218 protein-coding genes, 4 tRNA genes, 1 pseudogene and 1 riboswitch (2 of these 224 only partly in view) are annotated in these 230,686 nt (G+C 52.1%); of the genes and pseudogenes, 69 read left to right on the top strand and 154 right to left on the bottom strand.

The features are described from left to right. The 4 genes from PGS25_RS03390 to PGS25_RS03375 all read right to left on the bottom strand — a co-directional run. Positions 1-101: the 5' portion of a hypothetical protein gene (locus PGS25_RS03390; RefSeq protein WP_270417714.1), read on the bottom strand. Its footprint begins 532 nt before the window's first position; only the first 101 of its 633 coding nucleotides appear in the window; the start codon lies at positions 99-101; the stop codon falls past the left edge of the window. Between the two features lie 23 nt (positions 102-124). Next, a complete protein-coding gene (locus PGS25_RS03385) occupies positions 125-739 on the bottom strand; it encodes a hypothetical protein (protein WP_270417713.1) in 615 nt (204 codons plus the stop codon). Between the two features lie 177 nt (positions 740-916). Continuing rightward, positions 917-1,888: a transketolase family protein gene (locus PGS25_RS03380; RefSeq protein WP_110436473.1), complete on the bottom strand. Its 972-nt coding sequence runs from the start codon at positions 1,886-1,888 to the stop codon at positions 917-919. 15 nt (positions 1,889-1,903) lie between these two features. Further along, positions 1,904-2,755: a transketolase gene (locus PGS25_RS03375; protein ID WP_117491065.1), complete on the bottom strand. Its 852-nt coding sequence runs from the start codon at positions 2,753-2,755 to the stop codon at positions 1,904-1,906. A 591-nt stretch (positions 2,756-3,346) separates the two neighbouring features. Between PGS25_RS03375 and PGS25_RS03370 the strand changes: the two genes are divergently transcribed. Further along, positions 3,347-4,102: a DeoR/GlpR family DNA-binding transcription regulator gene (locus PGS25_RS03370; protein WP_270417712.1), complete on the top strand. Its 756-nt coding sequence runs from the start codon at positions 3,347-3,349 to the stop codon at positions 4,100-4,102. 36 nt (positions 4,103-4,138) lie between these two features. On the opposite strand, the gene PGS25_RS03365 is transcribed toward PGS25_RS03370, so the two are convergent. From PGS25_RS03365 to PGS25_RS03320, 10 genes are all read right to left on the bottom strand, one after another. Beyond that, positions 4,139-4,588, bottom strand: a complete 450-nt coding sequence (locus tag PGS25_RS03365; RefSeq protein WP_270417711.1) for a TspO/MBR family protein — start codon at positions 4,586-4,588, stop codon at positions 4,139-4,141. A 51-nt stretch (positions 4,589-4,639) separates the two neighbouring features. Beyond that, positions 4,640-5,296 carry an ABC-2 transporter permease gene (locus tag PGS25_RS03360; protein ID WP_270417710.1) on the bottom strand — a complete coding sequence of 219 codons (657 nt, stop codon included), beginning with the start codon at positions 5,294-5,296 and terminating at the stop codon, positions 4,640-4,642. Further along, positions 5,293-6,141 carry an ABC transporter ATP-binding protein gene (locus PGS25_RS03355; protein ID WP_270417709.1) on the bottom strand — a complete coding sequence of 283 codons (849 nt, stop codon included), beginning with the start codon at positions 6,139-6,141 and terminating at the stop codon, positions 5,293-5,295. Before PGS25_RS03355 ends, PGS25_RS03360 begins: the two co-directional genes overlap by 4 nt. Next, positions 6,138-6,518 carry a GntR family transcriptional regulator gene (locus PGS25_RS03350; protein WP_118360428.1) on the bottom strand — a complete coding sequence of 127 codons (381 nt, stop codon included), beginning with the start codon at positions 6,516-6,518 and terminating at the stop codon, positions 6,138-6,140. Before PGS25_RS03350 ends, PGS25_RS03355 begins: the two co-directional genes overlap by 4 nt. A 652-nt stretch (positions 6,519-7,170) precedes the next feature. Further along, on the bottom strand, positions 7,171-8,898 hold the full coding sequence (locus PGS25_RS03345; RefSeq protein ID WP_033121835.1) for a recombinase family protein: 1,728 nt from the start codon (positions 8,896-8,898) through the stop codon (positions 7,171-7,173). Beyond that, positions 8,898-9,200: a hypothetical protein gene (locus PGS25_RS03340; RefSeq protein WP_033121834.1), complete on the bottom strand. Its 303-nt coding sequence runs from the start codon at positions 9,198-9,200 to the stop codon at positions 8,898-8,900. Before PGS25_RS03340 ends, PGS25_RS03345 begins: the two co-directional genes overlap by 1 nt. Positions 9,201-9,218: 18 nt before the next feature. Further along, positions 9,219-10,508, bottom strand: a complete 1,290-nt coding sequence (locus tag PGS25_RS03335; RefSeq protein WP_033121833.1) for a plasmid recombination protein — start codon at positions 10,506-10,508, stop codon at positions 9,219-9,221. A gap of 346 nt (positions 10,509-10,854) precedes the next feature. Continuing rightward, positions 10,855-11,076, bottom strand: a complete 222-nt coding sequence (locus PGS25_RS03330) for an LLM class flavin-dependent oxidoreductase (RefSeq protein ID WP_347003522.1) — start codon at positions 11,074-11,076, stop codon at positions 10,855-10,857. 394 nt (positions 11,077-11,470) lie between these two features. After that, positions 11,471-12,817 carry a DNA primase family protein gene (locus PGS25_RS03325; protein ID WP_117347204.1) on the bottom strand — a complete coding sequence of 449 codons (1,347 nt, stop codon included), beginning with the start codon at positions 12,815-12,817 and terminating at the stop codon, positions 11,471-11,473. A 1-nt stretch (position 12,818) separates the two neighbouring features. Continuing rightward, a complete protein-coding gene (locus tag PGS25_RS03320) occupies positions 12,819-13,439 on the bottom strand; it encodes a CHC2 zinc finger domain-containing protein (protein WP_033121509.1) in 621 nt (206 codons plus the stop codon). A 222-nt stretch (positions 13,440-13,661) separates the two neighbouring features. Here PGS25_RS03320 and PGS25_RS03315 point away from each other — a divergent pair, with 222 nt between their 5' ends. From PGS25_RS03315 to PGS25_RS03285, 7 genes are all read left to right on the top strand, one after another. Further along, positions 13,662-14,768, top strand: a complete 1,107-nt coding sequence (locus PGS25_RS03315; protein ID WP_270417708.1) for a DUF6076 domain-containing protein — start codon at positions 13,662-13,664, stop codon at positions 14,766-14,768. A 10-nt stretch (positions 14,769-14,778) separates the two neighbouring features. After that, the gene (locus PGS25_RS03310) at positions 14,779-15,486 is read left to right on the top strand and encodes a hypothetical protein (RefSeq protein ID WP_055228676.1); all 708 of its coding nucleotides are present in this window, start codon (positions 14,779-14,781) and stop codon (positions 15,484-15,486) included. A 35-nt stretch (positions 15,487-15,521) separates the two neighbouring features. After that, on the top strand, positions 15,522-16,709 hold the full coding sequence (locus PGS25_RS03305) for a hypothetical protein (protein WP_270417707.1): 1,188 nt from the start codon (positions 15,522-15,524) through the stop codon (positions 16,707-16,709). Between the two features lie 77 nt (positions 16,710-16,786). After that, a complete protein-coding gene (locus tag PGS25_RS03300; RefSeq protein WP_033121505.1) occupies positions 16,787-17,554 on the top strand; it encodes an ABC transporter ATP-binding protein in 768 nt (255 codons plus the stop codon). Further along, positions 17,544-19,616, top strand: coding sequence for an ABC transporter permease (locus tag PGS25_RS03295; protein WP_055228677.1), 2,073 nt, complete (start codon positions 17,544-17,546; stop codon positions 19,614-19,616). Before PGS25_RS03300 ends, PGS25_RS03295 begins: the two co-directional genes overlap by 11 nt. 19 nt (positions 19,617-19,635) lie before the next feature. After that, on the top strand, positions 19,636-20,313 hold the full coding sequence (locus PGS25_RS03290; RefSeq protein WP_055228678.1) for a response regulator transcription factor: 678 nt from the start codon (positions 19,636-19,638) through the stop codon (positions 20,311-20,313). Next, complete coding sequence (locus PGS25_RS03285; RefSeq protein WP_055228679.1) at positions 20,310-21,335, top strand: sensor histidine kinase; 1,026 nt, start codon at positions 20,310-20,312, stop codon at positions 21,333-21,335. The genes PGS25_RS03290 and PGS25_RS03285 overlap by 4 nt, the downstream gene beginning before the upstream one ends. 49 nt (positions 21,336-21,384) lie before the next feature. Here the strand turns inward: PGS25_RS03285 and PGS25_RS03280 are convergent, their stop codons facing one another. The 44 genes from PGS25_RS03280 to PGS25_RS03065 form a co-directional block, all read right to left on the bottom strand. After that, complete coding sequence (locus PGS25_RS03280; RefSeq protein ID WP_033121501.1) at positions 21,385-21,633, bottom strand: DUF6061 family protein; 249 nt, start codon at positions 21,631-21,633, stop codon at positions 21,385-21,387. 172 nt (positions 21,634-21,805) lie between these two features. After that, the gene (locus tag PGS25_RS03275; protein ID WP_270417706.1) at positions 21,806-22,153 is read right to left on the bottom strand and encodes a cupin domain-containing protein; all 348 of its coding nucleotides are present in this window, start codon (positions 22,151-22,153) and stop codon (positions 21,806-21,808) included. Between the two features lie 147 nt (positions 22,154-22,300). After that, complete coding sequence (locus PGS25_RS03270; protein ID WP_270417705.1) at positions 22,301-24,352, bottom strand: sensor histidine kinase; 2,052 nt, start codon at positions 24,350-24,352, stop codon at positions 22,301-22,303. A 2-nt stretch (positions 24,353-24,354) separates the two neighbouring features. Then, positions 24,355-25,041, bottom strand: coding sequence for a response regulator transcription factor (locus PGS25_RS03265; protein WP_442865228.1), 687 nt, complete (start codon positions 25,039-25,041; stop codon positions 24,355-24,357). A gap of 136 nt (positions 25,042-25,177) precedes the next feature. Next, entirely contained in the window at positions 25,178-25,762 is a 585-nt protein-coding gene (locus PGS25_RS03260) for an S-layer homology domain-containing protein (RefSeq protein ID WP_270417703.1), read from the bottom strand. A 153-nt stretch (positions 25,763-25,915) separates the two neighbouring features. Next, a tRNA-Cys gene (locus tag PGS25_RS03255) sits at positions 25,916-25,989 on the bottom strand. Between the two features lie 3 nt (positions 25,990-25,992). Continuing rightward, positions 25,993-26,068 (bottom strand) — tRNA-Gly (locus PGS25_RS03250). A gap of 266 nt (positions 26,069-26,334) precedes the next feature. After that, positions 26,335-26,410 (bottom strand) — tRNA-Phe (locus PGS25_RS03245). A 30-nt stretch (positions 26,411-26,440) separates the two neighbouring features. Further along, positions 26,441-26,517, bottom strand: a tRNA-Asp gene (locus PGS25_RS03240). A gap of 110 nt (positions 26,518-26,627) precedes the next feature. After that, entirely contained in the window at positions 26,628-27,509 is an 882-nt protein-coding gene (gene hslO, locus PGS25_RS03235; RefSeq protein ID WP_270383771.1) for an Hsp33 family molecular chaperone HslO, read from the bottom strand. Between the two features lie 3 nt (positions 27,510-27,512). Next, on the bottom strand, positions 27,513-28,250 hold the full coding sequence (locus tag PGS25_RS03230) for a class I SAM-dependent DNA methyltransferase (RefSeq protein ID WP_270417702.1): 738 nt from the start codon (positions 28,248-28,250) through the stop codon (positions 27,513-27,515). Beyond that, on the bottom strand, positions 28,243-28,557 hold the full coding sequence (locus PGS25_RS03225) for a YerC/YecD family TrpR-related protein (RefSeq protein ID WP_110436460.1): 315 nt from the start codon (positions 28,555-28,557) through the stop codon (positions 28,243-28,245). The genes PGS25_RS03230 and PGS25_RS03225 overlap by 8 nt, the downstream gene beginning before the upstream one ends. Positions 28,558-29,673: 1,116 nt before the next feature. Continuing rightward, positions 29,674-31,890: a DNA gyrase/topoisomerase IV subunit A gene (locus PGS25_RS03220; RefSeq protein WP_270417701.1), complete on the bottom strand. Its 2,217-nt coding sequence runs from the start codon at positions 31,888-31,890 to the stop codon at positions 29,674-29,676. A gap of 26 nt (positions 31,891-31,916) precedes the next feature. Continuing rightward, positions 31,917-33,059 carry a phospholipase D family protein gene (locus tag PGS25_RS03215; protein WP_270417700.1) on the bottom strand — a complete coding sequence of 381 codons (1,143 nt, stop codon included), beginning with the start codon at positions 33,057-33,059 and terminating at the stop codon, positions 31,917-31,919. Between the two features lie 19 nt (positions 33,060-33,078). Beyond that, positions 33,079-35,073 carry a DNA gyrase/topoisomerase IV subunit B gene (locus PGS25_RS03210; RefSeq protein WP_270417699.1) on the bottom strand — a complete coding sequence of 665 codons (1,995 nt, stop codon included), beginning with the start codon at positions 35,071-35,073 and terminating at the stop codon, positions 33,079-33,081. Between the two features lie 630 nt (positions 35,074-35,703). After that, positions 35,704-36,234 (bottom strand): TIGR00730 family Rossman fold protein, encoded by a 531-nt coding sequence (locus PGS25_RS03205; RefSeq protein WP_270417698.1) that lies wholly within the window; start codon positions 36,232-36,234, stop codon positions 35,704-35,706. A 188-nt stretch (positions 36,235-36,422) separates the two neighbouring features. Next, positions 36,423-36,605, bottom strand: coding sequence for a 30S ribosomal protein S21 (rpsU, locus tag PGS25_RS03200; protein WP_031472056.1), 183 nt, complete (start codon positions 36,603-36,605; stop codon positions 36,423-36,425). A gap of 170 nt (positions 36,606-36,775) precedes the next feature. Then, entirely contained in the window at positions 36,776-39,184 is a 2,409-nt protein-coding gene (gene leuS / locus PGS25_RS03195; protein WP_270417697.1) for a leucine--tRNA ligase, read from the bottom strand. Between the two features lie 84 nt (positions 39,185-39,268). Then, positions 39,269-39,634, bottom strand: a complete 366-nt coding sequence (gene rsfS, locus PGS25_RS03190) for a ribosome silencing factor (protein WP_110436454.1) — start codon at positions 39,632-39,634, stop codon at positions 39,269-39,271. A 67-nt stretch (positions 39,635-39,701) separates the two neighbouring features. Then, a complete protein-coding gene (locus PGS25_RS03185) occupies positions 39,702-41,192 on the bottom strand; it encodes an LCP family protein (protein WP_270417696.1) in 1,491 nt (496 codons plus the stop codon). An 18-nt stretch (positions 41,193-41,210) separates the two neighbouring features. Then, on the bottom strand, positions 41,211-41,792 hold the full coding sequence (yqeK, locus tag PGS25_RS03180; RefSeq protein ID WP_110436452.1) for a bis(5'-nucleosyl)-tetraphosphatase (symmetrical) YqeK: 582 nt from the start codon (positions 41,790-41,792) through the stop codon (positions 41,211-41,213). A gap of 140 nt (positions 41,793-41,932) precedes the next feature. Then, positions 41,933-42,526, bottom strand: coding sequence for a nicotinate (nicotinamide) nucleotide adenylyltransferase (gene nadD / locus PGS25_RS03175; protein ID WP_270383786.1), 594 nt, complete (start codon positions 42,524-42,526; stop codon positions 41,933-41,935). After that, positions 42,523-42,822, bottom strand: a complete 300-nt coding sequence (locus PGS25_RS03170; protein WP_110436450.1) for a YhbY family RNA-binding protein — start codon at positions 42,820-42,822, stop codon at positions 42,523-42,525. The genes nadD and PGS25_RS03170 overlap by 4 nt, the downstream gene beginning before the upstream one ends. A 63-nt stretch (positions 42,823-42,885) precedes the next feature. Next, positions 42,886-43,458, bottom strand: coding sequence for an RdgB/HAM1 family non-canonical purine NTP pyrophosphatase (rdgB, locus tag PGS25_RS03165; protein ID WP_270417695.1), 573 nt, complete (start codon positions 43,456-43,458; stop codon positions 42,886-42,888). Further along, positions 43,458-44,183: a ribonuclease PH gene (gene rph, locus PGS25_RS03160; protein ID WP_118480377.1), complete on the bottom strand. Its 726-nt coding sequence runs from the start codon at positions 44,181-44,183 to the stop codon at positions 43,458-43,460. The genes rdgB and rph overlap by 1 nt, the downstream gene beginning before the upstream one ends. Continuing rightward, on the bottom strand, positions 44,170-45,138 hold the full coding sequence (gene ftsY / locus PGS25_RS03155) for a signal recognition particle-docking protein FtsY (RefSeq protein ID WP_270417694.1): 969 nt from the start codon (positions 45,136-45,138) through the stop codon (positions 44,170-44,172). The genes rph and ftsY overlap by 14 nt, the downstream gene beginning before the upstream one ends. A gap of 42 nt (positions 45,139-45,180) precedes the next feature. Beyond that, a complete protein-coding gene (locus PGS25_RS03150) occupies positions 45,181-45,384 on the bottom strand; it encodes a hypothetical protein (RefSeq protein WP_110436446.1) in 204 nt (67 codons plus the stop codon). Between the two features lie 36 nt (positions 45,385-45,420). Next, positions 45,421-48,996 carry a chromosome segregation protein SMC gene (gene smc, locus PGS25_RS03145; protein WP_270417693.1) on the bottom strand — a complete coding sequence of 1,192 codons (3,576 nt, stop codon included), beginning with the start codon at positions 48,994-48,996 and terminating at the stop codon, positions 45,421-45,423. 437 nt (positions 48,997-49,433) lie between these two features. Continuing rightward, entirely contained in the window at positions 49,434-50,102 is a 669-nt protein-coding gene (gene rnc / locus PGS25_RS03140; RefSeq protein ID WP_119189992.1) for a ribonuclease III, read from the bottom strand. Positions 50,103-50,124: 22 nt separating this feature from the next. Then, positions 50,125-51,141, bottom strand: a complete 1,017-nt coding sequence (gene plsX / locus PGS25_RS03135; protein ID WP_117489291.1) for a phosphate acyltransferase PlsX — start codon at positions 51,139-51,141, stop codon at positions 50,125-50,127. Between the two features lies 1 nt (position 51,142). After that, positions 51,143-52,447, bottom strand: coding sequence for a methylenetetrahydrofolate--tRNA-(uracil(54)-C(5))-methyltransferase (FADH(2)-oxidizing) TrmFO (gene trmFO, locus PGS25_RS03130; protein ID WP_270417692.1), 1,305 nt, complete (start codon positions 52,445-52,447; stop codon positions 51,143-51,145). After that, positions 52,444-54,930 carry a type I DNA topoisomerase gene (gene topA, locus PGS25_RS03125; protein ID WP_270417691.1) on the bottom strand — a complete coding sequence of 829 codons (2,487 nt, stop codon included), beginning with the start codon at positions 54,928-54,930 and terminating at the stop codon, positions 52,444-52,446. The genes trmFO and topA overlap by 4 nt, the downstream gene beginning before the upstream one ends. Before the next feature lie 280 nt (positions 54,931-55,210). Further along, positions 55,211-56,458, bottom strand: a complete 1,248-nt coding sequence (dprA, locus tag PGS25_RS03120; protein ID WP_270417690.1) for a DNA-processing protein DprA — start codon at positions 56,456-56,458, stop codon at positions 55,211-55,213. Positions 56,459-56,471: 13 nt separating this feature from the next. Further along, positions 56,472-57,239 carry a TrmH family RNA methyltransferase gene (locus PGS25_RS03115; protein ID WP_118760375.1) on the bottom strand — a complete coding sequence of 256 codons (768 nt, stop codon included), beginning with the start codon at positions 57,237-57,239 and terminating at the stop codon, positions 56,472-56,474. Continuing rightward, positions 57,236-57,892 carry a potassium channel family protein gene (locus tag PGS25_RS03110; RefSeq protein WP_118760374.1) on the bottom strand — a complete coding sequence of 219 codons (657 nt, stop codon included), beginning with the start codon at positions 57,890-57,892 and terminating at the stop codon, positions 57,236-57,238. The genes PGS25_RS03115 and PGS25_RS03110 overlap by 4 nt, the downstream gene beginning before the upstream one ends. Before the next feature lie 91 nt (positions 57,893-57,983). After that, positions 57,984-59,354 (bottom strand): TrkH family potassium uptake protein, encoded by a 1,371-nt coding sequence (locus tag PGS25_RS03105; protein ID WP_270417689.1) that lies wholly within the window; start codon positions 59,352-59,354, stop codon positions 57,984-57,986. Positions 59,355-60,102: 748 nt separating this feature from the next. Then, the gene (locus PGS25_RS03100) at positions 60,103-61,476 is read right to left on the bottom strand and encodes a TRAP transporter large permease (RefSeq protein WP_270417688.1); all 1,374 of its coding nucleotides are present in this window, start codon (positions 61,474-61,476) and stop codon (positions 60,103-60,105) included. Beyond that, the gene (locus tag PGS25_RS03095) at positions 61,473-62,015 is read right to left on the bottom strand and encodes a TRAP transporter small permease subunit (protein ID WP_270383810.1); all 543 of its coding nucleotides are present in this window, start codon (positions 62,013-62,015) and stop codon (positions 61,473-61,475) included. Before PGS25_RS03095 ends, PGS25_RS03100 begins: the two co-directional genes overlap by 4 nt. A 62-nt stretch (positions 62,016-62,077) precedes the next feature. Then, complete coding sequence (locus PGS25_RS03090) at positions 62,078-63,229, bottom strand: TRAP transporter substrate-binding protein (protein ID WP_270383814.1); 1,152 nt, start codon at positions 63,227-63,229, stop codon at positions 62,078-62,080. 92 nt (positions 63,230-63,321) lie between these two features. Beyond that, the gene (dctP, locus tag PGS25_RS03085) at positions 63,322-64,323 is read right to left on the bottom strand and encodes a TRAP transporter substrate-binding protein DctP (RefSeq protein WP_270417687.1); all 1,002 of its coding nucleotides are present in this window, start codon (positions 64,321-64,323) and stop codon (positions 63,322-63,324) included. A gap of 182 nt (positions 64,324-64,505) precedes the next feature. Beyond that, positions 64,506-65,231 carry a response regulator transcription factor gene (locus PGS25_RS03080; protein ID WP_270417686.1) on the bottom strand — a complete coding sequence of 242 codons (726 nt, stop codon included), beginning with the start codon at positions 65,229-65,231 and terminating at the stop codon, positions 64,506-64,508. Then, positions 65,225-66,697 carry a sensor histidine kinase gene (locus PGS25_RS03075; RefSeq protein WP_270417685.1) on the bottom strand — a complete coding sequence of 491 codons (1,473 nt, stop codon included), beginning with the start codon at positions 66,695-66,697 and terminating at the stop codon, positions 65,225-65,227. The genes PGS25_RS03080 and PGS25_RS03075 overlap by 7 nt, the downstream gene beginning before the upstream one ends. Before the next feature lie 205 nt (positions 66,698-66,902). Beyond that, complete coding sequence (locus PGS25_RS03070; protein WP_270417684.1) at positions 66,903-69,473, bottom strand: hybrid sensor histidine kinase/response regulator; 2,571 nt, start codon at positions 69,471-69,473, stop codon at positions 66,903-66,905. Further along, positions 69,463-70,275, bottom strand: a complete 813-nt coding sequence (locus PGS25_RS03065) for a substrate-binding periplasmic protein (RefSeq protein WP_117489432.1) — start codon at positions 70,273-70,275, stop codon at positions 69,463-69,465. Before PGS25_RS03065 ends, PGS25_RS03070 begins: the two co-directional genes overlap by 11 nt. A 230-nt stretch (positions 70,276-70,505) precedes the next feature. Between PGS25_RS03065 and PGS25_RS03060 the strand changes: the two genes are divergently transcribed. Next, entirely contained in the window at positions 70,506-72,875 is a 2,370-nt protein-coding gene (locus PGS25_RS03060; RefSeq protein WP_270417683.1) for an HD domain-containing phosphohydrolase, read from the top strand. A gap of 117 nt (positions 72,876-72,992) precedes the next feature. On the opposite strand, the gene PGS25_RS03055 is transcribed toward PGS25_RS03060, so the two are convergent. From PGS25_RS03055 to PGS25_RS03025, 7 genes and pseudogenes are all read right to left on the bottom strand, one after another. Further along, positions 72,993-73,370: a hypothetical protein gene (locus PGS25_RS03055; protein WP_270417682.1), complete on the bottom strand. Its 378-nt coding sequence runs from the start codon at positions 73,368-73,370 to the stop codon at positions 72,993-72,995. Between the two features lie 127 nt (positions 73,371-73,497). After that, positions 73,498-75,411: a GGDEF domain-containing phosphodiesterase gene (locus tag PGS25_RS03050; RefSeq protein ID WP_270417681.1), complete on the bottom strand. Its 1,914-nt coding sequence runs from the start codon at positions 75,409-75,411 to the stop codon at positions 73,498-73,500. Further along, entirely contained in the window at positions 75,408-77,087 is a 1,680-nt protein-coding gene (locus tag PGS25_RS03045) for a sensor domain-containing diguanylate cyclase (protein ID WP_270417680.1), read from the bottom strand. Before PGS25_RS03045 ends, PGS25_RS03050 begins: the two co-directional genes overlap by 4 nt. Continuing rightward, positions 77,084-78,409 (bottom strand): annotated as a pseudogene (locus tag PGS25_RS15705) (diguanylate cyclase). The gene PGS25_RS03045 and the pseudogene PGS25_RS15705 overlap by 4 nt, the downstream one beginning before the upstream one ends. 740 nt (positions 78,410-79,149) lie before the next feature. Next, positions 79,150-82,113: a hybrid sensor histidine kinase/response regulator gene (locus PGS25_RS03035; protein ID WP_270417679.1), complete on the bottom strand. Its 2,964-nt coding sequence runs from the start codon at positions 82,111-82,113 to the stop codon at positions 79,150-79,152. 6 nt (positions 82,114-82,119) lie between these two features. Then, the gene (locus tag PGS25_RS03030; RefSeq protein ID WP_270417678.1) at positions 82,120-83,976 is read right to left on the bottom strand and encodes an ABC transporter substrate-binding protein; all 1,857 of its coding nucleotides are present in this window, start codon (positions 83,974-83,976) and stop codon (positions 82,120-82,122) included. Positions 83,977-84,059: 83 nt separating this feature from the next. Beyond that, the gene (locus tag PGS25_RS03025; protein ID WP_270417677.1) at positions 84,060-84,326 is read right to left on the bottom strand and encodes a hypothetical protein; all 267 of its coding nucleotides are present in this window, start codon (positions 84,324-84,326) and stop codon (positions 84,060-84,062) included. A 566-nt stretch (positions 84,327-84,892) separates the two neighbouring features. Here PGS25_RS03025 and PGS25_RS03020 point away from each other — a divergent pair. From PGS25_RS03020 to PGS25_RS02865, 32 genes are all read left to right on the top strand, one after another. After that, complete coding sequence (locus PGS25_RS03020) at positions 84,893-86,053, top strand: MarR family transcriptional regulator (RefSeq protein ID WP_270417676.1); 1,161 nt, start codon at positions 84,893-84,895, stop codon at positions 86,051-86,053. Beyond that, entirely contained in the window at positions 86,050-86,601 is a 552-nt protein-coding gene (locus tag PGS25_RS03015) for a hypothetical protein (protein ID WP_270417675.1), read from the top strand. Before PGS25_RS03020 ends, PGS25_RS03015 begins: the two co-directional genes overlap by 4 nt. 250 nt (positions 86,602-86,851) lie before the next feature. After that, positions 86,852-87,253 (top strand): fimbrial protein, encoded by a 402-nt coding sequence (locus tag PGS25_RS03010; RefSeq protein WP_270417674.1) that lies wholly within the window; start codon positions 86,852-86,854, stop codon positions 87,251-87,253. A gap of 40 nt (positions 87,254-87,293) precedes the next feature. Further along, entirely contained in the window at positions 87,294-88,004 is a 711-nt protein-coding gene (locus tag PGS25_RS03005) for a hypothetical protein (RefSeq protein WP_227589404.1), read from the top strand. A 13-nt stretch (positions 88,005-88,017) separates the two neighbouring features. Continuing rightward, entirely contained in the window at positions 88,018-89,013 is a 996-nt protein-coding gene (locus tag PGS25_RS03000) for a hypothetical protein (RefSeq protein ID WP_270417673.1), read from the top strand. Further along, complete coding sequence (locus tag PGS25_RS02995) at positions 89,014-90,390, top strand: C39 family peptidase (RefSeq protein WP_186872921.1); 1,377 nt, start codon at positions 89,014-89,016, stop codon at positions 90,388-90,390. It abuts the gene before it with no gap. Positions 90,391-90,423: 33 nt separating this feature from the next. Next, complete coding sequence (locus PGS25_RS02990; protein WP_270417672.1) at positions 90,424-93,480, top strand: VirB4 family type IV secretion system protein; 3,057 nt, start codon at positions 90,424-90,426, stop codon at positions 93,478-93,480. Positions 93,481-93,672: 192 nt separating this feature from the next. Further along, on the top strand, positions 93,673-94,200 hold the full coding sequence (locus PGS25_RS02985) for a DUF5697 family protein (RefSeq protein ID WP_270417671.1): 528 nt from the start codon (positions 93,673-93,675) through the stop codon (positions 94,198-94,200). Then, entirely contained in the window at positions 94,201-94,863 is a 663-nt protein-coding gene (locus PGS25_RS02980; protein WP_006873396.1) for a DUF6100 family protein, read from the top strand. It abuts the gene before it with no gap. A 172-nt stretch (positions 94,864-95,035) separates the two neighbouring features. Next, the gene (locus PGS25_RS02975; RefSeq protein WP_270417670.1) at positions 95,036-96,121 is read left to right on the top strand and encodes a hypothetical protein; all 1,086 of its coding nucleotides are present in this window, start codon (positions 95,036-95,038) and stop codon (positions 96,119-96,121) included. A 17-nt stretch (positions 96,122-96,138) separates the two neighbouring features. Next, on the top strand, positions 96,139-98,073 hold the full coding sequence (locus PGS25_RS02970) for a VirD4-like conjugal transfer protein, CD1115 family (protein WP_270417669.1): 1,935 nt from the start codon (positions 96,139-96,141) through the stop codon (positions 98,071-98,073). Positions 98,074-98,107: 34 nt separating this feature from the next. After that, positions 98,108-99,601 (top strand): S1 RNA-binding domain-containing protein, encoded by a 1,494-nt coding sequence (locus PGS25_RS02965; RefSeq protein ID WP_270417668.1) that lies wholly within the window; start codon positions 98,108-98,110, stop codon positions 99,599-99,601. Positions 99,602-99,795: 194 nt separating this feature from the next. Next, the gene (locus PGS25_RS02960; RefSeq protein ID WP_270417667.1) at positions 99,796-100,992 is read left to right on the top strand and encodes an AAA family ATPase; all 1,197 of its coding nucleotides are present in this window, start codon (positions 99,796-99,798) and stop codon (positions 100,990-100,992) included. A gap of 1 nt (position 100,993) precedes the next feature. Continuing rightward, on the top strand, positions 100,994-101,641 hold the full coding sequence (locus PGS25_RS02955; protein WP_050624200.1) for an RloB family protein: 648 nt from the start codon (positions 100,994-100,996) through the stop codon (positions 101,639-101,641). Between the two features lie 123 nt (positions 101,642-101,764). After that, positions 101,765-102,256 carry a DUF4320 family protein gene (locus tag PGS25_RS02950; RefSeq protein WP_349192191.1) on the top strand — a complete coding sequence of 164 codons (492 nt, stop codon included), beginning with the start codon at positions 101,765-101,767 and terminating at the stop codon, positions 102,254-102,256. A gap of 8 nt (positions 102,257-102,264) precedes the next feature. Then, complete coding sequence (locus PGS25_RS02945; RefSeq protein WP_154255935.1) at positions 102,265-102,765, top strand: hypothetical protein; 501 nt, start codon at positions 102,265-102,267, stop codon at positions 102,763-102,765. Positions 102,766-102,839: 74 nt separating this feature from the next. Beyond that, positions 102,840-103,409, top strand: a complete 570-nt coding sequence (locus PGS25_RS02940; protein WP_270417666.1) for a DUF6550 family protein — start codon at positions 102,840-102,842, stop codon at positions 103,407-103,409. An 80-nt stretch (positions 103,410-103,489) separates the two neighbouring features. Next, the gene (locus PGS25_RS02935) at positions 103,490-105,187 is read left to right on the top strand and encodes a hypothetical protein (RefSeq protein ID WP_270417665.1); all 1,698 of its coding nucleotides are present in this window, start codon (positions 103,490-103,492) and stop codon (positions 105,185-105,187) included. Then, positions 105,159-105,671, top strand: a complete 513-nt coding sequence (locus PGS25_RS02930; RefSeq protein ID WP_003499633.1) for a prepilin peptidase — start codon at positions 105,159-105,161, stop codon at positions 105,669-105,671. Before PGS25_RS02935 ends, PGS25_RS02930 begins: the two co-directional genes overlap by 29 nt. 12 nt (positions 105,672-105,683) lie before the next feature. Continuing rightward, positions 105,684-106,523 carry a Flp pilus assembly protein CpaB gene (gene cpaB / locus PGS25_RS02925; protein WP_118502046.1) on the top strand — a complete coding sequence of 280 codons (840 nt, stop codon included), beginning with the start codon at positions 105,684-105,686 and terminating at the stop codon, positions 106,521-106,523. Between the two features lie 27 nt (positions 106,524-106,550). Beyond that, positions 106,551-107,345 (top strand): hypothetical protein, encoded by a 795-nt coding sequence (locus PGS25_RS02920; RefSeq protein ID WP_118502044.1) that lies wholly within the window; start codon positions 106,551-106,553, stop codon positions 107,343-107,345. After that, positions 107,338-108,714, top strand: coding sequence for a CpaF/VirB11 family protein (locus PGS25_RS02915; RefSeq protein ID WP_029465907.1), 1,377 nt, complete (start codon positions 107,338-107,340; stop codon positions 108,712-108,714). The genes PGS25_RS02920 and PGS25_RS02915 overlap by 8 nt, the downstream gene beginning before the upstream one ends. Then, the gene (locus tag PGS25_RS02910) at positions 108,715-109,647 is read left to right on the top strand and encodes a type II secretion system F family protein (RefSeq protein ID WP_050624193.1); all 933 of its coding nucleotides are present in this window, start codon (positions 108,715-108,717) and stop codon (positions 109,645-109,647) included. Then, a complete protein-coding gene (locus tag PGS25_RS02905; protein WP_270417664.1) occupies positions 109,644-110,522 on the top strand; it encodes a hypothetical protein in 879 nt (292 codons plus the stop codon). Before PGS25_RS02910 ends, PGS25_RS02905 begins: the two co-directional genes overlap by 4 nt. A gap of 185 nt (positions 110,523-110,707) precedes the next feature. After that, positions 110,708-110,854 carry a hypothetical protein gene (locus PGS25_RS02900; protein ID WP_006873413.1) on the top strand — a complete coding sequence of 49 codons (147 nt, stop codon included), beginning with the start codon at positions 110,708-110,710 and terminating at the stop codon, positions 110,852-110,854. 65 nt (positions 110,855-110,919) lie between these two features. Continuing rightward, entirely contained in the window at positions 110,920-111,141 is a 222-nt protein-coding gene (locus PGS25_RS02895; RefSeq protein ID WP_270417663.1) for a DUF6133 family protein, read from the top strand. Between the two features lie 84 nt (positions 111,142-111,225). Then, positions 111,226-111,573, top strand: coding sequence for a hypothetical protein (locus PGS25_RS02890; RefSeq protein ID WP_270417662.1), 348 nt, complete (start codon positions 111,226-111,228; stop codon positions 111,571-111,573). Positions 111,574-111,620: 47 nt separating this feature from the next. Next, on the top strand, positions 111,621-112,037 hold the full coding sequence (locus tag PGS25_RS02885) for a zinc-finger-containing protein (protein WP_238117715.1): 417 nt from the start codon (positions 111,621-111,623) through the stop codon (positions 112,035-112,037). A 16-nt stretch (positions 112,038-112,053) separates the two neighbouring features. Further along, positions 112,054-112,635 carry a sigma-70 family RNA polymerase sigma factor gene (locus PGS25_RS02880; protein ID WP_270417661.1) on the top strand — a complete coding sequence of 194 codons (582 nt, stop codon included), beginning with the start codon at positions 112,054-112,056 and terminating at the stop codon, positions 112,633-112,635. Between the two features lie 60 nt (positions 112,636-112,695). Beyond that, positions 112,696-113,391: a hypothetical protein gene (locus tag PGS25_RS02875; protein WP_270417660.1), complete on the top strand. Its 696-nt coding sequence runs from the start codon at positions 112,696-112,698 to the stop codon at positions 113,389-113,391. 2 nt (positions 113,392-113,393) lie between these two features. After that, entirely contained in the window at positions 113,394-113,864 is a 471-nt protein-coding gene (locus tag PGS25_RS02870) for a hypothetical protein (RefSeq protein WP_347060270.1), read from the top strand. Between the two features lie 118 nt (positions 113,865-113,982). Beyond that, positions 113,983-114,444 (top strand): DUF4368 domain-containing protein, encoded by a 462-nt coding sequence (locus PGS25_RS02865; RefSeq protein WP_270417659.1) that lies wholly within the window; start codon positions 113,983-113,985, stop codon positions 114,442-114,444. Between the two features lie 76 nt (positions 114,445-114,520). Here the strand turns inward: PGS25_RS02865 and PGS25_RS02860 are convergent, their stop codons facing one another. From PGS25_RS02860 to PGS25_RS02840, 5 genes are read right to left on the bottom strand one after another with little or no spacing between them, the layout of a single operon-like run. Next, on the bottom strand, positions 114,521-116,719 hold the full coding sequence (locus PGS25_RS02860) for an ABC transporter permease (RefSeq protein ID WP_270417658.1): 2,199 nt from the start codon (positions 116,717-116,719) through the stop codon (positions 114,521-114,523). A 4-nt stretch (positions 116,720-116,723) separates the two neighbouring features. After that, complete coding sequence (locus tag PGS25_RS02855; protein ID WP_122644603.1) at positions 116,724-117,404, bottom strand: ABC transporter ATP-binding protein; 681 nt, start codon at positions 117,402-117,404, stop codon at positions 116,724-116,726. A gap of 60 nt (positions 117,405-117,464) precedes the next feature. Next, a complete protein-coding gene (locus PGS25_RS02850) occupies positions 117,465-118,652 on the bottom strand; it encodes a sensor histidine kinase (RefSeq protein WP_177716558.1) in 1,188 nt (395 codons plus the stop codon). Next, a complete protein-coding gene (locus PGS25_RS02845; RefSeq protein ID WP_177716557.1) occupies positions 118,649-119,320 on the bottom strand; it encodes a response regulator transcription factor in 672 nt (223 codons plus the stop codon). Before PGS25_RS02845 ends, PGS25_RS02850 begins: the two co-directional genes overlap by 4 nt. Continuing rightward, a complete protein-coding gene (locus PGS25_RS02840; RefSeq protein WP_015559857.1) occupies positions 119,313-119,510 on the bottom strand; it encodes a helix-turn-helix domain-containing protein in 198 nt (65 codons plus the stop codon). Before PGS25_RS02840 ends, PGS25_RS02845 begins: the two co-directional genes overlap by 8 nt. Positions 119,511-120,084: 574 nt before the next feature. Here PGS25_RS02840 and PGS25_RS02835 point away from each other — a divergent pair. The 17 genes from PGS25_RS02835 (at position 120,085) to PGS25_RS02755 (ending at position 132,308) form a co-directional block, all read left to right on the top strand. Continuing rightward, entirely contained in the window at positions 120,085-120,486 is a 402-nt protein-coding gene (locus PGS25_RS02835; RefSeq protein ID WP_270417657.1) for a single-stranded DNA-binding protein, read from the top strand. A gap of 112 nt (positions 120,487-120,598) precedes the next feature. Next, positions 120,599-121,414: a hypothetical protein gene (locus PGS25_RS02830; RefSeq protein WP_270417656.1), complete on the top strand. Its 816-nt coding sequence runs from the start codon at positions 120,599-120,601 to the stop codon at positions 121,412-121,414. Positions 121,415-121,531: 117 nt separating this feature from the next. Beyond that, positions 121,532-122,533: a DUF932 domain-containing protein gene (locus PGS25_RS02825; RefSeq protein ID WP_270417655.1), complete on the top strand. Its 1,002-nt coding sequence runs from the start codon at positions 121,532-121,534 to the stop codon at positions 122,531-122,533. Between the two features lie 38 nt (positions 122,534-122,571). Then, on the top strand, positions 122,572-123,405 hold the full coding sequence (locus tag PGS25_RS02820; protein ID WP_270417654.1) for a hypothetical protein: 834 nt from the start codon (positions 122,572-122,574) through the stop codon (positions 123,403-123,405). A gap of 102 nt (positions 123,406-123,507) precedes the next feature. Then, positions 123,508-124,047, top strand: coding sequence for a sigma-70 family RNA polymerase sigma factor (locus PGS25_RS02815; protein ID WP_270417653.1), 540 nt, complete (start codon positions 123,508-123,510; stop codon positions 124,045-124,047). A gap of 63 nt (positions 124,048-124,110) precedes the next feature. Next, positions 124,111-124,356 (top strand): hypothetical protein, encoded by a 246-nt coding sequence (locus PGS25_RS02810; RefSeq protein WP_270417652.1) that lies wholly within the window; start codon positions 124,111-124,113, stop codon positions 124,354-124,356. Positions 124,357-124,460: 104 nt separating this feature from the next. Further along, positions 124,461-125,144, top strand: coding sequence for a YkgJ family cysteine cluster protein (locus tag PGS25_RS02805; protein WP_270417651.1), 684 nt, complete (start codon positions 124,461-124,463; stop codon positions 125,142-125,144). A gap of 35 nt (positions 125,145-125,179) precedes the next feature. After that, positions 125,180-125,608: a DUF6809 family protein gene (locus PGS25_RS02800; RefSeq protein ID WP_270417650.1), complete on the top strand. Its 429-nt coding sequence runs from the start codon at positions 125,180-125,182 to the stop codon at positions 125,606-125,608. Further along, positions 125,601-126,086, top strand: coding sequence for a hypothetical protein (locus PGS25_RS02795; RefSeq protein WP_270417649.1), 486 nt, complete (start codon positions 125,601-125,603; stop codon positions 126,084-126,086). Before PGS25_RS02800 ends, PGS25_RS02795 begins: the two co-directional genes overlap by 8 nt. A 175-nt stretch (positions 126,087-126,261) precedes the next feature. Further along, on the top strand, positions 126,262-126,801 hold the full coding sequence (locus tag PGS25_RS02790; protein WP_270417648.1) for a decarboxylase: 540 nt from the start codon (positions 126,262-126,264) through the stop codon (positions 126,799-126,801). Continuing rightward, positions 126,798-127,343 carry an adenylosuccinate lyase gene (locus tag PGS25_RS02785; protein ID WP_270417647.1) on the top strand — a complete coding sequence of 182 codons (546 nt, stop codon included), beginning with the start codon at positions 126,798-126,800 and terminating at the stop codon, positions 127,341-127,343. The genes PGS25_RS02790 and PGS25_RS02785 overlap by 4 nt, the downstream gene beginning before the upstream one ends. After that, positions 127,340-128,434 carry a DUF4313 domain-containing protein gene (locus PGS25_RS02780; protein WP_270417646.1) on the top strand — a complete coding sequence of 365 codons (1,095 nt, stop codon included), beginning with the start codon at positions 127,340-127,342 and terminating at the stop codon, positions 128,432-128,434. Before PGS25_RS02785 ends, PGS25_RS02780 begins: the two co-directional genes overlap by 4 nt. A 448-nt stretch (positions 128,435-128,882) precedes the next feature. Continuing rightward, on the top strand, positions 128,883-129,599 hold the full coding sequence (locus tag PGS25_RS02775; RefSeq protein ID WP_270417645.1) for a DUF4313 domain-containing protein: 717 nt from the start codon (positions 128,883-128,885) through the stop codon (positions 129,597-129,599). Positions 129,600-129,616: 17 nt separating this feature from the next. Further along, positions 129,617-130,273 (top strand): hypothetical protein, encoded by a 657-nt coding sequence (locus PGS25_RS02770; RefSeq protein ID WP_270417644.1) that lies wholly within the window; start codon positions 129,617-129,619, stop codon positions 130,271-130,273. A 200-nt stretch (positions 130,274-130,473) separates the two neighbouring features. Further along, positions 130,474-131,094, top strand: a complete 621-nt coding sequence (locus PGS25_RS02765; protein WP_270417643.1) for a TetR/AcrR family transcriptional regulator — start codon at positions 130,474-130,476, stop codon at positions 131,092-131,094. After that, the gene (locus PGS25_RS02760) at positions 131,091-131,855 is read left to right on the top strand and encodes an EFR1 family ferrodoxin (RefSeq protein WP_270417642.1); all 765 of its coding nucleotides are present in this window, start codon (positions 131,091-131,093) and stop codon (positions 131,853-131,855) included. Before PGS25_RS02765 ends, PGS25_RS02760 begins: the two co-directional genes overlap by 4 nt. A gap of 30 nt (positions 131,856-131,885) precedes the next feature. Then, positions 131,886-132,308: a winged helix-turn-helix domain-containing protein gene (locus tag PGS25_RS02755; protein ID WP_270417641.1), complete on the top strand. Its 423-nt coding sequence runs from the start codon at positions 131,886-131,888 to the stop codon at positions 132,306-132,308. A 121-nt stretch (positions 132,309-132,429) separates the two neighbouring features. Here the strand turns inward: PGS25_RS02755 and PGS25_RS02750 are convergent, their stop codons facing one another. Next, on the bottom strand, positions 132,430-132,783 hold the full coding sequence (locus PGS25_RS02750; RefSeq protein WP_118024187.1) for a winged helix-turn-helix transcriptional regulator: 354 nt from the start codon (positions 132,781-132,783) through the stop codon (positions 132,430-132,432). Between the two features lie 152 nt (positions 132,784-132,935). Between PGS25_RS02750 and PGS25_RS02745 the strand changes: the two genes are divergently transcribed. The 4 genes from PGS25_RS02745 (at position 132,936) to PGS25_RS02730 (ending at position 135,732) form a co-directional block, all read left to right on the top strand. Beyond that, positions 132,936-133,454: a nitroreductase family protein gene (locus tag PGS25_RS02745; protein ID WP_270417753.1), complete on the top strand. Its 519-nt coding sequence runs from the start codon at positions 132,936-132,938 to the stop codon at positions 133,452-133,454. A gap of 98 nt (positions 133,455-133,552) precedes the next feature. Then, positions 133,553-133,668, top strand: a riboswitch (FMN riboswitch). 117 nt (positions 133,669-133,785) lie between these two features. Continuing rightward, entirely contained in the window at positions 133,786-134,430 is a 645-nt protein-coding gene (locus PGS25_RS02740; RefSeq protein ID WP_270417640.1) for an ECF transporter S component, read from the top strand. A gap of 8 nt (positions 134,431-134,438) precedes the next feature. After that, positions 134,439-135,131: a riboflavin kinase gene (locus tag PGS25_RS02735; RefSeq protein WP_270417639.1), complete on the top strand. Its 693-nt coding sequence runs from the start codon at positions 134,439-134,441 to the stop codon at positions 135,129-135,131. Between the two features lie 175 nt (positions 135,132-135,306). After that, positions 135,307-135,732, top strand: coding sequence for a winged helix-turn-helix domain-containing protein (locus tag PGS25_RS02730; RefSeq protein ID WP_270417752.1), 426 nt, complete (start codon positions 135,307-135,309; stop codon positions 135,730-135,732). Between the two features lie 53 nt (positions 135,733-135,785). On the opposite strand, the gene PGS25_RS02725 is transcribed toward PGS25_RS02730, so the two are convergent. The 3 genes from PGS25_RS02725 to PGS25_RS02715 form a co-directional block, all read right to left on the bottom strand. After that, entirely contained in the window at positions 135,786-135,968 is a 183-nt protein-coding gene (locus PGS25_RS02725) for a helix-turn-helix domain-containing protein (protein ID WP_173885417.1), read from the bottom strand. Then, on the bottom strand, positions 135,965-136,519 hold the full coding sequence (locus PGS25_RS02720) for a sigma-70 family RNA polymerase sigma factor (RefSeq protein ID WP_173885419.1): 555 nt from the start codon (positions 136,517-136,519) through the stop codon (positions 135,965-135,967). The genes PGS25_RS02725 and PGS25_RS02720 overlap by 4 nt, the downstream gene beginning before the upstream one ends. 615 nt (positions 136,520-137,134) lie before the next feature. Further along, a complete protein-coding gene (locus tag PGS25_RS02715; protein WP_270417637.1) occupies positions 137,135-137,686 on the bottom strand; it encodes an SLOG family protein in 552 nt (183 codons plus the stop codon). A gap of 126 nt (positions 137,687-137,812) precedes the next feature. On the opposite strand from PGS25_RS02715, the gene PGS25_RS02710 reads away from it, so the two are divergent. Next, positions 137,813-138,142: a helix-turn-helix domain-containing protein gene (locus PGS25_RS02710; protein ID WP_154255923.1), complete on the top strand. Its 330-nt coding sequence runs from the start codon at positions 137,813-137,815 to the stop codon at positions 138,140-138,142. A gap of 30 nt (positions 138,143-138,172) precedes the next feature. Here PGS25_RS02710 and PGS25_RS02705 read toward each other — a convergent pair whose 3' ends face one another. From PGS25_RS02705 to PGS25_RS02490, 44 genes are all read right to left on the bottom strand, one after another. Then, a complete protein-coding gene (locus tag PGS25_RS02705; protein WP_270417635.1) occupies positions 138,173-138,583 on the bottom strand; it encodes a hypothetical protein in 411 nt (136 codons plus the stop codon). A 4-nt stretch (positions 138,584-138,587) separates the two neighbouring features. Next, the gene (locus PGS25_RS02700; RefSeq protein ID WP_270417634.1) at positions 138,588-139,502 is read right to left on the bottom strand and encodes a ParM/StbA family protein; all 915 of its coding nucleotides are present in this window, start codon (positions 139,500-139,502) and stop codon (positions 138,588-138,590) included. A gap of 164 nt (positions 139,503-139,666) precedes the next feature. After that, positions 139,667-140,101, bottom strand: coding sequence for a winged helix-turn-helix domain-containing protein (locus PGS25_RS02695; RefSeq protein ID WP_270417633.1), 435 nt, complete (start codon positions 140,099-140,101; stop codon positions 139,667-139,669). Positions 140,102-140,156: 55 nt separating this feature from the next. Beyond that, entirely contained in the window at positions 140,157-140,321 is a 165-nt protein-coding gene (locus tag PGS25_RS02690) for a DUF6440 family protein (RefSeq protein WP_270417631.1), read from the bottom strand. A gap of 150 nt (positions 140,322-140,471) precedes the next feature. Continuing rightward, complete coding sequence (locus tag PGS25_RS02685) at positions 140,472-142,436, bottom strand: ABC transporter permease (RefSeq protein WP_270417629.1); 1,965 nt, start codon at positions 142,434-142,436, stop codon at positions 140,472-140,474. Between the two features lie 12 nt (positions 142,437-142,448). Then, positions 142,449-144,686 (bottom strand): FtsX-like permease family protein, encoded by a 2,238-nt coding sequence (locus PGS25_RS02680; protein WP_270417628.1) that lies wholly within the window; start codon positions 144,684-144,686, stop codon positions 142,449-142,451. Continuing rightward, on the bottom strand, positions 144,676-145,443 hold the full coding sequence (locus PGS25_RS02675; protein ID WP_270417626.1) for an ABC transporter ATP-binding protein: 768 nt from the start codon (positions 145,441-145,443) through the stop codon (positions 144,676-144,678). Before PGS25_RS02675 ends, PGS25_RS02680 begins: the two co-directional genes overlap by 11 nt. 101 nt (positions 145,444-145,544) lie before the next feature. Continuing rightward, a complete protein-coding gene (locus tag PGS25_RS02670; protein WP_109625008.1) occupies positions 145,545-146,558 on the bottom strand; it encodes a sensor histidine kinase in 1,014 nt (337 codons plus the stop codon). Next, positions 146,555-147,223, bottom strand: coding sequence for a response regulator transcription factor (locus tag PGS25_RS02665; RefSeq protein WP_109625009.1), 669 nt, complete (start codon positions 147,221-147,223; stop codon positions 146,555-146,557). The genes PGS25_RS02670 and PGS25_RS02665 overlap by 4 nt, the downstream gene beginning before the upstream one ends. A gap of 131 nt (positions 147,224-147,354) precedes the next feature. After that, positions 147,355-147,771: a DUF523 domain-containing protein gene (locus PGS25_RS02660; protein WP_109625010.1), complete on the bottom strand. Its 417-nt coding sequence runs from the start codon at positions 147,769-147,771 to the stop codon at positions 147,355-147,357. A gap of 25 nt (positions 147,772-147,796) precedes the next feature. Then, positions 147,797-148,216, bottom strand: a complete 420-nt coding sequence (locus PGS25_RS02655) for a nuclear transport factor 2 family protein (RefSeq protein ID WP_109625011.1) — start codon at positions 148,214-148,216, stop codon at positions 147,797-147,799. A gap of 12 nt (positions 148,217-148,228) precedes the next feature. Further along, positions 148,229-148,816, bottom strand: coding sequence for a DUF2812 domain-containing protein (locus PGS25_RS02650; RefSeq protein ID WP_109625012.1), 588 nt, complete (start codon positions 148,814-148,816; stop codon positions 148,229-148,231). Continuing rightward, a complete protein-coding gene (locus tag PGS25_RS02645; RefSeq protein WP_004841007.1) occupies positions 148,813-149,136 on the bottom strand; it encodes a PadR family transcriptional regulator in 324 nt (107 codons plus the stop codon). Before PGS25_RS02645 ends, PGS25_RS02650 begins: the two co-directional genes overlap by 4 nt. A gap of 133 nt (positions 149,137-149,269) precedes the next feature. Further along, entirely contained in the window at positions 149,270-151,651 is a 2,382-nt protein-coding gene (locus PGS25_RS02640; RefSeq protein ID WP_270417623.1) for an FtsX-like permease family protein, read from the bottom strand. Between the two features lie 79 nt (positions 151,652-151,730). Beyond that, a complete protein-coding gene (locus PGS25_RS02635) occupies positions 151,731-154,115 on the bottom strand; it encodes an ABC transporter permease (RefSeq protein WP_270417621.1) in 2,385 nt (794 codons plus the stop codon). A gap of 14 nt (positions 154,116-154,129) precedes the next feature. Continuing rightward, positions 154,130-154,795 carry an ABC transporter ATP-binding protein gene (locus tag PGS25_RS02630; protein WP_109625015.1) on the bottom strand — a complete coding sequence of 222 codons (666 nt, stop codon included), beginning with the start codon at positions 154,793-154,795 and terminating at the stop codon, positions 154,130-154,132. Positions 154,796-154,924: 129 nt separating this feature from the next. Beyond that, a complete protein-coding gene (locus PGS25_RS02625; RefSeq protein WP_109625016.1) occupies positions 154,925-157,582 on the bottom strand; it encodes an ABC transporter permease in 2,658 nt (885 codons plus the stop codon). A gap of 110 nt (positions 157,583-157,692) precedes the next feature. Next, complete coding sequence (locus PGS25_RS02620) at positions 157,693-160,113, bottom strand: ABC transporter permease (protein ID WP_270417618.1); 2,421 nt, start codon at positions 160,111-160,113, stop codon at positions 157,693-157,695. Positions 160,114-160,214: 101 nt separating this feature from the next. Further along, positions 160,215-160,475: a hypothetical protein gene (locus PGS25_RS02615; RefSeq protein WP_270417616.1), complete on the bottom strand. Its 261-nt coding sequence runs from the start codon at positions 160,473-160,475 to the stop codon at positions 160,215-160,217. A 128-nt stretch (positions 160,476-160,603) separates the two neighbouring features. Further along, positions 160,604-161,635: a sensor histidine kinase gene (locus PGS25_RS02610; RefSeq protein ID WP_270417615.1), complete on the bottom strand. Its 1,032-nt coding sequence runs from the start codon at positions 161,633-161,635 to the stop codon at positions 160,604-160,606. Then, positions 161,632-162,321 carry a response regulator transcription factor gene (locus PGS25_RS02605; RefSeq protein ID WP_270417614.1) on the bottom strand — a complete coding sequence of 230 codons (690 nt, stop codon included), beginning with the start codon at positions 162,319-162,321 and terminating at the stop codon, positions 161,632-161,634. Before PGS25_RS02605 ends, PGS25_RS02610 begins: the two co-directional genes overlap by 4 nt. A gap of 271 nt (positions 162,322-162,592) precedes the next feature. Then, positions 162,593-163,027: a winged helix-turn-helix domain-containing protein gene (locus PGS25_RS02600; RefSeq protein WP_270417613.1), complete on the bottom strand. Its 435-nt coding sequence runs from the start codon at positions 163,025-163,027 to the stop codon at positions 162,593-162,595. A 59-nt stretch (positions 163,028-163,086) separates the two neighbouring features. Beyond that, the gene (locus PGS25_RS02595; RefSeq protein WP_270417612.1) at positions 163,087-163,548 is read right to left on the bottom strand and encodes a hypothetical protein; all 462 of its coding nucleotides are present in this window, start codon (positions 163,546-163,548) and stop codon (positions 163,087-163,089) included. Positions 163,549-163,553: 5 nt separating this feature from the next. Continuing rightward, complete coding sequence (locus PGS25_RS02590; RefSeq protein ID WP_117492179.1) at positions 163,554-164,369, bottom strand: ABC transporter permease; 816 nt, start codon at positions 164,367-164,369, stop codon at positions 163,554-163,556. A 12-nt stretch (positions 164,370-164,381) separates the two neighbouring features. Next, positions 164,382-165,176, bottom strand: coding sequence for an ABC transporter permease (locus tag PGS25_RS02585; protein WP_117492181.1), 795 nt, complete (start codon positions 165,174-165,176; stop codon positions 164,382-164,384). Then, positions 165,169-166,095 carry an ABC transporter ATP-binding protein gene (locus tag PGS25_RS02580; protein WP_270417610.1) on the bottom strand — a complete coding sequence of 309 codons (927 nt, stop codon included), beginning with the start codon at positions 166,093-166,095 and terminating at the stop codon, positions 165,169-165,171. The genes PGS25_RS02585 and PGS25_RS02580 overlap by 8 nt, the downstream gene beginning before the upstream one ends. A 134-nt stretch (positions 166,096-166,229) precedes the next feature. Beyond that, positions 166,230-167,147, bottom strand: coding sequence for a sensor histidine kinase (locus PGS25_RS02575; protein ID WP_270417609.1), 918 nt, complete (start codon positions 167,145-167,147; stop codon positions 166,230-166,232). A gap of 5 nt (positions 167,148-167,152) precedes the next feature. Beyond that, positions 167,153-167,845, bottom strand: a complete 693-nt coding sequence (locus PGS25_RS02570) for a response regulator transcription factor (RefSeq protein WP_050624142.1) — start codon at positions 167,843-167,845, stop codon at positions 167,153-167,155. Next, on the bottom strand, positions 167,838-168,026 hold the full coding sequence (locus PGS25_RS02565; protein WP_080908646.1) for a helix-turn-helix domain-containing protein: 189 nt from the start codon (positions 168,024-168,026) through the stop codon (positions 167,838-167,840). The genes PGS25_RS02570 and PGS25_RS02565 overlap by 8 nt, the downstream gene beginning before the upstream one ends. Positions 168,027-168,150: 124 nt before the next feature. Next, a complete protein-coding gene (locus PGS25_RS02560) occupies positions 168,151-168,780 on the bottom strand; it encodes a hypothetical protein (protein ID WP_270417607.1) in 630 nt (209 codons plus the stop codon). Further along, positions 168,773-171,247, bottom strand: a complete 2,475-nt coding sequence (locus PGS25_RS02555; protein ID WP_270417606.1) for a hypothetical protein — start codon at positions 171,245-171,247, stop codon at positions 168,773-168,775. The genes PGS25_RS02560 and PGS25_RS02555 overlap by 8 nt, the downstream gene beginning before the upstream one ends. Further along, the gene (locus PGS25_RS02550; protein WP_270417605.1) at positions 171,244-173,361 is read right to left on the bottom strand and encodes a hypothetical protein; all 2,118 of its coding nucleotides are present in this window, start codon (positions 173,359-173,361) and stop codon (positions 171,244-171,246) included. Before PGS25_RS02550 ends, PGS25_RS02555 begins: the two co-directional genes overlap by 4 nt. Positions 173,362-173,470: 109 nt before the next feature. Continuing rightward, entirely contained in the window at positions 173,471-175,495 is a 2,025-nt protein-coding gene (gene ligA / locus PGS25_RS02545; RefSeq protein WP_270417604.1) for an NAD-dependent DNA ligase LigA, read from the bottom strand. Further along, entirely contained in the window at positions 175,495-175,818 is a 324-nt protein-coding gene (locus tag PGS25_RS02540; RefSeq protein WP_003501931.1) for a hypothetical protein, read from the bottom strand. Before PGS25_RS02540 ends, ligA begins: the two co-directional genes overlap by 1 nt. Continuing rightward, positions 175,815-176,072 (bottom strand): hypothetical protein, encoded by a 258-nt coding sequence (locus PGS25_RS02535; protein ID WP_173885150.1) that lies wholly within the window; start codon positions 176,070-176,072, stop codon positions 175,815-175,817. The genes PGS25_RS02540 and PGS25_RS02535 overlap by 4 nt, the downstream gene beginning before the upstream one ends. A 66-nt stretch (positions 176,073-176,138) precedes the next feature. After that, positions 176,139-178,325 (bottom strand): PcfJ domain-containing protein, encoded by a 2,187-nt coding sequence (locus PGS25_RS02530; protein ID WP_270417602.1) that lies wholly within the window; start codon positions 178,323-178,325, stop codon positions 176,139-176,141. A gap of 1 nt (position 178,326) precedes the next feature. After that, complete coding sequence (locus PGS25_RS02525; protein WP_270417601.1) at positions 178,327-178,869, bottom strand: DUF7666 domain-containing protein; 543 nt, start codon at positions 178,867-178,869, stop codon at positions 178,327-178,329. A gap of 24 nt (positions 178,870-178,893) precedes the next feature. Next, positions 178,894-179,814, bottom strand: coding sequence for a PcfK-like family protein (locus tag PGS25_RS02520; protein ID WP_270417600.1), 921 nt, complete (start codon positions 179,812-179,814; stop codon positions 178,894-178,896). A 71-nt stretch (positions 179,815-179,885) separates the two neighbouring features. Beyond that, positions 179,886-180,134, bottom strand: a complete 249-nt coding sequence (locus PGS25_RS02515; RefSeq protein WP_270417599.1) for a hypothetical protein — start codon at positions 180,132-180,134, stop codon at positions 179,886-179,888. Between the two features lie 15 nt (positions 180,135-180,149). Then, the gene (locus tag PGS25_RS02510; RefSeq protein WP_270417598.1) at positions 180,150-181,943 is read right to left on the bottom strand and encodes a YodL domain-containing protein; all 1,794 of its coding nucleotides are present in this window, start codon (positions 181,941-181,943) and stop codon (positions 180,150-180,152) included. 42 nt (positions 181,944-181,985) lie between these two features. Beyond that, positions 181,986-182,432, bottom strand: a complete 447-nt coding sequence (locus tag PGS25_RS02505; RefSeq protein ID WP_270417596.1) for a hypothetical protein — start codon at positions 182,430-182,432, stop codon at positions 181,986-181,988. Between the two features lie 131 nt (positions 182,433-182,563). After that, the gene (locus tag PGS25_RS02500) at positions 182,564-183,145 is read right to left on the bottom strand and encodes a hypothetical protein (protein ID WP_270417594.1); all 582 of its coding nucleotides are present in this window, start codon (positions 183,143-183,145) and stop codon (positions 182,564-182,566) included. 69 nt (positions 183,146-183,214) lie between these two features. Continuing rightward, positions 183,215-185,488, bottom strand: a complete 2,274-nt coding sequence (recD2, locus tag PGS25_RS02495) for an SF1B family DNA helicase RecD2 (protein WP_270417593.1) — start codon at positions 185,486-185,488, stop codon at positions 183,215-183,217. 15 nt (positions 185,489-185,503) lie between these two features. After that, entirely contained in the window at positions 185,504-186,571 is a 1,068-nt protein-coding gene (locus PGS25_RS02490; RefSeq protein WP_003501916.1) for a YqaJ viral recombinase family nuclease, read from the bottom strand. A gap of 915 nt (positions 186,572-187,486) precedes the next feature. On the opposite strand from PGS25_RS02490, the gene PGS25_RS02485 reads away from it, so the two are divergent. Both PGS25_RS02485 and PGS25_RS02480 read left to right on the top strand, forming a co-directional pair. Then, positions 187,487-187,687, top strand: a complete 201-nt coding sequence (locus PGS25_RS02485; protein ID WP_003501914.1) for a hypothetical protein — start codon at positions 187,487-187,489, stop codon at positions 187,685-187,687. A gap of 52 nt (positions 187,688-187,739) precedes the next feature. Continuing rightward, positions 187,740-188,972, top strand: a complete 1,233-nt coding sequence (locus PGS25_RS02480) for a site-specific integrase (RefSeq protein ID WP_006874387.1) — start codon at positions 187,740-187,742, stop codon at positions 188,970-188,972. 128 nt (positions 188,973-189,100) lie between these two features. Here PGS25_RS02480 and lysS read toward each other — a convergent pair whose 3' ends face one another. The 36 genes from lysS to PGS25_RS02300 form a co-directional block, all read right to left on the bottom strand. Beyond that, positions 189,101-191,065 (bottom strand): lysine--tRNA ligase, encoded by a 1,965-nt coding sequence (lysS, locus tag PGS25_RS02475; RefSeq protein WP_270417592.1) that lies wholly within the window; start codon positions 191,063-191,065, stop codon positions 189,101-189,103. A 55-nt stretch (positions 191,066-191,120) separates the two neighbouring features. Then, positions 191,121-191,594 (bottom strand): transcription elongation factor GreA, encoded by a 474-nt coding sequence (greA, locus tag PGS25_RS02470; protein ID WP_117489347.1) that lies wholly within the window; start codon positions 191,592-191,594, stop codon positions 191,121-191,123. Positions 191,595-191,724: 130 nt separating this feature from the next. Beyond that, positions 191,725-192,888, bottom strand: a complete 1,164-nt coding sequence (locus PGS25_RS02465) for a S41 family peptidase (protein ID WP_270417590.1) — start codon at positions 192,886-192,888, stop codon at positions 191,725-191,727. Positions 192,889-192,949: 61 nt separating this feature from the next. Then, positions 192,950-194,194, bottom strand: coding sequence for a murein hydrolase activator EnvC family protein (locus PGS25_RS02460; RefSeq protein ID WP_270417589.1), 1,245 nt, complete (start codon positions 194,192-194,194; stop codon positions 192,950-192,952). Between the two features lie 29 nt (positions 194,195-194,223). Then, complete coding sequence (gene ftsX, locus PGS25_RS02455; RefSeq protein WP_270417588.1) at positions 194,224-195,111, bottom strand: permease-like cell division protein FtsX; 888 nt, start codon at positions 195,109-195,111, stop codon at positions 194,224-194,226. After that, positions 195,108-195,788, bottom strand: a complete 681-nt coding sequence (gene ftsE, locus PGS25_RS02450) for a cell division ATP-binding protein FtsE (RefSeq protein WP_110436343.1) — start codon at positions 195,786-195,788, stop codon at positions 195,108-195,110. Before ftsE ends, ftsX begins: the two co-directional genes overlap by 4 nt. Before the next feature lie 208 nt (positions 195,789-195,996). Then, positions 195,997-197,088, bottom strand: a complete 1,092-nt coding sequence (locus PGS25_RS02445) for a PucR family transcriptional regulator (protein ID WP_270417587.1) — start codon at positions 197,086-197,088, stop codon at positions 195,997-195,999. A 224-nt stretch (positions 197,089-197,312) separates the two neighbouring features. Then, positions 197,313-198,032 carry a pseudouridine synthase gene (locus PGS25_RS02440; RefSeq protein ID WP_270417585.1) on the bottom strand — a complete coding sequence of 240 codons (720 nt, stop codon included), beginning with the start codon at positions 198,030-198,032 and terminating at the stop codon, positions 197,313-197,315. A 181-nt stretch (positions 198,033-198,213) separates the two neighbouring features. Then, complete coding sequence (locus PGS25_RS02435; RefSeq protein ID WP_118728977.1) at positions 198,214-198,702, bottom strand: DUF4830 domain-containing protein; 489 nt, start codon at positions 198,700-198,702, stop codon at positions 198,214-198,216. 89 nt (positions 198,703-198,791) lie between these two features. Further along, entirely contained in the window at positions 198,792-199,733 is a 942-nt protein-coding gene (locus PGS25_RS02430) for a magnesium transporter CorA family protein (protein ID WP_270384340.1), read from the bottom strand. 350 nt (positions 199,734-200,083) lie between these two features. Further along, the gene (gene ftsZ / locus PGS25_RS02425) at positions 200,084-201,238 is read right to left on the bottom strand and encodes a cell division protein FtsZ (protein WP_118360333.1); all 1,155 of its coding nucleotides are present in this window, start codon (positions 201,236-201,238) and stop codon (positions 200,084-200,086) included. 257 nt (positions 201,239-201,495) lie between these two features. Continuing rightward, entirely contained in the window at positions 201,496-202,560 is a 1,065-nt protein-coding gene (locus PGS25_RS02420; protein WP_270417751.1) for a cell division protein FtsQ/DivIB, read from the bottom strand. Between the two features lie 18 nt (positions 202,561-202,578). Next, the gene (murG, locus tag PGS25_RS02415) at positions 202,579-203,718 is read right to left on the bottom strand and encodes an undecaprenyldiphospho-muramoylpentapeptide beta-N-acetylglucosaminyltransferase (RefSeq protein WP_118360331.1); all 1,140 of its coding nucleotides are present in this window, start codon (positions 203,716-203,718) and stop codon (positions 202,579-202,581) included. Between the two features lie 249 nt (positions 203,719-203,967). Next, on the bottom strand, positions 203,968-205,236 hold the full coding sequence (locus PGS25_RS02410; RefSeq protein ID WP_270384344.1) for an FtsW/RodA/SpoVE family cell cycle protein: 1,269 nt from the start codon (positions 205,234-205,236) through the stop codon (positions 203,968-203,970). Between the two features lie 22 nt (positions 205,237-205,258). Further along, positions 205,259-206,242 (bottom strand): phospho-N-acetylmuramoyl-pentapeptide-transferase, encoded by a 984-nt coding sequence (gene mraY / locus PGS25_RS02405; RefSeq protein ID WP_118479186.1) that lies wholly within the window; start codon positions 206,240-206,242, stop codon positions 205,259-205,261. After that, the gene (locus tag PGS25_RS02400) at positions 206,239-207,621 is read right to left on the bottom strand and encodes a UDP-N-acetylmuramoyl-tripeptide--D-alanyl-D-alanine ligase (protein WP_270417584.1); all 1,383 of its coding nucleotides are present in this window, start codon (positions 207,619-207,621) and stop codon (positions 206,239-206,241) included. Before PGS25_RS02400 ends, mraY begins: the two co-directional genes overlap by 4 nt. 74 nt (positions 207,622-207,695) lie before the next feature. Further along, positions 207,696-209,132 (bottom strand): UDP-N-acetylmuramoyl-L-alanyl-D-glutamate--2,6-diaminopimelate ligase, encoded by a 1,437-nt coding sequence (locus PGS25_RS02395; RefSeq protein WP_270417583.1) that lies wholly within the window; start codon positions 209,130-209,132, stop codon positions 207,696-207,698. Between the two features lie 9 nt (positions 209,133-209,141). Beyond that, positions 209,142-211,541 carry a penicillin-binding transpeptidase domain-containing protein gene (locus PGS25_RS02390; protein WP_270417582.1) on the bottom strand — a complete coding sequence of 800 codons (2,400 nt, stop codon included), beginning with the start codon at positions 211,539-211,541 and terminating at the stop codon, positions 209,142-209,144. An 89-nt stretch (positions 211,542-211,630) separates the two neighbouring features. After that, positions 211,631-212,128 carry a hypothetical protein gene (locus PGS25_RS02385; RefSeq protein WP_270417581.1) on the bottom strand — a complete coding sequence of 166 codons (498 nt, stop codon included), beginning with the start codon at positions 212,126-212,128 and terminating at the stop codon, positions 211,631-211,633. 37 nt (positions 212,129-212,165) lie between these two features. Next, the gene (gene rsmH / locus PGS25_RS02380; RefSeq protein ID WP_110436331.1) at positions 212,166-213,101 is read right to left on the bottom strand and encodes a 16S rRNA (cytosine(1402)-N(4))-methyltransferase RsmH; all 936 of its coding nucleotides are present in this window, start codon (positions 213,099-213,101) and stop codon (positions 212,166-212,168) included. Positions 213,102-213,118: 17 nt separating this feature from the next. Continuing rightward, on the bottom strand, positions 213,119-213,538 hold the full coding sequence (mraZ, locus tag PGS25_RS02375) for a division/cell wall cluster transcriptional repressor MraZ (RefSeq protein WP_227600590.1): 420 nt from the start codon (positions 213,536-213,538) through the stop codon (positions 213,119-213,121). A 778-nt stretch (positions 213,539-214,316) separates the two neighbouring features. After that, positions 214,317-214,772 (bottom strand): hypothetical protein, encoded by a 456-nt coding sequence (locus tag PGS25_RS02370; protein WP_110436330.1) that lies wholly within the window; start codon positions 214,770-214,772, stop codon positions 214,317-214,319. 2 nt (positions 214,773-214,774) lie between these two features. Further along, positions 214,775-215,260, bottom strand: coding sequence for a pantetheine-phosphate adenylyltransferase (coaD, locus tag PGS25_RS02365; protein ID WP_118285617.1), 486 nt, complete (start codon positions 215,258-215,260; stop codon positions 214,775-214,777). A gap of 5 nt (positions 215,261-215,265) precedes the next feature. Beyond that, a complete protein-coding gene (gene rsmD, locus PGS25_RS02360; RefSeq protein WP_270417580.1) occupies positions 215,266-215,817 on the bottom strand; it encodes a 16S rRNA (guanine(966)-N(2))-methyltransferase RsmD in 552 nt (183 codons plus the stop codon). Positions 215,818-215,927: 110 nt separating this feature from the next. Beyond that, positions 215,928-217,751 carry an excinuclease ABC subunit UvrC gene (gene uvrC / locus PGS25_RS02355; protein ID WP_270417579.1) on the bottom strand — a complete coding sequence of 608 codons (1,824 nt, stop codon included), beginning with the start codon at positions 217,749-217,751 and terminating at the stop codon, positions 215,928-215,930. Between the two features lie 90 nt (positions 217,752-217,841). Then, complete coding sequence (locus tag PGS25_RS02350) at positions 217,842-218,105, bottom strand: HPr family phosphocarrier protein (protein ID WP_107632189.1); 264 nt, start codon at positions 218,103-218,105, stop codon at positions 217,842-217,844. 239 nt (positions 218,106-218,344) lie between these two features. After that, positions 218,345-220,738 (bottom strand): endonuclease MutS2, encoded by a 2,394-nt coding sequence (locus PGS25_RS02345; RefSeq protein ID WP_270417578.1) that lies wholly within the window; start codon positions 220,736-220,738, stop codon positions 218,345-218,347. A 102-nt stretch (positions 220,739-220,840) separates the two neighbouring features. Further along, entirely contained in the window at positions 220,841-221,227 is a 387-nt protein-coding gene (locus PGS25_RS02340) for a hypothetical protein (protein ID WP_270417576.1), read from the bottom strand. 127 nt (positions 221,228-221,354) lie between these two features. After that, on the bottom strand, positions 221,355-222,110 hold the full coding sequence (gene recO, locus PGS25_RS02335) for a DNA repair protein RecO (RefSeq protein WP_270417573.1): 756 nt from the start codon (positions 222,108-222,110) through the stop codon (positions 221,355-221,357). Then, entirely contained in the window at positions 222,111-223,007 is an 897-nt protein-coding gene (era, locus tag PGS25_RS02330; RefSeq protein WP_110436323.1) for a GTPase Era, read from the bottom strand. 152 nt (positions 223,008-223,159) lie between these two features. After that, positions 223,160-223,627: a diacylglycerol kinase family protein gene (locus PGS25_RS02325; protein ID WP_118285623.1), complete on the bottom strand. Its 468-nt coding sequence runs from the start codon at positions 223,625-223,627 to the stop codon at positions 223,160-223,162. Positions 223,628-223,630: 3 nt separating this feature from the next. Next, a complete protein-coding gene (gene ybeY, locus PGS25_RS02320; RefSeq protein WP_116705409.1) occupies positions 223,631-224,122 on the bottom strand; it encodes an rRNA maturation RNase YbeY in 492 nt (163 codons plus the stop codon). Continuing rightward, positions 224,122-225,129 (bottom strand): PhoH family protein, encoded by a 1,008-nt coding sequence (locus PGS25_RS02315; protein ID WP_270417571.1) that lies wholly within the window; start codon positions 225,127-225,129, stop codon positions 224,122-224,124. Before PGS25_RS02315 ends, ybeY begins: the two co-directional genes overlap by 1 nt. A gap of 391 nt (positions 225,130-225,520) precedes the next feature. Further along, entirely contained in the window at positions 225,521-225,943 is a 423-nt protein-coding gene (locus PGS25_RS02310) for a hypothetical protein (RefSeq protein ID WP_270417570.1), read from the bottom strand. 20 nt (positions 225,944-225,963) lie between these two features. Further along, entirely contained in the window at positions 225,964-227,187 is a 1,224-nt protein-coding gene (locus tag PGS25_RS02305; RefSeq protein WP_270417569.1) for a sporulation protein YqfD, read from the bottom strand. 16 nt (positions 227,188-227,203) lie between these two features. Further along, entirely contained in the window at positions 227,204-227,464 is a 261-nt protein-coding gene (locus PGS25_RS02300) for a YabP/YqfC family sporulation protein (RefSeq protein ID WP_116705406.1), read from the bottom strand. Between the two features lie 117 nt (positions 227,465-227,581). Here PGS25_RS02300 and PGS25_RS02295 point away from each other — a divergent pair, with 117 nt between their 5' ends. The 4 genes from PGS25_RS02295 to PGS25_RS02280 all read left to right on the top strand — a co-directional run. Beyond that, positions 227,582-228,604: a sporulation protein gene (locus PGS25_RS02295; protein ID WP_270417568.1), complete on the top strand. Its 1,023-nt coding sequence runs from the start codon at positions 227,582-227,584 to the stop codon at positions 228,602-228,604. A 92-nt stretch (positions 228,605-228,696) separates the two neighbouring features. Continuing rightward, the gene (locus PGS25_RS02290) at positions 228,697-228,939 is read left to right on the top strand and encodes a hypothetical protein (protein ID WP_110436314.1); all 243 of its coding nucleotides are present in this window, start codon (positions 228,697-228,699) and stop codon (positions 228,937-228,939) included. Next, positions 228,926-230,449, top strand: a complete 1,524-nt coding sequence (locus PGS25_RS02285; RefSeq protein ID WP_270417566.1) for a D-alanyl-D-alanine carboxypeptidase family protein — start codon at positions 228,926-228,928, stop codon at positions 230,447-230,449. The genes PGS25_RS02290 and PGS25_RS02285 overlap by 14 nt, the downstream gene beginning before the upstream one ends. 108 nt (positions 230,450-230,557) lie before the next feature. Beyond that, positions 230,558-230,686, top strand: partial view of a phosphatase gene (locus tag PGS25_RS02280; protein ID WP_118360312.1) — the 5' end (the start) only. 600 nt of this gene lie beyond the right edge of the window; 129 of the gene's 729 nt are visible here — the first part of the coding sequence; it begins with the start codon at positions 230,558-230,560; its stop codon lies off the right edge, out of view.

Here is a 230,686-nt window from a genome sequence, read left to right as displayed (position 1 = left end):
ATGGAAATCGTATTATCCGCCGGCTGTGTCTCTGCCTTCCCGCACCCGCTCAAAATCCCCACAAGAGCCAGTGCCAGTCCTGCTGCGTATCGTTTTTTCATGTGGTACACCTCCGTTTCAGCATTTACATTTCATAGCAGAAAATTACAGTGTACGCTTCCGCATACACGCTTTTCTGTACGGCTTTGCTGTTTTCCGGTTCCAAAAACGCATCAATAGATACCGGAATGATCGTACCGTCCGTGCGGAACACACGCACGAGCAACGGAATTTCCGTGTCGACTGCCAAGTCATTGACAGGTTCCTCCCATGCAGCAACAGTTGCCGTCAATCCCTCCATCGGCAGACTGTTTCTCTCGGGCGAATCCATAACCTGTGCATATCCGCCAAGCTGCGGCGAATCCATTCCAATCTTATAGTTCGCATTCGCCGCATCGCCGTCACGCTCGAATTTGATCGTGCCCTTGCCGCTGCCCAGTGTCGCCGAACAACGCAACCCAAACGTGGCATCCTCATCTTTCTGCCATGTGCTGCCATCCCATATATAACAGCCAAACAATACGCCCTCGGCTTCGCTCCTGTGGCCGGAAAAATTATACTCAATCAGTCTGCCACTCTGGTCTGCGGTCGTTTCCTCCACCGGTATCAGGCTGATTGTGTTGTCTGCCGCCGGCTGTCCGCACCCGCTCAAAATCCCCACAAGAGCCAGTGCCAGTCCTGCTGCGTACCGTTTTTTCATGTGGTACACCTCCTTTTATTGTTGTGCTTACAGTGTAGCAGATTTGGGTGATATTGTCTATTTCCAGACCATGCAAAATCTGCGTTTGCTTCTGTGCAAAGTAACGACAAAAAAGCGTTCCGACATACGTCGGAACGCTTTTCGATGCAATTTTACTTCGCGTATCTGCGAGGAAGATTAGCCGTTCTTGCGAGCGATAGCCTTCTTAGCAGCCTCTACGATGTGAGCAGCGGTCAGACCGTACTCCTCGCGCAGGAAGGACTCAGCGCCTACCTGGCCGAAGCGATCCTCAACGCCTACCATCTCCATCGGAACCGGGTTGTTCTTGATAACAACGTTAGCAACAGCAGAACCCAGACCAACCTTAACCTGATGGTTCTCAGCGGTTACGATAGCGCCGCACTCAGCAGCGGAATCGAGGATGAGCTGCTCGTCGAGCGGCTTCCAGGTGAACATATCGATAACCTTGGCAGAGATACCCTCAGCAGCCAGCTGCTCCTGAGCCTTCAGTGCCTCGTCTACCATGATGCCGGAAGCGATGATAGCTACGTCCTTGCCTTCCTTCAGGGTAACGCCCTTGCCGATCTCGAAGTCAGAGCCATCGCCGTAAACGGTGGTGAAGCCCTTACGGATCATACGCATGTAGGAGAACTTGCCGGATGCTGCCAGCTTCTTGGTCAGGCAGTTGATCTGAGCGAAGTCAACCGGGTCGATAACAACTGCTTCCGGTACGGACATGTACAGAGCGCAGTCCTCGAACGGCATGTGGGTACCGCCGTTGTATGCAGCGCATACGCCGGGGTCGGAACCGATAACGTGTACCGGCAGCTTAGCGTAAGCTGCGGACATGAATGCCTGGTCAAATGCACGGCGGGAAGCGAAGCAGCCGAAGGAGTGCATGAATACGGTGCGGCCGGTAGCAGCCAGACCTGCAGCAACGCCCATAGCGTTAGCCTCTGCGATACCTGCGTTTACGGTCTGCTCCGGGAAAGCCTTAGCCAGCTTGCCGGTATTGATGCAGTTCTCGAGGTCGCAGTCAACATGCATAACCTTGCTGTCCTTCTCCATCAGGTCCAGCATAGCGGTAACGTAACCGTCACGGTTGTTACGAGAATCCTTCTCGTGCTTGCCAATCAAAGTAAAGCTCATGTTCAATACCCTCCCTTACTGTGCCTTGATCTCAGCGAGCTTCTTCTCAGCAGCAGCAATGGCTTCATCCCACTGCTCCTTAGTCGGCTGAGAGGAGTGCGCGCCAGTGCCTTCAGCAAAGGTGGCGCCCAGGCCCTTAACGGTGTTCAGGACGATGCAAGTCGGTACGCCCTTGGTGTCGTAAGCGAGCTGAACAGCGTCGTAGATCTGCTCTACGTCATTGCCGTCCTGCAGCTCGATCACGTTCCAGCCAAATGCTGCGAACTTAGCACCGATGCCCTTGCCGTGGCTCATAACCTTGTCAACAGCACCGTCGAGCTGGTACTTGTTGTCGTCTACGAAGCAAACGAGGTTGTCCAGCTTGTAGTGAGCTGCGAACTGAGCAGCCTCCCAAACCTGGCCCTCATCGCACTCGCCGTCGCCAACGAATACGAATACATGGCTGTCGCGGCCGTCGAGCTTGTTGCCCAGAGCAGCACCGGTAGCGGTGGACATGCCCTGACCGAGAGAACCGGTCGTCAGGTCAACACCGGGGGTCTTGGTGCGGTCGGTATGGGACGGGAAATTGGTGTGCGGCTGATTGAGGGTATAAGCGTCCTCGATCGGGTAGAAACCCTTCAGACCGAGGGTAGCGTACATAGCCGGACCAGCGTGGCCCTTGGACAGCACGCACCAGTCACGATCTTCCCAATGCGGGTTCTTCGGATCAACCTTCATTACTTCGCCGTACAGAACTGCCAGCGCATCAATAACGGACATTGCACCCGGAACGTGGCCGAAGCCAAGCGAACCGACGGTCTTCAGGGTCTCCACACGGATTTCCTGAGCAAATACACGAAGCTCCTGCATCTTTTCTGCTTTCTGCATTGCATACACCTGCCTAATTCAAAATATAATTTTCTCTCCGCGGAACAGGTTCCAGCGTACAGCGGCACAATGCCACTGTTTTACGAATACAAGTGTATCACCAAACCGCCAAAATTTCAACCGAAATTCCTGCATTTGTTCGCAAAATTCCAATTTCATTCAAACGCCTTATGGAAAATATCTAATTTATTTCGAGTAAAATTAGGTAATTTGTTGGTTATCTGCTGGTTATATGTATTTATTTTGTTGGTAAACCTCTTGCAAAACGGTAAAAATATATTTTCAAAAGGGGTATCCCGCCCTGTTTCTGCTGTTTGTCTGCGTATCCCTCTCCCCGCAGACGGGTTACCGCTCCTCTCCACGCTCACTGCCAGAAATTATTTTTGAAAGGCGGTTTTACGGATTTTTCTCACCTTCTACCGTTCTTCGCCGCGAGTTTTCATGCATTTCCGACCTTTTCCGCCAAATTCATGCCATATTCTCATTCTTCGGAGCGGTGGACATTTGGTTACAAATTTGATAAACTAAAGAAAACATTGTGGATACATTCGGATACTACTGGGCGGATATTATTATGTGGGAGCTGTGAATATGAAAGTCAGCCGTCTCAATTCGATAGAGCAATATGTCATCTCGCGCGAGACCGTCAGCATTGACGAGCTGTGCGAGGTTTTTGGCGTGTCCAAGAATACCATCCGCCGCGACCTGAACGAGCTTGAGCAGCGCGGCCACATCACCAAGGTATACGGCGGCGTGACCGCTACGGTGCCCTCGGGTGCCGTGCCGACGCCCATCCGTTCGGGTCTCAACCAGATCGACAAGTCTCTCATCGGCCGTCTGGCCGCCGAGGAGGTCGCGGATGGCGATACCATTTTTATCGACTCCGGCACGACCACCCTGTGTCTGCTGCGGTTTCTTGTAGCAAAAAAGCGGATTACGATCATCACACACTCGCTCGGCGCGCTGAGCGAGGCCTCCAAGTACGATAACCTTAATATTATCTCGCTCGGCGGCATTTACAGCCCGACTACGGATTCGTTTGTCGGCCTGTCCGCGATCGAAGCGCTGTCCACCATGCGTATCAACAAGGCGTTCATGGGCGCGACCGGCGTGTCGCTGACTGCAGGCATGACCAACACCACCTTCCTCGAAGCCGAGATCAAGCGTGCCGTTGTTCACCGCGCGGATAACATCTACGGCATGGTCGATTCGTCCAAGATCGGCAAGGAAGCGATTGTCACGTTCTGCCACCTCAAGGACCTGACCGCGTTCATCACCGACTGCGAACCGCCGAAGGAGTACGTTGATCTGTGCCATGCAGAAAATGTAAAACTGAGATATGAGTAACGTAAAGGGAGCAAATCACACGATTTGCTCCCTTTTTCATTTATCCAGGAACCAGACTCCGGCATTGAGATAAGCCGCGTACACCAGCCAGACTAGGTATGGCACGAGCAGCCATCCCGCCTGCTTGTCAATACGGTAAAACGCCCTTGCGGTGACGAGCACGAGCGCCAGCAGCAGGATCAGCCACCAGAACGCCGTTCCGTACAGCCCAACGCGAAAAAACAGCAGCGGCCACACGAAATTCACTGCAAGCTGCGTGTAATACAGCGCGAGCGCGTTGCTTCGCTCCGGCGAGCCGGACTGCCGCACGCGCAGGCTCGCCCAGCCCATGAGCACATAGAGAATCGTCCACGCAACGGGGAATATCCATGCCGGCGGTGCAAGCGGCGGCTGCACCAGCGCCGCATACTGCGACATGCTGCCCATCGTCAGCCACGCCGCAAGTCCGCCGACCGCCAGAGGCAGTGTAAAGCTGAAAATCTTCATTCTCCGTCCCTCCCGTTCCTATTTATATGGAGCGAGAGGGATTTTATTCATTCACAGCTCTCTTTTCCGGTAAATGCCCACACCGATGCGCCAGCATACCGCGTACACGATGGCCCCGATGATCACCAGTCCGCCGAAGAACGCCGTAAGCTGTCCGACCGACCAGCTGTCCATGCCGCCGACAGCCTGCACAAGTTTATTGAACGCCGGATGCTTTTTGACGACGGTCAGCAGGATGATCGGCACCCACACCACGGCAATGAGGAAATACCGTCCGCGATCCAGACCAAATCGCAGGATGAGCGCCATGTCAATGCCGGTCAGTGCCAGACCAACCGCTTCGCACGCCAGCAGACCGAGCATATTCTCTGCCATTGCATTGCCGTAAAAAATATCCATACTCGCAATGTACGCGGTTCCCAGCAGGAAAGTTACCAGATTCACCAGCAGACAGAGCACAAATTTACTGCTCACCACGTCTTTTCGGGAGATGGGCAGCGACAGACTGAGCTTATCCCAGCCGTAGGCTCGGTCACTGCTCATCAGCGTTGCGGGCACCATCAGCGACAGCATCACCAGAATAAACGACACGAACGACGCATTGTTTTCCCACGTCAGTGAAGCCACCGCAATGACAGCCACCACTATCAAAATTGCCTTCATCGACCGGCGCAGATTCATCCAGTCCGCATACAGCATTGCTTTCATCTTGCGTCCTCCCCTCTCGTCAGGAACAGCATGATCTGTTCGATGTTGACCGGCTCAACCGGCCAGTTCTCCGGTACGCCGTCACGTCTTACCAAGGCTTCACAGCCGAACGTGCCCACGCGCTTTGCCCGCACGGCAGACGGGTCAAGGGCGTCCAGCTGATCGGCGGTGCAGCGCAGTATACCGCAGGTGTCGAGCAGCTCGTCGCGCGGCTCGCTCAACAGCACCTCGCCCTTGTGGATGAAGGTGATCTCGTCCGCGATTTTGTCCAAATCGCTCGTGATGTGGCTGGACAGCAGGATGGCGTGCGTGTCATCCTGCATGAAGTCGTACAGCAGATCGAGCACCTCATCCCGCACGACCGGATCAAGGCCGCTCGTCGGCTCATCAAGCAGCAGCAACTCCGCGTCATGCGACAGCGCTGCCGCGAGATTCAGCTTGGTTTTCATGCCCTTGGAGTAGTCCCTGATGGCCTTTTCTCGGTCAATGCCGAATTTTTCGATGTACGACGCAAACTGCTCCGCATTCCAGTTTTTGTACGCTCTGCCGAGCAGCGTGCTCACCTGTACGGCGCTCATCGTGCTCGGGAAACCGCCGTCCTCGAGCACCACGCCGATCTTCTCACGGACAGACGGATTCGAGCCGTGTCCCCCCAGCACGGTAATCTCGCCGCTGTCCGGCCGGATGAGGTCGAGCACCGCCTTGATAGTCGTTGTCTTTCCGGCACCGTTTTCTCCTATTAAACCCATTACCGTGCCTCTCGGCAGAGTAAATCCCACATTGCGGAGCGCAAAGCCGCCGTATTTCTTACAGATACCGTGCAGCTCCAGTGCATTCTCTCTCATAATCCTTCCTCCTCAAACAGTGTCCGTGCCAACTCTGCAAACTCGTCCGCAGACAGTCCGGCCAGTCTCGCCGCCTGCACAGCGTCCGTCAGGTGCTGCTCTGCCGTGCGAAGCTGCGCTTCCCGCAAACGTTCGCTGCTGACCGGTGCAACAAAGCTGCCGCGTCCGGTCTGGCTGGTGATCAAACCTTCGCGCTCGAGCTCCTCATACGCACGCTTGGTCGTGATAACGCTGATGCGCAGTTCCTTCGCCAGCAGGCGCATAGACGGCAGCGCCTCCCCCGGCTGCAGCTCTCCGCCGAGGATTTTCGCCTTGATCTGACGTGTGATCTGCTCGTAGATCGGCGTGCTGTCCATGTTGGATACTATGATGTCCATGCCATCCCTCCCTCTTTTATTGTATATACTCATTATATACAATATGAGCAATATGTCAAGGGATAGATTTCCACCAGACGCGATTTTTCACAAACGAAGCGGTTTGAGAGATGGCGGTTTTTCACACGCTCAACGCAAAGCACAATTCCCGCTGAAAAATTTTATAGTATTTTTATACAAACTGCCGAACATTTTTTCTTGCATTTCGACGAAAATCACGCTATACTGTAATTGTTCAAAGAAAGTGCTTAAAAACAGCACAAACGCCGCAAAACGCAGCTTTACTAATTGACTATCTCTCTTTTTTCCTTTCTTTTTTACTCTTTTCTTCTTTGTGATCGGATCACACCTCCCGATCACAGCAAAGCAGGCTCGGTTTTATCCGAGCCTGTTTTGTTTTTGTCTGAAAATTTTATTTCCCGTGTTGCAAATTTTGCAGACGCCTAACCGCAGGGCACCCAAAACACCGTTAACCGGGCGCGTTCGGTCGTGCTACGGGCGCACACTGTACTCCCATACGATACACCTTGCATAAACCAGAAAAAAACCGCGTTCATTTTCCATTCTCAATTACACACAAAAAAGAACCCGAAACCAAGGCTTAATAGTGACAAGTAACTATTTTGTCGCAGAGAACGGTGTGACCCGAAGGTCACGCCGTTTTTCTGTGTTCATAGGTTGTTTGCGTGATGATAGGCTCGGAAATAACGGGAATATCTACATCGTCCACGAAGTTGAAGAAAATCTTCACTTTCTGCTTGCGCTTGCCGCTGGATTTGTCCGGGGCATAGACGATGATTTTCTTGATATACTCGTTCACGATGGTCTGTGTCAGCTCCTCCACATCCACATATTTCTGTGTCAGGGCGATAAAGGCATCCAGACCGTCGTTCATTTCTTCCCGCTGTTCCACCCATTCTTCGATAACTTCAATTTCGAGCTTTAACCGTTCCTGCTCCGCTTCATAGTCCGCAGACATCTTTCTGTATCTGTCCTGATTGAGATTTCCAAGAACATAGTCCTCGTACAGCCGGGCGATGATGACATCCAGATCGGCAAGGCGTTTCTTTGCCTGTTCCAGCTTCTTTTTGTCATCCCGGATGCTGCGCTCCTGGTCAGTCCTGCGGCATTGCAGCCATTCCTCCTGAAAACCGTCCACATCGCTTCGGATATACTCATTGACTGCCCGGATGCGTTCCAGAACGATTTCACGAAGCACATCTTCCCGGATATAGTGGGCAGTACAAGTACCACGGTTGCTCTTGTAGTTGTTGCAGACGTAGTGATCCTGCTTGCCCTCAAAGCTTTTGCTTGTGGCAAAGTGGAGCTTGCCGCCGCAATCGGCACAAAACAGAAGCCCGGAGAACAATCCCTGCCGTTCCGCTTTTGCGGGGCGGCGTTTGTTTTTCCTCAGTTCCTGCACCCTGTCAAACTGTGCCTGAGATACAATCGCTTCCTGTGTGTCCGGCAGATAAAACATATTCTCCGGCTCATTGGGAATCCGCTTTTTCAGCTTGTAGGACTTGGAATAAGTCTTGAAGTTGCAGGTACAGCCTGTGTACTCCTGCCGTTCCAAAATCCCTGCAATGGACTGGTTGCCCCAGTGGTACGGTCTTTCCGGCATCGGCTTTTTCTTTCGCTTGGCATAGAGTGCCTTTGCGGTCATAATCTGCTTTTCTTCCAGAATCCTTGCAATCTGCTCCGGGCCTTTGCCGTCAATGCAAAGGTCGAAGATGAGCTTGACTACCGGAGCCGCTTCTTCATCCAGAATCCAGTGATCCTTGTCCTCCGGGTCACAGCGGTATCCGTAGGGCGGTTTGCCCATGTGCTTCCCACTGGTTCCTCTCTGCCGCAAACTGACACGGACTTTCTTGCTGGTATCACGGGGATACCACTCGTTGAACAGATTACGGATTGCGGCGAAGCCCTCGCTGTCTCCCCGGTTGCTGTCTACGCCATCATTTATAGCGATAAAGCGGACATCATAACTCGGAAAGATAATATCCGTATATTGTCCAACAGTCAGATAGTCACGACCAAAGCGGCTGAGGTCTTTGACCAGCCAGCAGCCCACAAGCCCCTGCTTGACAAGCTCAAAGCCTTCCTGCACACCGGGACGATTGAAGTTCGTCCCCGTATAACCGTCATCCACCAGAATTTTCAGGTTTGTATACCCGTGGTCACGGGCATATCGGGTTAAATACTCTCTCTGATTTGCGATACTGTTACTCTCGCCTTCCTGGGCATCCTCGTTGCTCAGACGGCAATAGAGAATGGTAATTTTCTGCTGATCCAACATAATATCCTCCTTCGGTGGTTGGTCAGCCGACAGTACCGTTGTGCATATTGGAATTATATCATGCTTTTGTGTCGCAGTCATTAACAAATCACCCCCTTGTCAGAAAAAATGAGCCGTTTTACCTTGTCGGTAAGTGGCTCATTTCCATCACACTCCGTTTCAATCACATACCATGTGTTTCCGATCTTGCACTCAATGGTTTTGCAGAAAGAGGACTGTGCCGCTTCCCAACGCTTGCGGCATTCTTCCAGAAAATCAATAGGCGGCTCAAAAATCGGATCGAAGCAGGAGCAAATATCAATATAGCCGATGGCATCGTTGATTTCTTCCATCGGGGCATCTTCCATAATCATCTTGTTAATTTCATCTACGGTTTTCTTCATAGGCAAATAGTTCCTTTCTTAAATTTCCATGTCCTGTCCACGATTGCGGGCAGGGTGTTTGTGTTCATACAGTTCCTTTCCCCTGGCGAGGATGGCATTGATAAAAGCCCAGACCTTTTCAGATGCAATCTCAATCGCATCCAGGAAAGGCTGGGCTTTTTGTTTCAGCTCCTCATAGTCTTTGTTCAGTTTTTCAAAACGGTCTTTCCATATCTTTGCGTTTTTATCTGCCTGCTCGAATTTCTGCTTGTATTTCAGCTTCTCAGACTTTTCCGCAAAGCTGCTGACCGCATAATCCTTTAGCGTGCGGCACTCATCCGCCGTCATGGTAACATTTCCCGTAATGGGATTTTTCTTGCCCATCGACTCAATCTCATGTGCAGTCATAGCAACAGACTTAGCAGCCTGAGTTTCCTTTTTCAGAGCTTCCAGTTTCTTTTTCTGCTTCTCCGTGGCAGCTTTGGCATCCGCTAAGCTCTGCTCGGCCTGTGCCACCTGTCCGGTCACAGCTTCCAAACGCTGCTGTTCGGCCTGTACCTTGAACTGTGTCACCGTCAGATGTTCTTCGGTGCTGCCACATTCTCCACGCTCTACATCGGTATAACCAGCGTTTCGCATGAAATTGAAAAAGTCATCCTGCAGCACACTGTAGGACGACTTCAAAATCTTTTTCCCTTTTGCGTTCAACATAGGATTTCCGTTTTCATCAAGAACGGGTTTGGATTCCCACTTCTTACTGCGGCTGACCTGTGTGATCGTTTCCTTTACCGTTCCCCGGAGGGATTCATCCTTGCATCGCTTCGACCACAGGATTTGTTTCTCCACCACCGGGATATAAACCACATGAAGGTGATAGTGGTACACATCCTCACCCAGAGCTTCCGACATTGCCCGGTTGCGCTCGTCGGCATGCATTACAGCGGAGAGGATATACTGCTCACCGCCCACGATCTCCACGGCGGCTTTATAGGCATCGGCATAAAACTGTTTTGCAAACTCATAGCCGCCGTGGTTGTAGAAATAAGCGGAGTTCACATCGAAAACCAACTCGCCATATTTGACGGCATCCGGTTTCAGCCCTCTGGTGGAGATGATCTTGTCCTGCTCCATCTGCTCAAACATTTTTACATAATCGTCAGTGGGAGACTTGAAGTGAACATTCAGCGCAGTACGTTCCGGCACGATGTCCACATTGGAATAACGGTCTTTTTCACGCTCATTGTGTTCCTGTACTTTTGTCACATCATCCGGAGTTTCCAAGTCCTGATTTCTGGCTAAGGTACGATCAATTCCATCATTTCTTGCCATAGATTTTTGTCCTTTCTTTAAGATTTGCAGACAGCGGAGGGCTGAGGAACGGCACTTTTTCAAAGTGTAATAACCCACTATTACACTTTCATCCATGCTGGCTACAAAGTGCCGTGGGCTCTCCGAGGGCTCTCCCGAGGGGGAATGCGGTCACTGCGGTGACCTCTGCTGACCAAGGCAAAATGTCTGCGCCTTTTACCTTGGTCAGCCCGTCTGCATGAAGCTGTTCTGCGGAACATTTCTTGCAGACGATGGCAGCGAAAACCGTATCTTTCACTGCCTGTCCATGGGCAGCACTGCGGTGCGCCTATGGGGACGGGAGATGCGGAGGGCTGTTGCCGGGGTATCACTTCTCCCGTCTTTTCTGCCATACGATGTCGTAACCAAGCACAGCGGCAAGCTCCAATACTTCCTTGTATCGTATACTTTCCCGCTGTAATTTTGCGGACAGGTTGGAAACGCTGTCGCTCCATCCGTACTCGTCCGAGAGCAGGTCAACAACTTCCTGCATGGTCATCCCGGCACGGATGATCTGTGCCTTTATTTCGTTGCGTATATTCATATTGATAAAATCCTCCATAATTCAGTTCATGTGTCGGTGCAACCTCTGCGCTCCAAGGTGGAGTGGATGCACCGAACAGTGAAAAATCTGCAATCTCCGAAATCCGTTCAGAATTTCGCTTGTGATGTCCTGTCCATATATGACCATATCCCACTTTGCCGTTTTGTGTGGTTTGGTCTGGAACAGTGAAAACACCCATTGTTCCGTGAACAGGGTACACGGTTCAGAGAAGCACGATTTCGTGAAATAGTTTCGTCCTGCGGTCAAAAACTTTGCTGTTTCCATTACCATTGATTTTTAATGCCCGAAAACAGGTCAGCTTTGAAAGCTGCTGTTTCCTATAACGGAAGAAAACAGGGGTAAATGCTGCGTACATACGTACAGAGCATGACTGGCAAAATCAATCCCGCCAGTCCTCCGGTACGTACGTACACGGCGAAACATCGTAAAATCCATTTATATGAGGTCTTGCCACAGCTTCCACGCCCATAAAGCCCCACACCCGCCGTCCGGCAGAGTTGGTGATGTTGTTGCAATGCTCCAGATTGAATCTCCCGGCATTGGCAATCATGGCATCGCTGAAGCTACGGGCTTTCAGCGGTGCAAGGGAGTTTTCCTCACACCACATCCGGTAGATTTCATAGAAATCCTTAGAGCTGATGGAAGCATCCGCTTTCAATCGGATGTATCCCTCCGACTCCATGAAATCAAAGATATTGTTGTTGTCACGCTTGACCGCTTCCCGGTTTTTCCGGATACGGTCACTCTCCGTAAACTTAAAGTTGTTGGCAACAAGCCGCTGCAAGCCTTCAAATGCCCACAGGAAGATACCCTCGGCTTCAGCTTTCATCTTCTCTGCAAGGTCAGGATCATCGGCTCTGTCCATGGGCTTTTCTTTGGTGGTCAGCACAAGCTGTCTGCGGTAAAAACCATCGCTGCGATCATATAGGGCTTGCAGATCACCATTGCTGAATGCCAGCAACCGGGCAAACATCCAGCCCTGATAACTCTGCTTGCCCTTGCGTTCCAAGTCCATTTTGCCCTGTGCAGTCACGATGGATTTTACATAGTTGGTCTGACGCAGAGCTTCCATCCGCATATCATCATCCACGCACAGCAGGATGTGTTCCAGATCGGCACGGGCAAAACGGTTTTCAGAAATCTTCCCGATGCTGCCGTCTTTCATATTCGTGCCGAAGATGGTGGACAGCACCGCACCGATTTGAGATTTACCCTCGCCACCGTTGCCTTTAATCACCATCATGCGCTGCCCCTTGTTGGAGGGAATCAGGCAATAGCCGATAAACTCCTGCAAAGTTGGAATGTCCTCGGCGTAAAGCAACCCATCCAGAAAGTTCAGCCAGATCACCGGTGCAGGAGCATCGGGATTATAGCCGACAGGCAGACGGCTTCGCACGATAGCCGGTCTGCCTTCGGTGAAAGTGCCGTTCAAGAGCAGCGTACCGTTGGCAACATGGATGCGATCCTGCTCCGGAGGGAAGTCAGACACCTGCGCTTCCAGTTTCAGCACTTCCAGAATGTTGGTGATCTTCCGTGGGATGTTGTTCACGGCACAAAATTTCAGCTTGTCGTAAATCTCCCCACGCAGAGGAAGGTCATCCGTCACTCGACCATCGGGCGTGAAAAAAGCTCCGTTTGCGAAGATGATTCTGCGCTCATGCAGAAATTCTTCACAAAACAGAGCTTCGTTGATGTTCTGCCCGTCAAACCAGACAGGAAAATTCATATTAGGCGTTTTCCGGTTCTTCGCCACGGTGCGCCACCTCCTTTTTCTTTCGTGCGGTATACTCTTGCAGAAAAGCAATTTTGTCGTCCTGCATCAGCTTGTCCACCAATGCCACCCGTTCTTCCAGATCACCCACCGTCAGCACATCTGCCATATATTCGATATAGCAGTGCATCTGGCAGGCTTCCACAAAACGGTCATCCAGAGCATCTTCCGGTGTCTTGGGTGCGTATCGTATTTTCCAATCTTCCAGCAGATGCAGATAATCCGTCAGCACCCGGAAACACAGCATTTCATTCTCCCGGAACTGACGGATATAGGGACGCTTTGGCTTGACCATAGCTGCGGCAGTGGGCGGTTTCGGGTCAAGCCCGAAGTCCGCAGCCAGCTTTTGCGCTGCTTCATAACTGCTCAGATCGAACAGTCTTGCCACAAGGTCGATTACATCCCCCTTGGCTCCGCAGCCGAAGCAGAAGAAATAATCCTCGTTCAGCTTCAAGCTCGGATGCCTGTCGTTGTGGAACGGGCAGCAAGCCATACCATTGCGGTTGACATTCAGCCCGTAGTGTTTTGCGGCTTGCTTTACGCTGATTGCCGCCTTGATGATTTCATAGATTGTCATAGAAAAACCTCCGTTCATAGTATTTAGAAAGCACGAAACACCCGCCGTGATTGGCAGGGGTTTGGCTCCTTCTACTATGGTTATGCCGGATTTTTCAAAAAACAGGCTAATCGGAGGACAACCCCGTTTCAAAAAACAGGACAACTTATGGATAGATGTAGATTTCTTTACATTAGCATGATAGAATTAAGAAAATGAAAAAACAGGACAGGAGGGGCAAGCATGAACCAAGAACTGATGACATTGGATTTTTGGCAGGATACGGTCATATATGAGGGAAAAACACTTCCTGTCGGCGCTCTTGCCTGTGATGCGCTGAATGTCCCTGCGGATACCATCGCAAAGATGAACGAGCAATGCGAGAAAATCAATCTGCTGCTTGGAATATTAAACGCCGGACAGGATGCTTCTGCACTCTGTCCTATTGCAAAGGAAGCTGCTCTGACGATGCTCGATATTCTCAGTCAAACACCGCCGTTCTCCTATATGAATATCTCAAAGCACAGAGAACGGATTGAAAAAGTCTTTACTGTGGACAATGCGCTGAAATATGTGGAGTTTGCCATAAAAGCCGCAACCAATTCTTTGCAATTTGAAGAAATCCAGAACTTTGCCGATGCGATGATGCTCCAACGCTATACCGCAGTTTTCGGGCATCTGGCATACTCCCTTGGGGAATACCAAACGGCCATGCTTGATTTTGCAGAAAAATCAGACGGCAATGAAGCAGAACGCACCGCAGAGGGTTTTGCAAAAATGTTCGGCGACTATTTTCCGCCGGAGTTCTCTATCACGGAGGGCAATGCCTGGATGTCTACTTTGAATAATTCCGTTCAGTATATATCGGTCATCCGTCCCGGCGAAAAAGTTGCGAAGCTGGTCAAGCGGATGCACTATGTATCCTTTGTAGGGATGTTCCGGTCTGATCTTTTTGAGGGCTTATGTGTTGGTCATGCCCCGAAAAAATGCAAAATCTGCGGCAAGTGGTTCCTCACCACCAACGCAAGGCACACCAAATACTGCGGCGGCTATGCACCGGGGGACAAGCTGCACCGCACTTGCCGACAGATCGGCAACCTGAAAGGCAGAGAACAACGGGAGCTTGCGGACGATCATCCGGTGAAACAGATTTATGAGAAACGGCTGAACACCATAAACCGCTATGTGCAGCGTGGTACTCTGGACGCTGATCTTGCAGAGGTTATGAAAAAGCTGGCAAAGGATAAAATGCTTCGAGCGCTGAGCAATGTCGCCTATGCCAAAGGTGATTACGAAAAAGAGATGGGACAGGCTGCTTTGAAGAAAGAAGCAAAATTACGGACGAAATGAGGAATATGTAATGGCACAGAAATATGATTTAACTGATATTGGGAATGCGCTTAGCCGGGTTATGGACAATCCTATGACCAAAATAATCCGTTCTGGCTCTATTGGTGTGTTGGGCGTAGTAAACCCAGTTGCGGGAATTGTAGGCGGAATAGGAAATGATCTTCTATCTGAATACAATACCTTCAAACTCGGCCATCTACTGAACGGTCTTGCATCTGGCTTTAATCTCGAAAGAAGATTGAACGAGCTTTACAACTATGTAAACTCCAGCCCGGAAAAGGCTATTATCGTAGCCAATCTGTTCAAACAAACCGTAAATGCAGAATGCCCAAAGGTTTGCGTTATTTATGGTCTAATTCTTGCAAACCATTTAGAAACACTTACAGAATTCACGCACGAAGAATTGATTGTCTGTAAAGCTTTGGAAAACGCTACGGATTATGATCTGAAGAATTTCAAAGAAATAATGGAGAACTATCTTAAGCCAACATCAAATGGAAGAAGAATTGTATTTCCAAAAGACTTTGCAGATATTGCTGCTTTCACCACCACATGCGATTGGTGTGTATATAATAGAATCTTTGTTTCTCGCACAGCAGAGTGGGGTGAAATGGAAGAAGGCATTTTGGATATGAGCACGTACTATTACGAGGCAAATCCTGCATCTGTTCTTCTGGATAATATAAATGCTGCAAGACAAACTTGGAATTATGGTTAATTATTCCCGCTGATTACTTAGAAGGGAGGTGCGCTATGCTAAATGATTTTTCGTGGAACATGACCGGATACATACCGAAGCACCAAGTTAATCCACACGGTGACGGCATCATCCCCTATGTGGCAGAGCGCATCTTCCAACTGGAACCGGAACCGCCAGCGGTGGACAGTCTGAATGAATATATCCTGTCTGCTTTGCGGGAAAAGAATTTGCTATATTTTTCGTTCTTTCTGCACCACTACGAAACGCAGCTCAACAAGCGCATCAAAGGCTTTCTCAGTGTGGACGGCGGCAATCTGTACGACACAGACCGATTTATCGATATAAAGATCTCCTGCCGGGAGCAAATGCTCCAAAAGCTGATGGACTATGATCCTGCCAAGGGTGCGGAGTATGCTACATACATCTATCCGTTCATCTGGGATTCTATGCTCCGTTTCCGCATGGGCGAAGAAAAATGGTCGGTATCCTCTCTGACCAATTACAAAATGGTGCGATCAATGGCGTGGCTGTACCATAACACCAAAGATGCGGTCAACCAGTTTTCCAAGAAGTATAACTGCGACCTTGCTCTTGCGGAAGAATATCTGAAAGTTGTCCGTGGAATCCGCAACCAGCAGCCGTTCTATATAACGGACGAGGACGGCGAGGAAACAGGCGAGGATATAGCCCTTGACGATAGCTGGAACTATACCGACATCCTCTGGAACGGCATACAAGCAGAAAAGGTACAGCGGGCATTTGAGAAGCTGAATTACCGGGAACAGACCTTGCTCGAAAAACGGTTAGCAATCTGTATGACCTGCGGGCGAGTTGGCTCATGGAAGAACCGCCCCACTTTTGAAGAATTGGCGATTATGTTTGAGGGCAGCACTGCCAGCGGTGCAGAGCGAGCCTACCGGAAAGCGGCGGACAAACTGACAGAACTGCTGGTTGCCGAAGGTGCGCTCCATGCTGTCCGGCTGAAACAGAAATCCAAAACCAAGCGCAAAAAGAAAATCGCCGCCGCAATCTACGAATATCAAGCAGACTGCGACGGCGAATGGGGCGAAATTTCAGTTGATTTTGAGAACGGCACAGCAGAGATTATCCGACTTGCTGATTGGGATACAATTAAAACGAACTGGTTTGCCAAGGAGGCGATCCGGTATATTTTATCATTGTCGCCTGATGCTCTTACAAAATATATGCTCGTCCCCCTTGAGCCGCCACTTATATCTTGAATCCTTACAACCACTGTAAGTGGTATTTGCTGTGTTCCCATGCTATCATTTTATTACAAATGATAGGAGGTATTCACATGAAACCCATTTTGAATATTGAAAATTTAACAAAAATCTATGGCAATGTGCCAAGTCAAACAAAGGCACTGAATGGGATCACCTTCCAGGTGATGCCGGGAGAGTTTCTCGGCATTATGGGAAGCAGCGGTTCCGGTAAATCCACACTGCTCAATTGTATTGCGACTGTGATTCAACCCACAGGTGGAAGCATTCAGGTGGAAGGCGATACTCTGCAATCCCTCAAGGGAAAGGCTCTTGCAGAGTACCGTGGCAAAAAAGTTGGTTATCTATTCCAGAACTTTGAATTGCTGGACAACCTGACTGGCAGGGAAAACATCCTGCTCCCGACTTCCTTGCATGGGGTATCCGAAGCAGAAAGCAGCCAGCGGCTGAAGCAGTTGGCTGACTATCTGGAAATCACTGATGTTCTGGATAAGTTTCCGTCCAAGATGTCCGGCGGCCAGCGTCAGCGTGTTGCGGCAGCAAGGGCTCTGATCTTACATCCCCAAATGATCCTTGCCGATGAACCGACGGGTGCGCTGGATTCTAAGAACGCAAGAAGTCTTATGGAGAAGCTGTCCGGCCTGAATCGTGACGAACAAGCTACGATCCTGATGGTAACCCATGATTCCAATGCCGCCAGCTTTTGCAAGCGCATTCTGTTCATCCAGGACGGCGTGATCTTTCATGAGCTTCGGCGTGGAGACGAAAGCCAGCAGGAGTTCTACGGGCGCATCCTGAAGGTGATGGCGCAACTGGGAGGGGGCAGCGCAAATGTTCTCTAATCTCATTCTTCGGAACAGCCACCGCAGCCGAAAGGAAAACGGTCTGTTTTTCAGCTCCCTGGTGATTTCTATTGTTGCCTTTTACATGATTCTTTCCATCTCCACTCAAGATGTGATGCTCTTTTTGCAGAAAATGGAGAGTGACGCAGTTGACAAACTCCTGCTTCTGATTCCTGCGTTTTATGGGATGACCCTCGGTATTCTGTTCTTTTTGATCTATTTTGCCTGCAAGTATCAGTTCGAGCGCAGACGGCATGAGTTTGGTGTTTATCTAATGTTGGGGATGCGTAGAAGTAAACTGTTTGGTATGCTTCTGGCGGAAGATTTCCTGACCAGTATTCTTGCCATGCTCATAGGCTTACCTGTGGCTGTGGTGCTTTCAGAAATTGTCAGTCTTGTCACCGCCAAGCTGGTAGGCATGGGGATCATCGGTCATCAGTTTTCTTTATCCTGGTCTGCAATTGAATGGACGCTGGCAGGATTTCTGGCAATTAAGCTGACGGCACTTCTGATTTTGAGTGGACGAATCAGCCGCCAGGAGATCGGTACTTTGCTATCCCAGCCAACGAACCGCCCCAAAAAGCAAATGCCATCTGTTATCTATGGACTGGCTGCTATATGCGGAAGTGTGATGTTGGCAGTGGCTTACTACATGGCGATTCAGGGAATTGCATGGACAAAGGTAAGTATGATGGGACTGACTTTGCTGTTGGGCATAGTTGGTACGATGCTGCTTTTCTATGGGATGCGTGCGCTGATTGCTTTGATTGTTAAGAAAGGAAAAGGAAATAAGCAGCTTCATGTATTTACCTTCCGGCAGATTCAGGAGAATGTTATTCATCAGTCAACCTCCATGGCCATCAGCTCCCTGCTGATTCTGGCGGCGCTGTGTTGTTTTGGTGCGGGCGTAGGAATTGCAGGAACGAATAGCCTGTCTTCTGGCCATGTAATCGACTATACTTTTGAAGATCATACTGCAGAAGATTCATCGCAGGTTCTTCCGAATATAAAGGCAGCCCTGAAAGAAAACGGTTTGGAAAATCAATTTTCAGAGCTTTTTGAAATGAGGGTTGGGCGTATTCGCACCACAGAAGATTATGATAATGCCTACAGCATGGACGCTGTTATGGACTCTCTTCGGAGCCTGCCCCAGTCGGAAGACCGGGATGTCCTTCTGAACAATCTTGGTTATGCCACATACCCATATTTGATTTGTTTATCGGACTATAATCGTTTGTTGGAATTGTCCGGCAAACCGGCTCTCCAATTAGGCGAAAAGGAGGCCGCTGTCTATATTGATACAGAGTTTACTACGGTAAGTCGTACCGCAATGCTGAACCAAGTATTGGCCGGACAGCCCAAGGTGGAACTGGATGGTAGTCCGATTCATCTTACAGGAGAGGTTCAGTCTGTGAATTTGGTCACGGACCGTTCTATAACCTTGTCCTTTGCATTGATTCTTCCGGATGAAGCATTCCTATATTATAGCCAGGGAATGTATGATACCTATGTCAATGCGGTGCTCAGTGAGCAGGCTCTGGATGGAAATAGCCTTATGACTGCATATTTGGATTTGAACGAGAAGCTGGACGAAACTGGCATTGAATATGAAAGCTATCTTCAGAATATAGGTCGTCAGCTTTTCTACACCATAGCATCCAGTTATATTACCCTCTATCTTGCGATTGTTTTCCTGGTAGTTGCCAACACCATCGTGGGTGTTCAGTTCCTGATGAGTCAGCAGAAAACCGGGCGCAGATACCAGACCCTGATCCGCCTGGGAGCTACTTACGAAACCCTTTGCCAGTCTGCTGGAAAGCAAATTACCTGGTTTATGGGACTTCCTGTATTGGTTGCGGCTGTCAGCAGTCTGTTTGGAGTCAGGGCGTTATTTACAGGGATACTCTCGTCCCGAACCCGTGGGACAGTGTCTGAAATGCTGCTTGTATCTGCTGCTATGATTTTACTACTTTGCGTGATAGAATATATTTATATGAGAGTGGTCAAGCGCTCCAGTGATCGGTATTTGCTGACACTGATGCAGCCGCAGAGAGAAGAATAATTTGGAAGGAGGTGCTGTCATGAAAAGAATTGCTGTTGTGGAAGATGAAGTCTATATGCGGGAAGAACTCTGCGATATGCTCCAAAAGGACGGCTATCTTGTGGAGGCAATTACCGAGTTTGAAGATGCCGCTCGGCTCTTGGCAGCCCTCCGCCCTGACCTTGTGATCTTAGACCTGAACTTGCCGGAGATCAGTGGCTTTCAAATCTGCCAGGAGCTAAAGAATAAAACTGCTATCCCCGTCCTGGTGCTGACTTCCAGAGATCAGGTAAAGGATGAACTGCAAGCGTTCCAGTTGGGTGCCGATGAATATTTGACGAAGCCGTGCAGAAAAGATCGACTTCTTGCCAGGGTATCCAATATTCTCAAAAGGTATGAAGGCCGTACCAATCTCATAGAGGGACCAGATTTCCTGTTAGACCAGCAGACCTACACGCTTTATATTCATAATACCTCTGTGGTGCTTCCAAAAAATCAGGGAAAACTGTTGGTCGCTCTTTTGTCCGGCGGCGATGCTCTGGTCACGACGGAGCAGCTTTGCATGGCACTATGGGGAACCACGGAATACATAGATGAAAATGCCTTGCAGGTTAACCTAACCCGGCTGAAAAAAACGATGTCCGCCCTTGAAATGAAGCAGCGAATCGTTGCAGTTCGAGGAATGGGCTACCGTTTGGAAGCGGAGGTGTCTCTATGAAGCAGCTTTGGCACATGATAGAACGGTACTACCCCTGGCTTCTGTTGCTGCTGGGCGTGGATTGCTTTTGCGCTGTCATTCTTTGGATTTCTGACATTCAGGTATTTCAAACCTTGATCGGGTTAGTAGTTCTGACGAGCATCCTTTTGTTTTCAGCGATTCTGTTTGTACTAAACAAGAGGGAGAACACCCACATGGAACTGTTCCGAGATTTCCTCAGTGATCCTACCATCTGCAATGAAGAACGGCTGCTCAGTGCCATTAGTCAGAAAGAAGGAGAATCTGTCCGATTTTTGGCTTCGGTTTTACGGGAATACAAAAACGAGAGTAACAATATGGCGGATGCCCTACGGGACTATGAAGAATACGTGGAGGGCTGGGCACATGAAGCGAAAACGCCCCTATCGTTGCTGACCATGCTCTTGGATAACCGGAACGATGAAATCTCTCCTTCCCTGCAAGCAAAGCTGGATTATGTCCGCAGTCAGCTTCAGGAGGATGTCACGCAGATGCTGTACTATGCCCGGTTGAAGAGCAGTACAAAGGATTACCGATTTGAGGATGTCAATTTGAATGACTGCTTGGGTGAAGTTCTGGAGGACTATGCCCCACTTCTTGAAGAGAAGCATTTTGTCATTCTCAACAAACTGCAATCTGAAACAGTCTATACAGACCGTAGAGGACTTCAGTTTATGTTGGGACAAATCGTTAGCAATGCCATCAAATATAGCAGCGATAGTCCCATGCTTACAATTTCCGTGATACATTCGGAGACTGCAGATATCCTTTCTGTTGAAGATAACGGCATTGGCGTAAAAAAATATAATCTGCCGTACATTTTTCAAAAGGGCTTTACCGGGGATTCTACTGACAGCAGAAAGAAGGCTACCGGTATGGGACTTTACCTGGTTAAGAAGATGGCCGACGATCTAAATCTTCATCTGGAAGCAGCTTCCCAGTGGGGAAAGAGCTTCAAGATTGTCATCTTCTTTCCTAAATTGAGATCCAACGGAGGGAAATAATATAAACAGAAAAACGCCCGCAGGATTTTCTCCTGCGGGCAGCGTGTTGTCAGCTATCCCAAGGCTTGTATTCTGTTACAGTTTTCAAATAGGTTTCGGGATCGCCGTTCAAGATAAGGTCTGCATACTCCAAAGGAGCGTTGTAGATCAAATAATCCAGCTCTGACCGCTGATACATATTGTCAGCAATCTCGTTCTCAACGACGATAGTGTCAATCGCAATCATACTGCCGTCGCTGAATTTCACTTCCACACAGCAATTATCCATATTGTAGGCACAAGATATTAAGGTTTTCATGGTATGTCCTCCATAATTCGTAATATAAAGCGAAAATCCCGTCTGACTTCCTGTTAGAAATCAGACGGGATTTGTCCGTATGCACCCCGGAAACCGTCAGCTAACAGTTGATAAGTAAATTAGTTCCTTATCACTGTTAAGCCAAGGTTTCGGGTTCTTTGCGTCTCTGCGCTTACTTCATAATGATCAGTGCCATGAACACAAGGTCGGTATCGCCGGTATTATCCAGCGCATGACCGGTGCCGTCCGGACAGAAGGTCACATCGCCCGCCTTGACCGGATAGGACTTCTCACCGTCGCTGTACGAGCCTTCGCCGCTCAGGATGTAGTACGTCTCGGTCTCGCCGTGGTGCTCGTGGAAGCCGAGCGTGCAGTTCGGCTCGATGGTTACCTTTGCATACAGGCCGCACTTGCCGTCCAGTTCCTTCTCACCGAGCAGGCGCTCGATGATAACGTGGCCCTTGCCGCCAGCCATCTGCTCTACCTTATCTACCTGATGTTCGCTTGCAGTCGTAATCATAATTCTTTCCGCCTTTCTTGTCCCGGGCAATACCGCATGATTGAAGCTGCAGTGCTGCCCCTGCCGCTCACGCGGGTTCTTATCCAATTCCTATTATAGCGGTTGCAATCCAAATTACAAGATAAGATTTCCATTTCCGCGAAAAATTTACTTTGCCGTCATGCCATACACCGGAAAGCCGATACGCACCTTAAACTGATCGCCGTCCACCGAAACATCGAATGTGCCGCCGCAGGCTTCGGTATAGCTTTTCGCGATGGCGAGACCCAGACCGCTGCCCTCGGTCGAGCGCGCCGCGTCACCGCGGACAAACCGTTCGGTGATCTCATCAGCAGCAAAGTCCATCTCGTAGTTGGCGGTGTTTTTGAGTTCAATAATTGCCTGACCGTTCTCCTCTGCAACAGAGAGGAACACGCGCGTGCCCTTGAGCGCATATTTCACGCAGTTGCCGATGAGATTCTCCAGCACGCGGGACAGCTTTCGTCCGTCCGCCCAAATGGGCAGCTCCCGCTCGGGAATGGCGGCTTTGACGGTCAAGCCGCTCTCCTGTACGGCCTTGTCCTGCTCTGCGAGCGCCTGCCGGGCGAGCGTGCACGCATCCAGCCGTTCGCTGATGATCTGCTCCGCGCCCGACTGCACCTTGGAGATATCGAACAGGTCGCTCGTCAGATTCTTGAGCCGCAGGCCCTTTTGATGGATAATGTGGGCGTAATCGTTGGCCTCCTCCGGCGTTAAATCCATTTTTCCGAGCAGATCGGAGTAGTTGAGGATGCTGGTCAGCGGCGTTTTCAGGTCGTGGCTGACGTTGGTGATCAGTTCGCTTTTCATGCGTTCCGCGCGGACTTCGTTCTGCAGCGCCGCCTGCATGCCGTCACCGAGCGAGTTAATGTCCTCGGCCATTTCAGCGAACACACCCTCCGGCATATCGGTCAGCTTGAAGCCGAGGTCGCCCGCACGCAGCCGGCGCAGCGCGTCCACGATACGCTCAAAGCCGGTGATGCGTTTGATGAGAAAGTAACCTGCCGTGAGGAACCAGACCGCGCCGAGCACGAAGACAAAAAACGAGCCGCCTACTCCGCCGAACACCGCCGCGAGGAACGTGAGAACAACCGAATACGCCGTAAAGAGCAGCACAACGTTGCGCGTTTTGTAGTCGCGGAACAGCATGCGGCGCAGTTTTCCGAAACTTTGCCGGATGCACTTGCATACCTTAATAAAGGTTCGCCAGCACCAGAGGATGAATCGAATCGACCAGCACTGCTTGACGAAGCTGCGGTTCTTGATCACACGCACGAGCGACAGCGTAAGTTCAAGTGCGAACGCAAACGCCGCGACGAAAAACAGGATGGACGGTACGAGCAATATCGACATATCGTTTGTGCCGTTCAGCAATTCACCCATCAGTGCCAGATTCAGTCCGCCTGCCGTACCGAGCACCGCCCAGAAGCACATCACGTTCACTTCCACCGGCAGGCGGTCGATGGTGACAAGGTGCACGTCCTCATCCTCCGGCTTGCGGCCGGTGACGAACAGCAGGAACACGAACAGCACCAGTGCAATCACCGTCAGCACAATCGCCCGATGGAGCACGCCGGTAATCTGCGTCTTCTGCGTTTCCCACTCAGCCTTGATGGGTGCAGCCTGTGCGTCCGTGAAGCGCACCAGCAGCAGGGTGTTAGACGGGTACGGATTGAACTTATTGAACTTCCAACCTTCCTCTGCCGCATCCTCCTCGGTGTAGTAGCCGTAACTGCCCGTCTCCTCATCGTAAACCGCAAGCGGATAGCCGTAGTACATTCCCACGTTGGACTGCACATTGCCACCCGGCCGTGTGATCATGTAAAACGCAGATTTTTTTGCCGCGGCTTCGGTCAGCGTGTCATCGCCGACCGTTTTATCGCCCATACGGCCGAAATAGTTTCCCGCAAAATCCGTATGCTGCCTGCTGAATTCCGCTGCGTCCATGCCATCCTCAAACGCATTCGCCATTTCAGCACACATTATGCCGAGCTGCTGATGCATATAGGACGAGTCGGCAAAATCACCCTCAAAGCGATAGACCATTTGGTCAAGGCCGTTCGCGGCGAAGCCCGCTATCGTGTTCTCTCCGATGAACATCGCACCTGCAAAGCATCCCACAATGCACACAAACGCGATAAGCTTTACTGCCGTACTGCGTAAGATCCCCTTGATATTCATACTCACTCGCTCCTTTCGATCTTGTAGCCGACGCCCCATACTACCTTAAGATAGCGCGGCTCCTTCGGGTTGATCTCTATCTTTTCGCGGATGTGCCGCACATGGACGGCAATGGCGTTGTCACTGACAATATCGTCATTCCACACCTGTCGGTAAATCTCCTCGGTGGAGAACACCCTTCCCGAGTGACGGCACAGCAGCTCAAGTATTTTGTATTCGAGCGGTGTGAGCCGAACGGCTTCGCCGTCTACCGTCACGCTTTTGCTCTCGGTGTCGAGCACCAGTCCGCGGATGACGATCTGCGTTTCCTTTATCTGCATTGCGCCCAGCTGGGTATAGCGGCGCAGCTGGCTTTTCACGCGCGCGACCAGTTCGGACGGGTTGAACGGCTTTGTAATGTAATCATCCGCACCCGCGGTCAGTCCGAGGATTTTGTCCGCGTCCTCGCTCTTGGCCGACAGCAGGATGATCGGCAGGTTTTTGCTTTCTCTTACCTTTAATAAGGTTTTGATGCCGTCCAGCTCGGGCATCATAATGTCAAGGATGATAAGGTGTACATTCTCGGTCATTACGATGTCGAGCGCCTCCAGACCGTTGTACGCCTTGCGCACCAGATAGCCGTCCGCCTGCAGGAATATCGCAATGCTTTCCACGATTTCGCGGTCGTCGTCCACCACCAGAACAGTCAGCTTTTCCATTTTCCCTTCCCCCTTTCGTTACTTCTATCTTACCACAGGTTTCTGTTGTTTTCCGCAGGGAATTTCTTTAGATTTTATGAAGATGAAAAAAAGTCCCTCGATTGAGGGACTTTTCTTTGCTGCGTGTTTATTTGCTGATTGCGTTGTAAATCATCTGCGCGGCATACTGACGCGGGAGTGCATCATCCGGCTTTGTATTTACAGAGACCAAAAGACCGTCTTTATCTGCCAGCTTCAAGGTATTTTCCTTCCACTGTGCACCGGTCAGACCATCCTTCTGTACATCGTGACCGCTGTATACCAGCAGCATTTTTGCGGCTTCTGCCGTCGTTACAGACGCATTCGGTGCAAAAACCGTGCTCGACTTGCCGGAAACGATGCCGTACGCCTGACAATACTTAACGTAGCCGTTCGACCAGGTACCGGCCGTATCCGCAAACGTATCGGTCATATCCTTTGCGTAGTAAGACGCATCATCCGAACCGGTACGCAGTACGAACATCATCTTGGCCATCTGGGCACGGGTAACGAGCTTGTCCGGCTGAAACGAACCGTCCTCAAAGCCCTTGATGACGTTCTTCTCGGTCAGGGTGTCGATTACCTTGCTGTCCACCTTGATGCTGCTCTGGTCGGTGAATGCTGCACCGGCAAAAGCTGTTGCTGCGCAGGCTGCCGCCATGCTCAGCGCGATCAGTCGCTTTCTGAGTGTCATATTAAATTCCTCCTTTTATTGCATGGACGCCATAGTGCATCCATAGGTGAAATATAACACAGTCTGCTGTATTTGTCAACCTTTACCTGCATTTGTGCAAATTCGTGTGATTTTGTGCAAAACAAAAAGACTGATGTTTTCACATCAGTCTTTTGGAGGTACCACCCAGAATCGAACTGGGGATCAGGGAGTTGCAGTCCCACGCCTTACCGCTTGGCTATGGTACCATGTGGAGCGGCTGACGAGGCTCGAACTCGCTACCTCCACCTTGGCAAGGTGGCGCTCTACCAGATGAGCTACAGCCGCATATTTAGTTTTTCGCGCTAACGCGATTTTTATCAGTGCCGATTAGTTACCGGACGCTTCGGGTTTTACGCTCACGGGCGGAATCGCTTTTGCTGCGGCAAAAGCCACGGCGGTTGAAACAATCCACCGGATTGTTTCTAAGAGCCGCCTGCTCTCATTTCAATGTCGCAAAGCGACAATTCAGAGGTTAGAGGGCTACGGCCTCGATTCCTTAACCGAAAGGTAAGATTTATTCAAATGAGTGTCCAGACACTCATTTGAATAAATGGTGCCTCCGGGCGGAATCGAACCACCGACACGGGGATTTTCAGTCCCCTGCTCTACCGACTGAGCTACAGAGGCATATTCCTTCAATCGTTTCCGATTGAAGAATGGCGACCCGGATGGGACTTGAACCCACGGCCTCTAGCGTGACAGGCTAGCGCTCTAACCAACTGAGCTACCGGGCCAGGCCGTCGTCGCTGTTTCGTTTTCGTTCGTATCTCTCAGCGACGATGTTTATTATACAGAACCTGTGCCCAAATGTCAACACTTTTTTCAAAGTTTTTTTATTTTCTTTTTATTTCGTTGCGTGTGTTAAAAGTTCCTGCAACTCTGCGCGGCTGAAACGATAGATTTTATCGCAAAACTGGCAGGTTACCTCACTATTTTCCTGTTCTTCCGCCATCTTGCAAAGTTCGGTTTTTCCCATGCTGATCAGGGCGCGCTCTACTTTTTCACGACTGCACGCACAACGGTAGCCGATTTCACTGGTCTGCAGAAAATCTACCTCAAAGCCATCGAGCACCGCGCGGATGATGTCCTCGAGGCTCATGCCCTTATCAAGCATAGCAGTCATGCTCTCCAGCTTTGCCAGATTGGCCTCCAGCTTGTCAATGTCGGAATCCTTCACGCCCGGCATGAGCTGCACGAGCCAGCCGCCGGCGCACTTGACCGAGCAGTCGGTATCCACGAGCACGCCCAGCGCGCACGCAGACGGGATCTGCTCGCTCTCCGCGAAATAGCGGGTCAGGTCCTCGGCAATCTCACCGTTGACGAGCGCAACCGTGCCCGTGATCGGGTCCTTTAGGCCAATGTCCTTAATCACCATCAGATAGCCGCGGCCGACACCGCCGCCTACATTCAGCTTGCCGTCCGCACGCAGCGGCAGATCGACAGCCGGGTCCTGCAGATAGCCGCGCACATAGCCGTCCGAATCACCGACGCAGACGATCGCGCCGAGCGGGCCGTTGCCCTTGATCTGCACGGTCACGGAGCCGTCCTCGACCTTGAGCTGGCTGCCCATGATGGCAGTCGCGGTCAGCGTTCGTCCGAGGGCTGCGGTAGCCAGCGGCGTGGTGCTGTGGATTTCGTGTGCGCGCTCGACCAGCTCGGTCGTGCTGGCTGCACAAATCTGGATGCCCGCATCACGGGCGATCGCGCGAAGTAACGTATCGCTCATAAGTTAATCTCTCTTTCGTGCTGTAAAGTAAATGCGGTCCTCGCCGCCCTGTACGGGCGCAAAGGACTGGTCGCCATAGGTTTTGATCTCGGTAAAACCGGCCCGCTCCAGCATGGCGGTCAGCTGTGCAGGCTCGTAGATGCGCTCCTCGTGCGTTTCCTGCGCACGGTGCCACACATCGTCCTCCTGCTCGAAAATATCGAACTGGTAGGCGCACAGGCCGTCCTCGACCGCCGCCTGCCATACGCAGAACACGCCGTCGTCCTCGCGGACATAGCTTTCGCCATCAATGCGGGCGAATTTTTCCGGTGTGTTGATGTCGAATACGAACAGGCCGTCCGGATTGAGGAACGTGTGTACGCGCTCGAAGGCGGTCTGCAGTGCTTCCGGCTCAGTGACGTAGTTTACGCTGTCCAGACAGCACAGGCACGCGTCTACCGCGCCGTACAGGTCCAGCTCCTCCATACGCTGATTGAGCAGCAGTGGACGTGGCTCGCAGTCCAGCGTGTTCTGCAGCGCCTGCATGAGCATTTCCGGCGATGCGTCCGCGCCGATCATATCATAGCCGCGCTGCGCCAAAATGCGTGTCAGACTGCCGGTTCCGCACGCCAGATCGAGCACCAGCGATGGCTTTACGCCCTCCCGCTCAAACAGGCGCTCGAAAAAGTCAGCCCATTCCTCGTAGCCCACGTCATCCGTGAAGCGGTCATAGTATTCCGACAGGGTTTCGTAACTATTCATGGCTCTCCTCTGCTGTTTCGTCCTCCTTGAGCCGGTCGAGCATCTTGCGGTAGCCGTCCGAGCCATACACAAGGCACTTGTTCACGCGGCTGATCGTCGCGGTGGACGCGCCGGTCTCCTGCACGATATCGCTGTAAATGCGTCCCTCGTCCAGCATACGCGCCACCTGAAAGCGCTGCACCATGGCACGCAGCTCGGCGATTGTGCACAGATCTTCAAAAAAGTCGTAGCAATCCTCGACTGTCTGCAGCTTGAGAATACCGCGAAACAGAATGTCCATATCCTCGTCCTTCAACTTTCGATTCATGGTCTATCCCTCCCTACATTCGTTTTTTCGCTCTTATACCCTGTATTATAGCACATCGCTTTTATAGTGTAAAGCGTAAAAATATTTAGTTTTCACAGGTGGACAGATGTCCGTGTGCGGCACTCTTTTTCTCTGCATCGGCTGAGCGGGGGGCGCGAACTGCCGCAGGCGTGTTCGCCCTGACGGGGCGGCTCCTTTTCCTGCACCGACCCTGCGGGGTGCGCGAACTGCGTCAGCGGGTTCGCCCTGGCGGGCGGCACCTTTTCCTGCACCGACCCAGCGGGGGGCGCGAACTGCGTCAGCGTGTTCGCCCTAACGGGGCGGGGAGTTTTCCGCTGAACCTCAGCGTGGGGATTCGCCGTCTGCGGACGGCGGGAGCGTGCCGCGCCCCGCGGCGGGGGCAAAAAGGAAGGGACACCTGCGGTTTCCCTTCCTCTTTGGACTCCTACCTTTCCCTTGCTTCCTAATCTGGCGCAGATTTCCTATATGTGACCGCTGCGAAAAAGAGGTACGGCAGAGGATTTTTTCTTCCGTATCTTTCGCAACCGATTCGCAGTGTCAGATAACATACTGCTACACAGACCGGCAACTCTCCGCAGGCGCGACATGACAGTGTCGCGCAATTCGTTAGCGCGTTATGATAGACAGCACCTACGAGGATAAATTGTGCCAAACACCTAAATTCGCAGGTGCCTTCCGGTATAACGTGCCAAAGGGTTGCGCGGCACTGTCATGCCGCGCTTGCGTAGATGAACCCACAAGTGTAGCAGAACAGTATCCGACACTGCGAATATGTCTCGGCATGGGAGCACACTGTGCTCCCCTACGGTAGAAAAAAACCTCTGCCGTACCCCTTTTCGCAGCGGTCACATGTCGGCAATCTGCGCCAGACTATACCAAAAGGAAGTGGGAGTTAAGAGGGTAGAAACCTTGGTGTCTACCCTCTTGCCCCGCCGCGGGGCGCGGCGAATCCCCGCGCTCCGCAGAGCGCAACTCCCCGCTGAGGTTCAGCGAAAAACTCTCCGCCCGTCAGGAGCGAACACGCCTGCGGCAGTTCGTGTCCCCCGCAGAATCGGTGAAGAGAAAAAACGCAGAGGAAACCCTCTGCGTTTCGCATTAAAGCAATTTGAGCTGCTTATCCGGCAGATCCTCATCCGTAAGCAATGCACCGATGGACGGAATACTGCGGCAGCGGTAGCGCGCGTTATCGCTGAGCGCGGCGTCCTCAGTGCGGCACGCCCGCGTAATGGTATGCTTGCCGCGCAGCACCATGGTCTGCACGCCCTGCGTGGAACGGGTTGTCTTGACATCGAGCATGCTCGCGCGGAACGTGAGCGCACGGTTGGCAGTCGAGAACATGGTGATCTCGCTCTCCTCCTCGATTGGGTGGAAGAACGCCACAGCCGGCGCCTTATCCGAGTACGCGCCTGTCAGGCGGCGTCGGTTGGTCTTGGTCTCGAAGGATTCCATAGAAAACCGGGCTGCCTTGCCGTTTTTGAACACAACGACCATACTGCCCTTGTAGTCACCCGGCAGGACGGCATAAACCGGCATTTCGCCCTCGTCCATCTCCAGCTTGGACGCAAGGTAATCACCGAGCACAGACGCCTTGCTGTCCTCAAAATCGTACAGGTGCGCCTTGTACGCCTGCTGCATATTGGTGAAAAAGATAATTTCGTTCTTGTTGGTCGCCTCAGCCGTCCAGAACACCTCATCGCCCTCTTTGAGCTTATGGTCCTGCGACATACGCCACGACTGCGGCGTAATCTTCTTGAAGTAGCCCTCACGGGTGAGGAACAGCAGCACCGGATAATCCTCGATGTGATCCTCCTCGTCGAACTGCTGCACGTTGTCCGCGGTGATGATGCGCGTGCAGCGCTCGGAGGGGTACTTCTTGATGATCTGCTCCAGCTCCTTGATGATGATATTGCGGATTTTCGCCTTGGATTTAACGATTTCCTCCAGCTTTTTAATCTCGTTTTCGAGTGCTTCGGTCTCCTGCGTGCGCTTCAGGATATATTCCTTGTTGATGTTGCGCAGACGGATATCCGCAATAAATTCGGCCTGGATTTTGTCGATGCCGAAGCCTTCCATCAGGTTCGGGATAACATTTGCGTCCTCTTCGGTCTCGCGGATGATTTTAATCGCCTTGTCGATATCGAGCAGGATTTTGCGCAGACCGAGCAGCAGATGCAGCTTGTCCTTCTTCTTGTTGAGGTCGAAGAACACGCGGCGGCGAACGCATTCGGTGCGCCACGCTGTCCACTCATCGAGCAGCTCGGCTACGCCGAGCACGCGCGGCATGCCTGCGATCAGCACGTTGAAGTTGCAGGAGAAGCTGTCCTGCAGGGTGGTCATCTTCATCAGCTTGGCCATCAGCTTTTCCGGGTCGGTGCCGCGCTTGAGGTCGATGGCGATCTTCAGACCGGAAAGGTCGGTCTCGTCGCGCACATCGGCAATCTCGCGCACCTTGCCGTTCTTGACCAGCTCGGCGATCTTGTCGATGATGGCCTCGATGGTGGTCGTGTACGGAATCTCCGTGATCTCGATCAGGTTGTCTTTCTTGTTGTACGCCCATTTTGCGCGCACCTTGAACGAGCCGCGTCCGGTGCGGTAGATGGCACGCATTTCCGCTTCATCGTAGATGAGGTCGCCGCCGGTGGTAAAATCCGGCGCGGGCAGCGTGGAAAGGATGTCGTGCTCGGGATTTTTGATAAGCTCGATGGTCGTGCGGCAGACTTCCGCGAGGTTAAAGCCGCAGAAATTGGATGCCATGCCGACCGCAATGCCGGTATTCGCGGACACGAGAATGTTCGGGTAGGTCGTCGGCAGCAGCGTCGGCTCCTTCATCTCGCCGTCATAGTTATCCACAAAATCCACCGCGTCGGTGTCGATATCGCGGAACAGCTCAGCACAGAACGCATCCAGCTTGGCCTCGGTATAACGCGGCGCGGCGTATGCCATATCGCGCGAGTATACCTTGCCGAAGTTGCCCTTGCTGTCCACAAACGGCATGAGAAGCGCCTCGTTGCCGCGTGTCAGGCGCACCATGGTCTCGTAGATAGCCGCATCGCCATGCGGGTTCAGCTTCATGGTCTGACCCACGATGTTCGCAGATTTGGTGCGGTTGCCGTTCAGCAGGCCCATCTTGTACATGGTGTACAGCAGCTTGCGGTGGGACGGCTTGAAGCCGTCAATCTCCGGAATCGCGCGGGACACGATAACGCTCATCGCGTACGGCATGTAGTTCTCGCGCAGCGTGTCCGTGATGCGCTGATCGACCGAAGGGTGTTCTTTATATACTTTTGGTTCGTCGGTTTTCTTTTTTGCCATTATGCTCTCCCGTTCATCTCAGGAACTTATTCTCTGAATTTCGATTCTAAGTATTCTCTCGCTTTATCTGTTAATTCCAAATATGCCTGTTGCCGATGACTACGCAGAAGCGTTTCCAACGGCTTATTCGTTCCCTGCGAAGAAGCATACATATCTGTACCTAATGCTTCCACCACCTCATACAGCGGTACGCCATATTGAATGGTCTTGCTTACTTCCGGAAGGGCTTGTTCATTATACAACTCAATAAAATACGGCCATTGGCAATCTTCATCTAATTTGTTTTCTTCCTTAAATTCATGGCAAAACGCTTGCGCTACAATAATCGGGCAGGCTTTTCCATTCTTATCCCACGAATGCAATGCCAAAAAGATTTTATCGCCTTCTTGTATTTTCCGCGGCTTATGCTTCTCCGAGAAATAAGTTGCACATTGCCTCTCTTTATTATAATCAAATGCATATGGCTGTATTTGATTCGGTTTATACGGCTTTCTCTGTGCAGAACTTGCCGAAAACTTTAGCCAGCAGCGATTCTGCGTTTTTTTCTTCGGCTTCAACTGCAAAAAATCCTGTACAGTATCATTTTCTTCCACAGTCGCTTTATGCGACAGCTCCGCACCTAAATCTCCAGTTTTATCTACCGTTGAAGCATTCTTTTTCTTATCCTTGCAAAGCTGCTGCACTTTCTTTTTTACGGTATGAAGCCATTCTCCCGTAACTATGCCTTTGTGGTCAGCTTCTATCGCCGCGCGCATATCTGCAAAATATTCATCGCATTTTTGAAACAACTGTGATTCATCAGTCGCAATAAGAGACAATTCATGGTTGCCCTGCAAACCGCCATTCGTAAAATTGGCAGAACCCAGTATCACTATACGATTGTCTATTAAATAGAGTTTTGTATGCAGATTTTTCAGTGCCAAGACTTTTGCACCCGCTTGATGCAGTTCAATCAAAGCGTCAATATCACTTACACCGGTCGCAAAATTTTCATAATTAAACCGTGAAATCAGTACACAGTCTACCTTATTCTTTTGAATAATCTGTGCTAACCTATGTGCTGGTTGCTTTTTGATAAATGGTGTAACAATATAGATTCTTTGCTGACTTTCACCCAAAGCATTTAATACACTTTCACGGTGATTATCCGTCAATAATTCAATAGACATTGCGCATTCCTCGCATATCTTACGAAATATCCGCCAGCTCGAGATAATCCGCGCCGTTCTCGGCAATATACTCCTTGCGTCCGGCGAGGTTGTCGCCGAGCAGCAGGTCGAACATTTCGCTCGTGGCAGCCGCTTCATCCGGCGTAATGCGGATCAGGCGGCGGTTTTCGGGGTTCATGGTGGTCTCCCACATCATTTCGGGCTGGTTCTCGCCGAGACCCTTGGAGCGCTGGATAAGAATCTTTTTGCCCTCCAGCTTTTTGAGGATAGCCGCTTTTTCGCTCTCATCGAACGCAAAATAGCTCTTGTCACGGTAGGTGATCTCATACAGCGGCGACTCCGCAATATAAACGTAGCCCTGTTCGATGAGCGTCGGCACCAGACGGTACAGCATGGTCAGAATGAGCGTACGGATCTGGAAGCCGTCCACATCGGCATCGGTGCAGATGATGATACGGTGCCAGCGCAGGCTTTCGAGGTCGAACGCAGAAAGGTCCTTTGCCGCCTTGCCGCGCACCTCGACACCGCAGCCGAGGACTTTGAGGAGGTCGGTTATGATGTCATTCTTAAAGATTTTATCGTAATCCGCCTTGAGGCAGTTGAGGATTTTGCCGCGCACCGGCATGATGGCCTGAAATTCACTGTCGCGGCCCTGCTTTACCGAACCGAGCGCGGAATCACCCTCGACGATATACAGCTCACGGCGGGACGCATCCTTGGTGCGGCAGTCCACGAACTTCTGCACACGGTTAGCGAGGTCAATATTGCCGGACAGCTTCTTTTTTATATTCAGACGCGCCTTTTCCGCCTGTTCGCGGCTGCGCTTGTTGATCAGGATCTGCTCGGCGATCTTGTCGGCCTCGGCCTTGTTCTCGATAAAGTAGATCTCGAGTCCTTCCTTGAGGAACTCGGTCATGGCCTCCTGGATGAACTTGTTGGTGATGGCCTTCTTGGTCTGGTTCTCATAGGAGGTCTGGGTGGAGAAGCAGTTTGTGACAAGCACGAGGCTGTCGAAAATATCCTGATAAGTGACCTTGCTCTCGCTCTTGTTGTACTTGTTGTTCTGCTTGAGATACGCATCAATGGCAGACACGAACGCCGAGCGAACGGCCTTGTCCGGTGCACCGCCGTGCTCCAGCCACGAGGAGTTGTGGTAGTACTCGATCTGCGACACCGCCGAGGAGAAGCAGAACGCGCACGACAGCTTCACCTTGTACTCGGCCTTGTCGGCGCGGTCGCGTCCGCGTCGTTCGCCCTCGAGGAACTGCACCGAGGTCAGCGGATTTTCGCCTGCCAGCTCGGTCACATAGTCCACAATGCCGTTCTGATAAAGAAATTCGGTGGTCTCGTAGCTGCTTCCCACCTGATTTTTCAGCACAAACTTGATATGGCTGTTGACGACCGCCTGCCGCTTGAGCGTATCCAGATAATAATCCACAGGGATGTTGATATCCGTGAAGACCTCAAGATCGGGCTTCCAGCGGATGGTCGTGCCGGTTTTGCGCGCGTTCGTCGCCTTCTTGGTGTAGCCTTCCTTGGTGCCGGTCTTGTTTTCGCCCTTTTCAAAGTGCAGGCCGTACTCGAAGCCGTCACGGATGACGGTGACGTCCATGTACTCCGAGGAATACTGCGTCGCGCAGGTGCCGAGACCGTTGAGGCCGAGCGAAAACTCATAGTTTTCGCCGGTGTCGTTCTTGTACTTGCCGCCTGCGTACAGCTCGCAGAAGACCAGTTCCCAGTTGTAGCGCTGCTCGTTTTCGTTCCATTCGATCGGGATACCGCGGCCATGGTCAGCGACTTCGATCGAGCCGTCCGCATAGCGTGTGGTGACGATCTCGGTGCCGTGGCCCTCTCGCGCCTCGTCGATCGAGTTGGACAGGATCTCAAAGACCGCGTGCTCACAGCCCTCCAGTCCGTCCGAGCCGAAGATAACGCCCGGGCGCTTGCGCACACGGTCCGCGCCCTTCAGCGAGGAGATGCTTTCATTGCCGTAAGACGGCTTTGCTTTGCTCATATATACTTTAACTCCCAATTTCCGAAGTTTTACTTACTTTATTATATCTGTTCAGATATGAAATAGTCATTTATATCAATTTTACACCATATCATTGTTTATGTCAACAAAACAGAACAATTGTTCTGTTTTCGCAAGCCATAGAAATGCTAAAACCAGACAAATCACTGCCTTGCCCCCCATTTTGCCCGAACGCAAAAATGCGCGCTCTCAGTTCCTGCTGAAAGCGCGTTGTATGGGGCAACACCGCGCAATTAAAGCAGCGGCTTCTTACACAGGCTCCGGCCGCGCTGCCGCGGTACTTTGCGGAAATTGTATGGTATTGCCTAATGGGTGTCTTGCACCTCTTGTTTTTGGACTGTCCGGGAGCCTGCGCGGTATTCCGTCCCACAGGGCCAGACAGATTTTTGAAGGATTGACTGCTCACACAGTCGGAGAAAAAGATTCCCTATGAAGTATCTATTTTTAAAGGGATGGCAAGTGGTTTTTAGCACTCAGCTTGCTGTTCCCTTGCTGTGATTACAGGATACAGGAATCCCATGTCTAAAGTATGTAGAAAGTTTGAAGAAACCGTAAACATACCGTTTCTAAATTGAAAATGACGCGACCGCAAACCCGATACGTTCATTCTCAATTCAAAAGTGCTGTAACCTCTTCCAAGGTGTTCGCAAAATAGATTTTCTTCTGCCGTTCTTTGGTGGACAGCTCCATCTCGATCATGTGGTCGAGCAGTGCCTTCATATGGTCGTAATAGCCGTTGAGATTATAGAAAATGCACGGTGCATCCAGCTGGTTCAGTGCCAACTTGCTCATCACCTCGGCGATTTCCTCGAGCGTGCCCGTACCGCCCGGAAAGGCGATGAACGCGTCTCCAAGCTCGATCATTTTGGTTTTGCGATCGGTCATATCCTCGGTGACGATCAGCTTGGTCAGACCGTCCAGCTGCAGCTCTTGCTCGATAAAAAAGCGCGGCTCTACGCCGATGACCTTACCGCCTGCGGACAGTGCGCTCTCCGCGACCGCGCCCATCAGACCGACCCGTGAGCCACCGTAGACCAGTGTATGGCCGTGCTCGCCAATCCATGCGCCAAGCTCGCGCACGGCGGTTTTAAGGGCAGGCTCGCGGCCCTCGTTTGCACCCAGATATACGGTTATATTCATAATTTTGTCCTCCATTATACAGGTGTATGCAGGGTTATCGGCGGTAATGCCGGAAATTCTGATTTGCTAATTTGCACCAGCTAATCGGGGTACGCAAACTGCGTAAGCGGGTTCGTGCGCCCTGCTGGGGCGGTGCAGAAAAAAGAAAAGAGCAGACGTTTACACATCTGCTCTCTGGAAATTCTATTTTAGCGGAACTTCTTCTTCTTTGCGCGTGCAGCCTCAGACTTCTTGCGGCGCTTTACGCTCGGGCTTTCATAATGCTCACGCTTGCGGAGCTCGGAAAGCGTACCCGCCTTGGCACACGAACGCTTGAAGCGACGCAGTGCGCTGTCAATAGACTCATTTTCCTTGATGCGGATCTCCGACACAGTTTTCCCTCCCTCCGCACGTTCCCCTCATGGGGATCGCTTAGCACAGTTTGTATACATCCGTACACAAAACCGTAAGGATATTATATCGAATTTCCGCGTCAATGTCAACTACTTTTTCCCGTAGTTTTCGATTTTTTCTTTTTGACGCGGAAATCCGGCATTCCTTCTCACTTTACGACAAGGTTTACGATCTTGCCCGGAACAACGATCTGCTTTACGATCTGCTTGCCCTCGATGGCGTGCTGTACCTTTTCCTCTGCCAGTGCGGTGTCAATCGCAGTCTGCTTGTCGGCATCGACTGCCAGCTTGATGGTGCACTTCAGCTTGCCGTTTACCTGTACCGCCAGTTCTACCATGCTCTCGACGGTCTTGGCCTCGTCGTAGGTCGGCCACGGTGCTACAGAGAGCAGACCGGTCTCGCCCATCTGCTGCCACAGCTCCTCGGTGATATGCGGTGCAAACGGATTGAGCAGTGCCAGGAAGGTCTTGTACTCAGCCTTGTTTACGCCCTTGTCGTAGAACTCGTTGAGCATGGTCATCAGCGCTGCGATAGCCGTGTTGGCCTTGAGGTTGTCTGCATCCTCGCCCACCTTTTTGATGGTACGGTTCATAAGAACCTCGTGCTGCTCGGAGTAGGTATCGCCGTCCTGCACCTTGTCAGCCAGCGCCCATACGCGCTCGAGGAAACGGCGGCAGCCCTTGATGGACTTCGGGCTCCACGGAGCAGCCTTCTCAAAGTCGCCGATGAACATCTCGTACAGACGCATGGTATCTGCGCCGTAGGTGTCAACGATCTCGTCCGGGTTGACGACGTTGCCGCGGCTCTTGGACATCTTCTCGCCGTTCTCGCCGAGGATCATGCCGTGGCTGGTGCGCTTTGCATACGGCTCCTTGGTCGGCACTACGCCGATGTCATACAGGAACTTATGCCAGAAACGGCTGTACAGCAGATGCAGCGTGGTGTGCTCCATGCCGCCGTTGTACCAGTCAACCGGAGACCAGTATTTCAGTGCTTCCGGCGAAGCAAGCGCCTTGTCGTTGTGCGGGTCCATATAGCGCAGGAAGTACCAGGAGGAACCGGCCCACTGCGGCATGGTATCGGTCTCGCGCTTTGCCGGACCGCCGCAGCACGGACAGGTAGTGTTTACCCAGTCGGTCATGTGTGCCAGCGGAGATTCGCCGTTGTCGGTCGGCTCGTAGCTGGTTACGTTCGGCAGCTCAAGCGGCAGCTGATCCTCCGGCAGAGCCACATAGCCGCACTTGTCGCACTTGACGATCGGAATCGGCTCGCCCCAGTAACGCTGACGGGAGAATACCCAGTCACGCAGCTTGTACTGCACCTTGGCATGGCCGATGCCCTTTTCACCCAGCCACTCGATCATAGCAGGGATAGCGTCCTTAACGGTCTTGCCGTTCAGGAAATCGGAATTTACCAGAATGCCGGTTTCGTCCTTTGCGGTGAACGCAGCCTTCTGGACATCCTCGCCGCCGGAAACAACCTCGATGATCTCACAGCCAAACTTCTTAGCAAACTCCCAGTCGCGGTCATCGTGCGCCGGGACAGCCATGATGGCACCGGTGCCGTAGCCCATCAGTACATAGTCGGAAACGAAAATCGGGATCTGCTTGCCGTTTACCGGATTGATTGCTGCAACGCCGTCCAGCTTAACGCCGGTCTTGTCCTTATTCAGCTCGGTGCGCTCGAAGTCGGACTTGCGGGCAGCCTCCTCGCGGTACGCGCGAATGTCCTCGATGTTGTTCAGCTTGTCTGCCCACTGCTCGATCATCGGGTGCTCCGGGGAGATTACCATGTAGGTCGCGCCGAACAGGGTGTCCGGACGGGTGGTGTAAACGGTCAGCGTATCGCCCTCAGTGGTCTTGAAATCCACCTCAGCGCCGGTGGAACGGCCGATCCAGTTGCGCTGCTGAATCTTAACGCGTTCAATATAATCCACATCATCCAGATCGTCGATCAGACGCTGTGCGTACTTGGTGATGGCGAGCATCCACTGGCTCTTGGTCTTGTGAACGACCTCGCTGCCGCAGCGCTCACAAACGCCGTTGACAACCTCCTCGTTCGCCAGAACGCACTTGCAGGAGGTGCACCAGTTTACGCTCATTTCCTTCTTGTAGGCCAGGCCCTTCTTGAACAGCTGCAGGAAAATCCACTGGGTCCACTTGTAGTAGCTCGGGTCGGTGGTATTGATCTCACGCGACCAGTCGAACGACAGACCAAGGCTCTTGAGCTGGCTCTTGAAGCGTGCGATGTTCTTCTTGGTGACCTCTGCCGGATGAACATGGTTCTTGATGGCAAAGTTCTCAGTCGGCAGACCGAATGCGTCCCAGCCCATCGGATACAGCACGTTGTAGCCCTGCATGCGCTTTTTGCGCGCAACGATATCCAGCGCGGTGTAGGAGCGCGGATGGCCTACATGCAGACCCTGACCGGACGGGTACGGGAACTCAACGAGTGCATAGAACTTCTCCTTGTCCGAGTCATTCTCGGCGCAGAAGCACTGCTTCTCATCCCAGATGTCCTGCCATTTCTTCTCTACTTGTTTATGATCGTACTTCAACGGATTCTCCCCCTAAAGTGAGTTTTTGATTTTGAGCGCGACAACGCGGCGGACACGTTTCCGGGGCCGCCGCATGTCGGTATTTTACTTGTCCTCGATACCCAGCTCTTCAAGCGTTACCGGCGTGCCGTCCTTCCACAGGTTCTCCAGATTGTAGAACTTGCGTGCCTCCGGCATGAATACATGCAGTACAGCGCAGCCGTAGTCCAGCAGCATCCACTGTGCGGATTCATAGCCCTCGGTGTGGTGCGGCATCTCGTCGTGATCGTACTTCAGGTGCCACTCTACATTGTCCGCCAGTGCCTTAACCTGCGTAGTGGAGGACGCAGAGCAGATGACGAAATACTCGGTCAGCTCGGTCAGGCGCTCAACATGCAGCACCTCAATGCCCTGAGCCTTTTTCTCGATCAGCGCTTCGCAGATCGCCTTTACAGTTTCTTTTGCAGTCAAAGTATAAACTCCTTTTGTGCGGCAGAAAAGGGTTTGCCTTTCTGCCGATTATGATATATTGCCTTTATTATGCCTCGGGATCGTATGTTCCGCCATCGTCTCCGCCGGAGGAAGCACCGCTGTCCTCTCCGCCGCCGGTGTAATCGCCGCCGGAGTAGTCGCCGCCGCTCTCCTCACCGGAGCCGCTGCCGTTGTCGCCGCCCGAGTAGTCATTGTTATCCGAATAATCGCCGTCCGAGCCGCTGTTGTCGTAGGATGGCTCATCGTAGCTGTAATCCGGTTCTTCGTAATAATCCTCGCTGTAATCGTACGAGCCGGAGGTGTCACCCCATACATTATCTTCCTCGCCCGAGCTTACATAGCCGCCCGAGTAAGTAGTGGTATCCGGTCCGCCGACAATGTCCAGCTTGGAGATCGACTCCTCGTAGGGGTTGAAATACTTGTTTACCAGTTCCAGCGTCTGGTCGTAATACGGGAAGAAGAACGAATACTGCACCGAGGTGCCCGCCGTGCTCATCTTGCCGTAGCCGGGCAGTGTAAAGAACTGAAGGCTGCTGTTGTCGATCTGCATGGCCTGCATGCCCATCCACAGCAGCTCGCCGGCGCTGAAGTCGGTCTTGACGTTCTTGAACACGGCCTCTGCGATCGAGCGGATCTTGGTCACATTCTTGATCTGCAGCACCTGACCTGCCAGCGCCTTGAGAAACTTCTGCTGATTCTCTACACGGCCTTCGTCGCCGTTGGTGTACTGTACGGTGTAATCGTTGTTGTGTCTCCAGCGCAGGAAGCCGACGGTCTGCTTGCCATCCAGATGCTGCTGGCCTTTTTTCAGGTCGATGTGCAGATTCTGCGACGGATCATCGTACTTCATATCGAACGGCACGTCATAATCCACGCCGCCGATCGCATCCACGATGGCTGCAATGCCGTCAAAGTTGACGATAACGTATTTATCCGGCCGGAAGCCCATCAGGCGCTCGATTTCCTTGCTCGTCTGCTCGATGTTGCCGCCCTTGCCGCCGGTATCCATGCCGTAGGCTGCGTTGATCTTCTTGCTCGCGCCGGTCGCCGTGTTGTTGCACATGGTGTCGCGCGGGATGTTCATGACGTTGATGGTCTTATCCTTGGTATCCATGGTTGCGACCATCAAAGCGTCTGTTCGTGTTTCGTCCTCATCAACTGCGCCGACCACGAACGTAAACACATCGTCAATGCGGGTGCCCGAGTTGAGCAGGCTGCTCACATCGACCTTATCGCCGTTTTCCTTGTCCTTGATCGTCGCCTGCGGCGAACGGACGAACCACACCGCTGCAGCTGCTGCGCACGCGAACAGCACCAGCACAACCGCCATAATGATGGCAATGCGCTTGCCCTTCTGTCTGGGTGTCAGCTTTTTTTTCTCCTTCGGAGCCTTTCCCTTTTTGCCGCCCGGCTTGGGCGCCGAGATCGGCTGGTGGTTTCCTTCCGGCTTGGGCGCTGCCTGCTGTGCGGGAGCCTGTGCCGGAGTGCTGTCTCCGTTGCGGTTTTTCCTGTCGCCGCTTCCTCCGAATAGTTTCAAACGATTCCTGCCTCCATTTTACTTGTCCCGCCAGCTGACACCCTGCCGGATCATATCATTATAAGCGGCAATGGTATCGCTGTGGATGAGTTTTCCGCGTGCGACCAGCTCGGTCAGCGTCTGGTCATAGCAGTAGAGCAGGGCACTGTCGATGTCGATCTGCGCCAGCTCACGCGCCTTGTCCACGCCGGGAAAATCACGAGTTTCTTCGATGTAATCCGCCAGATACAAGATCTTGTCAAGCAGCGTCATATGGTTCTTGCCGGTGGTGTGGCAGGCGATGGCATCGCAGATATCCTCGGGCATGTGGTATTCGGCCCGCGCGATGGCTGCCGCCGTCTTTCCGTGCAGCATTTTCGGCTCGCTTTTTTCGACGGTACAGGGTATTATACCGTATTTCCCGCATAAATTCAACTGTTCTTGCGGAGAAAGATATTTTGTTATGTCATGCAGAATGCCTGCAGTACCCGCTTTTTCCGGGTCCTCGCCGTACTTTTCTGCCAGCATGATCGCCGCACGCTCCACGCCGAGCGAGTGCTCATAGCGATAGCCCTGCAGTCTGGAAAGGATACTTTTACGCATTTCTTCATTACATAACATAACTTTTCCCGCCTTTCTCTGTATTTCTTGCCGCAAAACTGCAGCTTTGCCGACAAGGAGGAACGAGCCGCAGGCTGTTCCTAAACTACTGATTTTGAACAAGCTGCTGTATTTATCTGTCAAACCTGTATTTTACAGGCTTAATAGCCGTACAAATGCTTTTCTTCGATGTAATCCGCGACCGATTCCGGTGTATAGCATCGCAGTGCACCGCCCTGCCGCAGCTCGGTCGAGGAAATGGTCAGGCTGTCGCCCTGCACCAGCTCTACGGTTGCACCGAGCGAGTCCTTGAGCGCCGCCGCCTTTTCACGCAGCGCGTCCCAGTCCTCGTTTTCGCGGGCGCAGACAGCAAGCGAAGCCAGCCGCGCGATCTCGTCCGGCGCACGCCAGATTTTATCGAACGAGAGCAGCATATCCGTGCCGACGATCAGGTGCAGGTCGGTCTCGCCGCGTGCATGAAGCGCGCGGAGCGTGTCCACCGTGTAGCTTGCGCCGCCGCGGTCGATCTCGATGGTGTCCAACTGTGCCCACGGCATATCTGCCGTCAGGCGGCGCACCATTTCGCACCGGTCCTCTGCGGACGCGGTGTTCTCTGGCAGAGCCTTGTGCGGCGGAATATTGGTCGGAATGAACAGCACCCGATCTAAGTTCAGCGCACGGTGCGCGAGTTCCGCCGCGTGCAGATGTCCCAGATGCGGCGGATTGAACGTACCGCCGAGAATCCCTGTCCTCATTTTACCAGAACGATCTTGCGCTTGTCCTCATCGCTGGACTGGCGGTACAGCACAAACTTGGAGCCGATGCACTGTACAGCGTCCGCGCCGGTGGCCTCACAGAGCGCCTCGGATACCGTGCGCGGCGTCAGCATCGCACTCTCGAGCACCTTGCCCTTGACCAGTTCATGGGATTCGAGCAGCGCGTCCAGTTCGCGTTCTACCGCGTCGGTTACGCCTTCCTTGCCGATGATCAGCGTGACCGCCAGCGGGTTTGCCATTGCACGAAGCTGTGCGCGTTGTTTTGTGTTAAGCATAAATGTAAACTCCTGTAATTTTGTTATATTTTTTTCGTAGGGCGGGCTGCCCTACGGATTCGCTTATATTTTATCCTTTAAGACTTCTTTCAGCTTATTCAAAGCATTTGCCCGATGAGAGATTGTATTCTTGACCTCTGCGGGCAGTTCGCCGAAGGTACAGCCGTATTTCTCGACATAGAACAGCGGGTCATAGCCGAAGCCGCCTGCACCGTGGTTCTCGCGGAGCAGTTCTCCTTCACATTCACCGCGCACGGTGAGCGTTTCGCCGTCCGCAAGCACGCACGCGATCGCGCACACGAAACGGCAGGCGCGGTTTTCCTTATCCTGCATATTTTTCAGCAGGAAGGCATTGCGGTCCTCGTCCGTACCCTCGCAGTAGCGCGCGGAGTAGATACCGGGAGCGCCGTCCAGCGCATCCACGCACAGGCCGCTGTCGTCCGCGAGAGCGGGCAGACCGGTGAATGCTGCGGCGGATTTTGCCTTGATCATGGCGTTTTCCTCGAAGGTTTTGCCGTTTTCCTCGGGTTCGGGCGCACCCTCCGGCAGCGGAATGATTTCGATGCCGAGGCTGCTCACGATAGCGGACAGCTCTGCCAGCTTTTTCTTGTTATGGGAAGCAAGTACAAACTGCATTACAGACTTTCCCCCATCACCTTGGCCTGCTTGCGGCACAGCGTCAGGCAGCCGCGCTTGCCGAGTCCGAGCAGCTTGCGCAGCTCGGTATCCGTGAACGGACGGCCCTCGCCGGTGCCCTGCACCTCGATGAACTCACCCTTGCTCGTCATAACCACGTTGCAGTCCACGATGGCGTGGCTGTCCTCGGCGTAGTTGAGGTCGAGCACGGCTTCATCCTCAAAAATGCCGACCGAAACGGCTGCAACCTGTGCAGTGAGCGGCATCTTTTCGATCACGCCGTCGGCCAGCAGCTTTTTGCACGCAAGCCACAGTGCAACAAATCCGCCGGTGATGGACGCGCAGCGCGTGCCGCCGTCCGCCTGAATAACATCGCAGTCAATCGTGATCTGGCGCTCACCGAGTGCTTCGCGGTCAACGACCGCACGCAGCGCACGGCCGATCAGGCGCTGAATCTCGCTCGAGCGACCGTCCAGCTTGAGCGACTTGATATCGCGTTTTTTGCGGGTGCTGGTCGCACGCGGGAGCATCGCGTACTCGGCGGTTACCCAGCCGAGGCCCTTGCCCTCGAGGAACGGCGGTACCTTTTCCTCGACCGACGCGGTGCAGATGACCTTGGTGTTGCCCATCTCGACCAGCACCGAGCCTTCCGCGTACATCGTGTAATCAGTGGTAATCTTCACCGGACGCATTGCGCCCTTGGTTCTTCCGTCAGGTCTCTGCATTTTCATCCTCCTCGGTCTGTTCCTCATCGTTTTCTGCGTTTTCATGAACCGGCGGCAGGATGGCCTCCAGGAATGCCGCACGATCAAAGTCGATCAGATCGTCAATGCCCTCGCCAACGCCGACCAGCTTGACCGGCACGCCGAGTCCTGCCGAAATGGCGATCACGATGCCGCCCTTAGCGGTGCCGTCCAGCTTGGTGAGGATGATGCCGGTCAGCTCGGCAGCCTTGTTGAACTCCTCGGCCTGATGAACCGCATTCTGACCGGTGGTCGCGTCCAGCACGAGCAGCGTTTCGCGCGAAGCGTCCGGCAGCTCGCGGGAGATAACGCGATCGATCTTCGCCAGCTCGTTCATCAGGTTGGCCTTGTTGTGCAGACGGCCTGCCGTATCCACGATGATAATATCGCTGCCGCGTGCCTTGGCCGCCGAGATGGAGTCGAACACAACAGCTGCCGGGTCTGCGCCCTCGCCGTGGCGTACGATGTCCGCACCGGCGCGTTTAGCCCAGATTTCCAACTGGTCAGCAGCCGCCGCGCGGAAGGTATCCGCCGCCGACAGCATAACCTTTTTGCCCTCATTGACATAGCAGGCCGCCAGCTTGCCGATCGAGGTCGTCTTGCCGACACCGTTGACGCCGATCACCAGAATGACCGCTGGCTTGCCGTCCGTATTCAGCGGCTGGTTGTCGAGCATATTGTCGGTCAGCACCTCGCGGAGTAAATCGCGCAGTTCGTCCGCCGTGGTGGTCTTGCGCAGCTTGGCGCGCTTTTCGACCTCAGCGACGATCTTCGCCGCCGTGGACGCACCGACGTCCGACAGGATGAGTGCTTCTTCCAGCTCCTCGAGCAGATCATCATCCACCTTGACAAATGCCGCGAACACGCTGTCCAGCGAGTGGTTCACCGCATCCGATGTTTTCTTTAAGCCCTGCTTAATTTTATCAAAAAATCCCATGCTTATCTCCTTATGTTTATCTTGCAAATCAGGAATCAGTAATTATTTACCGTAGTAGTTGATACGCCAGTTCTCCCAGTCTGTGCGGTCAATCCGCTCACCCCAGAGAACATAGCCGCGCGCATGTCCCCAGTGCCGAAACTCAACCGGATGCCGTGCCGCATAGCCGTCTGTCGTAAGAGAGCCGTTCGGCAATCGTCTTTCCACATCCAGCCGGTACGGATATTTTTCGCTTCGCATATCCATTGCCGCAATTCTCCATTTTCCATTCTCAATTTTCCATTATTTAATGGTATTTTTGAGCCGTTTTTCCGCCTCAGCCAGATTGAGCATCAGCATTTTGGAGACGCCCTGCTCCTGCATGGTCACGCCGTAGAGCATATCTGCTTCTTCCATTGTACCACGTCTGTGGGTAATTACAATAAATTGTGTCGAATCTGTCAGGCGGCGAATGTATTTTGCAAACCGCTGCACGTTTACATCATCGAGCGCGGCTTCGATCTCATCAAGCACGCAAAACGGCGTAGGCCGCAGCTTGAGGATCGCAAAGTACAGCGCAATAGCGACAAACGCCTTTTCACCGCCCGAGAGCAGCGTAATCGTTTTCACCGCCTTGCCCGGTGGAGACACGCGGATGTCGATACCGCAGTTCAGGATATCCGAGGTATCGGCAAGCTGCAGTTCGGCGTGTCCGCCGCCGAAAATCTCGCGGAAGGTATCGCGGAAGTACACATTCAGCTTGGCGAACTCAGACGCGAAAATCTCCTTCATGCTGACGGTCAGCTGGTCGATGACCTTGCGCAGATCGGTCTGCGCGGTCTCGAGGTCGTCCTTCTGCTCCCGCAGGAAGCTGTACCGCTCCTGCACACGCTGAAATTCGTCCACCGCATCCAGATTGACGTTGCCAAGCGCCCGCATTTTCACGCGCAGCTCCTGCACGCGGCCGCGCGTTTCACCGAGGTTTTCAATCGGTTTGGCAATCTCTGCCGCCGGTGTGGGTGTCAGCTCGTAGCTTTCCCACATTTTATCCAGAATCTGTGTTTCCTCGGTTTTCAGCTGTCCGGCGCGATTTTCCAGTCGGGCGGTCTCGCGTTCGAGTTCAAGGATTTCCTCGTTGCGGCTCTGTGCCGCCTTTTCCAGACGGACCCGTTCGCCCTCGGTCTGTTCGCGCCTGCCGGTCTGCCGCGCAAGCTGTTCGCTGAGCAGCCGGGCGGTTGTGTCGCGTCCGTGCTTGGCTGCGCGGACTTGGGTGAGTTCATCGGTCAGGCGTGCGATTTTCGCCGCAAAGCCTGCAATCGTCTGCTCCGCACCGGACACGCCCGCGTCGAGGTCGGCCTTGAGCCGCTCAAGTTCCGCGAGTGCGCGTGCTTCGCTGTCCTGCGCCGTGCGCGTCTCCGCGAGCGCGGTCTGCGCGGCTGTGATGCGCGAAGCCGTCTGCGCCAGCTGTTCCGCGGCGGCGTTCACTGCCATACGGTGCTCGGTGCAGACCTGCTCGGCAGCTGCAAGCGCCTGCTCTGCGGCAGACCGGCGCTCCGTGCAGGCGGCAAGTGTCTGTTCATACTTCTGCTGTGTCGCTGTGAAGTTAGTCTGTTCAGAAATCAGGCTGTCATACCGTTTCTGTAGGCTTTCCAACAGGAATTTATGCTGTTTTACCGAAGCAGCAAGTCCGGCTCTCTCCTGCTCCGCGTGCCGGCGGTCGGTTTCGATGGTCTGCGCCTGCCCGGCAAGCGATTCCAGTTCCTGCCTTGCATCCTGCTCGGTCTGTGCCAGCGTTTTGCGCTCCTGCTCGAGTGCGCGCACGCGCTCCTCGGCGGCGTGCAGGCGTTCCGCCCGCGCCAGTGCGCCGGTGCCGCGGGAGGCCGAGCCGCCTGTCATGGCGCCGCCTGCCTGCAGGATTTGTCCGTCTAAGGTGACAATGCGAAACCGGTGTCCGTACGCCTTTGCCAGCGCAAGCGCGGTGTCCATATTCTCCGAAATGACCGTGCGCGCCAGCAGATTGCACACAATATTCTTGTATTTTTCATTAAATCTGACGAGAGCATCCGCGGTGCCGAAGCAGCCGTTCTGCCGTTCCAGGCCGGTCTCCCGCAGGCTGTTTGCCCGAATGGTATCCAGCGGCAGGAAGGTCGCGCGGCCGCCGTCCGTGCGCTTGAGGTACGAAATGCACTGCTTGCCCACGCTCGTGCTGTCCACCACGATGGAGGACGCTGACGCACCGAGTGCAGTGTCGATTGCCGTCACGAACCGCTTTTCGGTCGTGATGAGCGCGGAAACCGGGCCGTGCACGCCGTTCATCGCACCCTTTTCGGCCTGCCGCATGACGGCTTTCACCGACCGAGAGAAGCCCTCGTACTCGTGCTGCATGTCGGTCAGCATTTTTACACGGCTCTGCATTTCGCTCAGCGAGGACTGCGCTGCTCGCAGGTCGTTCTGCGCCTGCTCGGCCTTTCGGCGGCAGGTTTCCGCCTGAGCGGCTGCCGTCTGCGCCTGCTTTGCCGTTTCGGCAAGCGTTTGCTCGCACGCGGTCAGTTCCCGCTCGAGATTGTCCTGTGCCTGCTTTTCGGTATCCAGCTGCTGTGCCGCTGCTGCGATTTCGGAATCCAGTGTCATTTTGCGGTCGTTCATGCCCGCCAGACCGCTCTCGGCGGCTGTTCGGTCGAGTTCGAGCGCGTGCAGCGTGCGCTCCTGCCTGCGCTGCGCCTGCTCGGCCTGCCGAAGTGCCTGCTCGGCCTGTGTGCGCTGCTGCTCCTGCTCGGCAGACTGTTTTCGGAGTGCATCCAGTTCAGCCGACTGTGCCTTCTCCTGCTCATTCAGCGCAGAAATACGCTCGCGCCGTTCGGCAAGCTGCGCATCCATGCTCTGCACCTGCTCGGCACGGTGTGCGCTCTCCTGCCGTGTGCGCTCGATATTCTCCTCGCAGTTGCGGATGTTCGCCTGAATAACCGCCTCACGGCTGATCTGCTCGGCGGCAAACTGCTCGGCTTCGCGCAGTTCGTTCCGCAGACGTTCGGTTTCCCTGTCAATTTCGCGCAGTGACTCGGCCAGCTGCTCGGACTGCGCATACAGCGTTTCCTGCTGCTGTTTTGCATCCGCAAGCTGCTTTTCGCAGGTTGTCCGGTCTTTATTCAGCTTGGCAGTGTCATTCTTGAGCTGCTCGAGCGACAGCAGCCACAGCGAGACCTCAAGCACGCGCAGCTCATCCCGCAGATGCAGAAACCTTTTCGCCTTGCCAGCCTGCTGCTCGAGCGGCTCGAGCCGGTTTTCCAGTTCACCGTACAGGTCGCGGATACGCACCAGATTTTCCTCGGTGGCTGACAGTCTGCGCTCGGCTTCCTCCTTACGGTAGCGGAACTTGGTGATGCCTGCGGCTTCCTCGAAGATTTCGCGCCGGTCCTCGCTCTTGAAGGACAAAATCTCGTCAATGCGGCCCTGTCCGATGCTGGAATAGCCGTCGCGGCCCAGACCGGTATCCATAAACAGCTCGTGCACGTCCTTGAGGCGGCAGTGCTTTTTGTTGAGGAAATACTCGCTCTCACCCGAGCGGTAGTACCGGCGCGTGACCATAATTTCGGTAAATTCCGAGCGGAACACATGCGCCGAATTGTCCAGAATGAGCGAAACCTCGGCAAAGCCGACCGGACCGCGCTTGGCTGTGCCGCCGAAGATCACATCCTCCATCTTCGCGCCGCGCAGAGACCGCGAGGACTGCTCCCCCAGAACCCACCGGATGGCATCCGAAATATTCGATTTTCCCGAGCCGTTCGGACCGACGATCGCCGTAATGCCGCCGAGAAATTTGATCTCGGTGCGATCCGGGAACGACTTGAAGCCCTGTAAAATCAGGCTTTTGAGAACCATATGCCACCTCTTTATTATAGATAGTTTTATTTTACCACTGCGGCAGTATCTTTTCAACGGCTAACTGCGTCACGCAGAAAAAAGAGGTCGATTTCTCGACCTCTTTGCAGTCTGTCGAAAAAGCTGCATTTCGACTCTTTTGCTTCGTGCGGCAGCACGCATAAAATAGAATTTGCGGAGCAAATTCATAAATTCCGAGAGCATGGTCCAGACCACCCTCTCTTGCCGCTATGCGGCAATTCACCTTGTGTACCTCGGAATTTATACAAGGGAAGAAAAAATGTGCCTGCAAGGCGCGGTTTTTCTTCGAAATTCGATCGAAAGCGTGGTTTCGATCGAGAGGCTGCTCGGAAAACGTTAGTTCTTCGACAGCCTCAAAAGAGGTCGATTTCTCGACCTCTTTGCCGTTTATCTTTATTGCGGTTTGACGATAAGCGTCAGCATCCCATATTTTCCAAAGCCTTCTTCGCCGCCATCTGCTCGGCTTCCTTTTTGCTCTTGCCGATGCCTTGCGCGAACACATTGGAGTTGAGCAGCAGCTCCATGGTGAACCGCTTGTCGTGGTCCGGGCCGGACTGCCCTGCCAGACGGTATTCCAGCGTTTCCTGCTTGTTCTTCTGTACGATCTCCTGCAGCATGGTCTTGTAGTCCTTGAACGCGCCGCCTGCCAGCGCAACCTCGACCTTATGCGGGATAAACCGCAGCACGAACGCGCGGGCAGGCTCGATGCCGCCGTCCATAAAGATGGCGCCGAGCAGAGCCTCTGTTGCGTCAGCGAGAATGGACGCACGCTTGCGTCCGCCGCCCATCTCCTCACCGTGCCCCAGACGGATGGCTTCGGGGATACCGATCTCGTGCGCGATCTCATCCAGTGCGCCCTCGCAGACGACTGCCGCGCGCAGCTTGGTCAAATCACCCTCCGGCAGATCGGGATAGTGTGTGAACAGGTAACCCGCCGTGACAAAGCCCAGCACAGAATCGCCCAGAAACTCCAGACGTTCGTTGCACTGCAGGTGCGTGCCATGATGCTCATTCGCGTAGGACGAATGCGTCATCGCCAACTGGAGCAGGCTTTCATCCTTGAATTTATAGTCAATTTTCAGCATTTTTGTTCCTTCTTCCTGTGGATCACTCGGAAACCGTCATGTACTGAATGTTTTCCTTTACCGCATCGATCATGCCGGACTTAGTGTACGCAATCGCCTGACGGACCGCGTTCATCACCGCGATCTCGTTAGACGAGCCGTGCGCCTTGATGACCGGCTTTGCGATGCCGAGGAACGGCGCGCCGCCGATCTTGTCCTGATTGAACACCTCGCGGAAGTCGTCCATGCCTTTTTTGCACAGCAGATAGCCGAGCTTGGTGCCGACAGACGCCATAAACACGCCCTTGATCTCTTTCGACATGAACTTGGCCACGCCCTCGATGGTCTTGAGCTGCACATTGCCGGTAAAGCCGTCGCAGACGGCAACATCGCACGCACCGAGCGGCACCATGCTGCCCTCCACGTTGCCGACAAAATTCAGACGGCCCTCGTCGCCCGCCTTTTTCAGCAGCGCGTAAGCCTCCTTGCGGAGCGGATCACCCTTGGTATCCTCCGTGCCGTTGTTGACAAGGCCGACACGCGGCTTGACGACACCGTTTATCTTCTCCGCATACAGCGAAGCAAGGAACGCGAACTGGAGCAGCATTTCGGCGGTGCATTCGGTGTTTGCACCCGCATCGCACAGCATGACCTGACCGTTCGCGCATGGCATAACGGGCGCGAGCGCACCGCGGCGGATGCCCTTGATGCGGCCGCCGTACAACGTCGCACCGGTGAGCAGTGCGCCGGTGTTGCCCGCGGAAACAAGCGCGTCGCCCTCCCCTGCCTTGAGCAGTTTGAACGCTACCGCCATGGACGAATCCGGCTTGCGGCGGAGTACCGTTGCGGGATCGTCATGCATATCGACCAGATCGTTTGCAGGCATGATGGTGATGCCCTTGACATCGGAAAGTCCCTTCTCCTTGAGGACATTCGCTACGACCTCCGGCTTGCCGACCAGCAGCACTTCCTCGCCGTATTCCTTCGCAGCCAGCGCACCGCCCCATACAGCGGATTCGGGTGCGTTATCGCCGCCCATCGCATCAACGATGATCCTCATATTAAAGCTCTCCCTTCAGTTTTTCGATCTGCTCGAGCGCCCGCTCGGAGATTTTGGTATTCTTCTCCCGCTTGCCCTTGATTTTATAGCCGAGCGGCTCGATAATGCCGAAGTTTACGTTCATCGGCTGGAATTTCGCCACCGTGTGGTCGGAAATATAGGTCGCCAGTGCGCCGGTGGCGGTCAGACGGTCGAGTGTCGGCATCGGTTTGCCGAGCACATCCATCGCGGTTGCCACGCCCGCCACCCAGCCGGAGGCGGTGGACTCCACATAGCCTTCTACGCCGGTCATCTGGCCCGCAAAGCGGATGCGCGGGTCGGATTTGAGCGCGTAAGTCGCGTCCAGCAGGCGCGGAGAATCCAGGAACGTGTTGCGGTGCATGACACCGTAGCGCACGAACTCAGCGTTACGGAGCGCCGGAATCATGGAGAACACGCGCTTCTGCTCACCGAATTTCAGGTGGGTCTGGCAGCCGACCAGATTGTACAGCGTACCGTTCGCGTTGTCGCGGCGCAGCTGGAGCACGGCATACGGGTCCTTGCCGGTTTTCGGGTCCGGCAGTCCGATGGGCTTCAAAATGCCGAAGCGCAGCGTGTCAAAGCCGCGACGCGCGTTGACCTCGATGGGCATACAGCCCTCGAATACCTTGGAATCCTCAAAGCCGTGTACCGGTGCTTCCTCAGCGGTGGTCAGCGCGTTCCAGAATGCCTCGTACTCCTCGCGGGAGAACGGGCAGTTGATATAATCCGCCGTGCCCTTGCCGTAGCGGGAAGCCTCGTAGGCGGAATCCATATCGATGCTCTCAGCCGTGACAATCGGCGCGGCGGCATCGTAAAAGTGCAGGAAATCGCCGCCGACCTTGGCGTGGATGGCGTCAAACAGCGTATCCGAGGTCAGCGGGCCTGAGGCGATTACGACTCTGCCCTCCGGAATCTCGGTCACTTCACCGTAGACCACCTCGATATTCGGGTGGTTCTTGATCTTCTCGGTGACGGCTGCCGCGAAGGCTTCGCGGTCAACCGCCAGTGCGCCGCCTGCCTCAACGCGATGTGCATCCGCACAGGAAAGGATAAGGCTGTCCAGACGGCGCAGCTCCTCCTTGAGCAGACCGGCGGCGTTCGCCAGCTCATCCGAGCGCAGCGAGTTGGAGCACACCAGCTCGGCGAAATCGTCCGAGTGGTGCGCAGGCGTGTGCTGCACCGGCTTCATCTCACACAGGCGCACGGAGATACCGCGCTGTGCCAGCTGCCATGCAGCCTCACAGCCGGCCAGTCCCGCGCCGACTACTGTTACCATTTCACTCATTCGGCGCTCTCCTTTGCCGTGGTCTTTTTCTTGGCGGCAGGCTTTTTCGCTGCTGCTTTCTTCTCAGCGGCTTTTTTCGCCTTTTCAGCCGCCTTTTCTGCTTCATACTTTGCCAGAGCCTTGGCGTACTGCTCCTGCTGCTTGGCAGTCAGCTCCTGTACAGCCTCGTCCTTCAGCTTTTTGAATTTATTGGTGGTCTTGGTCATCCACGGCAGGGTTTTCTTCGCGGTGGATTTCTTGACAGCCGCCTTTTTCGTTGCCTTCTTGACCTTTTCCTCGGTCTCGCCGTTCTTCTCGGCGGCTTCCTTTGCGGCAGCACGTTCCGCAGCCTTGGCGGCACGCGCTTCGCGCATCTTGCGGCGCTTTTCGGTTTCCTCAGGCGGCAGGCCCTCCTTGACCAGCTCCTTGTAGCCGCAGCCCTCACGCAGGCAAACGTCCGTGACCTCCTTGGAATCGCGGTCGGTGTGGCGGAACAGCGAGGAATCGCAGTTCGGACACTTGGTCTTGAGCGGCTTGTCCCACGTCATGAACTGGCAGGTCGGATAGGTGTCGCACGAGTAGTACACATAGCCGCGTGCGGACTTTTTCTTCACGACCTTTGCGCCGCAAACCGGGCACGCAGCGCCGGTGTCCTCGGTGATGGGCTTGGTGTTGGTGCACTCCGGGAAACCCGGGCACGCAAGGAATTTGCCGAACCGGCCGGACTTGATGACCATGTTGCGTCCGCATTTCTCGCAGATAACGTCGGTCACCTCGTCCTGAATCTTGATGCGCTTGCCCTCCAGATCGATCTCCGCCTGCTTGAGCGCGGCTTCAAAGCCGTCATAGAAGTTGTGCAGCAGCTGGATATAGTTCAGCTTGCCCGCTTCGACCTCGTCCAGCTCGTGCTCCATGTTGGCGGTGAACTCGTAATCGGCAACCGACTTGAACTCGTCAACCAGCAGGCCGGTAACGCCTTCGCCGAGCGGCGTCGGACGGAGCGCCTTGTTCTCCTTGGTGACGTAATCGCGGTCGATGATGGTCGAGATAGTCGGCGCATAGGTGGACGGCCGGCCGATGCCGCGCTCCTCCATCGCACGGATGAGCGATGCCTCGGTGTAGCGAGCCGGCGGCTGCGTAAAGTGCTGGGACGGCTCGATCTTCTCGGCAGTCAGCTTGTCGCCCTGATCGAAGCGCGGCAGCGGCTTTCCTGCGGAATCCTGCTTTTTCTCGTCGTCCGTGCCTTCCTCGTAAACCGCAGTAAAACCCGGGAACGCGACCGTATGACCGGATGCGCGGAACACCTGACCCTCGCAGACGATATCGGCGGAAACCGTATCGAGAATGGCGTCTGCCATCTGGCAGGCCACAAAACGCGACCAGATCAGGCGATACAGCTTGAACTGATCGGGCGTCAGGTACTTGCGGATCTCCTCGGGCAGCAGCTGCACGTTGGACGGACGAATGGCTTCGTGCGCGTCCTGCGCGTTGCCCTTGGTCTTGAACACGCGCGGCTTACCCGGATAATATTCCTCGCCGTAGCGGCCGCGAATGAAGCCCGCAGCGGCAGCGGTGGCCTCGTCCGCCAGGCGGAGCGAGTCGGTACGCATGTAGGTGATAAGACCGGTCAGACCGTATTCACCGAGTTCAATACCTTCGTACAGCTCCTGCGCGATGCTCATCGTGCGGCGCGGCGTCATATTCAGCTTGCGGCTGGCTTCCTGCTGCAGCGTCGAGGTGATGAACGGAGGTGCAGCGGTGCGCTTTTTCTTGCCGCGCTTGATATTGCCGACGGTGAACGGCTTGCCGGTAACAGCGTTGACAACATGCATCGCCTGCTCTTCGTTTTTCAGCTCGGCCTTGCCGTTCGCATCGCCGTAGTAGCGCGCGGTGAACTGACCGCCGTCCGCGGTCTGCAGCAGAGCCTCGATCGACCAGTATTCCTCCGGCACGAATGCGCGGATTTCGTTCTCACGGTCCACGACCAGACGGGTTGCAACGCTCTGCACACGGCCTGCGGACAGACCGCGCTTGACCTTGCGCCACAGGAACGGCGATAGCTGATAGCCAACGATTCGGTCGAGAATGCGGCGTGCCTGCTGTGCATTTACCAGATCGATATCAATATCGCGCGGGTTCTCGATGCCCGAGCGGACCGCCTGCTTGGTGATCTCGTTAAAGGTCACGCGGCGGGAATTTTTGTCCTTGAGCTTGAACAGCTCCTTGATGTGCCACGAAATCGCCTCTCCCTCGCGGTCAGGGTCAGTTGCGAGATAGACGAAATCGCTCTTGCGGATTTCGCTGCGGATTTCCTTGATGATTTTATCTTTACCCTCGATCGGCACATATTCCGGCTGGAAATCGTGCTCGATATCGATGCTCATTTTCTTTTTCGGCAGATCGCGCAGATGTCCCATCGAAGCCTTGACGACATAGTCCGAACCGAGATATTTTCCGATCGTCTTTGCCTTGGCCGGGGACTCCACGATGACTAACTTAGACATAAAAACCTCCAAAAACTTACTTCGATTGCAGCCACGCTTGCAATCGAAAGGCCATACCGAACTCTGTTCGGATATGGCCAAGGCTGCGAAAAGTTCCTCCTTCGTCGAAACTTTTCTCCGCACTTGTATAAAAAGGGTGATACACAAGGTGAATTGCCGCGTAGCGGCAAGAGAAGGTGGTCTGGACCATGCTCCCCCTTTTTATGAATTTCCTGTGGAAATTCTATTGAATACACGCCTTACGACGTGATTGCTGCGTGTTTTCTTTTTTCTCTCACTTTTACCATGTGCCAAGGATAAGTCTGCCCTTTTCGCGGCGCAGTATCCCATCCATTTCCAGCATAGTGACAAGGCTCATCACCCGCGGTGCTGCCAGACCGCAGCGGTCGATCAGCTCCTCGGGCGTACTCACACCGTCCCGCACGAGCGTGACGATGGTCTTTTCATCCTCATTTAAGCCGTCCGGCAGCGGTTTTGCAGCCGCAGACGGCTGTTTGGGTTCGGCCTTCGCCTTTTCTGCAGCAGCGGCGCGGCGCTGTTCGGCCTGCTGCTCGCGCCTGCGAATGTCCTCCCACGCGCTCCGTGCCGCCGGTTCCGGATACTCGCCGGTCTGGCGCCGGAACGCCTGCTGTACCGCCTGCTCGGGCATCATGCCGCTGTACTCGCGCACGAGCACGGTCGGACTGGTCAGCAGCGCAGCCTCGCCCTTGGCGATCAGCTCATTGCACGACTGCGACTGAGGCGCGTCGATCGGACCGGGCACGGCGTACACATCGCGTCCCTGATCAAGCGCGTGACGCGCGGTAATAAGCGCACCCGAACGCCAGTCGCTCGCCTCCACGATGACGGACGCGACCGACAGACCGCTGATGATGCGGTTGCGCTGATGGTAATTGCGTCCGTGCGGCTCGGTGCCGGGCGGATATTCGCTGATGATAGCCCCCATGAGCAGGATATCGCCCATCAGGCTGCGGTGCTGCGGCGGATAACACACATCGGGACCGCCCGCCAGCACGGCGACCGTCAAGCCGCCCGCCTTCAGCGCACCGCGGTGTGCCGCGCCGTCATTGCCGAGCGCCATGCCGCTGACGGTTATCATGCCCGTCCGGGCAAGCGTTGTGCCGATCTGATCGGCGACTTTCAGGCCATACGGCGTCGCCTTGCGCGTGCCGACAACGGCTACGGCGGGAACACTGTCGAAATCCGGCCAGCGTCCGCGCACATACAGCACGGTCGGCGGGTCCGGGATCGCCCGCAGGCGGTCCGGATAAGCGCTGTCGCCAATGGTAATGATCTGGATATTCTTTTCCGTGCAGGAGCGGATGACCTGCTCGGCTTCGGACGTATCCTTGTCGCACAGCAGATCGACATGGGTCTTGCGCAGCTCACACGGCGCAGCTGTCAGTGCCTGCCGGTCGGCAGCGAACACCGCCTCCGGAGAGCCGAAGGCATCGAGTACCTCGGCGGCTGTACGCGAGCCGAGTCCGCGCTTGAGCGAAAGCCAAACATAGCTGAGTCTTGACGGCATAGTGCCCGCCTCCTCATTTTGTCATTTCGTAGATCACGATGGCCGCGGCAACACCTGCATTGAGCGATTCGGCACGGCCCTTCATAGGAATGATCACGCGCTTATCGGACAGACGGAGCGCCTGCTCGGTCACACCCTTTCCCTCACTGCCGATGATAACGGCGGCTTTGGAAAGCGACACCGAGGAAAGCGGCACGCTGTCCTCATGCAGCGCGGTGGCGTACAGCGGCAGACCGTTCCGGTGCAGCCGTTCGGCGGCCTCTGCAAGCGGCAGCGTCACGCACGGCAGACGGAACACTGCACCCATGGTCGAGCGCACGACCTTGGGTGAAAACGGATCGGCGCAGCCCTCGCACAACACAACGGCGCCGAGCGCGAACGCTTCGGCGGTGCGTAAGATCGTGCCAAGGTTGCCCGGGTCCTGTAAGCCGTCCAGCAGGAGCACCTGCCCGGCTCCGTCCAGCGCGTCCGCCGTCCACTGCGGCTGTGAGCAGGAGAAGATGACGTTCTGCGGCGTTTCCACCTCGCTTGCGAGTTTGAACAGCGCATCCGGTGCAGAATAGAGCGATGCTCCCTGCTCTTCCGCCTCTTTGACGAGCGGACTGTCCCAGCCGTCTCTCACAAGCACGGTTTTCAGCTTCGCGCCCGAACGCAGTGCTTCTCCCAGCATTTTTTCGCCCTCGCACAGCATTTCCCCCGTGCTCCGGCGGTATTTTCGTTCCCGTCCCAGCCGCGCAAGGTGCTTGAGCGCGGCATTCTGACGGCTCTGTATCTCAATCAACCCAGTTCCACCACCCTGCTCACAAATTTATTTTCGCCCATGATAAACAGAAGATCATCCGGCTCGATGGCCCTATCCGGCTTAGGACTTGCATCCAGTGCACCCTGTTCACCATGACGGACGGCGAGCACATTCACTTTATGCTTCTGCCGCACGTCAAGCTGCACCAGCGATTTGCCGACCCAGCTTTTCGGCGCGTGTATCTCCAGAATGCTGTATTCGTCCGACACGCCGATAAAATCCACCACGTTGGTATGTGCCAGGCGCTGTGCCAGCTTGCAGCCCATTTCGCTCTCCGGCAGGACAACACGGTCCGCACCGACGCGCTCGAGCACCTTGGCATGCACATTGCTTCTTGCTTTGGCAATGATGTATTGCGCGCCCAGATCCTTGAGCATGACTGTGATGAGGATGCTCGCCTCCATATCCGTACCTACCGCAACAATACAGCAGTCGAAGTTGCGCACGCCGATGGCCCCCAGCACGGCTTCGTCCTGCGCGTCGCCCTGCATGACCTGCGTCACATCCTCCGCGATGCGCTGCACGCTCTCGGCGTTCTCGTCGATGGCAAAAACCTCCTGACCGAGCTCGGTCAGCTCCTGCGCAACAGCGGTACCGAATCGGCCCATGCCGATTACCAGAAAGGATTTCATATCTGTCTCTCCTTTGGATAACTGCTTAATCTACTTCACTATAAAGGCATCATCACGTAAAGCGCCGCTGCTTTAATCGTGCGATGTTGCCTCAACCAATAAACACATCTGCGTCCGGGTATTTGAGCCTTGCCGGCTCTCTGCGGCGCATGAAAACGGCAACGCCGAGCGTCAGCACACCGACACGGCCCATATACATCATCACGATCAGAATGACGCGCGAAGCCGCCGCCAACGTCGGTGTCAGACCCATGGACACACCGACCGTGCCGAACGCAGAGACCGCTTCAAACAGGCACTGGTGAAACGGTGCGTCCTCGATTCCGGCGATCGCACAGGCGCCGACCAGACAGAGCACGCCGCCTGCCATGAGCAGGGTTACGGCGTTCATGATGCTGCGCGGCGCAATCGTCCGGCCGAACGCCGAAACCGTTGTACGCCCGCAGAAGGCGCTGATGGCCGTGAGCACGAGCACGGCCGCCGTCACGGTCTTGATGCCGCCTGCTGTTGAGCCGGGCGATCCGCCGATGAACATGAGCAGGCACGACACCGCCTGACTCGGGCCGGTAAGCGCGCCGAGGTCGATGGTGTTGAAGCCTGCCGTGCGCAGGGTCACGGACTCAAACGCCGCCGCAAGCAGCTTGTGCGGAGTATCAAACGCACCGAGCGTTGCCGGATTGCTCCACTCGAACAGCAGCGTCCAGCCGAAGCCGAACAGCAGCAGTCCTGCCGTAGCCGTCAGCACGATTTTCGTGTGCAGGCGCAGGCGGCGGAAACTGTGCTTGTCCCACACGTCGCTCCACACGAAAAAGCCGAGACCGCCGAGCACGATGAGCGCCATCACCGTAATGTTCACGAGCGGATCCTCCGCCCAGCCGATGAGCGACTGAAACGGATCGTCCGGTGTGCCCATCAGGTCAAAGCCTGCGTTGCAGAATGCCGAAACCGCGTGGAACACGCCCATTGTGATTCCCTTCGGGAAACCGTAATGCGGCACGAACCGGCAGGACAGCAGAACCGCTCCCGTCCCTTCGATGATGAACGTGCCGAACAGCACGCGCCGTGTCAGACGGACAATGCCGCCGCCGTCCGACAGATTAAGCCCCGCGCTCATCACCATGCGCTCGTGCAGCGTGATCGTTCGCCGCAGGACAAACGACGCAATAGCCGCGACGGACATAAAGCCGAGTCCGCCGATCTGAATCAGCAGCAGGATGACGCACTTGCCGAATACCGACCAGTGCACCGCCGTGCTGACCGTGACGAGTCCGGTAACACAGCTCGCCGAGGCTGCTGTAAACAGCGCGTCGAGAAACGGCGTTATCTGTCCGTCTGCCGCCGAAACCGGCAGCATCAGCACCAGCGCACCCACCAGAATCGTCAGCGCAAAGCCGACGGCAAGCACCGTCGGCGCCCGCAGTCCCAGATGCCGCTTATGCACCATAAAAATCTGCGTCTGCACGATAAATCCCCTCCTTTAACGATGCTGCAGTATGATATACCGAAAGCCTGAACGCACCGTTCAGGCTTAGGCTGTCGGCGAAACTATAGTTTCGCCGACAAGCAGGAACGGACCGTGAGCCGTTCCAAAGTCGTCCGAAAGTTCCAATACAGAAACTTTCTCCCTCCAGAAGTCAAAAAAGTCAGGTACTCGCCCCGACTTTTTTGCATTTGCAAAGCAAATGCTATTTTACACGCGCTGTCGCGCGAATTGGCTGAAGCTGCATGAATATTGACCTTTTCGACAAACCGAGCCTGACCATACCGTTCGGGCTTCAAACAGGCATACATTATATAATAGTATAACATCGAATTTTTGACTGTTCAATATAATCTTATACCCGAAATTTTTCGATAAGTCAAGCGATTTGCGGAATTTTTCCACGCAAGAATAAGCAAGTGCTCTCTGATTTCCAACAGATCAGAGAGCCCGGAGGGAGCTGCCGCCGGCAAATACTCCAACAATCCGGCAGACAGAAGTTTATTCCACAGTTCAAACGCATCTACACATGTCCCTTTTCACGGTGCGAGGGAACCGCATTGAACTGTAAAATAACACAGGTAACAAATAGTACGTTTTTTTGCGTACCCATCCAGTATAACACCATATCCTGCACAGTCAATAGTTATTTTTTTGCCCAAAGCCTGCTATTCCTTACAGCAAATGAGCCCTCCGGCACAGGTGGCTGCCGGAAGGCTCAGGAGAAAGATTAAGATGCTACCAGATTCGGGAGGAAATATACAATCTGCGGGAATACCGTTACCAGAATTACCACTGCGATGATAATCAGGATGAACGGGATAACGCCGCGGTAGATTTCCTGTATTTTGACCGACGGCGGCACAATGCCCTTGATGTAGAACAGTGCAAAGCCGAACGGCGGCGTCATGAAGCAGGTCTGCAGCATAACAGCTGTAACTGCGACGATCCACAGGCGGTCAAAGCCGAACATATCCATAATCGGCAGGAAGATCGGGAACACGATCATAACGATGCCCAGCCAGTCGAGGAACATGCCCATAACGAATACGATCGCCATCATGATTGCGAACGCGCCCCACTTGCCGATGCCAACGCTCGAAATCCAGGTTGCAATCAGCTGGTCGCCATCGAGCGACATGAAGATGCCGGTGAAGGCAGACGCGCCGAACAGGATGATAAATACCATCGCAGAGGTCTTTGCGGTGTCGATCAGCGAATCGTACAGCATTTTGAAGCTGAACTGCTTGTAGAAAATTGCGAGAATAAGCGAGAACAGTGCGCCTACGCCTGCTGCCTCGGTCGGAGTTGCCCAGCCGGTGAAGATGGAACCGAGCACGCCGACGATCAGGATGACCGGCGGGATCAGGTTGACGAGCGAACCGGTGATGCGCTCACTCAGCGGCATGGCAGCCAGCTCTTCAGTGGTCATCGCCGGACCGTAATCCGGGTGGATATGGCAGATGACGAACACATAAATCATGTAGAACAGCGACAGGACAAGACCCGGAACGATGGCGGCGAAGAAAATCTTGCCGACCGATACATTCGCATAGGAGCCCATCGAAACCAGCATGATGGACGGCGGGATCAGGATGCCGAGCGAACCGCCCGCACACACCATGCCGCACGCGAGAGACGGCTTATAGCCGCACTTCAGCAGCACCGGTACGGACAGCATGCCCATGGTAACAACGGATGCGCCGACGATACCGGTCGTGGCAGCGAACACGGTGGAAACCACGATCACTGCCAGACCGAGACCGCCCTTCAGAGGACCAAGCAGGTAGCGGATAGAGAGGAACAGCCCATCCGCAACCTTGGAATGTGTCAAAAAGTTTGCCATCAGCACGAACATCGGGATGGCGACCATGGAATAGCTTTGCATCTGGTCGTACACCTTGGTCATGGCAATGGTGATGCCCGGGCCGCCCCAGGCGAGATAGCCGATAATAACACCGGCGCCGCCGAGGACGAACGCAAGCTCCTGACCGGTCGCAAGACCGATGATCATGATAAGGAACAGTACGCCAAGCAGGATCGCGCTGAGCTGTGTTGCGCTCACGCCGGACTGCGTGACAAGATTGGTCAGCATTTCCATCATGCAGCGTCGCCTCCCTTCGTATCATCCGTGCCGGAAACGGCTTCACCGATGCCGTGCACGCACTTGAGCATCTCGGAAATGCCCTGCAGTGCGAGCAGCGTCATACCGACGAACAGCGCCAGCTTGACCGGCCATGCCGGCGGCGCCCATACCGAGTAACCGCGCTCACCCGCGGTATACGAGCGAAGGAAAAATCCAAAGCTCTCGGGCACGAGCACGAATACGAACGGAACAAAGAACACCAGATAGGTAATCAGGTGCAGAATATTCTGCGCAAGCGGTTTGAGCCGTGCATACAGCACATCGACTGCAACAAAGGCCTTCTTCTGGAAGCCGTAGGCGCAGACCATGATAATGTAGCAGCCGAAGGTCATGCAGATGACGTCCATCGTCCAGATCTGCGGACTGTGGAACAAACGGCGCAGCACAACTTCGGTAACAATGACCGCGAGAATGCCAAGAACGGCGAAGGAAGCAATCCTGCCGATCCAGTCATTGACGAGGTCGATCACATCGCAGATGCGTTTGATCACTTTCATATATTACACCTCATCTTCTGAGGCTCCGTGCTCTCAAAAGAGAGCACGGAACACTCTGTCGGTCACTTTTCGGATTCATCGTAGTTGAAGCCCCAGCCGTAGTCACCGAGCATTGCACGGTAGGTATCGGCATGTTCACGGTAATCCTGCATAGAACTGTATACCATGTTGAAGTTTTCATTCTTCGCAGCTTCTTCCTCGTAAACCTGACGGCAGGTCTCACGGATGGTGTTCCAGTCGTCCTGGTTCATCTTGGTGACGATGCAGCCGTCCTCCTCGAGCATCTTCTTGGTGGAATCGAAATCCATCCACAGGTAGCGGGACAGCTGCTCGGAGGTACAGATCTCAGCCGCCATCTGGATGGCGTTCTGGTACTCCTCGGGGAGCTGATTCCATGCATCCTTGTTGATCATAACGCCGTTGACGCCGCCGGACTGATACCATGCAGGCGAGCACCAGTACTTGGCAACCTCCTGCAATTTCAGCGAATCATCCGAGCACGGCGTGGAGAACTCGCCGCCGTCGATAACGCCGCGCTGCAGGGACTCATAAAGCTCGCTTGCCGCAACGGTGGTGATGTTGATGCCCAGCTTTTCCGCTGCACGGCCGGCCATAACGCCGCCGAGGCGGATCTTCATGCTCTGCATGTCCTTGATAGAAGTGATCGGCTTGGTCGAACGGATACCGGACTCTGCGTGGTTGATCATGATCGGGAAATACGTCATGTTGTACTTGCCGTACATATCCTGATAGCACTTCAGGCCGCCGCCCTGGGTGATCCAGATGTAGTAGTCCATGCCGGTGAAGTTATCCATTGTAGTGGAGAGCAGCTCAAAAGCGGTATCCTTGCCGCTCCAGTAGCCGCCCCAGTCACCGCCGCACTGGATGGTGCCGTTCTGGACGTAATCGAACAGCTGGTTTGCCGCACAAAGCGATCCCTCCGGATAGTTGGTGATGGTGAAGCGTCCGTCGGTCAGCTGGCTGACCAGCTCGGAGAAGCGCTCGTCACAGGTGAAGTGAATGTTGCCGTCACCCCAGGTGGAACCCATCTTCCAGGTGATGACCGGCAGATCACTGCTGCCGCCTGCAACTGCATTGGCGTTTGCCGCATCCATCATGCCGCTGTCCGCGGCATTGCCGCAGCCGGACAAACCAAGGGTTGCCGCACCGACTGCACCGCAAAGCAGACCTGCCATCAATCTTTTGATTTTCATCTTTTTAGCCTCCTTGTTCGTTTTCCTCTATCGAAAACGCCGTTTTGCGGACGTTTGCGAACAAACTGGTCATGCACAAGGAGGAGTTCTTGCTAATCGCTGTCGGCCAGTGCCTGTACGGCCTGCACGACCTCCTTCTGCGCATCGGAAAGGTGTTCGTAAATCGGCTGCACCGCTGCACGGAACTTTTCGGCCTGCTCCTCATCGAGCAGCGCCATGTAGCAGCCGCTGCGGGATGCATGCAGCATTGCTCGAACCTCTGCGCTCTGCCAGTGGTCGCGCTGCCACGAAGCCGCCTCAGCGGCACACCGCTCAATGATGGTCTGCTCCTCCTGTGAGAACGTTTCCCACGTTTCCGAGGACGCGACCAGCACATCCGCGTTGTAGGAATGTCGGTCGTACGTCCAGTACGGTGCAAGCTGATAGTAGCCGCTGTCCACATAGGTAGGAAGCGTGCTCTCGGCGCCGTCAATCCGGTCGGTGCGGAGCGCGAGCGCGATCTCATCCGGCGGCAGCGTCACAGCCTCGGCGCCCCACATCGGAATGACCTGCTTCATCTGCGAGGAATCCTCGGTGCCGAGCCGCAGGTCCTTCATGTCATCGAGTGAGGTGATCGCCTTTCCGGTCGTGAAAAAGCACCGGTAACCGGCGTAAAAATAGCTTAAACCGGTAAGGCCCTTGTCCTTGAGCGAGGCCATCACCTGCTGACCGACTGCGCCGTCCAGCACCCGGAACAGGTGCTTGTCCGAGGTGTACTCGTACGGCAGCTGCAGCGCCGCAAGCTGCGGTGCATACGCTGCGGCAGACGAGATTGGCGTGCGTACAAAATCAATCCCGCCGTACACGCACTGTTCAAGTGCGGATGCATCGGTGCCAAGCTCGTTATCAAAGCTCGGCAGAATTTGTATCGCGCCGTCCGTTTCCCTGCGCACCTGATCACAGAAGCGCTGACACGCCTGATTGGCGAGGTAGTTTTCGCTCTGCCCGCTGGCAAGGCGGTAATAGCGGATATGCGGCTCGTCCGTGCCGCCGGTACATGCACAGAGCATGAGCAGCAGCCATCCGGCGATCACACACCGAAAGCGTTTATTCATCTTTCCATCTCCTATTATATAGGGTGACCAGTTTCGGCAACATCGTAAATACTTGCGGTAGACAGGTAAAATCACAGCGTACTGAAAATTTTCATATTCTTTTTTATGACATTTGCATAAATGTTTTGGAATAAATAGTAAATTTTCCGTATAAATTCCGTAAATCCTGCCGCGCGGCTCGTTCAATTTGCGTTATGATTGCGGTACTCGGTAGGCGTTACGCCCAAATGCCGCTTGAACACCTTCGTGAAGTAGTTTGCATCCGTATAGCCGACCCGGACGGCAATTTCCCGTACCGGAATGTCTGTCTGCTGCAGCAGCTCAACCGCACGTTCGATACGGTAGGCGGTCAGGTATTCAAGGAAGGTCTGGTTGTATGAGGTGCGAAAAAAGCGTGAGAAGTAAAACGCACTCATGCCCATCGCCTCTGCCGCCTGATCGAGCGACACATCCCGCATGTAATGATACTCCAGCCACACGGAAAACTGGGTGCAGAACGTATTTCCCGGCTTGTCCCCGCGTACCGCCGGACGGCTTTCCGGCAGCAGATTCAGCTTGCGCAGGCAGGCGGTAATCTGAGCACTGTCGAACGGCTTGACCAGATAATCCGTTCCGCCGGCCCGCATGGCGCCTACGGCGTAGTCGAAGCGGTCGAAGGCAGTCAGGAACACGATGTGGGTTTCCGGCATAGCTTTATGGATGATGGCTGCCGCATCAAGGCCGTTCATCACCGGCATTTCAATATCCATCAGCACCAGCTGCGGCTGAATTTGACGGGCGCGTTCAACCGCCTCCCGTCCGTTCGCAACTCCCTCGATGAGTGCATCCGCGCCAAGCAAATCGCGCATCTGTCCGCTCAGATTCTGCAGACTCAACGGTTCGTCCTCCGCGATCAGTACCTTTAACATATATGCTCTTCCCCTTTCATGCGCAGTATGATGCGGGCGGTCGTGCCCAATCCGGGACAGCTTGCAATGCGGAAGCTGCCGCCGGACAGCGCAATGCGTCCCGCGATATTCTGCAGGCCGATGGACCGGTGTCCCTCGGCGGTGTTCTGTTTCATTTTGCTGCGCGAGAAGCCGCCGCCGTTGTCCGTAATCTGGATGCGGCAGCCATTCGGTGTGCTCTCAGTGACAATGCGGATGCGGCCGCCCGCACTGCGGCTGCGCATGCCGTGCACAATGGAGTTTTCCACAATCGGCTGCAGTGTGAATTTCGGCAGTTCACAGGCTGCACAGCGGCTGTCGCAGTCCATCTCGAACAAAATGCGTTCACCGAACCGCAGCTCCTGCAGGGAAATGTAGTCGCGCAGCAGCGCAAGCTCGCGGTCAAGTGTTACCACGCTGTCGTCATGGTCGAGCGTGTAGCGGAAGAAGTTCGCCAGCCGCACCACCATGTCGCCGGTGACGGTCGCCTGCTCGATTCCGGCCATGTTGGCCACGCTCTGCAGCGTGTTGAACAGAAAATGCGGGTTGATCTGGCTCTGCAACTGTGCAAAGCGGCTCTGCTCGATCAGCTGCCGCAGGCGTGCTGCCTCGCTCTCCTGCTGACGCAGGGATTTTTCCAGCTGTGCTTCGCTTTCCAGTGCGTGGATCGTCCGCGCGATCTGGTGCTTGAGGTGGTTAAACGAGTCAGCGAGCATACTGATCTCGTCCGAGCGTGCAAAGTTGAAGTCCTCAATGTCATATTCGCCATCCGCGACGCGGCGCGCACCGCGGCTCATCTGCTGCACCGGCAGCAGCAGGCTGCGTGCGTAGTACAGCATCGCGCCTGCAAACAGCACGCTGCCGATCGCGGCTACGATGGTAAATACCATGTTCTGCGAGGTACTCCGCTGACCGAGGACCAGATAACCCTCGCGTCCCTCCATCAGAAAGGCCGCCGTCAGCTGGTCGGTGTATTGCGTCAGATAGCTGCCCTGTGTACGCAGAGCTTCGTAGTTCACCGCGTCAAATGTGCCGCCATGCAACTGCGCGATGAACGTCTCCTGACGGACCCGATAGCTTTTCATCGTGCGGTCGATGACCTGCTTGAGCACCTCGCTCTGCGTGTTGCCGTCGGTCTCTGCGCTGCGCAGCCGCTCCCACGCACAGGCGGTGTCCTGCACGGCGTCCGCATATTTGTCGATCGTATCGGACCCGGGCGCCGCAAGCGTCAGTTCGCTCAGAAGCGCATTTTCCTGCTCCATGGCGTTCATGTAGTCCGTGCAGCGTGCATATTCGGACAGGATATCATTGCTTTTCTCGCGGTAATCGTAAAAATCGTTCATTAACAGTCCCACCACCAGCAGAATGGGAATGACGAATGCGCAGCTCAGCACGATCGCCTTGTTCACAATGGACAGACGCACCCACCATTGACATACTCTGTGCACAGGCCCACCTCCTTTGTCAGATTTTATCATAAGCCAATTGATAAGCAATGTAAACCTTTTCCGGGCAGAAAAGGTAAAAAAACGCCGCACCGGCGGTGTGCAAAGAAAAAACGCAGGAAGGCATCCCAAACGGACGCTTCCTGCGTTTCCTATTCAGTCTGATCCGGCGGCTTCATTATCGAATAACGCGATAAAAATAAAAGCGTTACGGCGACAGCTTCTCCCGGAGCATCGTGAGCAGCTGCTGCATATCGAACGGCTTGGAAAGATGGCCGTTCATACCGGCCTTCTCTGCGTTCTGCCTGTCCTCGTCAAAGGCGTTCGCCGTCATGGCGACAATGGGCAGACCCGCCTTTTCGGCATCCGGCAGAGCACGGATAGCACGCGCAGCCGCATAACCGTCCATGACCGGCATCTGAATATCCATCAGCACCAGATCATAGTGCCCGGGCGCACTCTCGCGCACCTTGTCTACCGCGACCTTTCCGTTTTCCGCCGTGTCCACCTCGAACCCGCCTTCCTCGAGCATCGTCACCGCGATTTCGCGGTTGAGGGCGTTATCCTCGACGACCAGCAGCCGTTTTCCGGCGAAATCCGCCTTTTTCTCCGTCTGCTCCGCAGGCTCTGCCGAAAGAAACGGCTCAGCCAGTACGCGGCGCAGCTCGGACATGAACAGCGGCTTGGCGCAGAACGCGGTCACGCCTGCGGCCTTTGCCTCAACCTCGATATCCGTCCAGTCGTAGGCGGTCAGGATGATGATTGGGGTGTTGCTGCCGATCATCTTGCGGATGCGGCGCACGACCTCAAGGCCGTTCAGATCGGGTATCATCCAGTCGATGATGAAGACATAGAAGCCGTCACCCTGCTCGATCGCGTCCTGCGTACGGACGACAGCCTCATGTCCCGAGGTCGTCCAGTCCGACCGCATACCGATCGCGCGCAGCATTTTGCTGACGTTCAGACAGGTGTCGGTGTCGTCATCCGCCACGAGCGCGCGCAGACCCTCAAGCTGCGGGATGCACTGCGGCGCGGTCTGCTCTCCGCTGATAGGAAAGCGCAGGGAAACCGTAAATTCCGAGCCCTTCCCCGGCTCGCTCTCGACCGAAATACTGCCGCCCATCATATCGACCAGATTTTTTGTGATCGCCATACCGAGGCCGGTTCCCTGAATTTTGCTCACGGTTGAGGTCTCCTCGCGCGCAAACTGCTCGAAGATATGCTCCTGAAACGCCGAGCTCATGCCGATGCCGGTATCACGGATATGGAATTCATAGTCCGCACTGCCATGCGGCGCGGTCTGCTTCTGAACGATGCGCAGAGTGATCATGCCGCCTACCGGGGTGAACTTGATGGCATTGGACAGGATATTGAGCATGATCTGGTTGAGACGCATGGGGTCGGCAACCACATTCTCGTCCTCCACATCGACCATGTCGATGAAAAGCGAGATGCGCTTGGCTGTGATGCTCGACTGGATGATATCGCGCAGATCGTGCACCAGCTCGGGCAGCTGCACCGGACGCAGTTCGAGCGAGACCTTGCCGCTCTCGATGCGGCTCATATCGAGCACATCGTTAATGAGCGAGAGCAGATGCTGGCTCGCCGTTGCGGTCTTTTTCAGGTAGTCGAGCACCTGCTCGCGGTTGTCGATATGGGTGGCCGCAAGCGAGGTGAAGCCGATGATCGCGTTCATCGGCGTGCGGATGTCGTGCGACATATTGAACAGAAATTCGCGCTTGGCGCGGTTTGCCGCCGTTTCCTGACGGATAGCGCGTTCAAGCTCGGCGTTTTTCTGCTCAAGCGAGGTCTGATATTCCTTTTCGAGCGTTTTCTGCTGCTGGAGGAAGCTCTTTTCCGTGCCTCGGCGCACAAACAGAAGCAGCGTCAGAACGATCGCACAGGCGAGGAACGACACAGCCAAATTGACCGGCGTGTTCGTGTAGAGCAGTCTGCCCGGGACATATATATAGTAGTAGAAGTTGCGCCCGTGGCTGTACATGCCGTAGTATCGGGTCAGTCCCCTGCGTCCGGCATAGACCAGCCGGTCGGCATGGCCGCTCGAGCGGATGCGGCGGAGCAGATCATTTTCCGTGGTATCCGTACCGATGAGGGACAGATCGTCCGACGCGGTTACGCGGTTGCCGTCCGACAGGAGCACGGTTCCCGTGGTCTCGGCGTCGTAGCCGTCGAGCAGATTCTGCACGGAGAGCACGGATTTCTTTGCGAACGCCGCCCCGGTGTGCCGCCAGCCAAGCACCGCGCCGCGGTCGTCCGAACAGCTGCGCACGGCAACGTCGGCAAACGAGCCGTCGGTCAGCTGCACGCGCCGAACATAGGTGCTCTGCGGATGACCGATCACAGCGAGCACGCGCTCGGCTTCCAAATCGGTTTGCAGGCGGGTATAGCCGATGCCGTCCGTGCTGTACTCGCAGACCAGCCTGCCGTTCGCATCCAGCACCGAAATGCCGGTCAGCCCCAGCCGCTCCGCATACTGCCGCAGCTCATCCTCGCCGCAGTCAAGCGTCACGCCCTCCAGTTCCTGAACGGCGGTCGTTCCGCGCACGAGCGCCTTGGCCACGGCGGTCTCGTTATACTGCACATAGGAGGAGGACTGCTCCTTTACAAAGTCGATCAGTTCGGTCATGCGCTGCTCGCAGTCCCGCATATCCGCGTGCCGGGACAGCAGGAATACCGCGCTGAGGAACAAAAGCCCCGCTGCGAAGCACAGGCACCAGAACGTCCTTCGTAAGACAATGCGTCGGGAATTATTGTTCAAGCTGCTCCACCTCCAGACTGTGCGCGGGAACCTCGAGATATTTTCCGACCAGCTGTTCCATACTGCCGTCCTCGCGCATCTGCGCGACAACCTCGGTCAGCTGCGCCGCAAGACCGCGTGTGTCGTGCCTGGAAAACGCCACGCCGATGCCGGTCGTCAGCAGCGGTTCATCCAGAATGCGGAAGTTCGCGCCGTAGTCCTTCATATACTGCCGGATAGCCTCCTCGTGTCCTGCTACTGCGTCCACATAGCCGCAGTCCAGCATGGCATACTGCACACCGCGGTCAGCGAGGCTGATGACATTTCGGAAGGCCGGGACGTTTTCGCCTCCGCTCAGAAAGATCGCCTCCGGCTTTCCGGTAGCCTGCACCGCGATGGTCTTTCCGGCAAGATCGCTCATTTGCTCGATGCCGCTCTGCGCGCCGACGGCGATGACCTGACGGCTCACCAGATACGGTCCCGCCCACTGATAGTCGTTCTCGCGGCCGTCCATGGAAAAGCAGCCCCAGATGCAGTCGATTTCTCCGTTATCGACCAGCTCGGTCTTTTGTTCCCAGTCGATCGTGGTGAATTCCGCGCGGTATCCCATGCGGCGGAATGCCTCCTCCGCAATATCCACGTCCAGACCGGTAATGTCGCCATTATTATCCATATAAACATAAGGCGGATAGGTGTCGCTGCCGACGGTAATCGTCGGAAGTGTGCTGTCGGATGCCGCCTCCGAGGCGCAGCCGGACAGCAGACCCGCCGTCAGCATGGTCAAAAGCGCCAGAGCGCATTTTACCCGTTTGTGTCTGTTCATATCGATGATGGTGTCCTCTCTCTTGTTCGTTGTCTGTGCCGCAGGTCGGCACTATTTATCTTTTATTATAACATGCTGCCGCGCTCCTGCACAACAGAAATTTCCGCCGTTGGCGCTGACGGAAGTTTTCCTTTATTCTGCATCGCATTGGTAGTATAATATAATTGTGCAACCGGTCAAATTCCGGTAAACAAAGGGAGGGAGAGCGACCCGGCTGCGGTCGAACGACTATGAACCGACAGAAAATTCTGATTGTTGATGACTCAGAGCTCAACCGAGAAATGCTCAAGGCGATTCTCGGCGAGGAATATGACTACGCAGAGGCAGAGGACGGCGCGCAGGCCCTCCTCATGATCCAGCAGGATATGCACATCGACCTGCTGCTGCTGGATATCAATATGCCGAAAATTGACGGCTTCGGCGTGCTCGAGCGCATGAATCAGTTCCGCTGGATTGAGGAGCTGCCAGTCATCATGATCTCCGCCGCCGAGGACCGTGCGGTTATCGAACGCTGTTACAGCCTTGGCATTACCGACTATATCTGCCGTCCGTTCGACTCCTTCATTGTGCAGCGCCGCGTCAAAAACACGCTCACGCTCTACGCCAACCAGAAGCGGCTGATGGACATGGTCTCCGACCAAATCTATCGGAACGAGAAGAACAGCCATGTCATGATCGGCATCCTCAGTCATATTGTCGAATTCCGCAACAGTGAGAGCGCACAGCATGTGCTTCAGGTGCAGACCGTGACCGAAATGCTGCTGCGCAAGCTGACCGAAAAGACCGATGTATACGGTCTGACCGAGGAAAAGATCCGCCTCATCACCACCGCGTCCGCCCTGCACGACATTGGCAAGATCAGCATCCCCGAGAGCATTCTGAACAAGACGGGCGCACTGACGCCCGAGGAATTCAACATCATCCGCACCCATCCCGCCGTCGGCGCATCCATGCTCGAGGAGTTGACGCAATACCGCGACGAGCCGCTGGTCAAGGTCGCTATCGAGATCTGCCGCTGGCACCACGAGCGCTGGGACGGCGGCGGCTATCCGGATGGCCTGCTCGGTGAACAGATCCCGATCTCGGCGCAGGTGGTCGCACTGGCGGACGTATTTGACGCGCTGACCAGTGACCGCTGCTACAAAAAGGCGTACAGCCACGACACCGCCATCACCATGATCCTCAACGGAGAGTGCGGCGCGTTCAACCCGATGCTGCTCGACTGCCTTCATGAGATCAGCATGCGCCTCCGAAGCGCACTGCCGACGCTCGCCGCCGATCAGGTGCTCCACCGCGACGCAAAGCGCCTGTCTGCCGAGCTGCTGCAAAAGAGCGATGTACCGCTCAGCGACCGCGCCCAGCGCGAGCTGGATTATGTCAAGGAAAAGCTGGATTTCTTTGTCTCCTGCTGCGGCGATGTGCAGTTTGAGTATGACGTTCCCGCCGATATCGTCATAATAGCCGACCAAAGCCGTCCGCGGCAGCAGCAGCGCACGATACTGAACGTGCATGAACCGGACAGTCTCCGACTGCTGCGGCCGGCCGATATTGCGCGGCTAAGAGCCGCCCTCAAGGCCACAACGCCCGAGAACAATGAGCTTTCGCTCAGCCTGCTCCTGCCGGTCGGGCACGAGCAGCACTGGCACAACATCCGGATGCGTACGCTCTGGTCGCCGTTCTCCCCCGGTCACTATGTCGGCGTGATCGGCTGTCTGACCGATACGCAGAAGGTGCAGGACAGCTGTGCTCCCTTCCGCTGCACAGGCAAAAGCGCAACGGACGAGCTGTCGATCACCGATGATATACAGCGTCTGAGCGCGTTCTTTGATGTCGTCCGTCTGGTTGACCCGACAAAATACGCCGTGCTCGATCTCGATGCGGACGGCGTTCTGCACCGCACGGGTGAGCGCTGCGCCGCATTCTGGGATACCGACGTGGGCTGCGCCAACTGCATCTCTGCACGGGCGTATGCTGAGCATACTACGCTCAATAAGCTCGAATTTACGCGAAATGAGATGTATTTCGTCATCTCCAAGTATATTACGATCAACGGCACGCCCTGCGTGCTCGAGCTGGTCTCACGGCTCAACGAGGGCCGCTGGATCGACGCAAACGGCTCACGTTTTCTGCTTGACCGCACGCGCGGCGAGGATATGCAGCTGTTCCTCGACCCGCTGACCAACGTCTATTCGCGCCGTTATTTTGAAACCTACCGCACCCACCTTGAGGGCATGGAGGGCGTGGCACTGATCGACGTGAACAGCTTCAAGCTCATCAACGATCGCTACGGCCACGCCGCAGGCGACGCGGCGCTGCGCGACATTGCGGACGCGGTGCGCTCCTGCATCCGCAAGACCGATATTCTGATCCGTTACGGCGGTGACGAGTTCCTGCTGCTGTTTCCGCGTATGACCGAGGAGGTCTTCCTCGACAAGAAAAAGCAGATTCAGCAGGCCGTGCGCGGCATCCGCATGTCGGAGTTTGCAGATGTTCAGCTTTCGGTCAGCATCGGCGGCATCTGCGGCGTGCATCCGATCACAGAGGCTATCCGCAAGGCGGATTATCTGATGTATCTGGACAAGGCAGAGCAGAAGTCCTGAAAAGCGAAATCCCCTGCCGGGGAGACAGAAAATCTGTCCCCGGCAGGGGATTTTTTTGCGTTCTTTCCAAGCGACAGCCGCGGCAGCGCGACGGAGTCTGCGCAAGGAGCCGCGTCTTTAATTTTGTGCTGCCTCAGCTTTCTCGACCGAAACGATCGTGCCGTCAAACGAATCGACCTCGGAGACCGTGCCCGTATAAGTCACAGTGACCGAATCGCCCTCTGCGACATCGTCCAGACCCTTCGGCGTATCGGAGGGATCGTAGGTAAATTCATAGGAGGCACCCTCGGCATCCGTTACAACGAACATGCCGTTCTTCTTCTCATCGAGCGAGCCGGTGAGCGTATTTTCCTGCTGCTGTTCGCTGCTCGAGGACGAGGCCGCCGCAGACGATGCTGTACCGGTATCCTTATTTTCGGCGGGCTTGCTGCCGCAGGCCGAAAGCGATGCAGCCAGCAGAGCCGTGCATGCAAATACCATCAGTGTTTTTTTCATATAAAAAGCCTTCTTTCTAAGAGAGCAGCATCTGCTCTCTTTCTCTCTATTAGACGAAGCGCATCTAAAAAGGTTCCGGCTTCTGAAAAATTTTTTCACGGATTTTTTGACGGTTCGCCGCATCCGGTCACAGCTGTTCGACGGCTTCCTCGGTCAGCAGCCGCAGCAGGTCGCCCGGCGGCAGAGGACGGGAGAAATAATAGCCCTGAATCATATCCACGTTCCAGCTCCGCAGCAGCTCCATCTCCTCCTGCGTCTCTACGCCCTCTGCAATGATGCGGTAACCGAGACGGCAGAAGGCGGATACGATGCTCTGGTAGAAGAGCGCGGCGTTTTTGTCCGTGCAGATGTGGAACAGCAGCGAACGGTCGAGCTTGATGACCGAGAACGGCAGCTGCATGACCGTGTTCAGGTTGGCGTAGCCCGAGCCGAAATCGTCCAGGCACAGGCCGATGCCGACCGCCTGAAAGCTCTCTGCCACCCGGGTCAGGCTCGCGGAGTACTCGGTCGCAACCGTTTCGGTAATCTCAAACTGGAAGCAGGAGTACGGCAGTCCGTATTCGTCCAGAATGCGGATAAGATGGCTTCCGCCATCGCTGTGAATGAGATCGAGCGGCGAAAGATTGATCTTGACGTTCGCAATGCTCGCGCGGAGCGCCGGGTTTTCGCGCAGAAAACGGCAGACGCGCCGCAGCTGAAGCTCGGTGATCTGACTGATAAGGTGATTCTTCTCCGCAAGGCGGATAAAAATATCCGGTGAAATCCAGCCGAGTGTGGGATGCCGCAGGCGGCTGAGCGCCTCAAGGGTGACAAAGCGCTGCTGATGCAGCGAATAGACCGGCTGATAGTAGACCTCAAACAGATCCTCGTCGATCGCGCGGTGCAGGAACTGCTCGACCTGCTTGTTGTAGTAAAAACTGTCCCTGTTCTTGCGGTCGTTCTGGATGACCTCAGTCCCGCCGCGGCGTGCTGCGAGAGATTCAAGATATTCCGCATAATCCAGCACAAGACCGCCCGTTCCCAGCTTTTCCGCGCCCACCACGCCGCACAGGATGACCGGCGAGGGAGCGGCCTGCGCGTCGTCCGGCTGCGTGCGGAACACCTGCCGCAGGCTCGTCAGGCAGGCTTCGTACTCGCGCAGCGAGAACGTCAGCAGCAAAAACCGCTTGCCTGTCACGCGGAACACGTTCCTGCCCGCGATCTCCTGCATGTGCTCGGCTGCGCGGCGCAGAAATTCGTCGCCGCTCTGCACGCCCGAGACTTTGTTCATGTGGTCAAGCTGGTAGGCGTAGACCGTGATGATGTGAAAGGCCTTGTGTGCGTCGGTCAGCTCGTTCATGCGGCGCAGCAGATACTGCTTGTCATTCAGTCCAGTCAGGCTGTCCATGCACGCGCAGGGATTATTGATGGTCAGATACATTGCAAGGATGCTGAGCGAAAGACCGAAGCCGGTCGTCAGCACCGCGGGATTGACGGCCTGCGCGGCGATGCCGAGGGCGGCGAGCAAAAAGACCGCAAGCAGTGCCATCAGATTGCGGCGGCTGACCGCATCCCGGTGTACCGCAACAAAAATCGCTGCCGCCGCGATGTGCAGCAGGGCGCTGACATACAGCAGCAGATACCACGGACCGTGGCAGTAGCCGGTGCTGTCGAAATAGAACAGCTTTTCGGTGAAGGGGTTGGTCAGAATGATAAAAACCAGAACGATAGTCGGAATGCCCATGCGCAGCACGGTTCCGGTGGAGATCACACGGCTCGAGCACAGTGTACAGACATAGTACAGCAGAATGAGCGGCAGAATCGCCTGAAACAGATAGAACACGGTGTTCGAGACCATGCGGCCGATGCCGAAGCTGTACGGAGCGTACAGGATGAAGCATGTACTCACCAGCTCGGTGAAAACGTCCAGACTGATGACGGTCAGCAGGCGGCGGAACATGAGGCTGTTCCGGTCATCCATCTGCCGCTGATGAGAATACTGCCACAGAACAACCAGCAGCACCGCCATCCCGGCGATCAGATAATGTAGATTGGTTGTCATTCCGTGTCCCCTCCCAGTCTGGTTTCATTTCTCTTCAAATAGGCGTCCGCCTCCGCCTTCCATGCGCTGATACTGCGCGATTTTCCGTCCTCGTCGCACAGGCGGCTGAAGCCGTAGGTCATCGTGATGCGGGCGCGCGGCGCACAGGTGCGGTTGTACCGCGCGACGATCGCGCTGAACTGCCGGTGCAGCTGCCCCGAATTTGCACTTGGCTCGGGACGGATAAGGGCGAACTCGTTTCCGCCGGTGCGGAAGCACGATACGCTTTCGCCTCCGTCCTCGCACGCACGGCAAAAGTCTGCAACGCACCGCGCGGCGGCGATGACCGCCTCATCTCCTGCCTGAAGGCCGAAGCGGTCATTGCGCTCGTTCAGACCCTCCAGCCGGATATAGGTCAGCACCGCATCGCGGCATCCGACCTCGCCGGTACGGATGCGCTCCATGTATTCCTCGAATGCACGGCGATTCGGCAGACCGGTCATACGGTCCTCGCGCTGCATCAGATGGCTGATACGGTGTTCCATGTGAAAGCGCATATCCTCAGCCGCCTGTCCGAGCAGTTCACGGAAGAGCAGGATGATGAACAGCAGCACACCAAACTGGAATATTGCATCGTACCAGTAGATGTGCAGCAGGCCGTACAGGACGAGCGCGGCCACGCCGAACACGCCCAGTGCGGCAAACGCCGCAATATGCAGCCGAAGCTGCTGCGAGGGCTGCTCGCGGTACGACCGAAGCAGCACGGTCAGCATCGCTGCGACGCCTGCCGCCAGAATCAGGTGCGTCAGCGGCAGCATATCAATAAACCGGATGCCGAAAAGCCGGTACGCCGCGCCCTGTGCGAGCACGTTGGCGCAGAACAGCGCAATGCATATATCGGGAACAAGCTGCTGCCTGCCGCTTACCGTGTTGCGGACAAAATGCACCATCGGGATAGACATCAGCATAAAGGCGTAAAAGGAAACGACGCTTCCGGTGGCAGTGTCCCGTCCATAAATCTGATACAGAGCGGAATCGGTCAGGCACCACAGGCTGCACAGCAGCAGAAAGACCGCCACATCGAGGAAGCGGCGCTCGTGGATGCCGCGGCTGCTCATGTAGCAGAAGATCAGCAGCGCCAGCACGGCAAGGATGACCATGGCGAGCATCATGACCAGGGAAAACAGTGAGGTCTGGATATGATGACCGGTGATGCTCCGCACCGAGCCGAGCAGAGGCGCGTCAAACCTGCCGGTCCGGTCGGAAAGCTGCGTAAAGGTCAGGCTGAGCGTCTGTCCGCCGATGTTGTCCGGAAGTTCCGCATCCGCCCACAGGCGGCCCTTCATCTGCGTGTTTTTCGGAAAAGCGTTGTCCTCATAGCGGTAGAGCAGCGTTTCGCCCGCACGAATCTCGATGCCGTATTCCACGCCACGCGCGGACAGCAGCCTTCCGGCATCGCTGTCGGTCAGCGTGTCGTTATACAAGGTAAGCGTCTGCCTCGGCTCGGCCGGAAGCGTGACCGGGAGCGTAACCTCGTGCCGCACGCCGTCCGCCAGCTGATACCAGCCGGTATCGAGTGTGGAAAGCTCCCTGTCCGGCTCGTGCTGATGCAGTCCGGCAATGAGGAACGTCAGCATTGCCACGGTCAGCAGCAGGGCGGCTGTCTCTGCGGCGCACCGCAGGGTTTTGTGTTTCATGACTGTTCCTCCGTCCGGTCGTCTTCGTGATGGTGCTGCTTTTCCGCGTACATGCGGCTGTCCGCCGTGATGCGCACCTGCGAAGCGTCACCGTCCTCCGGATAGCAGGCGCCGCCGCAGCTGACGCCGACAGAAAGCAGTTTTCCTTCGATAACGATGGGCGCAGAGAGCATAGTCTGAATGCGCTCGGCCATGCGGCTGCGCTGCTCCTCGTCCATATCGGCGCTGACGATAAGCGCGAACTCATCGCCGCCGATGCGGAAGGCATAGTCCCGGCTGCGGATGCAGCGCAGCAGCCGCGCGCTGATCTACTTGAGCAGCCGGTCTCCCATGGCGTGACCGTAGGTGTCGTTTATCGGCTTAAAGCGGTCGAGATCGAGGTAATACAGCACAAACGGCAGCTTTTTCGCCTCACAGATGTTCAGGACCCGACTGAAATAGCGCTCGTTGAACAGGCCGGTCAGGCTGTCCGTGTTTGCCATGTTTTCCAGCTCGACCTTCTGCCCGATATCCTGCACAACCTGCATGATCACGGAGACCGTGCCGTCCGCGTGCCACTCGACCGGGAGGACGGTCATCACCATATAGGCGTTCTCCGTCCGGCTGCAATACTCGATTTTGAGATTGTCATCCGGTTTGCGGAGCACGCTGCGCAGATAGTCCGGCGTAAGCAGCCGCGAGAGCTTGGCGTTTTCCGTATCGGTCAGCGCGGCATAGCGTTTAGAAATGATTTCAACCATTTCCGAATACTGCCCGGAGGTCGGATAGATCGGCTGATCGAACCGCAGCTCATGATAGCGGTAGCGTCCGGTATCCAGATTGACGACCGCATAGCGATCGACGATGCGGCTCATGCTTTGCAGGAAACGATCGCTCTTCATTTTTTCGCGTTCGATGTTCAGCCGCTCCGTTTCCTCGTCCTTAAGGCGCAGCCGGCTCTCCATGCCCAGCGCCAGCACCACAATGATGACGGCGAAAAAACTGAGTGCGCCGAGCAGGATGAGCGAGGAATTCTGCACGCCATACAGCGCGCCGTCCACCTCATCCGTCTGGATGATGCCGACGAGCGACCAGTCCGAAAATGCGGTCGGAATCGTGACCAGATAGTTTCTCGCCCCATCACAGATGAACTGCGCGCTTCCGCTCTTGCCGAGTTGGATGCAGTCCCTGATATCGTCCATGCTGCCGTATTTCCAGTCAGCGTGGTTGGACAGGTCGTACAGGTTGGTCATTCCCGCGCACAGCTCGGTCTGCGGTTCAAACTCCAGCACGATGTCGCCGTTCGAGCGCACCACATAGCAGTCGCTCTGTCCGCCGTACATACTGCCGTCAACCAGATCATCGACCACGTCCGTATCATAGCTGACCGCGATACCGGTGTAGGTCACGCCGTCCAGCGTCAGATTTCGGCTCATCGGCATCGCAAACGCGATCTTGGGCACACCGTAGGTTGCCGTATAGGTGGAGACGATTGGCCCGCCCTTGCTGTACATCTCCTGAAAAACGCCGTCGATGCTGTCGGCGCTGCCCTTTCGCCCATCTGCTGTTAGATACTGCGTGCTCTCGTTGAACAGATAGACGTCGCTGTAATGCCACGACAGCTTGTTGCTCTGCGCATCCGGCCAGATGCTGTCAACATCCGCATCCTCCTTCGCATTCTTCATCAGACTGTCCCACTGTCTCAGCACGGCCCAGTTTCTCTGCACGAACAGCGTGAAGGTCTTGGAGATTTGCGCATAGCTTTCGAGCAGATGATTCGAGCTTTCCTGATAGATCTGTATTCCGATGTAGTTGCTGTAAACGCCAATGCCCGCCGCGAACACTATGGTGAGAAGTGCGGTCAGCAGAGCAATTCTTGATCGCTTTTTCATGTTCTGCCCCTCCTTCGGTAAAATGTATTCATTCCTTTTCCCATGCCATAATTATACTATTTCCCGACCCAAAAAGAAAGCGAAGATTGCGGCGCAGCGGCATTTATTTTCCTCTGCATATCCGAAAAACCCGAAGTACCGTCAGCCGTTTTCGGCCGGTACTCCGGGTTTTGTATATCCGCATGGCGCGGTCAGTGCATAATGCCCTTCAGCGCGTCGATCAGCTCCTCAACCACGATCGGCTTGGACAAAAAGCCGTTCATGCCGCAGTCGAACGCCTGCTTTCGCTCCTCCTCGAACACGTTGGCCGTCATGGCAACGATCGGGACTGCGGCGCGCGCCGGGTCCTTCAGCGCACGAATGCGCTGGGTGGCGGTATAGCCGTCCATGACCGGCATCTGCACATCCATCAGCACCAGATCATAGCGACCCGGGTCCGAGGTGCGAACCTTCTCCACCGCGACCGCGCCGTTCTCGGCGGTATCGACCAGAAAACCATACTCGTGCAGGATTGTCATCGCAATCTCACGGTTCAGCTCGTTATCCTCAACCAGCAGGATATGCCGTCCGCGGAAGTCGGCGTTTTTCCCGGGCAGGATGTCCTGCTCATCTGCCGTCTGCATGTGTCCGATGGCTGTCAGCAGGGTGTCGCGCAGGTCGGACAGGAACATCGGCTTGGAGCAGAAGGCCGTCACGCCTGCCGCCTTCGCCTCCGCTTCGATATCCGACCAGTCGTAGGCGGTCAGGATGATGATGGGGGTGTCATCGTTCAGGCTGCGGATCTGGCGCGTGACCTCGATGCCGTTCATGTCCGGCAGCCGCCAGTCGATGATATAGGCGCGGCAGGGGTCGCCCAACTCGATGGACTGCCGTGCACGCAGCACGGCCTCCCGGCCGGAGAGCGTCCACTCCGCACGCATTCCCACACGGGTCAGCAGCTTTGCCACGCTGTCGCAGGTGTTGAAATCGTCGTCCACCACCAGCGCCTTGAGGCCGGCAAGCTCCGCAATCTTTTCCTCGCGGCGGCTGCCGGTCTGCACGCGCAGCGGCAGGCAGATGATAAACTCGGTGCCTCGGTTCTTCTCGGTCTGCACCTTGATCGTGCCGCCCATCATCTCAACGATATTCCGGGTGATGGCCATGCCGAGGCCGGTTCCCTGTATCCGGCTGACCGTGGAGGTGCGCTCGCGTTCAAACGGCTCGAAGATCTTCTGCGCGAACTCCGGACTCATGCCGATGCCGTTGTCGCGGACGCGGAACTCGTACTGTGCACAGTCGCGCACGGTTCCGGCAAGCTGCCGGATACGCACGGAGACCGTGCCGCCCGCCGGCGTGAACTTGATAGCGTTGGACAGCAGGTTGAGCAAAATCTGCCCCAGACGTGTCCGGTCACAGTAAACGTCCTCGTCGGCAACGTCAAGCGCATCCATATAAAGCTCGAGCTGCTTGGCGTATATCTGTCCGCTGACGATGGTCTTGATATCGTGCAGCATCTCGGCGAGGTTGACCTCAGTTTCCTCCAGATGAAGCTTGCCGCTCTCGATGCGGCTCATGTCCAGAATATCGTTGATGAGCGCGAGCAGGTGGCGGCTCGAGGAGAGGGTTTTGGTCAAATAGTCCTTCACCCGTTCCTGATTATCGATATTGCTGACCGCAAGGGTGGTAAAGCCGATGATCGCATTCATCGGTGTACGAATATCGTGCGACATATTGGACAGGAAGGTGCTCTTGGCGCGGCTGGCGGCTTCGGCGGCCGCAACCGCCTCGGAAAGCGCCTGATTGATCTTCCGGTCAGCCGTGCGGTCGGACATCACGAGGATATACTTGGTCCGGCCTGCGACCTCGCTGCCCATGGCAACGATGTGGAACCAGCGGCGCTCACCAGTCTGCTGATGGTCATAATCGGCATCCCATTCGCTCTGCTCGCCGCACTGAATCCCCGCGAGGAAGTTCTTATCGTGGTCGGGAGAGTCCTTCGGGTGCAGCGCCCGCAGTGCACGGATGTCCTGCTGCACCTGCTTGAGCGGCACGCCCAGCAGCCGCTCGATGTTCGGGCTGACATAGTCCGTGCGGGAGGTTTCGGCATCCAGCATGAAGAAAACATCGTCCACGTTGCGTGAGAGCCGGGTGAACAGCTCATCCTTGTACAGGATCTCAGTATCTCTCCGACGCAGCGCATCGCGGCTTCTGTGCACGATGAGCGCGATGAGCAGCACCATAAGCAGGCACGCAATAGCGGTCACGATCTCGACCGTCCGGTGCCACAGCGTATCCATGCTGGCGTTAACAACGCTGACCGGGACAAGGCTGAGCATGATCCAGTCCTGGATGCCTGTGTTCTCGTAGACCAGATAGTACCGGGTTCCATGCAGCGTCAGCATCTTGCTCCCGTCCCTGCCCTGCGCGAAATCGTCACTCAGCGCGTCGAACGCTTTATCGGACAGATTGGAGCTGCTGCGCAGCTCCGCGAGGAAATTATAGACCGATTCCTCGCTGCCGTTCTCACCGTCAGCCTCGCTGTCGAGCACAACGCGCCCGTCCGGGTAGACAACATAGTTGTGGCTCGTGCCCTCGAAGGCGGAGTTGTCAATCGCATTCAGCACCGTATCATTATAGTAGGCGATGGCGATCGCATCATAGGCGAAGCCGCGGTAGGTGCCGCTCATCTCCGGGCAGGCAAACACGAGCATCTGCGGCTTTCCGGGCAGCACCGCATTCACAACGACGTCCTCTCCGGCGAAAAGCTGCGTGTCCAGATCGGTCTGCGAGCCAAGGCTGCTCTTTTCGCCGTCCTGCGTCATGCAGCTGCCGTCCGAGGCGAGGAAGTAGAGGGCGGCGCAGCCGGTCTCCTTCTGCATCTCGTTCAGACTGGAACGGATCTGTTCTTCGCTCGAGGCGTTTTCCAGCAAACCGCCCCACAGATGCAGAATCATCCGGTTTCGGCTGACCAGATGGTTCAGCATATTGTCGGATTTACGCAGGATCTCCGACAGATGCGAGGTGCTCTCCCGATAGACCGTCTGCGACATAAACAAGAAATACCGATAGCAGATGCCGCCGAGCAGCACCGCCAGAGCCAACAGTGCGGCGGCAGGGCGGCGCCATTTTTTCAGGAAGCGGTATTTTATTTTGCTTCCGCGTGTTTTATCTGCCATTTCCGTTTACCTCAATGTAATATAGTTTTCCGGCTCCGCCAGTACGGCATTCCCCTCGGAGACATACGCGCTCCAGGTGTCCCGAACTCTCGTGTCGCCGCCCTCGAAGGCACGGCTCTCGTCCGCAAACAGCGGCGCCATGCTGCCCGCCGTCGCCAGACAGGTTACGGTTACGGTCTCGTCCTCGCGGAGCGGTTTGCCGTCCCGCGTGATCCCGGTCAGCGTAAAGCCGCCGTTTTCCTCCTTGACCTCGATGGCGATGCCGCTGACCACCGGCAGAGAGCCGCGGTTAAACGGCGTAAAGCCGCCCTCGCAGCCCTCGACAAAGGCGCGGACGGTCTCGGTCAGCTCCGCACCGTTCATCGTGCGCTGATACGCGCGCAGATCGTTCGGCATGATCATAGAGGCAGCCATATTCTCGGTGTAGTCTGCCGCCAGCACGCTGCCGGTAAAGCTGTTCGCCGCAGCAATGAGCACATCGGTGTCATACACGCCGCGCAGCGTGTTCGCCATCACGGAGAAGGAGGCATTGCCGCTGTCCGCATGGAAAACGTTTGAATAGCCCTTGTCCAAGGTCAGCACAGCCGTATCCGCGGCAGGCTCATCCGCAAGCAGCTGCGCGTTGAACGCCTGATACGCCTGCTCTGCCGTGTATTCTCCTGCGATCATGCGCGAGACCACATCCTTGGAGACCGAGAAGAAATCGTTGGAGGCGATGCGGATGTACATATGGTTCTGCTCGACCACCGGGCGCACGTCCTCAAGATAATCGGTCAGACGAAGTCTGACGTTCTGACTGTAGCTCAGAATGTCCTGTCCGTCATAGACGATGCGGTTCTGTGCTTCCTCGGAGAGCATGACACGGAGCACCTGCATCGCCTTGTCGCGGCGGTTGCTGTCCTGCTCGAGATTGCGGCTCAGCGCAACCTGAAAATACGGGGTGGTCATCAGCCACTGCTGCCCGTCCTGACCGAAGAACGGCAGGAAGGTCGTATCAATGCCCTCATCCTGCAGGATTTTAACGTTAGCAGAGCTGCCTAAGAACATGGCAAGCTCGCCGCTGCGCATCCGGTCCATGATGTCATCGTAGATCAGTGTCAGGTCAGCGGCGTTCAGGCCGGTATCGCGGATGAACTGCTCGAGGTTCTTGAATGCGGTCGGCCAGACAGCGTCATCCAGACCGACTTTCTCGGTGCTGGCCGGGTCGCTGTAGGCGGTGCGCCATTTGCGGCCTTCCGCCGAGGAAAGCTCGGAGACAGAAAGTCCCTGAAGCGTTTCCATGCAGGTGTAATCGTAGAAATAGTCCGCATCAAAGCCGCGGATGCCGTGCTTTTCAAACGCTTGACAAGCGGAAACAAAGCTGTCGTAATCGGTGGGCAGCGGAATACCGTATTTCTCGAACAGACTGCGGTTGACCACAAAGCCGTGCGCGTCCGCGCAGACCGGCAGCCAGTTTACGCTGCCGTCCTCGTTTTTGAAGCTGTTGAGGTAGGTGTTGTAGACCGCGCCCGCCTCGTTGGTCGTGGCGAGGTTCATCAGACTGTCCTTCAGCGGCGCAGCGTCATGCAGCGAGAAGCGGCAGCAGGTAATGATGTCCGGCAGGCCGCCGTTCTCGTTCAGAAATTTGTAAAAATCCAGATCGTTATTGCCGACAATGAACTCAATATTCACATCCGGCAGCTGCGACTGGATATAGGGGGCATATTTTTCGTACAGCGTGGTGTTCCACAGATAGACCTGAATGGTTTCCGCGTCCTCCTGCGCTTCGCTCTTTTGTGTGCCGCAGCCGGTCAGCAGACATGCCGCTGTTACCAGTACCGCGAGCAGGAAGGACAGACCCCGCTTCCTCTTGTTTGTTTTCATCAACCAATTCTCCTTACCCGTGACAGCCGCCTCTCCCCGACAGACTGCCCTTCTTTTTCCTCATTTCTCGCCGCAAAACGGCATTATATAAGAATAGCATAGCACTTCACGGGCGGTATTTCAAGGAATTTCGCCTTTTTCTGCCAAAACAGGCGAAAACACAGACTATATGCCGTATCCGGAGCGCTTTTGCGGCGAATATTCCTGTAAAACAAGTTGAAATAGGATACCGGCGTGAAACGCTGTGCAGCTGCAAGGCTGCGAAAAGAACACACCGCCGCGCCTCCGATGGGCAAAAAAAGACCCGCCGATTTCTCGACGGGTCGATTGCCCAAATTCAATCTGTACATTTCCAAGGCTTCCTTTGCTGCAAGCCTGTGGTAATTTGGTGTAAGCTATCTGCAGAATCTCGCGTATACACGGTTATTCTGCCTTGTGCACCCGCAATCAGTCCAGCGGCTTCATCGTCGGGAATAAAATTTTGCTCTCTCCATCCCGCCTCATACCGCTCCGTAGTGCGCAAAATCCGCATAATTGCTGGGTTTTTGAAACTATTTATCATCCGTCTTGTGTCCTATTGGGCCGTCCGCTTCACTCGAAAAGTTGTATAAAAATTGTAGTTGTTTGTAGGCGTATTTTTTTGTGAAAAAGTGTGTCAACTCCAAAATGTCAAAAATTGGATAAATCTTCCACAAAAAGGACTGGCACATTGTAGAGCCATGAAGAACATCCCTGATACTGTTTCTTTATCGCTTTTAGCCTATATTATAAGGTATCTATGCTAAAACTGCGGAAACCAGCAATGCACAAACTGCTTATTTGCAGCTCATACAAATATGAGTATAACCCCATCAGTTATTCAAGTCAACATTTTTCAATGAACTACTTGTCTGCATAAAAAACTAGGAGGTTCACTATGCCAGAATACCAACTTCAAATTAAACAAGTGGTAGATTACCCACGATGCCGGATTTATCGTGAGTTCATCCACAAACTGATCAACGACCGGAGCATCCGCATAAACGGAGGCTCCGGCCTTTTTCATTTTACTGTACTTTGCAGCTATGCAAACTTCCGCACCTCATACCGCCGTATTGACGGGATCAGTTATACAGTCTCGCCCGGCGAATGGGTGTGCACCGTCAAGGAACTGTCTTGCTGGTTCCGCACCCGCTTTCATCGGCAGGCGCTGTCCATGCTGGATACCCTTCAGAAGCAGCACTTGATTTCCTATACACTGCTGGGTCGTGGCAATGTAGTCAAATATAAAATTCTCCACTGGGCTCGCCACAATTCCGCATTGGAGTACAATGCCCCATGTCAAAAGGATACCGGTTTTTTCTTCCTGCCAGTCTCGGTTGCCCTGGAGCTGGTCAGCTCTGCCCGCTGCTCTGAAATGGACATCGTCCTGGATCTGTGGGTATCCGCTGTCTACAACGATACGCAGGTGCAGGGGTCAGATGTCGGTCCGGTAGCCTACTTTCGCAATGGTACCGGAAACCCGCTGGTCAGTTACACTGAACTCTCCTGCCGCTGGGGGCTGTCACGCGCTACTGTATGCCGGATACTGAAAAAGCTGGATGGCCTTGGATATATTTCTATCATGTCGTTTCCCGGCCGGCATGGAAGCGTGATCTACCTGCAGAACTACCTGTCCACCATGTTTGAGATTTCTGATGTTTTAATCGACAAGGAGGAAGTTGCCATGACCTTAAACATTCATCTGGAGCTTCCGGAAACTGCTGAAACCGAAAAGAGCCATTCCGCCTCTGAGCATGAGGTCATTGTTTCGGATGCACTTTCCAGCGTTTCAAAATCGCACATTGAAACGATACTCCGCAAGATGGCTGACATCCTATCTACGCAAGGGATTTCCTGCTTTTCTTGCCCGCTCTCCCGCTATAAGTTATATCCCTTATCGGACGACTGCTGGGAAGAGTTGATTCCGCGTGCGCGAGGGAAATCCACAGCCCACTTTGGTCTGACCATCCTCTGCGGCACAAACACTTCAATCGCCACTTTTGAACTTACACTCACTCCCTCTGAGGAGCACGAAAATAGGAGGAACCTGAAATGAGAAAATTTGTTGAACCTGATGTTGCTGATAATCCCCTGTACCACGATACCTGGAAACTGCTGAAAAAATACCGGGATGTTGTGTGGAGCCTGGAGCTTTCTGTCCAGCATGTCCGTACCAAGTTTGAGATTGAGTATGGCACCTCCATCGAAGATTTTCTGGATTCAGTCTATCTGGCCGGCGCCGATCTGGCCGGAAGTGACATTGAGCATCATGCCAAGTGCATTGAACGCAGCCACAAAATGCTCAAGCTGCTGGATTCCGCAGTCGAATTGCTGCGTACCAAGCACAAAAACGGTGAGGCATATTACTGGCTGCTGTACTACTCCTTCCTCTCGCCGCAGCAGCTCAAAAATGTTGAGGAAATCATCGAAACCCTGCGACCGCATATTCGTGACATCAGTTTCAGAACCTACTACCGCAAACGCCGGGAAGCCATTGAAGCCCTCAGTTCCGTCCTTTGGGGCTATACCTCCAAGGACAGTTTAGACATGCTGGAACAGTTCTTCCCAGAGACAAAATCACTTTCCGGACAGTCGGGCAAATAATTGGCACATTTCGGGAACAAAATTGGCATGGTTCTGCTCTTTCAGTGTAAATACCGATGTGTTAAACTGAATATGCTCAAACTTGCACCCAAAACCGAACAGGACAGTAACGGCACCTTTCATCAGGGTGCTTTTTTGCTGCCCAGATGGCCGCCCGACCATTTGAAAGCCCACATTTGTTTTGACAGGTGTGGTTTTTTCTGTTCCCTATTGAGCATCAAAAAATCATTCAGAATTGGAGGATCGCAAATTGAAGAAAACGAAAACCCCTCAAACTCCGCAGCTCCAGGAGCTGGATACCCAGTCCAAGCACAGGATTTCGCTGCCCAAAGTGGCTTACAGTGCCTTCCTGTGTGTGATGATGTCCATGATGTTCTGTCAGCCGGCTTATGCTGCAACAGATGTATGGACCAAGGCCAAAGAGATCATGCAAGATGTATACACCCAAATCCTCGCCATCTCCACTATCGCCGCCATCGTCACTGCTTCGGTAGCCTTACTGCTCATGAACTTCTCCCGTTCCGGACGGACGGTGGATGAAAGCCGCGCTTGGCTCAAACGAATCTGTATCACCTGGGCTATCCTCAACGGCTTGGGCTTTATTATGGCGTATGTGACGCCACTCTTTAGTGGTGGACAATGGACAGGCTGATTGACCGTCTGACTGCTCGCCGGAAAGGAGGCTTGCATTTATGGGCATTTTAGACGGCATAGTGGAATGGATCGCAGAACAGGTAATGGCCGGTCTTGATCTGGTGACCACATCGGTTTTGGGTGCGCTGGGCTGTGATATGGCTGTATTTCTGCGTTATTTTCCCGCAGCAGAGACTATGTACTCTGTTTTCGTAGCTCTGGCAATCGGGATCATCCTGCTTAACTGGGTCTGGCAGTTATTCAAAAACTTCGGTCTTGGCGCAGGTGTGGAAGCAGAAGACCCGGTAAAGCTGAGTATCCGTTCCGTTATTTTTATCCTGCTGACGCTCTTTTCAGATGAAATCGTCAATATTGTTCTTACCATCGGCGGCACCCCCTATCACTGGATCATGGACTCTGACCTTCCTGCATTAAGCTTTGCAGACTTCAATTCCGTAATGCTGGTCATCATCGGTGTGTGTGCCAATGGGGCTGTGGCGCTGATTACCTTGATTTTGGTTCTCATCCTGGCCTGGAATTACCTAAAACTTCTGTTCGAGGCAGCTGAACGGTATGTGCTGCTCGGTGTACTGGTCTACACGGCTCCTGTGGCTTTTTCTATGGGCGCCAGTCAGACCACAGCAAACATCTGGAAATCCTGGTGCCGGATGCTTGGCGGTCAAATTTTCCTATTGGTCATGAACGCCTGGTGCCTGCGCCTGTTCACAAGCATGGTGGGGTCCTTCCTTGCGAACCCGCTTTCGTTGTAAGGAGGTCTTATCCTTGAAGAAACTCAAAAAAATTTTGTTTGCGGCCTTTACAGTCGCAATTCTCTCCTGCCTGCTCTGCCAGCCGGCTTTTGCCGCTATCTCCGAAAGCGATGTGCAGGCTCAGGTAGACGCTGTGGGAAAAGAAGCCGTTTCCGGCAATGTGTTTATCTGGTTTCTCTGTGCTATCGGCTTTCTCAAAGTCGGCCAGAAAATCGATTCCTTCCTCTCCAGTCTTGGTGTCAATGTAGGACATACCGGCGGCAGCATGCTGGCTGAGGCTATGATTGCTGCCAGAGGCATCGGCGGCATCAAGAACTTTTCCAGTCACCACTTTGGCGGCGGGAGAAACAGCAGTTCCACCAATGTCAACTCAAACGGTGGTAAAGGCAGCGACGGCTTTGGAGCAGGGTTTGCCAGCGGCGGTCTTTCTGGAGTGGTGAGCCGAAAAGTCACAAACAGTGCCATCAAAACAGCCACCACAACTCCCGGCTCCAAGCCTTCCGGTCTTGGCAGTCTTTTAGGCGATGCTGCAGCCGGAGGAATCGGCGGCCATATGTACGCTTCTTCCGTTAGTAAGGGCGGCAATTTTGCCAACAATGTAATCGGCAGCGTAGCCACGGGCAGTATCAGCCAGATGGGGGCCATTTCCGGTGAAAAAGCCGCCGAAGCCCTGCACTCTTACATGGGATATGCGGCACTGGAATCCGGAGCTGAAAATGTTCCGACCTTCCAAAATGTCGAAATTGGCGGCGGCCGCATCACCGGCACAGAAGTGACTGCGGAACATCCCGAAGGCATCTCCTTTGGTATGTACCACGCAGACCAATATGTTGCCCCGGAAGGCCAGTACACCACCGTTCATGCCGTGGATGGCACAGCATGGTATAAGCAGTACGCTGTGGATGCTGTTGACAAATCGCCCTATATGGCTCCTGACGGTTCTATCGCCTTCAACGAGTCCATTGTCAAAAAGCTGCCTCCAGCCCCGAGGAGAAAGGACAAGATATAAATGCCAGAAGATCAAAAAAGCAGTTTTTCCGAAGCTGTGGAGACCGGTGCCTCCGCAGCGCATACCATCCGCGGCGCAATCAAAACCGGAAAAGCTATTTCCTCCGCTGCCAAAGGCGCTGCCGCAGGCGGTCCTTACGGTGCAGTTGCAGGCGCAGTGTGGGCAGGCCGGAAGCATATCGGAAAAATCATTGTGGCAGTCATTGCCCTGCTTATGCTGCCGGTATTATTTGTTCTCATGCTCCCCGGTCTTATTTTCGGCGGACTGACCAATGCCTTTTCGCCATCTGACCCCGAAATTCCGATTTTGAATAGCAAAACAGCGATTATTGAGAACGCCAACGAGATCACCTTTACCCTCAACGGCATCTTGGGCGAGGCACTGGATGATGTACTTGCCCGGATCGAAGCTGACTTTGCGGCATCGGGAGCCGACCATATGGAGGTCAAAAACGCCTATTCCAGCGGTCCCATTTATAACGCCAACCTATTTATCTCTCAGTATTGTGCGGCCAAAGACAAGGATTTTGAAAGCATTTCTCTGAATGACCTTGCCGCCACCCTGCGGGAAAACAAACAGCATCTATATTCCTACACCAGCAAGCAAGAGATTCGTGAGAGCACCGTGACTGATCCGGAGACTGGGGAAGAAACAACGGTGTCCGAAACATGGATGGTCTATACTGTCCGTTACAACGGTGAGTCCTATTTTTCTGATGTTGTATTCCAGCTTACCGATGACCAAAAGGAGCTTGCATCTGATTACGCTTCCAACCTAAGCCTGTTCTTGGGCGATGGTCTGCTGCAAAATCTGGAAGCGTGGACCGGAAACAGCATCACCGCTCTGGGCGATGTTACTTTCACCGACGGGATCACACCTGTTGTTTACTACAATCAGCTGGATGAACGCTATGCCGGTAAAGCATATGGTACGGACAATATTGGCGGTTATGGCTGCGGCCCTACCGCTATGGCAATCGTGGTGTCCTCTCTGACGGACGATATGGTTGACCCTGTGGAGATGGCCGAGTGGTCTTACAACAACGGCTACTGGTGTAAAAGCAGTGGTTCTTACCATGCGCTGATACCTGCCGCCGCTGGGGAATGGGGGCTTCCGGTTTCCGGCTGTACCACTGCGGAACCACAGCGCATCACAGACGCACTGGCTAATGGTAAACTGGTAGTAGCAATCATGTCTGAAGGCCACTTTACCTCTTCCGGTCACTTCATTGTCCTGCGTGGCGTAAAAGACGGCAAGATCATGGTGGCTGACCCTGCCAGTTACACACGGAGCGAACAGCTCTGGGATCTGTCCATTATCTTAAATGAGGCCAGCCGGCGCGCTGGAGCTGGCGGTCCGTTCTGGATTATCGGCTGATGTGCCCGCCCGGCTTCGGAAACGAGGTTAATCATGAATCATAAAATCGACCGAGATACCTACATAATACCACCGAATTTCATCGAGTCAGGCACCTTCTTCGGTGGTATGTTCAAAGCCCGCAATGTGATTGAAGCCGGTATCCTGGCATTTGCCATTGGTGTGCCGGTTTTTTCATTGCTCCCTCTTGGCCTGACTGCCCGTATCATCGCTTTGTGCCTGACCGCACTGCCAGCAGCATTGGTGGCGCTTATCGGAGTTTCCGGTGAGAGCCTTTCCTCTTTTCTGCTGATTTTCATAAAGTACCTGCGAAACCGCCGCATTGTAGGCGGTAACAGCGCAGAAGATGCGGTTCCTGCGGCAGAGCATGGCGGCAAGCATATCAAAAAGAAGGTACACAAGCCCGATAAGGCTCCCCGGCGGTCACGGCGCTCCGGCAGAGAGGATTTCCCAGCGGAGTTTGATGAAGTTCGTGGCTACGAGATCCGCCAAAAACTCCGTCCTGTGAAAAAGCAGAAGCCTGCCAAAGAGAAGAAAGCCGCCAAGCAAAAAAAGAAGGTCTCCAAAGAGCGCAAAGTAAAACGCCCTATCCGCACTCAGGAGCCGAAGCCCGCCTGCCTTAACCCGGTAGCAGATTATCTGCCGATTTCCAAAATTGAAAACGGCATCATCTACACGAAGGACCACCGCTATGTCAAGGTCGTCGAGGTAGTACCCATCAATTTTATGCTGCGCAGCGCCCAGGAACAGCGGAACATCATCTATTCCTTTGTGTCCTACTTGAAAATCAGCCCCATCAAGCTGCAAATCAAGGTACTGACACGTCGGGCAGAGATCAACCGCCATCTGGATACCGTTCGGAAGGAGATGGAACAGGAGACCAATGAACAATGTCTGCTCATGCAGGAAGACTACCTCCAGTTCGTTCAGCAGATCGGTTCCCGTGAGGCAATTACCCGACGTTTCTTCCTGATTTTTGAATATGAGCCGTGGAGCAACACCAAGCGCTCTGATGAAGAAGGCGAGGCAATCAATGCCCTGCAAAGTGCAGTCCATACTGCTACCAACTACCTCCGTCAGTGCGGTAACGAGGTCATCGTTCCGGAAAACTGGGATGAGTTTACGGTAGATGTCCTCTATAACCTGCTCTGCAGAAATGAAAGTGCTGTAAAGCCGCTCTCCGTCCGGGCACAGGAGGTTGTGGCTGAGTACCTTGCCAAAGGGCGCGACAGTGAGATCGACCATATCCCTGCCACCGAATTCTGTGCGCCAAAAAGCATTGACTTCACGCATGGTCACCATATCTGCATTGACGGTCTGTATTATGCTTATTTGCTGGTGCCCTCTGATGGCTACAAAACGCAGGTTCCAGCCGGCTGGCTCAGTCTTATCGTCAATGCCGGTGATGGGATCGATATGGATATGTTCCTCTCCCGTCAGCCCAAAGAAACCATCATCCAGAAAGTCGGACAGCAGCTGCGTATCAACCGTTCCAAAATCAAGGACGCCAGCGACACCAACACCGACTTTGATGACATTGATGGCGCTATCCGAAGCGGGTACTTTCTCAAAGAGGGTCTTGCCAACAACGAGGACTTCTACTACTTGAATCTGCTGATTACCATTACTGCCTCCAACGAGGAAGACTTAGAATGGAAGGTCAGCGAGATGAAAAAGCTCCTGCTCTCACAGGACATGAACGCCTGCACCTGCCATTTTCGGGAGGAACAGGCGTTTTTATCTGCCCTGCCATTGGTGGCAATGGAAAAGAAACTGTATGAGCGGGGTAAGCGCAACCTGCTAACAGGCGGTGCCGCAAGCTGTTATCCCTTTACATCCTATGAGATGTGTGATGATAACGGTATCCTGCTGGGTGTCAACAAGTACAACAGTTCCCTTATTATCGTGGACATCTTCAATTCTGCGGTCTATAAGAACGCCAATATGTCGATCCTTGGCACGAGCGGAGCCGGCAAAACCTTTACCATGCAGTTGATGGCGCTGCGAATGAGGCGGAAAAATATCCCCATTTTCATTGTTGCACCCCTAAAAGGCCATGAATTCCATCGCGCCTGCTCCAATGTGGGCGGCTCCTTTATCCAGATTTCACCGGCCAGTCCCCACTGCATCAATGTCATGGAGATTCGGCGGGTAGACCGCTCGGTGAATGAACTTCTGGACGGTCCAGGCATCCAGTTATCTGAACTTGCAGCAAAGATCCAGCAGCTCCACATATTTTTCAGTCTGCTGATCCCCGATATGTCTCACGAGGAACGACAGCTTTTGGACGAAGCCCTTGTTCGTACCTATAACACAAAAGGCATCACTCATGATAATGCCTCTTTGGAAGACCCTGCAAAGCCCGGCCAGTACCGTGAGATGCCGGTGCTTGGTGACCTGTACGAAATTTTGAAAACCTCCAAGGAAACGATGCGCATGGCCCACATCCTAAACCGTCTGGTAAACGGAAGCGCCAGCACCTTCAATAAGCAGACCAATGTTCGGCTCGACAACAAGTACACTGTTTTGGATATTTCCTCCCTCACCGGAGACCTGCTCACCGTAGGTATGTTTGTGGCGCTGGACTTTGTTTGGGACAGAGCCAAAGCCGACCGTACAGAAGAAAAAGCCATCTTCATTGATGAGTGTTGGCAGCTTCTATCCGGTGCCGGTGCTGCTGGTGTAAGATTGGCCGGCGATTTTCTTTTGGAAATTGCCAAAACCATACGCGGTTACGGCGGCGCCTCGATTTTTGCAAGCCAGGATCTTGCCGATTTCTTTGACCTTGACGGCGGCAGATTTGGTAAGGGCATCATCAACAACTCCAAGACCAAGATCATTCTGAATCTGGAGGACGACGAAGCCCAGCGGGTACAGGAAGCCCTGCACCTGTCCGATGCTGAAACAATGGAGATCACTCACTTTGAAAGAGGTCACGGTCTGATTTCTACCAATAACAACAATATTATGGTGGAGTTCAAAGCCAGCCCTCTGGAAAAGGATCTGATCACTACCGACCGCCGCGAGCTGCGTGAAATCGTAGAGCGAAAACGCCGTGAACAATCCACATCTGCCGAACAGCAGATATAACAATTTGAAAAGCGAGGTGATTCCCATGTGCAACTTTCCTGCCAGACACCGCTATGCGTCTGCTTTGCGCCTGTATTACGCCTAAAAGCCAGTTTTGCCAGCCAGATCATCTTTTGGTTTACACTGACTGGCTTTCCTTCCTATTTAATGCGTCTTGAATACGCCTATATTACGCCATTGGAGGTGATACCCATGAAGACCAGGGCTGAAATCTATGGAAATGAAGCTGCGACTCTGCTGCGGATCGTCACGATGTATCCCGGTCTCAATATGCAGCAGCTTCTTTGCTTTCACCCTGGCAAAGAAGAAATCATCAAGACCCTGCTCTCCCATCTGCAAAAGCAGGGCCGTATTTTTCAAACTGATACAGGCGGTTACTTTCCGTCTGGTTGGGCAGCAAAATCAGACAACTCCCTGATACGGGCTGCCTGGGTACTCTTGGATTTTATCGGACAGGTGGAATACCATGCTCCCGGTGATTTTCCGGTCAAGCTTATCTTCTTTGCAAACGGTGAACTATACGAAATCGTCTACGCAGCTTCCGGCCAGGAGGCCCTGATCAACCATGCGCTTCGGGATGACCGCAGCGGTGGACGCCGCATCATTTTGGTCGATAATCCGGAAGACATTCGCCGCATTGACTGCCCTGGCATTTCCGGTTTCTGCACCGTGGATGCAGCGGGCCAGGTGCATTACTTTAAGAAAACAGGAGGAACTTGATTGGAACGAAAAATCATCTCACACCGGATTGGAAGCATTCTTGATGATATATCCCGTTTGAGCAATGCTCTTTACGCGATGGATACCACGGATATTCAGCGCTATCCGGACAACTATGAAGTCTTATCCACTGACGCCGCCCTGCGGGCAGAGAAAATTGCCTGCAGGCTGCGGCATTTGATATATTCCAGCACCACCATCCGCAAAGGCGATTACCTAACATCCGCCGGTATTGTACACGGAATTGAGGTTGTCTATGAGGACGGTGTACTGGAGGTCACCCTGCCTGGTCTGCTCCCAAAACGCAAGCAGAGACAAAACACTGAGTTTCTGCTCGACCCGTTCTACTTCTCATTGGAGCAATACGCCAAAGAGCATCCCATGCCCCGCTTCAGCGATTGTGTGGTGTGCTTTACGCAGGTTTATGACCAGTGCCTTCCCACCCGGCGTATCCGTGACTACGACAATCTGGAAGAAAAGCAGCTTCTGGATGTCCTCTCCACCTTCGTCATGGCTGACGATACCGGCCTGCTCTGCGATGCCTACAACACCGCTGCGCTGGGCGAAAAGGACTGTACCAGAATCAGTGTCATGGAAAAAAAGCGGTTTCCCGCCTGGCTTGCTGAGCATGAAAACACCCTAAAATCCATCTCGGATTTTTGAGCATTTTCAGCCATTGCTTGTCCGACCTGCCGCAACATCGTATTTCGCCCCGGATTTCGGGGCTTTTTTCTGTCGTTACACCACGGATTTTTACCGAAGTTCCTTGCAGTCTCGGTAAAAGCCACACACCACAAGGAGGTGATCACTTGGGAAATTCCCACAGCCAGACACGATGGCGTACAGGCTTCTCTCTCTGACTGCCATCTCCGGCGAGTTCCCCACAGACCAGCTTAACAGACTTCCCGGCAGTCCATATTATCTGGAGTCTGTTGTCACTGCACTGAAAAAAGACGGGCTGCTGCGTACCTATTACCGGGATAAACTGCGCGGCTACCGTCTGGGGCCGCGAGCCAAAGCCACTCTGCTGAAAAGCCGGCCGGATAGATTTGCCAGCTACCTGACAGGAGATACCGACACCAACCGTTTGAAATGCGAAATTGACCGAAGACTCCGGCTACACCGCCTGGCCGAAACCTATGTGACCATGGATAATGCGGGTGTATGTGTGTATCGGGATGAAAAACCGGCAATTTTTGCACCGGAGGGCTACGCTGGCGGCAGGATTGTCTATCCTGCTTTTTTCAGTTCCAGAGAAGTGAAAGAAATGGGGATCGACACCACGAAGATCCGCAGTTCCCGCTCCACCGGAATACTCCTTGCGCCCTCCGGCATCTTCGTGACCTACAACAGCAGCAGCGCCCTGATGAAGTGGCGCTACAAATCGGAAATGCGGGTCAAGGCATTGATCTGGAGCGTAATCTGCCAACAGCGCCTGTCCCTACAGTTTCGCCATGAGGATGTTCATGGACTGATTCTGGGCAACAGCATGGATCTGGCTTACCAGATTTTGACCAGCACCGGAGGACGCAAACATGATTTCTTCATGCTGGATGGCAGCTATGAACATTTTCTTTATCTTACCAACGACCATCAGGGGGAGGTGATACTTGCACTGCTGTGCGACCCTGGGAAAACTGCGGAGCTGGACCGTATTCTGCTCCAAGGTCTTACTGCGAGGCAGCCCGGACTGGCTATTGAGCATGACGGCATTTCACCGGATGGCTCACCAGTCCTGTTTGGCTATTTCTGCGATCTGCCCCGTATCGCACGCTTTAACACCTCTCTCGAACTATCTGAGCGCCTGGGCACACTGATCTGCTTTGACTTCCAGGCAGAGGTACTTCGCAGCTACTGTGGTTCCCAAGTGCGCTTCCAAACCATCGACTTCACAAAATTCGAGGGGAGGTTGTTCCCATAAACAAGAAAAAACTGATTGTGAGCCTGATTGCAGCGCCCTTTGCCATTCTTGCGATCCTATACGCAGGCGGCTTTCTGGCGCAGCTTTTGGGTAACTATGCAACCTGGAAACAGGGCGGCGGTATTCCCGGCGATGGTACTTCACCGCTGGCCGCTTCGCCCGACTTCCTTCTCTGCCTTTCCTCTGTGCTCCGACCGCCTTATGGTGTGTATGGCATCTTGATCTGCATTGGCTTGTTAGCAGTGCTGCTCATCATGGTCATGCGCATGGGATATGGTGATGCCGGCGAGTATGATGAAGACCGTAATTTCTCCTACTCCGCCAAAGGCACTTATGGCACCTCCGGCTGGATGTCCCGCAAAGAGATGTCCGGCGTACTGGATCTGGTGCCCGATCTGCGCAAACACAAGGGTGTTGTACTGGGTATGCTGGATGGCAAAGCAGTCTGCATACCGGAAGATACCAGAATCAACAGTAATCTGGCAGTCTACGGCGCCAGTGGTTCCATGAAAACCCGTTCGTTTTGTATGAACCGTATCCTTCAGGCCACTGTCCGAGGCGAAAATGGCGCCGGAGAATCGCTGATCATCTGCGATCCCAAATCGGAATTGTACGAGAAGTCAAGCGAATTTCTCCGCAGCCGGGGCTATTGTGTCAAGGTATTCAACCTCGTTTCGCCTGAAAACTCAGATTCCTGGTGTTGCCTTGCCGAAGTTGAGGGACAGGAACTAATGGCCCAGCTTTTTGTAGATGTCATCATCAAGAACACCACGAACAACGGCAAGAGCGACCATTTCTGGGATGCCTGCGAGATGAATCTGCTCAAGGCCTTGGTACTGTATGTAGATCAAGGCTATGCGGAAGAAAACCGCAACATTGGCGAAGTCTACCAGCTGCTGACCCTCAATGGGGAATCCCAACTTGACACATTGTTCGAAGCGCTTCCTTCCACGCACCCCGCCAAAGCACCCTACAGCCTGTTCAAGCAGGCCAGCGACACAGTGCGGAGCGGCGTGATTATCGGTCTTGGCAGCCGCCTGCAGGTATTCCAGTCTGAGCTGATCAAAAAAATTACCGCTAAGAATGAGATCGATCTGGAGCTTCCGGGGCAGCAGCCCTGTGCCTACTTCCTCGTTACCAGCGACCAGGACAGCACCTTTGATTTTCTGGCCTCGCTGTTTCTATCTTTCTGCTTCATCAAACTGGTGCGATATGCAGACCACAACTGCGAGGGCGGTAAACTGCCTGTGCCTGTCCATATCCTTGGGGAAGAACTGACAGCGTGCGGCACGATCCCCGACCTCTCCCGCCGGCTCAGCGTAATACGCTCCCGGAATATCTCCATGTCCTGTGTGTTCCAAAATCTCGCAGGATTGCAGAACAGATACCCGCAGAATTTGTGGCAGGAGATCATTGGAAACTGTGACGCGCAGTTGTTTTTAGGCTGTACAGACCAGCTTACTGCCGAATTTATTTCTGCCAGGACAGGACTTGCCTCCGTAGCAGTATCCAGTAAGTCCAAACAGCTGGGCACCTGGCGTATCTCCAACTATACGCCGGAGTTTCGTGAAACCTCCGGTGTTGGAAAACGCCCTGTACTTACGCCTGATGAAGTTCTGCGGCTCCCTCTGGATCAGGCTCTCATCATCATCCGCGGCAAGAAGGTTCTGCAGGTAGACAAAATGGATTACTCCAAACACCCGGAAGCCAAGTACCTGCGTTCCTGCAAAGCATCTGCCCATGTACCGGAATGGCGCCGCTTGGAAGAGGAAGCCGCCAAAACACCGCAGCCCGCTCCGAAACCGGCTCCGGCAGCAAAGAAACCGGCAAAGCGCAAAGCCACAAAGCCGGCATCCCCCATGGATAAATCACCCAAAGAGGCTCCGGCTCCCAAATCTGCCGGTACACCGGAAGGCATTATCACCACAGACAAGGATTCCATCCTGTCTTGAACAAAACTATCAAATTCATAGGAGGTTTTAATCTATGGCAACCAAGAAAAAAGAACTTCTGGAACAGGACGCTCCTGTTACCGAAACCGTTATGTCAGAAGACGAAACTCTGCTGGCCGATACCGCTCAACCTGAATCCCTTCCTGCTGCCGCTGGCGATGGTCTGGATTTGAACGAACTGCTAGGGCAGATGGATCAGCCCCAAGAGGACACCTCTGCCGAAGATATGGCTGAAGATCCCCTTCCTGAACTCACCGAGGAGGAAATGTTCGGGGATACGCCTGCTGAAACAGACGATCAAAGCGCTGCTCCCACTGATATGCCGGAAGACTCTGATGTGCAGCCGCCTGATGTTTACGAAGATAACGCCGATGCTGTGCAGGAACCCCTTGCACCTCCCAAGCCCAAACGTACCAGCCGAAAGAAGAAAGAAGCTGCTGCTCCTGAAGAAATTGTCACAGAGGAAGTCCCTGCCGAGGCTGCCGATCCGGTAGCTACAGCCGATACTATCCCTGATGCGGAGGAAGCCGCTGTGGAGCCTGATGCTTCTGCCTTGGAGGAAGCTGCCGCTCCTGCACCCACTTCTCCTCCCCGGCGTCAACCCCGCCCCCAGCGCGGCGAGGCCTCCGTTCTTACCATCCGCAGCCGGGATGATGTCGAGACTGCCGAAGACCGTGATGATGTAATCTGGCATGAAATCCATAATGCCTACCGCACCCGCAAGATCATCACCGGCAAGCTGGGCGGCATTGAACAGCTGGACAACCGCAAGACGGTGGCAGTTGTGGATTACAAGGGGTTCCGTGTCATTATCCCTATCAAGGAAATGATGATCAATCTGGGCCGCAGCCCTTCCGGTCAGGAATACGCCGACCTTATGCTGCGCCAAAATAAGATTCTTGGCAACATGCTCGGCGCTGACATTGACTTCATCGTGCGTGGTATCGACTCCAAAACCCGCAGCGTAGTTGCCAGCCGCAAGGAGGCCATGCTACGCAAACGCCAGATTTTCTATCTGGATACGGATGCTGCCGGTATGTACCGTGTCTATGAGGGCCGCATCGTCCAGGCGCGTGTGATTGCTGTGGCCGAAAAGGTTGTGCGCGTGGAAGTCTTCGGCGTTGAAACCTCCATCCTTGCCCGTGACCTTGCCTGGGACTGGATCGGTGACGCCCATGAGCGTTTTTCCGTAGGCGATGAGGTGCTGGTCCGGATTCTCAGCGTGCGGCGCAACAGTCTGGAGGACCTGGGCATCAAGGCTGACATCAAGAGTATTTCCGAGAACACCGACAGGGACAACCTGCAGAAGTGCCGTATCCAGGGCAAGTATGCCGGCCGTGTCACAGATGTCCACAAGGGCGTTGTCTATGTACGCCTCTCCAACGGCGTCAATGCGGTAGCCCACTCCTGCTATGACTACCGGATGCCCGGCAAAAAGGACGATGTATCTTTTGCCGTCACCCGTCTGGATATGGAGCGGGGTGTGGCTGTAGGTATTATCACCCGGATCATCCGTCAGAACCTGTAAGCAAAGTGCCTGGGAAGCAGCGGCGAACTGTTTCCCAGGCTTGCTTTTTATCATTACCGAAACTCCCACCGCATATCCTCTCCACACGACTATCCTCTTAAACCCTCTATATAGATTTTTATTTTTCGTTTGCGTTGATTTTTCACAAAAATGCGGATATAATATATTATAACAAGGATTTAGGAGGTTGTTTTATGCTGATTCAATTTAGTGTAGAGAACTTTCTCTCTATCAAAGATAATGTCGTGTTATCCCTGCTTGCCAGTAAGGATAACGAACATCCAGAGCACCTGATTGTGGACGGAAGCAAAAAGCATTTGAAGTCTGCCGTGATTTACGGCGCCAATGCTTCCGGAAAGTCCAATGTATTGAATGCGTTTTGGTTCATGGTAAATTATGTGCTGACTTCGCATAACCAGCAGCTCCACAAAACCATTGAGCGTTCGCCGTTCAAGTTTGACCGGGAAACACCCTCTCGCCCCAGCAGCTTTGAGGTCATCTTCACCACAAATGGCATCCGATATGCGTATGGCTTTTCTGTAACAGACAAGGTTGTTATTGAAGAATATCTGTATTACTATCCCAATGGCAGGCAGGCACTCATTTTTGAGCGAAAAGACACAAAAGATTTTCGCTTTACCGTTGATGTCGATGAACAAAACACTCTCAAGGATCGCACTTCGGCCAACAAGCTCTATCTGTCTGTCGCATCAAACTGGAGCTATTCCAAAGTGATTCCGGTTCTGGAATGGTTTGCTTCCTGCCAGATCATCACGAAAAATTCTGTTGCAGACGCCTACGGCCTTGAAGCAGAACAACTCAAAGATGATGACTACCGGCATGTGATCGCCTCTATGCTGCGTGTTGCAGATTTTGGCATACAGTCCCTTCAGATGCGTGATGCAGAACCCGCTCCTTCTCAGCGCAATGATATCTTTACCAATATTGAGGCCATTCACACGGTACAGGATACAGAGGGAAATACTTCTTCCTACGCGCTGAACATGGCAGAGGAATCTGATGGCACCAACAGTTATTTCAAACTGATCGGTGTTGTAAAAAAGGTGCTGGATGAAGGAACCCTTCTTGTCGCTGACGAGATGGACGCTCATCTGCATCCTCTTCTGACAAAGCATCTGGTCTCGCTTTTTAACAGCGTGGAGTTCAATCCAAATGGAGCCCAGTTGATTTTCACATCACACAACACCAATCTTCTTGACCTGGATGTACTGAGGAGAGATCAGATTTGGTTTACCGAAAAAGACGAGCAAACAGCGGCTACCGATCTGTTCTCCCTTTACGATTTTTCCATCCGCAAGGATGCCAAGGTGGAGAAAGGCTATCTGATTGGCCGTTATGGTGCGATCCCCTTTATCAAGGGAGGGCTGTAAAATGGCACATGGAAAAATTGAAAAGCGTGGACAGCGACGCAGAAAAATAAAGCCTGTCATTCTGATTGTAACGGAGGGTTCTCAAACTGAGCCTAAGTATTTTGAACACTACCGCAACCGTCAGACAAACATTGATATTCGTGTGGTCGGCAGCCGCACCAGCGGAGGTGAAACTGATTACCTCAGCCTGATCAGGAAAGCCGTGGAATATCAGAACAAAAATCAGATTTCCGTATCAGAGGGAGACTCTGTATGGGTAGTTGCAGATGGAGATGTGAACTACAACAACCCTGACCCCATCACTGCAAAGGACAGTCTGCTCTCCAAGGCAAGGAAAATGGCAGATGCGAAGGGGATTCAGATTGCACTCTCCAATCCTTGCTTTGAATTTTGGTATCTGTTGCATTTCCAGTACACCACCAAATTTTTCAAAGACTATCCCGCAGTGAAAAACGCATTGACCACTTATCTCCCTGATTATGAGAAAGCTGGCGATGTATATAACCAGTTAGCAGAGCATACAGCCATTGCGATTCAGAACGCCAAACGTGTAGAGCAATACCATCTTCAAAATGACAGCAGCAAACCGTTTGGAATTGCTGTCAATCCATTTACCGACATCTATCAGCTGGTGGAATCACTGCTGTAATGTTTCAAAGAAACATGGTTGGCACAAAATTGTCTCTACATTGGCACAGTCCTGCCCTTTCGCCGTAAATCCATATCTGTTATACTTGGTACAGTCAAAACTTTGCATAGCAGCCGCTCCGGTTTGGAGCGGCTGTTTTCAATTTCAGTAAAGGTGGTGGTTTCTATTCTCTTTCAAAAAGCCCGGAAGATGCTGAACAACGAGCGGGGCGAGGCCAACTATTTCAGTACGGTGGTCTTTATCTTCATCGCTGTCCTGCTGCTGGCCTTCATTATTGACCTGTTCAGCATCATTTCCACCAAGCAGGAACTTGACCATGCCGCCGATCAGATGGTCAAACAAATCCAGCTTTCCGGCGGCGTCAACGGCGAGACTGATGAACTGTTTGAATTTTTGAGTTCTCAGATCGAAGGAGCCGAAAATATCTCCTACTCCATTGACGCTACTTACACATCATCCAGGCCATCCGGTATGACAAATGCCATCCAGTTGGGCACCCCCTTCTTCATTACTATCGAGGGAGATGCCAAACTGGGCGGATTCTGGAATTTTGACCTGGTAAACATCACAGTGGTTGCCCGTGGTAGCGGCGTCAGTGAGCACTACTGGAAGTGAGGTGACCTATGAAACGCATATTCCTGCGGCTGAAACAGCCGCTGCGAAACGAACGGGGCGAGATCACCTTTTTCGCCTGCTTTTTTGTGGTAGGCATCGTGATGCTGATTTCCTTCCTGCTCCTGTATGCTTCCATCCGGATCACCTGCATCAACATCCGCAACGGCGCTAAAATGGAGTTAAATAATCTTAGCGGCACGATTTATGCAGATACCTACCGTTCCCAGCGTGAGACCAACTTTGAAGAGTACCTAAATACCCTTTACTCCAGCAGTGACTATACCGACATGCTGGAGGCTACAGTGGCAGGTGGCCTGGACTCCAAGATTCCGCTTTCAACGGAGGATTACAAGGTTTCCGACATCAGCCTGGATTTCAATGTTGAGGATGGACGGGTTGAGTACATCTTTTACTGTGACGTGGAGTTCTATGTGCGGATGTTCGGCCACAGTTATCCGGCTATCACCCAACGGGTGGAGCTGACAGGCTACCACAACACAAAATTCTAACAATACTGTTGAAAGCCCGGCACATTCTACCGTATAGGCTTTATATAACAGCAAAAAAGGAGTGTATGTAAAATATGAAGAAGTTTTTCCAATCCAAAGGCTTTATTGTTTCCTCGCTGGCTCTCCTCTGCGTCACTATTCTGAGTGTCTGCTGGTTCGTAAGCCGCGACCGTACCAGAGATTTTAGGCCGGATGAATCCCCACCCAGCAGCGTCACCGGCGATTGGTCAGATGGCGGCACACAGACAGATAGTGATAATGGAGCAGATGCTTATGCCCCCGGCCAATCCACAGACGCCGAAGAAGAATATCCCAAAGTAACCTCCCAAACGGAGGATGAGGTTGTGATCGACTTCACCGATACCGAAAAGCCTGAAGAAACGCCTCCTCCAGTGCCGGAAGGTAAGACCGAAATCAAAGATCCTGGTCAGGAGCATACCGTCAATCCCGACCCGTCAGTTCCGGAGGTTACTGCCCCGCCCGCCGAGCAAACACCGCCCAGCAATGAACCGGCTCCCGGCTCCAGCAACGGAAATGGAGCTGTATACGATCCGGTGTTTGGCTGGGTTGTTCCCGGAGATGTACAGCAGTCCAACGGTGACAGCGATGGGGATCTGAACAAACAGGTCGGCAATATGGGCTGATTTACTACAACTGAATATGGCACTACTTGGCCGTCACAGGATTGTGGCGGCCTTCCTATTTTCAAAAGGATTGGAGCGTGATGTATTTGAAACGACTTCTCGCCTTCCTATGCTGCTTTACCCTTGTTTTCTGTCTATTCCCCTCCTCTGCCTTTGCAACGGGCGGAAATGGAAACATAGATGGCGGAGGTGGCGGCATGGGTCAGGGCACAAGCAGCAACTTCTGGACTCCGGGTAATGATGGCGTCCGCATTACGGTTGTTGACGCATCCAGCGGAACTGCCGTATCTTCTCCTCTGGACTTTTCAAACCGGACGCAGAAGACCAGTCTTCTCCATTTTGGGAAAGTCAACAAACTGCAATACCTGAGCGGCACCGGTCTCTCCCTCCAGTCCGGCGCTGCCTATTCCTGCATTAAGCCCGCGCAGTCTATGCCCACAATCGTCAGCAGCAAGGGGCAGAGCAACATTGAAGCCATCAAACGGTATTTCTGTTCTGAATATGCATGCATGATGGTCGCTCAGGCAGCCGGAGTCGATTATGAGCGGATGATTGCCGGCGAGTACAAGCTGCTGATCGAACCCATTGCCTATTTCACACACAACGGCCAGTATTACTGTATGACAGCTACTGAAGCCGGCCTGTATGATCAGATGTCCGGCGGCAATCTGCGGAAAACCATGACCTCGCTTACCCATAAAAACCTGCCGCTGTCCATGTTCCTGGAATTCAGTGACCTTGGCATCTCCGCCTGGACAGGCAACACCACCGGGAAGCAGAACAATTCCGACATCATCAGCACCCTCGGCGTTGGTATCGTCTGGTTTGATGAAGCTCCGCCGGAAGGAGAAATTGAGGCCCCTGATGTCGAATACCGAGTAGATACGGATGTGATCACCGCCGTCACACTGCGGACGGATCAGGATCTGACGCCGGATAATCCGGCATCGGTTACCTTCCATATTCTCGGCACCACCTACCGGGTCAATGATATAGTGATCCCAGCCGGTGACAGTCAGGTAGCCTGGGTCAAATGGCATACCCCCTCCACCCCACAGACCGTGACCATTACAGTATCTGTCAGCGGCGCCTATACCGCTCAGGATACCTTTGTCGCAAAAATCGTGGATCTGAATGAGCACATTCCACCTGACCCTGTGGCAACCGACACGAATCCCGGCTACTCTGTGCCGCCCCTGCCCAGTGAAACGCAGAAGCTCACTGCCAACTGGGGCGTCTGGAGCTGCTACTGGGTGCCTGTATGGGTATGGTGCGACCACGGTGAAGATGGCGGGCACTGGGTGGATGAAGGATATTGGGAATACGAATATACGGGCTACTCCGCTTCCATCAGCGGAGAGATGTCCCTAATGCCAGACGATATTGTACCCACAGCATCCGGCAAGACGATGAAAAGCGGGTACGGCGTTAAAACCGAAGTGCGGGCAACGCTGTCCACAGATGCCCCAACCAGCCACATTACTTATCCCCAAACTGCTTTTTCCGTATTTCCTGAGTTCCAGTATCAGACCTATCTGCGGCTTCTACAGCGTTCTGGCGGCCAAAGTGCAAAATTCATCTTCAAGCCCAACGAGTTTTCCACCTATGACCGGACAGTGCATTTCACACCGCTGTGGTTCCCAGATGCCACCGACTACACCATCTATACACAGGTGTGGGATACCTGGACTCCTGACGGCATGTTATCCATCAACCTAAATGACTATGTTTCGATCCAAGGGAGCCTTTATGATGACTGGTATACCAATCGAGAATAACCTCTGGACAGCTTACCTGCTTACCATATTTTTTGTGGTGGCCGGCTTTGCTGTCTACGATGTGCTTTACAGACGGGTGCCTGACCGGGCACTCGTCTTTTTTATCCCCTTAGCTGCCCTGGCGCCGGTCCTGCAGGGGTATTTCCTGTTAAATCATGGGCTCCCGCCGCTCTTCCTCTGGCCGGTCGCTACCCATGCTTTGGTAGGCGCCCTGCTCGGCTTTTGTATTCCATTGGCAGCTGCACTGGCAACAAACGGCACTGGTCTGGGCGGCGGGGATATCAAGTTCTGCGGGATATTAGGGCTGGTCTACGGTCCTTCCGGCATGGCGCTGGTCTTTCTGACTGCAGCTGTTACCGCAATGCCTGTGATTTTTCTTCTCAGGCGGCTTTACCGAACCGGGCAGCCCCTTGCTATCCCGTTCCTGCCATTTCTCGCCTGTGGCTGCTGTACAGCGACCCTGGCCCAACTATTTTTAAGATAGGAGACAACGCTTATGAAACTGAATAACCGATTCATCTTCGGTATCCTCTCTCTGCTGTTGGCGGCAGTTATCGCCTTCGTGGCACTTCCAACCATCGCCCGTCAGACCAATGGAAAAGAGGAAATCGTCCGTATCACCCAGCCGGTATTGAAAGGCGAGCAAATCTCGTCAGAAAATGCTGAGGTGGTTGAGGTAGGAGGCTATAACCTCCCCTCCAACATCGCCCATCAGCTCTCTGATGTAAATGGTCTTTACGCTACCGCCGACTTGGCTGTGGGTGACTATATCCTTACCAGCAAGATCAGCTCTGTACCGGTTTCGTCCGATGTGGCGCTCAACAGCATCCCTTCCGGTAAGGTTGCTATCTCGCTGACCGTTAAAACACTTGCTTCCGGCCTCTCTGACAAGCTTCAGCCCGGTGACATCATCCGTATTTACCACTTTCTTGATACGGCGGCCGAAGTACCGGAACTGCGTTTTGTCAAAGTATTGTCCGTCACAGACTCAGACGGCATCAATGTGGATAATGCCAAGGAGCCCACGGAGGATGAAGAAAAGCAGCAGTCAGCCACCATCACTGTGCTGGCAAGCCCTGAACAGGCGAAGATCATTACCGGTCTTGAAAATGACGGCGTAGCTCATGTAGCTCTTATCTCCCGCAACAATGACAAACTGGCAGATGAGCTGCTTGCCAAGCAGGATAAGACTCTGCAGGAAATCTACTTCCCCGAAACTTTGATTGAGGAAGAAGCTGCAGATGCGGAAAATTCTGACGCTGAAAGTGAACCCCAGGAAACGGTAAATGCAGAGACTGCACAATCCACCAATGAAACTGCACCCTCGGCAGAATAATCAAATCAAGGAAGGAGAATCTTCGTTATGGGTAAAGTTATCACCGTCTGGGGAAGCCCCGGCAGCGGCAAATCCATATTCTGCTGTATTCTGGCAAAAGCCCTGACCCGGGACAAGCGGAAAGCCATCATTATCAATGCCGATATGAATGTCCCTATGCTGCCGGTCTGGCTGCCGGAGCAGATCATCCAAACCAACACCTCTATCGGTCAGGTTTTGAGCAGTGTGGAGATTGATACATCTCTGGTCGCCAGTCATGTGACAGTGCTGAAAAACTATCCCTTCATCGGGATGATGGGATATGCGGCAGGAGAAAACCCGCTGAGCTACCCAGAGGTCAAATATGCCATGGTACTGCAGCTCATTCATGCTGCCGCCAAGCTGGTAGATTTCGTCATTCTGGACTGCAGCACCAGCATGACCAATGTGTTCACTCCCGCCGCCATTGAAGCCGGCGATGTGGTCATCCGTATCCTCACCCCGGACCTAAAGGGCATCAACTACCTGAAAGCCCATCAACCTCTGCTTGTGGACGAGCGCTTCCGGTTTTCTGAGCATATGACATTCGCCGGTCTGGCCCGTCCCTTCCACGCCTTGGATGAAATGGGCTATATCATTGGCGGGTTTGACGGCCTGCTTCCCTACAGTAAGGAGATCGACCGCTGTGCTACCGAAGGCGGTATGTTCAAGGCTATCACCTACTGTAACCCCAAATACACTGCTTCACTGAACAAGGTACTGGAAATTCTGGAGCAAATGGAACTGGCTGAGCAGTCAGAGGAGGATGCGGCGTATGAATGTGAGGAGGATGCCGATGAGTAATTTGAATGATATATTCTTCACACCGGCCGCCAATCAGGAGCTGACCTATGACCAGGTACTGGAGGATGTACAGCGGTATTTTGCCGAAAACCATGCCTCCACCATTGCCGAAGCTGGGGAAGGCAATGCAGAGCGTGCCACAAGCCTGCTGAAAGAACTGATGGAACACTACATTGTCAAACGCAAATATGCCCTTGACGGGCTCTCTACAAAAGAACTGTGTTCCAAGCTCTATGAAGACATGGCCGGCTACTCCTTTTTAAAGAAATGGATCTATAAGCCCGGTGTTGAGGAGGTCAACATCAACGCCTACAACGACATTGAAGTGATCGAATCCAGTGGGCGCAGCATCAAGATCCCTGATAAATTCAGTTCGCCCCAGCACGCCATCGATGTGATTCGCAGGATGCTCAACGCCTGCGGCATGGTCATTGATGACACCATGCCCAGCATTGTGGGATTTCTGGACAAGAATATCCGTATTTCAGTGGACAAAACTCCCATTGTGGATGCAGATGTAGGCGTCAATGCCTCCATCCGTATTGTCAACCAGCAGACCGTCAGTGAAGAAAAACTGCTGAACTCCGGCAGTGCCACTGCTGAAATGCTTCACTTTCTGACTGCATGTATCCGCTATGGGGTGTCCGTCTGTATTGCAGGCTCCACCGGCTCCGGCAAGACCACGATCATGGCCTGGCTGCTGTCCAATGTACCCAATAACCGGCGCCTTATTACCATTGAAGAAGGCAGCCGCGAATTTGATCTGGTCAAGCGGGATGCACAGGGCAATATCCTCAATTCCGTAGTACATCTGCTGACCCGCCCCAGCGAGAACCCTGCGTTGAACATCAATCAGGATTTTCTTCTGGAGCGGGTGCTGCGTAAGCATCCGGATGTCATCGGCGTGGGTGAAATGCGGTCAGCAGCAGAAAGCCTGTCCGCAGCCGAAAGTTCCCGCACCGGCCATACCGTATGTACCACCATCCACTCCAATTCCTGCAACAGTACTTACCGCAGGATGATGACCCTTGCCAAACGCAAGTACAACATGGATGACTCCATCCTCATGCAGATCATGGTAGAGGCGTATCCCATCATCGTCTTTACCAAGCAGCTGGAGGACCGTTCCCGTAAGATCATGGAGATCATCGAGGGCGAGGACTACCAGGACGGGCGGCTGATCGCCCATTCCCTATACAAATATGAAGTGGAGGACAATGTAACTGATGACCGTGGTGAAACCCGTGTGGTAGGGCACCATAAAAAAATCGGCTTGATCTCCGATTCCTTGAAGAAAAGACTGTTGGACAATGGCATTTCCAATAAGGAATTGGAAGAATTCATGCAGCCGCCAAAGGAGGTGGGTTAATTGCAATGGATCTATCTTATCTGTTTTATCCTGCTCAGTGCCGGGCTCTTGGCTCTGTTTGGTGTGAAGCCGGGTGATTTTATTGATGCCATCTTCCGTTCACAGCGAAAATCCGCTACCTTATCGGACGAACTGAATGTTCTTCTGGGCACGCCAGCCAAGGGATTTTTTAATCAGGATTACGAACTGAAACAGATCTTGAAGGGCACTGGACGGGCTGACCGCTATGAAGCGGTAAAACGACTGTCCCTGATCCTGTTCGCTGTGGGGGCTGTGCTGGCTCTTTTGATTGGGAATGTGTACATGGTGCCCATTCTTGGTATCGGTTTTTCCCTTATACCGATCTGGTATCTGCGCAGCACCGCTGCCAGCTATAAAAAGCACCTGAATGAAGAACTGGAAACCGCTATTTCCATCATCACGACTTCCTACCTGCGTACCGAAGATCTGATCCGTTCTGTCAAGGAAAACCTGCCCTATATCAATGAGCCGGTAAAAGCCAACTTTGAAGCCTTCGTTTATGAAGCGGAACTGATCAATGCCAACATCACCAGCGCTATCAACAGCCTGAAGATGAAGATTCCCAACCGGGTCTTCCATGAATGGTGCGGCACCCTCATCCAGTGCCAGTCCGACCGCAGTATGAAGAATACCCTTCCTACCATCAACCAGAAATTCTCCGATGTGCGTGTGGTGCAGTCGGAACTGGAGGCAATGATGCAAGGACCGCGACGTGAAGCCATCACTATGATATTTCTGGTTATCGCCAATGTGCCGCTGCTCTATTTCTTGAATGAGGATTGGTTCCACACCCTTATCTTCACCACACCGGGCAAAATTGCACTGGCGATCTGCGCAGCCATCATCCTGTTTGCGCTGACCCAGATCATGAAACTGAGCAAGCCCATCGAATATGGAGGTGACAGCGTATGACCTTTCTGGCGCTCATCGCCATCATCTTCTTCGGTTTTGCCGTTTACAACCTGACCTGCGCCTTTGTGGACATCCCGACCAAGAAGACCTCACAAATGATGATGCTCTCCCGCAAACAGCAGGGCACCAAAAACGAAAAGCTACTTGATGTCTATGTGACAAAAATCGCCGGTTGGATCGCCCCTTATTTGCGGCTGGATCGGCTCAAGCGCAATAAGGTACAACGCGCTCTGGACATTGCAGGTCTGCAGCTTACCCCGGAGGTCTATACAGCCAGAGCCTGGGTAACTGCAGGGGCAGTCGGCCTGTGTGCCATCCCCATAGCATTTCTTATTCCGCTGCTGGTACCTATTTTGATTGGCCTTGCGGTGGCACTGTGGTTTTCAACCTACTATGCCGCCTTTGATTTTGTTAAAAAGCGCCGCAAACTGATTGAGGGCGAGATTCCCCGGTTTGCTTTGACTGTTGGCCAGAGCCTTGAAAATGACAGGGATGTACTTAAAATTCTGACTTCCTACCGCCGTGTGGCTGGGAAAGACTTCGGCGCTGAACTGGATCAGACCATTGCTGATATGAAGACCGGCAATTATGAAAATGCCCTCATTCGATTTGAAACCCGCATTGGCAGCCCCATGCTGTCCGATGTGATCCGTGGCCTGATTGGTGTCCTGCGCGGCGATGACCAGCGGATGTACTTCAAAATGATTACCTTCGATATGCGTCAGATCGAGCAGAACAATCTGAAAAAGGAAGCTGCCAAACGTCCCAAAAAGATCCAGCGTTACTCTATGATGATGCTGATTTGCATTATGATCATCTACCTGGTGGTGCTCTGTACCGAGGTTATGAGTTCGCTCGGGGCGTTCTTTGGCTAATTGGTATCTGCCATGGTACTTCCGGGCGTTTTCATACCTGCTCCTCATATGGAAGACAGATACATAGGGAGGTGAGCATTTGTACCCACGCGATTTTCCATAGCGGTAGGCACATCATTTCTTTTCATCTGAACTGAGCCGAGCTGCTTCATCAGCCCGGCTCCATTTTTTACAGGAGAATGCCTATGCCCAAAAAGAAATTTTATCCGCCGAATGATACCGGCACCAAAAAGCGCCGCTTCCGCTGCTTGCTGTTCCAGCGACCTAAAGCATATCCGAACCGGCCCCGTTCCAACAAAAACAACCTGATCAAGCCTATCCGCCGCGCTTAACAGGCGGTGGACTTGATATACCCATCCACTCAACCATCAATCAAACATATAACAGGAGGTTACCCATGAGAAAATTCACGACCCGTATCTATACCAAAGCCAACTATCTGCTCAACCTCGGCCGTATGGCATTGTCCAATCAGCGCGGCGATTTTTACATTTCGGACGCCGTCAAGATCATTATCGCCGTAGTTTTGGGTGCGCTGCTCCTGGCGGCTCTGACCCTCATCTTCAACGATACGGTCATCCCCCGCATCACTGAGGAGATTGAAAGTCTGTTCTCCTAAGCACCAAATCAGGGGCCAGTTTGCAGAACTTCTGCAGCTGGCCCCCTTTTTTATTTGTAGATAACGAATAACGGAGGTGAAAGCATGAATCAAAAACCGTGTCAGTTCTATTCCTTTCTGCAAGCAGTCCGGGGTAACTGGCGCAACGCCCTGTTCATCCGCTGCAGCGGTTCACTTTGTCCAATGATCCGGCAGGCATCCTGTGAGGGGTTCCTGATGGCAACAGACGCAAGCTGTCAGCCGATCTTTCTGTCCGTCCAGACAGTGCGGAAGCTGAGTGGAGAAGCAGTGGACCCCGAAGAATGCTCTGCAATTCTGGAGTGCCGCTCGTTCCGGACTGCTTATACCAAGTTTCTGGAATGGCATACCTCTTCGGACCATGTATGTCCGTTTTTACAGCTATGCCCAGACCGGGATACCTACTTCGGATGATTCTGCCTGTTAAGACGCAATGCCGCCGTCATCGGCGCGTAATGGAGGTGATTTTATTGAAACAAAAGCAAATCAAATGTCCTTATTGTCATGCTCACGCTTCTCTTCGGCCTGCAAGCCTTGTGTATGGATCTACTCCACAGACCAGAGGAAAATTTCTGTATGTCTGCGACAGATGGCCGGCCTGCAATGCCTATGTCAGTGCTCATGAGCGCACATTGCTCCCCATGGGGACACTGGCGAATGGCGATCTGCGCCACAAACGCATTCTGGCCCATCGTGCCCTAAAAAAACTGCAGCAGGACTGCCATATGGAAAAATGGGAGGTCTATATCTGGCTGCAAGCCAAACTGGGGCTGGATGCACACCAGACCCACATCGGCCAGTTTTCCGAATATATGTGCGAGCAAGTCATTTCCCTCTGTCAGCAGGCTCCGGCGTACACATCCGGGCGTGCTGCCTGAACGGAGGTGAAGCCTGATGAAGCAAAACTTTAAGCTTACCAAAGACCAGCAGACACTGGTAGAAAAAAACCTATCCATCGTTCACTGGGTCATTGTCAACAACATCCATGTAAATCCCGGCATCTGTGGTCTGGAGTATGGAGATCTGTTTCAGGAAGGATGCCTGTGGCTCTGCAAGGCCGCTTTTACCTACAATGCCGGACAGGCGCAGTTTTCAACCTACGCCAAAAAGGTTGTGAAAAATGGACTCCTCTCCTACTGCCGAAAAATCTGTAGTCAGGGGCGGCACATCAGTCGACTGATCATCGGAGAACAGGGCGAGCTGGCCGCAGATGGAGATCAGGTAGACCAGCCGGATGACCATTTTGACTCCCACCTTTCTCGTCTGGAGACCCTTGATCTGCTGGAAGCCAGCAAACAGAACTATCAGGGCGTTGCCAGACTTGGCATCGAAGCACTGGCGCTGAAGGTTCAGGGAATGCGCATTACAGACATCGCCGCCCTCTATCAAGTCCCTCCTTCCCATGTGGGCGCCTGGATCTCCCGCTCCCTGGAAAAACTTCGCAATGACCCTGACTTTTTAACCTGCCTACTTTGATCTGTTGAAAATCAGCATCAGCAACAGTAAGGGATATGTATAAGAAGGAGGTATCGAAATATGGCAATCAAAACCCTATACACTGCGGTCGGCCGGTTTGAACGAAGGACAAACGGCTGCAACCGCAGTTGTCCAATCATCCTGTTAGGCGGTCAGGAGTACATGGCCGATATGCAGGAAATGGTGATTTGGAGCATGCTCAACTGGAGAATCCTGCGCTGGGATGACATCGCACAAGAATACGAAAAGCTAGCCACCGCATCCGGTTACTGTACCGAGCGTTCTTGGGAAGACTGTACAAACCGACTGCTTACCCGCGGTCTTCTGGTATCCGGCAGTGGTGAAACAGAATACGATGCTTTGTATGACCTGCTTGGTTCGCTCAGCATTATCCCAACCAGCGGACCGTTCTTCCTCCGGCTCGCCTCTTTTGTCAAGCTGACGCTGCTGGCACATGTTCCGGTATCCGCTGCGCGGAAACTGTTCCAGAAAGATAAACGCACCAAATACGAAGCTCTGGTCATGCGCCTTGCCGGACAAGCCCTGCTCTCCACTGCAGAGATCATCAAGTGCATAGATAAAAATATTTCCCGCCTCCCCAATGAATGTGCGCTTTTGGATTCCCTATACGGAGATGAAACAACCACCAGTGACAACATTGCCAGCATGGTCAAAGTCAGCCAGAGCAGCAAACCGGTGACATTAGCCGTTGCCAATCTGTATCTGCGGCAGCAGATTATCTTTGAGAGGGTCTGAGCATGATGGAACAATGGATTCTTTTTCCCACCGTATTGCAACGAAAGTTTCTGCTTACCCTGCTGGCCGGAATCGCCAGTGCGGGAATCAGCGCCATCATCTGCGTGGCGACAAAAGATCATATCCTGCTGTCATTGGGGATTATCGTACTCTGCGCCTGTCTTATATCCTGTCGAGGGATCTGGGCGACTGCCACACATAAGAACTACGAGGTGGTGGAAGGCATCTGCGCCGGTATCAGTACACCCATGCTCCGCCGTTACCGCAAAGTGCATTTGATAGACAGCCATGGCACAGAGATCACACTGCTTCTCAGCAAATCGGCCCGACTTAAAATAGGCTCACCCTACCGATTTTACTTTCAGAAAGGGGCGCGGCCTGCCGTGGGAAATGAATATCTAGATGCAGCTCTGTCTACCAATAATTTTCTCGGCTATGAGGAAAATAATGGAGCAAATAAAGATACTGTTTAATCTACAGCATAAACAACATTAGTAAGTCCTGATTTCCTTACTTCTCCGGAATATCTGCCAATCGCAATAATCAATGGAATCTGATCGTCCATATAACTATTCATAGCAGATATCGAAATTGTTCCATCTGAACGAGTTGTCACATAATCACCAGATGGAGCGCCGGTATCTGGTGGACTCTTCCCAAACTGCGAAAGAACGGAAATGGCTGGAAGCCCGGAATCAGGAATTTGACGGGATGTTTTTAAGCCTGCACACCGATAAGGACAAAGGCCTCCTGACCGAACAGCGATTTTTGAAGCTGATGGCGGCGCTGGAACAGGAGCAGAAAACCAGCCAGAAACGCCTGCACGACCTATCCATGAGGCAGAGCCGGGCGGGCGCACAGAAAAGCCATGACCGAACCTTTATCAAGGAAATCCGGTGCTATACCACCATTGAGGAACTGGACGAGTCCGTACTGAACCGGTTTATCAGCAAAATCCTGATTGGCGAGGTTAAGAAGGTGGACGGACAGAAGGTACAGAAAGTTAGAATTATGTATAACTTTGTCGGGGAAATCCCGGAGATTGCAGCGTAAATAGTTTGCCCCATCTCTCAACCATTGAGGGATGGGGCTTTTATTGTGGATAAAGCGATTTGTCTGAACGATAGTATTATCCCATATAATCCGTTCGCAGTGCTTCTACCAGATCACATTTCAAGATTTTCTTGCCACCAAGGTAATATGCCAGTGCGACAAAGCCAAAAAGTGCCACGATAAAAAGCAGGATAGGAACAATGGGAGCCATTGCTAAAAATTCCATTGGATTCAGGTAACTTGCCGTTATCATCAACCACACAAACACAACCGTAATCGGCAACGTGATCAGAACAGGGCGACCCGCTATAACGAGGGCCTCGATCCAAAACATTTTTCGCATACCTTCTGGCGTCATGCCAATGGACATATATCTCGCAAATTCTCTTTTCCTTTGCCGGATAAATCCCAACGTGTTGGAAAATACATTAGCGATTCCGATGAAGGCCAGCAGCACACACAATGCCCCAATTATCAGTTTGTATCCGTTTAGCATGGCATCATTGTCTATCTTTTCCTGTATCCGGTTTTCTACCTCGAAAGAAATGTCATGCCCCAGCACATTCGTCAACTCTGTTTCAATCATGCTCAGTTCTGGCAGGGTTCTTTCTTTTTCTGAAAGAATGCGGATATAGGTGTCTGGTTCAGCATTTCCAATCGTCTCTCCGATTTGTTTCCAGGTGGAAAGGGACACAAATTGGACTAAAGCATAGTTATCATATTCTTCTCTCAAAACCGGTGGTTCCTGTGTAAAGCCCAAAACCGGGATCTCCACAGACGCAGCCGCATCTTCCAGGTTTTGCAAAGTCATCGTATCCTGGTTCTCGGATAAAAACGGAACGTATTCCTTGTATCTGAAATTGCTGTTTATGTTGTCCCAAATACGATTCAAAACAATGCTCCCGTTTTCCGCTGAAGAAACGCCAATCTGCTCACAGTACATGGCAAAGCTGTTATCATCCATGATTACAATAGGAGCCTGAATGGTATAAATCCCATCCACCATACTGACATTACTTCCGGCGATTGTTTCAAGGCCTCCCAGACTTTTTACTTCTTCGCTGACAGCGTCCGTTGGAACAGAACAAACGGCGGTTGCCTTTTGATAAATCACACTGTCTGTATCAGTTAAAGCATGGATTTCTTCCGTATGAGAAAAGTCCTCGATCTTTGTGTCCTCAAGCGTTGCCATCACATCCCAGGCATCCTGGTAGCGTTCAAAATAGGTATGGTTTGTACTGATTCCAGAGAGAGTAAAAAAACTCAGCATGAGAGCAAAGCCCAGAAAAGAAAGGGTTAATGACAGCGTAGCGGTTCTCAGAGATTTCTTCTGTGCTTTCAGCGCATTCCCGGCAAGTTCCCCTTCGGTTCCAAATAAAAGCGCAAGAATACGGGATTTTTTTCTCCGTTTTAGCTGCAATTCCCCAGTGTTTTTTATGGCTTCCAGTGGGGTTATCTTGCTCAATTTTCTGGCTGGCAGCCAGGCAGAAATCAGCACCGTCAAAAACGAGGTCAGAATCGTGACTGCAAACACGAGCGGATGATAGGTAAAGGCAGCTTCATGCCTGCCGACAATACCATCGGCGAGGATATTGACTGCTTGGATGGCCCCGAAAGTCAAAGCGATTCCGACAAAACTTCCGAGCAATATAGGAAGTACACAAAGCATCGCCGCTTCCTGTAAAAGACAGGTACGAATTTGCCCCGGTGTCGCCCCAATGCTGGAAAAGATGCCAAACTGATGTACACGGGCATTCATCGATACAGCAAACGAGTTATGAATGATTAAAATCAAAGACACCGATACAAGTAGGAGTACAAAGAGATAAAAAGCCATCAATAAGGGAGGATTGCTGTTCTGTGGATCGTTGATAAAATAACTTGACAACAGCGATTCATGATACGATACGGAAGTTTCAGGAACGCCTAACTGCTGGGCGATAAGAGGCATATCCTGATACACAGCCCTCATGTCATCAAAGCAAATATCGACTACAAGAGTTTGTTCGTCTGATAAATCCTCATTGATTGCCGCCGTTTTTACATTGGCGAAATTTTCAATTTCGGACAATTCATCTTCTTCGAGCGCCCCGCTGATGCGTCCCTGCCAGTTTCCTTCTTCTAAAACAACGGATTCTATTTCATAATTCCAGAAATTATAAAACAAACCGCACAATAAAGAGAGAAACAGAGCAGAAATAAACGCCGCCACCAGAACGGATACGCTGGAAGCCCGATTCTTTTTGATGAATCCTATCGAATAGTCTTTCCACATATCCTTACCTCCGTTTCTGATCGCTGATGATCTTCCCATCCTCTATGGTGATAATACGATCCGCCTCCAGTGCAATCTTTTCATCATGGGTAATCAAAAGAATCGTCTGTTCTAGGTTACGGTTAGATAATTTCAGCAAGTCAATGATTTCATCTCCGTTTTTCCGATCCAGGTTGCCGGTCGGTTCATCAGCAAGCAAGAGCGCCGGACGATAAATCAAAGAACGAGCGATGGCAACACGCTGCTGCTGCCCGCCGGATAGTTGGCTGGGCAGTGCTTCCAGTTTATCTTCGATTCCCAGCGAATGTACAATCTGCTCAAAGTATTCTTTATTGGGTTTGCGCTTGTCTAACAGGAGCGGCATGAGAATATTTTTTCGGACGGTAAGGGTGGGGATAAGATTATAAAACTGATAAACCAGCCCGACCTTTCTACGCCGGAAAATGGCTGCCTGTGTTCGGTTCATGGCAGATAATTCTGTTCCCTCGATAAGGACTTTCCCTTCTGTTGGCTTATCCACACTTCCCAAAATGTGCAACAAGGTGGATTTTCCTGAACCGGATGCCCCTACGATTGCTACAAATTCCCCTTTTTGTACGGACAGGTCAATGTGATCCAATGCCACAACTTGATTGTTTCCAGAGCCATATACCTTTCGGACATTTTCACATTTTAGTATTTCCATGTCACTTTCTCCTCTCTACTGAATGGTTTTACGTACAGTATAACAAAGTAAAGTGACATCTCAGTGACTGTATATCCTTATTTCAAAACAAGCACCGCCATTTTGCAAATTACAGGCGGTTATGGTTCCGTTCTGCAATTCAAAAATGGAACGGGTAAGAGCCAGGCCAATTCCAATTCCATCTCCAACCGCACACCGGCCGCGGTAAAAACGATCAAAAAGATACGGTAAGTCCTCTGTGTCAAAGCCCGCCCCGTCATCCCATACCCGAATTTCTACATAGAGAGGATTGCCTGAGTAGTCACAATGGACTACACCGTCCGGTTTGGAATGTTCCATACAATTCTTTATGAGATTGATGAGTGCTTCCATTGTCCACTCTAAATCTCCCCAAAATTCAATACAGCCATTTTCTGGAATGTCAACAGTAATACAATTTTTCCGCAATAGATCGTTCAGATTATCTGCTGCCAGATTTAATACCGTATAAAGATCGACCTTTTCCCGCTTTAGCGGCAGCGTTCCAGCATCAATTTTGGAAAGCATAAGCAAGGATTCTTCCAGACGATTTAATCGCTTCAACTGCTGTTTGACCTGTTCTGTGTGAGCCCCCGGAATCTCTTTTTCCATAAGCTGCAACGACAAAAAGGCCGCTGTGATCGGCGTTTTCAGTTGGTGTGCGATATTAGCCAGGTTCTCTGCAAAATTTTTCTTTGCGGCAACTGCCGTTTCTCTTGTTTGATAAAGCATCGTGACAGTTTTGTATATCTCGTCCTGCAAATGGGAATATTCATCTTCCTTCGTTTGTATCAATGTCCCGCCAGCACCGATATTGATCTGCTCCAAATACTCGGTCAAATCATCAATCCTCTTTCGATTTTTTCTGCGGGACAGAAAGATTCCGGCCCCAAAAGCACAAGCGGTCACAAGGAAAAATATAATCGGAAAAAGCACTGTATCCAGCGGGAAATCATAGCAAAAATCATCGGCCCGGTATCCGTATTTCTCCAGATAATCGTTGTCTCTGAGTTCTTGTTCGGTCAATGAATGATAATCTTTCAGAGCCGCTAATAGCTGCGGCTCGGCTTCAGGAGAATTTTCCAATATGGTTTCGCATAATGCCGAAGTGTGTTCAAATGCAATCTGCCGGTACGTGTGCAGGAAGAAAGCGGCGGTAAGTATCATGCCTGCCGCAAGAACAGCAAACGGAAAAATCAGAAGTGTTTTTTGTTTCCATTTTTCGCTCATTGTGTGTCCTCCATACGGTAGCCAAAACTTCGGATCGTTTTTAAGCAGGCTGGATGATTCAGCTTTTCCCGTAGCCTTTTCATTGTGACCGTCAGCGTATTATCATTTACATAGTTCCCGCTGCGATCCCAAACTTGCTCTAATAACTGGTTTCTGGTGATCGTTTTTCCCTTGTTTTCCATCAGAATCAGGAGAATTCGGTACTCCGGCTGGCTTACAACGATTTCTTTCTGCCCATTATAGACAGCCGTTTTCTCCTTATCCAAAATCAAGTCATCGCAGAATAGTTTTGTGTGGGTTACGCCCTCGGTTCTCCGTAACAGCGCCAGAATACGAGAATACAGAACAACAAGTTCAAAGGGTTTTACCACATAATCATCCGCCCCATTTTGGAAGCCAGTAACAATGTCATGGGAATCACCGCGAACTGTCAAATAGATAATAGGCAGGGTTTTCCATCTTTCCCGAATCCAAAGGCACAATTCATTGCCTTGTCCGTCCGGCATATTCCAGTCCAACAAGACGATTGTAGGCAAATGACCGATCAACGCTTTCTTGGCATCGGCAATCCTATCAAAAACACTCACTTTGCAATTCTGCTGTTCCAAATATTCTTTTACAGATTTGCCAATCATTTCATCATCTTCTGCATAATAAACTTCAATCATGATGTTCTCCTCCTGATTGCCTGGCAGATTTTCTCCGTCCGTCTAATGGTTTTGTTGCATTCTTAGGGATAAGCCAGATCGTCCCCATTTTTTCTGCACCTGGAATGCGCCCTGCGGAACAGTAGTAATTTATCCAACGAGGTGTTACTCCCCAAATTTTGCTTGCTTCTTTCAAAGTCATGTAATCCATACTGCACCTCCGTACTGCCACATTATAATTCGTACTCTCGAATATAATAAGTTAAGCAGTACAAGTCAAGCTAAAAATTATCAGAATGGCAGCCACAAAGAGGAATTCTTTAATCGTGGCTGCTATTTTTTGAATTTATCACTTGACATTATGACAAAGAGGCAACAATCTATGACAAACTCTACTTTCTTTTTGATATATCACGATATTTCTTCAAACTCACACTATCCTGCAGAACTTCATGTAATCACTCCTATTTATATAATGAGGAAGCCACAACACCTTTCCTCAATTACTACATATCGTATTTGTCGCTGGCTGCAAATCTATATATAGCGTTCTACATCTTGACAGGTACAAGATACAGTGCTATACTGTATCTGTAATTGATTTTTGTGCGTATCCCATTTGGGAATACAGGTCTTTTTGATCTGTACCGTAGGCCAAAAGCCTGCATTGCACACGCTGTTAAGTTTGTATGCAAGTGTCAGTGATTTTTTGCGCCCTTTTAGGGCCGAAAAACTGCTGGCACTTTTTTATATAGATAATAATGCCAATGGCAGAAAGGAGTGTTATGGCACAAATTTTTGTGTTCGGGCGCGTCATGAACGACCTCGTACCCAAAGAAAGCCAGTCCAAACAAAGCTATGTATGCTTTGATCTGATGGAACGCACCAAAAACTGGACGCAGTTCTATCAGGTATGGGCCTGGGATGCAGATGTCACCCGGCTCATGCAATTCAAGGTCAAAAAAGGCAGTATGATCTGGCTTGCCGGCTCACAGCGGCTGGTAGATGTTCGCATGAAGGATGGCAAATTGGAAAAGAAGCTGAAGGTCAGTCTAAATGACTTTGGTTTCCTCCCCAAACAGCCCGCCGCAGCGAACAGACAGGAGAATGACCCGGACATTACTGCGGAACCCGCACCGCCTCCCACAGAGGTATTGGACGGTAACCGTGAATCCCTGCCGGAGTAGTTTACTTCGGTGCCCAAGAGGGACCGTATCAAGTTTTTCAGAATGAAACTGAAAGCTTGGTGCGGTCCCTCTTTTTTTTCCAACAAATTCAGAAAAAAGGATGGTATCAAACATGAATAATGACAGAGGACTTTTGAGTGGCAGCATCACGATCCTGATTGGTGCGGTCATCGCAATTATGGCTCTGGTACGCGGGCCCTGGCAGGTCTGGCTACTCCTGGGCGTTTTCACTCTCTGGGGACTGTGGGTAGTTTTGATCCTGCTTCTCCCCTATATGCAGCAGGCTAAACGGCATCGCCAGCGTCAGCAGCGCACCAGACAGCTCCATGCAGAAGGCATCCAAACAAGAAGTTTTGAGATCCCTGACCTGGGCAGCACCAGCTCCGATGACCTTCTGGTGTGCCACACCAACCATCGTATTCTGGCATATCTGCACTCCGCATATCCGCAAGCCACCTTCGAGTGGTGTGAAAAGCAGCCGGAGCAGCTGATCCGCAATGGCGGTACCGGCCGCATCCGTGTGTTTGGCATTGACGAGTTTGATCACGCTGATGTGACATTGGATCAGAATGCCAATATCAAATGCGATATGGTCAAGATCGTTCCGCTATCCAAGGTCGGCGGAGAAACAAACGAGAATGATACAACACCTCCGAACAGGCAGCCTGTTGATCCCCGTATCTGGTATGAAACACAGGGACGCTCTGTACTGGAAGCACTGATTTCCGACCTTAATTCCCGTGGGCACAGCAAACTGACGCTTCGGGAAGACGGTGATATCTGCATTGAGCAGGGAGAAGATGCTGTTTCTCAGGAGCATCTGAACAACTTTCCCCAGAAGGTCTACTGGCCCCGTCTGGCAGAGGTTCTGGAAAGCAATGGTCTGGCCGCTGAAGTCACTGCCCAGGGCATTCAGGTGTCCTGGTAATGCTTCTGATGCCAAGGAACGCAGAGAAAGGAGTGAACTTGACGAATGAAATCAGGACTTACCATCGTGGAAATGGCACAACAGATTGACCGCCAATCCAAACTCAAGCAAGACTATTTGCTTGATACCAGACGGCTTCAAGTAGAACCTTTTGGTTCCCAGCTTTATCTCCATACCTTTGATGACCACAATGACCCACTGGTGGAGCCACTGGAGATTAACCAGATCGCCCATCGGCAGATCGGCACGCATCTGAAGATTCCGGCTGCTTACTATGACCGTATGCTTTCCGATTATCCAGAACTGCTGGCGGAGAATGTGAATTCCTGGTTCCAGCGGGAACCGGCTCAGCGTATGGTGCGCACTCTGGATGGAACTGTACGGGCTTTTTTGAGCAACCGCTATCGCCGCATTGACAATCTGGACATTGCAGAAATCGTCCTTCCTGTCATTCAGCAAATGGAAGACGCCTATTTTGAAAGCTGCCAGATCACGGACAGCCGTATGTACATCAAGGTAGTCAACAAGCGGCTTGAAGCCGAAGTTGTACCCGGTGACATCGTACAGTCCGGCGTTATCATCAGCAATAGTGAAGTTGGACTGGGTTCCGTCAACATCCAGCCTTTGGTCTATCGGCTGGTATGCAGTAACGGCATGGTTGTCAACGATGCCCAGACTCGCCGTACTCACATCGGCCGGGTCAACGAGGCAGACGAAAACTTCCAACTGTTCTCACAGGAGACATTGGCCGCCGATGACCACGCATTTGCCATGAAAATCAAGGATACCGTGATGGCCGCCGTGGATGAAACACGTTTTACACGGGTAGTAGGCATGATGCGTGAAGCCACAACCGTCCAGATGAACACCACTGATATTCCCAGTGTTGTCCGTCTGGCAAGCAAAGATTTCAATATCACCGAGGAAGAAAGCACCGGCGTTCTGCAGCGTCTGATTGAAGGCAAGGATCTGACCCTCTATGGACTATCCAATGCTGTCACACGCTTTAGTCAGGATGTGGACAGCTATGACCGCGCCACTGCCCTGGAGGGGATCGGATACAATATCCTGTCCATGCCCCGGCAGCAGTGGAACCGTATCAATCAGATGGCCGCCTGACCATCTGCAACCATCACAATTTTTAAGGAGGAACCACTATGTATAATCAGAACAGCGATTTGATGAAACAGGAAAAATTCATGCTCCCCACTATGATCGAAGGCGATTTCAGCGCCGAGGAACTGGCTGAGGACGCCGATGGTCTGCAGATAAGCTTTCAGCGTGTCAAGATTCCCGCCGGCGGCACACTCCAGTTTGAGATGCCGTCCGATGATCCGGACAATCCCGACTATGAAAAGACTCTGGTAGGCGTCATTCTGCATAACCACGCCACCTGCGCCTACTGGCCGGCTGGCAGCGAATATGACGACGATACCACGCCGCTTTGTTCTTCTGTGGATGGCAAGGTTGGCATCGGCACTCCCGGAGGCGCCTGTGCTGCCTGCGTGATGAACCGCTTTGGTTCTGCACCTGATGGCAGCAAAGGAAAAGCCTGTAAAAATATGCGTGTGCTCTACCTGCTTCGCAGTGGTGAGTATATGCCTCTGCAGGTAAATCTGCCTCCTACCAGCATCAAGCCCTTCAAGGAATTTCTGAACCGGGCCTTCATGCTCCGCCGCCGCGCCACTTACGGCAGTATCGTGCAGATTGGTCTAAAGCGTGAGAACAACGGCACCAATGACTACAGTGTTGCTACCTTCAAACTGCTGCAGGATTTCCAGGGCGAGGAGTTGGCTCAGATCCGGGCTTACGCCAATAGCTTTAAGGAGCAAATCAAACTCCTGCTCCAGCAGCGTGCTGAAATCACTGAGGAGCAGCGCGACACCGGCTGCGATTATGTAATCGAGCCTGGCGCCATGACCAACGAGCCGGCAGACGGTCACTATACTGTCAGCCAGATCAATGGTGACTGCGAGCAGCTGCCCGCATAAGTATCTTGATGTGGCCTGCACCACATGACACATGAACAAAGGGATACCTTCGGTTTAATACACCGGAGGTATCCCTCTTTTTTATTTAAGGAGGAAAACACAATGTTATGTGAAGTACCATTAACCAAAGAACAACAGGCATTTGCCACCGATCATCACGGACTGGTCTACAAGTTCCTGAATGAAAACCATCTGCCGGAAGATGAATTTTATGATGTGGTTGTTTTCGCATACTTAAAGGCAGTAAAAGATTACTTCAACTCTCCATCTGCACAAAAATTCTCTTTTAGCACAATCGCCACACGACAAATGAAATTCCGGCTCTATGATTACTTCCGCACCCAGGAGCGCCGCAAGCGCAATATGGAGGTTCTCAGTATTCACGTCGGATTATATCCCGATGGTGCGCCTTTGGAAGATACCATTCCTGCCCATGACCCAATCATGCAGCAGTTGGAAATGGACCTTTTGCTCCACGAGCTGGCCGGAAAAGTATCCAAGCAGCAAATGGATATTGTGCATCTGAAACAGGGCGGCTATGGCATCCGCGAGATTGCCCGTACCCAGAAGGTTCCTATGCGGCGCATTAAAGAACTTCTGGCCGAAGTCCATGATGTACTGCTGGACATCTGCTATGAATAAACCCATTACAGATACGAAATACCCTTACATCCATATTTTCAAAAAGATTGGAGGTCAAACCGAATGAAGAAAGAAAAGAAACAGATCGTTTTAAACGGTTCGCTGCTGCGTCCATTGTCTGTTGGACAGGGTGCACTTCTGCACACCGGAGGAATCATCTACCACACTTCGCGTGTGGTGGCGATTCTGGAGGAGTCAGAGGATTGCGTCCGTTTTGAAACGCAGAACTCCCACTACCATCTCTCCATGTCCCCTTTTCCGCTGGCGGCTGTCAGTCCGTTCCCTATGAGATTGGCCGCATGTGCGTGAAGGGACTGTAAATGGATTGGAACAGCCAGCTCCCGCTGACTATTCCACAAGTTCTGGCCGTGGCGGATACCATTCCGTCACGGCTCTTTTTATGGAGGAACAAAATGAACGAAGAAATCATGAATGAGATCCAACCAGTCCGCCCCAAAGACCAGTTCACCTTTTCCTGCCGTCAATGCGGGGAGTGCTGCCGCAATATCGAAGGCTGTGTAATGGTGGAGAGTCTGGACGCCTACCGTCTGGCTCGCTATCTCCGAACAAAAGGTGAGCCCATCGAAGGAATAGAGGATTTCCTGTTCCGCTACTGCGATCCGGAACCTCTGACCGAAGAAGGCTTCCCTATCTATATGCTCAAGACAAACACCCCAAACGGCTCCTGCATCTTCCTTATGGATGGTCGCTGTTCCGTCTACCCTGCCCGTACCCGTACCTGCCGTATCTATCCTCTTACCGTAGGTCCAGGGGAGCGTGGCCGCGATTTTGAATACTGCCTATGTCTGGACCGGCACCGGAGCCACTTTACCGGCAGTCGGGTATCCGTCAAGGACTGGCTGTATCAGAATTTTAAACGGGAGGACAAAGAATATGTAAAGCGGGAATATGAAATTGCCACCGAACTGGGCAAACTGATGCGCGCCATTGACCCTGCCATGCGGCAAGGCATTGTATTCAAGGTGCTCTACTACCGCTATTACAATTTTGATTTGGACCAGCCTTTTCAGCCTCAGTATGAACAGAATAACCGACACCTGTTAGCAGACCTGCACCGGATTGCCAAGGAACAGTAAAAGTCAAATGGCTTTTAGAAAGGAGGCCTTATTCTATGAATTTACACGAAACAGCGATGGGGCAAAGATTTTTTAATGCTCAGCTCCCCGCACTGATCGACACACTCAAAGACATTGCAGCGGCACTTTCCCGCCCTGCACCATCTGCTATATCCTTTCCGGCAGACCCACGCTTTCTCACTTCGCTCTATTACGGCGAATATGAAGCAGATGTGTTCAAGCCCGATAAACGCCTCACACCTTTTAACCAGACAGTACAACAGAAAGAAAAAGCTCTGCTTCCGCTACTCTCCAGCGAGGCGTCCATCGCTTTTGAACAGTATCAGACTGCGGTACAATGCCGCAATTCTGCTGTATTGGAGCAGGCATACGCCTCTGGTTACCGTACCGCTGTGCAGATGTTTGCGGCAGGCTTAGGCCCACAGCCGCCAATACCGGAACATGAGGAGGATAGCAATGGATGAGAACAGACTGCCCGAACTGCCCCAGGAATCTTTTCGGCCAATGATTGTACAATCAGTTCAGCTGGAACAGTTTTTGGGGGAAGAACTGATTTTTTGCTTTCGGGATCTTGATGGCGTCCATACCTTTACTACCTGCTATGGCGATATCTACAAAACAGTCAACGCACTGCGGGACTATGTCCGGCTTTTGGAATCGGTGTGCGATCAGTGGGAGCTGACTGGATTCCATCGTGCTACCTATGAGTACCATGCCGAAAAGCTTCGTAAAATTGCGGATAAGCTGCAAGCTGGTATCGGCTACGACTATGACAAAGCCGTGGAAAGATGCAAAAAGAAACGAGCCAAAAAGTCCCACAGCAGCGATGTCGGGGAAGATGCCCTTCTGCTGACGGTACGGGCTGCTGGCAAGTCCACTGACAACGAAAAGGAGGCTGCGCCTTATGAGGAAGATCCCCCTTGGGAACCTGAACTCGAATAATCCTATAGAAACATCTGTTAAAAAGTATCATGCAAGCGTTGCCCGACAATCCCCCAGAGAACGGAACCGATTGCTGGCTTGCAAAAACTTTGCGTTTACCCACGCCAATGTGCATAAGCACTGCCGCCACTTCCGGCGCGGATAGCCGCCCGGAAGCTACCTACGGAGGATGTCTATGGAACGAGATGAACTACGCACCACTTTAATGAACCATCTGGAAACCCTGCGGCGCAATCTGCAGGTCGTATCCATGGAGGTGCTGAAAACCAAATACAAAAAACCATTTGATGCCCTGCGGCAAGACATCTGTAAAGCCGCTACCGCCTATACCCGCTTTCTGGTATTCGATGGTATGCGAATCAAACACAAATACTTTGATGAGGCTGTACCCTATATCGATACAGCTGTGAAGCAAACCAAGCGGCTCAAACAAATTTCAGATGCTGCCTTTCAGCGTCAGGATATTGACGAGATCGAATCACTCGCCCTTGCCCTGCGCAAAGAGATAGAAGCTGCTCTGCAGCCCTTCTATATGGGACATATGTGCCTTTATGTGACGCCGGAATGCTTTGACGACCCACCCAAGACACCGGAAGTCTACAACGATGCAACCGCCTGTGTCTGGCGGGATGGTGCATGGCAGCTTCTGGAGGATACCAGCAAAGGGTTCCTGCTCTTTGTTCAATCCAAATCCAAGGAGGAAGCTGCCGCATGAAAAAGACATCTCAGCAATATCTAAACAGCGAAGCACACGGTTATCTCATGGAGGCCAAAGCCTGCAAGCTTTTACTCAAAGACTTGGAACGCATCCGCGCCAAGCTCAGGCGGCATATCGAAAAAGAAGCTGCAGACCGCGAGGCAGAATTTGAAGCAGCTATGCAATACCATAGCGAAAGTGACATCCAGGAAGCCTACGGCTGGGAATTCATCAGCAAACAGCAGTATGAGCGCTATCTGGAATTGTTCCGTCAAGGCCGCAAGGCACTTGATGAACACAGTCCCACTGTTACAGAGCTGGCTCTCTCCATCCTGAACCGTATCTTTCAGGATATTGATAGAGACTGCCGCCAATGCGAGTTTGAAGCCCTGTCGCCGGAAGAACAGCTTGCCGAGTTGAAGCGTGCTGAAGAATCCAGGCAGGTATGGAAACAGTATATCGCCAGTCTGAAAGAAATGGTCGGCTCCATGACTGGAAATGCCAACGACCACACTACATCCAAAAATGCAGCAACTATACACAAGGAGGATGCAAAATGAAGATTCACGAAGATCGTTCTCATATGAATATTGATACCAGATGGTTTGAAAAAGGCTATGCCAAAGAAGATGTCCACTCCCTGCGCCTGCAGTCTCTATGCACCGAAGCAGAGGCAGCAGCCAACAAACAGTTTTATGACAGCCACACCCGCGAAGAATGGGAGCAGTATATCCGTCAGGCAAGTTTGGAGAGCAGCGCAGCAATGAAACCCGTCATGGAAGCCATCGCACAGGACTTTGTCTGCTACCAGTATGACGAAAATATCCCTGTGTCCTATGGCAGCGACCGATGGGATCTGTACTTCTGGTGTAATCCCTTTAATGACGCCGCAAACGCATCCGAACGGGATTTCTCATATTTCACGTTGACCTTTAACGAGCGTCAGACGCTGGAGAAACGAAGAAAAGTCTGTCAACAGGTGCTGGAGCTCCTATGCTCACGCTTTCAGGAGCATCCCCATCTCCATGTAGCCGTACAGTATTCCATATGGTTTGACCATCCGAAGATCCACGATGCGGTGGAGCGCGCAAAGCCCCGTCTGCATGGCCTGCGCTGTATTCAGGACCAAAAAGAAGGAAAGCTGCTCCTGCAGGACGGTGCCCTGCTCTTCAAGCCAAAATACGCAAAGAAATATACCCGCACGCTGAGCCAGAGCCAGATTTTGTCCCTTAGTTGGGAACTGGGCGTAGAGGACGGAGAGCCTGATACCGATGCGGCACCTGTTACCTTGCCTTACAAGAAATTTGGCGCCACGCACCCCATCCAGCTGCAGGTGACTTCCTACCTGAATGGAAACCTTGCCATACAAATGGTGACATGGGAAAGCGGCGACCCGGAACCCTGGGCGACTCTCACCGTCAACCTGCCCGGCCAACGGCAAAAAGACCATGCCTTTATCGACACCAATGCCGATTCGGAATTTCCCACCTGGCTCATCCGACATGGTCTGGCTATCCCAACCGGTCGCACCATGCAGAGTGGGTTCTGCACCTATCCTGAATATCGTTTTCGTGCCAACCGGCTGCAGGAGCTGGACCCGGAAGGGTATGCAGGCTACCTGAAAAACTTTGAAAGGCGGTGCAGTGCATGAAATATAAGGCAGTTTATGATGTACTGAATGAAAGGCGGCAGACTACCCCCGGTTTCTGTTACCATGACCGCAGCGGCTGGCATGCTTACCCCCAGACCCGCATGACCATGCAGTGCCCTTTATGGATTATTGCTGAAGATGCTGCCACGGGCAGGCGTCTGTGGATTACTCAGGAGGGCTCCCGATTTAGCATTTCCATTCGAAGGATGGATGAACAGAGGCATAACTATGGCCCTACCTATCGCATTACTTGTGAAAACAGGACAAGGCTGGCTCAGGTTCTGCGCTATCAGTTCGAGTCAAAGACTTTGGCTGTGTAGCTGACGATGACCAGAGAGGAACTGCATTCCTCTCTCTGCTCCGGTTTCCTTGTCCGGAACACACACTAAGAAGCACCGGCAATCTGCATTTTTGCAGGCGGCCGGTGCTTCTTTGGAGGAAAACACTTATGAATACTCTCGCATTTACACTGGGCGAACACCGATCCCAGCTGACTTTGAAAATCAGTACATATCCCAACGGCAATCTCGCCATCAAGCTCTATGAAAAGGATCACGGCATCCTGATTTTGTGGGAAAATCTTACCACCAACTTAACCGGAATCCGCCCCGACCACTGCGCTTTCATCAATATAAAAGCCACAGACGGACTTTTTCCGGCCTGGCTGTCAGACAATCACCTTGCGGAACCCACCGGACAAATTCTCGAATCGGATGGCTGCCTTTACCCTGAATACCTGTTTTATAGCAACGAATTGGATGCTCTGGATCATGAGGGGCATACCCTTTACATCCGGCAGCAAAAAGGCGAACTGGGACGCCGCTTTGAGCGGCTGTATATTGCCCTGCGCCGGCTGGCACGGGAAATCAACGGGTTTAGCTACACTGATTACAGCGGCTGGCGGTATCCAGATGGGGTTTCCACCACCCTGCCCCTCTGGATCGAGGCATCTGACCCTTCTCATGGCCGCAAATTCATCTTCACGCAGAAAGGTCCCGCACTCCAGACTACCATCCGCTATGCCGATGGTACGGAGAAACAGTGCATCTACCGGCGCAAAGAGGACATGGCTGCCGAGCTGATGACCATGTTTCAGGAGGAACTTCGTGTCTACCCTCCCTGGTCCAAAGACCGGAGGAAACGGTACGAATATGAAAGACAATAAAATAGGAGGACATCATCATGAAGATCCGTATCTACCCCAAATCCCTGTTAGAAACCATATGGCAACAGGATAAACTGCTGTTTACCCCAGAGGCAAAGCAACCACCCTTGTGTCTTCGGTGTGGTCAGCCGCTGGACCGCAGGCTGGTCATCAACGCCCTGAGCCGCTATGCAGATGTCCATATCTGCGAGGCGTGCGGTATGGATGAAGCCCTGCGTGATGCCAACCGTTGCCCACTCCCCCTAACAGAATGGGCAGCTGTTAAAAACGGTTTGAGCCAGCAGCAGACCGACTTTGAAGATCCGTTGCTGACTACTTCCTGCACCTTTGAAGATCTGTTTCAGCAGGGCTCCCGTCCTGCCAGCGAGATAGCCTATTCCCGTTCTGATTATGACGGATGGAAATGGTGGACCACCTGGCATCAGTGCCAAAAGGATACGCCTGTTCTGGAAGTTGCCCATGAAATTGATGCTTTCCAGAATGCGCTGTTCCAACTGCCGGAGTTTCTGAATTTGGACACCCTAACACGGTTCTGCCGAGGGTACGCCCAGCCCACCAGCGAGCCCACCGAATTCAATTTGTATTCGGAAACTGCTCACTTTTATATCTGGCTGCGGTTAGTCACCCGGCATCGAGATTATAATGCCTATGTGCATTACTATCTGAAAGGTTAAAAATTTACAACGCACCGGATACAGTATGCCTATCAGCTCTGTATCCGGTGCGTTTTTCTATGTACTCCCAAGTATATACGCATAAAAATATTACCTTTGTAAACTCATTTTAACCGCTATGATATAAAAACCACTGCAAACTTGACAGTGTAAAGATAACGAAGTACAATGTAGACAGTGTAAAGATTGGAGGATTTAGCATGGCACAGCAACGACAAACTTATCATCACAAAGACTTGCGAAATGCTTTGATTGAAACAGGTATTCAGCTTGTAAGTACAGAGGGAGTAAATGCTTTTTCTTTGAGAAAGGTGGCTGCGGCGTGTGGTGTCAGCCATGCTGCCCCTTACAGCCACTTTCAAAATAAAGAAGAACTGCTTGAAGCAATGCAACTATTTATCACAGATAGATTTTCTAAACAATTAGAAAGTGCCGTTCAAAAGAATAATAATGTTGTAGAAATATTGAAAGATATGGGGATAGCCTATGTGTCTTTCTTTGTAGATAACCCTGCTTATTTTCAATTTTTATATTCGCAATCCAACATAAAAATTGACTTATCGTTATCGATACCAGACGATCAAAACTATAAACCCTATATCATCTATAAAAATATTGTAAGTAAACTACTAGAGCAGTCGCACTATCCAGAAGAAAAGCAAAATGATATTATCATAACCATTTGGGCTTTTATACATGGTGTTACCTCATTAGCCACCATGAATAATGTAAATTATGATAATGACTGGAGGGAGAAAGTCATTGATTTTATGGATGTTTTTCAGCTTCCCTTTATAGATAATACAGGAGAAAAAATATGATTGGGATTTATTTTAGTGGGACGGGAAATACAAAATATTGTTTAGAAAAGTTTGTTGCTCTATATGATAGGAACATTGAAATAACTCCTTTAGAGGATGAAGGTACAATAGAAAAAGTTGCACATCATAAAGACATCATTTTTGCCTATCCAATCTATTACAGCAACCTGCCTAAAATAGTACGGGATTTTATCTGTGGAAATTCTGATGTATGGAAAGGAAAACACATTTTTATTATTGCAACAATGGGACTGTTTAGCGGCGATGGTGCGGGTGTATCTGCAAGATTGTTTAAGCGATACGGAGCACATATATGGGGTGGACTTCATTTGAAAATGCCGGATTGCATTTGTGATGTAAAAGCCTTAAAGCGTACTCCGGATCAAAATAAGCAAATTGTCATACAAGCAGAAGAATGTATAAAATCAGCAGTGTACAATTTGAAAAATGGCACTCCAACTAAAAACGGTTTAGGCTTTTGGTGTCATATTGCAGGTCTGTTAGGACAGCGGCTTTGGTTTTACCGTAAAACACAAGCGTATTCAGACAAAATACAGATAAATTCCGACACTTGTATAAAGTGCGGCAAATGTGCATTGGTATGTCCTATGAATAATTTGTCATTATCCAAAGGTAAGATTGTAGCAAATGGACGGTGTACCTTATGCTATCGGTGCGTAAATCAGTGCAGCAAGAAAGCAATTACTATTTTAGGAAAAAAAGTAATATCTCAGAGTTCTATCTATGATTTTGGGGATTAGCACTTTACATTTTACGAGGAGGTGAGCAATATGGGAAAACTTCTGGTTCTATCACTTTCCGACTGCGAAGAACATATTTTTAATAGGGTCATGGCAGCAATCATAGACGAACCAGAGCTTGACCGTATTGCTCTCCCGCTCTCTGATGCCAGTCTCTCCTTCCCAAATATTGAAATTCGGCTAAAGGAGCAGACTGTATTCTGCAGAGGTCAACTTGTCACTCTGACTCACCATGAATTTGCAGTTCTTGCATATCTGGCTCGTCACCCTGGCTGGGTATTCTCAGCCAGCCAGATTTACGAGGCTGTATGGGATAGAGACGGTGAAAACTGCGGAACCGCCGTTGCCAGTATCATCAGTCAGATCCGGCGCAAGTTGACGCCGGATACACCAAAGGGTGGCTATATCCGCACTGTACTGGGCAGTGGATATAAATTTGAATCCGTGATATAGGAAACGCCGGACATATGCTGATTGGCTCTGTCCGGCGCTTTTTTATATAAATCCTGTGTTACTTGAAAAAAACATATATAAATTCGACAAACGGCAGTCTACTCTTCCCCAAATAGACTATTTACAGTTTTGAACCGCAAGGCGGTGTAATATCCAATCCTTCAAGAAAGTGTATTCCCCAGTTACACATAGAATCCAATACCGGAATGATACTTTTTCCAAAGGCGGTAAGTGAATACAAGGTTTTAGGTGGTTTTTCTGGAATTACTTCTCTGTGAATCATGCCGCATTCTTCCAAATCGCGAAGTTGTTGTGAAAGCATTTTAGGGGTGGCTTTTGGAATTAAGCGTTGTAATTCCATGTAGTGCAAAGGTTTTTCTATCAAATGCCAAAGAATGAGAGGTTTATATTTTCCTCCAATCAGAAAAAGTGTGGCTTCCACTGGACAACTAAATTGATCTTTTTGATAATTCATTTTTATAAATTCACTCCTTTTTGGGTACTTTCTTTGAGGGAAGTATCTACCTGAAAAGTGCAATCTTGTTATTCTACTGCACCATGTTAAAATTAGTACGACGATTGAATATGGCAACTAAATTATACAACACCAAGAAAGGATTGACCATGATGAATTTTATTGAGATTGCAAAAAAACGGTATTCTGTACGCAATTACAGCAGCAAAAAGGTGGAAAAAGAGAAGCTTGATAAAATTTTGCAGGCTGCTCATGTTGCACCAACAGCAGCAAACTTACAGCCGGTTCACTTAATTGCAGTAGAAAGCAAAGAAGGGCTGGAAAAAATCAGCAAAGGGGCAAATATTTATAATGCTCCTCTTGCAATTATTGTATGTGCAGATCATAACAAAGCATGGGTTCGCCCATTTGACCAAAAACAAACCGGAGACATTGACTCAGCTATCCTAACAGACCATATGATGTTGGAGGCAACAGAATTAGGTTTAGGTACCGTATGGGTATGTTACTTTCAGCCTGATGTTATCCGGAAAGAATTTGATTTGCCCGATAATTTAGAGCCAATCAATATTTTAGTAATCGGTTATGGAAATGAAGAAGCTGCAGATACAGAAAGACATGACCATCTGAGGATTCCACTCACCGACTTAGTTTCGTATGAAAAACTATAACTGAATATAAGATGATTTCCGAAATGCTTCCGAACTTTCTTCAACTCATTGCTTCCAAAAGTGGTTGATGTTATAATTGCGGGGAAACAACTGAATAAAAGTGTCTTCGGGGCAGGGTGAAATTCCCGATTGGCGGTAAAGTCCGCGAGCGTAAAACGCACGATTTGGTGTAATTCCAAAACCAACAGTATAGTCTGGATGAAAGAAGATATGGTTAGATTTCCGCAGATTTTGAGAGGCTTACTTTCTTTTCTGTGGCCTAATTATAATGTTAACACCTGAAAGACCTTTTCTTTTGGGTGTTAATTTTTTGTCACGGAGGAAAGCAATTATGAACAGTAAAACAAAAAGAATCACCGCTATTGGGATGCTATGTGCAATCACTTATGTCACCATGGTTGTTGGCAGGATTCCGATTATTCTATTCTTAAAGTATGACCCATCAGATGTTATTGTAACTTTAGGCGGCTTTATTTGGGGACCGATGACTTCCTGTATCGTATCTGTCATTGTGGCAACCCTTGAAATGATTACAGTAAGCGATACCGGAATATTAGGTTGTATCATGAATATCGTACAAACACTATCTTTTGCGTGTACGGCGTCTATCATTTACAAAAAAAAACACACTCTATCTGGTGCACTGATTGGCCTGGCATCGGGGTGGCTAATAACGGTTATTGTTATGCTGCTATGGAACTATTTGATAACGCCGCTTTATATGGGGTATCCAAGAGAAGCGGTTGTGGAATTGTTACTCCCTGCCTTTCTTCCATTTAACTTGTTGAAAGGCGGGTTAAATGCATCCATTACATTTTTACTGTATAAGCCCATAGTTACCGCTTTGAGAAAAAGCGGATATGTTGCTACTTCGGAAAATGAAGCAAGACAAAAGCATACTGGTCTGCTTATATTGGCAAGCTTCATCATTGTGACTTGTGTTTTGATCATCCTATCAATGAATGGAATTATATGAGGATCGAAATGAAAGAAAATACGAATGCGCCTATTTACACACTAACGGGAATCGTTATACACGGCCGAGGTATTGGAAAGCATGTGGGGACACCTACCGCAAACATGGAGATAGCAAAAAATACATTTTTGCCAAATACAGGGGTATATGTGGCAGATATTCTTTTAAGCGACAAGAGATATTATGGTGTTACCCATATTGGGGCACGCCCTACACTTGATAATGATGATTCTGTTTCAATCGAAACACATATTTTTGATTTTGATAAGGACATATACGGGAGTACGATAACTGTCAACCTATATAAGAAATTGAGAGAAGTTAGAAAATTTAACGAATTATCCTTGCTGCTTGCACAAATTGCAAACGACCGGACAATGGCGCTAAAATTTTGGGGATTGAAGCAAGCAAGTCACACCTTACACATTGATGTTAACCGGCATTGTGTAATATTAGAACAGAAGGAAGTTTATTTATCAACAAACGAATTTGAAGTCCTTTATCTGCTGCAACAATCTCCTCAAACCACCTTCACAAAAGAGCAGATTTATGAAAAGATTTGGCATGAGCCTACAAATAACCATTTACACGCAGTAGAAAATACAATTTTCCAAATACGCAAAAGGCTAAAACCATATTGCAAGGGGCGCGAGTATATAAAAACTGTAATTGGCTACGGTTATAAGTTTAATTCTGGGTAAGGTGATATTTAAGCATTAGAACAAATGGCCCCAGTCCCAGAGTTTTGAAGTCTCTATATTCAGCAACCTTTTACAAATAGAAAAGGCTCTGGCACTATACCCCCATCTCATTTAAGATTTTCCAAAAACAGAACCACTGCTTATGCACATAAGGAGAAGAAAGGATGTGAACAATATGGGCAAATTTTTAATATTATCCGTTGCAGACCACGAAGAACATATACTCAATAAAATTATAGAAGCTATTGCAAACGAACCAGAACTTGACCATATTGCTCTCCCACCCTCTAACGCCAGCCTCTCCTTTCCAGACCTTGAAATTCGGCTAAAGGAGCAAACTGTATCCTGCAACGGTCAACTTGTTACTTTGACTCACCATGAGTTTGCTGTCCTCGCTTATCTGGCTCGTCACCCTGGCTGGGTATTCTCAGCCAGCCAGATTTATGAGGCTGTGTGGAATGTGGACGGTGAGCACTGCGGAACTGCCGTTGCCAGCGTCATCAGTCAGATACGACGTAAGTTGACGCCGAATATGCCCAAGGGTGGCTATATCCGGACTGTACTGGGCAGCGGATATAAATTTAACAGTTCTCCCCTTTAAGTCAGTAAGAAAGGCTCCGAGGCCGTAAGGATCTCGGAGCCTTTCTCATTGACTTAAATCTTAAACAATTTAATCGCCTTCAACAAAATAATGCTCAATTCCTGATACAGATCCTCATCCAATGCTCCATCAATAATGGCATACTTGAGCAGCAATGGCCGGTACATCTGTAAAATCGCCGTAATGGCATCCTCGTTTCCAGCCTTGGCGCTGAGAAGCAGACATTCAAAATTCATCTCTTGTCACCCCCTTCAATACTCTTTCTAATTTTCTGAATCGTCCTGTAGTAAAGCGCCGCTGCCCCTTTATAAGACAGTCCAAACTTTGCTCCCAAAGTATCAAAATCTTCTTCCTCCAGCGTTCGGGCCAGAAATATCTGGCGCTCCCGTTCATTGAGTTTTTGCAGGGCCTCCAAAAGCGCCCCATTCTCAATCACATCCATAAGCGGCAATTTGTCCAAAACCACTTCCTCCGAGCTGGGTTCGGATTCGTAGACCACTTCCACAGTACTCTCTATACTGCTGCGCTTATAAAGCTGGAGCAAATAATCTTTTCTACGGCGCTTAACCGCCGACACCAAATATGCTGTAAATCTAAATTGCAGGTCATCTTCTGCCTGTCCATTATTCCGTTGCCACATGGCTTTACCTCCAAAAGTCTCAAGAATTCCGATGGATTTCCTGAGCTTCTGGCGGTGACCTGCACCGGGCCAAAGCTGGTTGATATAGAGAAAAACAGCCAGCTTTGTACCAATGGACAAAACCAGCTGTTTCTTGAATTTCTGCATCGAGCAGTTCAATAGATGCCGTTCGGGCAGGTGGAGGTTTATCTTTATGTGAAGAAAACTCTCTTGCCCTGCCTCGACGATATGCCCCTATTGAGAGCCGTTCATGAAAAGCCGTGTGTCCTGGAGTTATGAAAGCAATGAACTGCTCGATGTCGTGGAATCCTTTCTCCATAACACCGTTACTCCCTGTCCGCAGTTATGCGGACGGCACACAGGCGGCCTGCATCATCCCCTTTCTTTCGCGATATGGCAGCGCAACGCTGCCGCCTTGCTGATAATTGTTAAATTGTAAAATAATACTTTTTTCAAATGCTGTTCCAGCTATTCTATATTAAAACAGGAGGCGGCCTTTATCCCCATCATCAGGATAAAGACCGCCCTGTACTTCCGATTTTCATTGGGTATCGTACTGATCTCATACCCCCACCTCCGCTTACCGAATTTTCATTGATTTTTGGGATTACTGCCATAATTACAGTGTAACTGACAGTTTTCGGAAACCTTTGGAGTAGCGTTAGAATATCCTTCGAGGAAAGAGAAAATCATTCGACATTATATAACAAAACAAGCTCCAAAACAGTCATAGCATTCTCCCACTTTGGAGCTATTCCTTTATTATTTCCATAAAGTTGTATCTTCTGTCGTTACCTGTGCCGTATCCGGATGGATATAAATGATTTGAAGTCCTTTCTTTTTGGCATAGTTGATAGTCTGCTGAGTTCCGGATCGCACATTGTTTGCATTATCATAAACAGCCACCATACAACCGGCCTGATCCACCATAAAGTAATTGCGTTTTTTATAATTCTCACTTGATGGCATTTCACCCAGAATTAAAACCTTCGCTGCATATTTGCGAATAAACTTCATTCTCTTTTGGTGCCAATCATCCCAGTCTGCATCATATCCCTCAAAGGGGAGAGCCAGACACAATTTCACATCTTGATACGCTGTCTGTTCTTTCATACGCAACAGGATCTCTGCCGCCCACATATCAGTTCCCATTGCTCCCCCAGCCCAAAAGCATCGCACCCCCTGATTATAAAGCCGTATAAACTGTTCCTGCAAACACTTTTTGATCCGCTGGCAGCGCTTGTCCTTTTCGTTATATTTGAACTTGAAACGAGTCGGCCTATGGCCTGTAATTACACACGAAAAACTGTTCATATGATTCTCCTTTCCCAGTATCCATCTTCGTCTATTATACTTGCCATAGACGAGATAAATCAACCATGACCGCTTAATAATCCATGTCATAGCGGATAAAATGTAACTATGGCATGGAGGTGACGCATGGATAATCTACTAAAAGATATGGGTAAACGGATCTTCGACCGGAGGAAACAACTGAATATGACCCAGGAAACTCTGGCAGAGCTGGCTCATGTCACACCACAGACCATCTCCACCGCAGAACTGGGACAAAAGGCTATGCGACCTGAAACAATCCTCAAAGTCTGTGATGCGCTCAACATCAGCACCGAGTACTTGTTGCGAGGCATCATCACAGAAACAGATTCCTCCCTTCTCATGGCGAAGATTTCCACACTAACGCCCAAGCAATACAGGCATTTTGAAGATATTTTAGACAGCTTTATCGCGGCCATACAGGAAGAGGCATAGGAGCATCACTGGCTCCCATGCCTCTTTTGATTATCCTCTGCTGCGGAATGCAGATAAAGCGCTGGCAATCAGACTGCGTGTTCTATCGTCCATTTCAGTCTCATCCCCCGCCTCCTGTGCATCCGAAACAACCATAGGCGCTACTGGCTTCTTCCCTGTTCTGACTGGATGAATCTGCTCTTCTACCTTTTCCCGTCCCATCCCTTCCTGCCGCAAAATCTCTTTGACGATAGCCACCACCGCTTCTTTGCTGATGACCGAAGCATTTAGCGGCTGCGGCTCCTGCCCAAAGTGCTCATTATAGTAAACCACTGCATTTGCCACATACTGTGCTTTTGTGCGGGGACTCTGCAGCTCCAGTAATCCAATGGCAGTCTCGTGTATAGGATCTCCCTCATTAAAGCGCAGTGTAAACCGTCCCCGTTCTTTTTTCTCGCCCATACCATCACCTGCCTGCTGTTTCAATCCGGTACAGATACTCATATCCATCCGCATTTGCATTGATTTTCGGTACAAAGAATGGTGTTCCCACCTTGCCCGAAGTTTCAATCTGCCGCTTCAAAAGAATGGCGCCACCGCCTACAAATACTACCTTGCAATATTGCAAGTCTATCATACGCTCTCGCAGTGTGCTGAACAGGTCACTGATAAATTCCTGCGCCATCTGTTCTGTCAGCCGTATGGCTGCATCCGGATATTTGGTCTTTTTCCCCATCAAGATGGCATCCACATCCCCTTCATCCAGCAACAGGTCCAGTTCCGAATTCACCTTGGAACGCACCTTATTGTATAGCAGGATCACACCATTTTCTAACGAATCGCAAGAGGTAAGGTCGATTTCTCCGTTTTTCATCAGCAAATAGTCCGCAGTGAACCCACCAATATCCAGGATTACCGCTTTTGGCTCCTCCACAAGCGTATGGAGCATGGTGGCCGCTGCTGCGTAAGCCTGGGGAAAACAGGCAACATCTTCAATATAGATGGTGTACGGCTTGCCCTGCACCTCAAATTCTACCATTCCCCGCTGCCCAAAGTATTGCGTAAACCGCTCCACCTGGGCACCAAAGTGTGCCGGTGGCAGTCCTACTGCCAGTTGGATACGCTGAACCTCTGTGGAATATGCTCCCCTCGCTTCAATTTCACCAGCCAGCGCAAATAGGGTCAGGATAAAGAAGCGATCATCCTCCGTTTTATCTTTCCGATAAGGAATCCGCTCAGTAGACAGCGTATAGTAGGTATTCTGATACCTCAGCACATTCTGTCCAAAGGGACGGGTGACACTCTGCTTCAGACCGGACACAAAGGGGTTGCAATGAACCGTTTTAATTTGTTTGTTGCCATGATCAACGCCAATAAGCATATGTAATGCCTCCTTCTTACTTTATACATATCCTTTACGCCTATATGACGCCTATTCTCAACAATCACGCACTATTTTCAAGAAAAGAAAAAGCAGGAGACCTATATAGAGGTTTCCCACTTTTGGCTACTGCACAGTATGCGCAGATAAAAGATTCGATTGTTCTATTCTGCCATACCCTGCGGAACTTCAAATTTGTATCCGCTCCCTAAAACAGTACGGATATAACCCGCCTTCGGCATATCCGGTGTCAGTTTTCTGCGGATCTGACCAATGACGCTGGCAACGGCTGTTCCGCAGTTTTCACCATCCTCACCCCACACTTCTTCATAAATCTGCCCGGCAGAAAATACCCAAGACGGGTGGTTTGCCAAGTATACCAATGTCGCAAATTCCCGATGGGTCATAGAAACCAACTCGCCGTTTCGGTGTACCGTTCTCTCCTTCAGGCGAAGCTCCAATCCCGGGAAAACAAGAGTATTACAAGGGTGAGATGACACAATATGGTCAAATTCTGGCTCGGCTGCAATAATCTCCATAATTCTGCTAAGTATGTATTCTTCATGGTCTGTTACCGATAATACAAAGATTTTTCCCATATGTCCCTCCCTTATTCATAATTAGAATCCTGATACCCTGCAGCCAATATAAAGTTTACTTGTTTATTTCAATAATAGCGACTGTTCCGTTTTTATCCAGCAAAGGGGTAATCCCCATATCATGGACAAGGTAGTTTACACCTATTTCGGTGTCTACAACAATACTCAAGGAAGTTCCCTGTGTATAGATTGTTTCAAAGCGCTTTTCTTTGTTTGCCATAGTAATCCACTCCTTTGCATAGTGTAAGGTATCAGCATTTCTAATTTATTACTCTATGATAAAGACCAAATGTTGCAGAAATCTCCTAACCACTTTCTTTTTCGGCAAGAAAACAGGCGGAATTGCTTCATTTTTGTAGCAATTCAATTTTTATCTCATTTCAGGCCGAAGAATAACCCGTTTGAATAAGAACATTGTTGCACCAAAATAGGTCAGGTAGATTGCACAGAATAGCAGGATCGTCACCAGACCATAAAGAGGTACAAGTCCCTGCTGCAAGATTGCCTCTCCGAAAAAGAACTGTGCCCCTGCTATCAGCAAAACCGTCAGCAAAAGAGGGAATAGTAGTGGGATCAAAAAGACTGTGGACAGTTCCCTGCGGATCAGGGAAGCCTGCCTGTGCCCCGGTACACCCAAACGGTCAATGACTGCATAATTCTTCTGGTTTTTGTCTATGGCAGAAAGCTGCTCAAATGCAAGAACCGAGCAGGATAGAATGATGAAAATAATGCTTAAATACAATCCGCAGAACGAAATAGCTGTAAATCCCGTCAGCGAATTGGCAACGCCCCACATCTTTACTGTAACACCCATCGTTACTTTTTCCGGGAGCTGTTGACCGGACTGCAATTCCGGCTGCCATTTCCCACTGTTCAGGAATTGCTTCAAGTCGCTTTTCAATTCCGGGTATCCGCCATCTTCCAGTTTCATCGCCAGACGGATTTTTTCTCCGACTAATTGTGAAGCTGCTTCATCCGGCAGAACAAGTACATATCCCTTCGTTCCGGCCATTTGATACTGCTCCATCGGCTCCGTCAGGATTGGTGTCTCTGCAATAGTCAAGGTTCGACCATTTAATGTGATCTCCGGCTGCTGCTTCAAGCCCTGCCGGATTCCGTCCATATAGTTCCATGTATCACAATGAACCAAAAATTCGTTGTTGCCCATGACAACAGGAGAAAGCCCCAGGATTTCACGCAGATGGTTATAGTCGGACAAGGACAAGGCTTCGATTGTATTTTCAGGAACCGCATACAGATAATAGATCACAGAATCCTCGACTTCACAATGCTCCTCTGTAAAGGAAACGATGGAATCCATGCTGGATTTTTCCAAAGGTGCATCAATCGCCACGCCTGCATCATAGGGATAATAGGCTTTCATGTTGGCTTTGTAGCCTGCCCCCATGGTAAGCCCCACAAACATGGTTGCCAGGGATATGGTCAACAGGATCGCCACCACAGCCATTGTCCGGCCAGCAGAATGGATGCGCCGCCCAATCTGCCCCAGGAAGAACAGATTTTCTTCTTTGTACTTATGGCGCAGATTTTGTTTTGCAAATCGGTGCAGCAAAAGCGGAATCTGGCGATGCAGCTCGTAAACACCCACCAGAATGAGCAGGCAGGCTCCGCCAAGGTATAAAAATGCTTCATTGGTTTGTGTCTGAAGCATCCGCCCAAGCAAAATCACGCCTGCAACCATTGCGGCTATTGAAAGCAATACTACCAAAAGACTATGGCGGAATGATTTGAAATGGTATTCTTCATTCTTGCGGTTATCATACAGCAGATCGATTACTTTCTGATGCCGGATAATCTTTGCTGCTCGGAGCATCCCAAAACCATACATCAAGGCAAAAAACAAGAAGGTTACTGCCCAGGCCCGGAGGGAAAAAGAAACCTGATAGGTATGTGGCGCCTCAAAGATATTTTTTACCACCTGATTCAGCAAACCGGAAAGCCCTGTGCTAACCAAAGAACCAAGTAGAAAGGCCCCAGTGCCGATGATACTGTTTTCAGCAAGGAACAAATTCCGTACTGTCTTTGCTTCCATGCCAATCAGTTCGTAGGTTGCAAACTCCTTTTTCCGTCGTCCCAGCATAAAGCGGATCGCATAACTGATCACAAACGAGGACATAAAAGCAACCAGAGCTGACATAAGCAAAATTCCAGTCGTCAGCATTGACATATTTTCTGCCATAGCAAGAACATCCGATGAAAAGCCCAATGCCAAAAATGAGTACATCAATGCCGCAGTCAAGGTAAGCGTCACAAAGTAAATGATATAATCCCGCAGGCTTCTGCGGATATTTTGAATTGCTAACTTCCAGTACATATCTTCCTCCCATCACCTTACGCTATCGTAGTTATTGCGAATTGAACGCTGGAACAGCAGCCATGTACTGAGAAAATAGCAACTCAGTAGCAAAGTGAAAATCCCGACAATGATACCTATTTGCCGCATCAAGGCTCCGTAGCCAATATAAGCTGAGATTTCAGCAGAAACACTTTGAAGAAAATAGCCAATCGCAATCATTGCTAAAACGATTGCCGCTGTGATCGGCATACCAAACCAAACACCAAGCTGTTTTAGAACCAAAGTATGCAAGTCCTTCTCTTCCACTCCCATTTTTCGCAGAACCGAAAATCTGTAATTATTTTTTTCTGCATCTAAGAGCTGTTGAAGAGCCAGCACGGTAAGACACATCACCATCAGCACAATTGCACTATAAATCAAAGACGCTTTTAGGATAAAGTTAAGGGCGATTGTACGGTTCACTTCAGTAGTATGGATTGTTGTGCTGTATCCTGGCAGATTGTCTTTACCGGGATCTTCTGGATAAGAACTCACCAGAAGTTGTTCCAGCATTTCTGCCGTTTTGAAGGGAAGTGGATATTTGGTCATCACAAACCGATTGCTCTGCACCGGAAGCAAGGCTTGAGCTACTTCGTCAGGTATGATATACACCACATCTGTATAAAGATTATAGATGGATTCCCCCACAGGCTCCTGAAACACGGCGTTCTCACTGAGTTTCAGGGTGTCTGCGTCAGTTTCCAGTAAGGTATGCTCAGCGATGTAGTTTTCAATATCCTTGTCCTCTGCCGCACGATGCCAGTGGGTAGCAAATTCATCCGTTTGTAAGATAATAGGTTCATATCCCAACATTTTCCGAACAGCGTTATAATCCTTCAGTGCAATTGCCAAGGGGGGAAAATCGTACTTTACCCGCTGATGAAAGTCGCTTTTTTGGGGAAGATATTCCGAAAAAGTCAAATCATCCTTTATCGCTATGTTGTTTTGTTCTATGAACGCAGTAATTTCCCCATAGTCTGTATCCGGAAGATTTTCCACTTCATAAACATCGTTGTAGCGGCTTGAAATTTGAATATCATAGACTGCCCGACTATCCAAATAGCCCAGACTCCATCCTGTCAAAACTGGCGCAATGACAAATAAGCAGATAGAAAAAGTCAGGGTCACACAAATTATCGTCATCGTTTTTGTATTGGTAGCCAGCTTAGAGGAAAGCTGTCCAAACAGAAATAAACTCGTATTGTGATATTTGCGGGACACTTTAGACTCCTTCCAGTATAGGAGCGCCGCATTCGATAAATAAATGACTGCGGAAATGATAAACAAAATATCCGCAACCCCAAACAGCAAATATTGATTCAGAGTTGGGGCGTCAAATCCAAGGAAGTAGGCTTTTTCCAGTTCTGCGATGGAAAAAATGGGGATAGCGGTCAATACAGCACCAGCCAGAAGCCCGCAAAGATATCGGGAAAATCCTATTTTTCTGTGTAAAACAGCACCTGCGATTGCCCAAAGCAGCGTCAGTGCAGGGAAAAGGACATTCCCCCAATACATGAGTTTTACAGGAAGCGGATGCCTGGGATCGAAGTAAAAATGATATTTTACAGCACCTACCTCCAGCATCCACAGCAGCATAATACCATAGAAAATACAGATCATCGGCATCCATCTGCTTTTATGAAGCGGTTTTTCATTCTGACGGTTTGCCGTCATAAGCTCAATAATCCTGCTTTTGTTGAGAATCCTGACATTCCCGACTCCAACCAGAATCTGGCAAACAACAAAGAAGCCCACGGTCAGCAGCACGGTATCTGGAAAAAAAGACCAAGAAAAAGCGTAGGGTTCCCCAAAAGACGCAAGCAGCATAGCCGTAATGACCTGAGAAACGATCATCCCCAGAAGGATTCCCACCGACACAGAGAATATGAGCAGGAAAAAAGTCTCTCCAAAAAAGAGCAGTCCTATGGTTTTTTGCTCCATTCCAAGGGTTGCCTCAACTGCAAACTCCGATTGTTTTTTTCTCAGCATGAAACGATTGACATAGTGGATCAGGAACAAAAGAAGCAGACTAATCCCGCAAATTGCCAGTTTCATACCTCCAGCCAGCAGGGAAATATTATATTCCGCACCGATGGTCGGATGATAATGGGTGCTGCTGATAGACAAAAACGCATAGAACAGGGTGACACAGAGTGTCATGGTCACAATATAAATCAAATAGTCCTTCACAGACCGCTTTGCATTTTTGAAAATGAGTTTAGCGTACATCGCTCATGCCCCCTCCCATCATGGTGAGGACATCCAGGATTTTTTCAAAGAAAGTCCTACGGGAATCACCGCCCTTACGGATTTCCGTGAAGATTGTCCCATCCCTTAAAAAGAGAATACGATTGGCGTAACTTGCCGAAAAAGCGTCGTGTGTCACCATCAGGATTGTGGCTCCGAGATCTTCGTTGATACTCTGGATCGTAGAGAGCAGCATCTGGGACGAGTGACTGTCTAACGCACCGGTGGGTTCATCCGCCAAGATCAGCTTAGGCTGGTTGATAATGGCTCTGGCACAGGCGCACCGCTGCTTCTGACCACCAGACACCTGATAGGGGTACTTATCCAGAATATCCGTGATATTCAGCTTTCCGGCCATTTCCCGCACCCGTCCATCAATCTCGCCTGCTGGAACCTTGTTGATGGTCAGCGCCAGGGCTATGTTTTCCGAAATGGTCAGCGTGTCCAGCAGGTTAAAATCCTGGAAAACAAAGCCAAGATTTTCCCGACGAAACCGGGCAATCTGTTTTTCATTGATTTCCGTCACATCGGTCCCATCCAGATAGATATGTCCCGCACTGACGGTATCAATTGTGGAAATACAGTTGAGCAGGGTGGTCTTGCCGGAGCCGGATGCTCCCATGATTCCGACAAATTCTCCCTCTTGAACGGAAAAGCTGATGTCCTGAATTGCTTTTGTAACATTCCCGCCATTTCCGTAATATTTTTGGATATGATCCAGTTTCAAAATTTCTTTCATTGTTATCACCTCTGATCTCTATTGTAGAATAAGAACGACTTCGTTTGTATCAAATTTTCTTACAAAGTTCTAACAAAAATGTAAGAAGTGCAGAACGCTTTTCAGTCCTGCACTTCATGAATCAGACAGTTGATGTGAAAAGAAAGGGAAATGGCTGTGCCATGTTCCGACGACTCCGCCGTAATGCCAATACCCAGCTTTTCACAAAGCCGTTTGCATAGGTACAGACCAATTCCTGTGGATTGCTGTACCATACGACCATTCTGACCGGTAAATCCCTTTTCAAAGATGCGAGGCAGATCGGACGCAGCAATTCCGATTCCATTATCCTCCACGACAAGGACAACCTGATCCTGCCGTTTATGGGTAGAAATGCGGAGGATCGGCTGCTCAATACGATACTTGACCGCATTGGCAATCAGTTGGTTCAGAATAAAGCGCACCCACTTTTCATCTGAATAAACCGTATCCTGCATTTCCTCCACTTCCAGGTGCATACCACTTTGGAGCAATAGATATTTGTTATCTGCAATCGCCTGATGCACCACCTGAGACAACGCCATTTCCCGAACGGAATAATCTTTCTCTGTATGCTCGCTTCGAGCGTAGTAAAGAGCCTGTTCGGTAAAACGATTCGTCTTTTCCAGTTCCAGCAGGAGTTCCTTTGTCCAGTCCGTCCGATGATTTTCACATAGGAGTTTCATGGCAGTAATAGGGGTTTTGATCTCGTGAATCCATTGCTCAATGTATTCCTTGTACTCCAGGCGTTCCCGCTCGACCTCTCCAATCTGCTCCAACATGGATTTTCCAGCCATTTTCAAAAGCTGATAGTAAACCTGATCCTCAGCCTGTTCCGGCAACTCCATCACTTCGGAAATGAGGTATCGTTCTGAAAGCTGTTCCGCCATATCCAGAAGTTTTTTCATCTGCCGCTTCCGTTTCCAGTAAGTAAGGACAAGTCCAGCCAACAAAATCAATGCCCATACAATCAGGATCAATAATACTGCGGAAACCGAGTTGCCGCACACCAGTAGAAATACAGTGAGCGCAGCCATACAAACAAGGTTCGTCAGCAGAAATGGCAGTCTGTTTTTCCAATATCGTCTGCTGTTCATATCGTGTACCCCTGTCGATGCTTTGTCTTAATAAAATCTGTCAGACCAATGCCCGCCATTTTTTCCCGGATACGGTTGATATTAACGCTCAAAGCATTGTCATCCACATATAACTGATTGTCCCACAAATACTCAATCATATCTGCACGAGAACAGATTTTTCCTCCGTTCTTGAAAAGGTAATAGAGAATTTTCAATTCGTTCTTGGTAAGTTCTACGCTCTGTCCATTATAGTCTAAACTGCTGAATTCCATATGCAGCACTGCATCTCCATAGACGATCTGTTCCCGTTGCTGTGTGGGATAGGCTTTTTTCAACAGAGAAGCAATTTTCGCAAGCAGGATTGCTGTGTTATAGGGCTTCGTGATAAAAGCATCTCCACCCAGCATGATGCTGTTCAGTTCGTCCATATCCGTGTTGCAGCTTGTCACAAAGATGATTGGTACTTCGGAAAATGTGCGAACCTCGGTGCAGAGAGAAAAGCCGCTGATTCCCGGCAGCTTGATGTCCAGCAAAACCAAGTGTGGTTGTTCAGCTTTGATCCGGTCGATCACATCAGAAAAATCTTCCGGAGCCACCGTTTCATAGCCGTTACTTTGCATCAGCGTTTTCAATTCATTCCGTATCAACGGATCATCTTCTATTATCAATATTTTTTCTTTCATATCAGCCTCCGTGAAGAAAACTACTATATGTAGTTGCTCATGCTCCCATTGACATTTGCATCAGGCGAATATAAAAATGCAGCCTTAATGCGTTAGGAACCTTGTCCCTCAACAAATGAAAAATGGTAAACTTATATTTCTTCAACATCAATGACATTATATCCTCTTTGTTTTAATGCCTTTGCAAACAAGCCCATTCCGGGAATTAACTTCCCAGTGAAGCTACCATCATATATCTGATTAACACCACAGGTAGGACTTCTGGATTGTAATATAACTAAATCAATCTCTTCATTCTGAATTTTCGATAATGCAACTGCCACTGCTTTATCATATTCTAAACTAACATCATTTCCGTTTTCATCAACTACTCTCCCATCCACAATTTCTGCACAGGATCTGGGAATTTTCATACCTGCTAATACTTCTGGGCAGATAGAAATAACTTCTTTATCTTTCAAGAAATTGATAGCCGCTATATTTTCGTTGTTTTTCCCATTATATTTACAGTTCACTCCCATAATACAGGCACTAACCAATACCTTCATCCTTTTCGCCTCCCTAAGCTTTCAATCAAAACCAATTCACTTTTTCTGCTCTAAATTGAGGAGTATCGCCTTCCTGGTATGGATTATAGGTATTGCGATTACACCCAAATTCTTTCAACGACTTTATTCTATTATCCTCTGTCCATTCAACCAGCGAGATTCCATCAAATTCCTCTATACTTCCATTGTTCATTTCATTTTTGAAATACCACTCTACAATCGTTTGATCTCCCTTATGGAAGAATTGCTTGATTTTCCAAACAACTACCTTGCCACGGGTATTCCATTCCTGAAACCAATGCTTTACTGTTTTTCGGTTGTTATACTGGGGACTCCAACTTTCTGTATAAATCACATCTTCTGCAAATATATCATCAATCCCCATATCCTGCTGATTGAGCCACATATCAAACCATAGTCGGATTATTTTTTCTCGTTCATTCATGATATAAACACCTCACCATTCTTTTGTCTTACCTTCGCGTTTGTTCTGCATAACCTTGGTTTGATATACGAGAACAGGAATCAGAGAAACCAGGGCAAGCACACCAAAAACTACCGAGCGTTTTGCAACCGCAAATATTGCGAACATGAGCAGTATCAGCAACCACGGATTACGCAGATTTCTGTAATAGTTTTCCTTGTCCTCATAAGAAGTATGAAGTTCAAATGGCTTACCGTCATTATCCTTTTCTACAATCAACAGTTCCCGGTTAAAGGTGGTGGCATTTGTTGCTATGCGTCCTCCTCTTTCAGCCCATGGCCGTAGACGCACTTTACCAACAGAGTAGTTCAGGTTGATGTTTTTATAAAATACTTTGTAACCCATCCCCTCTAAAAACTCATGATAATCTGACGCATCGACCTTCGATTTTTGCCCGATAAACTCCACACAGTATTTTACCTGATCCGGTTTACACTCCTCAAATTCATACAACATTTTTTCCGCCCGAATCAGACGATAGCCCTTTTCAGACATTTTATTCAGCCAATGTTCCTGGGCAGTCAACAAACCGCCAAAGAAACGATAATACTTTTTGCTCATACTGCACCTCCAATAATTCCATTAGCCACGCCTACAAGTTCATTGAGCCTTATAAGTTCCTTTTCTGCAATTTCTTTTCCTTGCGTTGTAATGAGATATTCTTTTTTCCGTCCCGCACTATCTCCAAAAGGTGCAATCCAGCCTTTTTCCTGCAACGAGTTCAACGCACCATATAAAGTACCTGCCCCCAGCGTGAGCCGCCCTTTTGTACTATCTTCAATAAATTGCATGACAGCATATCCATGTTTCGGGGTATAGAGGGAGAGCAAAATAAAGAATGTCACCTCTGTGAGCGCACCACCTTTCGCATTGTCTCGCATAACACCTACCTCCTCATTACGGTTACTGTAATAAATATATCACTAACCGTAATAGAAGTCAATAATGAGCCAAAATATAACGACAAGCCTAAAAAGCGGGGCAGCACGCTGCCGCCCCGCCAATCCTATACGGTTATTCCATCGCTCGCATTTCTTCCACAAGAGATTGATTTTTCTGTCTGCGCATTGTCCAGAAGGACAGGATAACCTCCAGGCCAAACAGCACCAGAACGAACAGCCCCATTTGCAGGAAAGGGAACGAATATGGCATTGCTACATGGAAAGTCATTTCGCTGAATTTTCGGGCAGCTATCACTGCAATCGGGAGGCCGACTGCCAGAGTTGCCAGCGCAGCAGAAAAGGCATAGCAAATCCCCTCATAGATGGTCATTTGACAGAGCTGCTTTCTGGTCAGACCGATGGCGCGAAAGACGCTGTTTTCCCTCTTTCTGGACATCTGATTGGAGAGTGTGGTATTGATGAGATTGACCACGCCAAAGAGGAATACCAACCACGACAGCGCCTGAAGCCCTCCGAAAACAACCCTGTTCTCTATTTCCTCATAATCCTTATGTATCCCAATGGTATCCAATTTAAGATCCGGATTGGAAGAAATGATTGCATTCAGGCTGTTTTCAATCTGCTCTGCCTTTTTAGGATCACCGACAATGCTCCAGGAATAATCAAAACAATCGATCATCGGCATTGCTTCCTGAAACAGCTCTTTGGTTGCAACCATGCAGGTGCTGTCCAATGCCAGAGGACCATGACCATTTTTAAGCCCATCGTTTATGAGCAGACCGGAAACAGTGACAGGAATCTCTTGATCCCCTATGGTAAGTTTGATAACTGACCCCACATCTACACCGATCATATCTTCTGCATAATCCATATCAAGTGCAATGCTATGGGAATCTTGAGGCAAATTCCCCGACACAAGTGCCGCTTCCATTTGATCCCTGTTTCGGTCACTCAACAGATCGCACATTCCGCCGGAGGAGCTTTCCTCATTTTCAAACCGCACATGAACCGCCTGACGATTTTCTATCACATCCGTTACGCCGTCTACGGCCAGCACCTCCTGCCGAAGCGTTTCATTCAACGGATTTCCTTCCGACATCACCTCATATTCTGATTTTTCGGAATGGATATAGATTTTATAATCCCCATCCGGGAAAAACTGTCTTGCGATCCGCTCCGGCGAGCGGACCAAAAGAATCGATGCCGTCACCAAAAGGATCACGCCGCCCAGACTCAGGGAAGCCACGATGCTGATCGTCTTTTTGCGGTCACGCCTGAAATTTGCAATTCCCATGGAGAGCGGATTTAACCGCATATTCTTCTTATGTGTGCGCGTCTTTCCGCTCTGACTGCCGGTAAAGCGGACTGCTTCAATCGGGGAAATACCAGCGGCAATCTTTACCGGTCTGCGGATGGCAATAGACACCATAAACCAGCCAAGCAGTGCCGTCAAAACAATCGCAGCTGCATAAAACGGCAGATAAAACCCACGGGAAAACAGGGCAAACCCGGCTGCACATCCCAGCAAAATACCGATTCCAATTCCAGCCCAGCCTAAGAAACGGCCTTCTTTTTTGACAATACGGCGGATCTGCTTTGGCGTTGTGCCGATCGTCCGAAGCTGTCCATAGCTTTGGATTTTGTCATTGATCGAAATTCGGAAGATACTTTGTATTACCACATATCCTCCGATGATGACCAAAACTGCGATACCGGCAACCAGCGCCAGCATACTGACATTCACAGGCTGCTTATAGAACTTCATATAGCTGAGGTTCATGACCGGCATTTCCAGCTGATATTCTTTGGCAATCTCCCGGCTGCGGGCAGTCAGCTCATTTTCATCCATCTGCTGCTCATTCTGAAAATGCACATAAGCGCGATAGTCAGCGGGGTCATAGCCGCTCCATCCTTTCAAAGCTTCTTTGGAAAGAAGGATGGAACAGCCATTTACCTCTTTTTCCTTATAGCCTTCCAGAATACCAGTCACCGTATATTCTCCGTGAAAGCTCTCACTGTCCAACATAACCTTTTCGCCAATCCCGGCGTCTGCACCGTATTCGGAAAGGAAATAGCGGCTGACCGCCACCTCATCCTCCTTTTGGGGCAGGCGGCCCTCCAACAGTTTCATCTGGTCACGGGCAATATACATCGTTTCCTCATCACAATAAATATAGGAGGCGTTGTATCCCTGCTTGGCAGGTTCCACAGCCAGCATATAATACTCTCCTACCCTTGAGAAATCATCCAGCCCTCTCAGGGTGGACACATCTTCCTCAGTAATCCCGGTATAAACCGCCTCATAGGTATCCTCCACATGATTTTTCTCTATCTGCCGGGCAGACAAAGCCATCACAATCGAAAAGCAGATCAGACAGGATGCCAGCGCAACGGCGATCACCACCATCAGATTCCGGCGCTTCTCACTTTTCAAACTTTTTCTTGCCAGTTTCCTGACAATATTTCCTGTATCATTCTCAAATGGTACTGTCATTTTGATCATCTCCTTTAAGTCTTATATTTCTGCTGTCAGCAAAGCGGCGGCTTTCCGCCTCGGAAGCCGCCGCCTCTGGTTATTCCATGGTCTTAATCCGATCCACAAGGGAAAGCCGTTTGGAATAACGGACAGCAACCACAGAGAAGATTCCGGTCACAACCAAAAGTGCCAGAACAAAAACAACCGTTTCCATCAACGGGAACTGATAAGACAGTTCCCCGAAAATATTAAAACTGCTGATCACATAGTCCAAAATCCAGCCTAGGGTTCCGCCGATACCAACCGACAGTAACACCGTAACCCCTGCATACCACAGGCATTCTGCAATCAGCATACGGGAAACCTGCTTTCCTGTCATGCCCACAGACTGCAAAATCCCAATCTCCTGCTGCCTTGCCAGCAGATTGGTCATCAGGGTGTTGACCAGATTTACCATGGAGAACACAAACAGGAACGCCAGCAGCAGATAAACACCGCGGGTCATTGTCTTTAACTGCGATTCCAGGGATGCCGCATGGTCTGCCCTGGAAAATACCGTCAGCACCGGATTTTCCAGCAGGCTGAAAATAGACGCCCTGAGCGCATCAGAGTCCTCCGATGTATGAACATTCCAGACAGCCTCTCTGTTCTCAATATCCGGGTAAAGCTGGTCGGCCAGTTCTTCTGTAAGGGTAAACAGCCCCCATGCGCCAGTTCCTGATGTCTCTGACGGCTTCGCAATTCCCATGACCGTTACTTCTATGGCCTTGCCGTCCATGGATTCAAAGGTCAGCACATCCCCGATCGCAGGCGTATAGCCATAAAACATACTTAAAAGGTGATCTTCCGCGTCCGTCACGACCACACCGTTGTTTGCGGCAAGCTCCTCATAATCCGCACTGCCCTGTTCCAGATTTTCCTCCGGCAGCCATTGTTCCATCTGCTCCCTGTCAAACACCGGGAATTTTAATGCAACACTTTCCTGGGGGAATTTCACCGTTGCGGATGTCACTTCATGGCTGGTGATGGATTCCACTCCATCCAGGGCAAGCAGCTTTTGACGAAGTTCTTCTGTCAGCGGATTCTCCCGCGCAATATCAGGCAGTCCTTCCGCCCCTCCCGAATCCATCCAGCTGACCTCATAGTTACAGTGATCCCCCATGGCTTCCATCGCCATCTTTTCGGGACTGATGGAGTTCAGCACCGTAGCGGCCGTCACCAGAAATACACCCGTCAGTCCTAAAGAGGTCAGGGTGATGACTGTCTTTTTCCTGCTCCGCCTGAAATTCATCTGTGCCATGGAGAATGGCGTAATGCGGTGGTTTTTCTGATCTTTACGGTCTGTTGCCGTTTCATAACCGCTGGAGCGCACCGCTTCGATTGGGGATACCTTCGCCGCCATGCGGACCGGTGCATGGATGGACAGAAATACCGTCAGTGCGCAGGCTGCTGCGGTCGCAGCCAGATAAGGCAGATTGCCGAGCCAGCTCCAATGTGCTGGGTAAATTGCAAACCCGATCGTTCCCCCGACCAAAAGACCAAGGGTGATTCCCCAAAGGGATAACAACAATCCCTCCCGCCGCACCATCCGGCGGATCTGTTTCGGCGTGGTACCGATCACCTTCAGCCGTCCATATTCCCGCATTTTACCCTTTACGGAAATAAAGAAGATACTGTAAATGACCACGGCACAGGCAACCAGCAGAAGGATTGCCACCGGAATGTAATATTTCATCACGCCGGACTTAAAGCCCTGCATATCAAAATAGTTGGAACTGTAAAAAATCTGATCCTCTGCAACGCCGTTGGCAGAAAGGAATGCTGCAATATCCGCCTTGAGCTGTTCCAGCTCCATATCGTCCGCACCGGTATAACGAAGGCGGAATTCAAACAGCGGCTCTCCCTGTGCCATCTCCTCCACAAATGCTTCGGATACATAAAGCTGGAACATACGGGAGTCGTTCTCCACATCCATAATACCGCTGACGGTATAAGTCTGCTTCCCATTTCCCAGATCCACTTCTATGGTCTGCCCTACTTCTGCCGGGATTTCAAAATAATCAAGAAACGCCCGTTCTGCCAGAATTTCATTAGCAGCCTGCGGAAGCGTCCCGGTGAAAGAAGGTTTCTTCCCCAATTCCATCCAGTTGGCGTCCGCATACTCCACGGTCAGAACGCTGTCACCATAGCGGGCGGAACCGTAATTCTGTGAAAGGCCCCAGCGTTCCACCTCCGGGCAGGCTTTTAATTTTTCAATCATGTCGCGGTCACAATTTACTACGACCGCCTGATACTGTCCCCGGATGTCCGCCTCCAGTTTTCTGTCGCTTCCCGCTCCTGCACAAAAAATCGCTGCCATCAAAGCGGCTGCCAGGGCAATCGTTATGATCACAAACAGGTTGCGCCGCTTATCTGTCTGAATGCTCCGTGCCGCCAATTTTTTAATGACCGGCCCTGTATCATTTTCAAAAGGCAATGTCATGTCTGCCACCCCCTTTATCCAACGATTCTGCCATCCTCGATCCGCACGATGCGGTCTGCAAGCTGGGCAATGGCATCGTTATGCGTGATCATCACCAGCGTCTGGTTAAATTCACGGCTCGTTCTCTGCAAAAGCCCAAGCACATCGGCGCTGGTCTTGCTGTCCAGGTTGCCGGTGGGTTCATCGGCCAGAACGATTGCGGGCTTTGACACCAGGGCGCGGGCGATTGCCACACGCTGCTGCTGGCCGCCGGAGAGGTTGTTTGGCATATTCTTCAGCTTATCCTCCAGTCCCAGCATGGACACCACATCCGCCATAAATTTCTGATCCACCGTATCCCCGTCCAACTCCACGGGCAGGACGATGTTCTCATACACATTCAGGATCGGCACCAGATTGTAGTTCTGGAAAATAAAGCCGATATTGCGGCGGCGAAAAATTGTAAGCTGCTCGTCGTTCATCTTCGCCAGCTCCTTATCCCGCACCATCACGCTGCCGGAGGTAGGGGTATCCAGACCGCCCATCATGTGAAGCAGGGTGGATTTACCGGAGCCGGAAGTGCCGACCACCGCTACAAATTCGCCCTCCTCCACAGAGAAGTTCACGCCATCCAGGGCGCGGGTAATGTTCGGCTCTGTGCCGTAGTATTTTTTAAGATCAGTTGTCTGCAAAATTTTCATAACAGTTACCTGCCTTTCTTAATTTGTTGAGTATAGGGTAAAGGACAAATGTTGCAGAATTGTCCTAAACGATATGAAAATCTATGGTGAATTGCTTCAATTTTAGGACAATTCGTTTTGCAGTGAGACTCACACATTTTCATCCTTTAAGACTTCTACAATAATATCCCTGCGGATTCTTCTGGAAGCCGCCCTGTAAATCCCACTGATGACCATTAGCACAAGGACAACATAAGCTATCAGTCCTAGTAACGGGAATACCTGAATGAACTCCATAAAAGTCACATCCTGCATCCACATCAGAACTGTGGCGATCAAAAACAGGATTGGTAATCCAATGACCAAAGGCTTTCCTCCAAGGAAGAACCCTTCTATATGGAGCAAACGGTCAAGACCTTTTCTATCCAGTCCCACAGAACGCAGCATGGCAAATTCCTTTCTTCTTTGATGCAGACTGTTCAGGATCGCCACTGCTGCCGATGAGATTCCAATGATGCCAAATAATGCGGTCAGACTGTAAACGATCAGCATGGTCGCATCGGTCAGTCGTTCTCTGTCCAAAGCACGCTGTGTCTTGCTGGAGGTATAGAAATCACTCGTTCCCAAATAAGTACCACAGATCTGCTCTGCCTGCTTCTGTACTTCGGCATCCAGCCCATCTTCCACAAGAAGATTCATGTAAGTCCTGTAATTGTAAACTGCACGATCCTCTCCAAAATTCTGGATAATCTCATAGTATTGATCCATCGGCACAAGAATGGGTAATGTATAAAAAGCCATATTGCGCCCAATCTCCGGCATTTCAGGAAGCACAGATGATACCGTCACATCAAAACGGTAATCCCCCTGAATGGAGTCTAAAAACTTCTCTGTTAGTTCTAAAGACTGACCTTTTTTGAGGTTTAGATATGGAATCGTATCTTTTTTGGCTTCATAACCTCTGGAGTCAGGATTTTTTACAACAGAATTGACAATGAGTGCAGCGCCCGGATCAGAATAAGGTACACCTGACTGCATGAGATAATCTTCATAGGCATTCTGTTCCAAACCGATCAATACGCATGGGATACGGTAGCGGCCATCACGCTTTGCTACATACTCACCAGCCGCTTTTGTTCCAAATCCTCCAGCGGAAAGAAATTCTTCCGATAACTCATTTTCTGAAACCCAGAGCGCACAGTTCGCCATCGTATAAGTGGCCTGTTCTTCTATGTGGGGCAGCTGCTTTAATTCCTCCATAAGTGCCGGCTCTATTTTCTGACCGGATTCCATTGTAATATTGACATTAAAGTGGCTGTCCTGTTCTGCTTTGGTATTGTTAATATCTGAAACGGAAAAAACAGCCAGAAAACTGAACATCAAAAGCATACACAGACTCAGCGTTACCGTACAGGTACGAAACAGCCTCTTATTAGCCGCCATGGAGTTTGCAGAAATATTTCCAAGGAATCCAAAGCACTTTTTCAGGATTGGATGCTTTGCTGATTTTTTCAAAGAAGGATTGCTCCAGCTTTCTTTGACCGCTTCAATCGGGCGAAGTTTTCCCATCTGCCGGGCAGGACCAGAAGCAGCCAGGCGAACCGTCAGGAACGAGAGAATCACGGAAACCACTGCGACCCACGGGGAAAAGGAAGCTGTTATCCGGCTCCCGGTCACTTCCTGCATCAGGTCAGAGTATGCTGCCAATACGCCATAGGAAAAAAGGTATCCAAGTCCCACAGAAACCAGAATGGGAAGCACAGACAGCCAGCGTGCCTCATATACGATCATCATGCGGATCTGCCTTGGCGTCATTCCAATGGATTTTAAGATTCCCAATTCCTTTACCTTGCGTTTCGCAGAAATAGAAAAAGCCCCCCGAATGATATAGGCAAATACCGCCATAGATGCTGCCATGACCAACCCCAACGCCAGTGTAAGTTTAGGAAGGTCACTGCTTAGGAAATGCCCCGGTGCATAAATCCCATACATCCCAAGCAGGGCTGTATGGTAACGGAAAGGATAGTCGCCAAATTCATCCGGCTGCAAGCCAATATCCTCCGCTATCTGCGGGATGATTTCATATACTTTTCGTGGCTGCGTTACTTGAAGATACGCAACGACACCTGTGTCCTCCGATAATGCGGCCGTGTCCAGCCATCCATACGCAGGGTAGCCGTTATATGCGCTAGAAACCGTCATATCAATCTCACCAACAATGGTGTACTGCACATTTTCTGTTTTCACAAATTCTTCCCCGCTTTGAATGGGGGAAAGAAAATCCACAGTTGTATTTCCGATCCTGCGTTCGCCCAAGTCCAGGTTCAGCTGATCTCCAATCTCAACAGATGGATTCTGCTCAAAAAAGCTTTTTCCAACGACAATTTCTCCCGGCGCCTGGGGAACCCGTCCCCGCAGGATCAGATTCTTTTCCCGCATACCGCCCCAATATGCCCCATCACAGTTTTGGATCAAAAGATAGGGCAGACCGGATGCAGCAGGTAATGAGGCGGTCTGATTATCTCCTTTTACCATGATGGTCTGGATATTTTCGTTATTCCGAATCAAATCCAGCTGACCAGCATGAATCTCCAAAAGCTGTGCATCCCAATCACCGTAGGCTTCAATCTCCTGCTGCACACTTTGATTCCAATAGCTTTGGACGAATGTGCATAGCGAACACAAAAAAGTTGATGCGATCAATATGGCCGCCATGATAGAAATGGATGTACGCCGGTTTGCTTTCATGTTCTGTTTTGCCAGCCGCTTTACAATCCGGCTGGTATCATTTTCAAATGGTAATGTCATAGCCATTCACTCCTTTCGCTGTCATCCTAACTCTCAAATGTTGCAGAAATATCCAAAAGGCTCAACAGTTTAAGGGTGAATTGCTTCAATTTTAGGATATTTCTAATTGCTTAATCTATCTCTCTCAACTGCTGCACAATAGACTTTTTTTCCAAAAGATGAATCAGGGCGGCAGCAATCAAAACAGGAAGTAAAATTGCCACTATCATATATCCAGCAAAATGTACTGCTGGGAAATGCCACACCCAAGTATCGTCGCCAACATAATTCAGATAGCGAATAATTCCATAACCGACCGCAGTTCCAATTAGGACAGTAATACAAATGTTCCAAAAAGCCAGCAAGATACCTTCACACTGTACTGTCTGCCTTAGCTGCTTTTTTGCCAGACCAACGGAGCGTAGAACAGAAAATTCGTGTTTGCGGGAGAGTATCGTAGCAATCAGTGTATTTACCAAATTGATAACAGCAAACAGCATGATGAATCCACACATCCCCCATATCACAAGACTGGTGCGTTGATACATAGCCTTGCTGTCTTGATAATAGTCATAGAGAGATTCCATTGTTACCATTGGTGTGGTATCAACCAGATCATTCATAGCTTTCCGAAGGGCAGGCTCTTGTGATAGGTCATCCATACGAACCAGCAACTGACTATTGAAGTTAAAGCCAGATGGCATCATTTGATTCATTAGTTCTTCCGGCAGTAGGAAAAATCCTGTTTTTCCAAAAAGTTTACCACCACCATCATCTTCAAAGATACCATCACTGATTTCTCCGGCAATTCTAAACTCTGCCTCCTGCTCCTGTATCCCATCAAACCAGCGGAACTTCACCGTGTCTCCAACATGAAATGTCCAGTCGTAGATGTAGTCTGCATATTCATTTCGCAACACCAGAATTTCATGGTTTTCAGCCATGATGGAGTAATTAGCTGTACCAGTCACCAAATATTCTTCCAAGAGGGCCTGCTGATCTGGTGTGAATGGGGTAATATTTTCTTTTTTAGTCACTCCGTTGTATTCAAATTTTGCCTCTAATGTTTGATATTCCGAAACTTCTGCAACACCCTCCATCTGCGCAATGGTCTGTATCAAATCTTCATTCAAAGGATTCTTTAACTGGACTCCAGTTTGTCCATGCGGGTCATTCTTGATCGCATTTCTGGAAAGCTCAACTTCAAATTCTCCATATTCTAAAAGCCCATGTCTTGCAAGGCGCTCCATATCCAGAGAAGAAAGGAGTGTTGTTCCTCCCATAAACATGATTCCTGCAATACCTAACGAAAGAACAGTTACAATCCACTTTTTCCGATTGCGAGAACTTCCCATAATAGCCAGTGAAAAAGGGGTGATTTTCCGATGCAGTTTCTTTGAAACAGCAGGAAAACTCTCATATCCAGTGTTTTTTGCTGCCTCAATCGGTGAAATGCTGCCTGCAATTTTTGCAGGCTTACTCATAGCCAGACATATCATGCCATAGACAAGAAGGAAAATTACAATACTGGTTATTGCGGTATTACCCCAGCTCCATCCGTTTGGCTTGAACAGAAAGGCTGCGATCCCACCGATTACCAGCCCCAAAGCTGTACCACAAACACAGAAAATCCTACCTTGTACCCGAAGAATTTTCTTAATCTGTTTTGCAGTTGTTCCCATTGTACGCAACTGCCCAAATTCCCGCACCTGATTATGCACATAAATATAGAAAATGCTGTAAATCACCAAATAACTGACAAAGAGTACAGCAAAAGAAAAGATAATAACAATCTGAATATCTTCCCAATTCGGCTCCAGGGAAGAAAGAAAACCATCATTCGGATCAGAATTTTGTGCTGGGATACCGTAGTCAGTTTCAATTTGCTTGGTCATGGTTTCAAATGCTTGCTTGGACATTTCATCGGCATGGGCAAATTGAACGGCCAACGCTGTTACAGAATGCTGGAATTGGCTTCCAGATTCCGCATACTGCTTGGAACAGTAAAGGGAATATACTCGTTCTGTGGAACCGCTATCTGTAAGACCTACCACAGTAAAAGTTTCCCTATTCCCATCATAAAAAGGGATTGTGATTGTTGCCCCCAACTCCACTGGAAGCCCCAGTTGCTCCAAATATGTCTTATCCACAGCTACATCATAAAGTCCCGTGGGATACTGGCCTTTCACAATTTTATCCATAACGATTTGGCTGTCATTTTGCTCAATATAGACAGGAATCACCAGATAGTTTTCAATCTGGGTATTTGCCGCCTGCATATATATCTTTGAGTCTGAAATTCTTTCATCATACCGCAAGGCCTGCATCTGTTCGTCATTCAGATTGTGATATAACATCTGACTTGACATAAGCAGCCCTCGTTTTGCTTCGGTTTCCATCCCAATCACAGACAAAGCAAAACCAGACAGCAAGGCAACAGCCAATGCGATGGTCAAAACAGATAAAAATGTTTTAACCCGGCTTTGACTGATACTGTGCTTGGCATACTTTTTGACAATCCGGCTAGTATCATTTTCAAATGGTAATGTCATACCCACCAACTCCTTTCCATTATAGCCTAAAACTGAATTGTTACAGAAATGTCCTAAACACTCTCAAATTTTGGACTGAATTGCTTCAATTTTAGGACAATTCATTTCCGTGTGTCTTTTTTATAAAACCGGATAGATATAAGCAGAACCGTTGCTAACTGAATTACAACAAAAAACAGCGTCAGCCAAACGCTCTCATAATAAAAAATATCTGTCCAGAAGATCACCAAATCTATCAGAGCTACCACACCAGCCGCCCATCTGATTTTCCTTAGAAAGATGTACCGGAATAGCAGAACAACAACAATCGGTGGGATCAGCAGACAAGCTGCATTGATGAGTAATGTCTTTGTGATTTCCATAAGGCCGCCTCCAATTCCATGGTGTTGCTGTCAGCATAACCCCCAAATGTTGCAGAATTGTCCTAAAATCCATTGTCCACTAAAATTTTTTTAAAAAAGGCAGCCTGCCAAAACAGACTGCCTCAGAATTATTTTATGGGCAGGAATACGGAAAAAGTCGATCCTTCCCCGACTTTGGACTCAACGGTAATATATCCGCCCTGCATGGTAATGATCTCACGGGCAAGGTATAAGCCGATTCCGACCCCATCTATATCATGTACCGCTTCATCCCGGTAGAAGCGTTTGAAGATCGTACCCTGGGAATGCTCCGGGATGCCTCTGCCCGTATCCGTCACATCGATCCTCAAATACATCTCCCAATCCCGTACCCTCACCTGGATGCTGCCACCAGAAGGGGTGTACTTTACCGCATTATCCAGAATGTTAAACAATGCTTCAGAAGTCCAGCGGCCATCATGGGATATTGTCAAATCAGGGGGGCAGTCCACCGAAAGGCTGATCTCTTTTTGTTCCATCGGAGCCAGAACACCATTGATGGCGTTCACCAGCGTATCCCCAATCACAGCATCCTGTTTCTCCAGCGTAATGACACCCGTTTCCAGACGGGAAGTTTTCACCATTCCCTGAATGAGAAAATCCAATTTATCCAGCTGCGTACCCGTGGCCTGCAAAAACTCCTTGCGCTTTTCTTCTGTCAATGGCCGTGTCAGCATGGTATCGTTGATCAGCTTCAGATTTGCGATAGGGGTTTTGGTCTGATGGGAAATATCCGATACCATGGATTGCAGTTCTTCCTTTTCTTCCTCCGCCGTATGTCTGGTCTTTTGCATCACATTGTAGAGCTGTTCCAGACGGTGGCTGATCCGGGACAGCAGTGTTTCCGCTTCATAGTCTACCTGAGGCCGATCTGTACTGTCCATCATGTGATCCAATGTCTGGCACAAACCATCGGTGAACAGAGAAAGTTTCTTTTGAAAGTAGTGCAGGAAAACCACGCCCCAAATGTAAAATGCAACTGTCAAAATAATGCCGCAGATGACAACCCGCACATCTTTCGTCATCAAGAAAAAAATCAACAGCAACAAAGCGGCAGTGAGCAGAGTCCCTGCCACAATTTTTCTCAAAAATGCCCTGACGGATAAATTTTGCAGCTTCATCGAGGCTCACCGCCGATCCACTGATAGCCCATTCCATAAGCTGTCTTAATATATTTCCTCTCCTCTGTTTCGATTTTTTTGCGGATACGGCTGATGATCGTCGTTAGAGTATGCTCATCCACAAAGTCTCCATCAATGTCCCACAGCTTCTCTAAAATCTGCCGCTTGGTCAGAATAATCCGGGGGTTCTTTACGAACAGGAACAGGGTGCGGTATTCCTTTGGTGTAAAGTCCAGGGGTTCTCCGGCAAGGGACGCACTTTGTTCAGAGAAGTCGATTTTCAGAAAACCATCATCAAACAAATCATGCCGGGGTGTCCGTAGTTCCAGATTTGCAAAAACCGCCGCTACTTTTTTGCAAAGCACCGTCACAGAAAATGGTTTGGTCACATAATCCGCGCCGCCGACTTCATAGCCCTTGAGCATATCGCTCTCCTTATCATTGGCTGTGATAAAGATGATATAGGTATGCTGACCACGATTCCGGATTTCTTCACACAGATCCAGTCCGCTGCCATCGGGCAGGTTAATGTCCAACAGCGCCACATCAAATTCATTTTCCCGCAGCTTTCTTACCGCGCTGTCAAAATTAAAAACCGAAATGACCTCATATCCATCAGAGGTCAGATTGTATGCCAATGTCCGATTCAAAAGCTGATCGTCCTCTACAATTAAAATCTTCTTCAAAGCCTTCACTTCCTTTCCCAATTTTCCGATCATACTGATATTCTAAACATTAAATGTTACAGAAATGTCCCAGCCAAATATTTTTCTTTTTTAATTATAGGATAGCCTACTTTTCTGCACAAGAATAAAAATACAAATACATACAATGGCTTTTTGCCATGTTGAACACATTAAAAACACCGCCGCAAACTATACGATTGCGGCGGTGCTGACTATATATTAAATCTTTTTGTAGTTACATAGGTATGTGCAGTTGAATTAAAAAATCCCACTATTCTGCCATACCCTGCGGAACTTCAAATTTGTATCCACTCCCCAGAACAGTACGAATATAGCCCGCTTTCGGCATATCCGGAGTTAGTTTTCTGCGAATCTGACCTATGACGCTGGCAACGGCCGTTCCGCAGTTTTCACCATCCGCATTCCACACAGCCTCATAGATCTGGCTGGCAGAAAATACCCAGGATGGGTGGTTTGCCAAATATACCAATGTTGCAAATTCCCGATGGGTCATAGAAATCAACTCACCGTTTCGATGTACCGTTCTCTCCTTCAGGCGAAGCTCCAAGCCCGGAAAAACAAGAATATTACGAGGGTGGGATGACACAATATGGTCAAATTCTGACTCAGCCGCAATAATCTCCATAATTCTGCTAAGTATATATTCTTCATGGTCTGTTACCGACAGTACAAAAATTTTTCCCATATATCCCTCCCTTGAACATACATAATATACAATGACTTAATTTTCCTATTGCCTGAATGCTATTCAACATTCAATTCAATACTTCCCGTGAAATCCTCACATTCAATGCCGATATAGTTTCCGCCTTCAGGGAGTGTAATTGTATCGCTATATGTTCCGGTTGTTTCAAGCAAAGTGACTGCTTCATCAGCTCCAGAAATCCAAAATACTTTTGCAGTTCCCTCCGTAACCTCCAGCGCGCAGTCAATAGCCAGATCCTTACCAGCTTCACGCTTTATGGAAGTTCCGCCGAACAAATACTCTGTATCTGAAAAATCCTCATAGTTGGCTGTATAGCTTCCTGTATAATCATCAATTCCTTTTTCTTTCGTACCTTGTAAGGATGAATTTCCGGTAAGCGCTATGGAACCAGCAGACTGAACAATATTGTTATACTGATCGAGAAATTCGTCTTTTGTACAACCTGAAAGCACAGAAGCACCCAATAGTATCAGGCATAATGATAAAACTATTTTCTTCACAGCTATCACCTTCCTTTCCTGCGTACAGCACGCTTTCCTTTTCCCTTGGCATTTGCCTGTTTACGGGATTTCATTTCTTTTTTGTTACTGGACATCAGTAACAACAGCACCGCCCAGAGAACCATGATGCCAATCCCAATGACCGCCAACAAAGGGGTTGAGGATGTGGTTGTTCCGGCATATTCACTCATGTCAAATCCCACTAAAATCAGCGCAGCAGAGAACGGATAGATGCTGGCAAGGATACCACTTTTGAAAAACAACATGCTGTATCCAAGGAAGAACGCCAGAATGGAACCGCCCAGATATGCCCCTCGGATCTGCCCAAAAATCAGGATCAGCGGCATACAGACCAAATAGGTCGTCAGAGCCGCTAACACGATCTGCGTACCTCCATGAAAAAACACTTCCGCTGTCAGTCCCGATAATCCAACCGTCAATCCAGTAATCAAGGTAATGCCAACGCTGTATATTCCCAGCAGAACTGCAAGCATACCGACTAAAAGTAACTTAGCTCCCAACATTTTCGGCATAGAAACAGGAATTGTCATGATGTTTTTCAGTGTATCATGAGTGGATTCTCTGTCTATAAGCCATCCTCCGATCATTACCAGTGAAATTGGAAGGAATATCTGAGTGTTTCCCCAAACAACATTTTCAAATAGTGCAGAAAAATCATAATTTGGATTTCGGTACTCTGCCTCCACAATCAACTGACTTCCATACTGAACCAAAGGACAGAGTGCAAGCGCCACCAGTCCTACCAAAAGAATCTGGCACCGGCGCAGTTTCAGTAATTCCGATTTTAATAAGTTCCACATAGTCACACCCCCTTAGATTTCCTGTCGCTGGTAAACAAATGCAATCAGCGCAAGAAATACAATGGCTTCCACAATAATCACACCGAATACCTGAACACCATTCAGAAAATACGGACTGACCCGTTCCAACAAATCTGCTAACTCCGCACTGGTCTGGCTTTGGTCATAAAATTGGAATGTCCAGCGGAAGGCCAGCGGCCCCGGAAACAGGGTTCCTATGTTCAAACCAAAAGGCTGTGTGAGAAACATATCGTTCATGGAAAGGATATAATTCGCAATCGTATAGAAAAAGGTAATCACGACAGACACGATATAGTTTTTATTAAGAAGAACAACGAGCAGAATACAGGGAAGTGCGCCCACCCACATAATCAGCCCTTCTTCAATTCCAACGCCAAACAAGGTCCAAAACCCAACCGGTTTCCAACCCTGAAACAACAAAACCGCAAGATTTACCAATCCTCCAACTGCCATAAAGCCAACGGCAAACAACAGTAAAACCAGCATCTTGGACAGCACCAGCTTGGTTCTATTTACCGGTACGGTAACAAGGTTTTTCAGTGTGTCATTATCAAGTTCCTCAAACAACAGATTCGAAGCCAGTATCACAAGAAGCGGCATCAAAAGCAAATATGCACTAAGCTGGAATAGGCTGGACATCACTCCATTTACAGCATCCACATCAGTGTTTACATCTGCCAGAAAGAAAGCATAAGCCAATGGCATGAAAACAGAAAGCAGTAGGGAAATAAATACCAATGGCTTCCGTTTCAATTTCAAAAATTCGCATTTGATTAGTTTAAGCAATTCCTTCGCCCCCTGTCACACGCTTGAAGTAATCTTCAAGACTTTCTTCACAGGTATGTGCTTCTGATACCTCCAATCCGTTTTCTACAAAAACAGTTACAATTTTCCCCACGGGTAGCTCCATATTGTGTAGACGCAGATTGTGGTCGTCTTGTATGGAAAAATTGGTTTCATGGAAATTGCGTTCCAAAATTCTTGCCGCCTGTGCAGTATCAGAGAGCGTGAACCGGATATGTTTACTGCTTTTTTGCTCCAGCTCAGCAAGACTTTCTTCTTCCAGCAATGCACCGTGGTCAATAATTCCAATATCGTCAGCCAGCAAGGAAATCTCCGAAAGAATGTGACTGGAGATTAAAATGGTTTTTCCTCTTGTATCGCAAAGCTCACGGATAAAGGATCGCACTTCTGCAATACCGATGGGATCGAGGCCGTTGATCGGCTCATCCAAAATCAAAAGTTCCGGATCGTGCATAACAGCAAGGGCGATGGCAAGCCGCTGCTTCATGCCAAGGGAATACTGTGAAAAGAGCTTCTTATCTTTGTAGGGCAGTCCTACCAGATCCAGAGCGTCTTTGACGGCATGATTGTTTGGTACACCCCGCAGGGTGGCAAAGATACGCAGGTTTTCTGTGCCGGTCAGATTGGGATAAAAGCCTGGGGACTCGATCAAACTGCCAATACGGGGCAGTAACTTCTTTTCGTTTCCCTGCAAGGACTTTCCCCAGATTTTGACCTCCCCGGAAGTCGGATTTGTTAAGCCCAACAGCATCTTCATAGTAGTAGTTTTTCCGGCTCCGTTTCTGCCCAGCAGACCATAAATTCTCCCACGCTTCACATGGATATTTAAGTCAGCCACACTCTTTTGTGAGCCGTATTGCTTCGTCAGATTTTTTGTTTCAATGATGTAATTGGTGTCCATATTCAAAACCTCCTGTTCTGTAAAGTATTCTATCACGCCAACCTTGCATTAACCTTGTCGCAACCTTGCATTAACCTTGCAATTTGAAATCCGGCAAAATGACAAGGGTTCCCGCCGCAAGGACGGGAACCCGTTTAAATCTCCAAAGGAAAATACAACATAAATGTAGTTCCTTTTCCTGGTACGCTTTCAACTGTTATGCTGCCACCCATCTTTTCTACAAGCTGGTGGACAATAGAAAGACCAAGGCCGCTGCCTTTCTCAGATCGTCCTTTATCACACTTATAAAGCCGTTCAAAAATGTGTTTCAAATCTTCTTTCTCAATTCCCACTCCATTATCAGCCAGCAGCAGCTCCATGTTATTCCCCTTCTTTGACAGGGCAATTTTAATTTTGTCCGCATGGCTGTGAGAAATTACATTTTGAATGAGATTATTGACGATCCTCATATAGCTGTCCATATCCAATCTTACCCGGACAGGCTGTTCCGGAATATCAATGTCATAATCGACCTGTTTATCCTCAAAAATCGGTATCCAGTCGATCAGGATATTTCTTGTCAGCTCTGCAGCCTCAACAGGCTGGATTTCCAAAGCGAACTCGTCGGAATTTAACTTGAACCAGTCAAAAAGAACATCAATATATTCTTTCAGATCGTGAGCTTTCCGGCGGGCGGTTTCGATATAATCATCCCGATCTTTCCCTGTAACAAGCCCTTTATGTGCAGCATCAAGATACCCAATAAGGGTTGTAAGGGGCGTCCGAACATCGTGGGAAAGGCTCGTCATAAGCTGGCGGTTGATTTCCTCTGTCTGCCGGACAATCGAAAGTCTGCTTTCATAGGACACAACGATCTCATTGATTTCATAGGCAAGAGGGGCTGTCAGTTCATTTGTTGCAGACAGAATACGCCGGTTGCCATTTCCGTTTTTCACATCAACCAGAGCGTCGGTCATTTCTGCTATTTGCTTTTTTACGCGCCGAACGAGAACGATGGAAGTCAATACAGCCAAAACAGCAATCCCAATGGACAAGAAAACGATGATTTCCATACCAGCTACACCTCCTTATTAAAACGGTAGCCAATCCCTTTGACCGTTTGGATATACTTTGGACTGGAAGGATTGACTTCTAATTTTTTACGAAGCCGGCTGATGATCGCCATAATGTTACTGTCATCATAAAAATATTCTTCGCCCCATACTTCCTCATAAATCTGCTGTTTTGTTAAAATCTTTCCTTGATGCTTTGCACAGTACAGAAGCAGATCAAATTCCTTTGGTGGAAGTTCAAAAGTGCCGTTTTCCGTCGTAACAGAACGATTTTCAAGGTCAATTTGCAATCCATCAAAATCCAGTTTTTGCACAGCTCCGGTTTGCTGATTAAAGCGGGTGTAGCGGCGAATGAGGGACGCAATACGGGCAATCAGTTCGTCCATGTCAAACGGCTTTGTCAGATAATCGTCCGCTCCGGCCCGTAACCCCCGCACTTTAGAAGCACTGTCATTTTTGGATGTGAACATCAAAATCGGCAGGCTGTTCTCTTTGCGGATTTCTTCCAGCGTTTCAAAGCCATCCATACCAGGCATCATCACATCCAGCACCACAAGCTGGTATTCCTGCTCTTTTAATTTCTGCAAGCCCTCTTTTCCAGTATTACAAAAATCAGCTTCTATATGTTCCGATTGCACACTGCGTTTAATCAAAGCACACAGTTCTCTGTCATCATCTATAATCAAAATTTTATTCATGGTTCAGCTCCTTCCCTTGTTTTGTCCGGCCATCAATCGGCTTCTCCGCAGTTTTAGGGATCAGCCAAACACCAGCCATTTTCACAGCGCCGGGGATACGTCCACCAGCACAATAATAATTTACCCTACGAGGTGTCACGCCCCATTTCTCGGCGGCATCTTTTAGTGTCATATAGTCCATTTTGCACCTCCATAGGACATATTATAGTTCCTTATCTCGAATAGTACAAGCTGGCTATTGTGATTATGCTTATATAAAGAGCCGCAGATCATCTCTGACCTGCGGCTCCGTTCCTATTAACCTGTTAAGTATGTATCCCGTATTTCGCTGTTTGGATGTTCTCTTCGCCATGCAGGATTACTCCGCCGCAAGTCTTTGCACCCTGTACCATGTAGCCCTCAAAAAAGAAGCTGTAAGGCAGGTAATCATCCGTCAGGACGATGCGTTCGTAGTTGTACCAATTAAAATGCTGATCCAGAAATTTTCCTAGTTTGTGTCGCAGGATAGGATTCTCCGCTACGGCCTTGAGATTTTTTCGGCTGTGAAACTCCAGCTTGGGCCGGTTTTGTTCTGGAATGGACAGCATCCGCCACCGTGTTCCATCAACAATTTCTTCCTCACCTGCCGCATATGAGCGAAACGGCTCATAAGGTAGCCTGACCCGCTCGGTGTAGCTGGAAACACGGTCTCTGCCAGCGTCCTTCAGCCATGTGAAGGAAAGCTCCAGCACTTTGACACCGCCTACGGCATCACACAGCCGCAGTTCTGCATAGGAATGGATATCTTTGGTGATTAAGTACTTCTCCTCCTCCAGCCGCTGCAATTCCTTTTTCAAAATAATAAAGTGCTGCGGCGAACAGCCATTTCTGGAACGGGTCTTGAGGGAAATACTATCCCGATCCACATAAACTATTGCCATTGTCCTATTATTCATAATCCACCTCGTTTCTGTTATGTGCTCCTGCTTGATGCATGGCAGTCCGCATGACCAGGAAGGGGTGCTCTACATACTCCTCTTTTGCTGAGGTATATGCCGCTCCGCCTAAAGAGTCCAGATACTGCCATCCGTTTTTGGATTTTGAGATATACACATAGAACGGTGCAAGCACATACTCATCCCGTTCATAGCAGCCCAGATACCGTCTTGCAAGTACAGCCACAACACCCAGCTCTGCCGCTTTCTGTGTTATCAGGGAAACTGCCAGTTTCATTACTTCCTCTTTTTCAATATCATTGAGTCCGAAAGTATAGATACTCTCCAGGAACAGCACAGGCTTCTCACTGGTGACAGGCTTTCCGATATTCATGTTCTCCTGCGACAGATCAGCAAAAGAAAAATCGACGGCAGGCGGTTTTTGAAATGCACCTTTTGTCAAGCGGAGACAGGCACGAGCCACCACCGCTTCATCCTTTTTCACAAGAACAATCTTCTTATTAGAGTCAAAGGCAGCTAACAGGCACTCCCTCTGGCTTCCAGTACGGTAAGACAAGCAGGTACTATGAGGAAGTTCACCAAGCCGCAGCGTGTGGTAAAAATCATCCACCTCTTCTGCCCAAAATGCACCTCGCGCCAACGAAAGATTTTTCTTCCAGAGGCTCTCCTGCATCTCGCTGACAAGGTAGCGGATCTCACGCTGCAGGTCACCGGCAAAATATTTGAGTTTATAGAACTGGCCCATCAATTCAGCCTGTACGATCCGCCGCAGCGCTTCAACAGCCAGCTCCTGCCCGTCCAGTCCCCCATAAAGAGCGCGTACCATAGCCGCACCGCCCCGCAGTAAGAACTCCGTGACATTCTCCCTGTTCTGCTCCACAAAATTGTCCGAAAATGCCAGTTTTTCTTTTAAATCCAACCAGTCTGCATCTGTTTTCAGAATATCCTTGCGCACCTGCTTCCAATCCGTCCTTTCCAAAAGAGCCGTCATATTATTGAGGGCAAATACCGCATCCGACTCTGTAGTGAAATCCGGTATGAATGCCTGCAGCCGCTCGTAGTGCTGCAGCAATCTCATGGCAGTACTCCTGGTCAATCCGCAGATATGTCCAAATGAGCCTCGATACCATTCGCTAAACGGCCTTTCCAATAGACATTTTCCAAGCTGCTCCAACTCTGCATCTCCTGTATACTGGCTGACCAGATCCCGTTTTATCAGCTGCCGAAGTGTCAGCAAACGCTGATCTATGGGAAGCGGTGTCAGTATGGTGTATAACCGGACATAAACCTCTTTCTGATGCCAAAGCTGATACATTTCCTCAAAGGTGTACTGCTGCCCTTCTTCCAGAAGCGTAAAGAAGCTGTCGCTGCGGTTCACAGAATCGCTGGCTTCCAAATTCTTCAGCGTCAGGGAATTGATGTTGCAGTGCTCACAAAAACCTGGCTCAAACAAAAGAGCGTATCGCCCCAAGGACAGGAACGCTTCACTGTTCTGATCAACCAAATCCAAAAAATGCTTTTTCCTATGCTCCACCGCATAAATGAGAATTGAAAACTGGAATTGCCGGACAGCGTTAAAATCCAGATGGAGCCTGCCGGCATACAGAGCATTCAGATAACTCAGTTGGTTGCATAAAATTTCTTCCCTCCGTTCCTTGCTCAAAGGATGTGGCTGGGAGATAAACCAGTTGAGATCATACTGTCCGGCATGGTTGTCCAGCCAGAGGTCAAAAAAAGCAGATAAATCCTCTGCGTCATATTCAAACACAGCCAACAGCCGGTGGAATTTTCCCACATCGTTCATTTTCATCCAACGGAGATCTTTCAGGCGCTCTACTGACAGAAACAGACGCACATCATACCGATAAAGCAAGGTGCAGACTCTCTGGAGCGGACGATTCTGTTCCAACAGTTCCAGAGCTTTCCGTTCATTTTGATGCCAGCAAAACAGATACGAACCAAGAAACGGTTGCCGCATCATATCCCGCTGATGTTCTGTCAGCATGGAAAGCCCCTTCCACTCTGCAATAGGAAAAGCCTGCAAGTTATCCAATATGACCTGCTCCTCTTCTTCATACATCACAACGGGAAAATAGTATTTCAGGTATTCAAACCGCAGTGATGACAACAGTTCCAATTTCATGACTGCCAACACCTGTTCTTGTGGGTACGCTGTCAGTCTCTCTCCAAACCCGTCCGCTGACTTTAAGGCTGAGTCAATTTCTTCATCGCCAATCTCCTGTCTGCACAATGCGCCATAAAGTGCTGCAAAGTCCGGCACACGAATCAGTTCTTCCTGTATCCGCTTTGTTTTCCGGATGCGCAGCCGTTCCTGTAATTGAAGTGTCTCCACCTGTCCACATGCCTGCGCTATGGCATCCTCTGAAAAGCTGCCTGTAAGCGCCGGAAGCAAGCCATCATCTTTCATTCTGGTCAAAAGGGTCAGATGTTTTAATGTATTTCTCATGCTGCTTCACCTCCGAGCATTGTCAGTACCATATTCAAAATCTCATGCCTTGGCCGGGGTTCAGACTTTACCAACTCACCACACAGCTCAAAAAAAGCGTGTGCATCTTTGGTATCCATTGTCTGCACACAACCGGCGGGCCATTCCACCAACTTATCAAATGCCATATCCAGTACCTCTTTCTTCTCATCCCGGTAATAATATCCACCTATGAATTTCATAAGGGATTCGGCGCTGCCGTTATAAAACTGCAACAGCTTTTCCCGTTTTTCTATGATCCGCTTTTCCTGCTCCAGCCGTTTTTCCTGCTCTTTTTTCTCCACTTCGGCTCTGCGTTCATCCTCCAGCTCTTCCTTGGAATAGAATGTTTCCTTCAGCCGGTTGATTTCATAGCCACTATACTCACTGTGTAGCAAAAGCTGCCGGAGCACCGCCGCCAACGCTTTTTTATCATAAAGGCGTTGGATATCCGGTGCTTTTAAGGCGCTTAAAACAAAGTCCTCATATTTTTCCGGCTCCGTCTGGAAAACTGAACGCTCCACCCAGTCATAGAGCTGACGATGCTGCTCCGCAGATAGAAATGGACGGCTGATGCATGTTTTATATTCCCTTCTGCTGTAATACCCCTCACTCCTGACAAAGCATTCGTGAAAGTAAAATCGCTCGCCAAATATCGTTTGAAGCTGGGAAAAAGTGTACTCAGCCAGCAGCCTCTCCACAAACCGGAAGCACCTCCAGCTTGAAATTGTCAGGGCGTACTCCCGCAGCAATTTCAGTTGTTGTGCATATTCTCCATCATCCCTGTGCTGCTCAAAAAACTCCCATAAATCAATTTCCTTTTTTTCCACCAGAAAGGCAAACGCCCGTCTGCTGTTCGTATGCCTGCTCCCAAAATATTCAGCATAGTCGGCTCCGGTCAGCTCCTTGTATCTGGAAAGCCACTGTTTCAAAGGGATTGTCTGCCTGGAATACAGCATCTGCAAGGTAAACAACTCCATATAGGTGTCCCGTTCCAGTTCCTTCGCCAGATCATCGTACTGAGGATCGAACACATCAAATCGATACGGAAAATCCTTCTGTATCGTCTGGTTCATCCATAACAGTGTTTTCGGCGCTGTGGGGTTCAGACCATATTGAACCGCTTCCCAGAGTCCCTGAAATCCTTCATACTTGACCGTAAAGCTGTTATAGAACCAAAACAGCCACCCAAGATATTCATAAAATCCTTCTAAAAGGTTTTGGGGATCATTCAGCAGCATCCGGCTACATGTCACCGCGATTTTCTCAGCGGGAATACTTCTGGAATTCAACCGATCTGGCAGCCTGTCCGCCCATACAGCGAGAGAATTTGCCAGTACAATCTCATCATGGCGATACCCTGCTTTGCGCAGAGCCAAAAACTCCCGGCTATCCGGCTTCATGTTCATATAGGGCAGTTTCATCAATGTGCGCAGTGCCAGATCTGCTTTGCCCCGGTATTTCTTTACCTGTTCTCCATAGAAACGGATAAACCACTCAAACGCCCCAAAATCGACGGTTGGGAAGATGGTTCTGTTCTGCGTCAACAGTCGGAGTAACTGGTCGTGCATGGCCCGATAACCGTATTCGGCATCATCAAACAACGACAGTACAAACAAGGCCTCCTCCGTTCTGACATATACCTTCGCCGCCAGTTCATCCAGCAGGCTATGCCGCCGGGCGGTATCCGTTTCCAGCAGATACAGAGCGCCCTGCAGGTACACATCCTCTCTTGCAGATCGCCGTACCTTTTGGAGAAATGTTCCCCGCTGATTGCCAACAAACATATTGTCAGACTGGATCGCACAGGTATTTCCCAGCGCCAGAGCCAGAGCGCGGAGCACCCGAACATCATTGCCCAGTTTTTCCTCAAACCGCTCCAGCACTTCGCCGGGATAACGCAGATTGTACGGTTCAAAGTAGCCGAATACATCTGATTCCGGCTGCCAGATCTGCCTCGCCTTTATTTGTCGGTAAGTCCTTCCCGCCGTATTATCCTGAGAAGTCTGTACGACCAATTCGGCAAAGGCATGGTAAAGTTCCAGATCAACAGCCCTCTGATATGCCCGGTAAACCGGTATCCTGTCGATATGCATTAAAATCCCTCCTATTCGAAATCTTCCATAAAAGATTGAGGAGAGAGCCGCAACATGGCTCTCTCCCCATTAATCAACTGACAACATACGGATGGTATGCTATATTTTCTTACTCAGCGCCGGCCATGCTGAAGAACTCCGCAGGCGACAGCACCGTAACTCTCAAATCTCTGGCCTTGGACAGCTTGCTGCCGGCGTTTTCGCCGCAGACCAGATAATCCGTTTTCTTGGACACCGAGCTGCCGGCATGGGCGCCCAGTGATTCGATCAGGCCATTGATTCCGTCCCGGGTGTAGGGTTCCACCTTGCCGGTAACTACGATAGTCTTTCCCACAAAAGGATTATCCTGCCCCCTATCTTCGCTGTGTTCTGCCACAGCAGGCTTTTGAATATTCATCATAGTCTGTAATTCCTCCCAAATACAAAAATTATCTTCTACGCAAAACCAGTCGTGGATATTGTTATGCAATATCTCCCCGAAATCCGGAAGCTGCCGGAAATCATAGCCGCCATAGACCGCATCCCGGAACGCATCCAAATCATAGTGGAACACACGACCCAATACCTTGCTGGCAGTGTTGCCGATCATAGGGATGTCCATAGAAATCAGATACCGTTCAAAGGTGGTATTCCGGCTCTGCTGGATAGCGTCCCAAAGGCGCTGCCAAGACTTTTCACCAAACCCATCCATGCGGACGATTTCAGCCCGGTAACGATCCAGACGGTAAATATCCAGATAACTATGGATAAATCCCTGACCGATGAATTTTTCCAATGTAGCCTCCGACAGCCCTTCAATGTCCATCGCCTTCTGGCTGACAAAATGGACGAACTTTTTCAGTCGGCGTGTCTCGCAGTCAAGGTTATCACAGTACAGCGTCTTGATGATGCGATCCTCGCCATTTTCGCCCTTTCCACTTGATTCATGGATGCGGGTAGGCTGTCCACAGCAGGGACAAACATGAGGAATCGTATCCACCATAGAGAAGCCGCCTCTGTCCAGATTTTCCTCCACGTGTGGGATGATCATATTTCGCTTGCTTACCAGAATCCGGTTTCCAGCCACCAGTTCCAGATCCTCAATAAAGGACAGGTTGTGCAGACTGGCTCTGCTGACCTCACAGCCATCGATTTCCACCGGCGTAAACACTGCTACCGGAGCAATCTCTCCGGTTCTGCCCGGCGTCCATTCGATGTACTGCAGCAAGCTCTCATGCAGGTCATCTTCAAACTTATAGGCCAGACCGTCCTTATAGTGATGTCCGGTGCGGCCGCAGCTCTGGGCATAGGCGATGTCGTTAAACGAAACCACGATACCGTCAATGGGGATATCTTTGTCAGTGGCATATTGCCGCAGCTGATAGATACCGGCTTCCACATTTTCCAGCGTCAGTTTCTGCTTTGTGACCAGATACTTACAGGGCTGGAACCCCAGCGCACGCAGTTCCCGCAGCTTATCTGATTTCCGGGTCAGGCTCGGAAAGCCCTCCAGCACACCGAATGGCATGAAAACCAGCCGACGCTCCTGACATGTCTTGGCATCCATCAGACGGATGGAGCCGGCAGCCAGATTGCGGCCGTTTTTATAGGGCTTACCGCTGCTGTCCTGCAGGCTGGTCTTCAGTTCCTCAAAATCACTGGGTCTGATAAAGCCCTCACCCGTAACAACCAGTCTCTCTTTGTAGGTGATGTGGGAAGGGATACCGCTGATGGCTCGGGTGTTATGGGTAATGATCTCCCCTTCGTCACCATCGCCACGGGTAGCCGCCTCCAGAAGTTCTCCATTCTCATAGGTCAACTTTACAGTCAAGCCATCCAGTTTGAGCATCAGCATCACCTGCTGCTCACCCATGAAATTCAGAAGATCCATACTGCTCTTCGTCTTATCCAAAGACAGAAGCGGGATCTCATGTCTGGTTTTCTCCAGCCTGCTCACCGCAGGATAGCCTACTGTCTGGGTTGGCGAATTTGCCATTTGGATTCCCGTTTCCTGTTCCAACTCTTTCAACTCGTCAAAGAGTCTGTCATAGACCTCATCTGACACACTGGGAGCGTTGCGGTTATAATACTCATCCCGATAACGGTTGAGCCGGTCATTCAAGTCTCTCTGCTTTTCAAAAATATTCCGTTCCATTATGCTGCCTCCTTTTCAAGTACCCGGAAGGACATAACTAGTTCTTCTTCCGTATGCTTCTGTTCACTGTCGAAAACACTGCAAACACCGTCTGCAAACTGCCAGTGGGCGGCTCTGCCCCACCAAAGAATCGGGCCGCGGCCGCCGTTGCCTCTGTTGGCAGACGCATCTGGCTGATTCGCTACGGTACTATAAAAGCCCTGCGTGTTTACCAGCGTAATGTTCCGTATCTGCCCAATACATTCCGGCCGGCAGTGATCCAATATCTCCAACTGCGTCCCTTCCCGAAGTGTCCTGCGCAGCTGATTCAGGTTTTTGATCATGCGCTTTTCTCCTTTCCCCGCCCCACAGGGCAATCCTGTTGTGCGGTATGCCGCCCATTTCTGCCGGCTGCATACCTGCCAAAATTCAATTCATGAACGATACGCTGAATGGCGTCATCATCGTCCCACGCTGCGTGAAGTGTATTCCGCTCTGGCCCTGCTCCCACATGGACACATACCTTTTCACTGCCGACCTGCAGCAGCACATCCTGGCGCCTGGCGCAAACCACTGCTAGATTTCCAATTTGTTTCATGCTCTGCTCCTTCCTTCTTCATCAATGACCGGACGCCCTCAAGAACGCCCTGCCATTCTCATTTTGTCACGCTGCAGCAGCCAATGCCGGAGACTGGATGCTATCCGTGTTTTCCATCAGGTCTGCCATCAGCACATCCGCCAAAAGCCTTCCTGCCAAATGGCCGGTATGGATGATGACACGATCCTTCTTCAACTGGATAAACTCCTTCTCACGAAGAATCCGGCTTTCCGCAGCCAGCGCCTTGTCGCTTTCTGTCAGTCTGGCAGTAATCACCCGCTGCCACTTCTGCAGAAACTCGGTTGCCTGCTCAATATCCTTCTTCTGCCGGTCATATTCCGTCCGTTTCTGCCGCACTGTTCCATCCGGCTCTACTTCCAGCGTGTAATAGGCATGGAAAGGATCAGCCGTTTTACGCAGAAACATCACAAAGCTTTCTCGCCGCTCAATCCGATCCCAGTAGCGGTCGCTGCTGCCTGCACAGTGATGGAGCGCGCGCCCCTCGGTAATAATGTCCAGAATGCCGCTTGGCACCACTACCATGTAATCCGCATCGGCGTACTCATATTTCGCCTTGATTTCCTGACAGATGGCATTAACATGGGGGAATTTCTCCTCCATCTCCTCGGCCTGTAGTTCAATATCCTTCTCCTGGCATTTGAGCACCAGATCATCGTGGCGCCGCCGCAGTTTTCTGGTGCGATATACAATCTCATCATATACATCCATGTGCAGTTTCTTTGCCATGGAAAGATAATCCTCCCAGGTACGCAGTACCTCATGACTGTTTTGCCGGAAAGATGGCATCTGACGCCGCACATAGTTGTAGACCTGCACCATGCTCATGCGGTCGGCAATGAACTGGACATCCCTGGGCTTAATATCCTGCTGACACATCCACAAAAGGACATTATCCGGGATTTCCCTGCCGGTGCCCTTTTCATATTGCAGCCACCGCAGCAGGTCGCAGCCTCCATTATGGAACCGAAGGCACTGAAACCGCCTGCTGTCAAGGCCCAAGGCTTTAATCAGACTCCCTGTGCTACGGTTTTTGATAAGTTCACTGACCATTCCGCAGGAGCTGAAACATTCTCTGGCAAGCTTCGGCAGGCTCGCCTTGCTGATCTGTTCCATTTGCGGTATCCGTTCGAGCACAGCCAGATATTTTTCCGGATCAACGCTTTTCTGCTTCCGAATCCAGTTGACCAGCCCTGTACATCGAAGTTCCTTCTGTTCCAGAGTTGGCAGCGTTTTTCCATAGACCCGTCCATCATCCGAACCATACCAGCTATAAGAACAGGGACTTCCGGAAATCCAACGCATATTACGCTGTTTATACATCCCCCAGTAATAGCTTCTGGGCTTTAGTTCTCTGTCATAGATAGTACGCCGGATTTCCCGGCAATAAAGTCTGGAATTTGGAAGGCTTTCTTTTCTGTATGTCCGGTCAGCCTGAAATTCACGAACTACAAAGCCATCTTTGCATCGCTGGATCAGGTAGGCAAAATGTTTTTCTGTCTGCATATACCCCGCTCGTCCATAGGCTTTGAATACCACCGAATGGCGGCAACAACTACAGCGGCCTTTTTGATTGTGATGTGGATGTACCTTGATCGGTACTTCCTTTTCGCAGTAGGTACAGTAGCCTTTTTTGGCGCCGCCCTTTTTGTAGTGGTAGTAAATGTAATTTTGCCGGATGGCAACCTTATCCACCCATCGACTCCAGTCCTTCGGAAGTTCCGGCACCTGTTCCATATCTTTATCCCATGGATCAGTTTCCCGCCGGTGCCGCTGTTCGAGCTGTTCATCGCGCACATCCCGCTGAAACTGCAGGATGGCCTCTACCGCTTTTTTATCAATGTTCAGATATGTCTGTATAGATGTCTCATCTTCCTCGCTGATCCAATAGGCTTTGGTATACCAGTATTGCCGCTTCCAGTCCAGTCTGTCCAACTTGGATTCGCACCATTTCTGCATCAGGCTGTTATAGGTAATAAACTGCCGCTTTTCTTTATCCAGATACACTTCATAGGCCGGATTACTCCCATCCAAGCGAAGATGCTCTGGGAAAAAGAGAGCCACCTTCAATATCCCATCCTGCTTGATACATCTCAGGTAGGTATAATACTCACAGACTTCCCGAACATATCCGTAGTCCGTTTTTTCTTTTCTTGGTAGATCTGAAGCCGCGATCTGCTTCATTTCATCCGTCGCTGTCAGCTTTGGAAACGCCATCAGGGCTCGTTTTTTCATCTCAATTCACCATCCTCTTTGTCAAATCTACGCCATACCACACATCCGGCAGCAATGTAACACCGTCAATCTGGCCCACCGCAACCTGTACGATGCTTTCCGAATCCGGCGCTTCCTTCGCAAAAGCAAGGATGTCTCCCAGTCTGCCGGTGGCAACGGGGTCTTTGCCCCGTACCACCGCATAACCACAGTTCGCCATTGCCCGGTTGGCTGTCACATGGGAGCTCCACACCCTGCGCGGATGATCTACCATGTAGGCCAAACCATGTAAAAACAGCTCCTCTTTGGTTAGCCGCTTAATCACAGTCAGCTCCGTACAGGCGATTTTGGAGTCATGCTCATCTTCATCGATGTCGCCGCCGGCGTTGACAATATAATATTCCGAATGCTCCAGGCTGGAATAATAACTAAGGCAGTCAAGCGGGTCTTCTGCGCAGTGAAATCCATTTTCCCTGCAATTTGCTTTTTCAGTCGTATTGAGCCCCATCACAAACTGATAGCCACGGCATATCAGCCCGGGGCGAAAACCCTTATAAGCAATCATTCTGCATTTTCCCCCTTTGCCGGCTCAGCCTGCCTTTGCCATCCCAAAATCCAGCAGCGACATCTGCCCATCCTGAGAAGGCTTTTTTTCCTCCTGCTTGGGCGCCGCCTTGGGTTCTGTTTTTTTCTTCTCTGCCGTCTTCTTGGGTCTGCTTTTTGCAGAGGACTTCCCAGCATACGGCTTGGGAACAAACTTCTCCTCATCCTCATGGTCTTCCTTGGCATCAGGGTCACGGAAATAATCTTCCGCCCACTGATAGCACATATCATCCGGCACATCGCAGCCATATGTCTGCTGTCCGGGACCAGGGCGGGTTCCGCTTGCTTTTAGTTCATCCTGCACATAATCCCATGCCTTTCGGTTGATGTACTGGAAACAGCGGATCATGTTCTTTTTCGGATGCATCGTCAGACGGGCAAACGCCGTATCTTCCATACAGAGCATCTGGATATGCTCGGACACACATTCCTTCATATTGCGCCGTGTCAGTTTTTCCACATCGGTACTTACCCGTTGTGTAGAGGCCGCGATTACTTCTTCATCACTCATCGCTTCCAGACGGGCAATCTGCTCCTGCTCCGCGGCTTTCTTCGCCTGCTGTTTGGCGTCAAATTCCGCTTTGCGCTGGGCTTCAGCCGCCTCATGCTCCGCACGCTTTTTTTCTTCATCTTCTGCAGCGGGCGTTTGTGCCGAATTCCCCTCCTCAGCATACTTCTCTTCCCCAGCAGGCGCTACTTCATCCGCAGGCTCCTCCTCTGCATCAGCCAAAGCAGCCTCACCGGCAGAAACCGATGCAGCCGATACCGGGGCAGTGTCTGTACCTACAGGCGGCACAGGCAAAGATTCCATCTCCTCCAGCTCAAAGGCTTCATCATCCTCAAAGGCTGCAGATGAATCAAACATACTGTTTTGCTGCTCCATTGCTATTTCTGAAAAAACACCCATTGTAAAATCTCCTTTCGCAAAAAAGGCATGGAGCAGGCCGTTATGACCCTTTCCATGCCATTGTGTGTTGCTCACAGCACATATAAAAGCGTGCTGAAGCTGTCAAAACAGTAGCAGACTACGCCAGCATACTGCCTTGACCATTCCTTGATTTTGTCCTGCACCTCCTGCGCAGTCTTTTGATTGCTCATGTTCCAGGGTGGAGGTACCGTTACGGTAAAGTAGCCATTCTCCAGACAGCTTCTGACATCCGCCGGAAGATTGGAACACTGCTCATACAGTGCTGTGATCTGGCTTTTCTTCTTTTCTGCAATACGCATCTGACCCCTATCCCTTCATTCCTGTTTTTGAGCAGGCTCCGGAAGTCTTTTACACAAGAATGGGGAGAAGCGTACCGGCACAAAATCCCGGCAGTCATTCACATAGAAGTATGTGCGTTTACCTTGGCAGTCCAGTTCCACCACATCAGATGGAGCCAACGGACGGCCTCTGTAATCTTCCGGTAAATGCTCATTAAAGTCCAGGAACAGACGCCCCAGCACTTCCATGTCATTCTGCCCCTTTGGGCAACAGACCTCTGCGATCCATACCGTCTGATAGACGGCGGCAGGCGGCTGTTCATATCCAGCCTTACGCAGCACATCCAGCTGCTTGAACGCGAAAGGTACCGTCTGTGTCTCTCCCAGGCAAAGCTGGTAAATGCAAAACTTCCGGAAAATTCTCTGGCTGTCCAGAAGATCCTTCAGCGCCTGATTGCCCTGAGCAAGAAATATCTGATACTCTTCCTTTGTCAGCCCCAGATACTCTGTCAGGTCCAAATCTTTCTCCGCTCTGGTGTGCCAAAGCTCAACGCAGCCATCTATGTAAGTAAAATCACACTTACCGCACAGATATTGCTGCTTAAAATTCATTCTCTCCACCTCCTTTTCCTTCTGCACTTTCTCCCGAAGGGCAAGCTGCCAATCATCAAACCCTTTATAATTCGGATTCCAGGTCAGCCGACGACATGCCATTCCATTTTTCCGGGCCATCAGATAGATCTTAGATGCCCCGTTGGAGGTCATTTGGTTACTGTACTTATCCATATCATGAGCCTCAATGATCTCCTCAGTGCCATTCTGTGCCAACAGTGCAAACAGCGTATCCAACTGGCTTGTGTTGTTTGCTCCGGCAATCGCCGCAAAAGTCCGGTTTGTCAGGCAGTGTGAGATGTCTGCTTTCAGCAGTCCCTCAATGACATAGACCACACGGGCAGATGGATTGCCGATAAAATGTACCGGGCTCCCGGATGTGACGCCCATATTTTTGGACGAGGACGAAAACCAGATGTATTTGGCTCCTGCCTTATCCGGCGGATCGTCTTTTTGCTTGAGCGGAACATCCAGAAGTATCTGCAGGCCATGTATCATACCGTCGTATCCCACAGCCGGAATCAGAATCCCTGCGTTTTTTCGGTAGAAATTCATGGTCCAGCGCCCGCTGTCATCCAGATAAAAGCCTGGCACTCCCTCCACCTTGCATCCCTGTTTCATCAGCCGCTCGGTAATAGAACGGCAAAGGAATGGGGGTGGAGTGCTCTTGAACCCAATCCGGTCGATCTGTTCATCCGACAGTCCCCGTTTGGGGGAGCGCAGATGGTTGCGGTGGGCAGGCTGAAGAGGCAGCATAGCAAGCAACAGCGAAAGAGTTTGATGGATTTCCTGTCTGCTGGCCCGCTCTGCTTGCTGTACTGTTTTTAGTTCGCCCTTCCTCTCATATCCGGCAAGGCCGGTCTGAGTCCCCAAAACCGGGGACCCAGTGCCAGCCTGCTGGTTTCCTGCCATCTCATATCCGGAGTTCGGCTGTTCCCTGTGAAAATCGTTGCACAGGGCTTCCCCTATCTCCCAATACGCATCGGATGTAGTCGTATTGTTCAGCCGCGCATAAAGCGCAAGCATACCGCCATGCTCATCACAATAGTTGCACCGCCAGACATTTTTGACGAAATTCACATTCATCTTACCGCGACGGTCACCACAAAACGGGCAATCCACATATACACTGTTTGCCTGTCGGCGTCTGATTCGCAGATGTAGAAGTTCCACTACATCCATAATACCAAACGGAAAATCTCCTGGATATGAGTCCATCTCTTCTCCCTCCCTTCTTTGCCCCATAGGTGGGGCTGCTTATCATCCGGCTTGCTGTGCGGCCATACCATCGAGCATAATCTGCGCCGCAGCACGAACGATATTGTTGGTGCTTTTGTTGCCGGGGGTGAGATAGAATTTCAGACTCACCGGACGCTCCATGGCAACTGTTGCCATGGTCTTTCCTTTGCTCAGACCGCTATCAACCACCACATTCTGCGCTTCTTCAAAGGTCATTACCTTCAAGATGTCTTCTACCGGAGTGCTCTCCGTATAAGAAGGCGCCATAGGCTGATCGGGTGCTTCCTGCTGAACAACAGGCACCGCAGGCAGTTCTTCCGGTTCATCCGATTGGAATACGGAGGCGGCCGGCTGCTCAGACGCATCATCCTGTTTTGGACTGCTATCCAATGTAACCTCGCGGCTCGGTATCGGCAGCTCCATATTGGGAGCATTCTCCTCTACCTTGCCGGCAGGCAGTGTATCCATATTGTCCTTCTTTTCTGCAGCCATCTGTCGGACAACTGGCTGTACTGGAGAAACCGTGGGCTGTTCATTCTGAACCGGCTTTGCCGCAGGTTTCTGAATAGGCGCCGGACGAGCAGGCGTATTACGGCTCTCTACAGCGTTCTGAGGCGTTCTTTCCAGCTGGGTATGAACTTCCCCACGCCAGATTGCCGCAGCGCCGCTCCAGGGGCTTCTACGGGTCTCTGCGCCGCATTTGGCATCGTTTGCTGGATAGGAGCCGTCCCGGAAAGCGGAATACTGCTTCCAAACACCTTGCCCGTACTGTCAACAGCAACATCGGCAAACTGCAGACCGAAACCGGCATCCGACAGCGCAGCACTCAATGCCTCATCCTGGGCAGCCTGTACATAGTTGGTACCTTCTTCTGCACTGTGTTGCGAGATGTAACTGCTGATAGGCTCTGCATCACTGCGATCCAGATAAACTCTGGCCTCCATAATCGCAAGCTGTTCCGTGATCCGCAGAGTAGTCAGTTTCATGCGGCCCTGGGGGTGACGCAGGCGAAACCAAAGCTTCTGATAGGGCAATTCCAACTGCAGCATTTCCTCATTGGTTTTTCTAGACACCTTATGGCGCAGAAATTTGAGCGGGTCAAAGCCCGGCACCTTGTTCAGTTCTGCCACTGCCGGAATTGTTTTGTACATCATAGGCATCGGATTACTTTTTTCGTTCATGTTGGAAACTCCTTTCTGACATAAAAATAGGAGACGCCAAGTGCCATTTCTGCACCTGACCTCTCTTTTTTAACTTGCGTTCTTTAATTGTTCTTCCAACGCAGCCGGAATGGGGATGCCGGCTTTCTTTGCGTAGGCTTTGAAATACATCTGAATGCGCATACCCAGCAGCGTATTTCGCTTGCCGATCTCATTACGATGGATTGCCATAAACAATACCTGTTTCTGCCCAATCAGCACCACCCGCTTTTTGGCGCGCGTGATTCCGGTGTAGAGCAGATTACGGTACATCATGATGGTGTGCGCTTTGAGCAGCGGCATAATAACGGTCTCATACTCAGAGCCCATAGCCTTGTGGATTGTAGTGGCATAAGCCAGATCCACATTGTTCAAATCATCTACACCGTATTCCAGTGTTCTGCCAGCACCAAAATCCATGCCGATTTTTTTACCCTGGTCAGTGTCCTTAATATACCGGATGAAGCCCAGATCTCCATTAGAGACCTTTTCTGTGTTCTTGGTCTGCATGATGCGGTCATTGACCCGGAAGATTCTGGGGCCAAACTTGATTTCCTCCTCCGCAGAGCAGAACGGGTTAACCAATTCACGAATGGTCTCATTCAGCTGTTCCGCCGACGCAGCGCCCTCTGAACGGAAAGGCGAAAGAATCTGCACATTCTCAATGCCACTCTCCTGTATCTCCCGACAATACCGTTCTGTAATCTTTTCAGCGGTGTCTTCCTGACTATCACCAGACACGAAAACAAAGTCCGGTCCATAAAACAGTTTGGTATTGCCCTCATTGATAAATTTGGCGTTATAGGCAATCAGACTGTCCTTCGACTGACGGAAAATCTGATCCAGCACCGTTACCGGGACGATTTGGGTCTCGATGATCTCACGGAAAACATTTCCGGCTCCTACGCTGGGAAGCTGGTCTGGGTCGCCTACCAGCACGATTCTGGCATTTGCCTTCATGCGCTCAAAGAATTTCTCGGCAAGCCACATATCCACCATGGAAAACTCATCCACAATGATTAAATCGGCCGACAGTGGCTCTGACTTTCTTTTCCGGCTGCCCTCATCCTCTTCACTGGTCAGTCCCAGACCACTGTGTAATGTCCGGGCATCCTCAAAGCCGGTACTCTCCGACATCCTGCGGCTTGCCCGACCGGTAGGCGCCATAAGAGCAATTTTGCCATCAGGGTGCAGCCGCCGGTAAACCTCAAGTATCGTCCGCAGCACTGTTGTTTTACCAGTACCAGGAGAACCCGTAATCACTGACAAGCCATGCCTAAATGCTGCATAGACCGCAGCCTCCTGCTGTGCAGACAGGCGCAGCCCCATTTCAACCTTGACCTGTTCCAGCACCGGCGCAATATGCTCTACTGGCATCTGGGCGACCAGACGCTGGGCGATCCGGCGCGCCGTTTCGTCCTCTTGGGCAAACACTCTGGGAAGATAGATATTATCCTTCACAGAAACGATTGCTCCATTCAGGATCATTTCCTGCATCATATCCCTAACTTCCTGCTGATGCAGGCGAAGCTCCGGTACAGGTATCTTCTCATTGAGCAGCTTCAGCGCTGATTTTTCCAGTTCTTCAGAACTGATGTACAGATGGCCTCGTTTACTCTTGCCTTCATCCAACGCACAAAAGACAGCCCCTTTGATACGCATAGGGTCATGGAGATCGCCCCCGCTCTTTTGTACGATTGCATCTACCCGCCGAAATCCAAAGCCGGAGATCTGGCAAAGCTCAAATGGGCTCTTTTCCAAAATCTCTACGCTGGTTGGGCCGAAATATTGATATATTTTCAATGCTGTCTTGGGAGTAATCTTAAACGGCGCCAGCAAAGTCATAATTCCTTGGAGCATACGGTTTTCTGCATAAGAGGCTCTGATGTCCTCCAATTTATTTTCCGTAATACCCCGGATCTCCAACAGCCGCTCCGGCTGGTGTTCCAGAATATCCAGTGTGGCCACACCGAACCGCTCCACAATGTCTGCGGCAGTTTTAGGACCAATCCCTTTGATAAGCCCGGAGGCAAGATAGCCCTCTACGCCGTTTTTTGTTCTGGGCACAATTTCACGCCACTGCTCCACCTGGAGTTGGACACCATACTTGCCCTTTGTCCATTCACCATCCAGTTCCAGCTCTACCGCATCTGTCCGTGGAATCTCATACCCCACAGCTGTAAAGCGGATCAAATGGTCTTTGTACCGTCTGTTTGACCTGGCCTCGGCAGGCACGCTCTGGTCTGCGGTCTTTACACTGACGATACAAAACTTATTGGCAGGATTATAAAAAATCGTCCCGTCGTAGGTTCCAATACAATTCATCCTTTTTTCACCTCGCTAAGCGGCCTCCATAATTGAGGCTCTAACGCTGAACCGTCTGGATTCGGATACTGTAACAAACTGCTCGTAAATATCCGGATGCTCCAGTTTCAACCGAAGCAGGTTATCCTTGTCGATGATGGACTTGCGAACAGGGGTATAGGTAACCGTATAGTTCACGCCCTCCTGCTCACAGATCGCAGTACAGCTGGTACCCATTTCCGCAATCAACAGGGCCTTCAGACGCTGAATATCCTTGTCGATTTCTTTGGAGTACACCTCTGCATTTTTCTTTTCATCCAGAAGACGCAAATACTGCATGAGCTTTGCAGTCATATCCAGGTCGAGTGCAACGGCCGGAGCATTTTTATCTGCCGGACCAAAGTGTTTGCGTGCGCTCTCAATGATCAAGGCCCCACTTTCTGTATAGGGCGGCGGCACATGGCGCTGCACATGGTTTTCCCAGAAATACTGCTCCAAAAAGACCATCTCAGCCTCGTACTCGAAATCACGTTTGACCTCCCGGATAATAACTTCTTCCTCGTTGTTACCATACAGGCAGCAAAAGAAACATCGGTCAAGATCCGTTACCGCCATATAATGACGCCCCTGAGATTCATAGTAGACTGGAACCGTCTCCTTCCCATTCATCCACCAGTTATCTCTGGCATTATAGTTTGTGGTCTTAATCTCAAGGATCGCTGTGGTGCCATCCGGCAGTTCCACAAAGTAGTCCACATCAGCCAGCATCCAAGGATACTGTGGGTGCTGGAACATCTTTTTGATCTGGTAGACCCGATATCCAGTTTTCCGCTCGAATATCTTTGCTACCAGAGGCTCCAGCAAATGCCCCATTTCCATGGCAACCCAGTTGCCCTCATCATCTTCCACTGACGCTATGTTCAGTTTGTCGTAGTACAGATCCCTGGCTGTCCGGAATGGAGAAGTGCCAAAAATCGCCGATACATCGCTGCCGCCGATTCCACGGCGCCGGTAATCCAGCCAGTCTTCTTCTGAAAGATCTGCCGTTTCTACCAGCACCAGCGGTTCATACCGCTTTCGTTCAGCACTATTGCTGCCAGACATATCAAATCCCCCTTCGTGATCTTCGGGGCAAAATAACCGCCCTCGTCATTGGTGCAACATTTCGTAGCCGGAGCGAAGATACTGCCTGACTCTTCATCTTCCAGTCCGTGGAGTGTGCCGACTTGACCCGCCGACCATTCTGCTTTCTTTTCTGCTTCACATTCATGTACATGACCTGCCTTTCTCAGTTTTGATTTATCCTTAAGGCCCTTTCAGGCTTACAGGCAATAAAAAAGCGAGAATGACAGACGGCATAAAGCCTGGCGTCCATAGTTGCCTATGAACCGGTGTCATTCTCGCAATGGTGGGTAAATCCCGTAAAATAAAAAAAGCCAGTAATATACCGGCCTGAAAAGGCGCAGTGATACTACTGACACAAGTACAAACTTAACAGCGTGTGCAATGCAGTCATTACTCTGCAACACAAGCCCTAAAGCCTGTGTACCCTGACGGGCAACGCACAAAAATCAATTACATTGCAATTTTAACACAATATATAGTGTTTGTCAATTCTAACATTCTATATATTGATTTTTGGATTTTCTTTAAATTTTCTTTCCTCTTTGCAGAAGTTCTTTCTTCCCCGCCTATTTATAGGATGTATCGGATCATTTGGTAATACCGGATGATCCCTACGCTCTTTTGGTACCTTGACAAGTTCATAACCTCTATGGGGAGTTATACAGGAATTCTGGACAGTGTGCGATGACCACAGAAGCGCGCCCATAATCGAAATGCTGCACAGCAGCAGCCTGAAATACACGGCAGAACCGTTCTGGCGTAGGAAATGGCCCCATTAGAGTTCTTTTGTTATTTCAACACCTCCTGACCTCAAGACCGTTTTCATTGTTTTTGTTGAAAACCTTCTTCTACAAATCGTAAGGGATCATTGTAATCGAAAAAAGGAGGACGATTATGGAGAAAAGAAAACCGAATGACCTACCGCCGGAGCAGTGCTTGGCTGTTGATACCGATACCCTTTGTAAACTGTTGTGCTGTGGAAGGCACACTGCAGTACAGATTGGGGATCTTGCCAATGCACGCATTACCATGAACACCCGTGTCCTATGGAGTGTCCAGCGTATCAAAGAATATCTTTATGATATTTCCGGCTAAATAACCATGCCAGTAAGGCGCACTACACTTTTATAATCAGGAGGTACCAGTAATGGCAAAAGTGAGAAAAGACAACAAAGGACGAAATCTTCGGCCCGGAGAAACACAACGGGCAGATGGCAGCTATATGTATGTCTACAAATTAGGCACTAAAAAGAAATATCTTTACGACTCCGATCTCGCAAGTCTTCGTGTCAAAGAAAAGCAGATCAACAAAGATAAGGATGATGGCATCCGTACTCAGGAAGCCATGAAGCTTACCCTGAATGATATGTTCAAGGTCTACATGAATAACAACATCAAACTGAAGCCCTCTACCAGAGCAAATTATCTTTACCTGTGGGACTTCTATGTGAAAGAAGAGCCTTTCGCTAACATGCCTCTGCCACAAATCCACAGAAGTGATATTCTCGCGTTTTATACCAAACTGCTGAAACACGGTTTTGCTATCAACTCACTGGAGAGCATCAACACCATTGTTCACCCTACGCTTGAAATGGCCGTGGACGACGATTACATCCGCAAAAATCCCAGCAAGGGCATTTACCGCAAGCTCAAGACGGATGGTAGCGCTCCAAAGCCTAAACGGCGGATCGCACTCACTAAAACGCAACAGCAGAATTTCCTGCGTTTTATTGCCAAGTCCCCTACATACAGCCATTGGCTCCCCATCATGACTGTGCTCCTTGGAACAGGAATGCGTGTAGCAGAATGTACCGGCATTACCAAAAGCGATATTAACTTGAGCGAAAACACAATCTCGGTCAACCACAACTTAATCTACCGGGTCATTGACGGAAAAGCCGGATTTCACATTACCACTCCCAAAACTGAGAGCGGTACACGAATTATCCCTATCCTCTATCCAGAGGTGGCCGAGCAGCTTCGCCTCCAGATTGAAACCATCGACGCATTGTATCCAGACGATCAACTGGTGTTAGGAGGAGTTCACGGTTTTGTTTTCCGCAACCGAACCGGCTCATTCATGAGCGCCCACAATATCAATCGGGCGATTGAGAGAATCAGCGTAACTTACAACATGGAGGAAATGGATCAGGCTGAACTGGAAGACCGTGAACCGGATCTGCTCCCTCATTTTAGTGTTCACAACTTGCGGCACACCTTCTGTACCCGGCTCTGCGAAAGCACCAACGATGTTAAATTCATTCAGCAAGTCATGGGGCATGCCGATTTCTCTACTACAATGGACATCTACACCCATATTACACAAGAGAATATGCAGGAGAAGGCAAAAAACATTAGTGTGAACATGAAGCTGATGTAAAAAGAAAGGCGAATCTGCATTTTATAAGCAGATCCGCCTTTCATATTGCTTCATCCGGTTTCGTAGGGTCTCGCGCAAAAGTTGTAGAAAAGTTGTAGTAACGCGATTTTTTGTAGTAAATGACCTCTTTAGTACAGCTTTGCTCCTGCCGGAATACTGTCATCCAGCATCAAAAGATTTAAGCCTTCCCGTCCGTCATACTCGTACACTGCGGAAATCAGCATACCCTCGGAATCAATACCCATCATCTTTCTCGGCGGCAGGTTTGTGATTGCCACACAGGTCTTACCAACCAGCTCTTCCGGCTCGTAATACTCGTGAATACCGCTTAAAATGGTGCGTTTCCGGTCTGTTCCGTCATTCAGTGTGAATTTCAGGAGCTTCTTGGACTTCGGCACTGCCTCACAGGCTTCGATCTTAACCACTCTGAAATCAGACTTGCTGAATGTCTCAAAGTCTACATCATCTGCAAACAACGGCTCGATTTTCACCTTGGAAAGATCAATCTGTACGCTTGGCGCGGACACGGTTGCATCCTCTGCAGAACCATTTACCGCTGCTTTTTCGGCTTTGTTTTCAGCCTTCTTTGGGTCCAGGGTCTTCATTGTCGGGAACAGCAGAACGTCGCGAATGGATGCAGCGTCGGTTAGGAACATAACCAGACGGTCGATGCCCATGCCCATGCCGCCCGTGGGAGGCATACCGTATTCCAGAGCGTTGATGAAATCCTCGTCCATCATGCCTGCTTCCTCGTCGCCTGCGGCGCGCAGAGCAACCTGACGCTCGAAACGCTCCTTCTGGTCGATCGGGTCGTTCAGCTCGGAGAATGCATTGCACAGCTCGCGGCCGTAAACAAAGCACTCGAAGCGCTCGGTCAGACGCGGGTCGGACGGCTTGCGCTTTGCCAGCGGAGAGATCTCGACCGGATAATCGGTGATAAAGGTCGGCTGCATGAGGTTCTCCTCAACGTACTCGTCGTAGCACAGGCTCATCAGGTCGCCCCAGCTCTCCTTGCCCTTTTCGATTTCGAGGCCCTTGGCCTTAACGGCTTCGAGCGCCTCCTCCGGAGAGAGTGCCATAAAGTCGATGCCGGCATACTCCTTGACAGCCTCGGCCATGGTCATGCGCTTCCAGCCCTTGGTGAAGTCGATCTCGGTGCCCTGGTACATCACCTTGGTGCCGCCCAGAACCTTTTCGCAGACATGGATTACCATGTCCTCGGTAATATCCATCATGCCGTGGTAATCGGTGTAAGCCTGATACAGCTCGATGGTGGTGAACTCCGGATTGTGCTTGGTGTCCATGCCCTCGTTGCGGAAAATACGGCCGATCTCGTATACGCGCTCCAGACCGCCTACGATCAGGCGCTTGAGGTGCAGCTCGGTCGCAATACGCAGATACATATCAATATCCAGCGCGTTGTGATGGGTGATGAACGGACGAGCCGCAGCACCGCCCGGAATGGTGTTCAGACACGGGGTCTCAACCTCCATAAAACCGCGGGAATCCATAAAGTTGCGGATCTCGCGCACGATAGCGGAGCGCTTCTCAAAGGTATCGCGTACCTCCGGGTTGACGATCAGGTCAACATAGCGCTGACGGTAACGCATATCGGTATCCTTCAGACCGTGCCACTTCTCCGGCAGCGGTGCAAGGTTTTTGGAAAGCAGCGTCAGCTCGGTTACGGAAACCGAAATCTCACCCTTCTGGGTACGGAATACCTCGCCCTCGATACCGATGATATCACCGATATCGAACTTCTTGTAGCCCTTGTATACGTCCTCGCCTACGTTGTCGCGCTTGATGTAAAGCTGCAGACGGCCGTAGCGATCGCGCATATCCGAGAAGGAAGCCTTGCCCATGATGCGCTTGGACATCATGCGGCCTGCCAGACGGACGGTCTTGCCTTCCAGCTCATCAAAATGCTCATGAATATCGGTGGTATAGTGATCGCGCTCAAAGCGAACCTGCTGGAACGGGTCCTTGCCCGCAGCCTGCAGCTCTGCCAGCTTTTCGCGGCGAATGCGCTTCAGCTCGTGCAGTTCCTCCGCGGTCTGCTCGTGCTGATCCTGCGCCTGATGCTGTTCTGCCATATCTTCCCCATCTTTCATATAGATTTACATTTAACGTCCGTTAGGACGAATCGAATTACTTCTCGATCTTAATGATCTCGTACTTTACGATGCCGATCGGTGCCTCGACCTCAACAACATCGCCGACCTTCTTGCCCAGCATAGCCTTGCCGAACGGAGACTCATCGGAGATCTTACCGTCCATCGGATCGGCCTCCTGAGAGCCGACGAAGTGGTACTCCTCTTCCTCGTCCTCCTCAAGATCCTTAACAATAAAGCGGCAGCCGGGAGAAACCTCGTCTGCAGCGTAGCTGTCGCCGGTTACAACGACTGCGTGCTTGATGATCTCCTCAAGCTCGGCAATGCGGGAATACAGCTTGCCCTGCTCGTTCTTGGCTTCATCATACTCGGCGTTCTCGGACAGGTCGCCGAAGGAGCGTGCTTCCTTCAGCTGCTCTGCAACCTCATCCGCACGGGTAGTTTTCAGATATTCCAGTTCGTCCTTATATGCGTCCAGACTTTCCTGTGTCAGTTTAATTTCTTTTGCCATGTTTGCAAACCCTTCTTACTCAGTGTCATCGGCTTTCGAGCCGTACAGTACACTATATTATAAATTAAGCACCAATGCCATGTCAAGCGATTCGACCATTTTCTGTCCGATTTTCTGCCGGAGTGCTCGATTATCCCACAGTTTCCATCGCTTTTTGAAGCTGCGGATCGATTTCCGGCGTCAGAAAGAAAAAGTTCTGTGTCTGCTCATCGGTCAGCTTCACCTCAATATCCGGCGCAATGCCGACATCCGCAAGGCTTTTGCCCTTGGGCGTAAAGTATTCTTCGACAGACAGATTGACCGCCGAGCCGTCGCTCAGCTGGTAGGTGCGCTGAGCGCGTCCCTTGCCGGTGGTGTGCGTGCCGACGAGCGTCGCGCGGTCGTACTCCTGCAGGGCTGCCGCGAAGAATTCCGCCGCCGAAATGCTCTGGTCGTCAATAAGCACCGCGATCGGCAGGTCGATGCAGTCCGCATCCGAGGTATAAACGGTCTCCGAGCCGTTTTTCATGCGCAGCGTCATAATGGTGCCCTCGCCGAGCAGCGGGTCGAGTGCCGCGCTCATCTCCTTGACACGGCCGCCGCCGTTGTGGCGCACGTCAATGACCAGCGACTGTGCGCCGCTGTCGGTCAGCAACTGCAGCGCTGTCTTGAACTGATCGGCACAGCCGTCGTGGAAATTCTCGATGCGGATGTAGCCGATTTTATCATTCAGCATTTTTCCCCATGCCATCTTCTGCGTGACAACGGCACGCTGCATGGTCAGCTCCTTGGCGGAGCCGTCTGCCTTCTTGACCGTGACGGTCACATCGGTCCCCTCTTTGCCGGAAATCGCGCTGATAACCGCGCTCGAGCCGTCCTTTTCAGTCGTCAGATCTCCCGTACCGAGAATGTAATCGCCCTTTTCGATGCCGGCCTTCGCCGCAGGCGAATCATCGTACACGAGCGTAACGCGAATACTCGTCTCGGTGCTCGTCACCGAAACGCCGATGCCGCAGCCCTTGCCCTCACCGCTCATGCGATAGGCTTCGTAGTTTTCCGCCGGAATATACGACGACCACTTGTCTCCCAGACCGGTAATGTAGCCTGCCGCAGCGTAATCCGCAACATTGTCCGCATCCAGCTCACCAACGTATTTGTCCGACACCAGCCGGTCGATCTCGCGCAGCTTTTTTCCGACCTCGTTGGTGTTCCAGCCGGTGGAAATCAGGCAGATGACTGCCGTTATCGCGCCTGCCGCAGCACACATGGTCAGCGCTATCCGCAGAGAGATCTGTCTCTCCCGCAGTTTTTTCATGGTTTGTCCTCCTCCACGAGAAAAGGGAGAGCGTTACACTCTCCCCTTTTATGTGATTGCGTTAGTTGAAGTAACTCATCGGGTTCTGCGTCGAACCGTTTACATACACCTCAAAGTGCAGATGCGGACCGGTCGAGTTGCCGGTAGAGCCTACCAGACCGATGGTCTGACCGGCGGTTACCGTCTGACCCACGGAAACATGGATGGCAGACTGATGGCCGTAAGCCGTCATGACGCCGCCGCCGTGATTGATAACGGTATAGTTGCCGTAGCCGGAAACCCAGCCTGCGGTGGTAACCGTGCCGGATGCGGCTGCTACGATCGGTGTGCCGGTCGGTGCCGGAATATCCTCGCCCTTGTGGAACTTGCGGGTACCGAAGATTGGATGTACACGCCAGCCATAGGCACTCGAATTATTGGTGTAACCCGGCAGCGGCCAGGTGAACGTGCCGCTGTAACGGGTCGCGCCGCTGCTGGTCGTGGTGGTCGTGCTCGAGGACGAACTGCCGCCCTTCTTCTTAGCGGCCGCTGCTGCTGCCGCCGCAGCTTCCTTGCGGGACTGCTCTGCGATCTGGTTACTTACGGTGTCCATCTCGCTGGTGATGCGCTCGTACTCCGCCTTCTGCTCCTTCTGATAGGATTCCAGACTTTTTTGCAGCGCCTTCTGCTGCTCCTCGCTGGATTTCAGCTCCTCAGCCTTGTACTTCAGGTTTTCCTGATACTGTACCTGCTCGTCCTGCGTCTGCTGCAGGTCGTCGCGCTTCTGCTGAATATCCTCCTTCGCGGCGGTGTACTCCGCTACGATCTTCTTATTATCGTCCATGATCGCGGAAACGATCTCCAGACGGCTGAGCAGATCAGAGAAGTTGGACGCGTTCAGCAGAACCTCCAGATAGCTGGTCTCGCCCTGCTCATACGTCGTGCGGACAGTCTCAGAAAAACGCTCCTTCTTGCTGTCAAGCGCCTTGATCGCAGCATCCAGTTCGGTCGTCTTGACATCGATCTGGTCCTGCAGGCGGTCGATGTACGCCGTTACGGTCGTAATCTCCTCCTTGGTGAGCTTGATCTCCTTCTGCAGTGCGGCGCGGGTCTTTTCGACCTCGTTCACCTGACCTGCCAGACTGTCAAGCTCCGCCTTGACCGATGCCTTCTGATCCTCCAGATCGGACAGCTTGCTTTTCAGTTCCTTACTGCTCACCGCACCGGCATAAACCAGACCGGAGGCAATCATCGAGAACACCATCGCTGCGACCAGGATGCCCGCAATAATGCAGGAAATCAGGCGCACGGTTTTCTTTTTCATCATATTGAAACATTCGCTCCTTTATGCAGTCGTTATACATCCATAAACTTGCGGATACTCGTTACCGAGCCGCCGATTCCGAACAGTGCGGCTGCACCTGCGTACACGCCCAGCACCCACCAGCGCAGCACGTCGAACGAGAGCAGATGGAACGAGGACAGAGAAACCGTACCTGCCACGTTGTACAGCTCGGTGTACAGACCCCATTCCGCGAGGAAGGCCAGTCCGCCGGCAACCAGACCGAGCACCATGCCTTCGATGACAAACGGCCAGCGGATAAACCAGTTGGTCGCGCCGACCATCTTCTGGATGGAGATCTCCTCACGGCGGGCAAACATAGCCAGCTTTACCGTGTTGGAGATGATAAAGATCGAGATAACGGCCAGACCGACGATCATAGCCGCCGCGATCATGTTGAACACGCGCTGAATCTGAATCAGCTTGCGGATAACATCCTCATCCGCGCGTACGCTTGCAACCCCGTCAACCGCTTCGATTTCTTTGATCGTTGCGTCCGCCTGCGTAGAATCATTCAGGGTAAACACATAGCTGTTGCGCAGCGGATTGTTGTCCGCGTTGTAATCCTCGAGGATGTCTGCGTCGTCGCCCAGTTCCTTGCGGTACTGCTCAAGCGCGACATCGCGGTCCTCGAATGTGATCGACGCAATGTTGTCGATCTTCTCGAACTGCGTCTGCAGCGTTTTCGCCTCACGCGTGGTGAGCGAATCGTCAATCCAGACTACGATCTGGTTGGACTGCTGCAGTCTCGTAATGTTATTCGTAATGTTGTAGGCCACCAGCGTAACCGTGCCCGTCAGCAGCAGGCTTACGACCATGATCACCACGGCCGCCACGGACATGAAGCCGTGCTTGAAAATGTTGCGCAGGCCTTCCTTCCAATAGTAAACGATTGATCTCATATCTGATAATACCCACCTGTCTGATCACTGATGACTTCACCGTTGTCGATCACAACAACGCGCTTTTCAAATTCGTCTACCAGACCCTTTTCGTGCGTTACGATCAGCACGGTCGTGCCAAGCTCATTGATCTTTTCAAACAGGGTCATCAGCTCCAGCGAACGCGCAGGATCAAGGTTGCCGGTCGGCTCGTCCGCGATGATGAGGCGCGGGTTGTTGACCAACGCACGCGCGATTGCGACACGCTGCTGCTCACCGCCGGAAAGATTCATCGGCTTTTCGTGCGCCTTGTCGGCCAGGCCGACCAGATCGAGCACATACGGCACGCGCTGCTTGATGGCCTTGCCCTTGGCACCGATGGCGCGCATGGCAAATGCGACGTTCTCGTAAACGGTTTTGGTGTTGATCAGGCGGAAATCCTGATAGACAACGCCCAATGTACGGCGCAGATACGGAATCTGCCGCTTTTTCATTCTGCCGATATCGTAGTTGTTGACGATAACGCGGCCTTCGCTCGGCCGAACCTCACCGGTCAGCAGCTTGATGATCGTGGTTTTACCCGAGCCGGACGCGCCGACCAGAAAGACAAATTCTCCCTCGTCTACACGCAGACTCGCCTTGTTCACCGCCCGGGTTCCGTTTTCGTAAACCACGGTGGCTTCACTCATTCGTATCACAGGCAATCCTCCTCGGTGCCAACGCAGAAGGCGTGCGAATGCCCCGGATTGGGCATTTTCGCCTTCCAGCAAACAAAAAAGACAAAGGTGTAAACATATACACCTTTGTCTATTATAACAGATATCATGTTTATGTGCAAGCCGACAAACTGTGGCATTATTGCACAATTTACGCTTTTTCTGTGTAGATTTTATGAACAGACAGCGATTATCTGGTACCTTCTTCGCGGCTTGCAAGGTATTTTCGAACCATGAGCGCTACCTTAAATACGATCGCGTGATCGAACTCACGCAGGTCCAGACCGGTCAGCTTTTTGATTTTCTCAAGGCGATACACCAGCGTATTGCGGTGTACGAACAGCTTACGCGAGGTCTCGGATACGTTCAGGTTGTTCTCGAAGAACTTCTGAATCGTGAACAGCGTCTCCTGATCGAGCGAGTCGATCGAGCCCTTGCGGAATACTTCGGACAGGAACATCTCACACAGCGTGATCGGCAGCTGATAGATCAGACGGCCAATGCCCAGATTCTCGAAGCTGATGATGTTCTTCTCGGTGTCAAATACCGCACCGACCTCGATTGCAGTCGTAGCCTCCTTGAAGGACTTTGCGATATCCTTCATCTGGGAGGATACCGAGCCGATGCCGATCAGGCACTTGACCGACAGCTCACTGAGCAGCGTCTCCTCGATAGAGCCTGCCAGCTTGATCAGATCCTTGATCTCACTGCCTGCCTTGACCTCCTTGACAACAACGATGTCCGTCTCGGAGATATGCAGCACGAAATCCTTCTGCTTGTCCGGGAACATGCCGTTTACCACGTCGATCGCGGCAACATCGGCCGGCGCCTGCTGGCGCACGAGGAATACCACGCGCGGCACGTCGTTGCCGAAGTGCAGCTCGCGGGACTTGATATAAATATCGCCCGGCAGGATATTATCCAGAATGATATTCTTTACGAAGGTAGCCTTGTCGTGCTTTTCGTCATACAGCGTCTTGATATTGTTGATCGAAACCGCAACCAGCGAGCAGATACTGCGCGCCAGCTCGTCCTCGCCCTGTACGAATACAGCGTATTCCAGACGCGACGCACGGTCGCCCGTTGTATGATAAGTATAACCGCCGAAACGAACGATCTCGCCGGCGAAGCCCAGCTCAGTGATTGCTTCCTCCCGCATTTCACCGATACGAGGCAGATCGGTACATGCTACGACCGCACCGCTTGCGTCAACAATGCCGATCGTACGATCCACCGTATCCTTCATCTGCAAAACAATCGACTGGAACAATCTCGAAGCCATTTCCATCACCTTTCCCGTCTTTTTCACGCGCCCCGGCGCTTTACTCCGCATCCGTTCGCCGAAACGCTTACTCTTTATGGTGTTCTCACCGTTAATGGTGATTCTGCCTATGACATTCTTCACAAGAACGCCAAAAGTTCCCTATACATTTTAAGTCATTATATCACATGTCCGCGCATTTTTGTACAAAAAACTCAAAAAAATTTGTAGATTTTTTAAGTTTTTCAAGTTTTCGAGGTAAGTTTTTCCAATTCCTCCTGTGTCAGTTCCCGAAATTCGCCGGGCGCGAGTATTTTATCCAGCCAGAGACCACCCAGCCGCAGGCGTTTGAGCGCCGCTACCGTACCGCCGACTGCCGCGATCATGCGCTTGACCTGATGGTATTTGCCCTCTTTGAGCGTCACACGCACGCGCAGCTCCGGCTCGGTCTCGAGGATTTCCAGCTTCGCCGGCTTGCATTCCGTGCCGTCCCGCAGGGTCATGCCCTGCTCGAAGCGTGAGACTGCATCCGCTGCCAGCGCGCCGTCCACGACCGCCTCGTACTCTTTTTCAACATGGCGATTCGGACTCATCAGCGCATGGCTGAGCGCGCCATCGTCCGTGATGAGCAGCAGTCCCTCGGTGTCCTTGTCCAGCCTTCCCACCGCAAACAGGCCGCGCCGCAGCTCGGCTGGAAACAGCTCAAGCACGGTATCGTGACGCTCATCGCGGCTTGCCGTGATAACACCCATCGGCTTGTTGAGCATATAGTACCGCTGTGCGCGGTAGCGCTGCACGGTGCCATCCACCGCCGTCTGCGACCGGTCGGGATCGACCTTGAACGCCGGATCCTTCTGCACGGTGCCGTCCACCGAGACGCGTCCCGCACGAATGAGTGCCTGCACTTCCTTGCGGCTGCCGCAGTTCAGGTGGGACAGCAATTTGTCCAATCGCATCTGTGGCATTTTGTCCCCTCCGCCAATACATTTCTTTTATAAGGATAACACTTTTTCGCAAATTGCACAATAGCTAAATGCAAAAAAAGTGCAATCCCCCGAAAGTTACCAATAGATACCATAAACCTATGATAACTTTTTCGTTGAATTGCACAGTTATGCAATTTCCGAAAGTCATTGTCAACCACTGTCAGGTCTGCGGCATATCCAGCAGGCCATGCACAAATCCATCCGTCTGTGCAGATGTGATATCCGCTGCGATCAGGCGGTTGCTGCGCACCAAAAGGTTGGCGGTCACGCCCTGCTCCCCGGTAGGATAGGCGGTCAGCGCGTAGGTATACAGCGTGGCGCGTTTGCCCTGATACGGCGTAAGATCCAGTCCCTGCGCCTGCTGAATAGCGTTGTACTGCTCATATACCTCATCGAAGGTGTCGGGTATCTGCACCTCCTGTGTGCCGACCGGTTCGTTCTCCACCGACCAGCCGCATGCGGTCAGCAGAGCTACTCTGTCCTCGTTGGTTTTCAGCTTTGCACTAAGCGCTGCACCTTCAGCGCTGACCGCGGTATCCGCCTCTGCCGTTTTCGGCAGCAGCGCTGCCGCGCCGACTAGCACCAGCCCGACCGCCAGCACGCCCACTACGATTTTCCTCACCGACACCTTTGCCGCAAAAACGATCATGGCATTGTCCCTCCTGCTTTTGCTTTATTCTATGCGTACAAAAGGCAAAAAAGAACGCCTCCGAGTATTTCTCGGAAGCGCAGCTTGTATCAGTCCAGATTTTTCTTCTTCAGCATCCACCATGCAAAGAAGCAGCCTACCACTGTAATGGCCAGCGGCATCCACCAGATCCAGTCGCCCGGTATCCGTCCTTCACCGATATTCATACCGAAGAAGCCGAACACGATATTCGGAATCGTCATGATGATGGTCAGGATGGTCAAAACCTTCATGATGATATTCAGATTGTTGGAAACGACGGAAGCATAAGCATCCATCGTACCCGCCATAATGTTGGAATAGATATTCGCCATCTCGATGGCCTGACGGACCTCGATCAGCGCGTCCTCCAGAATGTCGCGGTCGTCCTCATACAGCTTGAGCACGCGGCCGCGCAGCACCTTTTCCATCGTAACCTCGTTGCCCTTGAGGGACGAGGAGAAGTAAACCAGCGATTTACTCAGTCCGAGCAGCTGGATCAGCTCCTCGTTTTTGAGGGAGTCGTACAGACGCTTCTCGATGCGGGTAAAGTCACGCTCGATCATACGCAGATTTTTCAGGAATCGACCTGCAATGCGGAGCAGAATCTGGAACACAAAGCGCGTCTTGAGCGAGGTATGCACGCCCTTTACCGCACCTTCCGCGATGGAGCGCAGGATGATGCTGTCCTCCAGACAAACCGTGATGACCGCATTCTGCGCCACAACAATGCCCATAGGAATGGTGGTGAACATCTGTCCGCCGTCCTCGACCGAGCTTTTCTCCACCATCGGGATATCGACGATCATGAGAAGCTGCTCGTCCTCGGTATCGACACGCGAGCTTTCCTCCGGGTCGAGCGCCGCGCGAACAAACTCTTCCTCAACCTGAGCCGCCTGCGCGATCTGCTCCAGCTCGTCCGAGCTGGGATGCACCATGTTGACCCAGCAGCCCTCGGTGAACTCGCTCACTTCTGTGATGCGGCCGTCCACCGTTTTGAAAAATTCAACCATATTATACCGCCTTTCAGCAGCGGCACTCCTCGAAAATGCCACCGCGAGTAATATTCATCTGTCTACTTCCAGGGTCCGTACTCACGGTGATCACTCTCCTTTAATATGGATTTCATTTAAGGCAATACCGCATAATTGAACAAGAGCGATTTGCGAATAAATTTTGCGTACTGATGAGGCGCGGTTTCGCAGCAATACTTGCCGTATTGCAAGAAATCGCAACAAAATCAGAATACAAAATTTCCGCAAAGCGCCGCTGCTTTAATTGTGCGGTGTTGCCTTAAAATTAACCTTCCCATACCTGACAAAACAGCCCTGTTACGGGCTGTTTTGAATAGCTATCAGTTAGATTATCGGTTGTCCTTATCGAAGATGCGCATCAGAACATCAAATGCAGCATCATCAGAGCCAACATCGGACGACGGCTTGGAAGCGGTTGCGCGAGCCGGCTTCTTGTCAGCCGCTGCGGTAGCAGCCTCGGTGAACAGGCCGGTGGAGCCGGAAGCCTTGTCCTTATTGCCGTCCATGCTCATCTTTGCGGAGTTCGGAACATTGTCGAAACCGGTTGCGATTACAACAACGCGGATCTCGTCGTCCATGTTCTCGTCGATGAATGCACCGAAGATGATGTGTGCATCCGGATGAGCCGCCTGCTGAACCATGGTAGCTGCGGTCTCAACCTCGTCGAGACCGATATCGTCAGAGCCGATAACGGAAACGATAACGCCGTGTGCCATGTCGATCGAGGTCTCGAGCAGCGGGCTGGAAATTGCCTCGCGTGCAGCCTCTGCAGCCTTGTCCTTGCCTGCAGCGGAGCCGGTGCCGATGTGAGCGAAGCCTGCGTCCTTCATGACGGAGGTAACGTCCGCGAAGTCCAGGTTGATGAAGCCCGGAACGGTGATCAGCTCGGAAATGTTCTTAACTGCCTGACGCAGAACGCCGTCAGCAATCTCGAATGCGTTCTTGAAGGTGATCTTCTGCTCGGATACATACTTCAGACGCTCGTTCGGGATGATAACGAGGGAGTCTACATTCTTGTTCAGCTCTTCGATGCCGCTCAGCGCCTGCTCAAGACGCTTCTTGCCCTCGAATGCGAACGGACGGGTAACAACGCCGACCGTCAGGATGCCCAGCTCACGAGCGATCTGTGCAACAACCGGAGCTGCGCCGGTGCCGGTGCCGCCGCCCATGCCGGCAGTGATAAATACCATATTGGTGTTAGCGAGAGCCGCTGCGATCTGATCCTTGCTCTCCTCAGCAGCCTTGCGGCCGATCTCCGGATTTGCGCCTGCGCCCTGACCCTTGGTCAGCTTCTCGCCGATCTGGATCTTCGTGCTGGCCTGCGAATAATTCAGAGCCTGCATATCCGTGTTGATGGAAACGAACTCAACACCCTGTACACCGTTCTCGACCATGCGGTTTACAGCGTTGCCGCCGCCGCCGCCGACACCGATGACCTTAATGTTTACTACGTTATCCAAGCCCTGTTCAAACTCAAAACCCATTGTCGTTGTCCTCCGTTTTATGATAAAGAATCGTTCTTTGATTATCAATTACCGCGTTTGAGGGCACTTCGCCCCTATTGTTTTAATTTTACCTCGATTTATTCTATTTTGCAACAGGAATTAGCGAATTCCTCAAAAAAAACTTAATCTTTTCCGTGTCTTTCCCGCAAACCGGCGGGCGATACGGAAAAAGGCTGTATTTTTTCGCGTTTTCCCTTGTGTTTTCGGTTATTTTCGCCAGTATAAGCAGAAAAAACTCAGCCTTCGCCATCGTAGCTGTCGTCATAATAGCTGTCATCGTAATACGATTCGTCGTACGAATCGTCGTAGCTGCCGTCATCGTAGGAATCGTCATAGGACGAATCGTCCGAGTAATCCGAATCATCGGAATAGTCCGAGTTATCCGAGCTGTCGCTGCTCGAATCGGTCGAGTCATCGCCGTTCGTATTGTCGGTCGTGCCGACTTCGCCGTCCGGATTGGTGTACGCCGGCGAGGTCACCGGATTGTCACCTGCCTGATCGGTACCGGAGCGCGCTACATCCTCCGCTGTCTCCGGCACAAAGTGCAGACGGTTCTGCGCATCCCAGTACAGCCGCCCGATATCCGATGCCGAAAGGCGATCGCTGATAACGGTCTGTGCAAACCGAATACGGTACGTCAGATCGTCCAGTGCGCCTGCACGAATGTCGAATCGCTTGTCATAGCCGATGCGCACATCGGTCAGGTCGTTCAGATTGAGGAAGCTCATCTTTTCGAGCAGACCGGCAGCATCCATGTTCTCCAGCACGTTCAGCATGGCGTCAACGTGTGCATCCGTGCCGGTAGCAAGGAAATCCCCCATCTGTGCATTCAGCGTAACGCCGAGCACGATCGGCAGACCGCCGTCTGCGGCGTTGTTCTCGAGCACCTTGCCGCCCGCACTGATATAAGTGAACGTGTTATCCTCATTCCTCACGGCAGCCGCCGCTGTGCATTCGGTGACAGTCAGCACCAGTCCATCCGGCAGCCTGCGGCGCAGCTGTGCGCTTTCCAGATACGGGAAGCTGTGCATCAGGTCGGACAATACGCGGTTTTTGTTCCACAGATAGAGATTATCGCCCTTTTGAACATCCATACCGGCGATCAGCTCCTCCGAGCCGTACTGCTTGGCGCCTTCCACCGAAATGGTCTTAACCTTGAAGAACACGGTCATCGCCACCACGGCAGCCGCCAGAACAATACCGGTCAGCAGCACGCGTCCCAGCACACGAAAGATTTTCCTGCCGCGGCGCTGCTGCTCCATCTGGTCGGGCGTGTGCTTTTTTCGCCTTCTGCGTCTCATCACAGCATCCCTTCTTTGTTACTTCTTGCCATGGTTTTCGATCGCCCAGAGGATCTCCTGATAGATCTTCTCGCTTGCATCGTGCGCCGCCAGCTTTGTCGCGTCATGCCCCATCCGGTGCAGACGGTCGCGGTCGCTCAGCAGATCCTGAATCTCGTCGTACAGCACCTGCGGATTGGCGTCCTTCTCGAGCAGAACACGGCAGCCGCCCTCCTTTTCGAGGGCGCGCGCGTTCTTCTCCTGGTGGTTCTCCGCCACATACGGAGACGGCACCAGCAGTGCCGGACGGCCGAGCATGCACAGCTCACCGAGAGTGGCCGCACCTGCGCGGCACACGATCAGGTCAGCCGCCGCCATGCGGTCGGCCATGTCGTAGATGTACTCGGTCACTTCGATGTTTGGGTGTTCGTCAAAGTCGGCGCCCTGCTCCTTCGCCATTCTGGGCAGCCACTCACAGGCCGCCGCACCGGTTGCGTGAACATGGTGATACGGCACGCCGTTTTTACATTCGAGCGCCAGCTCACCGGCCATGTGCTCGTTCATGTACTTTGCACCCATAGAGCCCCAAAAGGAGACGACCAGCTGGTCATCATCGGTCAGACCGAACTTCTCGCGTGCCTTTGCGCGGTCTGCCGCCAGAATCTCACCGCGCACCGGCGCACCGGTCAGAATGATCTTATCTCCGCCGCCGAGCAGCTCCTTTGCCTGCTCAAAGCAGACAAGCACGCGGTCCGCGTCCTTTGCGAGCATCTGCGTTACCTTGCCGGGCAGCGCGTTGACCTCGAGCAGAACAGTCGGAATGCCGAGCTGCTGTGCCGCGCGTACCACCGCAAACGACGCATAGCCGCCGCAGCCGATCACGCAGTCCGGCTTGGCCTGTTTCAGCAGCTTCTTCGCCTTGCTGACCGCCGAGACAGCCAGCTTTGCCGCCTTCAGATTGTGCAGAATGCCCTTCGGGCTCATCGAGCGCGACATGCCGATGATCTCGATGGTGTCCAGCGGGTATCCCTCACGCGGGACCAGCTTATTTTCAATGCCGCGTGCCGAACCGGCAAAACGCACCGTCGTCTGCGGCTGCTTTTTTTCAAAATAGCGTGCAATGGCAAGACCCGGTGTAACGTGACCGCCCGTGCCGCCTCCCGTAATGTACAGTTTCAAAACTGAGTTCCCCTCTCCTGTTTGTTACTTTTCAAATGCAAGGTAGGATCACATGGTCCGGCAAAGCCTGTTTACCGGATCATGTGATACTGCCTGACAGCAATATCACAGTCATCGAGGCTGTTTGTATGCTGCAAACAGCCTCGATTTGCATAAGGCAACACCGCACAATTAAAGCAGCGGCTTCTTGCGCAGGCTCCGGTCGCGCTGCCGCGGCGCTTTGCGAAAATTATGCGGTATTGCCATAACTTAATCCTGATTTCTTCCGTCAATCCGCATATACCGCGATATATTGAGCAGGATGCCCATCTCGCCGAGCTGCAGCAACAGCGCTGTGCCGCCATAGCTGAAAAACGGCAGCGCCGCACCGGTTACCGGCATGATGCCGGTGACAACGAACAGGTTCATCAGCGTCTGGATCGCCAGCTTGGCGGTGATGCCGGTCGCCAGAAGACTGCCGAATTTATCCGGTGCATAGCGCGCCACACGGAATCCGCGGTAAATAAGGTACGCGAACAGCAGAATGACCAGCAGAGCGCCGATCAAACCCATCTCCTCGCACCAGGTGGCAAAGATGAAGTCGTTATGCGGCTCCGGCAGGTACAGTTGCTTCTGCAGACCGTTGCCGAGTCCGCGGCCGAGCAGGCCGCCCGAGCCGATGGCGATCTGGCTCATCGAGCCTTGCAGACCTTTGTTCGCCATATCCGAAAACGGATTGAGCCAGACTTCAAAACGGTCTCGTACATGCTTAAACGCAACATAGAATGCCGCAACTACGCCTGCACCCAGTCCCAGAATCGGCGCAAAGTACCACAGGCGCATGCCGCCTGCCAGCAGGATGATAATGCCGATGCCGCAGATGATGATCATCGCCGAGGTATGTGGCTCCAGGTACAGCAGACCGATGTACAGCGCCAGCAGCAGACCGTACGGCTGCACCATGGTCTTGACACTGCGCACGCTCTTCGGGTCACGCGCCACCCAGTAGGAAAAGCAGATGATAACCGTCAGCTTTGCGATCTCGGACGGCTGAAAGCCGAACAGCCAGCGGCGTGCATTATTGACCGATGTACCGATGCCCGGTATCGCAACCAGAATCAGCAACGCGACCGATATCCACATGATGATGTTGTGAATGCCCGCGTACATGCGGTACGGAATCTTGGAAAGGCCGATCATCGCCGCAAGACCGATCGCGGCGAAAATGCCCTGACGCATGATAAAGTATGTCGCGCTGCCCTTGTAGAACATCGCGTTGGTATAGCTTGCCGAGAACAGCGCGATCAGACCGGTGATCAGCAGCAGCAGCACCGAGAAGAACACACCGGTATCCCAGATGTGCGCCTTCATGCTGCGCATGCGTCTGCGCTTCGGCTTTGCGGTGCCGGTATGGTAACGCTCCTTCGGCACCGGCTCCCGCGAAGGACGCGCCGGTTTGCCGCTCGGCGCATTCCGCGGCATGGGACGGCGCGATGCCGGCCGGTACTGCGGATTCGTCTTTCCAGTTGTCGAAGCCATAGGGTTACCTCCGAATTACGAATTAAAACAGCGGTGCGAGCGCCACATGGTAGGCCAGCAGGCACAGCACAACCGTGATGCCGGTGAATACCAGCACGATTTTCTTCTCGCACCAGCCGCACATTTCAAAGTGGTGGTGGATCGGCGCCATCTTGAACAGGCGCTTGCCGTGGGTCGCCTTGAAGTAGGTGACCTGCAGGATAACGGACAGCGTTTCGATGATGTAGATCAGGCCGACCAGCAGCAGGATGAGCGGCATTTCACACGCAAATGCCAGACCGGCAACCGCACCGCCGAGGAACAGTGAGCCGGTATCGCCCATGAACACCTTGGCCGGATTGAAGTTATAGCGCAGGAAGCCCAGCAGCGCACCCGCGAGTGCCGCCGAGAAGATCACAACGCCCATGTCTCCGCGGCGGAAGCCGACGAACACGAAGAAGATGGCAACCGGCAGCGTAACGCTTGCCGCCAGACCGTCGATGCCGTCGGTCAGATTGACGGCGTTGTCCGCGCCGACGATAACGAAGGCCGCGAACACGATGTACAGCGGCCACGGCCAGCTGAACGAAATGCCCGTGAACGGAATCCACAGCTGCGGCAGACCGCTCGACCCCAGGAACAGCACGAGCACAAACACGCCGGCAACCAGAATCTGGAGCACCAGCTTCTGCTTCGGAGTCAGACCCGCGTTTTCCTTTTTCTTGATCTTGGCGTAGTCATCGACCAGACCGACCGCACCGTAGGCCACGGCAAGGCCGAGCACCGCCAGCGACGAGACCGAAATCTCACCCATCACGATATTGCCGATAATGACTGCCGCCGCGATACCGATAATGAACATAAAGCCGCCCATTGTCGGGATATTCTGTTTGTTCATGTGCCATTTCGGTCCGATTTCGAGAATCTTCTGACCGAATTTCATTTTTCGCAGATAGTTGATGACCGCCGGACCGATAGCCAGCGTAATCACCAGTGCGACCGCGAAAACAAGCACAGCCTGTTTCATGCTTCAACTTCCTCCCCTAAAAACATTGCAAGTGCGCGTTCCATGCGCATGCCGCGGCTACCCTTGAACAGCAGCGCGTCTCCTTTTTTCGCGTCCTCGCGCAGTGCCGCGACAAGTGCGGTCTGATCGTCGAACGCATACGCATGCTCCATGCCCTTCTCTCTTGCACCGGCTACCATGGCCGCTGCATCCGGACCGTAGGCGTACAGGGCGTCCGCGTACTGCGCCGCCGCACGACCGGCACGGCGATGACCTTCCTCGGCGTAATCGCCAAGCTCGAGCATCGAGCCGAGAACCGCAAACCGGCGGCCGTCCCCGGCCATGCCGCCGAGCACGGACAGCGTAGCCTCCATCGCATCCGGACTTGCGTTGTAGCAGTCCGCATAGATTTGGTAGCCATCCTGCTCATAGATGTTCTGGCGCATGCCGCTTGCCTGATAGCTGACAAGTCCCTGCGCGATCAGCGCGGGCGTTTCGCCGAGCAGCAAACCGACGGCTGCCGCCGCCAGTGCATTGAGCACGTTATGCCTGCCCGGAATACTCAGCTTCGCGGTGAATTTCTCTCCGACCGGCAGGTGCGCCGCAGCAAGACCGTTATTTACTATATCAAATGTACCGTCGCTGTGCAAGTCCGCAGTAAGATCACAGTCGGAATTTCCGATGCCATATGTTACCACCTTGCAGCCGAGGCTGCCGCGTTTGTCCCACAGAAGCGGCTCATCGCCGCAGAGAACAGCCGTGCCGCCCTCCTGCAGACCCTCGAGAATCTCCAGCTTGGCCTTGCAGATGCCCTCACGCGAACCGAGGAACTCGATATGCGAGGTGCCGATATTGGTGATAACCGCCAGATTCGGCTTGGCAGCCGCCGTCATGCGGGAAAGCTCACCGAAATGGTTCATGCCCATCTCGGCTACCAGCACTTCAGTATCCCTGGTCATACGCATGAGCGTCAGCGGCAGACCAATCTCATTATTCAGGTTGCCTTCTGTCTTCTGTGCGCGGAAACCCTGCGAGAGAACGGCATACAGCAGCTCCTTGGTGGTGGTCTTGCCGACCGAGCCGGTCACGCCGACGACCTTGCCGCCGCACATCGTGCGGTAGCCGCCCGCGAGGTCAAGCAGCGCCTGCGAGGTGTTCTCAACGTACAGCGCCGGCACCGGATATTCCTCGTTTTCTCGATGGCTCATCACGGCGGCCGCGCCGTTCTCGATCGCCTTGCCGATGAAATCGTGCGCGTCAAACCGCTCGCCCTTGATCGGCAGGAACAGCGCCTCCGGCGGAATCTGCCGCGAATCGGTCGTGACCGCCGTCAGAGCCGCCTCACCCTTCGCTTCGCCGTGTGTCCATGCCGCCGCCTGCGCTAATGTAAATCGTTCCATGCCGTTTCCCCCAGTTGGTTTTACTTTTGCTTTATTGAGCGTAGGGGCGCACAGTGTGCGCCCGTCTGCCGCTCTTACTTATTGAAAAAATCCGCTACGATCTCGCGTTCATCCATGTGGTGCTTCACATGGTTTACTTCCTGATAGGTCTCATGTCCCTTGCCCATCAGCACGATGATATCGTCCTTCTGTGCGTGTGCAAGTGCCCAGTGGATCGCCTCCGGACGATCGACAATGACCTGCATCGGCGTATCCGAATCCTTCATGCCCTCGAGAATGTCGTCGATGATGGCCTTCGGCTCCTCGGTGCGCGGATTATCGCTCGTTACAACGCAGAAGTCCGCGAGATCCGCCGCAATTTTACCCATCTTCGGGCGCTTGGTGCGGTCACGGTCGCCGCCGCAGCCGAACAGAGCAACAACACGGCCCTTTGCAAAGCCGCGAACGGCCTTGAGCACGTTCTCCACGCCGTCCGGCGAATGTGCGTAGTCGATGAGCACGGTGTAATCCGTATCGGTCGGCACGACCTCAACACGGCCCTTAACGCCGGTTGCGGTTGCCATGGACTTCGCCGCAGCCGCAAGCGGCATGCCGAGCTGCAGCACGATGCCGAGTGCGGTCAGTGCATTCTCGACCGAGAAATGACCCGGAATCGGCAGCTTGACATCTGCCTTTTCACCCTGATACTGTGCGGTAAACTCCACGCCGTCCGCGTGCAGCTGCAGGTCTGTGGCTTCGAGATCGGCCTCCGGCTTGCCGCAGGAGAAGGTCATGCACGGACACTTTGCGTCCGCGAGCATCTTCTCCGCCGCAGCGTCATCCAGATTGATAACACCCTTCTTACTGATGGAGAACAGCAGCGCCTTTGCCTTACGGTACTCCTCCATGGTCTTGTGGAAATCGAGGTGATCCTGCGTTAGATTGGTGAACGCGCCTACCGCAAACGGAATACCGTGTACGCGGTCAAGCACCAGGGAGTGCGAGGAAACCTCCATGATCACATGCGTGCAGCCTGCGTCTCTCATGCGGGCAAACAGTGCGTGCAGCTCGTAGGATTCCGGCGTGGTGCGCTCGGTTTCGATCACTTCATCACCGATGAGGTTCTGGTTGGTGCCGATCAGACCCACCTTGTGGCCTGCGTCCTCAAGCATGTGCTTGACGAGATAGGTCGTGGTGGTCTTGCCGTTGGTGCCGGTCACACCGAGCATGACCATGCTCTCTGCCGGATGACCGAAGCGGTTTGCCGCAATCTCAGCCAGCGCGATACGAGAATTCTCCACAACGACTGCGGGGACGCCCTCCGGCGCCTCCTCGCAGACAACGGCTGCCGCGCCCTGCTCCATCGCCTTGGCGATGTACTTGTGGCCGTCGGTCGCGTAGCCGCGGATGGCTACAAACAGGTCGCCCGGCTGTACCGCGCGGGAGTCGTACCGCACTTCCTTGATCTCGATATCCTGTGCGGCAGTGCTGTTTTTTACTGCTACATTCTTCAAAAGTTCCTGTAATTTCATAATTTCCTCCTATCGGTCGTTGACCGTCGTTGTATCGGAAAATTCTACCGTGACAACCGCACCGAGGCTTACCTTGGTACCGGCCTCCGGACTCTGCTTGGTTGCGGTAGTGTCGCCTGTGATCTGCGCGGACGAAACACCCTTCTGCTTGAGGTACAGACCGTACTCCTCCAGCGTATCGCGGCACTCATCCGGCGACATGCCGGACAGATCGGGCACTTCAACCGCCTCGGTCGGCTTTTCCTCGCCCATGTAGACGATAACCTTGCCGCTGGCCGCAATGCGCATGCCTGCATTCGGCACCTGATCGGTGACGGTATCGCCGTCGCCCTTGATGATGCAGTCAAAGCCTGCGTCGGACAGCGTAGAAATCGCATCGTCGCGCGTCTTGCCGGATACACTCGGCACGGTCAGCTCACGGCGGTCACTCTCGCTGTCGTCGTAGACCGGCGTAATGCCGATATACGGCAGCACATCCTCCATGATGCGGCCGACAACCGGAGCGGCGATCGTACCGCCGGTATGCGTTGCGGATTCCGGCAGGTCGTTGATGGCGACCAGAACCGCGATCTGCGGGTCGTCCATCGGCGCTACGCCGATGAAGGAGGCCGTGTAGCGGTCCTCGGTATCGAGCACCTTGCCGTCACTGTCGTATTCGGGCTGAATCTCGGAGGTCGCAGTCTTGCCGCCGACGCGGTAGCCGGGCACATACGCGTTCTTGCCGGTGCCGTTTGCGACAACCTGCTCCATCGCCCCGCGCATGTAAGCGGAGGTATCCTCGGAAATGACCTGACGGACCACCTCGGTCTCATTCGTGGACTTGACCGAGCCGTCTCCGCCCAGCACTTCCTTGACAACATACGGCTTTTTCAGCTTGCCGTCGTCCACAATCGCGCAGACCATGTTCAGCATCTGAATCGGCGTTACCGTGAAGCGCTGACCGAACGATGCGGTCGCCAGTGCGACTTCGTTCCAGTCACTGGCAACATCCAGCTTATGGAACTGACCCTTGCCCTCACCCGGCAGGTCAATGCCGGTCGGCTCGGTCAGGCCGAACGCCTTGTAAAAGTTGTAAAACCGATCCATGCCGACGCTCTGGGCAATCTGCATCATCGCTACGTTGCAGGAATTCATCAAGGCTTCGGTCAGCGTCTGCATGCCGTGGCCGCTTGTGTTTGCACACTTGATCTCCCAGTTCTCCACCTGCAGGGAGCCGCCGCAGTAGTAGGTGTCCTCGGCATGGGTAGCACCCAGATCATACGCGGTGGAGACCGTCATCAGCTTGAAGGTGGAGCCCGGCTCGTAGTTATCCGCGATAACCGGATTGCGCCACGTTTTCATCAGGATATTGACGCGGGCGCTGCCCAACTCATCCACCAGATCAGAATTGTCATGGATCGCCTCCGGCAGATTGTCCAGACCGCCCTTCTCATACCAGGCATCCGGAATTTCGACCTTTACGTTCTCTTCCTTGAGGATTTTCGCAACATTTTCCTTGAGTTCGTTGATATACTTGTCGCTCGTCAGCTTGTAGGCATCGTTCGGATCAAAGTCCGGCAGGTTGGCCATTGCCAGCACCTCACCGGTCTTGACGTCCATGACGATGCCGGAAACGCCGTCTCGCGCCTCCGGATTGTCGGCAAGTGCGGTCTCGAGGTGCTTTTCCAGATAGTTCTGGATATCGCTGTCGATGGTCAGCACCAGCGAGTTGCCGTCCGTCGCAGGGATATACTGCTGGGTCTCCGGCATAATGTCCTTGTTCTGCTGGTTCTGCACGCGCACCAGACGGCCCGCCGTGCCGGAAAGCTCGTCGTTATACTCGGATTCCAGGCCGTACGCGCCGTTGTTGTCGCTGCCGACGTATCCCAGAACCGCAGACAGGAAGGCGCCGTGCTGATAGTACCGCTTGGTATCCGGCTCAGAGTAGACGCCGGTGCAGTCTGCCGCTTCGAGCTTCTCATCCAGTTCCTTGGATACGTCCTTATCGACCTTCTGCGCGATAATTTCGTACTGCGAGTTCGTCTTCCGGAGCTTCTCCATCACGGTATCGTAATCCACATCCAGCGTTTCGGACAGGATGGTCGCAAGCGTCTGCTGCTGACTTTCCGCCGTGATGCCCTTCTTGACCTTGCTCTCGTCCACAACGGCCTTCGGATCGACCGTGATGCGCTCTACAGCGGCGGATTCAGCCAGAACCTGCATGTTCGCGTCGTAGATCTTGCCGCGGTTGGGCGTGATGAACGTGTCGCGCGTCTGCAGCGCTGTCGCCTGCTGCACATAGAAATCGTGATTGAATACCTGCATATACAGCAGCCGCACGCCTACCAGCCCGAAACCGATCAGTGCAAACAGCACGGTCAGTCCGCGGATACGCGTGCGCATTTGATGGTTGGGTCCCTTAACTGCCATTTAGTCAGCCTCCATATTGTTCCTGAAAAAGCGTAAGGAGTCAGAAGTTATCCACCTCTCACTCCCCTGTACGCATTGTATTCAACTGCTTATCGGATATATTCCACAAGTGCGGAAAAGCGCGCTGCCAGTGCGCTCCACAGACCGTGCAGCGTCATGCTGTCGTCTGCAACGGTGACAAGATCCGGATTGGTCAGCTCCACATATTCGATCTGCGAATTGTCCATCTTGACCATTCCGAGCGTGTCCGTGGCGTACTGCTCTACCTCATCCATGTTCATGCTGTTCATCTGCTTGGTCGTCAGAGAAACATTCTCCGACTGCAGCTCGCTGAGCAGGTCGCTCTGCTCACTCGCTTCCGCGGTAAGCTGGGTCAGCTGCATCTGGCAGAACAGGATAAACGCCGCCGTGATCGCCACCAGAAAAATGCACGGATACACGTCCTGCATCACAGCAGGCTTGCGGCGGTGCTTCTTTTTCTTGACCGGCGCTGCCGCTACCTGCAGATAGCGTTTCGGCTGTACCTCACGCTGCGCAGGAACCTGATCTTCATATTTTCTTGCCGCGTTGTTCCTGCCAGAAGCCATCTTGCGCTTTCCTTTCTTTTGAATTTGCTTTTTCGGTTTAGATTTTTTCACAAACCCGGAGCTTCGCGCTTCGGGCGCGCGGATTCTCCTCAATTTCCCTTTCATCCGGCAGGATCGGCTTGCGCGGCGTCAGCCGAACCTTCGGCTTTTTGCCGCAGATGCATACCGGAAAGTCCTTCGGACAGGTGCAGCCCTGTGCCGCCTGCTGAAAAGCCGCCTTGACGATGCGGTCCTCCAGGCTGTGGAAGGTGATGACCGCCAGTCTGCCGCCCGGATTGAGACAGTCGATGGCTTTTTCCATTGCTTCCCGCACCGCGCCCAGTTCATCGTTTACCGCAATGCGGATCGCCTGAAAGCTGCGCTTCGCCGGATGCTGCTTTTCCCGCAGCGCTTTCGCGGGCATGGCGCCCTTGATCACACGGACAAGCTCCAGCGTGGTCTCAATCGGCTTGTCTGCGCGTTCGCGCTCGATCGCCGCTGCGATCAGCGGTGCGTAGCGCTCCTCGCCGTACTCAAACAGAATGCGGCGGATCTCCTCGCGGCTCCAGCCGTTCACCACATCATACGCGGTCAGCTTCTGCTGCCGGTCCATGCGCATATCGAGCGGCGCATCCTGCATGTAGGAAAAGCCGCGCTCGGCATGATCCAGCTGTGGAGAGGAAACGCCGAGGTCGAACAGAATGCCGTCCGCACCTGCCAGTCCCTGTCCCTCGAGCACTTTGTCGATATCGCGGAAGTCACTCTTGACCGGTGTGACACGCTGCCATACATCCTTGAGGCGGTCCTTCGCGTTTTCGAGTGCTTCGTCATCTCTGTCAATGCAAATCAAACGACCGGTATCATGCAAACGCTCCGCAATGCGGAGCGAGTGACCGGCGCCGCCGGTCGTGGCGTCCACATAAACGCCGTCCGGCTTGATCTGCAGAGCCTCAAGGCAAGGCTCAAGCAAAATGGATACATGATGAAATTCCATAGTTCCCTGCCCTTTTGTTAAAAATCAATATCTTCTACGTCCGCGGCAACAACTTCCGCGTCGATCTCGTCATTGTAAGCGCGCCACTTGTCGCTGTTCCAGATTTCCGCGTGGTCGAGCTGACCGATCACGGTAACATCCTTCTGCAGCTCCGCAAAGGTACGCAGGTTTGCGGGAATGAGGATGCGGCCCTGTGCGTCGAGCTGTGCATCGAACGCATTGGCGAAGTAGTAGCGCTTGACGCGTCTTGCCTTTTCGCCGTTGCCGAGCGTGCGGATCTTGTCCTCCAGACGCTTCCATTCCGCTTCCGGATAAACGGACAGACAGCCATCGAGGCCCTTGGTGACCGTGAAGTGCTCGCCGAGCTCCTCGCGCAGCTTGGCCGGCATTGCCAGACGACCCTTAGCGTCTATGGAATGCTTGTATTCGCCCTTCACTCATTCACACCTGCCCTTCCGCTTTGGTGGAATTTGTGACACTTTACCCCACAACTCTCCACCTTGATTTTATTATAGCGGTACGGAGAATAGATTGCAAGATATTTTTTGCATTATTGCACGAAAAATTCGGGCGTTTTTCTTGCAAATTTTATAGTTTTCGCAATTTTTGCGAACAGTTGTTCGATTGTGTTCGTATGCGGTGTTTTCCTGCATTTTACTGCGAAGTGGAGAGTTATCCCAAAGCTTATCCACAGAGTGTGTATTTTTGTGCAATTTCAGCCGGACATTTTCAGGTTGGTGGCGCAAAGTGGGTGTGAGGTTCTCTTTTTCGGTGCCGGTGGTGAGGAGTGGGTGATGGCGTGGTGCAGACAAAGTGACGGCTGTTATCAAATAAAATTCGCAGGTGCCGTCCGCAACAACGCGTAAGCGAATTGTGCGGCACTGTCATGCCGCACCCAGCGTAGAGTTGCCGATATGTGTAGCAGTACGGTATCTGACACTGCAAACAGGTCTCGACATGGGAGCACACTGTGCTCCCCTACGGCAGAAAAAATCCTCTGCCGTTCCCCCATAGTCTCAGTTCTCTGGCAGGCAGACGCTAAGAGGAAACGGAGTGATTCACAAGAGGGGTGGAAACCTTAGGTGTCCATCCCTCTTGTGCCCCTGCCGGGCAGGCAAGTTCCGTTCGCTTCGCAAGCGACAAATTTCCGTTGTGCCGGTACCGCAAAGAACACGAAAAAGCAGCCACCCGAAGGTGACTGCCTGCATTTCGGTTTTACTTTGCGATGCTCTTGAAGCGCTGGCGTGCCTTGCGGACCTCCTCCAGACCGAGAGCTACTGCCTCCTCGGTACGCTTGAGGGTATCCTCGCAGTACTCATTTGCCACGCGGCGCAGCTCACGAGCCTGAATCTCGGCATTGCCCTGTACTTCCTTGGCCTTGCGGCGTGCCGCTACGACAATCTCGGTCTCGGAGACCATCTGGCGTGCATCCTCCTCAGCCTGACGGCGGATCGCCTCAGCCTCACGCTTGCCGGATGCCAGCATCTCACTGCGCTTTGCAACAATTTCCTGTGCCTGCTGCAGATCGTTCGGCAGAGCCTCACGCAGCTCGTCCAGCATATCCAGCATGTGGTCGCGCTCTACGATGCACTTCTCGCCTGCCAGCGGAATGCCCTTTGCATCCTGCACCATATCATACATGCGGTTAATGAGTTCCTCTAAAGTTGCCATTTTTACTCTCCCTTTCTAATTCGGCGCACAATGTCCTGCATAATCCCCTCGGGAACAAAATCGGCGACACCGCCGCCGTGTACCGCAATATCCTTCACGATTGAGGAAGAGAGGTACATATATTCCGCACTTGTCATCAAAAACACGGTATCCAGCTCAGGATTGAGCTTGCGGTTGGCAAGTGCCATTTGGAATTCGTATTCAAAATCCGAAACCGCACGCAGACCCTTTACGATGGCGCATGCGTTTTTCTGCTTGGCGTAGTCCGCCAGCAGGCCGCCGAAGGATTCCACCTCGACGTTTGGCAGGTCAGCTGTTGTCCGCTTTAAGAATTCCACACGTTCCTCGGCGGTAAAAGCGGGTTTTTTGTTCTGGTTGTGCATTACCGCAACGATCAGCCGGTCAAACATGACCGACGCACGGCGGATGATATCCAGATGTCCCAGTGTGACAGGGTCAAAGCTGCCCGGATAAATCGCAATTTTCATTTATTTCATTCCGTTTCGCCACTCTGCCGCTGCAGAATGGTAATCATGGTAGCGCCGTAGCGGCGTTCCCGCACGACCGCGAAGCCGTGGGAGAATCTGTCCTCTACTGCACTTTCGCATATTATTATACCATTTACAGAGAGAATGTCAAACGTTTCTATCTGTTTCAGCGCATTTTCTAAGATCACGCCGCCGTACGGAGGATCCAGAAAGATCACGTCGTACCGTTCCCTGCCTGCTTTGGAAACAAATTCCGCTGCCTCCGTGCGGTGGAGCACCGCCTTATCCTTCACACGCGCACTTTCGACGTTTTTGCTCACGATGCCGTAAGCTGCCTTGTTGTGCTCGACAAAATCGCAGTGAGCAGCGCCGCGCGAAAGCGCCTCAATGCCAAGCTGACCGGTGCCCGCAAACAGGTCGAGCACCTCGGCACCGCGCACATGATCCTGTATCAGATTGAATACGTTTTCTTTTACCCGATCGGTGGTCGGGCGGGTGTTCATGCCGGGCACCGGCTGCAGCTTGCAGCCGCGTGCAGTTCCGGATACAACTCTCATGGTAGCCTCCTGCTGAAATTTTTTAACAATAACATCACTCTATCGTGTAGGGCGGGATGAGAGCACCCCGCCCTATGGAAACCCAGATACATCATGCGGTTTCGTAATATTTATGAATCCTGATGAAAAAATTCGTAAACGCTCTGCGCGGCATTCCTCGGCAGAATCCTTGCCAGCTCCTGCTCGGACGCCTGCCGGATATTCTCAATGCTGCCGAAGTGCTTGAGCAGGTCGGTTCTGCGCTTATCGCCCACGCCCGGGATTTTATCCAGTGTGGAGCCGCGTACCTTTTTGCCGCCCAGCTTGCGGTTATACTCGATGGCGAACCGGTGGACCTCCTCCTGCATGCGGCCGATGAGCGCAAACAGCGCCGGAGTCGCCGAGATGCCGAACTCACGGCCGTCCGGCGCAACGAGGGCACGGGTACGGTGGCGGTCGTCCTTGACCATGCCGAAGCACGGAACCGACAGCCCGAACGAGTCGAGCACCTCCTTGCAGACGTGCACATGACCCAGACCGCCGTCGATCATAAACGCGTTCGGCAACGGCGCAAACTTCTCGTCGCCGTCCACATAGCGCTGCACGCGGCGCGTGAGCATTTCACGCATGGAGGCATAGTCATCCTGTCCGTTGGCGGCACACGCAATCTTAAACTTGCGGTAATCGCTCTTTTTCGGCTGACCCTCGACAAACACGATCATCGAGCCGACCGTATCCTGTCCGGCAAAGTTGGAAATGTCGTAGGCTTCCAACCGAAGCGGTAATGCCGCCATTCCGGTGACATTCTGCAGCAGTTCAAGCGATTTATGCCGTCTCTCGGACTGCTTCTCTCTGCGTTCGATCTCCTCGAAGGCGTTTTTCTCCGCGAGGCGGGTCAGCACCCGGCGTTCGCCGCGCTGCGGCACGACAAGCTCCACCTTGCGCTCTGCGATGGACGAAAGATATTCGCCGACGGCGTCCTGCTCCTCAATCTCGTGCGAGAGCAGAACGGTTTTCGCCACCGCATTGCGCTGTGCATAATACTGCTTGATGAACGAGGAAAGCACCTCGGCAGGGTCGCTCTCGGTGACGTGGAAGAACGTGTATTCCTTATCCTGCAAGGTGCCGCCGCTGTAATGCAGCACGCAGACACACGCGCGAGTCTGTCCCTGCACAAAGGCGATAACGTCCAGCTCCGCGAACGCACCCGCGACAACATGCTGCCTGGTGCCCAGCTTCTGGATGGCACGCAGACGGTCGCGCAGGACGGCGGCACGCTCGAACTGCAGTTCCTCGGCGGCTTCATTCATCTTCTCGGTCAGCTCACGCTCGAGCTTTTTTGCGTCGCCCTCGAACAGCGAGATCGCCTGTTCGATCAGCGCGTGATACTCCTCCGGACTGACCTTGCCGGTGCACGGCGCGCAGCAGCGGCCAAGGTGCAGATTCAGGCACGGACGGTCCTTGCCGATGTCCCGCGGAAAGGAACGCGCACAGCTTTTCAGGTGCAGTGCTTCACCAATCGTATCAATCGCTCGTCTTGCGGCACCGCGGCCCATGTACGGACCAAAGTACCGCGCTCCGTCATGTGCAGGCTTGGAGACAATTTTGAAATCCGGATAGGACAGAGTGGTGTCCAGCCGCACATACGGATAGCCTTTGTCGTCCTTGAGCAGAATGTTGTACTTCGGCTTGTACTTCTTTATCATCGAGTTCTCGAGCACGAGCGCTTCAAACTCGCTGTCTGTGACGATGATATCGAAGTCGTCGATATGGCTGACCAGCTGGCGCGTCTTGGCGTTCAGCCGTTCGGGCGGCTGAAAGTAGTTGGACACGCGGTTGCGGAGCAGCTTGGCCTTGCCGACGTAAATCACCTTGCCGGTCTTATCCTTGTGCATATAAACGCCGGGCTGCATGGGCAGCCTGCGCACGCGCTCCTTCAACTGTTCTCTTGTCATGCGGACTGCCCTCCTTGCCCTCAATCGTCATTTGCAAAAATAAAAGCGCCGATCAAAACAACCGGCGCTTTTCCCTCAGGACGCGATAACTTAGTCAGTAAAATTGGATGTGATAAGCTCAACCAGCGCGGAAACAGCCTCTTCCTCATCCGGGCCGTCAGCGATCAGGTTGATGGTAGTGCCCTTGGTGATACCCAGGGACAGAATGCCGAGCAGGCTCTTCGCGTTTACGCGGCGCTCTTCCTTCTCTACCAGGATGGTAGACTTGAACTCATTTGCCTTCTGAATGAAAAAAGTTGCCGGGCGGGCATATAAGCCTACCTGATTGGTAACCTGTACCTCTTTTGAATACATATCTGCATCGCTCCTATTTCTTCAAATCCGTTGTATATAGTCTATCGCTTTTTTGCATTTTCGTCAAGGACTATTTCCAGATGTGCCCTTTGCTTTTTAAATGAATTTTTCAAAAAACGTACTGATTTATAGGGCATTATGCCCTATTCGCCGGTTTTTGATTCCCGAAACAGGTATTTTTAGGGCAATACCACATAATTCATTAAAAGAAATCTATGCGTAAACTGTGCAGGATTGCCTCAGCGCAATTCGACAATCGTTACGCCCTGCTCTCCTTCGCCGTAAACACCGCTGCGGACGCTCTTGACGCGCTTGTTTTTCCGCAGATGCTGCTGCACAGCCGTGCGGAGCACGCCGGTTCCCTTGCCGTGGATGACCGTAACAGACGGCAGTCCGGCCATGATGGCGCGCGACAGGAAGTTGTCCACCTCAAAGAGAGCCTCCTCGGCGCTCATGCCGCGCACATCGACTTCGCTTTCCGCCGAGCGGATGTTAAGTTCTCTGCGCGGAGCGTCACGCCGCGGCTGCGGCTTGGGCTTGGGCGCGTTCTTCTTCTCCTCAACGAGACGCAGCTCGTTCTCCTTGACCGTCATCTTCATCGGGCCTGCCTGCACCTGCACGCTGCCGTCCCTGTCCGCCGGAGCGAGCACGGTCGCAATGACGCCGCCGACGTTGAGCAGGCGCACACGGTCGCCCTTCTGCACCGAACGAATCTCGTCAGCCTCGACAACGCGCTTCTGGATGCCGCGGCGCTGTTCGTTCTCGGTTTGGGTGATGACACCGCGCAGCGCCGCCTTGGCTGCCGCGAGGTTCTGGTCGGCGTTCTTCTTCTGCGCCTTCTTTTTGAGCGTTTCCAGCTCGTCGAACACGGTTTCCGCCGTCATGCGGGCGTTTTTGAGGATGTTGTCCGCCTGTCCGCGGGCGCTCTCCATCATCTTGTCCACACGATCCTCGGCAGCATCGCGCTCGGCACGCATCTTGTCGCGCTCGGACTGCGCGGCAGAGCGCATGCGCTGCGCTTCTTCCTTCATCTGCTCGACACGGCGGCGTTCGCGCTCAAGCTCCGCCAGAACGTCCTCGAAACGGGCGTCCTCGGTAGAGACCTGCTCCTTCGCCCGCTCGATGATGGTCGGCTGCAGACCCAGACGAGCCGCAATCGCGAACGCATTCGACTTGCCCGGAATACCGGTCAGCAAACGGTAGGTCGGCTGCAGGGATTTGACGTCAAACTCGCAGGAGGCGTTCTCAACGCCGTCCGTGGTCAGCGCAAACGTTTTCAGTTCGGCGTAGTGCGTGGTGGCGGCAACGCACGCGCCCATCTGGCGGGCATAGCCGATAACGGCAACCGCCAGAGCCGCACCCTCAACCGGGTCGGTACCCGCACCCAATTCGTCGAACAGCACGAGGTCGCCCTGCCCACAGCAGTCCATGATGGACACGATGGTCTTCATGTGCGCGGAGAACGTGGACAGGCTCTGCTCGATGCTCTGCTCGTCACCGATATCGGCATAAACATGCTCAAACAGGCCGATTTCCGACTGCTCGTTCGCCGGAATATGCAGGCCGCTGGCAGCCATGAGCGACAGCAGACCGAGGGTTTTGAGCGAAACCGTCTTGCCGCCGGTGTTCGGGCCGGTGATGACGAGCGTGTCGTAATCATAGCCGATGGCGATGTCGATAGGCACCGCCTTGTCCTTATCGAGCAGCGGATGGCGCGCGCGAAGCAGCTTGCAGCGGCTGCCGTCCTCAACAAGCACAGGCGCACAGGCGTTCATGTCGAACGACAGCTTGGCACGCGCAAAGATGAAGTCCAGCGTGGTCAGCGCATCGTAGTCCTGCTCGATGGCGCCCTTGTACATGGACACGCGCGACGACAGCTCCGCGAGGATGCGTTCGATCTCGTTTTCCTCTCGGCCTTCGAGCACCTTAATCTGGTTGTTGATTTCCACGACCTGCTGCGGCTCGACGAACACGGTCGCACCGGTGGACGAGGTATCGTGCACCAGACCGGGCACATCGCCGCGGTGCTCCACCTTGACCGGCACAACGAAGCGGCCGTTTCTCTGGGTGATGATATTCTCCTGCAGGTACTTGGAGCGCTCACCCGAGATCATGCGGTTGAGCGTTTCGCGCACCTTGCCGGACACGCGGCGCAGCTCACGGCGGATGCTCAGCAGCTCGGGAGACGCACCGTCCGCGATCTCCTCCTCGGAGATGATGGCGGTGGTGATGGATTCCTCCAGATCACGGTTGCCGGAGAGCAGACCGAAAATGGGCGTGAGCGTGGTCTTGGTTTCGTGCTCGGCATCGTACAGCAGAGCACGGCGCGCGGTCTGCAGCAGACTTGCCACAGCCAGCAGCTCGCGCGGGTTGAGCGTGCCGCCGCGGTCCGCGCGGGACAGGATCGCGCCGACCTCTCGGATGCCGCCAAAGGCAGGACTGCCCTGACGAACCATCAGGTCCTTCGCGTCCGTGGTCTGCTGCAGCCACAGCTCGGCCTGCTCGTGGTCGTCCAGCGGACGAAGCGCGCGGCATTTCTCCTTTGCCGCCTGCGATGCCGCCTGTCCGGCCAGTTTTTCCAGTATTTCGTAGTATTCCAGTGTTTTAAGGGATTTTTCGCCTAATTTGTTCATTTCAAACTCCCGTAAAATCTTCTTGTTGTTTATTCGCTTTCGCAGGGTGCGCCGAGGTCGTCGCACCCTGCGATATAGCTGTGCATTATCTTATGACTGCGTTTACCCCATCCAAACCAGCACCGCCATGACCGCCAGCGACACGATGACAAGCACCATATTCCCGCGCCAGATGCGCAGCAGTGCTGCACCGATCTCGCCGCTTTCCTCAGCGGTGTACTGCCACTGTTCTCTCCGACCGGGGTTCCAGAACCAGATAAAGCCGAACTCGGCGGCAATGCGCTGATAGTCCTCATTCGGCAGATTGGCCTTGCAGTCGTTCAGGAAGCACCGTCCCAGCCACAGCATATATCCGATGGCGCACAGTACACTAAGCAGCAGCACGAGCATCTTTGCGCTCGGTATGAGCCAGTACAAGGCGATTGCACAGACGTCTGTAAGAATCAGATTTCTCGTTGCCTTCCACATGGAGACTGCTTTGCGATCCATACTGCTGCTCCTTTCTGTCACCTGTTTATTGGGATAGATGAGTATTCGTGTAGAAATGCGTAGAATGTCGTAGAAGAATACACTATTATTCCAAATATTGTATATTTCTCTACACGTCTATATACCATCACTTCATCGGCGCCTGCAGCGACCGATAAAACTGCAGACTCTCGAATCCTCGTCCGAGATGATACTTTACATACTCCTCCGCCATGCCGCAGAACTGCTCTCTGGCGGGTCCGTTGAGCGCGAACGCATAGACCTTGTTCGGCTCGGCTGTCAGCACATGAAGCATCGCCCGCAGGGTACTGTCCACAAGCTGTGCATAACCGCCGACTCTCCCCGCGCACTTTGCGTCCGCGGCTGTGCCCGCCCGAACGGAAAAGCACACCGGCGGGTTCTCTATCACTTCGCCGCACACACCGCATGAGGTTAAATCCGGTGCGTAGCCGCTCTCGGCCATAATGCGCCACTCGAACGCCGCCTTGACAAGCTCCGGGTCGCGTTTGCCGCCCTCGAGTGCATACAGCGCGTACAGCAGCAGACGGCACAGTGCCGGATTGTCGAAATCCGGCACTGTCAGAGCGGTTGTCAGCTCGTTTAAATAGCACGACAGCGCGTACTTCTCGATATCGCCTGCCAGCGCGAAGAATGAGTGTACAAGGTCGGCGTCTCTTAACGTGTACCTGCCGCCTCTGTCCGACAGAATGAACTCCGAGTAGCACAGCTGCCGTGCCGCCGGATTTTGCTTTTTTCCGCGCCGCGCGTTCTTGCACAGGATTTCAATCCTGCGGCCGTCCTCGGTCAATGCGGTCAGATAGCGGTCAAAGTCACCGAAATCCACCTCGCGCAGACCGAGTGCCCGCAGCTTGACCTCGGCCATTTACTGATCCTCGTAGCCGAAGTTGCGCATCTGGTACTGGTTGTTGCGCCAGCCCTCCTTGACCTTGACCCACAGCTCAAGGAATACCTTGGCATCCAGCATGCGCTCGATGTCCGCGCGCGCCTGCTGGCCGATTTCTTTCAGCATCGCGCCGCGCTTGCCGATGATAATGCCCTTGTGGCTGGCCTTCTCGCAGTAGATCACCGCGTTGATCTCCACCAGACCGTCCTCGCGCTCGTTCCAGCGCTCAATGCCGACGGCTACACCGTGCGGAACCTCGCGGTCGAGCAGGCGCAGCATCTTCTCGCGGATAATTTCAGCGACAAGCTGGCGCTCCGGCTGATCGGATACCATGTCCTCCGGGAACAGTTGCGGGCCTTCGATGGCATACTTGTCGATTTCGGTGAGCAGCTCCTCTACACCCTCGCCCGTGCGTGCCGAGATGGGCACAACCGCATCGAACTCATGCACTGCCGCATAGGTCGCGATAACGGCCAGCAGCTCCTCCTTCTTGACGGTGTCGATCTTATTGATGACGAGGATTGCCGGCATGTGATGCTGCTTGATCTGTGCAATCAGGCTTTCCTCAGCAGGACCGATGTTCGGGATAGGCTCTACCACCAGAACGGCAACGTCCACCTCGGAAACCGTGTCCGTCACCACCTTGCACATGTAGTCGCCCAGACGGGAGCGCGGCTTGTGCAGACCTGGGGTGTCCAGCAGAACATACTGCGTTTCACCGCGGCTGAGTACGCCCGTGATGCGCGTGCGCGTCGTCTGCGGCTTGCTGGATACGATGGCCACCTTCTGACCCACCAGCTTGTTTGTCAGCGTGGATTTGCCCACGTTCGGCCGTCCTACAACGGATACGACCGCAGTTTTTGTAATTTTGCTCATTTATTTATCTCCAGTACAGTAATTGAGAATTGAGAATGGAAAATTGAAAATGTCGCTATCCTTGCGCGAGTTCCGTCCGCGCTGCGACGAGCTATTCTTGCGCGAGTTCCGTCCGCGCTGCGACAAGCTATCCTTGTGCGAATTCTCCATTATTATTGAATTCTTCCAAAGTGGAACACGAACCAGACAGCAATCGGCACGGTGACCACAACCGCCATGCCAAGCCACAGCCTGTACCACAAAAATTTGATGGCTGCCGCAAGCACGCCGTTTCCGATAAAGATACACGCGCCGACCGCGACGCACGCTGCCGCGCACACAAACACGCCTGCCGCCGCGATATCCTTCGCGTTGCGTACCATGCCGTCATACCCGCTCGCCTGCTTGTCGCACAGACGCTCGATGGCGGTATTCAGCAGCTCCGCGCCCATAGTAAGGCCGAAGCAGATACACAGGATGGCCGCTTCGGTCATGCTCACGCCGCCGAACACGCCGAACAGGATGACGTAGAACGCCGCCGTCATGTGCACGCGGAAGTTGCGCTCGTCATGGATGCACAGCCGCAGACCGCGGAAGGCGTGCAGAAAGCTCTCGCTCAGTTTTCGGATATTCTTTTTCATGGCTCAGTCCCGCGTCAGGCCGAGGAACGCAAGGTTGTCCTCTTCCTTGCTGCGCATCAGGCGAGTGTCCTCGTCATTGCGTTCGTGGTCGTAGCCGAGCAGGTGCAGCACGGAATGCGTGGTCAGGTAGCCGCACTCTCTTGCAGGCGAGTGCCCGAACTGCTCGGCCTGCTCACAGGCGCGCGTGTAGCATAAAATCATATCACCGAGCATGACACAGCCGGAGTCCGGTTCGGCCTCCAACTCCTCCTGCGGCTCACCGTTGAGGAATTCGTACATCGGGAACGAGAGAACGTCTGTCACGGCATCCTTATTCCGGTACTCGGCGTTCATCTCGCGGATAGCGTCGGCATCGACAACGGTAACGTCGATTTCGGCGTCAAAGTCCACCTGCTCGCTCGTCAGCACGCGCTCGGCGCAGGTGCGAATGAGCTCACGCACGCTGTTTTCGTCCGCTACCTCGGTCTCAAAGCCGATATTGATCTGATGATTCATCATTTTCCCTCCCTGCGGCGGGTCGGAAGGCGCTTTCCTGCCGGTTTTGCGGCAGGCTTGCCCTTGCCCTTTTTGTTTTCGTACTCTGCATATGCCTTGACGATGCGCTGCACCAGCTCATGGCGCACAACGTCCTTTTCGGTCAGGAAGCACTGGGCGATGCCCTCTACGCCGTCCAGCACGCGCAGCGCTTCGCGCAGACCGGACTGCTTGCCGTCCGGCAGGTCGATCTGGGTAATATCGCCCGTGATGACCGCCTTGGAGCCGAAGCCCAGTCGGGTGAGGAACATTTTCATCTGCTCGGGCGTGGTGTTCTGCGCCTCATCGAGAATGATGAAGCTGTCGTCGAGCGTGCGTCCGCGCATGTACGCAAGCGGGGCAACCTCGATGGAGCCGCGCTCCTGATATTTGGTGAAATTGTCCGCGCCGAGCATATCAAACAGGCCGTCGTACAGCGGGCGCAGATACGGGTCTACCTTGCTCTGCAGGTCGCCGGGCAGAAAGCCGAGCTTCTCGCCTGCTTCGACCGCCGGACGGGTCAGGATGATGCGGGAGACCTGCTTGTCCCGAAAGGCCGCAACAGCCGCCGCAACGGCGAGATAGGTCTTGCCGGTACCGGCAGGGCCAACGCCCATAACGATAGTGTTCTTGCGGATAGCCTCCATGTATTTTTTCTGACCGAGCGTTTTCGCCTTGACCGGCTTGCCCTTGGCCGTGATGCACAGCACATCGCGGCTCATCGTGTGAACCTCGCTCTCACGGCCGTCCTTTGCCAAACCGATGACGTACTGCACGGTCTGTGTGCCGATGGATTCTCCTCGGCCTGCCATCGCCAGCAGCGCCGTAATCGCGCGTGCCGCGATGGACACGCCTTCGTCCTCGCCGGTGATCTTCAGCTCGGTTCCGCGGCTGATGACCGAGACGTTCAGTTCCCGCTCGATCTGCTTGATGTTTTCGTCAAATGCACCGAATACTGCCATCAGCAGTTCGGTCTGCTCGATTTGCATTACCTGTTCTATGATTACACCCTCTTATGTTTAATTAGTAATTAGAGTTAGGAATTAAATGTTAGTTTTCATCCGTGCAAGGCAGGAGGCAGGCGTTTTCCCTGTCGTTACCTGCTCTCCTGCGGATAGTGTTTATCTATCAAATAAACTGTATGCAAGTGTATGTATCTGTTGCAATAACTCGTTCAACATACAGTTGCATACGGTTACATACAGTTAATTTTCATATATCTGCAGCAATACATGATGTTTTACCGCAGGGTGCGGCAAGGTGAATTACGGCAACGCCGCAAGAGAAGGTGCCCTGAGGTACGACTCGGCGCACCGTTGTAAACGATCTGCACATTGCCTAACCGTAGGGGCGAACATTGTTCGCCCACACAACGTAAAATCATACGTTTTTCCAATTGTGAATCCAGTTTCCAACCGCGACAATCAGCCACACCACCGAAACCGCCGTCGGCAGAAACATTGCGGCAGCTGTGGACGTCATAAAATTCGTCACACCGAAAAACGGCACGAGAAACACACTAAACGGCAGCAGCACCGAATTTACCGGAAGGATATCCGCCGTCATAAGCAAACCGGCTGCCGCACCCATCGCAATCAGCGCCGATGCAATCGTCAGCAGGCACATTGCAGTATTGCTTTTCCGCCATTCGTACAGCAGCAGCGATACCAGAACGATAAACACCGCGCTGACGCAGAATTTGCCTGCGCTCGCGGAACCGCCGTGAAGCCAGTCCGAGCCGTTTACGGCAAATGCTGCTGCGGTGCTCAGTCCTGCGAGAATCGTCGTAAGTTTACGGTTCATAGGCGTCTCCTTTTCTGTCTCTACGGCACCTGTTCCATCTCCGCACTTTCCTCCGGAATGGTACTGTCATCCACGGCCTCGGTGCCGATCTGCTCCTCGGCGTGGACGGTGAGGTACAGCACTGCCGCGCCGTTCTGCTCGGTGAGCGTTTCGCTGTGGCTCGTCACCATGCCGTCAATATCAGCGGCTGTCTCGCCCAGTGCGCGCGAGAGCATATCCACCCGCACGTCCTCGGCGGTGCACATCGTCGGCTCCCGCTCGTAGAATGTATACGTTTGTGTGACCAGCGCCACAGGCAGCACCACGCTGTCCGACAGCCAAAAATGTCTGGTCGTTATTATTTTATCACAAGTGCCCCCTGCAATTCCACTGCCAATATAGAAATTTAACCGTTTATTTCCCATCACCAGTGCATATTGATGACGAATTTTACCCGTATACCGCTTTCTCTGCTCGGTGAGCGGCCGCGCTGCCCGAACCGTATGCGTGGTATACGCCTGCACGGTGCCGTGCGCATGCGCTGTGCGGTACTTTCCGCCTTCGCGTGTCGGCTCCACCAGACCGCTGATGAGCGTATCGCCGGTCTGCACGGCATCTCCTGCCTGCACCATTGGCTGTCCCTCGAGCGCACGCACCTGCGTGACCACGCCGTCCCGCGCGGCCACCACCTTGGTGACCGCGTGCTCGTCCAGCACCTCCGGTGGGTCGGTACTGCCGTAGGCGACCACGGTCAGGCTGTTGCCCCGCAGATTGAGCGAGAAAAACGTGATATTCGGCTGCAGTTGCATCATCTTCCACCGTATCTGACGGGTGTTCAGGTCCTTGATGGGCATGCCGATATGCACCCCCATTTCGCTCAGCTGCTGCATGACAGCCACCTCATCTATCGCCGGTGCGATCTCGGTCTGTATCGCCCAGATGTGCGTGCCGAGCAGCCAGCACAGCGCCGCTGCCGCTATAGCTCCGCCCCAGAGCGCCGTACGCGGACACAGACGCGCCGCAAGGAACGGCAGACCGCGTTTCCGGAGAATATGCACGCGGCAGCCGGTGCGGCCCATGTGCCGCCTGAGCATCCGGAAATCCCGGATAGACAGGGTTGCGTGCAGCTCATTCCATGCCGTGCGGTCCATCTGCCGCAGCGTGATACCCTGCGCCGCGCACAGGTTGAGAAACCGCGTCAGGCTTGCGCCTGTCACGCGCACGCGCACCTGCCCGCAAGCCAGCAGCCACAGCCGCCCGATCATTCGCGCCCCTCCTTTCTCACTCGGTCGTAATGTATTCCACCGACGAGATCACGCCGATCACCGCCAGTTCGTCCATGGAAAGCGCCGTCAGTTCCAGGTCTGCACCCAGAATGCGTACCTCGCACCCGCGGCATCTGACGCGCAGGATGCTGTCGTCGTATTCCTGTATGCCGCAGTGGTTCTCCACGATCACCCGGCTGTCTCCGAGGATTTCCACGCGCGGGCGGTTTGGGTGGAGGTCCTCCATGAGTTCGGCGTATAAGTTATCTTTCAGCATATCGCGCCACCTTCATATCGCATTTTACCTTCTCCGTAGGGCAGGTATAACGGTATATGTTATGTATCAGCGTACTGAAACTTTCCTGCTTCTCATACACTGTTCCGAGGTGACGCTATGAAGCTGTTCTTATCGCTGGCTCTTTTTGCCGCGTTTTTGCTTTGCCCGACCGCCTGCGCGGATGGTGTCCGCGAGGGACTTTCCCTTGCTGCCGCGCAGGCTTTACCGGCTTTATTTCCGTTTTTCGTTGTCAGCGGACTGCTTGTCCGCTGTGATACCGCGCGGCTGTCGCCGCTGCTGGCGAAGCCGCTCAGGCGATTATACGGCCTGCCGCCCGAGGCTGCGCCTGCTCTGGTGCTCGGACTCATCGGCGGGTATCCGGTCGGCGCCGCGACCGCATGTGCGCTGCTTTCCGAGGGTATGCTATCCCGCGAAGCGGCAGAGCGCGTGAACCGCTTCTGCAACTGCGCCAGTCCGGGCTTCTGCATCGGACTGGTAGGGCTCGGCGTGTTCGGCTCCGCGCGGGCAGGCGCGATGCTGTACGGGATACATATCGTTTCGGCTTTGCTCGTCGGATTGTTTTTCGCGCGTACCCCGTTATCTGCCGTGTCGCAGCGTATCCATAACCGGAACCGCACCTCATTCCCCTCTATTTTCTGCGCATCCGTGCAGCAGGCAGCATCCACGGCGCTGACGGTAACGGCATTTCTGACCATGTTTTCCATTCTGCTGCGGCTGCTTTCGCCGGTTTTTGCACTTTTTCCGTACGGAAACGCACTGGACGGCATGATCGAGCTGACCAACGGCTTAGACGAGCTGGCCGTGCTGCCGCTGCCGCGCAGAGCGCGGCTGACGCTTGCGTCCTTCCTGCTGGGATTTGGCGGACTGGCTGTGCAGTTTCAGGTGCGCGCTCTCGCGGAAGCGCACGATTTGCCGGTGCGCGGCCTGTTTACCGCAAAGCTGCTGCACGGTACGCTCGCAGCTGTGCTGACGGCTTTCCTGTTTTCTCTCTCGCCTGCCGTGCTGACGGTTTCCTCACCGGAGCTGACACCGATATCGGTACGGTTCCGGTATACGCTTGCTGTGCTGTTCGTTTCTGCTTTGTATCCAATTTGGGGGTGGAAAAAGCGCAGGAAATGATATATAATATTTTATATACGTCCTGTATTCACCGACACCACTCGACAGGACACTTTTACCACTGATTTTAACCGATTGGAGTGACCCTACGCATGAGGCTCAAAAAGCTGCTGCGAAAAAATATAGAACCGCGCTGCACCTACTGCGCGCACGGCTCTCCGCTGGCGGACGGCGAACGCATTGCCTGCCGCAAACGCGGTGTGGTAAACGGCACCGATCACTGCCGTTCTTTCCGCTACGATCCGCTGCGGCGCACACCGCCCAAGCCGGCGGTTCTGCGCGGGCACTTCACCGATGCCGATTTTTCTTTAGGAGATACCGATGAAGAGCAATAATTTCAAAAACCGTCTTACCGCACTGGCGCTGTGCTTTACGCTGCTGCTCGGTGCGGCGCCGATCACCCGCGCTTATGCCGTGAATGACGAGAGTGATACCTCATCGAGCCAGTCGGATTCCGACAGCACGGACACCTCGTCCACCGATTCGAGCAGCACGGATTCTGCCGACAGCAAGGATTCCAAGGACACCAAGGACGTGACCGCCGACAACGACAAGGACGTTACCGCAGCGGCAAGTGAAGCGCCTGCCGTAACGGCTACCGCCGCCCTGCTCATCAGCCCGGATTCCGACATGGTGCTGTATGAGAAAAATGCGGACGAAAAGCGTTATCCGGCGTCCACGACCAAAATTATGACCGCGCTGCTGACGCTTGAGAATGTCGAGGATCTGAACGAGACCGTCACGGCCGAACAGGGCGACTTCACCAAGGTTACAGCAGACAGCTCGAACGCAGACATCAAGGTCGGTGAGACCGTGCGCGTCATCGACCTGCTGTATGCGCTCATGCTGCCCTCCGCAAACGAGGCAGCGTACATGCTCGCGCGCCATGTCGGCGGCACGAGCGAGCACTTTGTGGACATGATGAACACCCGCGCCGAGGAGCTTGGCTGCACCGGAACGCATTTCTGTAACCCGTGCGGCCTGCACGAAGAAGACCACTACACCACCGCCCGTGATCTGTACCTCATTGCCCGCGAGGCCATGAAGAACGATATATTCACCAACATTATCGACACCGTGCAGTACCGCATGCCCAAGACCAACATGCACGAGGAACGCATCATCTTCACCACCAACCAGCTCATCTTCAGCTCGTTCAATCCGTGGTCGTACCCGTACAACAAGGGCATCAAAACCGGACATACCTCGCAGGCGGGCAACTGCTTTGTCGGCTACGCGGAGTACGGCGATGCCAAGCTGTATTCGGTCGTGCTCGGCAGTGCCACCTCGTCCAAGGAGTACCCGACGGTAGCGGCCAGCTTCACGGATACCAAATCGCTGTATCAGTGGGGCTTCACCCATTTTAAGACCAAGACCGTTGCGAAAAAGGGCGACACGCTCGCCCATGTCAAGGTAGATCTGTCCACGCAGACCGATCAGCTGGTGTTGACCGCGAAAACCGATCTGATGGCGCTGCTCCCTGCCGATGTAGAGACCGATTCGCTGGAAGCGACCCCCAATCTGCCGGAAGCCGTTGACGCACCCATCAAGGCCGGCGATGTGATCGGCAGCATGACATACAGCTGCAATGGCACGTCCTACGGCACGGTCGAGCTGGTCGCGCTCAGTGATGTGGAAATGAGCCGCGTGCTCTATTACTCGGACAAGCTGAGCCATTTCTTCCAGAGCACCGTATTCAAGATCGTGCTGATCGCAGCCGCAATCTTCATCGTGCTGTACATTCTGTTCAACATCACATTCGGCGGAATCCGACGCCGCCGTCGCCGCAAGGCGATGCGCAAGCGCTACGATAATGATGATTATCCTCGCAGACACCGCCGATAAACAATCGCATACCGGCGGTTCAGCGAACTGCAAATACAGAGGCGGACCCATGTGTCCGCCTTTCATCTTCCCCCCCAAAAAATCATACGTCAAAAGGAGCCTTTTCCCATGCAAATCATCGCAGACCTGCATACCCACACCAATGTAACCGACCACGCGTTCAGCACGCTCACCGAAATGGTGCAGGCGGCCGAGGACCGCGGTCTTGCGGCTATCGCCATCACCAACCACGGCCCC

This window comes from Butyricicoccus sp. AM78-15b2TA, from assembly GCF_027665985.1.
GTDB classification, from domain to species: domain Bacteria; phylum Bacillota; class Clostridia; order Oscillospirales; family Butyricicoccaceae; genus Agathobaculum; species Agathobaculum butyriciproducens.
The sequence above is the reverse complement of the archived record's forward strand: the minus strand, read 5'-3'. Positions and strand labels throughout refer to the sequence as shown.

What these genes read in the sequence shown, in the direction of transcription:
- PGS25_RS03385 (WP_270417713.1), bottom strand. Translation starts at nt 739, where the DNA reads ATGAAAAAACGGTACGCAGCAGGACTGGCACTGGCTCTTGTGGGGATT.
- PGS25_RS03380 (WP_110436473.1), bottom strand. Translation starts at nt 1,888, where the DNA reads ATGAGCTTTACTTTGATTGGCAAGCACGAGAAGGATTCTCGTAACAAC.
- PGS25_RS03375 (WP_117491065.1), bottom strand. Translation starts at nt 2,755, where the DNA reads ATGCAGAAAGCAGAAAAGATGCAGGAGCTTCGTGTATTTGCTCAGGAA.
- PGS25_RS03370 (WP_270417712.1), top strand. Translation starts at nt 3,347, where the DNA reads ATGAAAGTCAGCCGTCTCAATTCGATAGAGCAATATGTCATCTCGCGC.
- PGS25_RS03365 (WP_270417711.1), bottom strand. Translation starts at nt 4,588, where the DNA reads ATGAAGATTTTCAGCTTTACACTGCCTCTGGCGGTCGGCGGACTTGCG.
- PGS25_RS03360 (WP_270417710.1), bottom strand. Translation starts at nt 5,296, where the DNA reads ATGAAAGCAATGCTGTATGCGGACTGGATGAATCTGCGCCGGTCGATG.
- PGS25_RS03355 (WP_270417709.1), bottom strand. Translation starts at nt 6,141, where the DNA reads ATGAGAGAGAATGCACTGGAGCTGCACGGTATCTGTAAGAAATACGGC.
- PGS25_RS03350 (WP_118360428.1), bottom strand. Translation starts at nt 6,518, where the DNA reads ATGGACATCATAGTATCCAACATGGACAGCACGCCGATCTACGAGCAG.
- PGS25_RS03345 (WP_033121835.1), bottom strand. Translation starts at nt 8,898, where the DNA reads ATGACTGCGACACAAAAGCATGATATAATTCCAATATGCACAACGGTA.
- PGS25_RS03340 (WP_033121834.1), bottom strand. Translation starts at nt 9,200, where the DNA reads ATGAAGAAAACCGTAGATGAAATTAACAAGATGATTATGGAAGATGCC.
- PGS25_RS03335 (WP_033121833.1), bottom strand. Translation starts at nt 10,508, where the DNA reads ATGGCAAGAAATGATGGAATTGATCGTACCTTAGCCAGAAATCAGGAC.
- PGS25_RS03325 (WP_117347204.1), bottom strand. Translation starts at nt 12,817, where the DNA reads ATGAATTTTCCTGTCTGGTTTGACGGGCAGAACATCAACGAAGCTCTG.
- PGS25_RS03320 (WP_033121509.1), bottom strand. Translation starts at nt 13,439, where the DNA reads ATGACAATCTATGAAATCATCAAGGCGGCAATCAGCGTAAAGCAAGCC.
- PGS25_RS03315 (WP_270417708.1), top strand. Translation starts at nt 13,662, where the DNA reads ATGAACCAAGAACTGATGACATTGGATTTTTGGCAGGATACGGTCATA.
- PGS25_RS03310 (WP_055228676.1), top strand. Translation starts at nt 14,779, where the DNA reads ATGGCACAGAAATATGATTTAACTGATATTGGGAATGCGCTTAGCCGG.
- PGS25_RS03305 (WP_270417707.1), top strand. Translation starts at nt 15,522, where the DNA reads ATGCTAAATGATTTTTCGTGGAACATGACCGGATACATACCGAAGCAC.
- PGS25_RS03300 (WP_033121505.1), top strand. Translation starts at nt 16,787, where the DNA reads ATGAAACCCATTTTGAATATTGAAAATTTAACAAAAATCTATGGCAAT.
- PGS25_RS03295 (WP_055228677.1), top strand. Translation starts at nt 17,544, where the DNA reads ATGTTCTCTAATCTCATTCTTCGGAACAGCCACCGCAGCCGAAAGGAA.
- PGS25_RS03290 (WP_055228678.1), top strand. Translation starts at nt 19,636, where the DNA reads ATGAAAAGAATTGCTGTTGTGGAAGATGAAGTCTATATGCGGGAAGAA.
- PGS25_RS03285 (WP_055228679.1), top strand. Translation starts at nt 20,310, where the DNA reads ATGAAGCAGCTTTGGCACATGATAGAACGGTACTACCCCTGGCTTCTG.
- PGS25_RS03280 (WP_033121501.1), bottom strand. Translation starts at nt 21,633, where the DNA reads ATGAAAACCTTAATATCTTGTGCCTACAATATGGATAATTGCTGTGTG.
- PGS25_RS03275 (WP_270417706.1), bottom strand. Translation starts at nt 22,153, where the DNA reads ATGATTACGACTGCAAGCGAACATCAGGTAGATAAGGTAGAGCAGATG.
- PGS25_RS03270 (WP_270417705.1), bottom strand. Translation starts at nt 24,352, where the DNA reads ATGAATATCAAGGGGATCTTACGCAGTACGGCAGTAAAGCTTATCGCG.
- PGS25_RS03260 (WP_270417703.1), bottom strand. Translation starts at nt 25,762, where the DNA reads ATGACACTCAGAAAGCGACTGATCGCGCTGAGCATGGCGGCAGCCTGC.
- hslO (WP_270383771.1), bottom strand. Translation starts at nt 27,509, where the DNA reads ATGAGCGATACGTTACTTCGCGCGATCGCCCGTGATGCGGGCATCCAG.
- PGS25_RS03230 (WP_270417702.1), bottom strand. Translation starts at nt 28,250, where the DNA reads ATGAATAGTTACGAAACCCTGTCGGAATACTATGACCGCTTCACGGAT.
- PGS25_RS03225 (WP_110436460.1), bottom strand. Translation starts at nt 28,557, where the DNA reads ATGAATCGAAAGTTGAAGGACGAGGATATGGACATTCTGTTTCGCGGT.
- PGS25_RS03220 (WP_270417701.1), bottom strand. Translation starts at nt 31,890, where the DNA reads ATGGCAAAAAAGAAAACCGACGAACCAAAAGTATATAAAGAACACCCT.
- PGS25_RS03215 (WP_270417700.1), bottom strand. Translation starts at nt 33,059, where the DNA reads ATGTCTATTGAATTATTGACGGATAATCACCGTGAAAGTGTATTAAAT.
- PGS25_RS03210 (WP_270417699.1), bottom strand. Translation starts at nt 35,073, where the DNA reads ATGAGCAAAGCAAAGCCGTCTTACGGCAATGAAAGCATCTCCTCGCTG.
- PGS25_RS03205 (WP_270417698.1), bottom strand. Translation starts at nt 36,234, where the DNA reads ATGAATATAACCGTATATCTGGGTGCAAACGAGGGCCGCGAGCCTGCC.
- yqeK (WP_110436452.1), bottom strand. Translation starts at nt 41,792, where the DNA reads ATGTTATGTAATGAAGAAATGCGTAAAAGTATCCTTTCCAGACTGCAG.
- nadD (WP_270383786.1), bottom strand. Translation starts at nt 42,526, where the DNA reads ATGAGGACAGGGATTCTCGGCGGTACGTTCAATCCGCCGCATCTGGGA.
- PGS25_RS03170 (WP_110436450.1), bottom strand. Translation starts at nt 42,822, where the DNA reads ATGCTTAACACAAAACAACGCGCACAGCTTCGTGCAATGGCAAACCCG.
- rdgB (WP_270417695.1), bottom strand. Translation starts at nt 43,458, where the DNA reads ATGCAGTTTGTACTTGCTTCCCATAACAAGAAAAAGCTGGCAGAGCTG.
- rph (WP_118480377.1), bottom strand. Translation starts at nt 44,183, where the DNA reads ATGCAGAGACCTGACGGAAGAACCAAGGGCGCAATGCGTCCGGTGAAG.
- ftsY (WP_270417694.1), bottom strand. Translation starts at nt 45,138, where the DNA reads ATGGGATTTTTTGATAAAATTAAGCAGGGCTTAAAGAAAACATCGGAT.
- PGS25_RS03150 (WP_110436446.1), bottom strand. Translation starts at nt 45,384, where the DNA reads ATGGATATGCGAAGCGAAAAATATCCGTACCGGCTGGATGTGGAAAGA.
- smc (WP_270417693.1), bottom strand. Translation starts at nt 48,996, where the DNA reads ATGGTTCTCAAAAGCCTGATTTTACAGGGCTTCAAGTCGTTCCCGGAT.
- rnc (WP_119189992.1), bottom strand. Translation starts at nt 50,102, where the DNA reads ATGCTGAAAATTGACTATAAATTCAAGGATGAAAGCCTGCTCCAGTTG.
- plsX (WP_117489291.1), bottom strand. Translation starts at nt 51,141, where the DNA reads ATGAGGATCATCGTTGATGCGATGGGCGGCGATAACGCACCCGAATCC.
- trmFO (WP_270417692.1), bottom strand. Translation starts at nt 52,447, where the DNA reads ATGAGTGAAATGGTAACAGTAGTCGGCGCGGGACTGGCCGGCTGTGAG.
- topA (WP_270417691.1), bottom strand. Translation starts at nt 54,930, where the DNA reads ATGTCTAAGTTAGTCATCGTGGAGTCCCCGGCCAAGGCAAAGACGATC.
- dprA (WP_270417690.1), bottom strand. Translation starts at nt 56,458, where the DNA reads ATGCCGTCAAGACTCAGCTATGTTTGGCTTTCGCTCAAGCGCGGACTC.
- PGS25_RS03110 (WP_118760374.1), bottom strand. Translation starts at nt 57,892, where the DNA reads ATGAAATCCTTTCTGGTAATCGGCATGGGCCGATTCGGTACCGCTGTT.
- PGS25_RS03100 (WP_270417688.1), bottom strand. Translation starts at nt 61,476, where the DNA reads ATGATGGAAATGCTGACCAATCTTGTCACGCAGTCCGGCGTGAGCGCA.
- PGS25_RS03095 (WP_270383810.1), bottom strand. Translation starts at nt 62,015, where the DNA reads ATGAAAGTGATCAAACGCATCTGCGATGTGATCGACCTCGTCAATGAC.
- PGS25_RS03090 (WP_270383814.1), bottom strand. Translation starts at nt 63,229, where the DNA reads ATGAAAATCAAAAGATTGATGGCAGGTCTGCTTTGCGGTGCAGTCGGT.
- dctP (WP_270417687.1), bottom strand. Translation starts at nt 64,323, where the DNA reads ATGAATAAACGCTTTCGGTGTGTGATCGCCGGATGGCTGCTGCTCATG.
- PGS25_RS03080 (WP_270417686.1), bottom strand. Translation starts at nt 65,231, where the DNA reads ATGTTAAAGGTACTGATCGCGGAGGACGAACCGTTGAGTCTGCAGAAT.
- PGS25_RS03065 (WP_117489432.1), bottom strand. Translation starts at nt 70,275, where the DNA reads ATGAACAGACACAAACGGGTAAAATGCGCTCTGGCGCTTTTGACCATG.
- PGS25_RS03060 (WP_270417683.1), top strand. Translation starts at nt 70,506, where the DNA reads ATGAACCGACAGAAAATTCTGATTGTTGATGACTCAGAGCTCAACCGA.
- PGS25_RS03055 (WP_270417682.1), bottom strand. Translation starts at nt 73,370, where the DNA reads ATGAAAAAAACACTGATGGTATTTGCATGCACGGCTCTGCTGGCTGCA.
- PGS25_RS03050 (WP_270417681.1), bottom strand. Translation starts at nt 75,411, where the DNA reads ATGACAACCAATCTACATTATCTGATCGCCGGGATGGCGGTGCTGCTG.
- PGS25_RS03045 (WP_270417680.1), bottom strand. Translation starts at nt 77,087, where the DNA reads ATGAAACACAAAACCCTGCGGTGCGCCGCAGAGACAGCCGCCCTGCTG.
- PGS25_RS03035 (WP_270417679.1), bottom strand. Translation starts at nt 82,113, where the DNA reads ATGGCAGATAAAACACGCGGAAGCAAAATAAAATACCGCTTCCTGAAA.
- PGS25_RS03030 (WP_270417678.1), bottom strand. Translation starts at nt 83,976, where the DNA reads ATGAAAACAAACAAGAGGAAGCGGGGTCTGTCCTTCCTGCTCGCGGTA.
- PGS25_RS03025 (WP_270417677.1), bottom strand. Translation starts at nt 84,326, where the DNA reads ATGTACAGATTGAATTTGGGCAATCGACCCGTCGAGAAATCGGCGGGT.
- PGS25_RS03020 (WP_270417676.1), top strand. Translation starts at nt 84,893, where the DNA reads ATGCCAGAATACCAACTTCAAATTAAACAAGTGGTAGATTACCCACGA.
- PGS25_RS03015 (WP_270417675.1), top strand. Translation starts at nt 86,050, where the DNA reads ATGAGAAAATTTGTTGAACCTGATGTTGCTGATAATCCCCTGTACCAC.
- PGS25_RS03005 (WP_227589404.1), top strand. Translation starts at nt 87,294, where the DNA reads ATGGGCATTTTAGACGGCATAGTGGAATGGATCGCAGAACAGGTAATG.
- PGS25_RS02995 (WP_186872921.1), top strand. Translation starts at nt 89,014, where the DNA reads ATGCCAGAAGATCAAAAAAGCAGTTTTTCCGAAGCTGTGGAGACCGGT.
- PGS25_RS02990 (WP_270417672.1), top strand. Translation starts at nt 90,424, where the DNA reads ATGAATCATAAAATCGACCGAGATACCTACATAATACCACCGAATTTC.
- PGS25_RS02985 (WP_270417671.1), top strand. Translation starts at nt 93,673, where the DNA reads ATGAAGACCAGGGCTGAAATCTATGGAAATGAAGCTGCGACTCTGCTG.
- PGS25_RS02975 (WP_270417670.1), top strand. Translation starts at nt 95,036, where the DNA reads ATGGCGTACAGGCTTCTCTCTCTGACTGCCATCTCCGGCGAGTTCCCC.
- PGS25_RS02965 (WP_270417668.1), top strand. Translation starts at nt 98,108, where the DNA reads ATGGCAACCAAGAAAAAAGAACTTCTGGAACAGGACGCTCCTGTTACC.
- PGS25_RS02960 (WP_270417667.1), top strand. Translation starts at nt 99,796, where the DNA reads ATGCTGATTCAATTTAGTGTAGAGAACTTTCTCTCTATCAAAGATAAT.
- PGS25_RS02955 (WP_050624200.1), top strand. Translation starts at nt 100,994, where the DNA reads ATGGCACATGGAAAAATTGAAAAGCGTGGACAGCGACGCAGAAAAATA.
- PGS25_RS02945 (WP_154255935.1), top strand. Translation starts at nt 102,265, where the DNA reads ATGAAACGCATATTCCTGCGGCTGAAACAGCCGCTGCGAAACGAACGG.
- PGS25_RS02940 (WP_270417666.1), top strand. Translation starts at nt 102,840, where the DNA reads ATGAAGAAGTTTTTCCAATCCAAAGGCTTTATTGTTTCCTCGCTGGCT.
- PGS25_RS02935 (WP_270417665.1), top strand. Translation starts at nt 103,490, where the DNA reads ATGTATTTGAAACGACTTCTCGCCTTCCTATGCTGCTTTACCCTTGTT.
- PGS25_RS02930 (WP_003499633.1), top strand. Translation starts at nt 105,159, where the DNA reads ATGATGACTGGTATACCAATCGAGAATAACCTCTGGACAGCTTACCTG.
- cpaB (WP_118502046.1), top strand. Translation starts at nt 105,684, where the DNA reads ATGAAACTGAATAACCGATTCATCTTCGGTATCCTCTCTCTGCTGTTG.
- PGS25_RS02920 (WP_118502044.1), top strand. Translation starts at nt 106,551, where the DNA reads ATGGGTAAAGTTATCACCGTCTGGGGAAGCCCCGGCAGCGGCAAATCC.
- PGS25_RS02915 (WP_029465907.1), top strand. Translation starts at nt 107,338, where the DNA reads ATGAGTAATTTGAATGATATATTCTTCACACCGGCCGCCAATCAGGAG.
- PGS25_RS02905 (WP_270417664.1), top strand. Translation starts at nt 109,644, where the DNA reads ATGACCTTTCTGGCGCTCATCGCCATCATCTTCTTCGGTTTTGCCGTT.
- PGS25_RS02900 (WP_006873413.1), top strand. Translation starts at nt 110,708, where the DNA reads ATGCCCAAAAAGAAATTTTATCCGCCGAATGATACCGGCACCAAAAAG.
- PGS25_RS02895 (WP_270417663.1), top strand. Translation starts at nt 110,920, where the DNA reads ATGAGAAAATTCACGACCCGTATCTATACCAAAGCCAACTATCTGCTC.
- PGS25_RS02890 (WP_270417662.1), top strand. Translation starts at nt 111,226, where the DNA reads ATGAATCAAAAACCGTGTCAGTTCTATTCCTTTCTGCAAGCAGTCCGG.
- PGS25_RS02880 (WP_270417661.1), top strand. Translation starts at nt 112,054, where the DNA reads ATGAAGCAAAACTTTAAGCTTACCAAAGACCAGCAGACACTGGTAGAA.
- PGS25_RS02875 (WP_270417660.1), top strand. Translation starts at nt 112,696, where the DNA reads ATGGCAATCAAAACCCTATACACTGCGGTCGGCCGGTTTGAACGAAGG.
- PGS25_RS02870 (WP_347060270.1), top strand. Translation starts at nt 113,394, where the DNA reads ATGATGGAACAATGGATTCTTTTTCCCACCGTATTGCAACGAAAGTTT.
- PGS25_RS02860 (WP_270417658.1), bottom strand. Translation starts at nt 116,719, where the DNA reads ATGTGGAAAGACTATTCGATAGGATTCATCAAAAAGAATCGGGCTTCC.
- PGS25_RS02855 (WP_122644603.1), bottom strand. Translation starts at nt 117,404, where the DNA reads ATGGAAATACTAAAATGTGAAAATGTCCGAAAGGTATATGGCTCTGGA.
- PGS25_RS02850 (WP_177716558.1), bottom strand. Translation starts at nt 118,652, where the DNA reads ATGAGCGAAAAATGGAAACAAAAAACACTTCTGATTTTTCCGTTTGCT.
- PGS25_RS02845 (WP_177716557.1), bottom strand. Translation starts at nt 119,320, where the DNA reads ATGATTGAAGTTTATTATGCAGAAGATGATGAAATGATTGGCAAATCT.
- PGS25_RS02840 (WP_015559857.1), bottom strand. Translation starts at nt 119,510, where the DNA reads ATGGATTACATGACTTTGAAAGAAGCAAGCAAAATTTGGGGAGTAACA.
- PGS25_RS02835 (WP_270417657.1), top strand. Translation starts at nt 120,085, where the DNA reads ATGGCACAAATTTTTGTGTTCGGGCGCGTCATGAACGACCTCGTACCC.
- PGS25_RS02830 (WP_270417656.1), top strand. Translation starts at nt 120,599, where the DNA reads ATGAATAATGACAGAGGACTTTTGAGTGGCAGCATCACGATCCTGATT.
- PGS25_RS02820 (WP_270417654.1), top strand. Translation starts at nt 122,572, where the DNA reads ATGTATAATCAGAACAGCGATTTGATGAAACAGGAAAAATTCATGCTC.
- PGS25_RS02815 (WP_270417653.1), top strand. Translation starts at nt 123,508, where the DNA reads ATGTTATGTGAAGTACCATTAACCAAAGAACAACAGGCATTTGCCACC.
- PGS25_RS02810 (WP_270417652.1), top strand. Translation starts at nt 124,111, where the DNA reads ATGAAGAAAGAAAAGAAACAGATCGTTTTAAACGGTTCGCTGCTGCGT.
- PGS25_RS02805 (WP_270417651.1), top strand. Translation starts at nt 124,461, where the DNA reads ATGAACGAAGAAATCATGAATGAGATCCAACCAGTCCGCCCCAAAGAC.
- PGS25_RS02800 (WP_270417650.1), top strand. Translation starts at nt 125,180, where the DNA reads ATGAATTTACACGAAACAGCGATGGGGCAAAGATTTTTTAATGCTCAG.
- PGS25_RS02795 (WP_270417649.1), top strand. Translation starts at nt 125,601, where the DNA reads ATGGATGAGAACAGACTGCCCGAACTGCCCCAGGAATCTTTTCGGCCA.
- PGS25_RS02790 (WP_270417648.1), top strand. Translation starts at nt 126,262, where the DNA reads ATGGAACGAGATGAACTACGCACCACTTTAATGAACCATCTGGAAACC.
- PGS25_RS02785 (WP_270417647.1), top strand. Translation starts at nt 126,798, where the DNA reads ATGAAAAAGACATCTCAGCAATATCTAAACAGCGAAGCACACGGTTAT.
- PGS25_RS02780 (WP_270417646.1), top strand. Translation starts at nt 127,340, where the DNA reads ATGAAGATTCACGAAGATCGTTCTCATATGAATATTGATACCAGATGG.
- PGS25_RS02775 (WP_270417645.1), top strand. Translation starts at nt 128,883, where the DNA reads ATGAATACTCTCGCATTTACACTGGGCGAACACCGATCCCAGCTGACT.
- PGS25_RS02770 (WP_270417644.1), top strand. Translation starts at nt 129,617, where the DNA reads ATGAAGATCCGTATCTACCCCAAATCCCTGTTAGAAACCATATGGCAA.
- PGS25_RS02765 (WP_270417643.1), top strand. Translation starts at nt 130,474, where the DNA reads ATGGCACAGCAACGACAAACTTATCATCACAAAGACTTGCGAAATGCT.
- PGS25_RS02760 (WP_270417642.1), top strand. Translation starts at nt 131,091, where the DNA reads ATGATTGGGATTTATTTTAGTGGGACGGGAAATACAAAATATTGTTTA.
- PGS25_RS02755 (WP_270417641.1), top strand. Translation starts at nt 131,886, where the DNA reads ATGGGAAAACTTCTGGTTCTATCACTTTCCGACTGCGAAGAACATATT.
- PGS25_RS02750 (WP_118024187.1), bottom strand. Translation starts at nt 132,783, where the DNA reads ATGAATTATCAAAAAGATCAATTTAGTTGTCCAGTGGAAGCCACACTT.
- PGS25_RS02745 (WP_270417753.1), top strand. Translation starts at nt 132,936, where the DNA reads ATGAATTTTATTGAGATTGCAAAAAAACGGTATTCTGTACGCAATTAC.
- PGS25_RS02740 (WP_270417640.1), top strand. Translation starts at nt 133,786, where the DNA reads ATGAACAGTAAAACAAAAAGAATCACCGCTATTGGGATGCTATGTGCA.
- PGS25_RS02735 (WP_270417639.1), top strand. Translation starts at nt 134,439, where the DNA reads ATGAAAGAAAATACGAATGCGCCTATTTACACACTAACGGGAATCGTT.
- PGS25_RS02730 (WP_270417752.1), top strand. Translation starts at nt 135,307, where the DNA reads ATGGGCAAATTTTTAATATTATCCGTTGCAGACCACGAAGAACATATA.
- PGS25_RS02725 (WP_173885417.1), bottom strand. Translation starts at nt 135,968, where the DNA reads ATGAATTTTGAATGTCTGCTTCTCAGCGCCAAGGCTGGAAACGAGGAT.
- PGS25_RS02720 (WP_173885419.1), bottom strand. Translation starts at nt 136,519, where the DNA reads ATGCAGAAATTCAAGAAACAGCTGGTTTTGTCCATTGGTACAAAGCTG.
- PGS25_RS02715 (WP_270417637.1), bottom strand. Translation starts at nt 137,686, where the DNA reads ATGAACAGTTTTTCGTGTGTAATTACAGGCCATAGGCCGACTCGTTTC.
- PGS25_RS02710 (WP_154255923.1), top strand. Translation starts at nt 137,813, where the DNA reads ATGGATAATCTACTAAAAGATATGGGTAAACGGATCTTCGACCGGAGG.
- PGS25_RS02705 (WP_270417635.1), bottom strand. Translation starts at nt 138,583, where the DNA reads ATGGGCGAGAAAAAAGAACGGGGACGGTTTACACTGCGCTTTAATGAG.
- PGS25_RS02700 (WP_270417634.1), bottom strand. Translation starts at nt 139,502, where the DNA reads ATGCTTATTGGCGTTGATCATGGCAACAAACAAATTAAAACGGTTCAT.
- PGS25_RS02695 (WP_270417633.1), bottom strand. Translation starts at nt 140,101, where the DNA reads ATGGGAAAAATCTTTGTATTATCGGTAACAGACCATGAAGAATACATA.
- PGS25_RS02690 (WP_270417631.1), bottom strand. Translation starts at nt 140,321, where the DNA reads ATGGCAAACAAAGAAAAGCGCTTTGAAACAATCTATACACAGGGAACT.
- PGS25_RS02685 (WP_270417629.1), bottom strand. Translation starts at nt 142,436, where the DNA reads ATGTACTGGAAGTTAGCAATTCAAAATATCCGCAGAAGCCTGCGGGAT.
- PGS25_RS02680 (WP_270417628.1), bottom strand. Translation starts at nt 144,686, where the DNA reads ATGTACGCTAAACTCATTTTCAAAAATGCAAAGCGGTCTGTGAAGGAC.
- PGS25_RS02675 (WP_270417626.1), bottom strand. Translation starts at nt 145,443, where the DNA reads ATGAAAGAAATTTTGAAACTGGATCATATCCAAAAATATTACGGAAAT.
- PGS25_RS02670 (WP_109625008.1), bottom strand. Translation starts at nt 146,558, where the DNA reads ATGAACAGCAGACGATATTGGAAAAACAGACTGCCATTTCTGCTGACG.
- PGS25_RS02665 (WP_109625009.1), bottom strand. Translation starts at nt 147,223, where the DNA reads ATGAAAGAAAAAATATTGATAATAGAAGATGATCCGTTGATACGGAAT.
- PGS25_RS02660 (WP_109625010.1), bottom strand. Translation starts at nt 147,771, where the DNA reads ATGAAGGTATTGGTTAGTGCCTGTATTATGGGAGTGAACTGTAAATAT.
- PGS25_RS02655 (WP_109625011.1), bottom strand. Translation starts at nt 148,216, where the DNA reads ATGAATGAACGAGAAAAAATAATCCGACTATGGTTTGATATGTGGCTC.
- PGS25_RS02650 (WP_109625012.1), bottom strand. Translation starts at nt 148,816, where the DNA reads ATGAGCAAAAAGTATTATCGTTTCTTTGGCGGTTTGTTGACTGCCCAG.
- PGS25_RS02645 (WP_004841007.1), bottom strand. Translation starts at nt 149,136, where the DNA reads ATGCGAGACAATGCGAAAGGTGGTGCGCTCACAGAGGTGACATTCTTT.
- PGS25_RS02640 (WP_270417623.1), bottom strand. Translation starts at nt 151,651, where the DNA reads ATGACAGTACCATTTGAGAATGATACAGGAAATATTGTCAGGAAACTG.
- PGS25_RS02635 (WP_270417621.1), bottom strand. Translation starts at nt 154,115, where the DNA reads ATGACATTGCCTTTTGAAAATGATACAGGGCCGGTCATTAAAAAATTG.
- PGS25_RS02630 (WP_109625015.1), bottom strand. Translation starts at nt 154,795, where the DNA reads ATGAAAATTTTGCAGACAACTGATCTTAAAAAATACTACGGCACAGAG.
- PGS25_RS02625 (WP_109625016.1), bottom strand. Translation starts at nt 157,582, where the DNA reads ATGACATTACCATTTGAAAATGATACCAGCCGGATTGTAAAGCGGCTG.
- PGS25_RS02620 (WP_270417618.1), bottom strand. Translation starts at nt 160,113, where the DNA reads ATGACATTACCATTTGAAAATGATACTAGCCGGATTGTCAAAAAGTAT.
- PGS25_RS02615 (WP_270417616.1), bottom strand. Translation starts at nt 160,475, where the DNA reads ATGGAAATCACAAAGACATTACTCATCAATGCAGCTTGTCTGCTGATC.
- PGS25_RS02610 (WP_270417615.1), bottom strand. Translation starts at nt 161,635, where the DNA reads ATGAAGCTGCAAAATTTATCCGTCAGGGCATTTTTGAGAAAAATTGTG.
- PGS25_RS02600 (WP_270417613.1), bottom strand. Translation starts at nt 163,027, where the DNA reads ATGGGAAAAATTTTTGTACTGTCGGTAACAGACCATGAAGAATATATA.
- PGS25_RS02590 (WP_117492179.1), bottom strand. Translation starts at nt 164,369, where the DNA reads ATGTGGAACTTATTAAAATCGGAATTACTGAAACTGCGCCGGTGCCAG.
- PGS25_RS02580 (WP_270417610.1), bottom strand. Translation starts at nt 166,095, where the DNA reads ATGGACACCAATTACATCATTGAAACAAAAAATCTGACGAAGCAATAC.
- PGS25_RS02575 (WP_270417609.1), bottom strand. Translation starts at nt 167,147, where the DNA reads ATGGAAATCATCGTTTTCTTGTCCATTGGGATTGCTGTTTTGGCTGTA.
- PGS25_RS02570 (WP_050624142.1), bottom strand. Translation starts at nt 167,845, where the DNA reads ATGAATAAAATTTTGATTATAGATGATGACAGAGAACTGTGTGCTTTG.
- PGS25_RS02565 (WP_080908646.1), bottom strand. Translation starts at nt 168,026, where the DNA reads ATGGACTATATGACACTAAAAGATGCCGCCGAGAAATGGGGCGTGACA.
- PGS25_RS02560 (WP_270417607.1), bottom strand. Translation starts at nt 168,780, where the DNA reads ATGAATAATAGGACAATGGCAATAGTTTATGTGGATCGGGATAGTATT.
- PGS25_RS02555 (WP_270417606.1), bottom strand. Translation starts at nt 171,247, where the DNA reads ATGAGAAATACATTAAAACATCTGACCCTTTTGACCAGAATGAAAGAT.
- PGS25_RS02550 (WP_270417605.1), bottom strand. Translation starts at nt 173,361, where the DNA reads ATGCATATCGACAGGATACCGGTTTACCGGGCATATCAGAGGGCTGTT.
- ligA (WP_270417604.1), bottom strand. Translation starts at nt 175,495, where the DNA reads ATGGAACGGAATATTTTTGAAAAGCAGAGAGACTTGAATGACCGGCTC.
- PGS25_RS02540 (WP_003501931.1), bottom strand. Translation starts at nt 175,818, where the DNA reads ATGATCAAAAACCTGAATCAGCTGCGCAGGACACTTCGGGAAGGGACG.
- PGS25_RS02535 (WP_173885150.1), bottom strand. Translation starts at nt 176,072, where the DNA reads ATGAAACAAATTGGAAATCTAGCAGTGGTTTGCGCCAGGCGCCAGGAT.
- PGS25_RS02530 (WP_270417602.1), bottom strand. Translation starts at nt 178,325, where the DNA reads ATGAAAAAACGAGCCCTGATGGCGTTTCCAAAGCTGACAGCGACGGAT.
- PGS25_RS02525 (WP_270417601.1), bottom strand. Translation starts at nt 178,869, where the DNA reads ATGATTGCTTATAAGGGTTTTCGCCCCGGGCTGATATGCCGTGGCTAT.
- PGS25_RS02520 (WP_270417600.1), bottom strand. Translation starts at nt 179,814, where the DNA reads ATGGGTGTTTTTTCAGAAATAGCAATGGAGCAGCAAAACAGTATGTTT.
- PGS25_RS02515 (WP_270417599.1), bottom strand. Translation starts at nt 180,134, where the DNA reads ATGCGTATTGCAGAAAAGAAGAAAAGCCAGATCACAGCACTGTATGAG.
- PGS25_RS02510 (WP_270417598.1), bottom strand. Translation starts at nt 181,943, where the DNA reads ATGGACTCATATCCAGGAGATTTTCCGTTTGGTATTATGGATGTAGTG.
- PGS25_RS02505 (WP_270417596.1), bottom strand. Translation starts at nt 182,432, where the DNA reads ATGGATACACTGCCTGCCGGCAAGGTAGAGGAGAATGCTCCCAATATG.
- PGS25_RS02500 (WP_270417594.1), bottom strand. Translation starts at nt 183,145, where the DNA reads ATGAACGAAAAAAGTAATCCGATGCCTATGATGTACAAAACAATTCCG.
- recD2 (WP_270417593.1), bottom strand. Translation starts at nt 185,488, where the DNA reads ATGAATTGTATTGGAACCTACGACGGGACGATTTTTTATAATCCTGCC.
- PGS25_RS02490 (WP_003501916.1), bottom strand. Translation starts at nt 186,571, where the DNA reads ATGTCTGGCAGCAATAGTGCTGAACGAAAGCGGTATGAACCGCTGGTG.
- PGS25_RS02485 (WP_003501914.1), top strand. Translation starts at nt 187,487, where the DNA reads ATGGAGAAAAGAAAACCGAATGACCTACCGCCGGAGCAGTGCTTGGCT.
- PGS25_RS02480 (WP_006874387.1), top strand. Translation starts at nt 187,740, where the DNA reads ATGGCAAAAGTGAGAAAAGACAACAAAGGACGAAATCTTCGGCCCGGA.
- lysS (WP_270417592.1), bottom strand. Translation starts at nt 191,065, where the DNA reads ATGGCAGAACAGCATCAGGCGCAGGATCAGCACGAGCAGACCGCGGAG.
- greA (WP_117489347.1), bottom strand. Translation starts at nt 191,594, where the DNA reads ATGGCAAAAGAAATTAAACTGACACAGGAAAGTCTGGACGCATATAAG.
- PGS25_RS02465 (WP_270417590.1), bottom strand. Translation starts at nt 192,888, where the DNA reads ATGAAAAAACTGCGGGAGAGACAGATCTCTCTGCGGATAGCGCTGACC.
- PGS25_RS02460 (WP_270417589.1), bottom strand. Translation starts at nt 194,194, where the DNA reads ATGATGAAAAAGAAAACCGTGCGCCTGATTTCCTGCATTATTGCGGGC.
- ftsX (WP_270417588.1), bottom strand. Translation starts at nt 195,111, where the DNA reads ATGAGATCAATCGTTTACTATTGGAAGGAAGGCCTGCGCAACATTTTC.
- PGS25_RS02445 (WP_270417587.1), bottom strand. Translation starts at nt 197,088, where the DNA reads ATGGCTTCGAGATTGTTCCAGTCGATTGTTTTGCAGATGAAGGATACG.
- PGS25_RS02440 (WP_270417585.1), bottom strand. Translation starts at nt 198,032, where the DNA reads ATGCCACAGATGCGATTGGACAAATTGCTGTCCCACCTGAACTGCGGC.
- PGS25_RS02435 (WP_118728977.1), bottom strand. Translation starts at nt 198,702, where the DNA reads ATGATCGTTTTTGCGGCAAAGGTGTCGGTGAGGAAAATCGTAGTGGGC.
- PGS25_RS02430 (WP_270384340.1), bottom strand. Translation starts at nt 199,733, where the DNA reads ATGGTTGAATTTTTCAAAACGGTGGACGGCCGCATCACAGAAGTGAGC.
- ftsZ (WP_118360333.1), bottom strand. Translation starts at nt 201,238, where the DNA reads ATGGGTTTTGAGTTTGAACAGGGCTTGGATAACGTAGTAAACATTAAG.
- PGS25_RS02420 (WP_270417751.1), bottom strand. Translation starts at nt 202,560, where the DNA reads ATGAGACGCAGAAGGCGAAAAAAGCACACGCCCGACCAGATGGAGCAG.
- PGS25_RS02410 (WP_270384344.1), bottom strand. Translation starts at nt 205,236, where the DNA reads ATGGCTTCGACAACTGGAAAGACGAATCCGCAGTACCGGCCGGCATCG.
- mraY (WP_118479186.1), bottom strand. Translation starts at nt 206,242, where the DNA reads ATGAAACAGGCTGTGCTTGTTTTCGCGGTCGCACTGGTGATTACGCTG.
- PGS25_RS02400 (WP_270417584.1), bottom strand. Translation starts at nt 207,621, where the DNA reads ATGGAACGATTTACATTAGCGCAGGCGGCGGCATGGACACACGGCGAA.
- PGS25_RS02395 (WP_270417583.1), bottom strand. Translation starts at nt 209,132, where the DNA reads ATGAAATTACAGGAACTTTTGAAGAATGTAGCAGTAAAAAACAGCACT.
- PGS25_RS02390 (WP_270417582.1), bottom strand. Translation starts at nt 211,541, where the DNA reads ATGGCAGTTAAGGGACCCAACCATCAAATGCGCACGCGTATCCGCGGA.
- PGS25_RS02385 (WP_270417581.1), bottom strand. Translation starts at nt 212,128, where the DNA reads ATGGCTTCTGGCAGGAACAACGCGGCAAGAAAATATGAAGATCAGGTT.
- rsmH (WP_110436331.1), bottom strand. Translation starts at nt 213,101, where the DNA reads ATGGAATTTCATCATGTATCCATTTTGCTTGAGCCTTGCCTTGAGGCT.
- PGS25_RS02370 (WP_110436330.1), bottom strand. Translation starts at nt 214,772, where the DNA reads ATGGCAACTTTAGAGGAACTCATTAACCGCATGTATGATATGGTGCAG.
- coaD (WP_118285617.1), bottom strand. Translation starts at nt 215,260, where the DNA reads ATGAAAATTGCGATTTATCCGGGCAGCTTTGACCCTGTCACACTGGGA.
- rsmD (WP_270417580.1), bottom strand. Translation starts at nt 215,817, where the DNA reads ATGAGAGTTGTATCCGGAACTGCACGCGGCTGCAAGCTGCAGCCGGTG.
- uvrC (WP_270417579.1), bottom strand. Translation starts at nt 217,751, where the DNA reads ATGACAAGAGAACAGTTGAAGGAGCGCGTGCGCAGGCTGCCCATGCAG.
- PGS25_RS02350 (WP_107632189.1), bottom strand. Translation starts at nt 218,105, where the DNA reads ATGTATTCAAAAGAGGTACAGGTTACCAATCAGGTAGGCTTATATGCC.
- PGS25_RS02345 (WP_270417578.1), bottom strand. Translation starts at nt 220,738, where the DNA reads ATGAACAAATTAGGCGAAAAATCCCTTAAAACACTGGAATACTACGAA.
- PGS25_RS02340 (WP_270417576.1), bottom strand. Translation starts at nt 221,227, where the DNA reads ATGGATCGCAAAGCAGTCTCCATGTGGAAGGCAACGAGAAATCTGATT.
- recO (WP_270417573.1), bottom strand. Translation starts at nt 222,110, where the DNA reads ATGGCCGAGGTCAAGCTGCGGGCACTCGGTCTGCGCGAGGTGGATTTC.
- era (WP_110436323.1), bottom strand. Translation starts at nt 223,007, where the DNA reads ATGAGCAAAATTACAAAAACTGCGGTCGTATCCGTTGTAGGACGGCCG.
- PGS25_RS02325 (WP_118285623.1), bottom strand. Translation starts at nt 223,627, where the DNA reads ATGAAAAAGAATATCCGAAAACTGAGCGAGAGCTTTCTGCACGCCTTC.
- ybeY (WP_116705409.1), bottom strand. Translation starts at nt 224,122, where the DNA reads ATGAATCATCAGATCAATATCGGCTTTGAGACCGAGGTAGCGGACGAA.
- PGS25_RS02315 (WP_270417571.1), bottom strand. Translation starts at nt 225,129, where the DNA reads ATGCAAATCGAGCAGACCGAACTGCTGATGGCAGTATTCGGTGCATTT.
- PGS25_RS02310 (WP_270417570.1), bottom strand. Translation starts at nt 225,943, where the DNA reads ATGAACCGTAAACTTACGACGATTCTCGCAGGACTGAGCACCGCAGCA.
- PGS25_RS02305 (WP_270417569.1), bottom strand. Translation starts at nt 227,187, where the DNA reads ATGATCGGGCGGCTGTGGCTGCTGGCTTGCGGGCAGGTGCGCGTGCGC.
- PGS25_RS02300 (WP_116705406.1), bottom strand. Translation starts at nt 227,464, where the DNA reads ATGCTGAAAGATAACTTATACGCCGAACTCATGGAGGACCTCCACCCA.
- PGS25_RS02295 (WP_270417568.1), top strand. Translation starts at nt 227,582, where the DNA reads ATGAAGCTGTTCTTATCGCTGGCTCTTTTTGCCGCGTTTTTGCTTTGC.
- PGS25_RS02290 (WP_110436314.1), top strand. Translation starts at nt 228,697, where the DNA reads ATGAGGCTCAAAAAGCTGCTGCGAAAAAATATAGAACCGCGCTGCACC.
- PGS25_RS02285 (WP_270417566.1), top strand. Translation starts at nt 228,926, where the DNA reads ATGAAGAGCAATAATTTCAAAAACCGTCTTACCGCACTGGCGCTGTGC.